The sequence below is a fragment of the Paenibacillus sp. Lou8.1 genome, assembly GCF_024213565.1.
GTDB lineage: Bacteria > Bacillota > Bacilli > Paenibacillales > Paenibacillaceae > Paenibacillus > Paenibacillus polymyxa_B.
The window spans coordinates 346029-576714 of the sequence record NZ_JANAVN010000001.1; the positions used below are offsets into that span (position 1 = coordinate 346029).

219 protein-coding genes and 1 other annotated feature (2 of these 220 only partly in view) are annotated in these 230686 nt (G+C 45.8%); of the genes, 184 read left to right on the forward strand and 35 right to left on the reverse strand.

All coding sequences use genetic code 11. From position 1 onward, the window contains the following. The 4 genes from helD to NLX78_RS01705 form a co-directional block, all read left to right on the forward strand. Nucleotides 1–2364: the 3' portion of an RNA polymerase recycling motor HelD gene (helD, locus tag NLX78_RS01690; RefSeq protein ID WP_254349453.1), read on the forward strand. 15 nt of this gene lie to the left of the window's left edge; 2364 of the gene's 2379 nt are visible here — the last part of the coding sequence; its start codon lies beyond the left edge, outside the window; its stop codon occupies nucleotides 2362–2364. 153 nt (nucleotides 2365–2517) lie between these two features. Further along, entirely contained in the window at nucleotides 2518–4359 is a 1842-nt protein-coding gene (locus NLX78_RS01695; protein ID WP_254349454.1) for an adenine deaminase, read from the forward strand. 125 nt (nucleotides 4360–4484) lie between these two features. Beyond that, on the forward strand, nucleotides 4485–5066 hold the full coding sequence (locus tag NLX78_RS01700; RefSeq protein ID WP_254325875.1) for a Crp/Fnr family transcriptional regulator: 582 nt from the start codon (nucleotides 4485–4487) through the stop codon (nucleotides 5064–5066). An 83-nt stretch (nucleotides 5067–5149) separates the two neighbouring features. Beyond that, nucleotides 5150–5491: a darcynin family protein gene (locus tag NLX78_RS01705; RefSeq protein WP_069291665.1), complete on the forward strand. Its 342-nt coding sequence runs from the start codon at nucleotides 5150–5152 to the stop codon at nucleotides 5489–5491. A 141-nt stretch (nucleotides 5492–5632) separates the two neighbouring features. Here the strand turns inward: NLX78_RS01705 and NLX78_RS01710 are convergent, their stop codons facing one another. Continuing rightward, nucleotides 5633–6481 carry a copper amine oxidase N-terminal domain-containing protein gene (locus NLX78_RS01710; protein WP_254349455.1) on the reverse strand — a complete coding sequence of 283 codons (849 nt, stop codon included), beginning with the start codon at nucleotides 6479–6481 and terminating at the stop codon, nucleotides 5633–5635. 243 nt (nucleotides 6482–6724) lie between these two features. Between NLX78_RS01710 and NLX78_RS01715 the strand changes: the two genes are divergently transcribed. Continuing rightward, the gene (locus NLX78_RS01715; protein ID WP_254349456.1) at nucleotides 6725–7999 is read left to right on the forward strand and encodes an ABC transporter substrate-binding protein; all 1275 of its coding nucleotides are present in this window, start codon (nucleotides 6725–6727) and stop codon (nucleotides 7997–7999) included. 33 nt (nucleotides 8000–8032) lie between these two features. Beyond that, complete coding sequence (locus NLX78_RS01720) at nucleotides 8033–9736, forward strand: methyl-accepting chemotaxis protein (protein ID WP_254349457.1); 1704 nt, start codon at nucleotides 8033–8035, stop codon at nucleotides 9734–9736. Nucleotides 9737–9830: 94 nt separating this feature from the next. Here NLX78_RS01720 and NLX78_RS01725 read toward each other — a convergent pair whose 3' ends face one another. Further along, a complete protein-coding gene (locus tag NLX78_RS01725) occupies nucleotides 9831–11105 on the reverse strand; it encodes an oligosaccharide MFS transporter (RefSeq protein WP_254349458.1) in 1275 nt (424 codons plus the stop codon). A 482-nt stretch (nucleotides 11106–11587) separates the two neighbouring features. On the opposite strand from NLX78_RS01725, the gene brnQ reads away from it, so the two are divergent. Beyond that, nucleotides 11588–12946: a branched-chain amino acid transport system II carrier protein gene (gene brnQ, locus NLX78_RS01730; RefSeq protein ID WP_061831307.1), complete on the forward strand. Its 1359-nt coding sequence runs from the start codon at nucleotides 11588–11590 to the stop codon at nucleotides 12944–12946. A 16-nt stretch (nucleotides 12947–12962) separates the two neighbouring features. Here brnQ and NLX78_RS01735 read toward each other — a convergent pair whose 3' ends face one another. Next, nucleotides 12963–13883 (reverse strand): AraC family transcriptional regulator, encoded by a 921-nt coding sequence (locus NLX78_RS01735; RefSeq protein ID WP_254349459.1) that lies wholly within the window; start codon nucleotides 13881–13883, stop codon nucleotides 12963–12965. 180 nt (nucleotides 13884–14063) lie between these two features. On the opposite strand from NLX78_RS01735, the gene yicI reads away from it, so the two are divergent. After that, complete coding sequence (gene yicI, locus NLX78_RS01740) at nucleotides 14064–16388, forward strand: alpha-xylosidase (protein ID WP_254349460.1); 2325 nt, start codon at nucleotides 14064–14066, stop codon at nucleotides 16386–16388. A 143-nt stretch (nucleotides 16389–16531) separates the two neighbouring features. Here yicI and NLX78_RS01745 read toward each other — a convergent pair whose 3' ends face one another. Beyond that, nucleotides 16532–17485 carry a serine hydrolase domain-containing protein gene (locus tag NLX78_RS01745; RefSeq protein WP_254325867.1) on the reverse strand — a complete coding sequence of 318 codons (954 nt, stop codon included), beginning with the start codon at nucleotides 17483–17485 and terminating at the stop codon, nucleotides 16532–16534. A 271-nt stretch (nucleotides 17486–17756) separates the two neighbouring features. On the opposite strand from NLX78_RS01745, the gene NLX78_RS01750 reads away from it, so the two are divergent. Then, the gene (locus tag NLX78_RS01750; protein ID WP_069291672.1) at nucleotides 17757–19475 is read left to right on the forward strand and encodes a methyl-accepting chemotaxis protein; all 1719 of its coding nucleotides are present in this window, start codon (nucleotides 17757–17759) and stop codon (nucleotides 19473–19475) included. Nucleotides 19476–19565: 90 nt separating this feature from the next. Then, entirely contained in the window at nucleotides 19566–20876 is a 1311-nt protein-coding gene (locus tag NLX78_RS01755; RefSeq protein ID WP_165175743.1) for an MFS transporter, read from the forward strand. A 90-nt stretch (nucleotides 20877–20966) separates the two neighbouring features. On the opposite strand, the gene NLX78_RS01760 is transcribed toward NLX78_RS01755, so the two are convergent. The 3 genes from NLX78_RS01760 to fsa form a co-directional block, all read right to left on the reverse strand. Continuing rightward, on the reverse strand, nucleotides 20967–22166 hold the full coding sequence (locus NLX78_RS01760; protein ID WP_061831311.1) for an MFS transporter: 1200 nt from the start codon (nucleotides 22164–22166) through the stop codon (nucleotides 20967–20969). A 1-nt stretch (nucleotide 22167) separates the two neighbouring features. Continuing rightward, complete coding sequence (locus tag NLX78_RS01765; RefSeq protein WP_254349461.1) at nucleotides 22168–22623, reverse strand: MarR family winged helix-turn-helix transcriptional regulator; 456 nt, start codon at nucleotides 22621–22623, stop codon at nucleotides 22168–22170. A gap of 201 nt (nucleotides 22624–22824) precedes the next feature. Further along, entirely contained in the window at nucleotides 22825–23472 is a 648-nt protein-coding gene (fsa, locus tag NLX78_RS01770) for a fructose-6-phosphate aldolase (protein WP_013309811.1), read from the reverse strand. A gap of 218 nt (nucleotides 23473–23690) precedes the next feature. On the opposite strand from fsa, the gene NLX78_RS01775 reads away from it, so the two are divergent. Both NLX78_RS01775 and NLX78_RS01780 read left to right on the forward strand, forming a co-directional pair. Next, complete coding sequence (locus tag NLX78_RS01775; RefSeq protein ID WP_069291676.1) at nucleotides 23691–24368, forward strand: CBS domain-containing protein; 678 nt, start codon at nucleotides 23691–23693, stop codon at nucleotides 24366–24368. Nucleotides 24369–24391: 23 nt separating this feature from the next. Continuing rightward, a complete protein-coding gene (locus NLX78_RS01780) occupies nucleotides 24392–25012 on the forward strand; it encodes a TraX family protein (protein ID WP_254349462.1) in 621 nt (206 codons plus the stop codon). A 91-nt stretch (nucleotides 25013–25103) separates the two neighbouring features. Here NLX78_RS01780 and NLX78_RS01785 read toward each other — a convergent pair whose 3' ends face one another. The 3 genes from NLX78_RS01785 to NLX78_RS01795 all read right to left on the reverse strand — a co-directional run bounded on the left by NLX78_RS01785 (nucleotide 25104) and on the right by NLX78_RS01795 (nucleotide 31826). Next, on the reverse strand, nucleotides 25104–26102 hold the full coding sequence (locus NLX78_RS01785) for a polysaccharide deacetylase family protein (RefSeq protein WP_250261752.1): 999 nt from the start codon (nucleotides 26100–26102) through the stop codon (nucleotides 25104–25106). 119 nt (nucleotides 26103–26221) lie between these two features. Next, nucleotides 26222–29917, reverse strand: a complete 3696-nt coding sequence (locus tag NLX78_RS01790; protein ID WP_254349463.1) for a non-ribosomal peptide synthetase family protein — start codon at nucleotides 29915–29917, stop codon at nucleotides 26222–26224. 139 nt (nucleotides 29918–30056) lie between these two features. Then, nucleotides 30057–31826 (reverse strand): methyl-accepting chemotaxis protein, encoded by a 1770-nt coding sequence (locus tag NLX78_RS01795; RefSeq protein WP_250261750.1) that lies wholly within the window; start codon nucleotides 31824–31826, stop codon nucleotides 30057–30059. Nucleotides 31827–32293: 467 nt separating this feature from the next. On the opposite strand from NLX78_RS01795, the gene NLX78_RS01800 reads away from it, so the two are divergent. The 10 genes from NLX78_RS01800 (at nucleotide 32294) to NLX78_RS01845 (ending at nucleotide 40683) form a co-directional block, all read left to right on the forward strand. Continuing rightward, nucleotides 32294–32764, forward strand: coding sequence for a GNAT family N-acetyltransferase (locus NLX78_RS01800; RefSeq protein ID WP_250261749.1), 471 nt, complete (start codon nucleotides 32294–32296; stop codon nucleotides 32762–32764). A 60-nt stretch (nucleotides 32765–32824) separates the two neighbouring features. Beyond that, nucleotides 32825–33493 (forward strand): ribose-5-phosphate isomerase RpiA, encoded by a 669-nt coding sequence (gene rpiA, locus NLX78_RS01805; RefSeq protein ID WP_061831319.1) that lies wholly within the window; start codon nucleotides 32825–32827, stop codon nucleotides 33491–33493. After that, on the forward strand, nucleotides 33493–33942 hold the full coding sequence (locus NLX78_RS01810) for a VanZ family protein (protein WP_254349464.1): 450 nt from the start codon (nucleotides 33493–33495) through the stop codon (nucleotides 33940–33942). The genes rpiA and NLX78_RS01810 overlap by 1 nt, the downstream gene beginning before the upstream one ends. 200 nt (nucleotides 33943–34142) lie before the next feature. Next, the gene (locus NLX78_RS01815; protein ID WP_013309820.1) at nucleotides 34143–34604 is read left to right on the forward strand and encodes a MarR family winged helix-turn-helix transcriptional regulator; all 462 of its coding nucleotides are present in this window, start codon (nucleotides 34143–34145) and stop codon (nucleotides 34602–34604) included. A gap of 192 nt (nucleotides 34605–34796) precedes the next feature. Continuing rightward, nucleotides 34797–35861, forward strand: coding sequence for a cobalamin B12-binding domain-containing protein (locus tag NLX78_RS01820; protein WP_254349465.1), 1065 nt, complete (start codon nucleotides 34797–34799; stop codon nucleotides 35859–35861). Nucleotides 35862–35909: 48 nt separating this feature from the next. Continuing rightward, nucleotides 35910–37625 carry an ATP-binding protein gene (locus NLX78_RS01825; protein ID WP_254349466.1) on the forward strand — a complete coding sequence of 572 codons (1716 nt, stop codon included), beginning with the start codon at nucleotides 35910–35912 and terminating at the stop codon, nucleotides 37623–37625. Nucleotides 37626–37679: 54 nt separating this feature from the next. Next, on the forward strand, nucleotides 37680–38933 hold the full coding sequence (locus NLX78_RS01830) for an MDR family MFS transporter (protein WP_254349467.1): 1254 nt from the start codon (nucleotides 37680–37682) through the stop codon (nucleotides 38931–38933). A gap of 19 nt (nucleotides 38934–38952) precedes the next feature. Continuing rightward, nucleotides 38953–39507, forward strand: coding sequence for a nucleotidyltransferase family protein (locus NLX78_RS01835; protein ID WP_254349468.1), 555 nt, complete (start codon nucleotides 38953–38955; stop codon nucleotides 39505–39507). A 43-nt stretch (nucleotides 39508–39550) separates the two neighbouring features. Beyond that, a complete protein-coding gene (locus tag NLX78_RS01840; RefSeq protein WP_254349469.1) occupies nucleotides 39551–39973 on the forward strand; it encodes a GNAT family N-acetyltransferase in 423 nt (140 codons plus the stop codon). A gap of 71 nt (nucleotides 39974–40044) precedes the next feature. Further along, nucleotides 40045–40683 (forward strand): GDSL-type esterase/lipase family protein, encoded by a 639-nt coding sequence (locus NLX78_RS01845; RefSeq protein ID WP_069291687.1) that lies wholly within the window; start codon nucleotides 40045–40047, stop codon nucleotides 40681–40683. Between the two features lie 104 nt (nucleotides 40684–40787). On the opposite strand, the gene NLX78_RS01850 is transcribed toward NLX78_RS01845, so the two are convergent. The 7 genes from NLX78_RS01850 to NLX78_RS01880 form a co-directional block, all read right to left on the reverse strand. Continuing rightward, nucleotides 40788–41669, reverse strand: a complete 882-nt coding sequence (locus tag NLX78_RS01850) for a TetR/AcrR family transcriptional regulator (protein WP_061831327.1) — start codon at nucleotides 41667–41669, stop codon at nucleotides 40788–40790. Further along, nucleotides 41666–44746, reverse strand: a complete 3081-nt coding sequence (locus NLX78_RS01855) for an efflux RND transporter permease subunit (RefSeq protein WP_254325855.1) — start codon at nucleotides 44744–44746, stop codon at nucleotides 41666–41668. Before NLX78_RS01855 ends, NLX78_RS01850 begins: the two co-directional genes overlap by 4 nt. After that, nucleotides 44743–46155, reverse strand: coding sequence for an efflux RND transporter periplasmic adaptor subunit (locus NLX78_RS01860; RefSeq protein ID WP_442952022.1), 1413 nt, complete (start codon nucleotides 46153–46155; stop codon nucleotides 44743–44745). The genes NLX78_RS01855 and NLX78_RS01860 overlap by 4 nt, the downstream gene beginning before the upstream one ends. A gap of 226 nt (nucleotides 46156–46381) precedes the next feature. Continuing rightward, the gene (locus tag NLX78_RS01865; protein WP_254349470.1) at nucleotides 46382–47059 is read right to left on the reverse strand and encodes a tetratricopeptide repeat protein; all 678 of its coding nucleotides are present in this window, start codon (nucleotides 47057–47059) and stop codon (nucleotides 46382–46384) included. A gap of 171 nt (nucleotides 47060–47230) precedes the next feature. Then, the gene (locus NLX78_RS01870) at nucleotides 47231–47602 is read right to left on the reverse strand and encodes an iron chaperone (protein WP_165175703.1); all 372 of its coding nucleotides are present in this window, start codon (nucleotides 47600–47602) and stop codon (nucleotides 47231–47233) included. A gap of 242 nt (nucleotides 47603–47844) precedes the next feature. After that, on the reverse strand, nucleotides 47845–48375 hold the full coding sequence (locus tag NLX78_RS01875; protein WP_250268067.1) for a GNAT family N-acetyltransferase: 531 nt from the start codon (nucleotides 48373–48375) through the stop codon (nucleotides 47845–47847). Between the two features lie 234 nt (nucleotides 48376–48609). Continuing rightward, nucleotides 48610–49644: a C40 family peptidase gene (locus tag NLX78_RS01880; RefSeq protein ID WP_250268068.1), complete on the reverse strand. Its 1035-nt coding sequence runs from the start codon at nucleotides 49642–49644 to the stop codon at nucleotides 48610–48612. Nucleotides 49645–49895: 251 nt separating this feature from the next. On the opposite strand from NLX78_RS01880, the gene NLX78_RS01885 reads away from it, so the two are divergent. Continuing rightward, a complete protein-coding gene (locus NLX78_RS01885) occupies nucleotides 49896–51047 on the forward strand; it encodes an iron-containing alcohol dehydrogenase (protein ID WP_250268069.1) in 1152 nt (383 codons plus the stop codon). A gap of 95 nt (nucleotides 51048–51142) precedes the next feature. Here NLX78_RS01885 and NLX78_RS01890 read toward each other — a convergent pair whose 3' ends face one another. Beyond that, complete coding sequence (locus NLX78_RS01890) at nucleotides 51143–51739, reverse strand: TetR/AcrR family transcriptional regulator (RefSeq protein WP_254349471.1); 597 nt, start codon at nucleotides 51737–51739, stop codon at nucleotides 51143–51145. A gap of 246 nt (nucleotides 51740–51985) precedes the next feature. Between NLX78_RS01890 and NLX78_RS01895 the strand changes: the two genes are divergently transcribed. The 3 genes from NLX78_RS01895 to NLX78_RS01905 all read left to right on the forward strand — a co-directional run bounded on the left by NLX78_RS01895 (nucleotide 51986) and on the right by NLX78_RS01905 (nucleotide 54444). Continuing rightward, the gene (locus NLX78_RS01895) at nucleotides 51986–53107 is read left to right on the forward strand and encodes an NADH:flavin oxidoreductase (protein ID WP_254349472.1); all 1122 of its coding nucleotides are present in this window, start codon (nucleotides 51986–51988) and stop codon (nucleotides 53105–53107) included. Between the two features lie 260 nt (nucleotides 53108–53367). Next, on the forward strand, nucleotides 53368–53790 hold the full coding sequence (locus NLX78_RS01900; protein WP_250261734.1) for a MarR family winged helix-turn-helix transcriptional regulator: 423 nt from the start codon (nucleotides 53368–53370) through the stop codon (nucleotides 53788–53790). Between the two features lie 72 nt (nucleotides 53791–53862). Continuing rightward, complete coding sequence (locus tag NLX78_RS01905) at nucleotides 53863–54444, forward strand: NAD(P)H-dependent oxidoreductase (protein ID WP_061831338.1); 582 nt, start codon at nucleotides 53863–53865, stop codon at nucleotides 54442–54444. A 90-nt stretch (nucleotides 54445–54534) separates the two neighbouring features. Here the strand turns inward: NLX78_RS01905 and NLX78_RS01910 are convergent, their stop codons facing one another. The 3 genes from NLX78_RS01910 to NLX78_RS01920 all read right to left on the reverse strand — a co-directional run bounded on the left by NLX78_RS01910 (nucleotide 54535) and on the right by NLX78_RS01920 (nucleotide 56394). Beyond that, nucleotides 54535–55056 carry a type 2 periplasmic-binding domain-containing protein gene (locus tag NLX78_RS01910; RefSeq protein WP_254349473.1) on the reverse strand — a complete coding sequence of 174 codons (522 nt, stop codon included), beginning with the start codon at nucleotides 55054–55056 and terminating at the stop codon, nucleotides 54535–54537. A 286-nt stretch (nucleotides 55057–55342) separates the two neighbouring features. Next, on the reverse strand, nucleotides 55343–56227 hold the full coding sequence (locus NLX78_RS01915; protein ID WP_254349474.1) for an IS3 family transposase: 885 nt from the start codon (nucleotides 56225–56227) through the stop codon (nucleotides 55343–55345). Beyond that, nucleotides 56182–56394, reverse strand: coding sequence for a hypothetical protein (locus NLX78_RS01920; protein ID WP_254349475.1), 213 nt, complete (start codon nucleotides 56392–56394; stop codon nucleotides 56182–56184). Before NLX78_RS01920 ends, NLX78_RS01915 begins: the two co-directional genes overlap by 46 nt. A gap of 351 nt (nucleotides 56395–56745) precedes the next feature. Here NLX78_RS01920 and NLX78_RS01925 point away from each other — a divergent pair, with 351 nt between their 5' ends. Both NLX78_RS01925 and NLX78_RS01930 read left to right on the forward strand, forming a co-directional pair. Next, the gene (locus tag NLX78_RS01925; RefSeq protein ID WP_235308103.1) at nucleotides 56746–57183 is read left to right on the forward strand and encodes a MarR family winged helix-turn-helix transcriptional regulator; all 438 of its coding nucleotides are present in this window, start codon (nucleotides 56746–56748) and stop codon (nucleotides 57181–57183) included. 21 nt (nucleotides 57184–57204) lie between these two features. Continuing rightward, nucleotides 57205–58035 (forward strand): DegV family protein, encoded by an 831-nt coding sequence (locus NLX78_RS01930; protein ID WP_025718529.1) that lies wholly within the window; start codon nucleotides 57205–57207, stop codon nucleotides 58033–58035. Between the two features lie 73 nt (nucleotides 58036–58108). On the opposite strand, the gene NLX78_RS01935 is transcribed toward NLX78_RS01930, so the two are convergent. The 3 genes from NLX78_RS01935 to NLX78_RS01945 all read right to left on the reverse strand — a co-directional run bounded on the left by NLX78_RS01935 (nucleotide 58109) and on the right by NLX78_RS01945 (nucleotide 62277). After that, nucleotides 58109–58744: a BclA C-terminal domain-containing protein gene (locus tag NLX78_RS01935; RefSeq protein WP_061831340.1), complete on the reverse strand. Its 636-nt coding sequence runs from the start codon at nucleotides 58742–58744 to the stop codon at nucleotides 58109–58111. A 210-nt stretch (nucleotides 58745–58954) separates the two neighbouring features. After that, the gene (locus tag NLX78_RS01940; protein WP_254349476.1) at nucleotides 58955–60181 is read right to left on the reverse strand and encodes an MFS transporter; all 1227 of its coding nucleotides are present in this window, start codon (nucleotides 60179–60181) and stop codon (nucleotides 58955–58957) included. 68 nt (nucleotides 60182–60249) lie between these two features. Further along, nucleotides 60250–62277, reverse strand: a complete 2028-nt coding sequence (locus NLX78_RS01945; protein WP_254349477.1) for a beta-galactosidase — start codon at nucleotides 62275–62277, stop codon at nucleotides 60250–60252. 138 nt (nucleotides 62278–62415) lie between these two features. On the opposite strand from NLX78_RS01945, the gene NLX78_RS01950 reads away from it, so the two are divergent. The 9 genes from NLX78_RS01950 to coaD all read left to right on the forward strand — a co-directional run bounded on the left by NLX78_RS01950 (nucleotide 62416) and on the right by coaD (nucleotide 69471). Beyond that, the gene (locus NLX78_RS01950; protein ID WP_254349478.1) at nucleotides 62416–63252 is read left to right on the forward strand and encodes an AraC family transcriptional regulator; all 837 of its coding nucleotides are present in this window, start codon (nucleotides 62416–62418) and stop codon (nucleotides 63250–63252) included. Between the two features lie 193 nt (nucleotides 63253–63445). After that, on the forward strand, nucleotides 63446–65263 hold the full coding sequence (locus tag NLX78_RS01955) for an APC family permease (protein ID WP_061831344.1): 1818 nt from the start codon (nucleotides 63446–63448) through the stop codon (nucleotides 65261–65263). Nucleotides 65264–65402: 139 nt separating this feature from the next. Then, on the forward strand, nucleotides 65403–65474 hold the full coding sequence (locus tag NLX78_RS26650; protein ID WP_367987578.1) for a hypothetical protein: 72 nt from the start codon (nucleotides 65403–65405) through the stop codon (nucleotides 65472–65474). Then, nucleotides 65443–66561, forward strand: a complete 1119-nt coding sequence (locus NLX78_RS01960; RefSeq protein ID WP_254349479.1) for an acyltransferase family protein — start codon at nucleotides 65443–65445, stop codon at nucleotides 66559–66561. The genes NLX78_RS26650 and NLX78_RS01960 overlap by 32 nt, the downstream gene beginning before the upstream one ends. A gap of 171 nt (nucleotides 66562–66732) precedes the next feature. Next, on the forward strand, nucleotides 66733–67365 hold the full coding sequence (locus NLX78_RS01965; protein WP_254349480.1) for a hypothetical protein: 633 nt from the start codon (nucleotides 66733–66735) through the stop codon (nucleotides 67363–67365). Next, nucleotides 67358–67873 carry an accessory gene regulator ArgB-like protein gene (locus NLX78_RS01970; protein WP_367987580.1) on the forward strand — a complete coding sequence of 172 codons (516 nt, stop codon included), beginning with the start codon at nucleotides 67358–67360 and terminating at the stop codon, nucleotides 67871–67873. The genes NLX78_RS01965 and NLX78_RS01970 overlap by 8 nt, the downstream gene beginning before the upstream one ends. A 5-nt stretch (nucleotides 67874–67878) precedes the next feature. Further along, entirely contained in the window at nucleotides 67879–68001 is a 123-nt protein-coding gene (locus NLX78_RS01975; protein WP_023988155.1) for a cyclic lactone autoinducer peptide, read from the forward strand. A 314-nt stretch (nucleotides 68002–68315) separates the two neighbouring features. Next, a complete protein-coding gene (rsmD, locus tag NLX78_RS01980; RefSeq protein WP_061831348.1) occupies nucleotides 68316–68957 on the forward strand; it encodes a 16S rRNA (guanine(966)-N(2))-methyltransferase RsmD in 642 nt (213 codons plus the stop codon). Beyond that, the gene (coaD, locus tag NLX78_RS01985) at nucleotides 68950–69471 is read left to right on the forward strand and encodes a pantetheine-phosphate adenylyltransferase (RefSeq protein WP_250261723.1); all 522 of its coding nucleotides are present in this window, start codon (nucleotides 68950–68952) and stop codon (nucleotides 69469–69471) included. Before rsmD ends, coaD begins: the two co-directional genes overlap by 8 nt. On the opposite strand, the gene NLX78_RS01990 is transcribed toward coaD, so the two are convergent. Further along, a complete protein-coding gene (locus NLX78_RS01990) occupies nucleotides 69434–70717 on the reverse strand; it encodes a nucleoside recognition protein (RefSeq protein ID WP_254349482.1) in 1284 nt (427 codons plus the stop codon). The two genes, coaD and NLX78_RS01990, sit on opposite strands and share 38 nt — an antisense overlap. 198 nt (nucleotides 70718–70915) lie before the next feature. Here NLX78_RS01990 and NLX78_RS01995 point away from each other — a divergent pair, with 198 nt between their 5' ends. Then, nucleotides 70916–71947 (forward strand): YlbL family protein, encoded by a 1032-nt coding sequence (locus NLX78_RS01995; protein WP_254349483.1) that lies wholly within the window; start codon nucleotides 70916–70918, stop codon nucleotides 71945–71947. On the opposite strand, the gene NLX78_RS02000 is transcribed toward NLX78_RS01995, so the two are convergent. Beyond that, nucleotides 71937–73172: a nucleotidyltransferase gene (locus NLX78_RS02000; protein ID WP_254349484.1), complete on the reverse strand. Its 1236-nt coding sequence runs from the start codon at nucleotides 73170–73172 to the stop codon at nucleotides 71937–71939. The two genes, NLX78_RS01995 and NLX78_RS02000, sit on opposite strands and share 11 nt — an antisense overlap. Before the next feature lie 355 nt (nucleotides 73173–73527). Between NLX78_RS02000 and NLX78_RS02005 the strand changes: the two genes are divergently transcribed. The 28 genes from NLX78_RS02005 (at nucleotide 73528) to NLX78_RS02140 (ending at nucleotide 99764) form a co-directional block, all read left to right on the forward strand. Continuing rightward, nucleotides 73528–74046 (forward strand): YceD family protein, encoded by a 519-nt coding sequence (locus NLX78_RS02005; protein ID WP_069291707.1) that lies wholly within the window; start codon nucleotides 73528–73530, stop codon nucleotides 74044–74046. A 187-nt stretch (nucleotides 74047–74233) separates the two neighbouring features. After that, complete coding sequence (gene rpmF / locus NLX78_RS02010) at nucleotides 74234–74407, forward strand: 50S ribosomal protein L32 (protein ID WP_007429979.1); 174 nt, start codon at nucleotides 74234–74236, stop codon at nucleotides 74405–74407. Between the two features lie 281 nt (nucleotides 74408–74688). After that, nucleotides 74689–75285 (forward strand): transcription factor FapR, encoded by a 597-nt coding sequence (gene fapR, locus NLX78_RS02015; protein ID WP_007429980.1) that lies wholly within the window; start codon nucleotides 74689–74691, stop codon nucleotides 75283–75285. Next, nucleotides 75269–76261 (forward strand): phosphate acyltransferase PlsX, encoded by a 993-nt coding sequence (gene plsX / locus NLX78_RS02020; protein ID WP_254349485.1) that lies wholly within the window; start codon nucleotides 75269–75271, stop codon nucleotides 76259–76261. The genes fapR and plsX overlap by 17 nt, the downstream gene beginning before the upstream one ends. Nucleotides 76262–76269: 8 nt before the next feature. Continuing rightward, nucleotides 76270–77259 carry a beta-ketoacyl-ACP synthase III gene (locus NLX78_RS02025; protein WP_069291709.1) on the forward strand — a complete coding sequence of 330 codons (990 nt, stop codon included), beginning with the start codon at nucleotides 76270–76272 and terminating at the stop codon, nucleotides 77257–77259. An 81-nt stretch (nucleotides 77260–77340) separates the two neighbouring features. Beyond that, on the forward strand, nucleotides 77341–78285 hold the full coding sequence (gene fabD, locus NLX78_RS02030; protein WP_254349486.1) for an ACP S-malonyltransferase: 945 nt from the start codon (nucleotides 77341–77343) through the stop codon (nucleotides 78283–78285). Nucleotides 78286–78335: 50 nt separating this feature from the next. Further along, nucleotides 78336–79085: a 3-oxoacyl-[acyl-carrier-protein] reductase gene (gene fabG, locus NLX78_RS02035; protein WP_025721716.1), complete on the forward strand. Its 750-nt coding sequence runs from the start codon at nucleotides 78336–78338 to the stop codon at nucleotides 79083–79085. Nucleotides 79086–79194: 109 nt separating this feature from the next. Beyond that, nucleotides 79195–79428 (forward strand): acyl carrier protein, encoded by a 234-nt coding sequence (locus tag NLX78_RS02040; protein ID WP_007429985.1) that lies wholly within the window; start codon nucleotides 79195–79197, stop codon nucleotides 79426–79428. 228 nt (nucleotides 79429–79656) lie between these two features. Further along, nucleotides 79657–80895, forward strand: coding sequence for a beta-ketoacyl-ACP synthase II (gene fabF / locus NLX78_RS02045; protein WP_061832008.1), 1239 nt, complete (start codon nucleotides 79657–79659; stop codon nucleotides 80893–80895). Nucleotides 80896–80907: 12 nt separating this feature from the next. Next, nucleotides 80908–81606, forward strand: coding sequence for a ribonuclease III (gene rnc / locus NLX78_RS02050; RefSeq protein ID WP_013309856.1), 699 nt, complete (start codon nucleotides 80908–80910; stop codon nucleotides 81604–81606). A 256-nt stretch (nucleotides 81607–81862) separates the two neighbouring features. Continuing rightward, the gene (gene smc / locus NLX78_RS02055) at nucleotides 81863–85432 is read left to right on the forward strand and encodes a chromosome segregation protein SMC (RefSeq protein ID WP_254349487.1); all 3570 of its coding nucleotides are present in this window, start codon (nucleotides 81863–81865) and stop codon (nucleotides 85430–85432) included. Nucleotides 85433–85470: 38 nt separating this feature from the next. Then, nucleotides 85471–86487, forward strand: a complete 1017-nt coding sequence (gene ftsY / locus NLX78_RS02060) for a signal recognition particle-docking protein FtsY (RefSeq protein WP_254349488.1) — start codon at nucleotides 85471–85473, stop codon at nucleotides 86485–86487. Nucleotides 86488–86649: 162 nt separating this feature from the next. Beyond that, nucleotides 86650–87300, forward strand: a complete 651-nt coding sequence (trhA, locus tag NLX78_RS02065) for a PAQR family membrane homeostasis protein TrhA (RefSeq protein WP_013309859.1) — start codon at nucleotides 86650–86652, stop codon at nucleotides 87298–87300. Nucleotides 87301–87466: 166 nt separating this feature from the next. Next, a complete protein-coding gene (locus NLX78_RS02070; RefSeq protein ID WP_069291713.1) occupies nucleotides 87467–87835 on the forward strand; it encodes a putative DNA-binding protein in 369 nt (122 codons plus the stop codon). A gap of 51 nt (nucleotides 87836–87886) precedes the next feature. Next, nucleotides 87887–89263 carry a signal recognition particle protein gene (gene ffh / locus NLX78_RS02075; protein ID WP_254327919.1) on the forward strand — a complete coding sequence of 459 codons (1377 nt, stop codon included), beginning with the start codon at nucleotides 87887–87889 and terminating at the stop codon, nucleotides 89261–89263. Nucleotides 89264–89330: 67 nt separating this feature from the next. Further along, entirely contained in the window at nucleotides 89331–89603 is a 273-nt protein-coding gene (gene rpsP / locus NLX78_RS02080; RefSeq protein WP_013309862.1) for a 30S ribosomal protein S16, read from the forward strand. Between the two features lie 23 nt (nucleotides 89604–89626). Then, nucleotides 89627–89857, forward strand: coding sequence for a KH domain-containing protein (locus NLX78_RS02085; protein WP_013309863.1), 231 nt, complete (start codon nucleotides 89627–89629; stop codon nucleotides 89855–89857). A gap of 97 nt (nucleotides 89858–89954) precedes the next feature. Further along, nucleotides 89955–90470, forward strand: a complete 516-nt coding sequence (rimM, locus tag NLX78_RS02090; protein WP_069291714.1) for a ribosome maturation factor RimM — start codon at nucleotides 89955–89957, stop codon at nucleotides 90468–90470. Next, nucleotides 90470–91288 (forward strand): tRNA (guanosine(37)-N1)-methyltransferase TrmD, encoded by an 819-nt coding sequence (gene trmD / locus NLX78_RS02095; protein ID WP_061832001.1) that lies wholly within the window; start codon nucleotides 90470–90472, stop codon nucleotides 91286–91288. Before rimM ends, trmD begins: the two co-directional genes overlap by 1 nt. Nucleotides 91289–91512: 224 nt before the next feature. Beyond that, the gene (rplS, locus tag NLX78_RS02100; RefSeq protein ID WP_010346403.1) at nucleotides 91513–91857 is read left to right on the forward strand and encodes a 50S ribosomal protein L19; all 345 of its coding nucleotides are present in this window, start codon (nucleotides 91513–91515) and stop codon (nucleotides 91855–91857) included. Between the two features lie 101 nt (nucleotides 91858–91958). Continuing rightward, nucleotides 91959–92585: a signal peptidase I gene (gene lepB / locus NLX78_RS02105; protein ID WP_254349489.1), complete on the forward strand. Its 627-nt coding sequence runs from the start codon at nucleotides 91959–91961 to the stop codon at nucleotides 92583–92585. Between the two features lie 86 nt (nucleotides 92586–92671). Further along, entirely contained in the window at nucleotides 92672–93532 is an 861-nt protein-coding gene (ylqF, locus tag NLX78_RS02110; RefSeq protein ID WP_069292106.1) for a ribosome biogenesis GTPase YlqF, read from the forward strand. Between the two features lie 210 nt (nucleotides 93533–93742). Then, nucleotides 93743–94390, forward strand: a complete 648-nt coding sequence (locus tag NLX78_RS02115; protein ID WP_254349490.1) for a ribonuclease HII — start codon at nucleotides 93743–93745, stop codon at nucleotides 94388–94390. 90 nt (nucleotides 94391–94480) lie between these two features. Next, nucleotides 94481–96595, forward strand: coding sequence for a DNA ligase (locus NLX78_RS02120; RefSeq protein ID WP_254349491.1), 2115 nt, complete (start codon nucleotides 94481–94483; stop codon nucleotides 96593–96595). Continuing rightward, nucleotides 96592–96891 (forward strand): EscU/YscU/HrcU family type III secretion system export apparatus switch protein, encoded by a 300-nt coding sequence (locus NLX78_RS02125; protein ID WP_023988176.1) that lies wholly within the window; start codon nucleotides 96592–96594, stop codon nucleotides 96889–96891. The genes NLX78_RS02120 and NLX78_RS02125 overlap by 4 nt, the downstream gene beginning before the upstream one ends. Further along, entirely contained in the window at nucleotides 96891–97274 is a 384-nt protein-coding gene (locus NLX78_RS02130; protein ID WP_254349492.1) for a YraN family protein, read from the forward strand. The genes NLX78_RS02125 and NLX78_RS02130 overlap by 1 nt, the downstream gene beginning before the upstream one ends. A gap of 155 nt (nucleotides 97275–97429) precedes the next feature. Then, a complete protein-coding gene (locus NLX78_RS02135; protein WP_025723284.1) occupies nucleotides 97430–97981 on the forward strand; it encodes a nitroreductase family protein in 552 nt (183 codons plus the stop codon). 163 nt (nucleotides 97982–98144) lie between these two features. Next, nucleotides 98145–99764 (forward strand): YifB family Mg chelatase-like AAA ATPase, encoded by a 1620-nt coding sequence (locus tag NLX78_RS02140; protein WP_254349493.1) that lies wholly within the window; start codon nucleotides 98145–98147, stop codon nucleotides 99762–99764. A gap of 371 nt (nucleotides 99765–100135) precedes the next feature. On the opposite strand, the gene NLX78_RS02145 is transcribed toward NLX78_RS02140, so the two are convergent. Next, nucleotides 100136–100564: an organic hydroperoxide resistance protein gene (locus tag NLX78_RS02145; RefSeq protein WP_061831855.1), complete on the reverse strand. Its 429-nt coding sequence runs from the start codon at nucleotides 100562–100564 to the stop codon at nucleotides 100136–100138. Between the two features lie 147 nt (nucleotides 100565–100711). Here NLX78_RS02145 and NLX78_RS02150 point away from each other — a divergent pair, with 147 nt between their 5' ends. From NLX78_RS02150 to NLX78_RS02660, 103 genes are all read left to right on the forward strand, one after another. Beyond that, nucleotides 100712–101182: a MarR family winged helix-turn-helix transcriptional regulator gene (locus tag NLX78_RS02150; RefSeq protein WP_254349494.1), complete on the forward strand. Its 471-nt coding sequence runs from the start codon at nucleotides 100712–100714 to the stop codon at nucleotides 101180–101182. Nucleotides 101183–101521: 339 nt separating this feature from the next. After that, nucleotides 101522–102682 carry an ADP-forming succinate--CoA ligase subunit beta gene (gene sucC, locus NLX78_RS02155; protein WP_061831857.1) on the forward strand — a complete coding sequence of 387 codons (1161 nt, stop codon included), beginning with the start codon at nucleotides 101522–101524 and terminating at the stop codon, nucleotides 102680–102682. Between the two features lie 49 nt (nucleotides 102683–102731). Further along, entirely contained in the window at nucleotides 102732–103661 is a 930-nt protein-coding gene (gene sucD, locus NLX78_RS02160) for a succinate--CoA ligase subunit alpha (protein ID WP_025723280.1), read from the forward strand. Nucleotides 103662–103889: 228 nt separating this feature from the next. After that, complete coding sequence (gene dprA, locus NLX78_RS02165; protein WP_061831858.1) at nucleotides 103890–105008, forward strand: DNA-processing protein DprA; 1119 nt, start codon at nucleotides 103890–103892, stop codon at nucleotides 105006–105008. Nucleotides 105009–105293: 285 nt separating this feature from the next. Continuing rightward, entirely contained in the window at nucleotides 105294–107396 is a 2103-nt protein-coding gene (gene topA / locus NLX78_RS02170; protein ID WP_254349495.1) for a type I DNA topoisomerase, read from the forward strand. A 27-nt stretch (nucleotides 107397–107423) separates the two neighbouring features. Further along, nucleotides 107424–108764 carry an FADH(2)-oxidizing methylenetetrahydrofolate--tRNA-(uracil(54)-C(5))-methyltransferase TrmFO gene (gene trmFO, locus NLX78_RS02175; protein WP_061831860.1) on the forward strand — a complete coding sequence of 447 codons (1341 nt, stop codon included), beginning with the start codon at nucleotides 107424–107426 and terminating at the stop codon, nucleotides 108762–108764. Nucleotides 108765–108790: 26 nt separating this feature from the next. Further along, nucleotides 108791–109333: an ATP-dependent protease subunit HslV gene (gene hslV / locus NLX78_RS02180; protein ID WP_013309881.1), complete on the forward strand. Its 543-nt coding sequence runs from the start codon at nucleotides 108791–108793 to the stop codon at nucleotides 109331–109333. 36 nt (nucleotides 109334–109369) lie between these two features. Further along, nucleotides 109370–110770, forward strand: coding sequence for an ATP-dependent protease ATPase subunit HslU (gene hslU, locus NLX78_RS02185; protein WP_023988186.1), 1401 nt, complete (start codon nucleotides 109370–109372; stop codon nucleotides 110768–110770). 408 nt (nucleotides 110771–111178) lie between these two features. Next, entirely contained in the window at nucleotides 111179–111586 is a 408-nt protein-coding gene (flgB, locus tag NLX78_RS02190) for a flagellar basal body rod protein FlgB (RefSeq protein WP_254349496.1), read from the forward strand. Nucleotides 111587–111592: 6 nt separating this feature from the next. Continuing rightward, complete coding sequence (gene flgC, locus NLX78_RS02195) at nucleotides 111593–112045, forward strand: flagellar basal body rod protein FlgC (RefSeq protein ID WP_013309884.1); 453 nt, start codon at nucleotides 111593–111595, stop codon at nucleotides 112043–112045. Nucleotides 112046–112084: 39 nt separating this feature from the next. Beyond that, nucleotides 112085–112399 (forward strand): flagellar hook-basal body complex protein FliE, encoded by a 315-nt coding sequence (gene fliE, locus NLX78_RS02200; protein ID WP_061831861.1) that lies wholly within the window; start codon nucleotides 112085–112087, stop codon nucleotides 112397–112399. Nucleotides 112400–112434: 35 nt separating this feature from the next. Continuing rightward, the gene (fliF, locus tag NLX78_RS02205; RefSeq protein ID WP_013309886.1) at nucleotides 112435–114018 is read left to right on the forward strand and encodes a flagellar basal-body MS-ring/collar protein FliF; all 1584 of its coding nucleotides are present in this window, start codon (nucleotides 112435–112437) and stop codon (nucleotides 114016–114018) included. An 11-nt stretch (nucleotides 114019–114029) separates the two neighbouring features. Then, nucleotides 114030–115046, forward strand: coding sequence for a flagellar motor switch protein FliG (gene fliG, locus NLX78_RS02210; protein WP_013370674.1), 1017 nt, complete (start codon nucleotides 114030–114032; stop codon nucleotides 115044–115046). Then, nucleotides 115039–115875 (forward strand): FliH/SctL family protein, encoded by an 837-nt coding sequence (locus NLX78_RS02215; protein ID WP_254349497.1) that lies wholly within the window; start codon nucleotides 115039–115041, stop codon nucleotides 115873–115875. The genes fliG and NLX78_RS02215 overlap by 8 nt, the downstream gene beginning before the upstream one ends. Beyond that, on the forward strand, nucleotides 115862–117181 hold the full coding sequence (gene fliI / locus NLX78_RS02220; RefSeq protein ID WP_069291725.1) for a flagellar protein export ATPase FliI: 1320 nt from the start codon (nucleotides 115862–115864) through the stop codon (nucleotides 117179–117181). The genes NLX78_RS02215 and fliI overlap by 14 nt, the downstream gene beginning before the upstream one ends. 10 nt (nucleotides 117182–117191) lie before the next feature. Continuing rightward, nucleotides 117192–117635 carry a flagellar export protein FliJ gene (gene fliJ / locus NLX78_RS02225; RefSeq protein ID WP_254349498.1) on the forward strand — a complete coding sequence of 148 codons (444 nt, stop codon included), beginning with the start codon at nucleotides 117192–117194 and terminating at the stop codon, nucleotides 117633–117635. Between the two features lie 47 nt (nucleotides 117636–117682). Continuing rightward, nucleotides 117683–118666: a magnesium transporter MgtE N-terminal domain-containing protein gene (locus tag NLX78_RS02230; RefSeq protein WP_069291726.1), complete on the forward strand. Its 984-nt coding sequence runs from the start codon at nucleotides 117683–117685 to the stop codon at nucleotides 118664–118666. Between the two features lie 26 nt (nucleotides 118667–118692). Next, nucleotides 118693–120150 (forward strand): flagellar hook-length control protein FliK, encoded by a 1458-nt coding sequence (locus NLX78_RS02235; protein WP_254349499.1) that lies wholly within the window; start codon nucleotides 118693–118695, stop codon nucleotides 120148–120150. Between the two features lie 19 nt (nucleotides 120151–120169). Continuing rightward, nucleotides 120170–120703 carry a flagellar hook capping FlgD N-terminal domain-containing protein gene (locus NLX78_RS02240; RefSeq protein WP_025723729.1) on the forward strand — a complete coding sequence of 178 codons (534 nt, stop codon included), beginning with the start codon at nucleotides 120170–120172 and terminating at the stop codon, nucleotides 120701–120703. Beyond that, nucleotides 120700–121080: a TIGR02530 family flagellar biosynthesis protein gene (locus NLX78_RS02245; protein WP_061831868.1), complete on the forward strand. Its 381-nt coding sequence runs from the start codon at nucleotides 120700–120702 to the stop codon at nucleotides 121078–121080. Before NLX78_RS02240 ends, NLX78_RS02245 begins: the two co-directional genes overlap by 4 nt. A gap of 103 nt (nucleotides 121081–121183) precedes the next feature. After that, nucleotides 121184–121993 carry a flagellar basal body rod protein FlgG gene (gene flgG / locus NLX78_RS02250; RefSeq protein WP_235308124.1) on the forward strand — a complete coding sequence of 270 codons (810 nt, stop codon included), beginning with the start codon at nucleotides 121184–121186 and terminating at the stop codon, nucleotides 121991–121993. 60 nt (nucleotides 121994–122053) lie between these two features. Then, nucleotides 122054–122278 (forward strand): flagellar FlbD family protein, encoded by a 225-nt coding sequence (locus NLX78_RS02255; protein WP_013309896.1) that lies wholly within the window; start codon nucleotides 122054–122056, stop codon nucleotides 122276–122278. Beyond that, a complete protein-coding gene (locus NLX78_RS02260) occupies nucleotides 122275–122748 on the forward strand; it encodes a flagellar basal body-associated FliL family protein (protein WP_061831870.1) in 474 nt (157 codons plus the stop codon). The genes NLX78_RS02255 and NLX78_RS02260 overlap by 4 nt, the downstream gene beginning before the upstream one ends. Nucleotides 122749–122791: 43 nt before the next feature. After that, on the forward strand, nucleotides 122792–123790 hold the full coding sequence (gene fliM, locus NLX78_RS02265) for a flagellar motor switch protein FliM (RefSeq protein ID WP_029516998.1): 999 nt from the start codon (nucleotides 122792–122794) through the stop codon (nucleotides 123788–123790). Further along, nucleotides 123780–125090: a flagellar motor switch phosphatase FliY gene (gene fliY / locus NLX78_RS02270; RefSeq protein WP_069291729.1), complete on the forward strand. Its 1311-nt coding sequence runs from the start codon at nucleotides 123780–123782 to the stop codon at nucleotides 125088–125090. Before fliM ends, fliY begins: the two co-directional genes overlap by 11 nt. A gap of 29 nt (nucleotides 125091–125119) precedes the next feature. Continuing rightward, nucleotides 125120–125485: a response regulator gene (locus tag NLX78_RS02275; protein ID WP_010346372.1), complete on the forward strand. Its 366-nt coding sequence runs from the start codon at nucleotides 125120–125122 to the stop codon at nucleotides 125483–125485. Nucleotides 125486–125497: 12 nt separating this feature from the next. After that, nucleotides 125498–126031 (forward strand): flagellar biosynthetic protein FliO, encoded by a 534-nt coding sequence (locus NLX78_RS02280; protein WP_023988197.1) that lies wholly within the window; start codon nucleotides 125498–125500, stop codon nucleotides 126029–126031. Continuing rightward, nucleotides 126028–126783 carry a flagellar type III secretion system pore protein FliP gene (gene fliP / locus NLX78_RS02285; protein ID WP_013309901.1) on the forward strand — a complete coding sequence of 252 codons (756 nt, stop codon included), beginning with the start codon at nucleotides 126028–126030 and terminating at the stop codon, nucleotides 126781–126783. Before NLX78_RS02280 ends, fliP begins: the two co-directional genes overlap by 4 nt. 37 nt (nucleotides 126784–126820) lie before the next feature. Beyond that, nucleotides 126821–127090 carry a flagellar biosynthesis protein FliQ gene (gene fliQ / locus NLX78_RS02290; protein ID WP_007430038.1) on the forward strand — a complete coding sequence of 90 codons (270 nt, stop codon included), beginning with the start codon at nucleotides 126821–126823 and terminating at the stop codon, nucleotides 127088–127090. 10 nt (nucleotides 127091–127100) lie between these two features. Further along, on the forward strand, nucleotides 127101–127886 hold the full coding sequence (gene fliR, locus NLX78_RS02295; protein ID WP_254325826.1) for a flagellar biosynthetic protein FliR: 786 nt from the start codon (nucleotides 127101–127103) through the stop codon (nucleotides 127884–127886). After that, nucleotides 127886–128998: a flagellar biosynthesis protein FlhB gene (flhB, locus tag NLX78_RS02300; RefSeq protein ID WP_039274693.1), complete on the forward strand. Its 1113-nt coding sequence runs from the start codon at nucleotides 127886–127888 to the stop codon at nucleotides 128996–128998. The genes fliR and flhB overlap by 1 nt, the downstream gene beginning before the upstream one ends. Before the next feature lie 23 nt (nucleotides 128999–129021). Next, a complete protein-coding gene (gene flhA / locus NLX78_RS02305; protein ID WP_235308127.1) occupies nucleotides 129022–131055 on the forward strand; it encodes a flagellar biosynthesis protein FlhA in 2034 nt (677 codons plus the stop codon). Further along, nucleotides 131052–132494 carry a flagellar biosynthesis GTPase FlhF gene (gene flhF / locus NLX78_RS02310; protein ID WP_254349500.1) on the forward strand — a complete coding sequence of 481 codons (1443 nt, stop codon included), beginning with the start codon at nucleotides 131052–131054 and terminating at the stop codon, nucleotides 132492–132494. The genes flhA and flhF overlap by 4 nt, the downstream gene beginning before the upstream one ends. Beyond that, a complete protein-coding gene (locus NLX78_RS02315; protein WP_254349501.1) occupies nucleotides 132491–133378 on the forward strand; it encodes a MinD/ParA family protein in 888 nt (295 codons plus the stop codon). Before flhF ends, NLX78_RS02315 begins: the two co-directional genes overlap by 4 nt. A gap of 30 nt (nucleotides 133379–133408) precedes the next feature. Then, entirely contained in the window at nucleotides 133409–134953 is a 1545-nt protein-coding gene (locus tag NLX78_RS02320) for a chemotaxis protein CheB (protein ID WP_254349546.1), read from the forward strand. Nucleotides 134954–134986: 33 nt separating this feature from the next. After that, on the forward strand, nucleotides 134987–137083 hold the full coding sequence (locus NLX78_RS02325) for a chemotaxis protein CheA (protein WP_061829450.1): 2097 nt from the start codon (nucleotides 134987–134989) through the stop codon (nucleotides 137081–137083). 62 nt (nucleotides 137084–137145) lie between these two features. After that, nucleotides 137146–137607, forward strand: a complete 462-nt coding sequence (locus NLX78_RS02330) for a chemotaxis protein CheW (protein ID WP_007430046.1) — start codon at nucleotides 137146–137148, stop codon at nucleotides 137605–137607. Nucleotides 137608–137610: 3 nt separating this feature from the next. Then, a complete protein-coding gene (locus tag NLX78_RS02335; protein WP_023988204.1) occupies nucleotides 137611–138237 on the forward strand; it encodes a chemotaxis protein CheC in 627 nt (208 codons plus the stop codon). Then, the gene (locus tag NLX78_RS02340; RefSeq protein ID WP_010346358.1) at nucleotides 138230–138727 is read left to right on the forward strand and encodes a chemotaxis protein CheD; all 498 of its coding nucleotides are present in this window, start codon (nucleotides 138230–138232) and stop codon (nucleotides 138725–138727) included. The genes NLX78_RS02335 and NLX78_RS02340 overlap by 8 nt, the downstream gene beginning before the upstream one ends. Nucleotides 138728–138729: 2 nt before the next feature. After that, nucleotides 138730–139143, forward strand: a complete 414-nt coding sequence (locus NLX78_RS02345; protein ID WP_254349502.1) for a hypothetical protein — start codon at nucleotides 138730–138732, stop codon at nucleotides 139141–139143. Between the two features lie 14 nt (nucleotides 139144–139157). After that, nucleotides 139158–139946, forward strand: a complete 789-nt coding sequence (locus NLX78_RS02350) for a FliA/WhiG family RNA polymerase sigma factor (RefSeq protein WP_016820968.1) — start codon at nucleotides 139158–139160, stop codon at nucleotides 139944–139946. A 44-nt stretch (nucleotides 139947–139990) separates the two neighbouring features. Further along, nucleotides 139991–141400 carry a flagellar assembly protein A gene (locus NLX78_RS02355; protein ID WP_254349503.1) on the forward strand — a complete coding sequence of 470 codons (1410 nt, stop codon included), beginning with the start codon at nucleotides 139991–139993 and terminating at the stop codon, nucleotides 141398–141400. 79 nt (nucleotides 141401–141479) lie between these two features. Continuing rightward, the gene (locus NLX78_RS02360; protein WP_254349504.1) at nucleotides 141480–141800 is read left to right on the forward strand and encodes a hypothetical protein; all 321 of its coding nucleotides are present in this window, start codon (nucleotides 141480–141482) and stop codon (nucleotides 141798–141800) included. A gap of 41 nt (nucleotides 141801–141841) precedes the next feature. Then, nucleotides 141842–142474: a hypothetical protein gene (locus NLX78_RS02365; RefSeq protein ID WP_254349505.1), complete on the forward strand. Its 633-nt coding sequence runs from the start codon at nucleotides 141842–141844 to the stop codon at nucleotides 142472–142474. Beyond that, a complete protein-coding gene (locus NLX78_RS02370; protein WP_235308134.1) occupies nucleotides 142471–143118 on the forward strand; it encodes an endolytic transglycosylase MltG in 648 nt (215 codons plus the stop codon). Before NLX78_RS02365 ends, NLX78_RS02370 begins: the two co-directional genes overlap by 4 nt. A 253-nt stretch (nucleotides 143119–143371) precedes the next feature. Continuing rightward, on the forward strand, nucleotides 143372–144070 hold the full coding sequence (gene rpsB, locus NLX78_RS02375) for a 30S ribosomal protein S2 (protein ID WP_013309916.1): 699 nt from the start codon (nucleotides 143372–143374) through the stop codon (nucleotides 144068–144070). 131 nt (nucleotides 144071–144201) lie between these two features. After that, a complete protein-coding gene (gene tsf / locus NLX78_RS02380) occupies nucleotides 144202–144852 on the forward strand; it encodes a translation elongation factor Ts (protein ID WP_013309917.1) in 651 nt (216 codons plus the stop codon). Between the two features lie 121 nt (nucleotides 144853–144973). Beyond that, nucleotides 144974–145702 (forward strand): UMP kinase, encoded by a 729-nt coding sequence (gene pyrH, locus NLX78_RS02385; protein WP_013309918.1) that lies wholly within the window; start codon nucleotides 144974–144976, stop codon nucleotides 145700–145702. Beyond that, nucleotides 145702–146256: a ribosome recycling factor gene (gene frr, locus NLX78_RS02390; protein WP_029517013.1), complete on the forward strand. Its 555-nt coding sequence runs from the start codon at nucleotides 145702–145704 to the stop codon at nucleotides 146254–146256. The genes pyrH and frr overlap by 1 nt, the downstream gene beginning before the upstream one ends. 84 nt (nucleotides 146257–146340) lie before the next feature. Next, nucleotides 146341–147108 (forward strand): undecaprenyl pyrophosphate synthase, encoded by a 768-nt coding sequence (locus NLX78_RS02395; protein WP_023988210.1) that lies wholly within the window; start codon nucleotides 146341–146343, stop codon nucleotides 147106–147108. Nucleotides 147109–147125: 17 nt separating this feature from the next. Continuing rightward, on the forward strand, nucleotides 147126–147917 hold the full coding sequence (locus tag NLX78_RS02400) for a phosphatidate cytidylyltransferase (RefSeq protein ID WP_254349506.1): 792 nt from the start codon (nucleotides 147126–147128) through the stop codon (nucleotides 147915–147917). A 145-nt stretch (nucleotides 147918–148062) separates the two neighbouring features. Next, nucleotides 148063–149202 (forward strand): 1-deoxy-D-xylulose-5-phosphate reductoisomerase, encoded by a 1140-nt coding sequence (locus tag NLX78_RS02405; protein ID WP_250261622.1) that lies wholly within the window; start codon nucleotides 148063–148065, stop codon nucleotides 149200–149202. Between the two features lie 106 nt (nucleotides 149203–149308). Continuing rightward, a complete protein-coding gene (rseP, locus tag NLX78_RS02410; RefSeq protein ID WP_061829443.1) occupies nucleotides 149309–150580 on the forward strand; it encodes an RIP metalloprotease RseP in 1272 nt (423 codons plus the stop codon). 51 nt (nucleotides 150581–150631) lie between these two features. Continuing rightward, nucleotides 150632–152080 (forward strand): proline--tRNA ligase, encoded by a 1449-nt coding sequence (gene proS / locus NLX78_RS02415; protein ID WP_069291738.1) that lies wholly within the window; start codon nucleotides 150632–150634, stop codon nucleotides 152078–152080. 202 nt (nucleotides 152081–152282) lie between these two features. Further along, on the forward strand, nucleotides 152283–156599 hold the full coding sequence (locus NLX78_RS02420; protein ID WP_254349507.1) for a PolC-type DNA polymerase III: 4317 nt from the start codon (nucleotides 152283–152285) through the stop codon (nucleotides 156597–156599). Between the two features lie 312 nt (nucleotides 156600–156911). Next, nucleotides 156912–157373: a ribosome maturation factor RimP gene (rimP, locus tag NLX78_RS02425; RefSeq protein WP_254349508.1), complete on the forward strand. Its 462-nt coding sequence runs from the start codon at nucleotides 156912–156914 to the stop codon at nucleotides 157371–157373. Between the two features lie 101 nt (nucleotides 157374–157474). Next, the gene (gene nusA, locus NLX78_RS02430; RefSeq protein WP_013309927.1) at nucleotides 157475–158572 is read left to right on the forward strand and encodes a transcription termination factor NusA; all 1098 of its coding nucleotides are present in this window, start codon (nucleotides 157475–157477) and stop codon (nucleotides 158570–158572) included. A 23-nt stretch (nucleotides 158573–158595) separates the two neighbouring features. After that, complete coding sequence (rnpM, locus tag NLX78_RS02435) at nucleotides 158596–158904, forward strand: RNase P modulator RnpM (protein ID WP_007430067.1); 309 nt, start codon at nucleotides 158596–158598, stop codon at nucleotides 158902–158904. Then, the gene (locus tag NLX78_RS02440) at nucleotides 158897–159220 is read left to right on the forward strand and encodes a L7Ae/L30e/S12e/Gadd45 family ribosomal protein (protein ID WP_025720915.1); all 324 of its coding nucleotides are present in this window, start codon (nucleotides 158897–158899) and stop codon (nucleotides 159218–159220) included. The genes rnpM and NLX78_RS02440 overlap by 8 nt, the downstream gene beginning before the upstream one ends. After that, nucleotides 159213–161768 (forward strand): translation initiation factor IF-2, encoded by a 2556-nt coding sequence (gene infB / locus NLX78_RS02445; protein ID WP_061829439.1) that lies wholly within the window; start codon nucleotides 159213–159215, stop codon nucleotides 161766–161768. The genes NLX78_RS02440 and infB overlap by 8 nt, the downstream gene beginning before the upstream one ends. Before the next feature lie 20 nt (nucleotides 161769–161788). After that, nucleotides 161789–162139 (forward strand): 30S ribosome-binding factor RbfA, encoded by a 351-nt coding sequence (gene rbfA / locus NLX78_RS02450; protein WP_010346342.1) that lies wholly within the window; start codon nucleotides 161789–161791, stop codon nucleotides 162137–162139. Between the two features lie 51 nt (nucleotides 162140–162190). Next, nucleotides 162191–163168: a DHH family phosphoesterase gene (locus tag NLX78_RS02455; RefSeq protein WP_061829438.1), complete on the forward strand. Its 978-nt coding sequence runs from the start codon at nucleotides 162191–162193 to the stop codon at nucleotides 163166–163168. Further along, complete coding sequence (truB, locus tag NLX78_RS02460) at nucleotides 163165–164100, forward strand: tRNA pseudouridine(55) synthase TruB (RefSeq protein ID WP_061829437.1); 936 nt, start codon at nucleotides 163165–163167, stop codon at nucleotides 164098–164100. Before NLX78_RS02455 ends, truB begins: the two co-directional genes overlap by 4 nt. Before the next feature lie 58 nt (nucleotides 164101–164158). After that, the gene (locus NLX78_RS02465; protein ID WP_254349509.1) at nucleotides 164159–165097 is read left to right on the forward strand and encodes a bifunctional riboflavin kinase/FAD synthetase; all 939 of its coding nucleotides are present in this window, start codon (nucleotides 164159–164161) and stop codon (nucleotides 165095–165097) included. Nucleotides 165098–165229: 132 nt separating this feature from the next. Further along, nucleotides 165230–165499, forward strand: coding sequence for a 30S ribosomal protein S15 (rpsO, locus tag NLX78_RS02470; protein WP_007430074.1), 270 nt, complete (start codon nucleotides 165230–165232; stop codon nucleotides 165497–165499). 214 nt (nucleotides 165500–165713) lie between these two features. Then, a complete protein-coding gene (gene pnp / locus NLX78_RS02475; protein ID WP_250261597.1) occupies nucleotides 165714–167816 on the forward strand; it encodes a polyribonucleotide nucleotidyltransferase in 2103 nt (700 codons plus the stop codon). Between the two features lie 230 nt (nucleotides 167817–168046). Beyond that, complete coding sequence (locus NLX78_RS02480; protein ID WP_254349510.1) at nucleotides 168047–169051, forward strand: polysaccharide deacetylase family protein; 1005 nt, start codon at nucleotides 168047–168049, stop codon at nucleotides 169049–169051. Nucleotides 169052–169117: 66 nt separating this feature from the next. Continuing rightward, nucleotides 169118–170383 (forward strand): M16 family metallopeptidase, encoded by a 1266-nt coding sequence (locus tag NLX78_RS02485; RefSeq protein ID WP_254349511.1) that lies wholly within the window; start codon nucleotides 169118–169120, stop codon nucleotides 170381–170383. Further along, on the forward strand, nucleotides 170361–170807 hold the full coding sequence (dut, locus tag NLX78_RS02490; RefSeq protein WP_013309936.1) for a dUTP diphosphatase: 447 nt from the start codon (nucleotides 170361–170363) through the stop codon (nucleotides 170805–170807). Before NLX78_RS02485 ends, dut begins: the two co-directional genes overlap by 23 nt. Before the next feature lie 184 nt (nucleotides 170808–170991). Continuing rightward, nucleotides 170992–171891 (forward strand): dipicolinate synthase subunit DpsA, encoded by a 900-nt coding sequence (dpsA, locus tag NLX78_RS02495; protein WP_061829433.1) that lies wholly within the window; start codon nucleotides 170992–170994, stop codon nucleotides 171889–171891. Then, a complete protein-coding gene (locus tag NLX78_RS02500; protein WP_029517031.1) occupies nucleotides 171888–172481 on the forward strand; it encodes a dipicolinate synthase subunit B in 594 nt (197 codons plus the stop codon). Before dpsA ends, NLX78_RS02500 begins: the two co-directional genes overlap by 4 nt. A gap of 133 nt (nucleotides 172482–172614) precedes the next feature. Further along, on the forward strand, nucleotides 172615–173652 hold the full coding sequence (locus tag NLX78_RS02505) for an aspartate-semialdehyde dehydrogenase (protein WP_165175626.1): 1038 nt from the start codon (nucleotides 172615–172617) through the stop codon (nucleotides 173650–173652). 23 nt (nucleotides 173653–173675) lie between these two features. Continuing rightward, a complete protein-coding gene (gene dapG, locus NLX78_RS02510) occupies nucleotides 173676–174893 on the forward strand; it encodes an aspartate kinase (RefSeq protein ID WP_061829431.1) in 1218 nt (405 codons plus the stop codon). A gap of 39 nt (nucleotides 174894–174932) precedes the next feature. Then, the gene (gene dapA / locus NLX78_RS02515; protein WP_061829430.1) at nucleotides 174933–175814 is read left to right on the forward strand and encodes a 4-hydroxy-tetrahydrodipicolinate synthase; all 882 of its coding nucleotides are present in this window, start codon (nucleotides 174933–174935) and stop codon (nucleotides 175812–175814) included. 349 nt (nucleotides 175815–176163) lie between these two features. Continuing rightward, nucleotides 176164–177843: a ribonuclease J gene (locus NLX78_RS02520; RefSeq protein ID WP_013309942.1), complete on the forward strand. Its 1680-nt coding sequence runs from the start codon at nucleotides 176164–176166 to the stop codon at nucleotides 177841–177843. A 229-nt stretch (nucleotides 177844–178072) separates the two neighbouring features. Further along, nucleotides 178073–178921: a ClpP family protease gene (locus tag NLX78_RS02525; RefSeq protein WP_165175612.1), complete on the forward strand. Its 849-nt coding sequence runs from the start codon at nucleotides 178073–178075 to the stop codon at nucleotides 178919–178921. Next, nucleotides 178918–179130 carry a YlzJ-like family protein gene (locus tag NLX78_RS02530; RefSeq protein WP_165175610.1) on the forward strand — a complete coding sequence of 71 codons (213 nt, stop codon included), beginning with the start codon at nucleotides 178918–178920 and terminating at the stop codon, nucleotides 179128–179130. Before NLX78_RS02525 ends, NLX78_RS02530 begins: the two co-directional genes overlap by 4 nt. Before the next feature lie 103 nt (nucleotides 179131–179233). Continuing rightward, on the forward strand, nucleotides 179234–181912 hold the full coding sequence (locus NLX78_RS02535) for an FtsK/SpoIIIE family DNA translocase (protein WP_254349512.1): 2679 nt from the start codon (nucleotides 179234–179236) through the stop codon (nucleotides 181910–181912). A gap of 225 nt (nucleotides 181913–182137) precedes the next feature. After that, nucleotides 182138–182989, forward strand: a complete 852-nt coding sequence (gene sleB / locus NLX78_RS02540) for a spore cortex-lytic enzyme (protein WP_061829426.1) — start codon at nucleotides 182138–182140, stop codon at nucleotides 182987–182989. Nucleotides 182990–183154: 165 nt separating this feature from the next. Then, nucleotides 183155–184435, forward strand: coding sequence for an EF-P 5-aminopentanol modification-associated protein YfmF (gene yfmF / locus NLX78_RS02545; protein WP_165175606.1), 1281 nt, complete (start codon nucleotides 183155–183157; stop codon nucleotides 184433–184435). A gap of 2 nt (nucleotides 184436–184437) precedes the next feature. Further along, complete coding sequence (yfmH, locus tag NLX78_RS02550) at nucleotides 184438–185718, forward strand: EF-P 5-aminopentanol modification-associated protein YfmH (protein ID WP_250261589.1); 1281 nt, start codon at nucleotides 184438–184440, stop codon at nucleotides 185716–185718. A gap of 20 nt (nucleotides 185719–185738) precedes the next feature. After that, the gene (gene ymfI / locus NLX78_RS02555; RefSeq protein WP_061829423.1) at nucleotides 185739–186506 is read left to right on the forward strand and encodes an elongation factor P 5-aminopentanone reductase; all 768 of its coding nucleotides are present in this window, start codon (nucleotides 185739–185741) and stop codon (nucleotides 186504–186506) included. A 103-nt stretch (nucleotides 186507–186609) separates the two neighbouring features. Continuing rightward, nucleotides 186610–186864, forward strand: coding sequence for a DUF3243 domain-containing protein (locus tag NLX78_RS02560; protein WP_013309950.1), 255 nt, complete (start codon nucleotides 186610–186612; stop codon nucleotides 186862–186864). A 227-nt stretch (nucleotides 186865–187091) separates the two neighbouring features. Further along, on the forward strand, nucleotides 187092–187865 hold the full coding sequence (locus NLX78_RS02565; RefSeq protein ID WP_013370747.1) for a DUF3388 domain-containing protein: 774 nt from the start codon (nucleotides 187092–187094) through the stop codon (nucleotides 187863–187865). 30 nt (nucleotides 187866–187895) lie between these two features. After that, nucleotides 187896–188960: a helix-turn-helix domain-containing protein gene (locus tag NLX78_RS02570; RefSeq protein ID WP_254349513.1), complete on the forward strand. Its 1065-nt coding sequence runs from the start codon at nucleotides 187896–187898 to the stop codon at nucleotides 188958–188960. Between the two features lie 84 nt (nucleotides 188961–189044). Then, entirely contained in the window at nucleotides 189045–189209 is a 165-nt protein-coding gene (locus NLX78_RS02575; RefSeq protein ID WP_023988236.1) for a hypothetical protein, read from the forward strand. Between the two features lie 144 nt (nucleotides 189210–189353). Next, on the forward strand, nucleotides 189354–189845 hold the full coding sequence (locus NLX78_RS02580) for a YajQ family cyclic di-GMP-binding protein (RefSeq protein WP_013309953.1): 492 nt from the start codon (nucleotides 189354–189356) through the stop codon (nucleotides 189843–189845). Nucleotides 189846–190055: 210 nt separating this feature from the next. Then, a complete protein-coding gene (pgsA, locus tag NLX78_RS02585) occupies nucleotides 190056–190643 on the forward strand; it encodes a CDP-diacylglycerol--glycerol-3-phosphate 3-phosphatidyltransferase (protein ID WP_013309954.1) in 588 nt (195 codons plus the stop codon). Between the two features lie 95 nt (nucleotides 190644–190738). Further along, nucleotides 190739–192007 (forward strand): competence/damage-inducible protein A, encoded by a 1269-nt coding sequence (locus NLX78_RS02590; protein WP_254349514.1) that lies wholly within the window; start codon nucleotides 190739–190741, stop codon nucleotides 192005–192007. A 242-nt stretch (nucleotides 192008–192249) separates the two neighbouring features. Further along, a complete protein-coding gene (recA, locus tag NLX78_RS02595; RefSeq protein WP_023988239.1) occupies nucleotides 192250–193311 on the forward strand; it encodes a recombinase RecA in 1062 nt (353 codons plus the stop codon). A 195-nt stretch (nucleotides 193312–193506) separates the two neighbouring features. Continuing rightward, complete coding sequence (locus NLX78_RS02600) at nucleotides 193507–194256, forward strand: regulatory protein RecX (RefSeq protein ID WP_061829419.1); 750 nt, start codon at nucleotides 193507–193509, stop codon at nucleotides 194254–194256. A 374-nt stretch (nucleotides 194257–194630) separates the two neighbouring features. Next, the gene (rny, locus tag NLX78_RS02605; protein WP_013309958.1) at nucleotides 194631–196175 is read left to right on the forward strand and encodes a ribonuclease Y; all 1545 of its coding nucleotides are present in this window, start codon (nucleotides 194631–194633) and stop codon (nucleotides 196173–196175) included. Between the two features lie 76 nt (nucleotides 196176–196251). Next, complete coding sequence (locus NLX78_RS02610) at nucleotides 196252–197046, forward strand: TIGR00282 family metallophosphoesterase (protein ID WP_069291742.1); 795 nt, start codon at nucleotides 196252–196254, stop codon at nucleotides 197044–197046. Nucleotides 197047–197175: 129 nt separating this feature from the next. Beyond that, entirely contained in the window at nucleotides 197176–197436 is a 261-nt protein-coding gene (locus NLX78_RS02615) for a stage V sporulation protein S (RefSeq protein ID WP_007430104.1), read from the forward strand. 124 nt (nucleotides 197437–197560) lie between these two features. Beyond that, the gene (locus NLX78_RS02620) at nucleotides 197561–198613 is read left to right on the forward strand and encodes a dipeptidase (protein WP_061829417.1); all 1053 of its coding nucleotides are present in this window, start codon (nucleotides 197561–197563) and stop codon (nucleotides 198611–198613) included. A 183-nt stretch (nucleotides 198614–198796) separates the two neighbouring features. After that, complete coding sequence (locus tag NLX78_RS02625) at nucleotides 198797–199885, forward strand: low temperature requirement protein A (protein WP_254349515.1); 1089 nt, start codon at nucleotides 198797–198799, stop codon at nucleotides 199883–199885. Nucleotides 199886–200027: 142 nt separating this feature from the next. After that, the gene (pduL, locus tag NLX78_RS02630; protein ID WP_013309962.1) at nucleotides 200028–200600 is read left to right on the forward strand and encodes a phosphate propanoyltransferase; all 573 of its coding nucleotides are present in this window, start codon (nucleotides 200028–200030) and stop codon (nucleotides 200598–200600) included. Between the two features lie 299 nt (nucleotides 200601–200899). Further along, nucleotides 200900–202453 (forward strand): tRNA (N6-isopentenyl adenosine(37)-C2)-methylthiotransferase MiaB, encoded by a 1554-nt coding sequence (gene miaB, locus NLX78_RS02635; RefSeq protein ID WP_254349516.1) that lies wholly within the window; start codon nucleotides 200900–200902, stop codon nucleotides 202451–202453. A gap of 81 nt (nucleotides 202454–202534) precedes the next feature. Further along, nucleotides 202535–202987, forward strand: coding sequence for a YlbF/YmcA family competence regulator (locus NLX78_RS02640; protein ID WP_254349517.1), 453 nt, complete (start codon nucleotides 202535–202537; stop codon nucleotides 202985–202987). Between the two features lie 121 nt (nucleotides 202988–203108). Next, complete coding sequence (locus NLX78_RS02645; protein ID WP_025719091.1) at nucleotides 203109–203531, forward strand: PaaI family thioesterase; 423 nt, start codon at nucleotides 203109–203111, stop codon at nucleotides 203529–203531. Between the two features lie 65 nt (nucleotides 203532–203596). Further along, on the forward strand, nucleotides 203597–204385 hold the full coding sequence (locus tag NLX78_RS02650) for an NUDIX domain-containing protein (RefSeq protein ID WP_023988247.1): 789 nt from the start codon (nucleotides 203597–203599) through the stop codon (nucleotides 204383–204385). Between the two features lie 67 nt (nucleotides 204386–204452). Then, on the forward strand, nucleotides 204453–205019 hold the full coding sequence (locus NLX78_RS02655) for a cysteine hydrolase family protein (protein WP_061829415.1): 567 nt from the start codon (nucleotides 204453–204455) through the stop codon (nucleotides 205017–205019). A 122-nt stretch (nucleotides 205020–205141) separates the two neighbouring features. Beyond that, entirely contained in the window at nucleotides 205142–206605 is a 1464-nt protein-coding gene (locus NLX78_RS02660; protein WP_254349547.1) for a nicotinate phosphoribosyltransferase, read from the forward strand. 66 nt (nucleotides 206606–206671) lie between these two features. On the opposite strand, the gene NLX78_RS02665 is transcribed toward NLX78_RS02660, so the two are convergent. Continuing rightward, nucleotides 206672–207187: a MogA/MoaB family molybdenum cofactor biosynthesis protein gene (locus NLX78_RS02665; protein WP_254349518.1), complete on the reverse strand. Its 516-nt coding sequence runs from the start codon at nucleotides 207185–207187 to the stop codon at nucleotides 206672–206674. A gap of 262 nt (nucleotides 207188–207449) precedes the next feature. On the opposite strand from NLX78_RS02665, the gene NLX78_RS02670 reads away from it, so the two are divergent. The 3 genes from NLX78_RS02670 (at nucleotide 207450) to NLX78_RS02680 (ending at nucleotide 211133) form a co-directional block, all read left to right on the forward strand. Beyond that, on the forward strand, nucleotides 207450–207779 hold the full coding sequence (locus NLX78_RS02670) for a four-helix bundle copper-binding protein (protein ID WP_023988251.1): 330 nt from the start codon (nucleotides 207450–207452) through the stop codon (nucleotides 207777–207779). 77 nt (nucleotides 207780–207856) lie between these two features. Next, nucleotides 207857–208114 (forward strand) — a binding site (T-box leader). 59 nt (nucleotides 208115–208173) lie between these two features. Continuing rightward, entirely contained in the window at nucleotides 208174–209904 is a 1731-nt protein-coding gene (gene argS, locus NLX78_RS02675) for an arginine--tRNA ligase (RefSeq protein ID WP_254349519.1), read from the forward strand. Between the two features lie 260 nt (nucleotides 209905–210164). After that, the gene (locus tag NLX78_RS02680) at nucleotides 210165–211133 is read left to right on the forward strand and encodes an S-layer homology domain-containing protein (RefSeq protein ID WP_254349520.1); all 969 of its coding nucleotides are present in this window, start codon (nucleotides 210165–210167) and stop codon (nucleotides 211131–211133) included. A gap of 123 nt (nucleotides 211134–211256) precedes the next feature. Here the strand turns inward: NLX78_RS02680 and NLX78_RS02685 are convergent, their stop codons facing one another. Further along, nucleotides 211257–213341 carry an ABC transporter ATP-binding protein gene (locus NLX78_RS02685; RefSeq protein WP_254349521.1) on the reverse strand — a complete coding sequence of 695 codons (2085 nt, stop codon included), beginning with the start codon at nucleotides 213339–213341 and terminating at the stop codon, nucleotides 211257–211259. Then, complete coding sequence (locus NLX78_RS02690; RefSeq protein ID WP_165175590.1) at nucleotides 213341–215098, reverse strand: ABC transporter ATP-binding protein; 1758 nt, start codon at nucleotides 215096–215098, stop codon at nucleotides 213341–213343. Before NLX78_RS02690 ends, NLX78_RS02685 begins: the two co-directional genes overlap by 1 nt. A gap of 50 nt (nucleotides 215099–215148) precedes the next feature. Between NLX78_RS02690 and NLX78_RS02695 the strand changes: the two genes are divergently transcribed. Together NLX78_RS02695 and NLX78_RS02700 are read left to right on the forward strand one after the other, a co-directional pair. Then, nucleotides 215149–215349: a hypothetical protein gene (locus NLX78_RS02695; protein ID WP_231109418.1), complete on the forward strand. Its 201-nt coding sequence runs from the start codon at nucleotides 215149–215151 to the stop codon at nucleotides 215347–215349. Between the two features lie 333 nt (nucleotides 215350–215682). After that, nucleotides 215683–215985 (forward strand): HesB/YadR/YfhF family protein, encoded by a 303-nt coding sequence (locus tag NLX78_RS02700; protein ID WP_061829410.1) that lies wholly within the window; start codon nucleotides 215683–215685, stop codon nucleotides 215983–215985. A gap of 133 nt (nucleotides 215986–216118) precedes the next feature. Here the strand turns inward: NLX78_RS02700 and NLX78_RS02705 are convergent, their stop codons facing one another. The 3 genes from NLX78_RS02705 to NLX78_RS02715 all read right to left on the reverse strand — a co-directional run bounded on the left by NLX78_RS02705 (nucleotide 216119) and on the right by NLX78_RS02715 (nucleotide 218184). Beyond that, nucleotides 216119–216631 carry an ADP-heptose synthase gene (locus NLX78_RS02705; RefSeq protein WP_250268125.1) on the reverse strand — a complete coding sequence of 171 codons (513 nt, stop codon included), beginning with the start codon at nucleotides 216629–216631 and terminating at the stop codon, nucleotides 216119–216121. Nucleotides 216632–216746: 115 nt separating this feature from the next. Beyond that, nucleotides 216747–217190, reverse strand: coding sequence for a DUF441 domain-containing protein (locus NLX78_RS02710; RefSeq protein ID WP_029517055.1), 444 nt, complete (start codon nucleotides 217188–217190; stop codon nucleotides 216747–216749). Between the two features lie 22 nt (nucleotides 217191–217212). Next, nucleotides 217213–218184, reverse strand: coding sequence for a YpdA family putative bacillithiol disulfide reductase (locus NLX78_RS02715; RefSeq protein WP_254349522.1), 972 nt, complete (start codon nucleotides 218182–218184; stop codon nucleotides 217213–217215). Nucleotides 218185–218479: 295 nt separating this feature from the next. Here NLX78_RS02715 and NLX78_RS02720 point away from each other — a divergent pair, with 295 nt between their 5' ends. The 3 genes from NLX78_RS02720 (at nucleotide 218480) to NLX78_RS02730 (ending at nucleotide 221077) form a co-directional block, all read left to right on the forward strand. Continuing rightward, a complete protein-coding gene (locus NLX78_RS02720; RefSeq protein WP_061829408.1) occupies nucleotides 218480–219076 on the forward strand; it encodes a DUF2087 domain-containing protein in 597 nt (198 codons plus the stop codon). 482 nt (nucleotides 219077–219558) lie between these two features. Then, entirely contained in the window at nucleotides 219559–220656 is a 1098-nt protein-coding gene (rsgA, locus tag NLX78_RS02725; RefSeq protein WP_254349523.1) for a ribosome small subunit-dependent GTPase A, read from the forward strand. An 82-nt stretch (nucleotides 220657–220738) separates the two neighbouring features. Further along, nucleotides 220739–221077, forward strand: a complete 339-nt coding sequence (locus NLX78_RS02730) for a L,D-transpeptidase (RefSeq protein WP_023988260.1) — start codon at nucleotides 220739–220741, stop codon at nucleotides 221075–221077. 118 nt (nucleotides 221078–221195) lie between these two features. Here NLX78_RS02730 and NLX78_RS02735 read toward each other — a convergent pair whose 3' ends face one another. Then, complete coding sequence (locus NLX78_RS02735) at nucleotides 221196–222215, reverse strand: flagellar motor protein MotB (RefSeq protein WP_254349524.1); 1020 nt, start codon at nucleotides 222213–222215, stop codon at nucleotides 221196–221198. 216 nt (nucleotides 222216–222431) lie between these two features. On the opposite strand from NLX78_RS02735, the gene NLX78_RS02740 reads away from it, so the two are divergent. Then, a complete protein-coding gene (locus NLX78_RS02740) occupies nucleotides 222432–222581 on the forward strand; it encodes a hypothetical protein (RefSeq protein WP_023988262.1) in 150 nt (49 codons plus the stop codon). A gap of 127 nt (nucleotides 222582–222708) precedes the next feature. Here the strand turns inward: NLX78_RS02740 and NLX78_RS02745 are convergent, their stop codons facing one another. Further along, nucleotides 222709–222948, reverse strand: coding sequence for a hypothetical protein (locus NLX78_RS02745; RefSeq protein ID WP_013370782.1), 240 nt, complete (start codon nucleotides 222946–222948; stop codon nucleotides 222709–222711). A 389-nt stretch (nucleotides 222949–223337) separates the two neighbouring features. Between NLX78_RS02745 and NLX78_RS02750 the strand changes: the two genes are divergently transcribed. The 6 genes from NLX78_RS02750 to NLX78_RS02775 form a co-directional block, all read left to right on the forward strand. Continuing rightward, complete coding sequence (locus tag NLX78_RS02750) at nucleotides 223338–223658, forward strand: hypothetical protein (protein ID WP_023988263.1); 321 nt, start codon at nucleotides 223338–223340, stop codon at nucleotides 223656–223658. Between the two features lie 67 nt (nucleotides 223659–223725). Further along, nucleotides 223726–227721 carry a type VII secretion protein EssC gene (gene essC, locus NLX78_RS02755; protein ID WP_254349525.1) on the forward strand — a complete coding sequence of 1332 codons (3996 nt, stop codon included), beginning with the start codon at nucleotides 223726–223728 and terminating at the stop codon, nucleotides 227719–227721. Between the two features lie 16 nt (nucleotides 227722–227737). Then, entirely contained in the window at nucleotides 227738–228580 is an 843-nt protein-coding gene (locus tag NLX78_RS02760) for a hypothetical protein (RefSeq protein ID WP_250268130.1), read from the forward strand. A 5-nt stretch (nucleotides 228581–228585) separates the two neighbouring features. Continuing rightward, nucleotides 228586–229122: a WXG100 family type VII secretion target gene (locus NLX78_RS02765; protein ID WP_254349526.1), complete on the forward strand. Its 537-nt coding sequence runs from the start codon at nucleotides 228586–228588 to the stop codon at nucleotides 229120–229122. Nucleotides 229123–229371: 249 nt separating this feature from the next. Beyond that, on the forward strand, nucleotides 229372–229647 hold the full coding sequence (locus NLX78_RS02770) for a WXG100 family type VII secretion target (RefSeq protein ID WP_013309990.1): 276 nt from the start codon (nucleotides 229372–229374) through the stop codon (nucleotides 229645–229647). Between the two features lie 201 nt (nucleotides 229648–229848). Then, on the forward strand, nucleotides 229849–230686 hold the start of the coding sequence (locus NLX78_RS02775; protein WP_254349527.1) for a serine/threonine-protein kinase. The gene runs 1208 nt beyond the window's last position; the window shows 838 of its 2046 coding nt (coding positions 1–838); its start codon is at nucleotides 229849–229851; its stop codon lies off the right edge, out of view.

A 230686-nucleotide genomic window follows, 5' to 3' on the forward strand; every position in this document is an offset into this window, starting at 1 on the left:
GAACAGCAATGGAATGAAGAACAACGAAGAGTAGAAGATGTGACCGCAGTGATTAGCGGGCGTATTCGGAAGCTAGAGACAGAGGTTGGTTCTGTGCGCGGAGATGTCGTCGATATGCGTAAAGACTTCTGGGATGAGGTAACGATCAATTTCAGTGAGGCGGACGATGTGGGCGAGACGTCCACCAGTTTGCGTCAGCAGTCCGAGATTTTGTCTGAGCGGGAACGAAGACACAAGCATTCCACAGAGGCGTTAGGTCGTTTGAAAAAGTTGCTTGATTCACCGTATTTTGCACGCATTGATTTTGCTGAGGAAGGGCAGACTGCGGAACGTGTTTATCTGGGGATTGCCTCCCTGCTGGATAATCAAGATGAGGAATTTTTGATCTACGACTGGCGTGCGCCTATTTCCAATCTTTATTACGATAACATGCCGGGGCCCGCCTCATATAAGACCCCGGCCGGGGAGATGGAAGGGGAACTCACGCTTAAGCGCCAATTCTCGATCCGTGATGGACAGATCCGGTTTATGTTCGATACAGGAGTGACGATTGGAGACGAACTTCTTCAAGCAGTATTGAGCCGCAGCTCGGATGCTCAAATGAAAAGTATAGTCGCTACTATCCAAAGGGAGCAAAATCGCATCATCCGTGATGATCGAAGCCGGATGCTCATTGTTCAGGGGGCGGCAGGAAGCGGCAAAACCTCTGCTGCGCTTCAGAGAGTAGCGTATTTGCTGTATAAGTATCGGGATCGCTTACGAGCGGATCAGGTCGTGCTATTTTCGCCTAACCCGATGTTTAACAGTTATGTATCGACAGTATTGCCTGAATTAGGTGAGGAAAATATGCTTCAGGCCACGTTTCAGGAATATTTGGAGCGGCGTTTGGGCCGGGAGTTTCAGTTAGAAGATCCATTTGAACAGCTGGAATATGTGCTTTCAGCATCGTTACAGCCTGGGTATGAAGCTAGGATGGAGGGTATCCGCTTTAAGTCGTCCAAGACGTTCTTACATGTGATTACAAGCTACAAGACGTATTTGGAACAGGAGGGAATGCGTTTTAAACCCATCCGTTTTCAGGGACGTGAGGTGGTTTCAGTAGAGCAAATGGCACGCAAGTTTTATGAATTCGACTCTACGGTGCGGCTGGCGAATCGATTGGAACTGCTGCGGGATTGGATGCTCAAAGAGCTGGCCCGCTTTGGTAAGGAAGAATGCTCCGCCCCATGGGTGGATCAACAGATGGATCTGATGGAGCCGGAGGATTATCAGCGTGCCTATAACCGCATGCGCCGTAAATCCAAGAATAAGGGCGATACCTTCGACGATTTTACGCGTGAAAGAGAAATATTGGCGCGTATGGTGGTCAGTGGCCGCTTAAAGCCCCTGCGCAAATGGATTAAGGCGCTTCGCTTCGTAGATACGACTCGGCTCTACAGCGAGCTGTTTATGAATGAGGCATTGTTGAGTCAACTGGCGAATCATGCAGAGCTGCCCGTCAGCTGGGGTGAAATTAGTCGACAAACCCTGGAACGAATTCAGTCTGGGGAGTTAGCCTATGAGGATGTGACGCCCTTTTTATATTTGCGTGAGCTGATGCTGGGCTTTCGTTCCAATAGCAACATCCGTCACGTGTTTATTGATGAGGCACAGGACTATTCCCCATTCCAGCTGGCGTTCTTCAAGCGTTTATTTCCACAGGCTAAAATGACGGCACTGGGTGATTTTAATCAGGCCATCTATGCCCATGCCTCGGTGCTTCAGGATGCAGAGCCATTGTATGAATTGTATGGTGCAGATCAGACCGAGATGATTTCCCTGACACGCAGCTATCGCTCAACACAGGAGATTGTGGAATTTACCCGGGGGATGGTCGCTGGGGGAGAGCACATTGTACCCTTTAACCGTAAGGGTGAGAAGCCTCTTGTAACCATGGTGCGTTCGCTTGAAAAGTTGCATCAATTGATAGTTGGGAATGTCACAGAATTGTTGGCAGAAGGCTATGAATCCATCGCGGTGATCTGTAAAAATGCTGACGAAAGCGCGGCAGCCTACGAAGCGCTGGAAGGACAGCTGTCAGTGAAGCTAAAACTAATTAAGAAAACAACTCCTGCTTTTGAAAAGGGGATTCATATCATTCCGGCCTACCTGGCAAAAGGCGTGGAATTCGATGCGGTTCTGATTTATGACGGATCAGCGAAACAATACCAGCGTGAGAGTGAGCGTAAGCTGTTCTACACCGCCTGTACGCGAGCGATGCATCTGCTGCATATTTATAGCATAGGGGAGATTACGCCATTCGTGAGTTTACGGGATTCGGATACGTATACCCTCAAAGTGGAAGAAAGTGATCGTGTTCTATAGAGAGGACATTGGCAATCAGCCGGGGACAAATGCCTTAGAAACCCTTGCGATGCCTGAATAGATGTAGAGTTGGCTGGCATTATGGAGCGTATTCCAGTAACATAAGCAAATAAGCAAAACAGGTAAGAAGCATAAACGGAGGTTACAAACGTAATGGACATGAAGAGTGTATTTCAACGCCCGCCGCTAGCGGACTGTGTACCCGAGTTGGTAGCTACAGCTAGAGGAGAGCGCAAGGCATCGCTGGTGATCCGCGGAGGAACACTGGTCAATGTGGTATCGGGCGAGTTGCTGCCGGGCATGTCTATTGCTGTGCAAGGTGCTCGTATCGCTTACGTCGGTAGGGACGTCAGTCATACGATTGGAGAAGACACCATAATCATTGAAGCGGAAGGCCGCTATATGGCACCGGGGTTACTGGACGGACATTGTCACATCGAAAGCACGCAGCTGACCGTAACGGAGTTCGCTAAGGCTGTACTGCCACTGGGAGTGACGGGTGGTTTTTTTGACCCGCATGAAATTTCCAATGTACTGGGTCTAAAAGGGCTTCGTCTGATGCTGGACGAAGCACGTACGACACCGCTGGCTGCTTACATGCAGGTGGCTTCTTGCGTCCCATCCACAGGTCCGGAGCTGGAAACGACGGGTGCCTCCTTCGGCCCGGCCGAAGTCGCAGAGGCGTTAAGCTGGGGCCCGGATATGATCGGGCTGGGCGAAGTCATGAATTTCCCTGGTGTCGTCTATGGAGACGATGTGATGATCGGTGAAATTCAGGCCACGCTGCGCGCGGGCAAGGTGGCGGATGGCCATTTTACATGGGCCTCCGATGATTGGCGGCTGCCGGTCTATGCAGCCGCGGGAATTACGGGCGACCACGAGTGTGTCACGCCCGAGGATGTAGCCGAGCGTATCCGGCTCGGCATGTATGCCAAGATGCGGCAAGGCTCCGCATGGCATGATGTGGCCGAGACGATCCGAGCCAGCACGGAAATGGGTCTCGACACGCGCCGCATGATGCTGGTAACGGATGACCGCAGCGCAGAATCCTTGCTCCATGAAGGGCAGATGGATTTCGTCGTGCGTCATGCCATTGCACAGGGCGTCAAGCCCGTAACCGCGTTTCAGATGGCCACGCTGAATACGGCAGAGCGCTTCGGCGTGGCACGGGACATCGGATCGATCATTCCGGGTGCGATTGCCGACATTATTTTGCTTGATGGCCGATTGGCCGAAGTGAATGTGACGGCTACCATCGCAGCGGGCCAGCTGGTGGCCGAGCACGGTCAAATGGTCGCCGATTGGGACGGCTTCGTTTATCCTGCTGAAGTGATGGACACGGTCCATCTGGGACGAGAGCTGAGTGCTGCAGATTTTCGCATTGCGGCTCCAGTACAGGAGGGGAATGTACCTGTACGGGTGATTCGTGTTACGGAAAACCACGTGGACACGAAGGAAGTGCGAATGACCGTTCCGGTCCGTAATGGAGAAGTCACGGCAGATCCTACACAGGATTTGTGCAAAATAGCCGTTTTCGAGCGCCATCATGCCAGTGGCAGTCACGCGGTGGCACTTGTGACAGGTGTCGGCTTCACCGAGCCGGCTGCGATTGCCATGACCGTCGCGCATGATAGCCACAACCTACTCGTCATAGGTAATGATGACGAGCTCATGACACAGGCGGCGAAGCAGGCTGTTACCCTGCGTGGTGGCGTGGTGGTCGTATCCGCCTCGGGTGAGACGCGCTTCCCGCTGCCTATCGCGGGGCTGATGTCCCCAGCTCCGTTTGCAGAGGTAGCTGCGCAGTCAGAAAGTATCAGCCGGGCACTTCAGCAGTCCGGCTGCATGCTGAACAACGCGCTGATGACATTGTCACTGCTCGCACTGGTCGTTATCCCTGAAATCCGTCTGTCGGATCAGGGGCTTGTCGTGATCGGAGCGGATGGCATCCGCAAGGTATCTCTTTTTGTGGAAGAGGATGCTGCGGAAGTCTGATAGAACACGTCGCTGGGGGTTGTCCTACAGGTCTGCCCAGACCTGAGGGATAACCCCTGTTTTTCATACACGAAGTCAAAAAAATATCTTCGATTCCTTTATAAAAATCAAGGAGCGGTGAGCAGATGCATCCCTATTATCGTTCATTAGAAAAAATGGCTCATCATGCCTCGATTATAGAGCAGGATTGGAACAGGTTTGTAGAGCAAACCTGTGTGAAGCATATTCAGCAGGGAACGGTTCTCATTGAAACGGGTGAGCCTGTGAAACATGCCTATTTTTGTTCAGAGGGATTATTCCGTTTATTTTATACATTAGCAGATGGCAGAGAATACAATGTTGGTTTTTCGCCAGAAGATGATTACGTAACCTCTTATGGGGCTATGATCCAAGGAGAACTATCCACTTTTTCGATTGAGGCCATGGAAGATTCGGTTGTCATTGAAATTCCATATCACGTATTGAAGGAGCTTATGGATACTAGCCATATGTGGGAAAGATTCGTCCGTAAAAGTGTAGAAAGACTTTATATTCGAAAAGAGGAACGGGAGCGCGAATTATTGTATCTTTCCGCTAAGGAGCGTTATCATGCTTTTCTTCTCAAATACCCCGGATTGGACAAACGAGTTGCCCAATATCATATAGCTTCGTACATAGGCGTCTCCCCTGTATCACTTAGTCGTTTGCTGCGTAGTGATCCGCATTAACCTATGTTAATGCGACGTTGTAGACAAGCAGCGTACAATAACGATAAATCATTCAAGCTTCACCAAAAAAGGAGATAAGGCATATGCGTTATATGATGATTGTATTATTGGAGTTCTACCCTTCCTGGTTGGCTCTACCTCGGGAGGAACGTCGAAAATATGCGGGGGCCTTGCAGGCTACCATTCAAAAATATAGCGAACATGTTCAGGTTCGTTTTTTTGATGCAGAAGCACTGCCTGGAAAGGACTACACCGATTTCGTCGTATGCGAAACGGAGGACATGAAGCAATATCACTATATGTGGGAAGAAATTCGCGATTCGGAGCCGTATACCAAAGGATACATGAAGATTAAAGATGTAGTGATGGGTATGGAAAATGCTTTTCAGTCCTATGAGTCAGAAATGCTACAGATGGAAAAATAACCGTCATTCCGCTTTCTATGTAAAATGAAGAGTTCATCTTATATACGGTTAAAAAAGGCGAATTCCTGTGCTGCTTATGTTCAGCTGGGAATTCGCCTTTTATCTTTTGGAGACGAAAAAGTGTAATAAGAAAAAATCACATTATACAACTGTGTTACTTATAATCTTCAGAAAACCGTTCTTTCCAGCGGTATCCATTAACTGATTAATGGATTTTCTTGCGGTATCGTTAAACAAATACCACTCATCTTTCGATACGTCATGAATCAAAATCTCTGGATATTCTGTTGAAAGTTCAGATGGAACAGGACTAATTAAAGAATAAATATCAAAACGAGCTAAGCTTTTCCCTTTTTGGCCTAAAAAATCATATTGTGCATTTTTATAATAAGATCCAGGTGTGTCAATAGTGAAGCTCCAAGAGTAGTTTGCAGGTGCTTCGACCTTTTTACCTATGTTTTTTGCGAAAATATTATAAATGGTTTCATTATATGCATTGCCATGAACTTGCTGAACTACGCCGCCCATAAACATATGGTATTCCTGTTGAAGTGCTTTTACTTGTACATCGTTTATGAACAATGGTTTAGTATCAACAGTCACTGCAAAGTTGCTGTAATTGACATTGCAGCCAAACGCCTCTGCAATAAAACGAAGTGGAACATATATGCGATTATTTTTCGTGTATGGTTTTACATCGAGCAGTATCTGTTCACCATTTTTCTCCGCTGTGTTTCTGTTTACTGTTAATTTTACTTTCATCTCGCTTTTAGCGAGAATAACCTCGGAATCGGACCATTCGACGCTAGCCCCCAAACTTTCGCTTATAACACGTAGAGGTACCATAGTGCGTTTATTCTTCATTTCGGGCTTTACATCGGATGTAATAGTCACACCGTCAACTTTGATCTGATTTTGTGCTGCATAAGTAGTGGACGATGAAATAAATAGAAAAATTGCAAGAAAAGCCGCAAAGAATGCTTTGTTCATAAATGATTGCTCCTTTTTCGGTTAAATTTGTTGCGCAGTAACTTCCCACATATGAAGACGCAACTGGATAAAAAAACGTTGCGCTGTCCTGTCCGTTAACTTAACGTAACAACCAGTTTGTACTATTTAATTACCTTCCGATATTTACCAACTAAAAATTACTAATCTTCCTGGAGAATTATGTCGATAACATTGAATATTATTCATAAAATTTATCAAAGTAAATCCTTAGGGGGAAAGTTAATGAGAAAACAGCTAAAAGTTGCGATTTCTCTAGTATGTTTAATGATGTTTATAGGTTGTTCAGCTTCACCAGTATCACAGCAGACGACCAAGATTACACTTTTGAATTCCAAATCAGAAATAAAAACCCAATTAGAAGAAGTAGCAAAACAATACAATCAAGAGCACCCTGAAGTATCTTTGGAGATTATAACCGCTCCTGAGGGGACGTCTGCATATCAAAAGCTGATGTCGATGTACGGCTCAGGAAGTCCAGCAACTATGTCGATGCTTGACCCGGGCGACACGCAGACATTCCTGGATAAAGCCGTTGATTTAAGTAAAGAGAAGTGGGTAGCCGATACGATAGAAAATGGACTTGATACAGTTAAGAAAAACGATGCTGTGCTGGGATTCCCATTTGCAGTAGAAGGCTACGGATTAATCTATAACAAGAAAGTATTGGACAAGGCAACAGGGGGTTCTTTTGATCCTTCTTCGGTGAAAAGTAGAAGCAACCTGAACTCATTAATGGCTAAGATTCAGAAGACGGGAGTAGCACCGGTCATGCTTTCACCAATGGACTGGTCTCTCGGCTCTCATCTTTTAGCTCTGTCTTATTCTGTTCAACCTGTGGGTTTTCCAGAGTTTGTTAAAGGTATGCAGGATAACTCCATAGACATGTCCCAAAATAATGTAATGTCTGGATGGGTACAAACTTTAGATCTGCTCAAGAATAACAGCATCAATAAGAATTCACCTTTGGACAGCACGTATGACGATGGAGTCAAAGCATTAGGAGAGGGAAAAGTGGGGCTTTGGTTTATGGGCAACTGGGCTTGGGCTGGGATTAAGAGCAATGATACAGCAAATGAGGAATACGGTTTTTTGCCTCTTCCGTTAAGCGATAATACGGATGACCCTAACAATGCTAAAATCACAGTCGGTGTAACAAAGTATATTTTCATTGATTCCACAACTACAACACCTCAGGAGCAAGAGGAAGCAAAGAAGTTTCTGAACTGGCTGGTATACGACAAGTCCGGACAAGAATTTCTGGTAAACAAGGCTAATACGATACCCGCGTTCAAAAATATTAATTTAGAGCCTGCCGATCCTTTGGGACGATCGATCAAGTCATATATGTCGAACGGAAAGACGCTGCCGTTTATGGCAACACTTCCACCTGATCACGGGGCCATCACAGGAGCATCTATCCAAAGCTACATTAGTGGAAAGATAGATAAGGCTGAGCTGTTGCGCCAAATACGCATATACTGGAAAGCTCAGCAGTGATGATACGAGACCAGTTACGGGAGGAAGATAAAGATGTTTAAATTAACGTTAAAGAAAAAAATAATTAGTGCAGCGCTCATACTGGTTATCGTACTGTCCCTTTCAAGTGTTATAGGCGTCATTAAGATGTCGGAAATGGGTGAGGCTTCTGATAAGGTAAATAACAGGTCTTTGCCTGCGGTTATTCTTCTTCAGGGTATGGATAAGCAGATTACAGAAATCGATAGACTCACCGTTCGATTGATACTTGAAGAGGATGCGGCTGTTCGCAGCACTTATCAAGAAGAATTAACCAAAGCTACAGCTTCAATGGATAAGAGTGTAAATGAATATCAAAGTTTAGCCTCTACGGCAGAGGAAAAAGAACTGTTCACCAATTTTTATGGTCAGTGGGCAATGTATCTTCGCCATCTAAAGGTGGTTTCCGCTGCTATGGAAGAAAACGACAAAGTGATGGCCTACATGATCATTCATGGAAATTCTTCTATTTATAAGGCAGCATTAGACAATGTAAATAAACTGAAGTTACTTAATGAGCAGTACGCTACTGATGCCGCTAATCAATCGAGTCAATCTTACCATTCAGGTAGAATTTTGATGATTTCTCTGACTATCATATGTACGATCCTAGGAATTATCGGTTCTTTTTTACTGGCTCAATCGTTCACTAAGCCCATATTAAAGATTGCGGAACAGATAAAGCTGGTAACGAGGGGGGACCTGCAAGTGGAGCCCCTTAGAGTCCGGTCAAAAGATGAGGTCGGGGAACTGGCATCCGATTTTAATGAAATGTGCGATTCACTGCGCAACCTTTTAAAGGAAGTTGTGGATAATTCCTTACTGGTTGCCTCTACGGCTGAACAGTTAACGGCCAGTGCGGAACAGACAAGCATCGCTACCGAGCAGATAGCTATAAGTGCCACACAAGTCGCAGAGGGATCTCAGACACAGCTTGCAGATATAGCTGAAACGCTGAATTACACGGTAGACGTTTCTAAAAGTGTAGACAACATAACCAATCGCTTTGTTCATGTGGCTAATCTCACAACCCAAGCACAAGAAAAAGCAAACAACGGGAAAACCCAAATGTCTTCGACTGTCTCCCAAATAAGAGATGTGCATACCAAGGTAACTCAATCCGCTGAAGTGGTAAATATTCTAGGAGAAAAGTCTGCGGAGATCAGACAGATCACAGCTATGATCCGTGATATAGCAGCCCGAACCAACTTGCTTTCAATAAATGCGAGTATAGAAGCTGCGAGGGCGGGAGAGCAGGGAAAAGGGTTTGCGGTTGTCGCTTATGAAGTACGCAATCTGTCGGCACAAGCAAGTGAAGCAACAGGCAAGATCTCTTCGCTCGTCAACGAAATTACCTTAAGAACAGATGAAGTTGTGATTTCAATGAATGAAGGTGTTCAATCGCTGAATGAAGGCATGATGCTTGTCGAAGGCGTAGGTAACGTTTTTTCTGAGATTGTAGGTGCCGTTGAAGAAGTGAGCGGTGAGGTGGACACGGCGGCTTTAGAAGCAAGATCCGTAAATGAAGGAACCGTTTCTATGGTGGAATCGATGAAGAAAATTGCTGAAATCTCCGAACGTGCAGCAGATTCTACTCAAACAGTCGCAAGCGTAGTCGAGGAAACTACTGCATCCATGCAGGAAGTGTCAGCAGGTGCTAACATGCTTGCCAAGAGGGCGGAAGAGATGAATCAAACGGTGTCGGTATTCAAGATTTAAAATAAGCTTCAAACCAACTGGAGTTAAGAGCGGCAGCCTTGGACGAGAAAAAAGTCCTAGACTGCCGCTGTTTTGTTAAGCTCAAACCATTAGATTACGAATGAACGGCTTCTGCTTTTTTGGCTGCTCTTTTCAGATCCTGTTTACGACGTTCCTCCAGATACCGCTCCCCATTCTTCTTGTCTGCTGTCAGTGTAAAGCAGGATATGATGGTGAACAGGCCTGCAATGGAACCCAGAATTACATAAGTTATCGGGAAATTCAATACTTCATACATATGTCCCACAATGGGCGAGAAAATGGAAACCACCAGGGAGCCCATAAACAAATACAGCAGGTACATGGTGGAGGACAAGCGCTGGTCAAAGTTAACGGTAATGTATTTGAAGATGGCAACCAGAATAAGCGGTTTCTCCAGGGAGTGAATCATCTTCATTGCAGCTACCCATATGGAACCGAATGGCAACGAAGAGCCGATAATACGCAAAGACATGATCGACCCGGCAATAATTAATGCCCATTTGGCGGTCGTTTTGTTCACAAACCAAGGGGTAACGAAAAGGAACACAAATTCTAGGAAAACCTGCACAGCGCTCAAATCGCCGAGGAATTGATTTCCTTCCGCTTTGGAACTGAACTGTGATACGAAGTATGTGGCAAACTGTTGGTCATATACCTCATAGATTTGGGTCACGCCAACCATGAATAGCATAAGAAACCAGAACTTTTTGGTACGTACGAGATGCAGCACATCGATTAGCTTCAACGACTCTGTTTTCTGCTGCTCCTGTCCGGACATTTCGACTTTGGTCAGGAAGATGCAGATCATGGCAACAACGGCAGATACCGAGGCAATCCAGAAGGTCAGATTTACATTGATATTGATGACCCGTCCTGCAACAAAAGTAGCCGCCGCCCACCCAAGTGAACCCCACATACGAACCCGCCCGTATTCAAAGCCATATTTACGCGAAACTTTGTCCATATACGAATCGACGACCCCGTTACCTGCATTAAATACCAGGCCGATAAATAGCGCACCAACAATGGCACCAATGACGAACTGCGTTTGAAGTAATGGACCGTACACATAGATAAAAAAGGGTCCGACGAGCAAAAGAATTGTAAAGAGTATGTACAGCAGATGTTTTCTCAGACCCAGCTTGTCGGATAAGTAACCGAACAGGGGTTGCATAATCAAGGCCACGATTGAGTTAGCCGCATATAGAAATCCCGTGTAGGTTTCTGAAATTCCCAGGCTTTGTCCCAGCCAAATGACAAAAAAAGACATGGCGGCAGACCATGTAAACAGATAAGCGAAGTTAAAAATACTCAGAGACCAATAGTTGCGTTTTGCCAATTTCATCATGTTAAGCCCCCCTTTAAAATGTAGCTGCTCAATGTATTGCCAACGTCAATATGTATTGTCTGTACTATTAATTGTAAGGATTTTTCATTTGCTTCCATAGGGCATTTTCCCAAGATTTCCTGTGCTTATTTCAATCAGTTGAGGATTTGAATAAAACAGCAGATCCTGATATGGATTAATGGGGGCTCAAACTATTTTAAATATGTTGAAGAGGAATAGTACGATATCTACATCTTGTGAGAAATAAGTCCTAAGTGTAAAATTCTCTTATAGTTCATTAAGCTCACTAAGTTCATTCTGCAAGTACAAAGTTACTTGAAATACTGATCGTATATAGAGTATTGTGTAACGATGAGTTAAGACGAAACCCACTCATCCTAAAGGCGCGGGTTATCACTAGGCTCTATTAACATATATTATACAAATTAAAAAGAAAACGAATAAAAACAAAATGTTGTGAGTTCGTAGTTGGAGGATTTATTATGTCGAAAAGTGTTTCTTCGTCCTTTATTATCATTATAGGCTCAATGCTATTTGCCTTATTTTTTGGTGCAGGGAATCTAATCTTTCCACCTATGCTTGGGCAAATGGCTGGAAAGAATGTATGGGTAGCCAATGCGGGTTTCTTGGTTACCGGAGTTGGCTTACCATTACTAGCCGTCACAGCCTTTGTTTTTTCAGGCAAAAGCAATTTGCAAACTTTAGCGAGTCGTGTACATCCTGTATTCGGTCTAGTCTTTACAACAATTCTTTATCTGGCCATCGGGCCTTTATATGCAATTCCTAGAACCGGTAGTGTGTCATTTGAAATTGGAGTAAAACCTTTTTTTTCTAACAATGCAGATCATCCTGTCGCACTTGTTGTATTTACTATTCTTTTTTTTGGAGTTGCATGCTTGTTATCACTTAATCCTACAAAAATTATTGATGTTATCGGAAAGTTCTTAACACCCATTAAATTGACATTCATTGGATTACTTGTGATTGTAGCTATTATTCACCCAATAGGAAAATTCCAAGAACCTGCGGAAGGTTATACATCGAATGTCTTTTTCAAAGGCTTTCAAGAGGGTTATTTAACATTGGACGCTCTTGTAGCCTTTATTTTTGGAATTATCATTGTGAATGCAATTAAGGATAGAGGAGTCACTACAAAAAAAGAGTTGATGATCATTTGTGCCAAAGCGATAGCAATTGCGGTTATACTCTTAGCTTTTATCTATACGTCTCTTTCATACATGGGAGCTTCTAGCGTTGAAAAATTGGGTGTTTTGGGAAATGGCGCTGAGGTGCTAGCTAAGGTTTCCTCCTATTATTTTGGATCTTATGGTTCTATTCTATTAGGCTTAATGATTACAGTAGCGTGTTTAACGACAAGTGTGGGGCTTATTACTTCCTGCTCTTCTTTTTTTCATGGATTATTTCCGAAAGTCTCATACAAAAGAGTTGCTCTCATGTTATCTATATTTAGTGCTCTTGTAGCCAACATAGGTTTAACACAGCTTATTAAGGTTTCAACGCCAGTATTAATGGCAATATATCCTATTGCTATTTCTCTTATATTTTTAACTTTTTTACATCCCGTATTTAAAGGAAAGTCAGAAGTATATCAAGGCAGTTTGATATTAACCTTTATCGTTAGTTTATTTGATGGCTTGAATGCTGCTGGAATAAAAATTAATGTAATTAATGACTTTTTCAATCATCTTCTTCCATTATATAATGTAGGGTTAGGGTGGTTAATTCCCTCTGTTTTAGGAGGTGTAGCTGGCTACATATTTACTAAGTTAAGAGGAAGAAAAATAATTTTAGTACTTATGAAGCCCAAAAAAAATAAATGATTTATCCTATGGCATATTAGTCTGTTATATAAGGGACAGCAAGCGCCTGATCTGCTTCGTGCTGCTTACGGTACTGCGAAGGGGTCAGGCCGTTCCATTTTTTAAAGGTCGCAATAAAATAGCTTAAATTGTCAAAACCAACATCCAGCGCAATATCAACCACTTTGCGATCACTTTGCTCCAGCAACCTGCAAGCCTTCTGAATCCGATGATAGTTGATATATTCTACCGGGCTTTTCTGAACCATCTGCTTAAAAAAACGGCAAAAATGCCCCTCACTCATTCCAATCTCATCTGCGATCTCCCGTAAACGTATAGGTTCATGAGCATGACTGTTGATATACGCCAGCGCTTTTTTGATCCGTTCAACTTTGTTGCGTTGACCCGCCATAATCACATCCTTTCCGTTAGCAGGGGTCATGTGTGGATACAGGCAGGCAATTATGCTATAGAGCTGCGCCTTGGTCGCCAATTCACGGGCAGGCGTATTCTGCTCATGGCTGGTGATAATGTGTCGCAATGCAGCCAGCACCTCTTGCTCCCAGGGCTGCACGCCTCGAATGTGAGGGGGAGGGACAAGCTTTTTACTGATAAATGGGTCAATAAACTGCGTCTGCACCGTATCCTGCGTGCGGCTGTACAGCATGTCTGGATGAAACACCACCGCAGAAAATATGCAGCGAGGGCTTTTTTGTAAATAACCGGCGTGAAGCTCGCCGCTGTTGACAAAAAGGGCTTCACCTTCGTTAACCTCCGTATAGACCATATCCGTCTGAAAAATGGCGCTTCCCTGCTCCACTACGATAAACTCCATCTCTTCATGCCAATGAGACTCCAGTATACTATTTCCGTTCAACTGCTCTACGCTCGGATATACGCTGACTGGGTACATGGGATTGCCGTGAATGCGGTTTTCCCGCAACATTTCCCTTTGCATTTCAACGACTCCTCTTCTGCAAACTGATTTATATAGAAAACATCAAAATATTGATACAATACGTCAAAATAAACGAAGTAAACCCTTACATAAATCAATATTATTATAGTAAGGATTTCGCAAAAATCCAACAAGCGATTTGGGATCAAGAAATAAAGATTGAAGCGGAGGAAGTAACAGATGAAATTTACTGATGGCTATTGGATGGTTCGCAAGGGCTATGAAATACAAAATCCTGCTGATATCCGTGATATTGTGACGGACGATGCTTCCATGACGGTATATGCAGCGACCCACCGGATCGAGCACAAAGGAGATACACTGAACGGAGCGTTGCTGAAAGCGACCTACAGCTCGCCTATGCCGAATGTCATTCGGGTGCGTCTGAACCACCATAAGGGACGGGTGCATCAGGGTCCGAATTTTGAAATTCACACCTTGCCAACAGAGGTAGATATTACAGTGGATGAGGACGCAGCGGTACTGAAAAGTGGCGATCTGAGTGTGCGAGTCGGTCGTGGGAAGAGCTGGGATGTAGGATTTTATGTCGAGGATCGTAAAGTCACAGGCAGCGGACATCGGGGACCAGGCTATATTACAGACCCGCAGGATCAGCCTTTTTTCCGGGAACAGCTGGAGCTGGGCATCGGAGAGTACGTATACGGACTCGGAGAGCGTTTTACCCCGTTCGTAAAAAATGGTCAAGTGGTCGATATCTGGAATGAAGATGGCGGGACTAGCAGTGAGCAGGCCTATAAAAACATTCCATTTTATCTATCGAATAAAGGGTATGGTGTGTTCGTCAACCATCCGGAAAAGGTATCCTATGAGATTGCATCGGAAAATGTATCAAAGGTTCAGTTTAGCGTCTCCGGCGAATCGTTAGAGTATTTTATTATTGGTGGAGCTAACCCTAAAGAGGTACTGGACAATTACACCAAGCTGACGGGTAAGCCTGCATTACCACCAGCCTGGACCTTTGGTTTGTGGCTGACCACTTCGTTCACAACAGATTATGATGAAGCGACCGTTAACCATTTTGTGGACGGGATGGCTGAGCGGGATCTACCACTCTCGGTATTCCATTTTGACTGCTTCTGGATGAAGGAATACCAATGGTGTGATTTCCAGTGGGATCAAGATATGTTCCCAGATCCAGAAGGCATGCTGCGGAGATTGAAGGCTAAGGGCCTCAAAATCTGCGCATGGATCAACCCGTATATTGCTGAAAAATCCATTTTGTTCGATGAAGGCATGGAGAATGGTTATCTGGTCAAAACCGCCGATGGCAGCGTGTGGCAATGGGATATGTGGCAGGCGGGGATGGGGCTGGTTGACTTCACGAATCCGGCTGCAGTCGCCTGGTACCAGGATAAGCTGAAGGTGTTGGTAGATCAAGGGGTGGATTGCTTCAAAACTGATTTTGGCGAGCGCATTCCTACCCATGTGGTATATCATGACGGCTCTGACCCAATGAAAATGCATAATTATTATACGCATTTGTATAACAAGGCAGTGTTTGAAGTGCTGGAGGAAAAGCTGGGTAAAAATGAAGCAGCGTTATTTGCACGTTCTGCTACGGCTGGGGGGCAACAGTTCCCGGTTCACTGGGGCGGAGACTGCTCGTCGACGTATGAGTCGATGGCAGAATCATTGCGGGGCGGATTATCACTTGGCTTGAGTGGGTTTGGCTTTTGGAGCCATGATATTAGCGGCTTTGAACTAACGGCTGCGCCGGACTTATACAAACGGTGGGTGCAGTTTGGACTTTTATCCTCCCATAGCCGACTACACGGAAACGTGTCGTACCGTGTTCCTTGGCTGTTTGACGAAGAGTCAGTCGACGTGGTACGCAGCTTTACCAAACTCAAATGCTCGCTGATGCCACACCTGTATGCTTCTGCTGTGGAATCCTCGGTGAAGGGACTGCCGATGATGCGGGCTATGGTGTTGGAATTCCCGCAGGACCCAACCTGTGCAACGCTCGATCGACAATACATGCTAGGAGATTCCATTTTGGTAGCCCCGATCTTTAATAAAGAAGGCAGTGTACAGTATTATGTACCAGAGGGTCAGTGGACGAATTTGTTAACAAACAAGAGCATGTCTGGTGGTCGTTGGGTCAACGAGTATCATGATTTTACAACCTTGCCTGTGCTCGTGAAGCCGAACACACTGTTGGCAATTGGTCATGAGGACAGTCGTCCGGACTATGATTATGCAGATCAAGTGGCGCTTCATTTGTTTGAGCTTGGAGAGGGGCAACAAGCTCGAACGGTAATCGTGAATACGTCAGGTGAAGAAGAGCTAACGGTTACTGCCAGCCGCAAGGATTCTGTTATTACGGTGAAGGCTGAAGGTGCTGTTAAACCATGGTCGATAGTCCTGCGCGGTATCCACGAGGCTGTTCAAGTGGAGGAAGGCAGCAGCCAGTCGGGAGAACAGGGTGTAATCATTACACCAGCTTCCAGCGGACAGCAAGAGCTTACGATTCACTTGGGCTAGGTAAGGCTCTAGAAAGTGGATGAAGTATGTCATAATGTAGCGATTATATGCAAAAAAGGGCTTGCCTGATCCAACAGGCAAGCCCTTTTTGATGCAGATTTTTGTTAGAGACCAGTTGCAACTTTTAGCTTCGGTATCTATTCCTATCCATTCTGCTGGAGTAGCAGCGGTACAATATACTGCCGGAAAATATCCACAGGAGCCCGTTTCTTTTTGAATTTATCAGCGGTAACGACAACAACCATGTCATACGACGGGACGACAACAATGTATTGCCCACCGAAGCCGAGAGCGTAAAAATATTCTCTTTCAGTTCCTGTCTCTGTTTCATCTGAAAAGGAAGAAGTCCACCAGTGCCAGCCGTAAAATGCTTTTTGTGGTTTGGCAGCAGGAAGAAACGGACGGGTTGAATATCGGACTGTCTCTGTTTGGATGATCTGCCGTCCTTCCCAGCCTCCTTCGTTCAGATAAAGCCGCCCGAATTTGAGCATGTCCATCGGTCTGAGATGCAGTCCGAATCCACCCGTATGCGTGCCCTGAGGATCGGTCTCCCAATGGTAGCTTTCGATACCGAGCGGTTGGAATAATTGCTGCTCGGCAAATTCAACAACTGTTTGTCCAGAAACATTACGTAATATGGTGGCCAAAAGTTGAGAACAGCCAGAACTGTATTCCATTCGTGTGCCTGGCACATCCGATAATGGCTGTGAAAGCACAAATTGCACCCAGTCTGACGTTTTGCTCATGGTAGGAAAAGAGTTTTGCCCGCCAAATTCCGTCCAGTTAAAGCCTGCGGACATCGTCAGCAGATGTTCAATCGTAATATCACGCTTTTGAGAATCACTATCTGTGGCCAACTGGGGAAAGAATTCGAGGATTGGTGTCTCCGGTTTCGGTCCCCGTTGCTGGTCCATAGCGATACTAACTAATGCGGAAATCACGCTTTTGGTACAGGAATTTATTTTATAGAGTTCGTTAGCAATTTGAGGTTCACGATAATAATTCATGATCATGTTACCCTGCTGCTCAATAAGGCAGCTGCGGGTTTCCAACTCGTTAAGCACGTGAATAAGTGGCTTGAGTTCCAGGCTTTTCATGCAGATCCTCCTTGAGGCTTATGGCATACCAATACATAGTATATCACTTTTATAGTCTAGAATTCGAAGGTTACAAACTGAAAACAGTTCATTTACCTAATTTTGAATTTATTTGTTTTTTGATATTAAAAAAGATATATATGTTCACTGAATAGACACAAATATATTTAAAAATCTATACACTTTTTCTGTTTCATTCAAAAAAACAGTCGAATAAAACGATATATAGTAAGTTGGACATTTTATTCAGAAATAACTGGGGGACCGATTCATGAATTTAACCATTAAGGCCAAAATGATTCTTAGCGCGATACTGATCCCGAGTGTGATTGCAGCCATGCTGCTAACCAATTACATTTTAAGCGTACATAGTGAGAATGAGTACAAGGATATTATGAATCGTGAAGAGGCTATTGCGTATAACTCGAAGTCTCTTCAATTTTTGTTAAACGGCATATCTAATGATGAGCGGGCATATTTGCTAACTCGTGACGAACAGTACGGGCGAGAGATCGGAAACAAGCAGAGTGAAGTTGCAAAGTTGCTACAGGAGACAGAAGCTCTGCTTAGTGCAGGTAATGAGGATTCTAAGAAAAAGATGACTGATCTCAAGACGGGAATTAATACCTATATGAATCAAGTTCATCGTTTACTGACTACAGCGGGGTATCAGAGTACAAGAGATGATGCTTTCCCGCCATTTTCTGATTTGCTCGATGATTTTGAAAACGAACGGGTGTTGCGCAAGCAACTGGATACCAAGGTAGTAGCCTTTGTCAAAGCTCAAGAAGATATGGTGACGGTGAAAGTACAGCAAGCGCACCAAACGATGACGAATACATCCTTGATTACGAGTGTTGTAGGACTTCTAGTTATCATTTACAGTATTTTTCAATCCATCGTGCTGATTCGTTCCATTCGTCCATTACACCATATGAATGAGCAGCTGTTGGAAATGTCTGAAGGTGGGGGAGATTTGCGTAGCCGACTTGATATTACGTCCAAAGACGAAATCGGTATGATTGCAAGCTCCTACAACAAGCTTATTGAGGGATTCCGCAGTATTATAGTGGATGCGCAGGATACGGCGCGTACATTAACCGTGACCGCAGAGCGGGTTAGCGTAAGTACGGAGGAAATGAATCAGGCCAATCGTCATACTTCCGGTGTAATGGAAGAGCTAGCGGCTGGTATGGAGCATCAGGTCGATGATATTACACAAACTACAGATACCGTGAAAGAGCTAGCCCACGAACTGGAGCATATTGCAGCTACGAGCCAGCAGGTGTACGAGTTATCTGATACAGCCGCTAAAGATGCAGAAGCAGGAGAACAATCTATAGGTCAGGCTATGCGTCAGATGGAAAAGGTAAGCGAAAGTGTAGACAGCTCTGCACGTGCTGTGCGTTCACTTAGTGAACAGGCCGAACAGATTGGCATGATTGGAGCTGTCATTACCGGAATAGCCAAACAGACAGGAATGCTAGCGCTCAACGCGTCGATTGAAGCGGCAAGAGCCGGAGAGCAGGGGAAAGGATTTGCTGTTGTAGCCTCTGAGGTAAGAAGATTGGCCGAGCAGGTATCCGTTTCAGCAGCAGAAATTACACAATTTGTGCAAAATATTCAGGAGCATGTTGGAAATGTCGCTTCCAGTATGCAGACAGGCACGGTTGAAGTGCAGTCTGGCGTAAAGGTCATGCAATCCGCAGAAACCGCATTTCGTCAGATTGGGAGTTCCATTCAACAGGTCAGCGAACAGATTCACAGTGTAAATCGGTCCGTAGAACAAATGTCCGGTGGATCCGAGCGAATGGTGGAAGCAGTAGAACGTATTCGTGAAGTAGCAGAGCAGTCGGCAGGGGGAACCCAGAGTGTCAGTGCGGCGGCTGAAGAGCAACTGGCTTCCATGGAGGAAATTGCGTCTTCCATTCATACACTGGCGGATATGTCGCAACTTCTGAATGCAAGGGTCGGTGGATTTAAAGTGTAGCCGCATAAATTCCCACCAATGTAAACACAATAACATCTGTTGAACGAATCAGAACAGCTGTGTTATTACTTTTGCAAAGGTGGTAACGGGATGCAACAAAATAAAGGGAATCTGCTTGCGTTAGGTTCCATCCCGCTGATGATGACGCTGGGTAATTCCATGCTGATTCCAGTTTTACCGGAAATCGGACGTAAGCTACATGTAAGCTCTTTTCGGATTAGTATGTTGATTACAGTATATGCGGTGGTGGCCATTTTACTGATACCGATTGCGGGCTATCTTTCCGACCGATTTGGCCGTAAGGCGGTGATTGTTCCCTGTCTGATTCTGACTGTGATTGGAGGGGGGATTTCTGCGGTGGGGGCATGGCTGCTTCACGATTTGGCAGCTTACTGGACCATTATTGCAGGCCGTCTACTCCAGGGTGCGGGAGCGGCAGGGGCTTTTCCTATAGTCATTCCGCTTGTGGGCGATCTGTACGAAAATGAGGATGAGGCCAGCAAAAACCTAGGGGTAGTTGAGACCTACAACACATTTGGTAAAGTGCTAAGTCCGATACTCGGTGCTGCGTTGGGAGCTGTTCTATGGTTTTTGCCATTGGCGGTGATTCCGGGCCTCTGTCTGATTTCGCTCATTTTAGTGCTTTGGCTGATTCATGTGCCCAAGCGTAAGAACCAACCGATTATGTTTCGAGAATTTGTGGGAAATGTGAAGCAAGTGCTTGCCGAAAAAGGACGCTGGCTCTATGCTATTTTTGCAATGGGCGGTATTTGTATGTTTGTCATTTTTGGCGTCCTGTTTTACTTATCTGACATACTGGAAAGTCGTTACAACCTCCATGGAGTGTGGAAAGGTTTTGTGTTAGCCATTCCGCTGATTTCCCTCTGTCTGTGCTCTTATGTAGGAGGCAAGATCATCGGCAAGCACAAAAAGCGCATGAAGTGGATCGGTTTCAGTGGTTTGGCCGTATTGACGATCAGCTTTGCCATTCTCGGATTTTTCCAAAATATTTATGCGGTGATCGGATTGTTTACGTTAGGGGGCGGCGGGATTGGGCTCGCACTGCCTTGTTTGGATTCCCTCATTACGAAGGGAATTGAAAAAGAGGAGCGCGGAACCATTACTTCGTTGTATAGCAGCATGCGCTTTGTCGGGGTATCGTTAGGCCCTCCGGTTGTTTCATTGCTGCTGGGTCGCAGTGGACATGGTCTGCTTTTTGGCGTGATGGCCGCAGTGGGAGGCATTGCAGCTATGCTGATGCTGTTTGCGGTCAGACCCAAGCAGGATGAACCCACAGATGACAAATCCACTGACCCTATGAATGTGGATAAGGGGCTAACAGATGTGTCCCGAGAAAAGCCTCTTTCTCCTAAGCTAAGACGCAAAGCTCCTGTGAAATAAGAAAAAACACCCGTTGTCATGAAATCATGGCAACGGGTGTTTTTGAAAACTGAGCAAGTATAAACTAATATTCAATTGTAAATTATAGACTTACCCTTCTAGAGGGACATGTGTCTTAGGCTTACGGCTTGCGACGATTTGTATGACATAGATCAGTAAGAACAGTACAATAAACAGCGAGGAGAGACGGTACATCCACGCATAATCACTTGCTTTGGCGATAATGCCAAGTATAAGCGCTCCGGCTGCAACCCCAAAATCGAGGGAATTGAGAAACATTCCGTTTGCCATACCCCTCTGTTTAGGAGACACGACCTGAATCATCCAGGTTTGCAGGGTCGGCTGCATAACACCAAACCCGATACCGTAGCAAAGAGCAGACATATACATGAAGACATCACTGTGCGCATAGGAAAGCAGGATCAGACCGCCAATTAAAAACAGGGAGCCGGGGATGAGCAGTGCTTTTGCCCCCTTTTTGTCATAAATACGGCCCGAGAAGGGACGCACGATCAGCACGGATACCGCATTAAACAGGAAAAAGTAGGCAGGATGCGCCAGATTTGCTTCATCCCCGTAAAGCGCCATAAAGCCGAGTAACCCACCATATGTGATAGACATCAGCATGTTCAACAAGGCGGGAATCCACAATTTACGGTTAAATGCCGGTTTTCGCCCTTCTTCCAAAGGAACCATAGGTGGTTCGATGTGCCCCTTAGGTAGTGTACGAATCAGCCAGTAAGCCAACGGGAATATCACAACAATTACAGCTGCTGTCGTATAGGCAAGCAGGTTGAAACTCCCGTATTGCAGCATCGAAATGCCGATGGTTGGCCCAATTGACATTGCTAAACTGGTGGAAAGACCAAAAAAACCCATTCCTTCACCGAGACGTTTGGGCGGGATGACGTCAGAGGCCATCGTTGGAAAGGCCGTACTACTCATACCGAAGCCGATTCCAAACAACATCCGCATGAGCAGGAGCACTGTAATCGTCGGTGAAACGCTGTATCCCAGTGTTCCTGCTAATGCAAACAGCAGTCCGATGAAGATCAGGGTGCTGCGATGTCCTTTTTCCAGCATACGGGCTGAAAAGAGTCGTGCTGCAATCGCACTTAAAGCGAATAAGGTGGTAACGAGACTGACCTGAACGGAACTGGCGTGGAATGCATTTTTCACATAGGAAGGGATAGAAGAAACGATCATTTGTAATTCCAGAAACAAAAATAAATTGGAAACCGTAAGAACGATAAATTCCTTGGTCCAAAGAGGTTGCTTGCCTTGTTGCATATTAATCGTTCTCTCCTTGTTTTTCTGATTCGGTCATGTTGGCGTGAATTTGTAAAAGAGTCTGGCGGAATTGCTTCAGATTAGCTGAGGAAATTCCTTTTACAAAATCGTGGTTGGCATCAAGTTCGACAGGAAGAGTCTCTTTCACCAGTTGTCGGCCTGCTTCAGTCAAATGAAGCAAATAGGCCCGACGATCCTGTGGGCTATTGACACGCCGTACCCAGCCCTTCTTGTCCAACAAATCAATAATTCGAGTCGTGGTAGGCTGGTCCTTCACGGCCTTAGCTGCAATTTCTTTCTGATTTAAACCCTCAGCCTGATAGATTTGGTACAGAACCGACCATTGTTCTGGGGATATATCATAAGGTTTGAGGCGCTGCAAGAGCTGCTGACTCATTTTGCGGTGAGTAATCCCGAGTAACATCCCAATGGAACAATCGGAAGGCAAGTTATTCATAGATACTCCTTTCTGTTTCCCGTACATAAATTACTTCGAAATTAATTAGTTGTTATAACAATTATATGAACAACAAGTTATTTTGTCAAAAAAAGTTGTTCAGTGTTTTGGGTTCTGCCATCACTAAAGCCAAAATAAAAAACAGCCCGTAAAATACGGGCTGTTTGGGTTGATATAGTATCGTTTGCCATGACTGGCGAATTAAGCTTTTGGTACAGTTTCCCAGTCCTTCAGGAAGCGTTCGATACCGCTGTCTGTCAGCGGGTGTTTCCACAGAGAAGGGAGCAAGGAACCTGGAATGGTGGCAATATGTGCACCAGACAGAGCAGCATCTTCTACATGCTTAATATTACGGATGGATGCGGCGATGATTTCGGATTTCAGACCATGAATGTCCAAAATTTGTCTCAGCTCACGAATCAGCTTCATACCATCAACAGCAATATCATCCAGACGTCCTACGAATGGACTGATAAAAGTAGCGCCAGCTTTGGCTGCCATCAAACCTTGAGCCGCGGAGAAAATCAGTGTTACATTCGTTTTGATTCCGTTCTTGGTCAGCTCGTTACAAGCGTACAAGCCGTCTTCGGTCATAGGAAGCTTGATAACCACGTTCGGTGCCCACTTGGCGATATCATAAGCTTCTTTGAGCATATCTTCAGCCTTCAGACCAATAACCTCAGCACTTACGGGACCTTCAACGATACTGCAAATCTCCTGAATGACTTCCTTGAACACTCGACCTTCTTTAGCGATCAGTGAAGGGTTCGTTGTTACACCATCAACCAGACCCAAACGTTCAATACGTTTGATTTCTTCAATGTTACCAGTATCCAAGAAAAATTTCATTTGATTTCCTCCTCAGGTTTATATAATACATAATACATATCACATGCGATGTACAATAGTTCATTTAAATGTAGCATATTGCACACGTTAAACTTATAATTAGTATGTATTACATTCTTAATTGTGACACATTTTAAATTCGAAAACAAGCTGTGTATGATTAAAATTTGATGAATTGTCGGAAGAAGCTGAAATTTACCGATCTATGCTCGTCTATAATGTATACTACCCCACTCCATAAGGAGGTAATCACTATTCAACTGTCTGAAAGACAGCGGGAAATTGTTGAAATTGTCCGGCGTCTGGCACCTGTTACGGGGGATAAAATTGCTGAAACACTGGGACTGACGCGTCCGACTCTCCGTTCTGACCTTGCTCTGCTCGTTATGCTCGGGCTGGTGGATGCCAAGCCGAAGGTAGGCTACCTGCCAGGACGTTATCCCAAATATGATAGTCATATCGGCAACATGCTCAAAAAGCTGACTGTGGCAGATATACTTAGCGATCCGATTTTGATTTCCGGTGACACGACCGCCTATGATGCAGTGCTGATGTTGTTTCAGCAAAATACAGGCACGCTGATGGTCACAGGGGAGGAGCAGGAGTTCATTGGGATTGTTACCCGCAAGGATTTGCTGAAGGTCATGCTGGGGCATACCGATCTTCACACCGTCCCGGTGACCATGGCAATGACGCGCCGGGCCCAAATGATGACGCTTGCTCCAGAAGACACTTTACTGGAAGCGATATCGAGACTGATTCGGCATCAGGTCAATTGTCTTCCAGTTTTGGACGAGCAATGTAGCTCCTCAACTCCAATTCGGGGGTTGGTAGGACGGGTTACGAAAACGGATATCATGAACGCCATTCTGAGCTTGACAGAAGAAAAAACGTAAAACATTGAATAAGGGGGCCTTGTATGTACTGGTTGGCCATGCTGACGATGCTGATTGACCATGTCGGACTTGTGTTTTTTCCGACGGATCCGGCTTGGAGAATTGCCGGCAGGCTTGCTTTTCCAATCTACGCGTACGCGCTGTATTTGGGATATACTCATACCCGAGACATACGGAGCTATATGCTCCGTCTACTCGGACTGGCTCTGATTTCTCAAGTTCCCTATATGCTAGCGTTTGATGTGCTTAGACCGAACGTAATCTGGACGCTATTGGCCTCGTTGCTCGTGCTGGCTGCTGCATCCCGCTTGAAGCACTGGACGGCTGTAACGGTTCTGTACGTCCTTTCAGCTCTGGTTATGGAGCTCAGCCAGATGGATTACGGAGCCTATGGACTGCTGTTGGTTCTCATTTATCGATACACCCGTTCATATATGATGATTGCAGCCCATTTTATTTTGAACGTAGTGTATGATATAGTGCATCACGCGAATCTCCAACACTTTAGTCTGCTGTCCAGCATTCTGATCGTATGTTTTGCAACTGGAGAAAGCGGATTTTATAATAGGGTACCGCGCTGGTTGTGGCGTAGCTTTTACCCGGTACATCTGGCTGTTATCGCTGCAATTCGTATCTGGCCCTAATCTACATCTTATATAGCAAAAGAACCTTTAAAACCACGACATAAATGGTTTTAAAGGTTCTTTAGTTTTCCTTTATTAAGCTAGCCAATGTTTAGGATACCTTGTTGGGACCTTGGGCAAAAGGAAGTGGGCGAAGGGGAGCACCTTCTTTCATGTATTGCACCAATACCTCTGGAATATTGTGTATTCCACCTGCATTGACGCGATAGCCGTTCGTTTGCCCTGGCGAGTTAATCCCCCGTTTCACCGTGAACGTAACGTCAATTCCCAAGGAACGGCAAATTTCCAGCGTCTCCTTGGTATACCCACCATAAGGGAAGGCAAGTACATTCTGATCATTGTGTAGATGCTTGAACAGCTTCTTGTCAGCCATGCCCAAGTCGGTATAAACCCGCTGTTTGAACTCATTCTCGGTTTCCATTCGCCCCAGCTTTTTCGAATACACCGGACCCATCAGAAGTGGCTTTTGTTGGGTGCGCGCTGTGTTGGAGTATCCGTAAGCATGCTGGTCATTGGTATGGTTGTAAAAATCAATACCCTCGGCATGCATCTGATGAATTTGATCCCATGTCAGCTTAGGAATTCCAATATGTTTGGGATTGCTGATCGTGGACGTGATGAGAAAATTGGTTGCCGGTACCTGGTACTTTTTCAACACAGGAAAAGTGTCCGTATAAAAGGACTCATAGCCGTCGTCGAATGTCATAAGTACTGCATTATCAGGAACCTTGGCTTTATGTAAAATAAAGTCCGTATACTCTTTCATCGTGATCCAGTGGAAGCCGTTAGCTTTCATTTCGTCCAACTGCCTCGTTAAATTACTAAGCTTGAGAGCGCCGGGATCAGGTGGAGTCTTGGTCACCTCATGATACATCAGGACAATGACTTTGTTTTGGTAATATACTTTATCTGGTGTAGGCGTCAGTGAGAATAAATGGCGTACCAGTCGATCTGCATGAGCTGTACGTGTACGATGAGTCCCTTTAACTGTGGGTGTGTGGTATATGCTACGTGCTTCATACACCAAAATCCCTAAAATAGCGAACAAACTTATGATTAGCAACGTTCTTTTAAAAAAAGTGTGTTTCATTGAATGACATCCCCCGCATGCAAAAAAATTCTGAAAGTATAGAGGTTTATACTAAATATGAAACTAGCAAAATCTAGTCTATCATACCGAAAACATGCGGGGGAAATATCACAACTTTGTTACCTCTGTGTTGCTTTTACAGATACCGATGGAGAGGTCGGGAAGTAACCGATCTCGACGGCATGCTGGATCATGTTCCGAATAAAGTTAAGGTCGGTTGCCGGGCATTGAACGCCAGCTTGTTCCAGCAGAGCTGCGGTTACAGAGCATCCGTAACGGTAAGCTGAATCCTTGGCTCCGTCACCTTCCAGTTGTCCCATAGCAAGGTGAAGGGCATCCTCCTGAATGCCGGAAGACGGATTCAGCAGCCAAGCGCTGTAATCGTCAAAAGGCAGGGTTTCTACTGCGTAACCGAGTTGGTTTACCATAGCGATCAGTTCATCATATGGCAGTGGGTTCGGATTGCAGATATGGAAAATGCGGTTTGCGCTTTTTTGATGAACGGACAGCTCTACGATAGCACGGCTGGCGTAATCAATCGGTGTGAAATCCGTATGCCAATCGGCTTGTGGCGCTTTGCCCAGCAGCAGCATCGCTTTCATCATACGATAATAAGCATTGCTGTCGATATTTCGCTGGAAGCGTCCGTTGGCCGAATGGGCTGTCAAATTGCCTGCGCGATAGATCGAGACAGGCGTACCCGCTTGAGCTGCTTGGAACAACAGCTTCTCCGCTGCGAGTTTACTGTTCGTGTACAGGTTGTCCACGTTCAGTTCGTCTGGGAAGGCAGAAAGCTCCAATGCCGACTCCCATTTTCCTTCGTTAGCTAGATCCTCCGGTATTCCCATAGTAGAGACATGATGGAAGGATACTCCTGGCTTGGCTTGAGCGATTTTCAGCAGTTCGAGTGTTCCGGTCACATTCGTGCGATCGAAGGCTGCCGAATCACCAAAATGGCGAACGTCAGCGGCGCTGTGAATGATGCCGTCGATTTGGTGCTCCAGCATATGGCGGTCGACGGAAGAGAGACCCAGATCAGCTTGCTCCAGATCCCCATAGACAGCTTTTACCCGTCCTTCAATCAAGCTGGAGATATCTTGTCCAAAATATCCCGTCAATACGGACTGAATACGCTCGATACCGGATGGACCGTCCTGAGAAGGGCGTACCATCGCGTATACTTTGGCTTCTGTCCGTTGAAGTAGGTCATACAGAATGTGCGAGCCCAGATAGCCTGTAGCACCGGTTAACAAAATCACGTGCAAGTCGCGGACTTCAGCTAAGTCAGAAGCACCAGACAACTCAATAGGATGCTCATTCAAGTCCATTTTTTCTTGAGAAATCGCGAGTGGCTTGCGTTGCGGCGTTTGTTCCGTACCTAATTGTTCCACGTATTCAGCAAGCTCGCGAACGGTTTTGTAGCGGAAAAAATCTCCGATGCGCAGCGCGCCATAACGCGGCTTTAGAATAGCCAGCACATGAATGACACGAAGCGAATCGCCCCCGATCAGGAAGAAATCATCGGTAGCGCCAATGTTATTTTTACCAAGCACTTGAGTCCATGCTTCGGCAATGAGTGTTTCGGTTCCTTCTCGGAGAGGTTCCCCGCCAAATGAAAGATCAGACGCTTCGGGAAGTGGTCGCAGGGCCAGCTTTTTGCGATCGATCTTGCCAGTTGGTGAAATTGGCATGGCTTCCAGATGAACGACATGGCTTGGTACAAAATAAGAAGGCAGCTTGCCCCCAATATAAGACTGAATAACGTCTTGTGGAATGGATTGTCCATCCGAAGTGGTAAAATAGCCAACTAACATGTTCTGATCTGTGTGATCTTTGACGGCTACTACAGCGACGTCCTGAACACCTGGATGTTTGGAAAAATGGTCTTCAATTTCTCCAATTTCAATCCGATTCCCCCGAATTTTGAGCTGTGAATCCTTGCGACTTACGTATTCAATCGTACCGTCTGGCAGCAGCTTGGCGATATCACCCGAGCGGTACATTTTTTCACCCGGAACAAAAGGGTTGTCCACAAACGATTGAGCTGTACGTTCTGGCTGATGGAGATAGCCATGGGCCAACGCAGGCGTAGCAATACATACTTCACCCGGAATATTGACAGGGCAAAGCTTGTTATCATCGTTAACGATATACACTTTGTAATTGTAAATCGGCTTGCCGATCGGAATATTGACGACATGCTCAGGCACGGCACCACGGACTCGATGGGTCGTCGTCGCTACGGTGCATTCGGTCGGTCCGTATACGTTTACGATGTCGGTATCTGTACCGAATTTGCTTTGGAACGCTCGAACTTGTGAGCCGTACAGCGCTTCGCCTGCCACGGTAACGATCCGTACCTTAGCGAGTTTGCGATAGCCTTCGTCTGACAAGTACGTAGATAGCTGATTAAAGAATACGGTCGGCAAAATGGTAATAATCGTCGTGCCTGTACGTGCAATGGCTTCAGCGAATTCTTCAACAGATACACGTTCTTCGGCAGACAGCAAGTACAATTTTGCACCGTAAAACAAGGCTCCAATTGTATCCCAAACGGATGCATCGAAGCTGTAGGTTGCAAATTGGGTCAATACATCCTGAGGTGTAATGTCGCAATCGCGTTGCACGACAGCTCCTAGGTTAACGACACCGCGGTGAGCGATCAGGGCACCTTTCGGTTTGCCTGTAGAGCCGGATGTATAGATGACATAAGCTAGATCATCCGGACTTACATTAACGTTTGGATTGCTTGCAGCATAGCCTGCCAGTGGTCCGTTAATTGCTAAAATTTCTTTTACCGTCTCAATGGAACCGCACAGTTCAGTCGCTTGTTTCATGAGTGCGGAAGTTGTTAAGACAAAAGGAGAACGCGTGTCTTCGACAATGTAGCTGCTCCGGTCGGCGGGGTGGGCGGGATCAACAGGCACATACACGCCCCCGGCTTTCAGGATACCCAGAAGGGAAATAACGGTCTCCAAGCTTCGTTCCATGAAGATAGTCACGAATTCACCTTTGGTAAGACCTTTAGATAACAAGACACGTGCGACTTGGTTAGCACGTTCGTTCAACTCACGGTACGTGTACTCTCCAGTGTGGGAAGCAATAGCCGGACGATCAGGGTATTGTGAAGCTGCCTCCTCAAACATTCCATGAATAGTTTGATGCTCAGGATATTTCACGACTGTATTATTTAAAGCTTCGTGAGCAGCTCGATCTGCATCTGATAATATATCAATGGAGTTCACAAGTGCATGGCTGTTGGTTAGCGCGCCGCGCAAAAGAGTTTCAAAGTATTCTGCGTATCGGACAACCGTTGTTTCCAGCAAGAGTGATTGATCATATCGGATCTGTATTTGATAAGTGCCATTGTGTTCACTAACAGCCCAGTCCATAATACGGGATTCTGCTCCGCTGTCCGTAGGCAGATTTGCCGAAAATGAAGTATCGGCTTGTGGTTCCGCTAGGTATGCATTAGGCTCACGGAGCATCTCCTGAAATAAGTCTGCTAGTTCATGAAAAGTCGTTTCCTTTTCGACTGTCAGCGAAGCTGTAAGCAGACCGGTTTGTGGCACAAATGTAGAAAAAGAAACTTCTTCTTCTGCGGATAGGCGATATACCCATGCAGTATATGCTGATAAGAGCAACGCTTGTTTGTCATCCGCAGTTTTTTGCTGATTTAATTGTTCCGAGATGGACGCTTCTAACTCTACTTGATAAGTAGAGGATGTATGCTTGCGTTGTATACGTGCACAATCCAAGGGAACTAGGAATGGGGATGGGGGTGTCTGTGTGCTGTTTTGTAGTAATGAAGCCATTACGCTAACCTCCTGAATGTATGAATTCTTAATATAAATGGTAAACTCAGTAAATGCCTCCGATCCCTTCAAATGCATGAACAGGAGGGAGGCATTCCCGAATGATTTACTTATAAATGTTGGATCTGATAAATGGTTATTATGATTTGGTACGGTTGGTGTCTGCAATTTTGAAATAAGATGTAATTTCTTGAAGCTCTTCAGACATGGACGTCAATTTATGGGATGAATCAATAATCGAATCCAAAGAAGCTTTTTGCTCCTCCACCGTTTGCACAATGTGAACACTGTTATTGGCTGTTTTGGTTACAGTGGAAGAAAGATCGTCTGCTGTCGCGGTCATTTCTTGTGTACCCGCAGATATTTGCTCAGTAGCGCTGGATACTTCTTGGATTTGCCATGCTACATTTTTAGTTGCTTGAAGAATATCATTGAACAGCACGCCTGCTTGTCCGGCAACGACGATTCCGTTTTGAACTTCAACGTTTCCTTGCTCCATCGACTTCACAGCTTGTCCGATTTCACTTTGAATTTCTTCAATCAGGGACGTGATTTGTTTGGTTGCATCCGCGGATTGTTCTGCCAGCTTACGTACTTCACTGGCAACAACGGCAAAGCCTTTACCTTCTTCACCAACGCGCGCAGCTTCAATAGAAGCGTTCAAAGCGAGCAGGTTGGTTTGACTGGAGATGCCTGAAATGGTACTGATGATATTGCCAATTTCCTGCGAACGACTGTCCAGCAACTTGATGATACGGGAAGTATTGGTGACTGTATCGGTAATCAAGTGCATTTGGGATGATACCTTGCTTACAATCTCATTGCCTTCGTTAGAACGTTTCTCTACCGAATTGGCTTCTTCCGCAACATTGGAAGAACTCGTGGCAATATTTTGAATTACCGAAGCCATTTCAGCCATGGCACGTGCACTATCGCCTGTTGCTTTTTCCTGCGAACGGATATTCTCCGTGATTTCACTGATGTTTTGATTGATGATGTTGGAGTTGATTCCGTTTTGTTCGCAGATTGCGAGTAGTTCCTTGGCAGATTCATTAACTTCATCAGTTGTCTGCTTCACTTTGGTCATAATGCTGTTAATATGACTTACCATATCGTTGAAATTCTGATTTACGAGCCCCAAATCATCATGACCTGCATGAATTTGGACATCCAGATTTCCTTTGCTTACTTCGCTGATACCGTACATCAGTTGCTTAATCGGGGACAGCGTGCGTTTCACAACCCAATATTGAAGCGCCAGGCAGATCAGTAGGAAAATCACTAAAATGGTAGCGCCGCTAATGAGCAGCTTGGTTAAGCCGGCAGGTACGGCGCCAGCATCTGCATCGACTGCAAAATATGCAAAGATTTTGCCACTTGAATCTTTAATCGGAGTCATCAAAGTCGTCCATGTACCAAAAGAATCATCGTAGAAGCTAGTGAATGTTGGTTTGCCACTGTCCAGCATACCGGTTACGCCGACTGCCACGACATTGGGTTGCTCGTACATAGAGCCAACGAGCAGCTTATCTTTTTCAAATGCTTCTCTGAGATCCGTTGGCATCGCCACAATAGATGTTAGATTGCCGTTTTCGAGCTCCGTCCCGAATATATAGGCATGAGAGATATTCGGATTGGTCGCCATGATGTTATCTAGGTACGTGCGGAGTTTGGTTTGAACGGGTCCATCATAGTTTTTCTCTTGAACCGCTTGGGTTACTTCATCGGAATTAATGCCCTGAGCCCACTTCAATGTGATTTTTTCCACTTGTCCATGCAATTGGTCTATCAAAATCGTACGTTGGATCAAATAGCTGGACACAATAAGGACTAGCCCAATCAATACGATGTTGAAGAAGGATAATAATAAGTTTTTGGTGAAGAATGATAAGCTACTCCACTTTTTCAAAATGTTCCACTCCCTGGTTGTATTTTTGTATATGGTGTTGAACCGCTTATCGAATGAGATAATCAAGTCCCCCTTACAAACATAATAATCGAGATAATAGACCCTTGAATTTTATGTAATAGGTCTTAAGTCCTTTCAAAGACAAGTATGATATCCCTATATATATGTCGTACGAAAAGCTCTTGAAATGAATACCTTACACAATAAAAAATTAATTTTTAATAGGTAAACGCTATCTGTGTTTCAGTATATTCCAATTTATACTTCTACTTGAAATTCGAATTTATTACAGTCCATAAGCAACTATTCAACAGAAACCATCATACTTTATAATAGAGTCAAATGCACTTATCAATTTGGGACATTTTTCATATTTAACGTTGGAAATGCTTGATTTATCGCGGTTTTTGTGAATTGTTTGCGAAATGAGTCCTTATATCCATGCAAAGAGAAGAGGGATAAGAAGAATGTCCAAGCTTACGATTTTAAAGGTTGAGAGTCATCACGAGGATCTGCATGAGTTGATTCAAAGGCTGGATGAGGACTTGCTGGAAAGGTATCCTGCCAACGAAATTTACTTGGTTGATTTTTCCAATCCGAAAGTTAAAGAAATGGTTTTCGCTGTTGTGTATGTGGACGAAAAACCGGTGGCTTGTGGAGGGCTTAGGCCTATAGATGCGGAAGAAATGGAGCTCAAAAGATTTTATGTCGATTCCTCTTATCGCAGACAAGGAATTGCGGTGAGCCTATTATCTTTTTTGGAAGAGGAAGCCAGCAAACGGGGAGTTGTAAGGATTAAACTGGAGACCGGAGCGGCTCAACCTGAAGCGATTGCTCTCTATACCAAGCGGGGATATGAACCTATTGAACGGTTTGGGGAGTATGAACACGATGAAAACAGCCTTTGTTATGGTAAAAAGCTGTCTCTGTTATTATAAAGCGTTCTCTTATAAAATGGATGATGATCAATACTAGCCTATATAGCGGGAGAGATGATAATGAATTTGAAGCAAAAAGCGGCCGAAAAAGCAGTTGAGGCGATTCAGGACGGCATGAAAGTAGGACTTGGTACAGGCTCGACAGCCTTTTGGGCTATTCAAAAAATTGGTGAGCGTGTAGCGCAAGGATTACATATACAGGCTGTAGCTACATCCCAAGCTTCGGAGGATCAGGCCAGGGAGCTGGGAATTCCCATCATTCCGTTTGATCAGATTGGAAGGCTTGACGTTACCATCGACGGTGCAGACGAGGTGAACGAGCAGCTGGTGCTGGTAAAAGGTGGAGGCGGAGCCCTGCTGAGAGAGAAAATTGTGGAAAGCAATAGCGACCGATTAATTATTATTGTCGATGAGTCCAAGGATGTGAAGGTACTGGGTACATTTCCTTTACCCGTTGAGGTCGTACCCTTTGCCAGTGAATGGACGTTGGAGGCTTTGCGGCAGACAGGCTGTAAGGCGGAGTGGCGTATGAAAGACGGCGAGCGCTTCCTTACGGATAACGGTAATTATATTGCTGATTGTCGCTATGGTACGATTGAGAATCCGCAGGAGTTGGAAATCCGCTTGAATCAAATTCCGGGTGTAGTCGATAACGGACTGTTCATTAATATGGCGGACCAGGTTATTATCGCACGGGCCAATGGACAGATCGACGTCCGTAACAAATAATGTTTAGGACCCGCCTGCTTCATCATATGGCGTTGGTGTTATTGATTTTATATACAGGGTTTCTATTATATTGGATGTTTCTCGGTTTTGGTCGTACATTACGGCCAGGACCCCCGTATTCGTATAATATTGTTCCGTTTGATACGATCAGGCAATACTGGCGGGCAATGGAGTCGTTTCCTTTTCGGGTATGGGGTGTTAATTTGCTCGGCAATATTGGCGTATTCATTCCCTTCGGTATTCTTGTGCCTATCATTTGGGTGTCCATGCGAAGTATAGGCAGTCTGTTGTTAACGATAGTGATCGCACTGGTCATTCTTGAGGTGTCCCAAATGCTGCTGGGCGCAGGTACAATGGATGTAGATGACATCATATTGAACGTTCTGGGAGTATTATGCGGCCGTGCTGCCTACGTGTTTTTACGTAAGAAGTTAGGGATTACAACATAATCGTCCTGCTCTCTGGATCAGTGCATTAAGACTGACTGAGAGCGGGCTTTTTTTACATAATGAACTGTAACCTTCACATAATAGACGGTAAGTCCTCCATTTATAGGCCGTAGGAACAGGGGAAGTGAACGCTTAAACTTGACAAAAGTGCACAATTAAGATATCTTGGAATAAAGATATGAGTAACGGAGGCTGTTAATATGTCTGTAAAACCAGATGATCAGGACTTAGCGCTTAATTTGTTCGTTGTTCTGGCTCGTGCTTATAATTCGGTCACATCCCGTACGAATCGGGACATTCATAGTCATGGATTAAATACAACAGAATTTGGTGTGCTTGATCTGCTGTATTATCGGGGACCACAGCCTTTGCAGAAGATTGGAGAAAAGGTACTAATCTCTAGTGGGAATATTACGTATGTGGTAGATAAACTTCAGAAAAAAAACTTGCTTACCCGTCGTGCATCACAAGATGATCGGCGTGTGATTTATGCAGAATTGACTGATGATGGACGTCATTTCTTTGAGCAAATATTCCCGCAGCATCATCGTGTCATTATGGAGACCGTAGATGGCTTATCTGTGGAAGAGAAGGAGCAGGCTATTCATCTGTTAAAAAAGCTTGGACTCACGGCTGAGGGGCAGAAGAGTAACGGATCATAAATTGTGCGTGTGCAGGTTAAAACTGCTTTTAGATAAAATACCGACTTCTCGGTATTTTATTTTTTTGTCGTATTTTGGGGAGTAGGGTTAATGTATAGACGCAAATCAGGTATAATTGTCTAATAGTCACGTCTGGAACAAATCCCCAGTATCTGTTTCGAATACAATACCTTGTCGGGGAAGGAGCTGTACATGAGTATACAGCAATATACCGCAGGTGAATCGCTATTGATGCAAGCAGGAGCTTTGGCTGAATTAGTTACCCATAAGCAATACGAATTACAGCCCGATCTTTTGCAGCGTTTTGGGGATAACGGTAAAATAAAGACAAAACAGGATTCTATATATAGTTTGAACTATTTAGCTGAAAGTGTAATCATGAACAGCCCTATTTTATTTACACAGTATGTTTCTTGGTTAAAAAAGCTTCTGGAGGGTTTCGGCATAACCCAAGAAGATTTGAGCATCAATTTCAGATTAATCCAGGAGACGTTGGTAGAGCATTTCGATCATACAGATAAAGCTATGGTGCTGGAGCATCTGGATTTGGGGATACAGCAAATAGGGAAGAAAGAGGAGTATGCCTCTTTTATTACAGATGATAATCCCTATGCTGCTGACGTGGCTCAATATTTGGAACATTTACTCTCAGGTAATCGCAGACAGGCTTTGGATTGGATCGTCCGTTTGCTGGATGAGGGTATCTCTATTCAACATACGTATAAATATATTTTTCAAATTTCGCAATATGAAATAGGTCGTCTATGGCATGAAGGCAAAATCACCGTTGGTCAAGAGCATTTTTGCACTGCTGTGACTCAATTTATTATTTCCAGCCTGTACCTCCAATGGATGGGAAATGGAAATAAGGAACGCTGCCTCGTGGCGGCGTGTGTAGGCAGCGAGCAGCATGAAATTGGTCTGCGTATGCTGGCTGATATATTTGAAATGGATGGTTGGGATACGTATTATTTAGGCGCCAATGTACCTAACCGGAGTCTGCTTCAGGCCATTGTGAGTTACGAGGCGGATGTGGTGGCTATCTCAGCTACCATGGCTTACCATGTCCATCTAGTGAAAGAGTTGATTGCTCTCATTCGGCAAGACCCAACGACTAGCCATGTGAAAATTATGGTCGGAGGCTTGCCTTTTAATCTCGATTCCCACTTGTGGCAGGAAGTAGGGGCGGACGGATACGCACCAGGTGCGGAGGAAGCGCTGGAGGTTGCAGGGGACTTACTTTCGCTCAGGAAATAAGGTTAGTTATGTGAACCTGTAGTCATTTTGTAAAGGGGGCCTTTTAATATGAAGGAACCGACAGCAGAAATGGCTGTCCTGCGGAAAACGGTCGAACAATTAACGGATGAGATTGTGAAAAGCAAGGCTGAGGAAGAAAAGTTGCTGAATGAATTTTCATCAATGAACAACGAGCTGGTCAATCTGCAGCGTCAGCTTGCCAAAAGCAATGCGGAATTAACACGGACGAAGGAAGAAGCGGTACGGGCTAATGACCTAAAGAGCACTTTTCTGGCTGTGGTTAGTCATGAATTCAGAACGCCAATGAACGGAATACTTGGAATGATTGAAATGTTAGGTTCATCCAAACTTTCCCCAGATCAACGGCAGGCCATCGGTGTCATACGTGAGTCAGCCTCTCTGTTGTTGAACATGATTAATAATCTGCTCGATATATCTAAAGTGGAAGCAGGACAGATGGAACTCGAGATTGGAAACGTCAGAGTGCAGGCGATTATGAGCCACGTTGCTCAGTTGTTGGAGCCACAAATCTATCAGATGGGTAACCGTTTGAGTATAGAGACCGATTCCGGTGTGGCAGAGCATCTGGAAGGAGATTCGGCAAGGATCATGCAGATCTTGCTCAATCTGTTGAACAATGCGAATAAATTTACCAGTGAAGGATTGCTCATCATTCGAACAAAATTGGTGGAGGAAACAAAAGATTCCCAACGTGTTCGGTTTGAGGTGCAGGATTCGGGTATTGGTATTTCACCGGAGGATCAGAATAAGCTGTTTCAGCCTTATGTACAAGCCGGTGAAGGCAGCGTCTCCCAATATGGAGGAACGGGTCTAGGGCTATGGATATGCAGTTCATTTGTGGAACTCATGCAGGGAGAAATTGGGGTCGTCAGTAAAGAAGGCCAGGGCTCCACGTTCTGGTTTGAAATTCCCCTCATGAAAGGATCGGAGCAGGCAGACGAAATGGAGAAGCATGAAAATGGTGATTTGAAGGCATTTAGCGAGTTGCTGCGTGAGCATAGTCATTCTCAAACTATTTTGGTGGCTGAGGATAATCGGGTGAATCGGCAGGTGGTGCAATTGCAGCTTAACCACTTGGGATTCCAGCATATTGATTTTGCTGAGGATGGACAAGCTGCTGTAAGAGCGGCCTCCGAACGATCCTACGCTTGTATTCTAATGGATCATCATATGCCTCTGCTGAATGGTCATGATGCGGCAAAAGCGATCCGCCAGCGGGAAGCAGAAAACCAGCAACCCCCTGTACCGATCATTTCTTTGACCGGAAATGTATCCGAGGAGGATCAGGCACGGAGCCAGGAGGTTGGAGTGAACGATTACTTGATGAAGCCAGTAACGATTGAAAAGCTCTCTGAAAAGCTTGTAAAATGGCTTCCAAAGCCGGAAACCGAGCCGATTTTGGATGAGGAAGTTATACGTGAAATTATGCTGCTGGACGAGGATGGCAGCACGGGACTACTGGAGTCATTGGTCGAAATGTATACGAGTGATACACCTGCCAAAATCAATAAGTTAAATGAACTGGCTGCTGCGGGCGAAGTTACAAAAGTAGTAGAGGCTGCTCATGAGTTGAAATCAGGCAGCGTGAGTCTGGGTGTCGGACGTTTGTCCTCGTTGCTGTCCGATATTGAACAGCTTGCACGGGAGAACCGACTCGAGAATGCGAAAGCGAAGTTGTCTGCGCTCCAATCTGTCTATCAAGCAACGTGTTCAGAACTGGAACGTTATATTCACCAGTGCTAGCCAGGTTTCCCCCTTGTTAGACTTGCATACGGAAGGAGGACGTAAGAGACATATATGAAAGAACAGTTGCGTTCTATTCACCCGCTGGCCTGGACGATTATTGTCGGTACTATTTTTGGGCGGATGGCGACATCCATGAGTATCCCGTTTTTGTCTATTTACCTTACCACCCGTTTAGGGGTGTCCCCCTTTCATACGGGGGTGATCGTATCGGTCAGCTCGTTGGTCGGCATTTTTGCCAGCTTTTACGGTGGATATATTTCAGATCGAATCGGACGGCGTAAGGTGATGCTGGTGTCCATTGCGAGCTGGGCGCTTGTATTCGTTGCTTTTGCGTTGGCGGAAGCGGCCTGGGCCTTTTTTGTCATTAATGCTCTGAATGGACTGTGCAGATCCTTGTTCGAGCCAACCTCACGGGCGCTGTTATCAGATGTAACCCCGAAGGAGAAAAGACTGCTTATCTACAATATGAGATATGCGGCCATTAATGTTGGGGTGGTGGCAGGACCGTTGCTTGGTTTAATGTTAGGATCTGCATCCACGGGTACGCCGTTTATGGTTGCTGCTGGTGTGTACGCATTGTATGGGGTACTGTTGTTGATCCAATTTGCCCGGTATGCATCGGATCTGCATATAGGTACAACAGCGGGAGAGGCTCCACTGCGAATGGGTGAGGCATTCCGTACAGCCAGCCGTGACCCGGTGTTTATGCCAATTTTGCTGGGAACGGTATTTTGTGTGATGGGCTATGCGCATTCCAATTCCACAATGCCTCAATTCTTGTCCTTATCCTTCGCAGAAGGAACCCGATGGTTTACATACATGCTGACGGTCAACGCGGTTTGTGTATTGGCATTTCAATATCCGCTGGTGCGACTGGCAAGCCGATTTTCCCCGGTGAATTCTTTGATTGCAGGGAATATATGTATTGCGATCAGCCTGTTGCTGTGCGGTATGCTAAACTCAGGCTGGATGTTTATACTGGATATGGTGCTGTTTACGGTTGGTGAAGTGTTATTGTTCACGATGCTGGACGTATTGATTGACCAAATTGCAGATGCTCAATATAAAGGGACCTACTTCGGTACAATCGGCTTTAATAATTTGGGAAGCGTGCTGGCTCCTTTATTTGGTGGCTGGTTGCTGGATATCTATGGTCAAACGGCGCCGCTTGCCGTTTTTGTTCCGGTTGCCCTGTCGGTTGTGATTGGTATTCCATTCCTTCTGGTCGCACGCCGCCGTCTGGTGCAGCGTACAGCACAGATCGTGGCTCAAGGAGGAGAATCGGTGCAGCAACTGTCATCATAAAAAGGGAGTTGAGTGCAGGATGAAGTCTGAAGAAAATGTGCTACGAATCATACAATATATGAATGATCCGCAGGTACTGCAAGACTTGCGCTATGTGCGAGAGCTGAAGTTGCCACAAGGATGTATTGCCGCAGGCTATGTACGTAACCGGGTTTGGGACAAGCTCCATGGTTATACAACTGCTACACCTTTAAATGATATTGATGTTATTTATTTTGACCCGAAAAATACGCTAGAGGAACGAGATGAGTATCTAGAATTGTCCTTGAACCGTAAGCAGGCCGGACGTAACTGGTCTGTCAAAAATCAGGCTCGGATGCATATTCGCAACGGGGAGGCTCCGTATTCCTCGGTAGAGGATGCGATGAGCCGCTGGCCAGAGACGGCAACGGCTGTAGCGGTTAGATTGAATGACAAGGATCAAATAGAGGTCATTTGTCCGCATGGATTGGAAGATTTACTGGATATGCGGGTACGGCAAAGCCCTTTGTTTCGTCACACAACGGCTTTTCGTCAGCGTGTATTTGAGAAGCAATGGCTTGATAACTGGCCGTTGCTTATTATGGAGAATTAGAGTGTAATCCTAATTTCAGGATATTAAGGAGAGACGACAAACAATGTTTAAAAATATAAAAACAGATTCAGATCGTGAGGAGGTTCTGGAACTGTTAACCTACGCTGTACTGGATCACCCTGAACGCGGAGAAGCAGCTTTACGTACCTATCAAGCCTCGGATGACTGGAAGCTGTTCGGTGTAGAAGATGAAGGACTTATTGTAGGTATTGTCGGCTTTGAGGAGCAGGAGGATGGGACAACCGTAATTCGTCATCTGGCCGTGTTGCCTGAAAACCGTCATAGAGGATATGCCAGAGGTATGCTGATTACGCTCATTCAGGAGCGTAATCCGAAACGGCTTACTGTGGACACGGATGCGGAGGGGGCAGATTTCTTCCGCAACGTGGGCTTTGCCGTCTATGGATCAGAGGATTTGCCAGAGGGTGGGCAATTCCATTGTGTATATGAAATAGACGAAGAATAAGCGAATCTCCGGGTCCCGCGTCCCTCTTTCTACATAAGATATGTTATGTAGAAAGAGGGAGGTGAGTTTCATTGGCGTACCATTACACAGCGATTGGAGATTCTTTAACAACAGGTGCAGGGACGTTGCTGAGCGGCGGATTTGTACCTATCTATCGGCGAATGGCAGAAAGACATCTCCGTACGCCAGTCAGTTACGAGAATCTCGGAATCAATGGGCTGACATCGCAGGAGTTGCTGTCAATGGTCCGCAACAATCCGCTTTTTCGGTCGGCGCTCAGCCGGGCTGAACTTATAACCGTAACGATCGGCGGAAATGATCTGCGCCCATACATCAGCGCCCTTGCTGGAGGTTCCGGCTTGTCGGGTTCTTCCATTCCGCAAGCGTTGAATCACACAAAAGAACATGTGCGCCAAATTGTACATGCCCTGTATCAGATAAAGTTCGGTCAGCGTGAGCCATTTATCATCCGAATGGTGGGATTATATAATCCTTTTCCAGGGGTGAGGGAGGCGGGAGTATATGTGCGCCAGTATAACTCGTTTCTCTATACATTGGGCGGACCAAATTATCGGGTGGCGAACATTTATCCCGCATTTGAGGGCTATGAACGGGCACTGCTTTCGTTAGATCGGGTGCATCCGAACAGTCGTGGTTATCGCGTGATTGCAGAAGAGCTGAATCGGCTTGGTTATGCGCCGTTACGGTGAGCGTGAGAGGATGCTTTGGATCGGACAAAGTATATTAAAGAAAGAGGTTCATGATGGCAGTAGCAACTGACCATCATGAACCTCTTTTTCTGCATTTCGGCGTGCTAAACTTCCAATATAGCCTTCAGCTTGGTGCAGTCTTCCAGTAACTCGGGCAGCTGACCCAAAAATAGAAGGAGGGCTTTCACGTGAGCTATTTCCACGTTTTCTTCCGAGAGTTCACCCTTTAATCTGCTTAGGATTTGCACATATTCATTCCGGGCAGCTTCATTTAATTTAGTTTGTTTCAGAACCGTATCCATACGTTGCAGTGCATAGGAGATTTGTTTTCCCTTGGTCCAGATTTGATCAGAATCTTCATGGAATACGGAATCGCGGCCCCACATGATTTGATGTTGAACATCAGGGCTCAGCATTCCTTGTGCCAGCATATCCGTAATGCTGAGCATAAATTCAGCCAGTGTTTGCTGCTCCGTCCAGGACAGCTCTGAATCGCTCAATCGGAGGGAATTGACAATCATGCTTTTGACGACAAACTCAATATCATACGCATAGTTTTTTATGGATTGTCCATAAGCATCAATTAAGAAATCAACCATCACGTTAGACAAATAAAGTTCAACACGATCAATGGCTTGTGCGATTTTTTCTTCCTTAGAACCGATTAAAGGGACGGAGTATACCAGCAAATGAACTTTATTCTTATAAATCCGGCCCAGCGCAATCAAATACAGTTGTCTCAACTTTTCAGGGGAAGGTAGCTGGTGCTTCAAATAAAGTTCTTTAATATCTGCATCAAGAAGCTTTTCAATCAGGACGATTGTCCCCAGCAGCAACTCTTCTTTACTTTGAAAGTATTTATAAAAGGAAGCCTTGACCATCCCGCTTTCGCGGGCAATTTCATCCACCGAGGTGGCATCGTACCCTTTTTCAGAAAACAGGGAAAGGGCGGCATAGATAATATCTTCACTCGTTATTTTTTTCATTGTACCCCCAATTTTTTGCTCTGTCTCTTTAATTTCCAGCGGGCAATAACCATATACAGGGACGGAACCACAAACATCGTAAGAATGGTCGAGTACATCAATCCAAACATAATAGTATACGCCAGAGGTCTAAACATAAGTTCCCCAATAAGAGCAATCGGAATCAGACCGACAATGGCTGTCAGTGAAGTAAGCAATATGGGGCGGAAACGCGCTTTGGTCGCTGCAACAACGGCCTCCTTCAGTTCGATCCCTTCACGTCTTGCATCCTCAATAAACTCAATCAGCACAATGCCGTTACGTACGACAATACCTGCCAAGGTCATTAAGCCCAACACGCCCATAAAACTAACCGGCGTATTTAGAATGAACAAACCAAGAAATCCGCCTGCTGCTGCCATATACACGGTAGTCAATATGATGAGTGGAGTCGAGAAAGAATAAAATTGCAAAAAGATCAGCATGAAGATTAATAGTATGACGACAACATATAACCATCCTATTTCTGATAAAATGTCATCTTGTCCTGAAATCTCGCCCCCAATTTCCCAAGTGTAGCCTGGAGGAAATTTAATATCCTGCAATTTAAGCTTGACATCCTTCATGACTTCGGAAGCTGTACGCCCGTGAACTTCAGCTTCAACAGTAATCGAACGTTTTAAATTATAATGGTTAATTTTTTGTGTTGCAAAGGATGGTTTCAACTCAGCCAATTGAGATAAAGGGATTTGGATACCATTGGCATTGGTCACATTCAATTGCTGAAACAAAATTTCAGGATTTTGATCGGTTTGGCTTAGCTTCAGCTTAATATTGATCAAATCTTTCCCCGTATCAAATCGGCTAAAGCTCACGCCATTACCCATTAACAAGAGTGTACGTGTCAGATCATTATTGCTTACCTGATATTGATCCATCGCTTGTTTGTTGATTTGGAAATCCAACGTATATCCTTCATTTTCCATATTATCTTGTATGTCCTGTGTTCCTCTGGTAGCCATAATGCCTTCTTTTAACTGCTGTGACAACGAACGCAACTGATCTACATCATTGCCTAAAATCCGAATGGAGATCGGCTTACCGAGAGGCACCCCCACTTTAGCTATTTTCAAGGAAATGGATTGACCCGGATAACGATCCTTTAAGATGGAGGGCCATTTGTCTGCCATTTCATCGGGATCAAATGCACCTTCTTCCCCAATAATAGCAATTTGACCCACGGTTGTGCCTGTTTTGGCGTCAGCGGTCATATCTTGAAACAACCGGGGAGCGTCGCCGCCAGCCGCATAACTGATCGTTTCCACATGAGGTTGCTGCTTCACCCATTTGGCAATATCCTCGGTGACCCGCTTGGTTTCTTCTATAGAAGTACCTGTAGGCATACGCACATTAATGCTTAATTCTGGATCGTTGGTTCTGGGGAACAGGTCGATCGGAATCAGAGCAAGTATGCCGTACAGCGTGGTACTGATCAATAATCCTAATGCAGCATATAATCCAGGTTGCTTAATGACTCTCGGAATCAGCTTGCTGGTATATACGTTACGAAGAGCATCAATTTGTTTTCCCAGCAGTCCCGACGGCTTCATGGTGGAGTTGGGCGTTTTTTGATTTCGTTGTCCATACCATTCTCTAAAGATTGGGATGACGGTAAAGGACATGAGCATGGAAGCCAATAACGTAAAGATAACAGCAAACGGTAATGGTTTGATAAGGGAGCCTGCATCGCCTGATAAAAAGAACAGCGGGGCAAAGGAGGCTACAGTTGCCAGGGTTGCGGTCAAAATGGAAATGGAAACTTCTTTCGTTCCATTTAATGCTGCTATCTTGGGACTCTCGCCCAAGGTCATCATTCTGCGTTCAATATTATCATTAACCACCACAGCATCATCGACTAGAATCCCCATTACAATAATTAAGCCAATGACCGTAACCTGATTCAATGTTATTCCGAGCATAGGGAGAATAATGAGACCTATGGCGATTGAAATAGGAATAGCCAGTGCCACAAAAGAGGATGTAATCAGATTCAAGCCCAATGTACATACGATCACAACCGCCGCAATGGCAAACAGCAATTCACGGGTCAAGCCATGAAAAATATGATCAATCCGCTCGGTCTGTGAAAATAACGTATTCAGTTGAAACGTATTAGGCAGATCTGGTTTTAACAACTGCATTTCTTTATTTACTTTGCTATAAATCGTGTCTACGTCAGAGCCGGTATTACCGTTAATCGTCAGCGTAATAGCTGGTTTACCGTTAAAAAAGGCCATATAGCTGCTGGTGTTATGTGTAAGCAATACGGTGCCCACATCACTGAGATACACAGGAGCGCCGCTGTCCGTTCTGGAAATAATGACTTTACTCAAATCCTGAGCATCCTTGGACTGCTTTACATTCAAGCGATAGGTACGTTCATTGTAATCCAGATTGCCTATCGGATATTGCTCATTTTCCTTCTGCACTGCACTCATGAGCTGTTCCCAACTGATATGGTACTGTTGGAGCTTTTGAGCATCAATCTGAATCTGAACCTCTTGATCCGGTAATCCCTTGATTGTTACTTCCGATACACCGGGAATGGTTTTTAATTGATCCTTCCATGATATCACCATATCATTTAGTTGATACAATTGCTCCACAGAGTCCCCCGTGATGGCGTAGGAATGGATAAATACTTTATTCAAATCATCGTTAACGACAGGCTTTTGAGCATCTGTGGGCAGAAAAGATTGGGCATCGTTCATTTTTTTGCGTAATGTATCCCAGACTTCTGCGGCATTGGCGTTGCCTTCTGTCTCAATGATAATCGTCGAAAGTCCATTTTCGGATGTAGAAGAAATCTTTTTAATATGATTGATTTCTTTCATTTTTTGTTCCAGAGGCTTCGTGACCGTTTGTTCTACCTTTTGGGGTGTAGCTCCAGGGTAGAGGGTCGTGACCACAGCGGTTTTCTTGATAATATCCGGCGTTTCCTGCCGGGGAAGTTGAGAGACACTATATAGCCCGGCAACAATCGCCATGATAAAAATAAAGAGGGTCAGTTTTTTCTTTTTGATAAAATATGCAATCATTTGCTCGTTCCCCCCATGATCTGAACGAGCAGCCCATCGTAGATCAGGTTTACTCCGGTGGTAACGATACGATCCCCGACATTCAGCCCCTTGGTAATTTCAAGCTTATTGTTGGACATCTGACCGACATTCACGACCGTCTTGACCGCTTTGTTGTTCACCACTTTATAGACAAAAGTATCTGTACCGTTATTAATGACAGCTTTGGCTGGGAGCAAAATTTGCTCACTCTGAGTCAGTTGGCGGCCTGCCTTTATGACTTGTCCCGGAGCCCAATCATGCTGGGTGTTAGGAACAATCACTTCCACGTTGATACTGCCCGTATTGGTGTTGGTGGCCGGATAAATTTTACTGACCGTTCCTTCTCTGTTCTCATCGTACAGTTGAAGCTGGACTGTCTGACCTTGCTTCCAGTTCGTGATTTCATGATCGGGAACAGGGAGCAGCACCTTGAGCTTATCGATTTGTCCGATACGATATACCGGCTGTCCAGCGCTCGCCAATTGTCCCACCGTTGCTTTTTTCTCCAGAATAACGCCGGAAATGGGGGCTTTTAAAGCTGTCTTGGAGAGGGAAAGTTCGGCTTGCTTTTTGGCAATGACCGCCTGCTGATATGCCGCAGTTGAGTTATCTCGGGAGGCTCCAGCCTGTTCCTTCGCAGCGATAGCAGCTTCTTTCCCAGCTTGGGCTTGCTGTAGGCTGGATTCTGCCGATTGCCGATCTTCCAATGTTGCCCCCTCCTGGATTAAGGAGAGGGCTTCTTGTGTATCCTCCAGGTCCTTGGTGGCATTGGTCAAAGCGAGCTGCGCATTTTCATAATCGTTTTTGGTTGCAGCTCCCTGATCATATAAAAGCTTGGTGCGTTCAGCGGTAGCCTGTGCTTTAGTCAAAGCGGACTGTGCTCTTTGCACTTTGGTACGGACCTGTGCCCTTTCCTGCTCACGGGCCCCCTTGTTCACTTTGTTAACTCCAGCTTGAGCTGCTGCCTTTTGCGCGTCGGCGGATTGAATGGAGGCATCTGCACTTGAAATGGCAGCTGTAGCATTTTTGATACCTGCCTGTGCTTCAAGAATAGCTGTACTAGCCTGCTCCAGTTGTAGCTGGTAGCTGGATGAATCAAGCATCGTCAAGATCTGCCCCTGGGATACGGAGTCTCCCACATTGACTACTGTGTCGCGAATCAGTCCGGATAACTCAAAAGATACGGAGGTATCCTCATAGGGCTGTAGTGTGCCTGAAAGGTCAAAAGAAGCAGACAGCGGTTCTTTTTTAACAACCATCGCTTCCACCTTTTGCTTTTGTTGTTCTGCTGCTTCATTATTACTCGATCCTGTAGATGAGCAAGCTGAGGTGAACAGAAGAATGAATATAGCAGATATGTAGAGACTGGGTTTTAACAAGATGATCATCCTTTCTGTCTTTTTGTACTTTGAAGTTTATTTATAAACTCATTAGTTCATAAGCGGATTATATGACCTGATTTGTGGCATGTCAACAACTGATTACAAAAAAATGTCCCAAATTCAGGATGCGAAAGGGAGCCGATTCAGGTCCGTGGAAGTACATGGTAGACAAACGTAAAAACGACCTTTCTCAAAAGAAGAGAAAGGTCGTTAAGAAAATAAATATAGCTGTTTAGCCGATTAATTTACGGAATAAGCTACGTACAGCCCACTTGCGCTCACTTCGTTTACGGTATTTGGGCAGAGAGCGATAGACGGCAATGGACTGGTTAAAGGCTACAATGGCCTCATCCTTGCGTCCCAGCATACGGTACATCAAGCCTGTCAGATAATAGCCCTCACTGGAAGAAGACTGAATCTCCTGAAATTGCTGCAGATAATGAAGTGACTTATTGACGTCACGTTCTTTGAAAGCAGCGGCTAAATGCAAATAAGGCTCGCCGTATTGCACCCGCGGGTTAATATCCAGTGCTTTCAGTAAATCCTGTTCTCCATCTTCTAGATGGTTTGTGTGTACTTCAGCCGTTCCCCGTGCGTTCCAATAGTCTGCTGATTCTTCATAACGGGATTGAATTTCCAATAACAGCTCCAAAGCCTGAGGATATTTCTTGCTTTCGATCCAGATACGAGCCAAATCGAACTTGGCAGCCACATCGTTGGCGTTTAGCGTAATCTGTTGGCGCAATCGAGCGGCATTGCGTCTTCTTTTCCATGGTTTGCTGATGCTGGGCAATACACCGACAAAGCTGCGATCCAATATATAGATCACGATTAGGAGTACGAGCATTGCCAAAAACGGGTTGCCGAGCAAACTCCATAGTAGAGAGAAAATTAAAAATTTCCCAATCATTTTGCTCCAATCCTCCTGTGCATGTAACAATCCATACTTTCCACATTATAGCATAGGGTTACTTTAAGGGTCATTAGCATGATGAGATTTGGAAGGATGGTAGAGGGGCGAGAAGAAACATACTTATTTGTGATGCTCGATGTATAGTTTTACGAGAAAAGGAACCTTTTTTTATCCCCGCCAAAAGGTTGAACAGTCTGCCTTATCCAAAATATTAAACTCGATCATTTTCTCAAGTAATGAGAAATCAACGGGACTATCCCACTGGATACGTACCAACTGCTTGGTGTGATCATAGCCAGCCTGCATAATTAACTCAGAAAAATGATTAATCCCTGCCTTTTCAGGGGCAACGGCCAAATGATGTTTGGCTACGCTAAAGCCAATAATAAATGTGCCGTGATCCGTAAACATAGGCTGACTCCACGCAATTTTTGCCATTAAATTTGGAAACTTCTTGGTTACCCAAGCCAAAACCTCTTGCGTTCGAGCCCGATGTTGGGGGTTATCAATATGCGCTAAATATTCTGCAAAAGCTTCCATGTTGTTCCCTCCTTAATTAAAAATTATATCGTTCAGAAAAGTTCCTCAAACCTATTTGTCGTTAAAACTCCTCCCAGAATGGCTCAGACAGATTCTTAACAACACCTATTTCCAACTATATATATTTTCAAACTAGATAGTCAAAATGGTTTAACTATCATTTTATCGCAGCAACATGTTTCTTAAGGAGTAATTGTCTGTTGAAAAATATAAAAATATATTTAGATATAAAAAAATACCTTTTATGTCCTGTTATATTCCTCAGCAAGAATAGAGTACAAATATGAATCATGAAACTCGCCTTTGTAGTACCAGTGTTCACGCATCAAACCTTCACGTTGCATTCCGATCTGTTGCATGACCTTCTCAGAAGCCTTATTTTCTGGACGACATGTTGCATAAATACGGTGGACAGCAAGTGTGCTAAATCCAAAGTCTAGTATCGCTCGTGCTGCCTCTGCTGCATAACCCTTCCCTTGATAATCTGGGTTCAAAACATAACCCATTTCTGCATTAGTATCTTTGACATGAATACCAACACCGCCGATCAGGGTTCCGTTGTTTTTCAGACAAACGGCTAGTTCATAGTCTTGTCGTGGTTGTTCCTGCTGTGAAGCTAGAACTTGTTCTATATATGCCTTTGTATCTTCTTCTGTATTCGGTCCCCAGGCCGTATATCTAGTAACTTCAGGCAATGACGTGTACGTATGTATACTTTCCCAATCGGATCTGCCAATATCACGAATGATGAGCCGATTTGTCTCAAATTGCATAACGATTCCTCCTGTCTATAATCAACAGACTCTACTTAGTATTTTAAAACGATTAACATCTCAATCCAATCTTTTATGCGTTCGTAGCCTTTAAACGTTAGACCTCCATTTAACAATGAACCCAGACCTTTTGCCGCCTGAACGCAAACCGCAAGGGAGGCGTCCGGCAAAAGGCAATCAGAAGATAATGAGTGTGGTACTGGAATCCTCCTGTTATTGGCTATCTGGTTCGTCCTAAAACAGCCTGCGCGCTGTTACGAAACGTTTCTGCCATTTATCGTCAAACGTGTCAAAATGAACGCCGCGTTCTTTGGAGAAGGTATGCAGCAACTTGTTGTTCCCTGCATAGATAGCCACATGGCCGATCTCCAGGCCGCGTGCGCTGAAGAACAGCAGATCGCCTTTGCGCAGCTCGTTCAGCCCGACTTTCCGGCCTTCTTTAGCCTGATCGTAAGAGACACGAGGGAGGTCGATAGAGAGCGTATGCCGGAACACTTCCTCCACAAAAGAAGAACAATCAAAGGTCGATGTCTGGCCGCTTGCTGCTCCGAATTCATAAGGAGTACCAAGGAATTTCTCTCCGTAGGCGATCAGTTCATCTCCTTGTCGTTCCACCAGGGATGGGCTGGTATAATCGCTGTATTTTGGTTTAGCCGATATATATCCGGTCAGGTTGTCTTTAGTGCGCACTTCCAGCCAGAGAGCATTGACCTCGCGAATGACATGAACCTTTTCGTCGGCTGGAATAAGCCGTAGGGAAGAGGAAGCTATCGATGAATCCGGTTTGCTGCGCAGGTTGACCCCGAAAAGAACCGTTGTGAAAAAATCGTCCCTAGAGGCAATTCGGATGGTCCGGGTCAAGGCCTCCCACTTTACTGTGCTCCCAAGTGCTTCGCTTACAAAACGCAGTGGAATCATCGTGTTGCCCTCAACAATCTGTCCTGGAACATTCAGGGACAGCGTACCGCCGTTTAAGGTGGCAGCGAGTTCCCCGATGCGATAGGTCAGCACCGTGTCGTTTTTGGTTGCCGTTACGGTTTTGCCGGATCCATCCCAGGAAAGCCTGGCTCCTTGCGCCTCAAACAACTGGCGCATGGGGATGAGCGTTGTCCCGTCTAGCAGCAGCGGCTGGACGGCAAGCTGAAGCGGGCGGTCATCTACATAAACGGTTGTCACCGGAGTCGTCCGTACCGACTTTGCATAAGAGGGGGGAGCTTGGAGCAGTGATACCGCCAGCAGAGCCAGCAATACTTTCTTGTTGATTGTCATGCTGTTATCACCTCATTGTGAATGTGTTCATCTAAGTTGTACGAGACTGCATCCGATTAGTTGTGTACTAAATATTGGGTTCATTTAATAAAACAAAACAAACAAACATAAAACAAAATAATATCTGTGTTTTATTATTGACATCAAAACAAAGTAAAGATAAAATTATCTGTGTGAAATATTTCACTTTAGAGATTGATTCCGTATTTAGCGAGGCATTAAGAAGTGAATTCTTAGGAGGCCGATTTTTTATGAGTGCACATGTATTTTTTGTACCATCTATCAATCTTATGGGAACAGGATGTTTGCATGAAGTTGGACCGTATATAAAAGAACTGAATTTAAACAAAGCTCTAGTCGTTACGGATAAATTTTTGATGAAGAGTGGCGTTGCAGGCAAGGTTACATCTTTGCTGGATGATATTGGATTGAACTATGCGGTATACGATGAAGTAAAACCAAATCCGACCTGTAAAAATGTACATGATGGTGTTCAGTTTCTGCAAGAAAACGGATGTGACTTTTTAATTTCGATTGGCGGAGGATCACCACAGGATACGGCTAAGGGAATCGGCATTATTGCTACCAATGGGGGACATATAACCGAGTATGAGGGCGTTCATAAATCCACGCATAAATCGCTTCCTATTGTGGCTATTAATACCACAGCAGGAACATCGGCTGAAATCACGATTAATTATGTCATTACGGACGAAGAGCGCAAGGTCAAGATGGTTATGGTTGATAAGAATAGTGTTGCTACAATTTCGGTCAACGACCCTGAACTGATGGTAGATAAACCCGCCGCATTAACGGCAGCTACAGGACTAGATGCTTTGACCCACGCTATTGAAGCTTTGGTTACGCCAGGCTCCTATCCTGTAACGGATGCGACTGCGTTGGCAGCAGTAGAGATTATTTTTAATCATTTGGCTCGTACGGTGAGCAACGGTCATGATATAGAAGCACGAGAGCAAATGGTATACGCTATTTTCTTGGGAGGACTTGCATTTAATAATGCTGGATTGGGTTACGTTCATGCGATGGCGCATCAGCTTGGCGGCGTATACGATTTGCCTCATGGTGTTTGCAATGCCATGCTGCTGCCGATTGTGGAGGAGGAGAACGCCAAGCATGTACCAGAGAAATTTCGTGCCATCGCTAAGGTCATCGGTTTTGAAGATAAGGGGAAAACGGATAAGGAATGCGCAGACTATGTAATCCAAAGAATCAAAGACCTGTCGAAGGAAGTAGGGATTCCTTCCAAACTTTCTGAACTGGGTGTAAATGAAGTGGATTTGGATCTGCTTGCCGAGAACTCAATGAAGGATGCTTGCGCTCCGGGCAATCCGTTCATACCTAGCAAAGAACAAGTTATCGAGATGTTTAAGAAAATTCTTTAAATAAAAGATGCAATTATTTTACTAAATACTATAAGGGCTGTCCCAGGAAATGATCGAAGAATACTGGGAACGGCCCTTTTTATTTGCATTTTCTACTAAGAAATTTGTGAAACTAGAGATAAGACAACCCCATTGAATATTAATGGCACAGCTCTCTCGGCTAAATCTGTAGGGGACTCTTTTTTTCCTTCCGCATTCCAGCGAAAGGTTACACCATAAATGGACCAGCTTAAAATAGTCGCGGCAAGTTCTAACGTTCTTGGGTCTGTATTACTGGTTCCTCTTGTTATGAGTTGAAGTATGAATTGCTCTAATTGATTCTTAATATGTTCTTCCAGGATGGGTGCGACTGAATTATATTTATGGACGCATTGGTTACTAGTGTCATGATAGTCGCATAACGAAAGAATAAGTTTCTGAATGGTCCCCTCCGACAAACGCGCCTCAGCATCAATCCTCTTAATAACATGCTCCAAAAATGCTTCTGACAAAAGGGTTTCAAGCAGTGCATATTTATCTTGAAAATGTGCATAGAACGTAGCACGGTTAACGGTGGCTTTTTGGGTAATGTCATTGATCGTAATCGTGTAGAAGTCTTTCTTATTTAATTGGTCAGTGAATGCGTCGAGAATTAGTCTACGTGTTCGAATGACGCGCGGATCGTTTGGGTTGGGTGAGGTTACACCAGGCATCCTCAAGACACTCCTTTCAGGTAAATCAAATGATTCCCCCATTATAAACATGTGTTGTTTTGTCAACAAGTGAGTTTAGTTATACAACAATTTTATAACCCTTTTGGTTAAGCAACAGAATGAACATTTTGTCGGTTGAATGATAAATTAAACATTGCTAACATTTCACTTGCACCCCGTTTGATGGTGCACGAGCCTTTTATATAATCCTTTATAACGATAAAAGAAAATGAGGAGGTACAATCCTTGAGTGATCAACCGCAAAATGTCCATTCAACAGAATCTTTATTTCAACCTTATACCATTCATAATCTGACCTTACAGACTCGTATTGTAATGCCGGCAATGGGCCGCGCTTTTTCACCAAATGGTGTGCCAGGACCGGATGTAGCCGCTTATTATCGCCGTCGCGCAGAGAATGATGTAGGCCTTATTATTTCTGAAGGCGCAGTGATTGACCATCCGGCTGGAACAAGTGAGCCGAGGATACCTAATTTTTATGGGGAAGCGGCTTTAAACGGTTGGGCTGAAGTGGTCAGACAGGTTCATGAAGCTGATAGTAAAATTTTCCCACAACTTTGGCATATGGGGATGGCTCGTCCTTTGGGATCTCAGCCGAATCCCGAAGCGCTATCGATTGGTCCATCGGGGCTGGATCTGGAAGGCAATAAAGTGACCGAGCCGATGACAGAAGAAGAAATCGCCAAGGTCATTGGCGCCTATGTCGATGCAGCGGCGAATGCAAAACGACTGGGCTTTGACGGCGTTGAAATTCACGGAGCACACGGCTATCTGGTTGATCAATTCTTTTGGGAGAGAACGAACCAACGTACGGATCGCTATGGTGGTGATATCATAAAACGTGCTCAATTCGCCATTGAGCTTGTGGAAGCTATTCGTGCTGAGGTTGGCCCTGACTATCCTATTGCCATGCGTCTATCCCAATGGAAAATGAATGATTACAACGCAAAGCCGTTCGATACACCGGATAAACTGGGGCAGCTCCTGAATGTGTTAGTACAAGCGGGCGTGGACATCTTCCATTGCTCGACACGTCGCTTTTGGGTACCTGAATTTGAAGGCTCCGATTTGAGCTTTGCCGGATGGGTGAAGAAGCTGACTGGAAAAACCACGATTACGGTTGGCTCTGTAGGTCTGGATGAGGATTTTGTAAGTTATACGGAAGGGAAAGGGGCAGGACACCAAGATATTAATGAACTTCTGGAACGGCTGGACAACAATGAATTTGATCTGGTGGCTGTTGGGCGTGCGCTTCTGGGAGATCCTGCTTGGGCTACGAAAATACGTGAAGGCCGAATTCATGATCTTCAAACCTTTACACCTGAGGTACTTCAAACGCTCAACTAAAACATATCATACTTTGAACACCTCTTCATTTCATAAATACACTGTAAGCCAAAATACTCAAAGTCAGGTAAGGAACTTTGGTATTTTGGTTTTTTTATGCGTCTGGATAGTAGTTCATCATGAACCATCAAGCTCCTATCTAATTTAGATCTCATTATAACAGACTTAATCCTAGTTCTTTGAAATCATTCATATACTAAAACCAGATCAGACTGACATCAATACTTGATATATATAGATGTCTATGTAATAATGCTTGTATGTTAAAAAATAATACAGCTGCACTGATAGGAACCATTAGAGACTCGATCAATAAATTGATTGTGTCTGAGCTTGAAGCGAATGGAATTGAAGGGATTGTTCCTACTCATGGTGGAATTCTAATGTTCCTTTATCAAAAGGATGGGCTTTCCATTAAGGAATTGACGCAAAAAATTTCTCGTCAGCAACCCACTGTTACTGTTTTGATCGACAAGCTAGTGAAGTTGGGGTATGTCGAAAGAAAAAAAGAAAGGGAGGATAGTCGAGTTACCCTGATATTTCTGACCGATAAGGGAAGAGAGATAGAGCCTATATTTGAGATGATCTCCAACAGATTACAAGAAACGATCTATGGTGGTCTTAAAGATGAAGAAAAAGAACAGCTGGAATATTTGCTGGAGCATGTCAAAAACAGATTATAAATTTTTTTAAGTAAATGTATAGATATCTATATTAATATCAAAATAACAATAAAACATCGGGAGGTTATTAAAATGAAACATCTTATCATCTATGCTCACTCTAACGCAGAAAGCTTTAATCATGCGATACTCGAAACGGTTGTAAATACCTTGAAAGAAAAAGGTGACGAAGTCGTTGTACGCGATCTATATGCCCTTGATTTTCAACCTGTATTAAAACCTGAGGATACTGCCGCTATGAGAGCAGGGCAAACCCCGGCTGATATCAAAGTGGAGCAGGAATACATCTCACAATCGGATACGATTACTTTTATTTCTCCCATCTGGTGGACAGGTCTTCCGGCTATCCTGAAAGGTTACGTTGACCGTGTATTTGCATACGGCTTTGCATATACGGCTGGTGTAGAAGGGATTAATAAGCTGCTTACAGGTAAAAAAGGTTTTATCGTGAATACACACGGTACTCCCAACGCGATCTACGATGAAATCGGTATGACCGCAGGATTGAAGATCACATCAGATACGGGGATTTTTGATTTCGTTGGAATTGAATCCGTCGGTCACTTGCTGCTCGGAAGTATCGGCTACCTTGATGAAGATGGCTATAAAGGATTGTTGAAGCAAGTACAAGACACGGTTAAAACGGTGCTGTAAAGTCAGTTTATGTTCTCTTAGAAACGTAAGACATTCTTTTAAATGATGAGGTCAACCCGTATTTAGTGGTTGGCCTTTTTCTTGTAAATGCTAATACTTCTCTAATATAGTCCAAACAACGATCTGATCCTGCTTGTTATTATTGGGATATACAAAACTAGCCTTTGTACGATTTATTTTGTCATAATATACTATGGCGTTTAGGTTTTGGGCGGAGTCGTAGCTTTGATTCGCGAAATGGTTACCTAATTTATTTTTCACATCATCAAGATTCTGAAATTTGTGGCTGGCGATACTGGAAAATCCACTCTTGGACAAGGTTTGCAGTTTCATAATCTCTCCACTAGAGCTATAGACAATCAAGAAATTTTCAAAATACCTGCAATCGGCATCTTTGGTGTGCTTATCGTTAAAATCCGGATTCTTTGTAAAAGCAGTCAAATCAATGTCCGCAATATTTTTGCTTAGAGAAATATTGTTTATGGTCAATTGGGATAGGTCTGTTGACTTTACCAGCATATCCGTCCATAGATCTTTTGTGAAATATGCCATTAAAGCGATTATGATAATAATAAATATAATGATGCTTTTTTTGGAAAGTAGCTTAGGCATAGATGATTAAAACCCCTTCATAATAAGAAAGTATTAGCATGATTTATTTTATCACACATACTAGAATATACGATTCAAATTAAAATGAGCCAAACTTAATGAGACAGGAAGGTGAACATGTGCATTCCATTGGGGAAGTTTGCTAAAATGATTTTTTGGAGCAAATAGAAACCAGCCAAGCATGAAAGTATTAATAATGATATAGCACATTTCCAAAAACCTCATCAAATAAAACCCTCCTTGTTGTCTGGTCAAGACCCCATTTTATAGACACTAAAAAAAGGCCCTAGGCTATAAGCTGCTTCCGATACTCTTTCGGAGGCAGCTTATTTAACTTTCGTTGTGGTCGACATTGGTTGTAAAATCGAATATATTCTTCTATTCTCCTTTGTGCCTCATCCATATTTCGGATATCATAGGGGTAGAGCCCTTCCGTTTTGAGATGCGAGAAGAAGCTCTCCATCGAGGCATTATCATAACAATTGCCTCGGCGAGACATGCTGATTCGGGCGCCAACCTTTGGCAGCATGTCGTGGTACGCATGGGACGTGTACTGGAATCCCTGGTCGCTGTGAACGATGAGGCCAGTCACGTCTTTTTGCTGTTTAAAGGCTTGTCGAAACGTCTGTAAAACCAGTTCGTTATCATTTCTATGGCTCATCTGGTACGCGATAATTTCGTTATTGAACAAGTCTTTAATCGCAGACAGATATAGCCAGCAATCCCCCACACGATATTGCGTGATATCTGTGACCCATTTTTGGTTAGGTTTGTCCGCCTTGAAATCCTGATTTAGCAGATTTTTCGCCACACGACCTTCTGTAGAAGAAGCATAGTTACAGCGATGCTTCCGGCGAATTTGTGAGCGGCTCCCCAAGACCTGCATGAGCCGGAGTACCTTTTTATGGTTCATCCAGACTCCATGATCGTGCTGCAAAAATAGTTGAATTTGGCGATAGCCGTAGACTCCGTTATACTGCTCATACACTTTCTTCACAAGTGCTTTCGCGTCCCGATCTCGATCTGCTTCTCTCCGTTTTAAGAAAGCGTAATATCCACTTCTAGAGACCTTAAATAGCTTACAGAGTTCGCTAACTGGATACTCTTTAGCAGCCTTCTCAATCGTTACATACTTGTGCGCCTCATCTCCTGCATCCAGATTTCCAAACACTTTTTTAGCATATCGTTTTCCCGTTTTAAATTTTGGACGTACCTGTCCTGGTCCATATATTCCTTCCGTCGTCCTCGTTGGTCCATAAGTCCGAATTCACCGAGTTCCTTGTACTTCCGCATCCATTCTTTCAACCGATGTCGATCTGCAATCCCGAACTTCTCCATAAGTTTACGATATGTCCAACCTTCTTCGATATGAAGCCGTATGGCCTCTACTTAGGTTTCAAACGTATACTCTTTAAACTTCTGTCCTTTTTTCGCTGGCATAAAAATGCACCCCCTAGAAATTCATCGGATAAACCAGGGGTTTATTCCAATGTCTATTCTAAGGGGTGCACTTCAGTCTCCTCTGGGTGTGTCACAGTCCACAGTATAAAACCTCCTGTTACTGGACATTCAAGGGGGTTGAAGTGTAAAAATTCACAAATATTTCATTGTTATTATCGTGGGCAATTCATTATAGTACATAGTATTAATAGTTAACTGTATGTATTATGTGTGTTGCGGAGGTTCACTATGAAAGATTATGAACTAAGGGACGAATTGAGAGAATCCGTTAACCGGATTTATGGCATGGAATTATTCAGTAGCCTGACGGAGCTTGTTCAGGGGGAAAACCATGTGCTTCAATATTTAGTTCAGCATCGGGATGATGAAATTAATCCTTCCTTGCTCAGCGATCATCTGCATGTATCCAGATCAAGAATTACGGCAGCGCTTACGGGATTAAGGAAAAAAGGCTATGTGACTATGGAAATGTCTGAGCATGACAGACGACGAATGTGTGTAAGGCTCACAGTAGATGGTGAATCCTTGATCAAACAGAAGCAAGAGAGAATTGAAGGTTATTTTGAAGCGCTTGTAGTAGGTTTGGGTGAGAAGAATGTGAAGGAATTTATACGGTTAATTGAGCTTTCTTTGAGTATTATGAATGCGCGTTCTATTGAAAAATAACATAATGTGAGGGTGTACCGGGTGAGATATAAAATAATAGCGGATAGCTGCTGTGATTTAACGAGAGAGCTTAGAGAAGAGATGCAAGTTACTACGATTCCGTTGAATATGACGCTGGGAGATAAATGCTTCGTAGATGATGACACATTGGACTTGCCTCAGTTTATGGAAGAAATGAAAGCCTGTACAACCAAAATTGGATCCGCATCACCGTCACCTATGCTGTATAAGGAAGCCTTTCAAGGTGCGCATACTTCTTTTGCCATTACATTATCCAGCAACCTGTCCAGTTCGTATTCCAGTGCATTGGTAGGAAAAGATATGGCGGAAGAAGAAGGGGCGGATGTTCATGTATTTGATTCGAAAAGCGCTTCGGCTGGACAGCTCTTGTTAGCTCTAAAACTACGCAAGTTGATTGACGAGGGATATCATAAAAGCGAAATTATTTCTTCCTTGGAGAGCTTTATCAGCAAGATGAAAACCTACTTTGTTTTAGAAAATCTGGATAATTTGGTTAAGAACGGACGAATGAATAAAATCACTGGAAAGATACTTTCACTCTTGCATATCAGGCCTATTTTAGGCTCGGATGGTGACGGGAATATCGCATTTTTTACTCAAGCACGCGGTCAGAATCAAATTATCGAAAAGCTGGCAGATACTATTGAAAAAAGTGGCCGGGCTACCGAAGGAGAAAGCATCGTCATTACTCACTGCAATAATCCTGGGCTGGCGGAAAAATTAATGAATGCGCTGAAGAAACGCTATCAATTTAAAGATATTCATATTGTGTCCACCAGAGGGATTAGTTCAATGTACGCCAATGACAAAGGGATCATTATGGCCTTTTAAAAATATTCAGGGTTTATCCTCGCTGTATGGATAAACCCTTTTTAGTACACTGAGGCTTTGCGGGAGTTCAAGCCTATCTCAATTTTCTAATGAGGACAGAAGCGTTTATGCTGGCTTGAGTTCCTCCGGCTTGTGTTTGCAGGGTAACAGCAGTAGTAGAGCTATGGTTTCGCAAAGTAAGGACGTCACCGCATGCCAGAGCGAGGATGGCTTGCCCTGTGTTCTGTTGTGTCCCGGCTCCTGAGCCGTATACAGTTCCCTCAGCCAGTGCGCCATTAATAAAGAGGGCGAATTGGTTAGGTTCCACACCGGACACCGAAAAGTGAACTTCATATTTTCCAGCATCGGATACAGCAATCTGTGTAGTTCCTGGAACATGAGCAATTCCAGGTGTAAGTATACCGTTTGTATCCAAAATGACATCCCCTTCAATCGGAACAACTTGGGGCTTCACATTATAAATATAACCGAACTGCGCTAAATCACCTATGGTTCCAGAATCCCCTTCAGGCCCTAAAGCGCCATGATTAATATTCACACTTACAAGTTGCTTTTTGACGATGATGTCTTTCCCGAACCCTTTCCGTTTCGAGCGGCCTTTTCTCTTTGGGGGCTTTTCCTCAAACTTTTTTTCTAACTTATCAAACCAGGCACGGACAAAAACATTTTTTTTACGGCCTTTTTTTCGTTTTAATTCAGGATGACCCAATACAAACACCTCCATATGGTTTGTTGTATACTACTCCATTCATCTAGAGGAGGCATGGATATCTGTCCTGTGATCCATAGGAAACGATCTATTTTGACTAAAAACAGGCTGCTGTACAAGGTACATTCGTCTAGTATGTAAAAAAGCACCTTTGAATGTGCACTTGGATGACAACCAAGGAACAGACAAAGGCGCCAGTAGAGACGTGTATCATGATGAAGCGGTTTGAAGCCGTTTTTTGCGCACATATAGGGCGTACAAGATGCCTCCAAGCAGACACAGGATGCAGGCGAAGCCTGCCAGCAACCACGCCGATGAGACTGCTCCACCACGGTCCATGCTATTTCCGAGCCATAAAGGCAGCAGAGCTCCTCCAACTCCACCTGCGCCTATAAGCAGGCTGGTGGTGGATTCTTCGGTGCCTGGCATCATTTTGCTGGCAAAAACAAGTGCGATGGAGAAGATCCCGGACATGCCCAGTCCCAGCAGTACAATAAGGATAAAGGCGCCGGCAGTGCCTTTGATCAGCGGGAACACGCACAGCAGCAAGGTCGCTACCAGTGAGCTCAGGGCGACAAAGACACCGTAGCCGTATCGATCGGCAATGTAGCCTGTGAATAACCGGCCGGTAGCCATTGCTAACCAGAAGCAGGTGACACTAAGTGCTGCTTCGGCTTGTGTGAGACCCAAACGTTCGATGAACATGGAGGGCAGGAAATTAGCCAGGCTCATCTCTGTTCCTACATAGATAAAGAAAAAGACGATAAATAGTGCAAGTAGCTTCCAATTGCCTATAGGGCTACGTTTAGAAGCCTCCACCGTGGGGGATTTGGATGAGTTGGTGGAGCGCGCATGGTTGTCACCTCGGTGTTCCTGTTGGTCTAATACAGCGTCCAGCGTGCCGAAGGACCCACGCAGCCAAGCTATGACGGTCACGGCTGCAAACATGGAAATGATGGGAAAGGCCAATCGCCACCAACCGAGAGCAATGAGCTGGCTGGCGATAGCGGGCATAGCCAAAGCGCCAATCCCAAAAAAGACTTCCAGACGGCTCATCGCCGCGCCCGTTCCTTGAGTAATACCGCTGATAATAATAGTGCCAATGAGTGTTTCTACCATGCCGAAGCCAAACCCGGCTGCTGCCCCGACGGCATATAGCCAACCCCAAGGCAGCAGCAATGAGTACAGCACTTCAGCCGCGCACAGCAGGAGCAGGGCGAATACTAGACTTCGGCGTTTGCCGAAACGCCGGGCAAGCCACGGCGACAGCAGGACTCCACCCAGAAAACCGGAAAATTGAGCGAAGATTAGGCTTCCGCCGTCCGTATAGTTTCTACCGTAATGCTCTAACAACACAGGCAGTAGGGAGCCTACAACCACGTGTGCCAGGCCGATTAAAAAATAAGACAAGCTGCCGATCCATAGCAGTCGTTTCATGATGAACTCCTTTGATACCTAGATTTGACTCATGCAGCAATCTGACTGCATGAGTCAAATCTGAGTGATTATGATAGCTCCAGTACTTGAAAGCCGTAACCTTCAATAGAAATATCTCCTTCTAGGTATTTACCGCTGATCAGCTCGTTCCCTTTCTGATCATCCAGATGATATTGCTGCGTCTGGGCGTTATGATTCAGAACGAATAGATATGATTTTCCATCTTTGGTCCGTACAGTGGCTTCTACACCCGCAGGAGCGCGCAGTAGGGATGAAATCCCTTTTTGCTCACAAATGTAGCCCAGTAGGCCATCAAGGAAAGTCTCTTCAGGATCTGAAGCAACGTACCATGCCTCACCTTGACCGAAACGATTACGTGTCAGCACTGGCATGCCCTGATAGAAATCATCGCCGTATTCGGCCAGCACCTCGGCGCCTTCGCTATGCAACAAGTCGCAGAGCAGACCGCATTTATATTCACCTTGTAATACGCCCACCTTTTCTTTCAATACAATGCGATTGTGTGATTCCGGCAGAAGCGCGTCTATTTCTTCCACCCAGATCCCAAGTAAGTTACGCAGTTTACCAGGATATCCTCCGGTTGTGACCAGATCATTTTCATTTACAATGCCACTGAAAAAGGTCGTTACGAAGGTGCCGCCATGCTCTGTGAATTGTTCCAGCTTCTCGGCGGTACCCGGCTTGACCATGTAGAGTACAGGCGCGATAATGAGATCATATTTCTGGAAATCTGCATCAACAGAAATCAGGTCTACCTGTACATTCCGCCGGAAGAGGGGAGCATAATACTTGTGTACCTGATCCATATATTTCAAGGCGACAGAAGGGCCGCTTGATTTTTCCAAAGCCCACCAATTATCCCAATCGAATAAAATGGCTACTTTGGCATTAACGGTCGCGTCAAGTAGCGTGTTGCCTAATGCGCCAAGCTCACTGCCAAGCTGTGCCACCTCGCGAAATACACGTGTGTTCCCATGCCCGGCATGCTCAATGACGGCCCCGTGGAATTTCTCACAAGCGCCGATCGAGCGGCGAAGCTGGAAGAACATGACCGTGTCCGCGCCATGCGCGACTGCCTGATAACTCCATAACCGCATAACGCCAGGCCGTTTAAGCGAATTATACGCCTGCCAGTTCTGCTGGCTCGGTGTTTGCTCCATCAGCATAAAGGGTTGCCCATCCTTCAAGCCGCGCATCAGATCGTGCGCCATCGCCGTATAGCTTATCGGAGTATTGGCCCCGGGATAGCTGTCCCAAGATACAATATCCATGTGCTTAGCCCATTTAAAATAGTCCAGTTGTTTAAAAAAGCCCATCAGGTTGGTCGTTATCACGGCATCGGGAACATGTTTTTTAATCGCGTTATACTCCAGCAGATAACAATCAAGCATACTGTCTGAATTAAAGCGTGCATAATCGAGGGATATGCCCTGAAAGGTCGAGTGATTTTCTCCCCAATGCTCGCTCAGATTATTTGGCGGTACAATTTCATCCCAATCATAGAAGGTGTGACCCCAAAAGGAAGTATTCCACACCCGGTTTAGTTCTTCCAGTGATCCGTATTTTTGCTTGAGCCACACCCGAAATGCGGCCGCACAGTTATCACAATAGCAATCCCCGCCGTACTCATTGGACACGTGCCACACGAGGATCGCAGGATGGTTTTTGTATCGTTCTGCAAGTCGATCAGCCATCTGCTCCGCATATTTTCGGTAAGTTGGGCTATTCGGACAAGAGTTGTGGCGTCCGCCGAATTTTCGCTTACGCCCGTCAGCATCGACCCGCAGAATGTCGGGATAACGCGTAGCCATCCAGGCTGGATGCGCTGCCGTGCTAGTAGCTAAACAAACGAAGATATCGCTTTCATAAAGACTGTCAATCAATTGATCCAGCCATTCAAAATGATATGTGATTTCGTCGGATTGAATTTTGGCCCATGAGAATACGTTGACCGTGGAGATATCAATCCCTGCCTGCCTGAACATCCGTAAATCTTCCTGATGCGTGGCCTCATCCCATTGCTCAGGATTATAATCTCCACCGTAAAATACTTTAGGAAGTTTGCTGCTTATCATGCCAATCACCTCTGTATATAAGAATAATCCTATCTTATAATACAAATAACTGCTTTTAAATATAATAAAATGAACGTGTATATAACAATATGGATCTACATGTGAAAACATACCCGCATACGCCGGAGGTGGCTTTTTATGATTTTAACTCCCCATCATTTAAGATTTTTCCTGACTACGCGTGAGCAGTCTTTACCCCTTTTTATTGAAAGTATCGGATTTAATAGCAAGCAGGAGGATGTGTCCCGTCCAGAGGGTTATCCGTGCTTTCACTGGATTCAGACGGTGTCTGGTGAAGGGATATTTACATTTAAAGGGGGGAGCTTCCGTCTGGGAGAGCAGTCCGGGGTTCTGCTGCTGCCCGGGGAATCCCATGCATACAGACGGGCGACCAAGGTATGGCGAACGTTATACATTACATTTGACGGCCCCATCGCCACTGCTGTATTGACTGCACTGGGATTGAAGTATACGCGTGGGTATCATTGGGACCCGGATAGCGAGCTACACAGCTTTGGGGAAACTATGCTCCATTCTATGGTTAGTGAACGTGATTTGTCTGGATTAGATGCTTCGGCCAATATGTATCGTTTTCTGACTCTACTGCGTAAACATGGACAACATAGCTCGATGCCTTCCCTATCCCATAATGTTGAACGTTTAACCCCTGTACTGGCCTTTATGGAGCAAAATTATGCCAGTCCAGATGTAGGCCTAGGTGATATGGCAGTTATGATGAATGTCAGCTCTCGTCATTTAAATACATTATTTAAGCAAGCGTTTGGTGTGACTTCTTATGCTTATCTGATTGTAATTCGGCTGCGGAAGGCCAAGGAAATGATGACGGAATACCCGCAATTAACAGTAAAGGAGATTTCTGAGCGAGTAGGATTCCGAGATGCCAGTCATTTTGTGGCAACTTTTCGCCGAGCTGAAGGAATTACGCCTGAAAGGTTCAAATTACTGTATACATAAGGGTATTTTATCGAAATACTCTTTCTTACTCGGGAATGCTCATTTTAGGGGGCATTCCTTATTGTTTTTTTCAGGATGAGGGAGTATAAAATAATAGTTCATTTGTTTCATCAATCTGATGTTCAGGTGACATAATAAACATAAGATCCATAGTTCTTTTGCAAAACCCTCATCCAAAGAAGGAGTCAATGAAATGCTGAGTAAAGTCAAAAGATTATTAATCGGTCGTCCGCGAAAGTCGACTGCCCTTGAAGATGAGAAACTGAATAAGCTCAAGGCACTGGCCATTCTGTCCTCAGATGCCTTGTCCTCTGTAGCTTACGGAACGGAGCAAATTCTGCTGGTTTTAATTACAGCCGGCTTCGCTGCCCTATGGTATTCCATTCCTATATCCATTGCGGTATTGGGATTGCTGATCATTCTGATCCTGTCCTATAGACAGACCATATTTTCCTATCCTGGTGGCGGAGGAGCGTACATTGTTGCACAGGACAATTTGGGAAAGAGTCCGAGTCTGATTGCAGGTGGTTCTTTGCTGGTCGATTATATTCTGACGGTAGCAGTTAGCTCATCAGCAGGTACAGATGCCATTACATCGGCTTTCCCGTCGTTACATGATCATCGGATTGCCATTGCTCTGATTATGATTATCTTTTTGACTATTATGAACTTGCGCGGGGTGACAGAATCTGCCTCGGTGCTGGCTGTACCGATTTACTTATTTGTTGTTGCGATTTTTGTTTTGATTATTAGCGGTATCATTCATTACGTGGCAGGGGGAGCTCATGCTGCAGCACCGCAATTTGGAGCTACGGTATCCAACGTCAGTCTGTTCTTGTTACTGAAGGCGTTCAGCTCGGGTTGCTCGGCGTTAACTGGAGTAGAAGCTGTCTCGAATGCCATTCCCAACTTCCGCAAGCCTGCTGCCAAAAATGCAGCAACTACACTAATGATGATGGGTTTGATTCTCGGGTGTATGTTTATCGGAATTAGTTTGCTGGCTTATTGGTACGGTGTTCGTCCTAATCCGCATGAAACGGTCATCTCGCAAATTGCGAACGCCACTTTCGGGCGCGGTGTGATGTATTACATCATTCAAGGCGTAACGGCGCTCATCTTGTTTTTGGCGGCGAATACAGCCTATTCGGCCTTTCCATTGCTTGCTTTTATGCTCGCGAAGGACAAATACATGCCGCACATGTTCATGGTCCGTGGAGATCGGCTCGGATACTCCAATGGTATCCTGTTTCTGAGTATCTTCTCGGCATTGCTGGTCATCGTATTTGGCGGCAACACAGAAAATCTGATTCCGCTTTATGCGGTAGGGGTATTTATTCCGTTTACCCTTTCACAGCTTGGTATGATGATTCGCTGGATCAAGCTCAAACCGCCAGGCTGGATCGTCAAACTTGCTATTAATACGGTTGGGATGCTGACCACGTTGTCGATTACGCTTATCTTTATCTTCACCAAGTTTAGCCAGGTGTGGGTAATCTTTATCTTCCTGCCTTTGGTTCTGTATTTCTTTATGAAGATCAATAGGCATTACAAAAATACGGCTGAACAACTGCGCATTGATATTACCAAGGATAAACCTATGGTGAAAGGCAATACGATTATTATTCCGGTGGCAGGTATTACGCGAGTCGTTATGAATACGATCAGCTATGCCAAAACCTTGTCGGACAATGTGGTTGCCGTATATGTGGGTGTGGATGATGAAGCGATTCGCAAAATGGAACAGAAATGGGAAGAGTGGGATGTCGGTATACGTTTGGTGGTACTGAAATCCCGTTATCGCAGCATTATTAATCCGCTTCGCAAGTTCATCGATACAGTAGAGTGGAAAAAAGCAGACGAGGACCATATCACTGTTCTCATTCCACAATTCATCACCAAGCACTGGTGGGAAAATATTCTACACAATCAGACCAGCTTACTGATGAGAGCTTATTTGATTAATTATAAAGACGTGATCGTAACGACCGTTCCTTTTCATTTAAACAAATAAAGTCACTGCCAATTGTAGGGTACAGCTGAATATAGCATGACCAAAATGAACATCTTTTGGCCGCATTTCTTTGCGGTCGGAGGGTGTTTTTTTGCATAACGGATATATTTACTTTGGTGATACATTTTGTGTATTATAGATACGAAATGTATCATTTAAGACTGTTATGGAGGGATACGATGCCCGAAGCCACGGGGAAAATGGAAGATGACAAGCTGCAATTTGTAGATACGCTGAGGGCGCTGGCTATTATTGGAGTTTTACTTGTGCATGTCAGCCAGCATGTAGACGGATTAAACGGATGGTTGCAAAAAGGCTTGAGTATAGGAGCTAAAGGAGTCGCTTTATTTTATATGGCCAGCGCTTTTACACTATTTCTGTCCTTGAGCAGACGTTCAGGTGACAAGAAGGAAAGAATTTCAGCTTACCTGTTGCGTCGTTTTTTTCGGATTGCTCCTTTGTATTACGTGATGTTAGGAATCTATTTGGCTGTGAACGGGACAGGTCCAAGATTTTGGCTTGGAGATCAGGAGGGAGTCACTGCCGCCAATATCACTGCTCATGTCCTGTTTTTGAATGGTCTGAATCCGTACTGGATCAACAGCATTATTGGTGTGGAATGGTCCATTGCGGTGGAATGTATGTTTTATCTGTTTATCCCCCTATTATTTAAGCTGATCCGATCAGTCCGCCATGCGACCTGGTTTGTTGTGATGGCGCTTGTGGTAAGCTTCGGGCTAAATACGGTATTTGCTCAATATCCATGGATTAGTGATCACTCTTTATGGGGGCACTATCTGTATTTATGGTTTCCGAATCAATTGCCTGTCTTTGGGCTAGGTATATTGTTGTTTTTCATTTGGAAAGACGAGCGGCATTGGAAAAGTATAGACCGAGTCAGTGGAGGTTTGCTGCTTGTTTCTGTGCTATTTGCATTTTTTGGAGGCATGACCGATTATCTCATAGGTGTCGGGTTGCTACTGGGAGCGTATGCTTTGTATCACTGGCAGCCGATATGGCTGCTTAATCGGGTATGGTCATGGATCGGCCGCCTTAGCTGCAGCATGTATTTGACGCATATGCTGGCTCTGGGACTAATCGTACAGGTTAAAATACCTTTTGCTCCCCTAGTCAGCCTCATACTTATGTTTATCATGACGTTGCTAGTCACCATCGGACTATCTTGGTTTACCTACTCGTGGATTGAACAGCCCGGCATCCGTTGGGGGAAAAAGCTTATATCACGTATGAAGCCTGTGCGCAAGCAGGGAGATTCGGTCAAAGAAAGTGTTGCCTAAGCTACAACTTGAAGCAGCATCCGATAACATTTGGTTGAAGTGCTTGAATAAATCTATGAAATAATTGAAAAGACCTCTTGAAAAGTAGCTCCCAGCCCTTTATATTCGATGTACATCCAAGTTTTTGAATACACCGATGAGGTTGGTTGGAATTGTAAAGGAGATGCACGCATGCTTTTGAAGCCAATCGGCTTTTTGCTTTTCTCCACGCTTGAGGGAGTAGCTGTTTTTGCGCTGATTTTGAGTATTTTTAAAGTTAAAATGACCCCTTATCTTTGGCAGGCCATTTTTGTTAACCTGATTATGAATATGCAAAGTTATATGCTCCGAGAGGAGTTTTCCCTTTCGTATTTGGTGCCTGTCGTAAATATGCTGCTTTTTATTTTTTTACTCGCTACGGTCGTGAAGATTCCGATTGTGTGGTCCGGTATTATGACGGTTACAGGTTATTTTGCATATGCCGTTGTTCAGTCGGTATTCTTAAAAGTCATGTTCGGCAACCTTCCGGTTTATGAGCTGCAGGATGGGTCCTTGAAGGGCTATCTGCTACAAGTCGTAAGCGCGGCAGTAGGACTGCTTATTTCATTGATGTTGTATTTAAAAGGGATCGGCTTTTCCCCTAATTTCAAGAAGCTTAAGTTCAAAGAGGAATATGGCATTGTCATCACGCTGATTATCCTGTCTCTCATTTCAACTTCTATTGTGCTCTACTATAACGAGGTATGGTTAAGTATGATATTTTTTGCACTGGTTTCGGGATTTTTCATCTATTATGCAATCGGAAAGGAATACCGGGATGATTGAAGCGATGGCTTTCAAACTTGCTAACCAGATCAAACGTACTGTGCCTGATCATCCAGCCTCTGTCGCGGTACTTAAATACGCACTTGCTCTCATTCTGAATGCGTCCATGATCATCGTAATAACACTATTCGCCTCAATCTTCACGGGGCGGATGGTAGAAGCTGTAACGATTCTTGTTGCTTTCGCCCTACTGCGCCAAATATCAGGAGGCATTCATTTGAAAACGGGCATGGCATGTGTGTTGGTGACCTCAGCAGGTTTTACTTACATATCCTGCATTGCCTTAAATAGTTGGTGGACAAACCTGTTTACCGGAATAGCTCTCATTCTCGTTTTATGTTTTGCCCCGTCCAGAATTGAAAAGCAGTCGCGCATTCTAGTACGTTTTTATCCCCTCTTGCGACTGTTATCCTCCTTGCTTGTATGTACTAATTTTGTAATCGGTTCCTCTGTAGTGGCTGTTGCTTTTTTGGTCCAAAGTCTAACATTGATCCGGGGAAGGAGGTGAGTGGAATGATGAGGAAAATGGTATATGGATTAGCCACATCGTTGTCTATGTTTGCAACATTTGCTGTATCAGTGGCGAGTTACGTGTATGTTTATCAAGGGGATACACCCGAGGAACTGCTGAAATAAACAAAATACTGGAATAACAATGATACATAGGGCTGCTATTAAGCAGCTTCTTTTTATGCAAAAAAAAATCAGGCGCTCCATTAAAGAGCGCCCGAATGGGAGAGGAGAAACCGGACGAAGAGCTTATGGGGAAACGTAAGTCTTCTCCGCGGTTGTCTACGACATTGGTTGAATGCCGATATCCTAAGGATGCCCAGGGAATGGTTTTTTATACCTGCCTCATCCTAAGTTTTTCAAACGGCGGTGCATGTGGTACGATAGCGTCATAATCTTATATGGTTATGAACACATATAGAAAATAGGTGAGTTTCAGCGTGAGAGTGGTATCGGGTAGTGCCAAAGGAAGGCCGTTAAAGGCAGTTCCCGGCACAGGGACGCGGCCGACCACGGATAAGGTCAAGGAAGCGCTATTTAGCATGATAGGTCCTTATTTTGATGGGGGAGTCGCACTTGATCTGTTTGCTGGTAGTGGTGGCCTGGGTATAGAGGCGCTTAGCCGGGGAATGGACAAGGCTGTTTTTATTGATATGGAATCCAAAAGCATTGATGTCATTAAAGAAAATTTACGAAAAACTGGACTGGAAGGACAGGCTGAAGTGTTCCGCAATGATGCCGGACGAGCGCTCAAGGTGCTGGCAAAACGTGGAGCTCTTTTTGATGCTGTTTTTCTCGATCCACCCTATCGTCTCAAACACGGAGATGAATTAATGAGCCGTATGGCTGAGTTGAACTTGCTTCGTTCAGATGCAATCATCGTGCTGGAGTATGAATCGGGACATGAATATCCGGAAAGCTTCGGACCGTTCGAACAGGTCAGAAAAGCAGTCTATGGTGAAACGGCGTTATCTATTTATCATTTTGCAGCCGATGCTTTGTCGGATGTCGTAGAACATACGGAAGCCGGAGTGGTCAAATTCGGCATCAGCGAATCAGACGGGGAGGACCATCATGATTGAGCACAAACCACGTATTGCCGTATATCCGGGAACCTTTGATCCCGTGACGATGGGGCACCAGGATATTATTCAAAGAGCAGCTAGACAGTTTGATCTATTGATTGTCGCGGTTCTTAACAATATTAGTAAAAATCCGCTGTTTTCACTTGAGGAACGAATGGAGCTGCTGCGAACGGTAACTCGCGATATCCCGAACGTTGAAGTGGACAGCTTCCGTGATCTGACAGCTAATTATGTACGTCAAAAAGGGGCCCAGGTTATTGTCAGAGGAATCCGGTCGGTGACTGATTTTGAATATGAGCTGCAATTAGCCTCTACAAATCATAAGCTGAACCCGGATGCGGAAACGATCTTTATGATGACCAATCCGACTTATTCATATCTGAGTTCCAGTATGGTGAAGGAAATTGCGCATTTTGATGGCAAGGTTGTAGATCTGGTGGCACCGGAGGTGGAAGACGCGCTGCGTGCGAAGGTCAACGCGAATCGCGGCGGCTCCACCATGAAGTCATAAAGGAAAAGGCCAGCAGGGTAACTATAATTGTACCCAGCAGCGCAATGGACAGTACGGTTAGTTGCCAGGGGTACATAGATGTTCCTTCTATTTGTGTTAGTAAGCCGCTGGCTCCGGTCATGACAGGATGCGTGGCGGATTCATTTACGCTTTCCACAAAAGAAGACACAGAACTGCGATTGACGTAAGCGGGAGTTGTATTGCTGACGATGCGGTTAAGCGGGACCCATGTCGCTAAGGTAAGTCCAAAAGCAATGATCCCATGGAGCACTCGTGACAAGGTGAAGGTGATGCCCTTGTCGGAAGGTCTGGTGACGGCGGTAATTTGAAGCCAGCCGCACAGGCCGCCCCAGCCCAACACAGCACTGATCAGGGCTGCTTGTGTACGAAGATCGTAGGGCAGACGGCTGATTTCATAGGAACCCAAATGGATTTCCATCCAGGCAGGCCATATGAAAGAAAGCGATCCTTGGCCTGTGTATATGGACAGCAGTCGAATCAGTACGGAAAAGAAAATAATGAATCCACCTGTCACCATCAGCGTCTGTACAGCATGGGATACGGTTTCGCCCAACAGTTTTCCGAAACTGCGGCCGTCCCGTTCTCTGGCAGAGCGGGTAGCTTCCCATGCGGATCGGATCAGGGAGGGAGAAGTACGGGAAACTGAGGTGCGCCGTAGGGCAGCTGGCGTTTCCCGTTTTTGCAATTCTTTGGACGATACAGATAGTCTGGCGGTGATCCAGCCTGCCAGCAGCCCGGAAATCCAGTGAACTGCAAGTAACATCACGCCTGCGGTAGCATTGTGCAGTAGCCCTGTCCCGATGACGAGCAGGATGGTAATCGGATTGCAGAAATGAGCGATAGAGGTTAGACGTCGAAGCTGAAACGCAGTCATATCCTCCTGTTGTGCCCATTGGCGCACCGCTTCCGCTGCAGCGGGGAATCCCGCGGTCAGGCCGAGCGCCAACACCCAGCCGCTTCGCCCGGGTAGACGGAACCAGGATCGCATAAACGGCTCCAGCAGGATACCTAGTCCATGTACTAGACCAAAGGCGATGAGCATTTCGGACAGCATCAAAAAAGGCAGCATGGCTGGGAAAATAATACTCCACCATAGCTTAAGGCCTTGAGTAGAGGCTTGAAATACTTCTTCTGGTGAGGCGACAACAGCCAGTACAAGCAAAATGGCTCCGAGGCCAAGCAGTATGGTTGTCCAATAACGAGCGGAATGGGCTTCCTTTTGCATCAAAGAATTCACCTCTCATAAATATACTAAGGAGAGTGGGATGCTGTCTCCAGTGTTTATTCACGTTCGTTGTCTTGGGATAGGTTGTTCGTATACGTTGTCGTAAACAATGTATGCTTTTTCGGAAGGCTTGAGAACAGGTGGCGCAGAGGCACTTGGATAAGATAGGAGAAGTTAGGCTGCAAGGGGGGAGAAGCAATGAAACGAATAAACCGGAAAAGAGTTTTTTTTACAACCGGTTATGTCTTAATGCTGGCTGCAATGGTCTATGTGCTGGTCTATATGCCAACCCCTTATCTGATCTATGGACCAGGTGGGGCTAACGAGATCAAACCGATGGTTAAAGTCCGGGAGGGTGACAGCATCGAACGGGGGACCTTTATGATGACGACCGTATCGGCGCGTTATGCCAATGTTATTATGTTGGGCCTGTCCAAGCTGGACCGCAATTCGGAGATTCAGCGCAAAGAGGATCGTCTGCATGGAAGAAGTGAAGACGAATATGCGGCAGAGCAGGTATGGTATATGGGGGATTCCCAATCTTCCGCGATGGAGGCTGCCTACACCCGTGCCGATGTTCCCTATCGCATTGTGCCGGATTATGTGTATGTATTTAAGGTCCCGGGATCGAACAGCGTGTTTGAGCCTGGAGATGAAATATTGGAGCTGAACGGCGTGCGGGTGACCGATAATCGTTCCATTCGGAAGGCTTTAGAGGACGAAAAATCGGGAAAAATGGCTAAAGTGAAGCTAAAGCGCGATGGAAAGTTGCTGACCGTGCAAGCTCCCTTAACGACCATCACGGACAGTGAGACGGGTAAGCAACGTTCTGGATTTGGCGTCAGTATTGCCACGGTACAGAAGGTAGAGCCGAAGGATGAACGTAAAACGATTCATTTTACATCTACAGATGTTGGCGGTCCTTCGGCAGGTTTGATGTTTACCATGGAAATCTATAACCAACTGACACCAGGTGATCTGAGTAAGGGATATCGTGTAGCCGGTACGGGTACTATTGATAAGGACGGTCAGGTTGGAGCGATTGGTGGTGCAAAGTATAAAATAGTTGCTGCTGACCGTCAGGGTGCGGAATTGTTTTTCGTCCCTGCGGATAATTATAAAGAGGCCAAGGCCAAAGCTGAGCAAATGGGAAGCCGGATGAAGCTTGTTTCGGTTCGCAAGCTTGGCGATGCGCTGAATTATATGGAAAAGCTGCCTATCAAACCATAATGGGCGGTCGCAAGTAATCAGCATACATGCCGCGGATGGCGGGACGTGGCATCCCGGCTGCGTGTATGGCGGCTGCGGCTGTATCCCAGTCCAGGTGGGGATGTGATCCGGCAGACAGCTTGACCCATACCGGAAGGGTGGCTGTTTGCTTCATACGTGCCAGCAGCTCGCGTCCAGCCCTGTTAAAGCCGAGCACGCGGATATAGCCCGGACCTTTCGCCAGCTCAGCCGGAGTCATATCGGCTTTGGCATGATTCAGCAAAATATGTGCACACATCCGCTGAAGCTTCGTACGAGTATACCGCCTTGTCTTGATCGCGGTGAGCAGGGCCTCCACAGAAGGCTGGGACAGCGTGTACAGCGATTGCTGCAGACGATGCTCCAGCCCTTCGGTGACCTCGTGCAGCTCCGCCAGCTGCTGCGGGCTACGTGTGATTAGGGCGTTCAGCAACGGCTGGCTGAACGCTTCCCAGTGCAGCGGCGCGCGTTCAGCTTGCCACTCGCGCCGCAAAATCTCCAGTGTCGCCGCAGGTATGTACGGTGACGCGGCTTCCGGCCCGCCGTCCAGCAGCAGACGGCGGATGGCCGTGGCGCTGGCGATGACTCCGTCCGCAGGGGCCACGGCTTCGTGGTAGCCCGAGCCCGTGCGGGCTACCGTGAAGGGCTTGATTGTGCTGCCCAGCCGTTCCAGCGCAATCAAATAATGCAGCCCCAACGTATTGTTGGGCTGCTGCATGAGGGCGGCGAGCGCAGCGCCGTCCGCTCCTTCGGCCGCGAGCGCGGCTGCGGCTCCCGCGTAGGCAGCGGGATAGCTCGTGCCGCTGCTTAGGCGCTTCGCGATGCCAGCCTTGAGCTCGGCCGGCTCTGCCGCCAGCACGCGAGCCAGCGCGCGCAGCGGGGCGATGTCTCCGCTCTCGCTGCCGAAGCAGAGCGCGTCGACGATGCCCGTCGCATGGAGCAGGGCGACCGCTCCGCGGGCAAACCATTCTGCGGGCTGGACGGCATAGGCCACAGGCAGCTCCAGAACTAGGTCCACACCCATGGCGAGTGCCATTTCGGTGCGGGACCATTTGTCTGTAATCGCGGGTTCACCCCGCTGAAGGAAAGGACCACTCATCACAGCCACTGTGCGTTGTGCACCAGTGATGCGAAGAGATTCCTCCCAGTGATGGACATGTCCGTTATGCAGGGGATTGTACTCTACAATCATACCGAGTGTTTTCAAGACCGTAGTCGGCTCCTTTCTTAAAGTAGCTTATTGGGTAACCCTTTTGATAATAATGGTTAAGTACCCGTGAATGATTGTTTTCAGGGCAGCTATACTGATTTTTCATCGTCGGCATGAACAAGACCATTGAGACCTGGACGAAAAAGCTTTATACTCGCATTATTGTACACGAAGAGTGGCGGGGGTACGAATACTCATCAGTACATGTTTAGCACAATGCATTTTTACTTCTGCATAAAACTTGTCGAACCATTGGAAAACCGGTGGATTTGTGAGTGGTGTAAAGTGAAAGGTGTTGACAAACGACTCGATCAGTCGGTATAATAATTTTTGTTTGTTTGGAGTGATAGTGATGCAACTATTTTTTCGCAAAGTAGCAACAAGTGACGGTCCTTTTCCTATCCGTGAATCTCTTAATGTGAGTGAATTGGTGGATGATCGTGCTGATGTTACGGCCGTTTCCCCGCTGGAGACCGACTTGGTCGCCGTTAGTCTGGGTCAAGGCTTGATGAGCGTGGAAGGCACGTTGACCGCAGGTCTGGACATGCTGTGCTCACGCTGTTTAAGCCCGATGCACGAGGATTTAAAGATTGAATTCCGTGAACGGTTCAAGCAAACCTCTTCGAGTGTTGAAGAGGAGGATGAAGATGGCGATTTTATCGCAGTGACGGAGGACTCCTTCGACATTGCACCGTATTGTGAAGAACTGTTTGTACTGCATGTGCCGTTTGCGCCTTTGTGCAGTGAGGATTGTCAGGGAATCGCACCAAAGACCGGACAAAACTGGAGTATTGGCTCCGATGACAGTAGCGATGGCAATACGGAAAAGATTGATCCGCGTCTGGCAGGGCTTAAGGATTTTTTTAAATGAGAATTGAGTTCAATTCTGAAAAATCATCATCCGCTTGTGCCGGAGAGTTACTGAACCGATGCGTGGATGTTGCAGGCTTGATTCACCGGCTGTAAGATAATTGCTTCTAGCATTTTCTTTCAGTCTTGAATGAGATAAGAAGTCATACCCGTTATGCGGGGTTGATCTGGTTAAGGAGGTGGGAAGAATGGCAGTACCTCAACGGAGAACATCCAAAACTCGTCGCGACAAACGTCGTACTCACTTTAAACTGGCAGTACCAGGTATGGTGAAATGCTCCGAATGCGGCGAATTGAAACTTGCTCACCATGTGTGCAAAGTTTGCGGAACGTACAAAGCTAGAGAGATCATCTCTCAATAATGTCCGATAAGCGGATTCTTTGGAATCTTCGCAGAAAGAGTAGCGCTTCACTTCAGTGAGGCGCTACTTTTTTTGTCTGCATGCTTCCTTTTTACGTCAGCATGCTATATACTGTTTTAGTACCAGGTTCTAAGAAAGAAGGGCCGAAGGGGTTCCTTTATACATACAAGAAGACAAATCGGCTTGAAGTCTCGCCGTTAGAAAGTGAAGTAAAGTAACCCAAACTGTCGTCTGAACGACAGTTTATTGTAGGGAAAGGAGGCGTCACTGACATCGAACGTTTGCCGAAGAGACAGAGACAGCAGCGGCTGACTCAATTAATTGATGATAATCCGTTCGTAACGGATCAGGAATTGACAAGACAGCTGAAGGTAAGTATTCAGACTATTCGGCTGGACCGGATGGAACTGGGAATCCCGGAATTGCGGGAACGGCTAAAGCTGATGGCTGAGCGCTCCTACGACCAGGTTCGTTCCTTGCCTTTGCATGAAGTGATCGGGGATATCGTTGATCTACAGTTAGATCGAAGCGGTATTTCGATTTTTGAGATTAAAGAGGAACATATTTTTTCGCGTACTGGCATTGCGCGGGGGCATTATGTATTTGCCCAGGCCAATTCATTGGCCGTTGCCGTGATTAATGATGAGATAGCATTGACCGCGTCAGCGGATATACGCTTTGTCCGCCCGGTTCATTTAGGTGAGAAGTGCATTGCCAAGGCATATGTACGCTCCAATCCAGAACAAAAAGGGAAGGCTAAAGTGGAAGTCTTTGCCTACGTAGGAGAAGAAATGGTGTTCCAAGGCAACTTTGTCATTTATCGCTCCACGGAGGAAGAGTATAGCGAAGGAGGAAGTCAGCATGCGGATCGCCATTGATGCCATGGGGGGAGATAATGCTCCTGAGGCGACAGTAGAGGGCGCGCTATCTGCGGCGGCGGAATGGAAGGATACGGACATTACGCTGGTTGGTGACCGGGAACGTATTGAATCGGTTCTGAACGGCAGGGCGTTGCCGACGAACCTCAGCATTCGCCATGCATCCGAAACGATAGATGCGCAGGACGAGCCTGTAAAGGCAGTGCGCCGTAAAAAGGATGCTTCGATGGTCGTGGCTGGTCGAATGGTCAGAGAAGGCGAAGCGGATGCCATGATATCCGCAGGTAATACAGGCGCGCTAATGACCACAGGGTTGCTGGTGGTTGGAAGAATGGAAGGCATTGAACGTCCGGCTCTCGCGCCGATGATACCAACGATTGATGATCAGGGTATTCTGGCGCTTGACTTGGGAGCCAATATGGATGCCAAACCTGAGCATCTTGCCCAGTATGCACTGATGGGGAGTTTGTATCGTCAGAAAGTTCACGGTGTGGCTTCTCCAAGGGTGGGTCTGCTGAATGTGGGGACTGAAGCTGGGAAGGGCAATGAACTGACGAAGTTGGCATTTCCACTTATTGAGCAGTTACCTGTCAATTTTGTGGGTAATGTTGAATCGAGAGATGTGTTAACCGGGAATTGCGATGTACTGGTGTGTGATGGATTTGCTGGAAATATCATGCTAAAATCACTGGAGGGTACAGCCGGAGCCATATTTTCTCTCTTAAAAGAGCAATTCACCAAATCCTTGAAGACCAAGCTTGCAGCAGCCTTGATTATGCCTGAGCTTCGCAGTCTGAAAGGTAAATTGGATTATAAAGAGCATGGCGGGGCTCCTTTGCTGGGTTTGAGTGGACTCGTCCTGAAAAGTCACGGTTCGTCTGACGGCGTTGCCGTCAAAAACGCGGTAAGGCAGGCTCGTACGGCCTTGCAAAACCGGTTGGTTGAAAGTATATCCAAGGAAATCAGCAGGAAGTGAGTGACGATATGAATAAATTACGGCCGGTTGGTGTTATCGGAACAGGGAAATACGTACCTGAGAAAATTCTAACCAATAAAGATTTGGAAGCAATCGTAGAAACGAGTGATGAGTGGATTGTCAGCCGTACAGGGATTCAGGAGCGCCATATTGCGGCTCCAGAACAGGCTACATCTGATTTAGCTTATGAAGCAGCAATTAAGGCGTTGGAGTCCGCGGGTATGACGGCACAGGATCTGGATTTAATTATTGTAGCTACGGTTACACCGGATATGGCGTTTCCGTCAACTGCCTGCATTCTTCAGGACAAATTGGGAGCCAAAGGCGCAGCAGCTTTCGATTTGTCTGCGGCATGTTCGGGTTTTGTATACGGACTAGCTACGGCAACGAGCTTCATTAAGACAGGTATTTATAATAATGCATTAATCATTGGGGCAGACTGTCTTTCTCGGATTACAGATTATACCGACCGCAATACCTGTGTTCTATTCGGAGATGGTGCAGGAGCTGTAGTGATTGGCGAAGTGCCTGAAGGTAGAGGATTCCAATCCTTTGATCTCGGGGCTGAAGGTGCCGGAGGCAGCTTACTCAAGTTGGAAGCAGGAGGCTCGCGTTTGCCTGCGAGTGCAGACACACTGGAAAATAAACAGCACTACATTTACATGAACGGACGCGAAGTGTTCAAGTTCGCGGTTCGTGTTATGGGAACGGCAACGGTTGATGTGTTGGAAAAAGCAGGGCTGTCTAAAGATGATATTGATCTGTTCGTTCCGCATCAAGCTAATATTCGCATCATCCAGTCGGCGATGCAACGTCTGGATTTACCAGAGGAAAAGGTAGTTGTTAATGTTCATAAATATGCGAATACATCTGCAGCATCAATCCCTCTCGCTCTTGTGGAAGCAGCTGAGGAAGGCCGCATGAAGGAAGGCGACCGTGTATTAATGGTGGGCTTTGGCGGTGGCTTGACCTGGGGAGCGTCGGTTCTTGTCTGGTAATTAGTTGGAAGTTTTGATATAATATTGAATTTGTGTAGTGTTTTACAGGACAAGCATTGGATACAGAGAGGTGCATACACGATGGGCAAAACGGCATTTATATTTCCCGGTCAGGGCTCACAAGCTGTAGGTATGGCTAAAGATGCTTATGAAGCAGTTCCAGCTGCAACAGAAGTATTTCGCCAAGCGGACGAACGGTTAGGGTTCGCACTAAGCGCACTGATTTTTGAAGGGCCGGACACAGCTTTGAAGCAAACATCCAATACGCAGCCTGCACTGTTAACGGCGAGCATTGCGTTGTATGAAGCGTTCAAGGAAAAAATGGGCATTCATCCCGATTATGTGGCTGGACACAGTCTAGGAGAATACAGCGCGCTAGTCGCTTCCGGTGTCCTCGCATTTGAGGATGCGGTTGAGATCGTTCGTACACGTGGCGAGTTCATGGAGCAGGCCATTCCTGATGGGCAAGGTGGGATGGCTGCTGTGTTGGGAGCTGATCGTGAAGCATTGGCAGCATTGTGCCGTGATATTACGGAGTCTGGTCAACTGGTCGAACTAGCCAACATCAATTGTCCCGGACAAATTGTTGTATCTGGTACGAAGGAGGGCGTAGCTGCTGTCGCTGAACGTGTGAAGGAAGCAGGAGGCAAGCGCGCTATTACTCTGGAGGTTAGCGGTCCTTTCCACTCATCATTGATGAAGGAAGCAGCGACCAAGCTCTCCGGCAAGTTGGAGGCTGTGAATTTCTCGAAAGCTCAGATTCCGGTTGTTGCCAATGTAACAGCTAAACCTGTACGTGAGGGGAGCGAAATCCGCCAACTGTTGGTGGATCAGGTCTATTCTCCGGTACTGTGGGAAGACAGTGTAACATGGCTACTAGAACAAGGTGTTGACACCTTTGTTGAGTTTGGACCGGGAAGTGTTTTGACTGGACTGGTTAAAAAAATCGACAAAACGGTTAAGCTGTATAATATAAGCAGCCTGGAGTCGTTTGCTTCTGTAACGGAAGCCTTGGAGGCCCGTTAAAAGTATAATCATTGCCTTAACGGGTTATATACTTGCAAGGGGGGACTATGATGTCTAAGCCATTGAGTGGAAAAACGGCGCTCGTTACGGGAGCGTCGCGCGGAATTGGCCGTAGTATCGCGCTGGCGCTGGCTGAAGCAGGCGCTAATGTGGCAGTAAACTATGCTGGTAGTGAAGCGGCTGCGACTGAGGTAGCAGAGCAGATTCGTGCCAAAGGTGTAGAGGCTATTACAGTTCAGGCTAATGTCGGTCGCGCTGACGAAGCAGATCAGTTGATCAAGGATGTGATTGGCGCTTGGGGCAAGATTGACATCCTGGTGAATAATGCCGGCATAACAAGAGATAATTTAATCATGCGCATGAAGGAAGAGGAATTCGATCAGGTGATCGAAACGAATCTGAAGGGTGTGTTTAATTGTCTTAAGGCGGCAACACGTCCAATGATGAAGCAGCGTTCTGGCCGAATTATCAATATCTCCTCCGTGGTCGGTGTACTTGGCAACGCAGGACAAGCCAACTACGTTGCTGCTAAAGCAGGGGTAATTGGTCTTACCAAATCCTCTGCTCGAGAGCTTGCGTCGAGAGGTATTACAGTGAACTGTGTGGCTCCTGGATTCATCGATACTGAGATGACGCAGGTACTGGCTGATGATTTGCGTGACAATATGCTTAGCGGTATACCGCTGGCCCGTCTTGGACGGCCTGAGGAAATTGCTGACGTGGTGCTGTTCTTGGCCTCGGATGCTTCCTCATATATGACGGGCCAGACTTTGCATGTGGATGGCGGCATGTATATGTAAGTAGCATGTTGCCAATCCGCATGCCCCGATGAAGAGTTGTCAATGAAAACTCTCTTCTATGGCATTTTAATTGTAATTTTCGTATAATACCTAAGAGGAGGTGAGCCGGATGTCCGATGTATTGGAGCGCGTAAAACGCATTGTCGTTGACCGTTTGGGAGCCGACGAAGCCGAAGTTACACTTGAAGCATCTTTCAAAGATGATTTAGGCGCTGATTCTCTCGATGTAGTTGAATTGGTAATGGAATTGGAAGATGAGTTTGATATGGAAATCTCTGATGAAGATGCAGAGAAAATTACAACTGTAGGTGAAGTTGTGAAGTACATACAATCTCATACCTAATTCATGTCATCAAAAGTCCCGTTCTGTTACAGGCGGGACTTTCTCCTAATTATACAGATTGAACTAAAGACGGAATTGCCGCGTGTTTTTGAGTTTGGCTCAGCTTCACTTAGTCAAAGGCTGAGAAGTATGCGGCATTACTAACTTTAGTTGATTCTATATTATTTTTACGCACAAGAGTGTGCGGTCTTAAAATACAATATGCAGTAAACATAGAGGTGATTATCTTTGAAACAACGTGTTGTCATAACAGGAATGGGTGTAATCACTTCGCTGGGACAGGATTTGAACACACTATGGGATAATCTGATGGCTGGAAAATCCGGCGTCAGTGAAATCGAAGCTTTCGATACAAGTGAGTACACTACGAAAATAGCCGCTTCCATTAAAGATTTTAATCCAGAGGATTATATTGAACGTAAGGATGCGCGTAAAATGGACCGCTTTGTGCAGTTTGCGGTTGCTGCTAGTAAGTTGGCGCTTGAGGACAGCGGACTTGTAATCGGAGAAAATGCGGACGCTGAGCGTGTTGGTGTATCTGTCGGTTCCGGTATTGGCGGATTGGGAACTTGGGAAGATCAGCACAACGCACTGATTGAAAAAGGACCTAAACGCGTAAGCCCTTTCTTCATCCCGATGATGATTGCTAATATGGGTTCCGGTCAAGTATCGATTTCACTCGGTGCTAAAGGCCCTAATACATCACCAGTTACGGCATGTGCCACGGGCAGTCATGCTATTGGCGATTCCTTCCGCATGATTCAGCGCGGTGACGCAGACGCCATGATTTGCGGAGGAGCTGAGGCCACTATTCGTCCGATTGGTATGGCTGGATTTTGTTCCATGCGAGCGATGTCCACGCGTAATGACGAGCCTCAAAAGGCAAGTCGTCCTTTTGATACCGAAAGAGACGGGTTTGTTATGGGCGAAGGCTCTGGTGTTCTTATTCTGGAATCGTTGGATCATGCTTTGAAGCGTGGTGCGCGTATTTACGGTGAAGTGATTGGCTACGGTCTTTCTGGCGATGCCCATCATATGACGGAGCCTGATCCAGAGGGAGCGGCACGCTGCATTAGAATGGCGATCCGTGATGCTGGATTGAATCCTGAAGAGATTGATTATATCAATGCACATGGTACATCTACACCAGTCGGTGATAAATCCGAAACGGAAGCAGTTAAGAAAACGCTTGGAGAGCATGCCTATAAGGTAGCGATCAGCTCAACCAAATCGATGACAGGGCATTTATTGGGTGCAGCGGGCGGCGTTGAAGCCGTGATCTGTGGTCTCGCCCTTCAGCATCAGACGATTCCGCCAACGATTAATTTGGATAATCAAGACCCGGCATGCGATCTTGATTATGTACCTAATAAGCCGAGAAAAGCGGAACTGAATGTGGTTATGTCCAATTCCTTTGGTTTTGGCGGTCACAATGCTACGGTTATTCTAAAAAAATATGAAGCATAAGGGGTCAGTTCGTTGAGTGGAGACTTGAAGCAATTACAGCAGAAACTTCATATTCAATTCAACAATCGGCAGCTTCTGAAGCAGGCCTTTACGCACGCTTCCTACGTAAACGAACATCGGTTCAGTCAGCATGCAGACAATGAGCGTCTTGAATTTTTAGGTGACGCTGTTCTGGAACTGACGGTGTCCGAGCAATTGTACAATCAGTACCCTAACCGACCCGAAGGCGAACTCACCAAGTTGCGTGCAGCTATTGTCTGTGAGCCTTCTCTGGTGAAATTTGCTGTCGGGCTTGAGTTCGGGCAATATGTACTGCTTGGAAAAGGTGAAGAGTTGACAGGTGGACGTACTCGTCCGGCTCTGTTGGCTGATGTATTCGAAGCGTTCGTAGGTGCGCTTTATTTGGATCAGGGTCTGGAGGCCGTCCGTTCGTTTCTGGAACGTTATATTTTTCCTCAAATTGTATTAAACGGTAAGCTTCAGATGAGTGATTTCAAAACAGAGCTTCAGGAACTGACGCAGCATCATAACATGGGGATGCTTGAATACAAGATTGTAGAGGAGCGCGGACCAGCCCATGAGCGCGAGTTTGTAGCTGAGGTATATATGGACAGCGAACGGCTAGGGGCAGGTACGGGACGCTCCAAAAAAGAAGCTGAGCAGCAAGCGGCGGCAGTAGCTTTAAACCGTTTGAAGCTGGCAGAATCGTAATCGGTACCTGAGCAGCCCGGACGGGTTACGCAAGCAGGGGGCACAAAGTAAGAGCAAAGGGCAGTCCGCGGGGAGTCCCGGCCCGTAATGGCGAATGGACTGCGTTTTGCTCTTTTTTCGTGGCTTTGCTGGTGTAATGTGAGTGTCGGTACTGTGCTTTATACAAGCTAGTTTATGCTACAATAGGGATAATTCATATCAATCAGGTATACGGTGTTGTACAAGCATATTTGAAATGTTAGAGGTGAGATTGAGCATGTTTTTAAAGCGCATTGAGCTGGCGGGCTTCAAATCGTTTGCAGATAAAACGGAAATGGAATTTGTCCGCGGCATTACGGCAGTCGTCGGACCCAACGGAAGCGGAAAAAGTAATATTTCCGACGGAATTCGTTGGGTGCTGGGCGAACAGAGTGCCAAATCACTGCGTGGCGGCAAAATGGAGGACATTATTTTTGCGGGTAGTGATGCTCGTAAGGCTGTTAATTACGGTGAAGTATCGCTTACGTTGGATAATGAAGATCAGGCGTTGCCTCTGGATTTTGGTGAGGTCACGGTAACGCGACGTGTACATCGAAGTGGGGATAGTGAATATTTCATTAATCGGCAATCATGCAGACTCCGAGATATTACAGAGCTGTTTATGGATACAGGCATTGGTAAAGAAGCTTATTCAATTATTGGGCAGGGACGCATTGAAGAAATTCTGAGTACCCGATCTGAGGATCGTCGAGGTATTTTTGAGGAAGCTTCGGGTATCGTAAAATATAAATCGCGTAAAAAAGATGCGGTTCGCAAGCTGGATGAAACGGAGCAAAATTTGCTGCGTATTCACGATTTGGTTAGTGAACTGGAGGATCAGATTGGACCGCTTAAGGAGCAGTCTGAAAAAGCGATTCATTTTAAAGAGCTGCGCGGTGAATTGAAATCAAAAGAAATTTCAATGTACGTCCATCAAATTGAACAAATTCATACTTCGTGGAGCGATGCGACTTCCAAACTAGCTCTGTTGCAGCAGGAGCAGCTTCAGTTGTCTACGGTGGTGTCCCGCCATGATGCGATGCTGGAAAGCGACCGCAACGAATTGCGCCAGCTGGAAGAGCAGGTAGAGCAGTTGCAAAGGGATTTGTTGCAATACAGTGAAGCGACGGAGAAAAGTGAAGGCTACGGCGAATTGCTCAAAGAGCGCACACGCAATCTGGAGGCTAATCGGGAACAATTGATCTTATCACTTAGCACAAGCGAATCACGGCATTCCGAGCGCAGGAGTGAACTGGATCAGCTGAACGAAAAACTGTCTGCACTGAATGTAGAGCTTGACGAGTTGCGTGCGCGGCTGTCTGACGAAGAGGCCAAACTGATTGGTGTTACAGGCGGAATCAGCCAGGAGCAGGAAGAAAGCCTAAAGGGTGGTCTGCTGGAGCTGATGAATCAGATGGCGCAGGCGCGTAACGAAATTCGTTATACAGACCAACAGAAGGAAGCATTGGAACGGCGTGTGACTCGCGTAAGTGACGAATCCGGCAAATGGGAAGCCCAGAAAGTACAACTTGAACAGCGCAAAAAGGGATTGGAAGCTGCGGTTCAGAAGCTGGGGCAGGAAATCAGTAGTTTGCGTAGTGGCTATATTCAGGGAAGTGAAAAGTACCAGGCCCTGCAAAAACTACTGGAAGAAAACCAGGGTACGGTTCGTAAATGGGAACAAAAACGTGAGGCTCAAATTTCACGGCGAGATACAATGAAGGAAATGCAGGATGACTTTGACGGCTTCATGCTTGGAGTTAAAGAGGTATTGAAGGCTGCACGAAAAGAAACTTTGCATGGTGTGCATGGAGCGGTAGCGGAGCTGATTCGGGTGCCTGAGCATTTAGAGCAGGCGATGGAAACCGCTTTGGGTGCTTCAGTTCAGCATATCGTGATGGAAAATGAATCCGTATCTAGACAGGCGATCAGTTTTCTAAAGCAACGTCAACTGGGCAGAGCGACATTTTTGCCTATGGATGTTATCCGTCCGCGTCAAATCGGTGCAGGAGAACGCCAAATTGCAGAAGGAGCCGAAGGCTTTGTCGGAATCGGTGCAGATCTTGTTCAGTATGATGATCGATATGCCGGAATTGTAGGCAGTCTCTTGGGGAATGTGGTCATTGCCCGTACGTTGGAAGATGCAAACCGTATTGCGGCCCGTTGCCAATATAGATACCGCGTGGTCACTTTGGAAGGTGATGTTGTCAATGCAGGGGGTTCCATGACTGGGGGAAGCCAGTTCAAGAAAAATGCTAATCTGCTTGGACGCAAACGTCAGCTGGATCAGTTGGATCAAGACATTGTAGATACGGAGCAGCAAATTGCAAGGTTGCGCCAGAGTGCAATAGATACCAAACGCCAGTTGGAGGAGACACAGACCCGTCTGGACGAGCTTCGTCACGGCGGCGATGTGAAGCGCGGCGAAGAGCAGCAGATGGCAATGGAGCTCAAGCAATTGGAGCATGAACTTCGTCATGTTCTAGAGCAGGTCGCTGCGTCTGGTCAGGAGAAAAAGGGCTTTGATCAGGAAATCAAGGAACTGGAAACTTCCCGTGAAGAAGCGTTGATAAAGTTGGCTGCGCTGGAGGAAGAAGAAAAGAAAACGCATCAGGCCATTCATGCTGCCGAATTTGCCCGTAAAGCCAACGAATCTGCCAAAGAGCAGCTGCAGGGAGAGCTCACGAATCTCAAGGTAAGAGAAGGAAAGCTGGACCAGGAGCGCTTTTCATTAGAAGAGCAGCTGCGCAGATTGCGTGGGGATTATGATACTCTTGGTAAGGATTCGAGACAAAACAAGACCTTGCTTGCTTCCATCGAAGCAGATTTGCTGACCAATGAGCAGGAGACCGTAAAACAGATTGAAAATCTCAATCAATACCGTTTGAAAAAGGAAGAAGCCGCACAGCAATTGGAATTCAAACGGGCTGCACGCAGCAGCTTGTCCAAAAAGCTTGAAGTGGCTGAGAACGACACGAAAGAACAGCGAATTCAGCTCAAGTCAGTGGAGGAGTTGCTTCGTCAAACGGAAATTGGAGTAAATCGGCTTGATGTGGAACTGGAAAACGTTCTGAAAAAATTAAGTGATGATTATGAACTCAGCTATGAGTTAGCCAAGCAGCGTTACCCTATACCGGAAGATATTAAAGGTACGCAGAGCGAGGTAGAGAGGCTCAAACGGGGTATTTCCGCGTTGGGTGAGGTGAATCTGGGCGCCATTGAAGAATACCAGCGTGTGCATGAGCGTTATACGTTTCTTGATGAGCAAAAGTCTGATTTGGTGGAGGCCAAGACAACGCTTTATCAAGTTATTCGTGAAATGGATGATGAAATGTCCAAGCGCTTTAAGACTACGTTCGATGCTATTCGGCGTGAATTTGGAACGGTATTCTCCAAGCTGTTCGGAGGCGGACGTGCTGATCTCGTGCTGCTTGACCCGGAACGCTTATTGGAGACGGGAATTGACATCGTAGCTCAGCCACCGGGCAAAAAACTGCAAAACTTGCAGCTGCTGTCGGGCGGTGAGCGCGCGTTAACAGCGATGGCGTTACTATTTGCCATTTTACACGTTAAACCTGTTCCATTCTGTGTACTCGATGAAGTAGAGGCTGCATTGGACGAAGCAAACGTGGTGCGTTTTGCCCAGTATTTACGGGAATTCTCGGAGCAGACACAGTTCATTGTAGTCACACACCGTAAGGGCACAATGGAAGAATCTGATGTGCTGTACGGGGTTACGATGGAGGAAGGCGGGGTTTCCAAACTCGTATCTGTCAAGCTGGACAACGATGAAGCTGAGATTGCCTGACATTAAATAACATACTTTCAGACCAACGGAGGGAATCCATGAGTTTCTTTAGGAAATTGAAGGAAAGCATTGCAAACAAAACTGAATCTGTCACAAAACAGTTCAAAGATGGTTTGGAAAAAACACGTAAAGGTTTTGTTGAAAAAGTAACGGACTTGATGATTCGCCGTAAAAAGATTGATGAGGAATTTTATGAGGAACTGGAAGAAATTCTGATCGGAGCGGACGTAGGCGTCAACACGGTTATGAACCTCATTGAAGACCTGCGAGAAGAAGTGAAAAAGCGCAAAATTGAGGACGCATCGGAATTACAGCCTGTATTGTCGGAAAAGCTGTCCGAGTTGCTGCGGGGGAATGACAATAGTCAGCTCAAAATGAGCGCTGAAGGGATTACAGTCATTCTATTCGTGGGAGTCAATGGCGTCGGCAAAACGACAACCATTGGCAAGTTAGCTCACCGTTTTAAACAAGAGGGCAAAAAAGTATTGTTGGCTGCCGGAGATACGTTCCGGGCGGGTGCGATTGAACAGTTGGAGGTATGGGGCGAACGGGCAGGTGTAGAGGTTATTAAGCAGCAATCCGGTTCCGATCCGGCTGCGGTTATGTTTGATGCCGTACAGGCTGCCAAGCAGCGTCAAGTGGATGTTTTGTTGTGTGATACCGCTGGACGTCTTCAGAATAAAAGCAATCTGATGGAGGAACTGAACAAAATTTTCCGCGTGATCCAACGCGAAATTCCAGATGCTCCTCATGAAGTGTTGTTGGTACTTGATGCGACGACTGGACAAAATGCACTTAACCAAGCCAAGCTGTTTGGTGAGAAAAGCGGTGTAACCGGGCTGGTACTAACGAAGTTGGATGGTACAGCGAAGGGCGGGATTGTTGTGGCCATCCGTCAGGAGCTGAATTTGCCTGTTAAGCTGGTGGGCTTAGGTGAAAAAGTGAATGATCTTCAACCGTTTGATTCCGAGCAATTCGTTCATGCGTTGTTTGCGGGGTTGATTCAGGAAGAGACCGTCGAAGCAACTGCTGCAGACGAGGAAGAGCAAAACTGATACGTTTAAAGTAGGCTTTCATGCTACGTTTGGGACTAAGTAGCCATCCTGTTGCTGCTCAAGTTCGCCCGGATGTATAATGAAAGCAAGAGGTCTGTCGATGCCGTATATGTAATGTATGTTGTATGTAAAATATAAATAAGGAAGCCGGGTGAAAAACCGATGGCAAACACCTATACCTACTCCCGACGGGAAGAAGTAGCCAACGCCATTACACATGGAATTGGAGCCGTTTTAAGCGTGGCAGCGCTTGTGTTACTCATTGTTTTTGCTAGCTTGAAAGGAACCACTTGGCATGTCGTCAGCTTTACGATTTACGGGATTACGATGTTGCTGTTGTACACCAATTCAACGTTGCTTCATAGCCTGCGTGAAGGGAAAATGAAGGATTTGTTCGAAATATTCGATCATTCTTGCATTTACCTGTTCATTGCAGGTAGCTACACCCCGTTTATGCTCGTTGCACTGCGAGGTACTCTGGGATGGACACTGTTTGGAGTGATTTGGGGGATTGCACTGTTTGGTGTGTTGTTCAAGGCGTTCTTCACCAAGCGCTTCCTGTTTATGTCTACCGTGTTTTACATTGTGATGGGCTGGCTCATCACCATTGCCTGGAATCCTCTGGTTGCGACTGTTCCCGCCGGAGGGATGACGTTATTGTTCGTAGGTGGTCTTATGTATACGTTGGGCACGATTTTCTATGTGTGGCGGGCATTTCCATATCACCATGCGATCTGGCATCTGTTTGTTTTAGCAGGTAGCATACTTCATTTTCTGGCTGTTCTGCTGTATCTTACTCCAGTAAGGGTTTAAGTAAGAGTGGGCAAAAAGCCGATCCGTACTTCCGTTTGAGGGTAGTGGATCGGCTTTTTTTTGTATGACAAGGGATAACGCTTGACATCTTCTTTTCTTTTATGTATCATAAGGAACGTTGAAAAGAACTGTAAAGTGTTTTTCCTTGACGATGGAGGTATACAAGATGAGTCAGGAGAATCGGCTGGAAAAGACAAACCGGATTAACCGACTGTTTGACTTCTATGAACCTCTGCTTACAGAGAAGCAACAGATGTTTTTAAAATATTACTTCCATGATGATTTTTCTTTAGGGGAAATTGCATCGGAATTTCAAATTAGCCGTCAGGCAGTATATGAACATATTAAACGTGCTGAACAGGTATTGGAAATGTACGAGGAAAAGCTTGGTTTGCTAAGCAAGTATGAGCGTAGAATCCAAGATCTCGAAGAATTAAATAAGACGTTGTATGAGGCATTCGGTAAAATCGGTGAGTCCGATGAAGGCATTCTGCAACATGTTCATCAAATTGTAAATCGCCTGCAGGAACTGTAGGACATATAGATTAAGAACAAACAACCCTGGTAGACAAGGAGGTGCGAAAGTATGGCATTTGAAGGATTATCGACTCGCTTGCAAAATGTATTCAGTAAACTGCGCGGTAAAGGAAAAGTGTCTGAGGAGGATGTAGCTCAGGCGATGCGTGAAGTACGATTAGCTTTGCTTGAGGCGGACGTTAACTTCAAGGTTGTAAAGGACTTTATTGCCAAGGTAAAGGAGAAATCCGTTGGTAAGGAAGTGATGGACAGCTTTACGCCAGGCATGGTCATCATCGACATCGTGAACAAAGAACTGACCGAGTTGATGGGTGGCAGTCAGGCCAAGCTTGCCAAAGCAAACAAACCGCCTACGGTCATTATGATGGTGGGTCTCCAGGGCGCAGGTAAGACGACGACGTCTGGTAAACTGGCGAAATTGCTGCAAAAGCAAAATCATCGTCCATTGCTTGTAGCTGGTGATATTTATAGACCAGCCGCGATCAAGCAACTTCAGGTTCTTGGGGAGCAGATTAATACTCCTGTATTTACACTGGGAGATCAGACAAGCCCGGTAGAAATTGCAAAACAGGGTTTGCAGCATGCTAAGGATAATGGTAATGACTACGTTATTATAGATACTGCTGGTCGTCTTCATGTTGATGAAGAGCTCATGGAAGAGTTGCGCCAGATTCATACCAATGTCAACCCGGATGAAGTTCTACTGGTTGTAGATAGCATGACGGGGCAGGACGCGGTTAACGTTGCGGAGCACTTTAATAATAGCTTGGAGTTAACGGGAGTTGTACTGACGAAGCTGGATGGTGACACTCGTGGTGGTGCAGCTTTATCGGTCAAGGCTGTGACGGGATGCCCAATCAAGTTTGCTACATTGGGTGAAAAGCTGGATGCGATGGAGCCGTTTCATCCTGAACGGATGGCTTCACGGATTTTAGGCATGGGTGATATGTTGTCCCTGATTGAAAAAGCGCAGTCCAATATCGACGCCGATAAGGCGAAGGAAATGGAACGGAAAATGCGTAATGCCGAGTTTACTTTTGAAGATTTTCTGGAGCAAATGGATCAAGTTAAGAAGCTTGGCCCAATCGACCAGATTCTTGATATGATTCCCGGTATGGGCAACATGAAGCAAATGAAAGATATCAAAGTGGATGACAAACAGATGGGCCGGATTGAGGCTATCGTTCATTCTATGACCACACAGGAAAAGCAAAACCCAGACATGATTAATCATAGCCGTCGCAAACGTATTTCTGTAGGCAGTGGAACATCACTGGCTGAGGTAAATCGTCTGATAAAGCAATTTGACGAAATGCGTCGTATGATGAAGCAGTTCTCAGATATGATGGGACCTAAGGGTGGAAAAAACAAGGCTATGAAGCAGTTGAAGAGTATGGGTAAAGGTATGAAGTTTCCTTTCCGCTAAGGCCAATAGGCCCTTGGAATTATGGGATAACAATATACAGTCTACTTTTTGAAGGAGGTGAATTTTCGTGGCAGTTCGTATTCGTCTGAAACGTATGGGTGCACATAAAGCTCCTTTCTATCGCGTCGTGGTATCTGATTCTCGTTCCCCGCGTGACGGTCGTTTTATCGAAGAAATCGGTTACTACAACCCAATCACAGTACCAGCGGTTGTAAAAATTGATGAAGATAAAGCGCTGAAATGGTTGCAAGATGGTGCACAAGCATCCGACACAGTCCGTAACTTGCTTAGCAAAGCGGGCGTAATGAAAAAGTTTCATGAGTCTAAACTACAGAAATAAGGTGCTGATACGGAGGGTCAACCATGGAAGAATTAGTGATAATCATTGCTAAGGCTTTAGTCGATCATCCGGAAGATGTAACCGTGAAGACCTTGGAGAAGGATCGGCTTGTTGTATATGAGCTTAGTGTGCATCCTGAGGATGTAGGCAAAATCATTGGTAAGCAGGGTCGTATCGCCAAGGCGCTTCGCACTGTGGTTGCATCAGCAGCCGTTAAGATGGATAAACGGGTTACCGTAGACATCATATCTTAAAGATATACGAAAGTGGGTTAGGATGTATGTCCTAACCCTTTTTCGTACATGATGAAGATGATATGGAGCGGGACCGATTACAAGCAGGAGGAACATGATGCAACAATTGTTTAATGTCGGAAAAATTGTGAACACCCATGGAATCCGTGGGGAGCTTAAAATATTAACGACGACAGATTTCCCAGAGGATCGCTTTGCTAAAGGTAGTGAACTTTTGATTGTTCCGGCTGAAGGTAAAGCCCCGATTCCCGTAACTATTGAAACAGCGCGTTTTCAAAAAAATATGGTTGTCGCTAAATTTAAGGAATATCACAATATCAATGAAGTTGAAAAATATAAAGGTACTTTGTTGAAGGTATCTGCTGAGCGGTTAGGCGAATTGGAAGAAAATGAATTCTATTTTCATGAAGTAGTTGGCATGGAAGTGGTGACCGAAGACGGAAATGAGCTCGGCGTGGTCAAAGAAATTTTGACTCCGGGAGCCAATGATGTATGGGTAGTCAAAATGCCTAAAGGCAAGGAACTGCTATTGCCGTATATAGAGGATGTTATTTTGGATGTAAACGTGCGCGAAAAACGGGTTACGGTACGGTTGATGGAAGGTCTGCTGTAATGCGGGTAGATGTGCTGACCCTGTTTCCAGAGATGTTTGATGGAGTATTTAATGCAAGCATTCTGGGAAAAGCAAGGGATAAGGGAATTGTATCACTGCAAGCGGTTAATTTTCGTCAGTATGCCGGCAACAAGCATGGACAAGTGGATGATACGCCCTATGGCGGTGGGGGCGGCATGGTTTTGAAGCCTGACCCTATTTTTGCTGCCGTGGAAGCGCTGTTGGATAAATCAGAGGAATCAACATTAGAAACTGCCGATGAAGTTATTCAACATGAAGGGATAGAACGTAACACAGACATAAAATCTCCGCGTATCATTTTGATGTGTCCACAAGGCGAGACTTTTACGCAAAAGAAAGCGGAAGAGCTGGCCAAAGAGGACCATCTTATTTTTATATGTGGGCATTATGAGGGTTATGATGAGCGTATTCGAGAGCATTTGGTGACGGATGAGCTTTCTATCGGAGACTATGTGTTGACTGGTGGTGAGCTTCCAGCCATGGCCGTCATTGACAGTGTGACACGGTTGCTACCAGGAGTGCTGGGGAACGAAACGAGTGCGGTAACGGACTCGTTTAGTACCGGGCTGCTGGAGTACCCCCATTATACCCGGCCTGCGGAGTTTCGGGGCTGGAAAGTCCCTGATGTACTCCTGTCAGGGCATCACGTCAATATTGATTCTTGGAGACGCCAAGAGGCGTTACGTCGCACGATGGAACGCCGACCAGACCTGTTGGAACAGGTTGAACTGACAGGCAAGGAGCGCGTGTGGGTTGAGGAGCAGCGCAAATCTGACTGTTTGGGGGATAAACAATAAAGCGTCTTAGGCATGAGTGGATTTGAAAGCAGGCAGTGACCTGTTTTATAATGGAGTCAATTAAATAATGTTTGGTCAAATCCCTTTTTGTTGTTGCAATGCGGTATCCTCCATGATACAATACATCTGTTGTGTGTAATACGGTGGTCCTCTGTGGATGATGAAGGAAACGGTTGTGTTTCCAGAAGAAGCATGAACACCTGTACGGAAGGAGGGAGTCATAGATGAATATCGTCCAAGCGATCACTGAAGAACAACTGCGTAAAGATTTGCCTAACTTTCGTCCTGGTGACACTTTGAAAGTGCACGTGAAAGTTATTGAGGGAACTCGTGAGCGTATCCAGTTGTTTGAAGGTGTTGTAATTAAACGCCGTGGTGGTGGAATCAGTGAGACTTTTACAGTTCGTAAAATTTCTTACGGTGTAGGTGTGGAAAGAACTTTCCCGCTTCATTCCCCAAAAATCGATAAAATCGACGTGGCTCGCCGTGGTAAAGTGCGTCGTGCGAAGCTTTATTATCTTCGTGAACTGCGCGGTAAAGCAGCGAGAATTAAAGAAATTCGTCGTTAATACAACGAATAACGAAAGGGGCTTGGTTACAAGCTCCTTTCGTTTTTTCTACGTACATAGGGAACTGTGGATTATTGACCGTAAAGAGAGGACAGTGAGCTATGGAGCAAGAAGTAGGACAAGGAGCTGTACAGCAGCCAACTGAACAGGATGGTACGCCCAAGCGTAAACCAAAAAATGAGATTTTTGAGTGGCTCAAGGCCATCATTATTGCGTTAGTGCTTGTCTTTTTAATCCGCTGGCTTCTCTTTAAGCCGTTTATTGTGGATGGCCCGTCGATGCAGCCTAACTTTCATACCGGAGAACGCGTCATTGTAAATGAGATTTTGTATGATTTCCGTGCCCCTAAACCAGGGGAAGTGATCGTGTTTCATGTGCCGGAGGAAGGAAAAGACTTTATCAAACGCGTCATTGCCGTTGAAGGAGATACGGTCAAGGTAGAAGGTGACACGATTACAGTAAATGGTAAGCCGATTCAGGAATCTTACTTGAAAGCTCCTTTAGAAGAAGCGCATCAAAATGGTGAGCTTTACAACAAATTTACAAATTTTCCAAATGATAAATTTAAGGATGGAAAAGTTCCGGCGGGGCATATTTTTGTAATGGGAGATAACCGTTCCAATAGTACAGACAGTCGGATGATTGGATATATTGATTTGAAGGAAGTTGTAGGTCGGGCTGACGTTATTTTCTGGCCGGCAAAAGATATGCAGTGGATTAACCACTAGAATAACTAATAAGCAGCATAGCTGCCGTAATCCTAACTAAGAGCCTAAGGGTAAAAGTAGGAGTTACGATCAATGGGGTGATGACGGTGACGATTCAATGGTTTCCTGGTCATATGACTAGAGCGCGCCGCCAAATTGAAGCAAAATTAAAGTTAATTGATTTGGTCATTGAGCTGATTGATGCTCGATTGCCGCTCTCTAGCCGAAATCCAATGATTGATGATATTTTGCAAGGCAAGCCGCGAATGATTATTTTGAATAAAGCAGATTTGGCGGACCCGGTAGTATCACAGCAATGGATTGCCTATTTTAAGGAGCAGGGGCATGTGGCCTTTCCGGTGGATGCCACAACTGGGACGGGACTAAAAGAAATTCCGATTCAGGCCAAGCTGCTGCTTAAGGAAAAGATAGATCGGCAGATTAGGAAGGGAATGAACCCGCGTCCTATGCGTGGGTTGATTGTTGGTATTCCGAATGTCGGCAAATCGACACTGATCAACCGAATGGCGGGACGTAATATTGCAGCTACGGGTGACCGTCCAGGGGTAACGAAGGCACAGCAGTGGATCAAGATTGGAGAAATTGAATTGCTGGATACACCAGGGATTCTATGGCCTAAATTTGAGGATCAGAATGTAGGCTATCGTCTGGCAGTTACAGGTGCGATCAAGGAAGAAATTCTGAATGTCGAGGATATTGCCTTTTTTGCGACTAAATATTTGGTTCAGTACTATTGGGACGCACTGGCAGAGCGCTTTGAGCTCACCGAACGTCCTGAAGATACAGAAAATCCTGATGAAATTGTCAACGTCATGGAAGCGATCGGACGTAAACGTGGCTGTATTGTTAGCGGCGGACGTGTGGATCTCGAAAAGGCGTCAAAAATCATTTTGCGTGAGCTGCGTGCAGGGAAGCTGGGACGGTTCAGTTTAGAAGCTCCTTACTGATTCTACTGGTACACCGATAGAGAACATAGCATTTTGTGGCAAGGAAGAACCTTCCCCATCTCTCCGGAGAGGAGGAAGGTTTTTTTTGGTATTTGAAGGCAGTTAGAAAAGGGTTTTGGACGATGAAGGTCTGTGGTAAGCTGAATTTAATCGCTAGAGCTACGGCATGAATGACGCGTTAAACTACATATAGATGGGCAGGTATTGAATATGGAAGATAAAGAGAATGTAGTGAAGGACATGCTACATTATGAAAAAAAATGCTGGGAGCAGTCTTGTGAGCGGATTGCAGGTATTGACGAGGTAGGTCGTGGATGCCTGTTTGGTGATGTTGTGGCCGCAGCAGTCATTTTACCAGTGGGTGAGTTACTGGAAGGTGTGGATGATTCCAAAAAATTGACGGACAAGAAGAGAGAAGCATACTACGAGCTAATTATGGAGAAGGCCATTGCTGTAGGAGTTGGTTATGTAGACGCGCAGACGATCGATGATATCAATATTAAGCAAGCAGCTCGTTTGGCTATGAAGCAGGCCGTTGAGGCTTTACATGTGTCTCCTGATTATTTACTGGTGGATGCAGAAAAGGTAGATGTGCCTATTCCTCAACTCTCAATTATTAAAGGAGATGCCAACAGTCAGTCTATTGCGGCGGCCTCTATCATCGCCAAGGTAACCCGTGATCGGCTGTGCAAAGGTGAATGGGATGCGAAGTATCCGGAATATGGGATCGGTATACATAAAGGTTACGCTACCAAGTTACACAGAGAACAAATTTTGGCGCTAGGACCTACAAAGATGCATAGACGCAGCTTTCTGGGCAATTTGTTGACGGAGCAACCGACGCTGTTTGATCTGTAGTTACTTATTATGAATCGGGATAATGCCGATATAAAGCATAACTAATACCATAAGCCCCTTTGAATGGGGGAGAGTGAGAGGAGGGGCGATATGAACATCGGATCTGTATTTCGTGGATTACTTGGAGATGTGAAGGCTGGAGAGGCTAAAAAACTTGATATGCAGCCAGGTCAGGTTGTACGAGGAGTCGTGCTAAAGGTGTCTGAGGACGGCAGCGAGGCTGTGTTGCAAATACAAGGTTCTCAGGTCAGGGCAAAGCTGGAGACCCCTCTTCAACCTGGACAGACTACAACGTTTCAGGTTCAACCGGCTTCCCCCAGCGGAATGACGGTGCTTAAGCCTCTGAACGATGTGGCCAATACACCACAGCAAACCGTAGCGCTGACAGATGTATTGGAATCGGTGGGACTGCCGGATACAGCTCAGAACAGGGAGCTTATACAGGCAATGCAAAAGAACGGTGTGCCGTTGACATCGGAAAATGCTGCGTCTTTGCGAGAAGCTATGGCGAAGCAAAGCGGCAATGTACAATTGGGAACGTTTGTACAGGCGGCGGCAGTTGCCTTTCAGCGGGGACTTCCATTGACGGCAGAAAGCATAAACGGATTGCGTCAAGCGATGTTTGGGCCTCCTTTAAATGATCTGTTGTCTTCGCTGGAGCAAGAGCTTGAAGCGGTATTAAAGCAGCAAGGACAGGGAATATCCACTGACCGTTCAGTGGGGGAATCAACAGCTATAAAGAGCGCTGATCGAATGCCTGCTAGCCCAACAGGTGCTTCTTCCGGGGTGGTTGTAGATGGACAGGAAGGCCAAGCTCCCATACTATCCAAGGATGCTTCTACCGCTGCAAAGCAGGCAGAAGCTGGACAAACCACAGGCGGCAAGGAATTGTTAAAAGGGACTCAAGCAGCCAACCTTGCTGCTGCAGTGAGTGAAGCGAGTGCTTTAGCAACAGATTCAGATACTGTGACGGGAGCTACATCTGCAGCCAAAGGGACTGCTCCAGGAGAAGCGGAGACAGTCAATGGACGCGGAGCGACAGTGGCATCGGAAGCTAGCGTGAATGCTCCAGAATCGGGTGCTGATGCATTAAACGGTCCTCGCACCAGAGTGGAGCAGTCACAGCAAACTACTGCGGCAAGCACACAGCTTAAGGATGCGGATGGCGCTCCAGCAACTGCCACGGCAGAGCCTGCGGGGGCAAAGACAGCCTTAACCGCGGCCACGGCTGACCGTCCCACCGCACAGCAGGCTGGTAGCTCTATGCCGCAGCAATCCACGGCAGGTAACACTGCTGCGTCAGAGGTGCCGCTTCAGCGGCTGCGCACGTTGCTGCAAGAGCTACGCGCGGCGGTGCCGCCCGCACTGAGCACGGCTGCGCCGGAGCAGCCCGCAACGGAAGTGGCGCAGCCAATGGCTGGCGCCTCACGAGCCGCAGACGCCGCTGCGTCGCAGCCTGCGGCGTCCAGCACGCAGCTCACCCCCACGGAGGACCCGTGGGTGGGCCGCGTACTGAAGCTGCTCGGTGCAGAGCACGAGCAGCAAGTGCACCGCGCGACTACACAGGTCGCGCAAGGAACGGCGGCACGTATAGAGCCGCCAGAGGGAATGCCGCAGCCGCTGCCGGGATTAGCGGCTGCGTCTGGGGACACGGTGTCAGCAGACGCAGACACCGTAAAAGGGGCGCTGCTCCAGCTGATGAGCAGTGACGATCTGCCGCCCGCTTTGAAAGAGGCGGCTCAGCAGGTTGTACAGCACCTGACAGGTCAGCAGTTGCTACTCAATACAGACCGAACGGCGCCTTTTGCCCAAGTACACATGTTTATACCGTTCGTTGGACCGGACGGTCGTGAAACAGCTACGATCCAGATTCAGTCCCGCCGCGGCAAACGTGGAGAGCTGGACGCCTCCAACTGTCGTCTTTGGTTTGATTTGGACATGAAGGGACTTGGAGCGACCCTGGTAGATGTCCAGGTTGTAGATCGGATTGTAAGTGTTAAGCTTCATAATGATCATGAATGGGCGGCTTCGTTGTTAACCAGTGGGCGTGAATCCATTCACACAGCGTTGGAGTCACTAGGATACCAACTTCTATCGCTTCGTACCGAGCCTATGCCCATAAGGACTGAACAGAACAGTCTCGCCTCTTCTGAAGTACAAAGCTATGTGCCTCAGCCGTATAAAGGAGTCGATCTTAAAATATGAAAGAGCCGTTGGAACCTCCTTCTCCTTCCATAAAGAAGGCGGTCGCCCTGAAATATACGCCTGGTGAGAGCGAAGCACCGATTGTCGTTGCCAAAGGGAGCGGCCGTATTGCGGATAGCATTTTAGAAAAAGCTAAAGAACATGGTGTTCCAGTACAGGAGGATGCTGCGCTGGTTGAAGTACTATCCAAACTCGATTTGGACGAACAAATTCCTGCTGAGCTCTATCAGTTGGTGGCAGAGGTGCTTACCTATATATATCAAATGGATAGGCTTGCATCAAGGGATGACTGGTGATGTCGAATGAAATGAAGGCTGGAGGCAAGGATCAACGGAAAGCCAAAGGAGCGATGGGCGAAGAGGCAGCGGCTTTGTTTTTAGAAAACTTGAGTTACCGTATCATAGAGCGTAATTGGCGATGCCGTAGTGGTGAAATAGATCTGATTGCCAAGCAGGAGCATACACTCGTGTTTATTGAGGTACGTAGTCGAAGTAGCTCCAAGTATGGAACGCCAGCAGAATCAGTTACTGCGCGTAAAATAGCCCAAGTTCGCCAAACAGCCGCTGTATATTTGCATATGAACGGGATTGGAGAAGCTCCAATCCGCTTTGACATGATTTCTGTACAATTAACTGACGAAAAGGCAGTTGTTACGGACCATTTAATAGGCGCATTTTAAACGAGTAAGAGCTTATTTAAAGGTAAGAGTGCGGGACTGAATTCATATGTGCAGGTTGACAGGAAGGAAAGCTACAGGTATATTCTATTGAGAATAGTTATCATTTTCATCTTAAAATGAATATCTAGAAGTTGTACCTGTGAAGGAGGATTTACGTGACAAAGCATACCTTTAGTGAACATGTCATAGATGTAATTCAGGAACGCCGGACCATTAAACGATTTAAATCCGACTCCATCCCGGTAGATACGATCAAAGAACTGCTGGACGTCGCTGTGTGGGCTCCTAATCATAAAATGCGTGAACCGTGGCGTTTTCTGTTGTTTGCTGGTGAAGGACGGAAAAAGCTTGCAAAAGCAATTGCAGCCGATATTGGTAAGGACAACAAGTTTGAGAGCGGCATTTTGCACAACCCGATCCAGCTTTTAGTAGTATTGGAAGAAGACCCGCGTCAAGCGGTTTGGGATGAGGATTTTGCAGCGGTCAGCGCGCTTGTACAAAACTTTATGCTTGCCGCATGGAGCAAAGGAATCGGAACGTTTTGGGTGACAAAGCCATTTTTGTATTCGCCTAAGTTCCGTGAGCACTTGGGAATTCAACCGGGTGAGAAGGTAATAGGAATGATATATGCAGGCTATCCTGACGTTATCCCAGAATCAAGACCACGTACTCCGGCAGCCGATAAGCTGACCTTGTTTGACAAATAATCTGTCGTCAGATAAACTTAGTCAAGAATTTTGAAAGCATGGTTCGGAGCTAAAATTTCGAACATCACATTTGCAAAGAATGAAAATTTGGAAGCACCTTTTTTCATATATGCAATGATTCCCGAGAGGGAGCATTCCAATATGAGGAGAGGTGCTTTTTGATATGTATGGAAAATTACACGGAGCTTGTTTGTATGGAATAGATGGCGTTCTGATTGAAGTTGAGACTGATTTGTCCAATGGCTTGCCTCAGACAGCGATTATAGGATTGCCGGATTCGGCGATTCGAGAGGCAGTGGAGCGTGTCAGAGCAGCAATCAAAAACTGTGGCTTTAAATATCCGTCCCAGCGTGTCACGATTAATTTAGCTCCTGCTGATTTGCGTAAGGAAGGTTCATCTTTTGACCTTGCTATCGCTTTAGGGTTGCTGACAACCAGTGAACAGGTCGTTTTACCCGTGGGAGAACGGACGTTGTTTATTGGCGAGCTGGCGCTGGATGGCAGTATTCGCCCTGTGAATGGGGTACTGTCCATGGTTGATCTGGCCAAGCGAGAAGGATTCAACTCCGTGCTACTTCCCCAGGAAAACGCAAGCGAGGCTCGTCTGATTACGGGTATACGTATTTACGCTATACGGCATCTAGCAGATCTTATTCCGATTGAAGATCGTGCACATGGCACTGTTGATAGCCAAGCGATAAATCAGAGTTATACTGCCAGTAAACAAGTCATGATCTGTTCCTATGACCATTTACCTCAGGCAGAGCATATACCGTTGTGTGAAAAAGAAGGGATAACTAGCAACATGGAGGATTACAGCGATGTGTTGGGTCAGCTGCACGCCAAACGTGCGTTAGTCATCGCTGCAGCCGGAATGCATAATATCCTGCTTATGGGACCGCCGGGGGCTGGGAAAACAATGCTCATCCGCAGATTGCCATCTATCCTTCCACCTTTGACTGAAAAGGAGGCGCTTGAAGTCACCAAAGTATACAGCGCTGCCGGGAAGTGGAAGGAGTCATCGCCTCATCTGATGAATATTCGTCCCTTCCGTTCGCCTCATCATACGATCTCTGCTGCTGGTTTGGTGGGTGGGGGAGGTATACCCAAACCAGGAGAAATCAGTCTTGCACACCGGGGGATTTTATTTCTGGATGAGTTGCCTGAGTTTAGCCGTCATGTACTAGAAGTGCTGCGTCAACCTTTGGAAGACCACAATGTTACGATCAGTCGTTCACGTGCTGTTTTTAAGTATCCGGCGCATTTTTTACTTGCTGCCTCTTTAAATCCGTGTCACTGTGGCTTTTTCGGAAATGACACGGAACATCAGCGCTGTACCTGTTCACCTGCAGCAGTAGCCCGCTACCGTTCACGTATTTCTGGTCCACTGCTGGATCGGATTGATCTTCAGCTTGAAGTATCGCAGCCGAAGGATTGGCGGGAGGAAAAAGAATCATTGTCGTCCGCTGAAATGCGAAGGCAGGTACTGGCTGCTCAAGCGATACAAATCCACAGATACAGCAAGCTTCCCTTTTCATGGAATAGTGAGCTGTCTGGTCAGATGCTTCGTAAATATGCCGTATTAGAAAAAAATGCAGCAGAGTTGCTTGACCAGACAATGGACGCACTCGGTTTAAGCATGCGCGCGTATGATCGAATTCTCAAGCTTTCGCGTACCATTGCAGACTTACATGACTCAGAAAAAATTTCGACTTCACATGTGGCTGAAGCTATTCAATACCGCCATATGGATAGAGCAAATGCCAGTTTTCATGAAAGTTAAAAAGGCGATAAATTAGTAGCTATAACACGATCATTTTTATGAAAGAGTTTTCCAAAGCGTATGTACAATAGAAAATGGAAAAAAGGACAAAAAAAGCTCCAGACAATAAAGATCTGGAGAAGAAAAAAAGATTATGACAATAGTGATTATACTATGAGTATATCAATTTTGTATATACGATTATACATCATCTCCCATGTTACTTGATGGAAAAAAACAAACATTCTTTAACGAAGGAATAGCTGAAAGGATAATAAGCCCCTCGACAAAAAACGGTTGAGGGACTTGTTGTAAGATTAATTCTAACGAATACTATTGAATTCATGAAGAGAGATGGAGATGGGCCCCTACATATGCAAAGAAAATCTAAGTTACAAAACGTTCAGTTTCACTTCAATATTACCGCGTGTAGCGCGAGAGTATGGACATTGTTCATGTGCGCCTTCCACCAGTTTTACTGCAGTTTCATGATCGACGCCTTTTACCAGTACGTCGAGATTTACTCCGATTCCGAAGCCGCCGTCTTCCACTTTGCCGAAATGGACCGTAGCTGTTACTTCAGTACCTTCATGCTTAATACGTTGCATGCGAGCAACCATATTTAAGGCACTGTCAAAGCAAGCGGAATAGCCTGCTGCGAACAATTGCTCTGGATTCGTACCTGCACCGCCTGCGCCGCCCATTTCTTTTGGGGTATCAATATCTAAACGGAGTTCAGGGGAAGAAGACTCGATATAACCGTTACGTCCACCAACCGCTTTTACTGTTGTTTCATACATTTTTTGTTGAATGGTCATCATAATCCAATCACTGCCTCTCGCTCAATTTATATTTTACACAATTTAATTTATCAAAATAATTATTGTTTGTAAAGTATTTTGTGCAATTAGCATGTATTTTATTATATAATGTGCTAAAATAATGACGAAAGTAGGTGATCAGACAGCATGAAAGACAATCCTAATGAAGGTACAGCGTTGAAACTTGATAATCAGTTATGCTTTGCCATATATGCATGCTCCAGAGAGATTACGAAGCTATACCAGCCTTATCTGGAAAAGCTCGGTGTGACGTACTCGCAATATTTGGTACTTATCGTGCTCTGGGAGCGTGAAGAGTGTACAGTGAAGGAATTGGGTGAGGCACTATATTTGGACTCCGGCACACTAACTCCGCTATTGAAGAGATTGCAGAACGCCGGGCTTATCGATCGAAAGCGTTCCACTCAGGATGAGCGTAAGGTGCTGATTTCTTTGACGACAGAGGGAAGCGCATTACGGGAAAAAGCTCTGTCCGTACCAGGATGCATCCAGGAAAAAACAAGTATGACTCATGATCAATTTGGGTCGCTTCTGCTCCAGTTCAATGATCTGCTCGATCGTGTTCATCAAGCTAATATACAAATTGAAAAATCATAAGGTGTTTTTCAGTTGCTCTTGCGAATCTTATGGCATGAGTTGTTCTCAGCTGAAAGAAAAAATACCTAATCATGCTTGAAGAATTAAAGTGCCTCTTAATGTGGATTAGGTAATCCCATGTTGTAGAGGTGCTTTTTTTGTGTGAATTTGTATTAAGATAAATATCCAATAATATCCAAACATTCGATTTTGGGAATGATAATGATATCAAAATACTGTAATTCATGAGGTTAAATTATAAGGAAAGCGTTTTAAAAACATGTTACAATGATGTAGGTTTAGTATAGATTTCCTTGTGAACCGCCCTTGTTGCAGTCATGTTGATAGGAGGATTCCAGAATGAATATCCATGAATATCAGGGTAAAGAAGTATTGAAGCAGTACGGAGTGGCTGTACCGAACGGTAAGGTTGCCTATACGGTGGAGGAAGCCGTTGCTGCGGCAGAATCGCTTGGAAGCGCTGTTACGGTGGTAAAAGCACAAATTCATGCTGGTGGACGCGGTAAAGCGGGTGGCGTGAAAGTTGCCAAAGGTTTGGATGAGGTGCGGACTTTTGCTTCTGAAATTTTGGGTAAGGTGCTGGTGACGCATCAGACCGGACCTGAAGGTAAAGAGGTCAAACGCCTTTTGGTTGAGGAAGGCTGCGATATTCGTAAAGAATATTACGTCGGCGTTGTCGTAGATCGTGCGACTGGACGTATCGTAATGATGGCCTCAGAAGAAGGCGGTACGGAAATCGAAGAGGTGGCTGCAGCCACTCCGGAGAAGATTTTTAAAGCGGTTGTTGATCCAGCGATTGGGCTTCAGGTGTATCAGGCCCGTAAGTTGGCGTATGACATTAATATCCCAAATGAACTGGTAAACAAAGCGGTCAAGTTTATGCTGGCACTATACGAAGCTTTTGTGGACAAGGACTGTTCGATTGCAGAAATCAATCCCTTAGTCGTTACGGGTGATGGGAATGTACTGGCGTTGGATGCCAAACTGAATTTTGATTCTAATGCGTTGTTCCGTCACAAGGATATTTTGGAATTGCGTGATTTGGATGAAGAGGACGAGAAGGAAATTGAGGCATCTAAATTCGATCTAAGCTATATCGCTCTGGACGGAAATATTGGCTGTATGGTCAATGGTGCGGGCTTGGCGATGGCAACCATGGATATTATCAAATATTACGGTGGCGATCCGGCCAACTTCCTGGACGTAGGGGGCGGTGCGACGACGGAAAAGGTAACCGAAGCGTTCAAAATCATTTTGTCCGATCCGAAGGTAGAAGGTATTTTCGTGAACATTTTCGGCGGAATTATGCAGTGTGACATCATTGCGAACGGCGTCGTGGAGGCTGCCAAACAGTTGGGGCTGACTCGTCCGCTTGTTGTCCGTCTTGAAGGGACAAATGTTGAGCTCGGCAAACAGATTTTAGCGGAATCCGGTTTGAATATCGTAGCAGCGGATTCCATGGCGGATGGCGCCCAAAAAATCGTCGAACTTGTTCAATAGCCTGTTTGCATTCCGATATGCCGAATAAACGATAGGGGATGTGAAGATCGTGAGTATTTTGGTCGATAAGCATACAAAGGTGATTACACAGGGGATTACGGGAAAAACGGCGTTGTTTCATGCCAAGGGTGCACTTGATTACGGTACACAAATGGTAGGTGGCACCTCTCCCGGTAAGGGGGGCACCGAGGTAGAAATTACACTGGAGAACGGACAACAGGTCAAATTGCCAGTGTTTAACACCGTAAGCGAAGCCAAGGAAGCTACTGGCGCAACAGCGAGCGTGATTTACGTGCCACCGGCTTTTGCAGCAGATTCCATTTTGGAGGCTGTAGATGCGGAACTAGATCTCGTGATTTGTATCACGGAGGGCATTCCGGTGCTTGATATGATCAGAGTCAAACGTTTTATGGAAGGTAAAAAGACCGTTCTGATTGGCCCTAACTGCCCAGGCGTTATTACGCCAGGAGAATGTAAAATCGGTATTATGCCAGGTTACATTCATCTACCAGGTCATGTAGGTGTTGTGTCACGTAGTGGTACTTTGACCTATGAAGCAGTGCATCAGTTAACGACCCGAGGTATAGGACAATCTTCCGCGGTTGGTATTGGCGGTGACCCCGTTAAAGGTTCAGAATTCATTGACATTTTGCAACGTTTCAATGAGGACCCCAACACTCACGCTGTCATTATGATTGGAGAAATTGGGGGTACAGCCGAGGAAGAGGCTGCTGAGTGGATCAGGGACAATATGACGAAGCCAGTAGTTGGTTTTATCGGCGGTGTGACCGCGCCTCCGGGCAAACGAATGGGGCATGCAGGCGCCATTATTTCTGGTGGAAAAGGAACGGCCAAAGAGAAAATTGCCACGCTTGAAGCCTGCGGGATCAAGGTGGCACCGACTCCTTCCGAAATGGGCTCGACACTGGTAAGTGTGCTAGAAGCACGTGGTATTTTGAATTTGTGTACGACACATTAAATCGTGTTTCTTCATTAATATACAGGCCATAAAACTGCATCGAAATTTGCCGCAGGCTAGTGTATAATGAAAGAAAGGTAAGCAACCTTTTTATCTTCTGAAACAGGGGATGAAAAGGTTGCTTTTTTTTGCGTTAAGACAGACTTGTCAGGGAAACGCTTGCAAAATGATTCATTGTGCCACAAAATAAGGGAGGGTTCACTCTTCCGTGAATGGGGGAACCATTGTTTGGAAGAAAGATGGCTTTTGTTAGGCTTACATGAGTTAGAGGGAATCGGAAGAAAAACAATTCAGCGTATTTGGTCGAGTGACCATCGATTGCATGAGCTACTGCATTTTAGCGAACAAAAGTGGATTGAGATAGGGTTAAGCCCTGCTCAGGCACGAATTGCGGCTCAGTGTTACGATGAAGAATGGGTGCATGAACGATATCAGCGAGTTCTATCCGGTGATATTGGAACGGTAACTTATGTGGACGAGGATTATCCCCTATTAATGAAGGAAACAGTTGACCCACCATGGGTAATGTATACAAAAGGGGATAAATCACTTTTGCATACATGCTCTGTAGCCATGGTAGGAACTCGCGTTCCCACCGCTTATGGACGTAGAGCAGCGGAGATACTAACAGAGGGATTATGTAATGCAGGGATTACAGTAGTTAGCGGATTGGCGAGAGGGATTGACAGTATTTGTCACGAAACAGCCCTACGCCGGGGAGGAAACACGATTGGTGTACTGGGAACAGCGATTGATCAAATTTATCCTCCCCAAAATGCGTCTTTATTTGCAGAGATGGCTAGCAAAGGCTTGATCGTATCGGAGTATCCTCCAGGAACGAGGTCACATCCGGGAATGTTTCCACAACGTAATCGGATTATAGCTGGCCTAACGAAGGGAACGCTCGTCGTCGAAGCAGATGCAAGAAGCGGCTCCTTGATTACAGCTGATGCTGCGCTAGAGGCAAATCGAGATGTGTTTGCTGTTCCCGGACCCATTACGTCACCGAAGAGTAGAGGCACGCTGAGCTTGATTAAGCAAGGAGCCAAAACAGTCACTGAAGCTTCGGATATTATTGAGGAGTATGAAGCAGATTTGCGTACAAGGGAGGTTTCTTCATACAATAGAGAGCAGAGTCTTAATCTGAAGGAGGTCTCCAAAGTGCCAGAAAGTGAGACTTCTGAGGAAAACCGTGTCATACTGTTGCTCGAACAGGGAACCATGACACTGGATGAACTGCTTGATGCTACGGCATGGGATTTTGGACTTTTACACGCAGTTCTGTTATCGTTAATCATAAAAAAAAGGATCGCCCAGCTAGCGGGCACAAAATACAAGCTTATTTAGTAGTTGTTTTTGCAAAGTCCTTAGTTAGTAAATGCACAAATTCATTTTTAAACATCAGGTGGAGGGCAGTATGGCATTCATCCGCGTCGCGAATTCCTACTCCTTCCCCACTTCCTGAAATGTGTTGACATTATGACTCGCAGTAGCGGAGCAGATGGAATCTTTCTGAACAAGCACAGCGATCTGGAAAAATGACCAATCTGTGAAGCGCTCTCTGCGTCATAACTCACCACATTTCAGGAAGTCTATCATATTCATGTGTGTAATTGAGAGGAGGAAGAGCCTATGGCGGATTCACTCGTCATCGTGGAATCGCCTTCCAAGGCGAAGACGATCGGCAAATACTTAGGCAGCAAATATATCGTCAAGGCTTCCATGGGTCATATCAGGGATTTACCGAAGAGTCAGATCGGCGTAGAGGTCGAAAATGATTTTAATCCCAAATACATTACCATTCGAGGTAAAGGCTCAATTCTAAAAGAATTAAAGGATGCCCGAAAAAAAGTAAAAAAAGTATATCTGGCGGCTGACCCGGATCGCGAAGGTGAGGCTATTGCCTGGCATCTGGCACATGCGCTGGAACTGGACGATACAGCAGATTGCCGTGTTGTATTTAATGAAATTACGAAGCAGGCTGTCAAAGATGCTTTTAAAACCCCCCGTAAAATCAATATGGATTTGGTTAATGCTCAGCAGGCACGACGGATACTGGATCGACTTGTTGGCTACAAAATCAGCCCGTTGCTCTGGAAAAAGGTAAAAAAGGGTCTATCCGCTGGGCGGGTGCAGTCGGTTGCGGTGAAAATTATTTTGGACCGGGAAAACGAGATCAGTGAGTTTGTACCGGAAGAATACTGGACGATTACAGCTAAACTAGCTATTAAAGACAGTACCTTTGAAGCGAAATTTCATAAGCTGCGCGGTGAAAAGAAAGAGCTCTCCAGCGAAGCGGATGTACAAGAAGTGTTGGAAGCTATCGGAAAATCGTCTTACAAGGTGCGCGATGTGAAAGAGAAAGAGCGCTTACGCAATCCTTCTCCTCCATTCACAACAAGTTCCTTGCAGCAGGAGGCGGCTCGGAAGCTCAACTTCCGTGCATCTAAAACGATGTCTGTAGCTCAGCAGCTATATGAGGGTGTGGATTTAGGAAAAGAAGGGACCGTGGGTCTGATTACGTATATGCGTACGGATTCCACACGGATCGCCGCTTCAGCTCAAGAGGAAGCGAAAGAATTAATTATTCAAAAATATGGCGAAGCTTTTGTACCTGAAACTCCTCGTCAATATTCAAAAAAAGCGGCCAACGCCCAGGATGCGCATGAAGCGATTCGCCCAACCTCTGCGTTACGCGATCCGGAAACAGTTAAGCCGTTTATGAGTCGGGATCAGTTCCGTTTGTACAAATTGGTATGGGAACGTTTCATGGCCAGCCAGATGGCTTCTGCTATTATGGATACTTTGTCCGTAGATATTGAAGCGGGTGAGACGATATTCCGGGCAGCAGGTTCTAAGGTTCGTTTTCCAGGTTTCATGAAAGTGTATGTAGAGGGAAATGACGACGGTAAAACCGAAGAAGATAAACTGCTGCCACCACTTCAACCAGGCGATAAATTAAAAAAAGAAGCGGTTGAGCCGAAGCAGCATTTTACACAACCGCCTCCCCGTTATACGGAAGCGCGACTGGTGAAGACGCTGGAAGAACTGGGTATAGGACGTCCAAGTACGTATGCACCAACGCTGGAAACCATTCAGAAACGTGGGTACGTTGCTATTGAAGAAAAGAAATTTTTCCCTACAGAGCTGGGCGAATTGGTCATCGAACAGATGGAGGAGTTCTTTCCAGAGATTCTGAATGTGGAGTTTACAGCTAATATGGAAGGTGATCTTGACCACGTCGAAGAAGGCGAAGGTAATTGGGTCAAGGTGTTGAGTGACTTTTACGAGTCATTCGAGAAGCGGCTTGAAGTGGCTGAAGAAGAAATGAAAGAAATTGAAATAAAAGATGAAGTATCCGATGTCATTTGTGATAAGTGTGGCAGCCAAATGGTGTATAAGCTTGGCCGATTTGGTAAATTCCTGGCCTGTTCTGCTTTTCCAGATTGCCGTAACACAAAGCCAATTGTTAAGGATATCGGGATTAATTGTCCTTCATGCGGTGAGGGCCATGTCGTCGAACGACGGAGTAAAAAGGGACGTATCTTCTATGGATGTGACCGCTACCCGGAATGTGATTTTGTTTCCTGGGATAAACCGTCCATTAAGCCTTGCCCAAGTTGCAGTAGCCTAATGGTCGAAAAACGTACAAAACAAGGGACGAAGCTCAACTGTACGGTCTGCGATCACAGCGAAATGCTGGAAGAGAGCGATGAGAGCGTAGAGACTTCTTAAGAACAACAATAGCAGGGGGATTTAAACGTGAGTGAACTACAAAAGGTAACGGTCATCGGAGCAGGTTTGGCGGGCAGCGAAGCTGCCTGGCAAATTGCAAGCCGTGGAGTGCCAGTCAAGTTATATGAAATGCGGCCGGTTGTAAAAACACCAGCACATCATACAGATAAATTTGCCGAACTGGTATGCAGTAATTCCTTGCGGGCAAACGGCCTAACGAATGCAGTAGGTGTACTGAAGGAAGAGATGAGAATACTAAACTCCTTGATTCTGAGTGCAGCAGATCGTCATGCTGTTCCGGCTGGCGGTGCATTGGCAGTGGATCGTGACGGATTTTCTGGTCATATTACTGAGACGCTTCATCAACATCCTTTGATCGAGGTTGTTAATGAAGAGCTTCAGGAAATCCCACAGGACGGTATTGTGGTCATTGCGACGGGGCCTTTAACTTCTCCGGCTTTGTCGGAACAGATTAAATCACTGATGGGAGAGGAGTATTTCTATTTTTACGATGCGGCAGCCCCGATTGTAGAAAAGGACTCTATCGACATGAGCAAGGTTTATCTGGCTTCCCGTTATGATAAGGGAGAAGCAGCGTACTTGAATTGTCCGATGAACGAAGCGGAATTTGATGCTTTTTATGAGGCTCTGATTACGGCTGAGGTAGCGCAAGTCAAGGAATTCGAAAAAGAAATTTATTTCGAAGGCTGTATGCCCATCGAAGTGATGATGCAACGTGGGAAACAAACGGCATTGTTCGGACCGATGAAACCTGTGGGTCTCGTAAATCCACATACAGGAGAACTGCCCCACGCAGTTGTCCAGCTTCGCCAGGACAACGCCGCAGGAACGCTGTATAATCTGGTTGGTTTCCAGACTCACCTCAAATGGGGGGAGCAAAAGCGTGTGTTTTCAATGATTCCGGGTCTTGAAGAGGCAGAGTTTGTACGTTACGGTGTGATGCATCGCAATACCTTTATTAATTCTCCGCAGCAACTTCATCCAACTTATCAGTTCAAGGGAAGAAGTAATCTATTCTTCGCCGGACAAATGACCGGTGTAGAGGGATATGTGGAGTCAGCGGCTTCTGGTCTGCTGGCCGGGATGAATGCGGCACGAGCAGCGCGTGGACAGGAAATGTTTGTATTTCCTGCGGAAACGACATTAGGTAGCATGGCACGGTATATTACGACCGCTGATTTTAAGCATTTTCAACCGATGAATGCAAACTTTGGTTTGCTTCCAAAGTTGGAGAAACGGATTCGTAACAAAAAGGAAAAAAATGAAGCTCTCGCTAATCGCGCGTTGGAAAGTTTGCGTGGTTATATCAACGAAACGGGAGTTATGTCAGCTGAAGTACAGGCATAAGGATGAAGGAAAAGGAGGAGCGCGTTATGGATATGTCCTTTCATGCTACCACCATCTGCGCTGTACGCCACAATGGCAAAGGAGCTATTGCGGGTGATGGACAGGTAACGTTCGGCAACAGTGTTGTCATGAAGCAGACGGCTAAAAAAGTGCGCAGATTGTATCGAGGTCAGGTCGTTGCAGGATTTGCGGGTTCAGTGGCCGATGCTATCACGTTATTTGAAAAGTTTGAAAATAAGCTGGAGGAACACCACGGAAATCTTCAAAGAGCAGCCGTGGAACTTGCCAAGGACTGGCGTCAGGATCGTATCCTGCGCAAGCTGGAAGCGCTCATGATTGTGATGGACTCATCCGGAATGTTGCTCATTTCTGGAGGCGGCGAAATTATAGAGCCGGATGATGATGTGCTTGCGATTGGCTCAGGTGGTAATTTTGCATTGGCGGCTGCCCGTGCTTTCAAACGCCATGGCTCTGGCATGGAAGCAAAGGACATGGCACGGGAAGCGCTAGAGGTTGCTTCGGAAATATGTGTGTATACGAACAATCAGATTATCGTGGAAGAACTGTAAATCGGCTCTGAGTATTCAAGGGTGGAGGAGTGCAAAATGAATAATCAATCGTTGACGCCCAGACAAGTGGTATCCGAGCTGGATAAGTATATTGTCGGACAAAAGGAAGCTAAAAAATCTGTTGCTGTTGCCTTGCGCAACCGTTATCGGCGTAGTAAGCTGCCGGATGATATCCGGGATGAAATTGTGCCTAAAAATATTTTGATGATCGGACCGACAGGTGTGGGTAAAACTGAAATTGCACGTAGACTTGCACGGCTCGTGGGAGCTCCTTTTGTCAAGGTAGAGGCGACCAAATTTACAGAAGTGGGTTACGTCGGTCGTGATGTGGAATCCATGGTGCGTGATCTGATGGAAACCTCTATTCGCATCGTTAAGACGGAACGAACAGAGAATGTGAAGGACAAAGCGGAAGACATGGCAAATGAACGGATTGTCAGCATTCTTGTACCTGCAGAAAAGTCAAACAAATCGCAACGTAATCCCTTTGAAATGCTGTTTGGCAATAACACGGGAACTTCAGTAGAAGAAGAACCACCACAACAGGATGGATCTTTGGCAGAAAAGCGCCGTAAGGTTAAATTCGATCTATTGTCTGGTAAGCTTGAGGATGATGTCATAGAGATTGATGTGGAGGATACTGCCCCCAATATGCTCGATATGTTTGCTGGGCAAGGTAATGAACAAATGGGTATGAATATGCAGGAGATGTTCGGAAGTTTTCTGCCCAAGCGGACGAAAAAGCGCAAGCTACCAGTCAAGGAAGCTCGCAAGGTGTTGATTCAAGATGAGGCCGCCAAATTGATCGATATGGATGATGTGATTCAGGAGTCTGTGAAGCGTGCTGAGCAATCCGGTATTATTTTTATTGATGAAATTGATAAGATTGCCAGCCAGGGTAAGGGTAGCGGCCCCGATGTGTCGAGAGAAGGCGTCCAGCGCGATATTTTACCTATTGTCGAGGGATCTACCATCATGACCAAATACGGTCCGGTAAGAACAGATTACATTCTGTTTATTGCTGCAGGAGCTTTTCATGTTGCAAAACCATCTGACCTGATTCCTGAGCTGCAGGGCCGTTTTCCAATCCGTGTGGAATTAAGTAGCCTGACTTTGGATGAGTTTGTGTCGATACTGACGGAGCCTAAAAATGCGCTGACCAAGCAATACACTGATCTACTCCGTACTGAGGAGATTGAAGTCGAATTTTCTGCGGAAGCGATCCGTGAGATTGCCAGCATTGCTGAGTCTGTAAATCGCAACACCGAAAATATTGGCGCACGTCGTTTGCATACCATTCTAGAAAAGCTGCTGGAGGATCTGTCGTTTGAAGCACCAGAGCTTACATTGGATCGTATGATCATTACCCCGGAATATGTACGTGAGAAGCTGGGAGATATTGCCCAAAACAGGGACCTTAGTCAGTATATTTTATGAATAGGGTTTCTAAAAATAGGGTGTGAGGTCCAGAATAACACTATCTTGCACCGTCGTTTAGACCTAGATAATGGTCAAGTTGATGATTTTTCTGTCTATTCCAAAAGTAGGACGTATAATCTTTTACAGGTGTAAAGTGCTAAGAAAACATTCATTTTCTTGAAATAAACCTGAAAAATTTAACATTTTATGCATCTAAAGCCCTCTTTTTTAAAAAAGATAGGGCTTTTTTCTTATTGTAATTAGGTCCCAACTCTACGAAACTTAGAATATATGACAGAAAGTTATTATTTTCTACTTAAGACCTAAAAGAAATGTATAATTATGAAATTTTATTGTCGAAAAAAAGTGAAAAATCTTGTTTTATTGAATCTTACTTTGGAGTAGACGCTGGGAGGGAGGAGCTAAATGAATCTGCTGGGTGATATGAGCTTTCAAAAGCTTCAGGCAGGTGTACAGGCGGCAAATACGAGACAACGTGTGATGGCCGACAATATATCCAATGCGGATACCCCGTATTTTAAGCGTTCGGAGGTTTCATTTGAAGAACTGCTTCAGCAGCAAATGAACGGCGATGTCACACCACTACGTGGAAAAGTAACCAATTCAAGACATTTTCAAATAGGACCTGTGAACTCCATTCCAGATGCCACGGTCACCAAAGATGGGTACTCAGTCATGAATAACAATATGAACAACGTAGATATCGACAGAGAAATGAGTCTTATGGCTGAAAATCAACTAAGATATAATACCTACATCCAAGAAATTAATGAGCGCATCAAGATGATGAGAACAGCGGTAGAAGGGAGATAGGACTAGGTGAAGATTAACAACGGCTTTGATATTAGTGCATCTGCTCTTACGGCCCAACGGTTGCGGATGGACGTTATATCTAGCAACATTGCCAACGCAGAGACAACTCGGGCGAAAGTAGAGAATGGACAAGCAGTTCCATATCGGAGAAAAACGGTTGTTTTGGAGCCGAACCAATCTGGCTTTGCCGATGTTTTGAAGGCTCAAATGGAAGGAAGTAGCACAAGCGCTGCTGGCGTTAAGGTTTCGCAAATTCAGGAAGATCAGTCACCTTTAAAGCCTGTGTACAATCCGGGTCACCCGGACGCTGATAAAGATGGCTATGTATATATGCCTAATGTAGACATTATGAAAGAAATGGTCGACATGATTTCCGCAACACGCTCATACGAAGCCAATGTAACAGCTCTGAATGCATCAAAGGCTATGGTTTCCAAAGCGCTTGAAATCGGTCGCTAAGTTATAGGACTACTAACTACTTAATAGGGAGAGTAAAACATGATTCAGAACGCCATGTTTAATGTACAGACACCGGCAATACAGCAGATTCAATCGCCTAACAATGAGTTGACGAAAGCGACGCCTTCCGAATCCTTGAAGGATTTTGGTTCCTTCCTAAAGGATGCTCTCAATGAAGTAGGGCAGCAGGAAGCCGCTACGCACCAGATGTCCGACCAATTCATGGCAGGCAAAGTTGATGTAGATCAGGTCATGATCACTTCCCAACAAGCGCTGCTTTCCCTGCAGCTTACTACACAGGTCCGAAACAAAGCGATCGAAGCCTATCAGGAGATCATGCGTACACAGATGTAAAGAGGGTTTAGCAAAGTTTCGGATGGGGTGACGGAGTGAACGAGAGAATCGCCCAATATCGGGATAAGATTTCCGGGTATTGGAATAATTTCAGCAAAAAACAGAAGATATTACTTGTTTCGACATTAGCATTCATCATTATCGCCGTTGTAGTGCTAACGATGCAGTTTACCAAAACCGAGTATGAAGTGGCTTTCCGAGATTTAAATGCTAACGATGCTGCCGGAGTCATTAAATATCTCGATTCTGCGGGTATACCGTACCAACTTAATGCTGGTGGGACACAAATCTCAGTCCCAACTGCTAATGCGGATAAGGCGAAGGTAGATGTTGGGTCTCAAGGCCTGATTCAGAAGGGTTCAATCGGCATGAGCGCTTTTGACCAGTCCTCCTCTGCGATTGGTATGACGGAGAACGAGTTCAATGTGAAGTACAATAATGCATTGAACGGCGAAATACAGCAATTGTTGGAACGGATGGATGGTGTCCAAAGCTCCAAAGCTGTCATTAATATGCCAAAGGAAAACATTTTTGCCGGACTTGAAGAAAAGGACAAAGCCTCCGCTTCGATTCAAATGGAATTCGAGCCTGGCTTTACTCCAAATCAGCAAGCGATCGACGGATACTTTAATCTGGTAAAAACGGCCGTGCCGAATCTGCCAGTGGAAAACATTACGATCACCAATAAGGAATATGAGTTGATTCCAACGGCCAAGGGCGGCCAAGGTGGGCTCACTAGTGGTGTTCAGGAAAACATGGCTCTACAGAAGAAGTTTGAGAGCGATGTAAGGAATAATGTCCAACAATTTTTGTCGAAAATTGTTGGAGACGACAAGGTAAACGTGCTGGTTATGTCCCAGCTAAATTTCGACAAAGTCACATCAAAAGAACAAATGGTCACACCTGTTGATCAAACGAAAATGAAGGGTATTGAAATTAGCGCCCAACAAATTCAGGAAAGCTATACGGGCAGTAGTGGACAAACCGGAGGAGTTGCAGGAACAGGAACACAGGATGTTCCAGGCTACCCGGGAGGAGCTAATTCCGGCAATACCAGCTCAGATAAGAGCTCAAGTACGATTAACTACGAAGTTAACCGAATTGCAAGGGATATTATCCAAAGTCCGTACACTGTAAAAGATTTAACCATTAATGTTGCAGTTGAACCACCAACAGGTCAGCAAACGTTGGATACTGCAACTCAGACAGCAATTCAAAATATTTTGGTTAATATTGTAAGAGCATCGTTGGCGAATTCTGGTACTACTATTACAGACGCTGATTTGGCTAAGAAGGTTTCAGTGTTCTCACAAGCTGTTCCAGCGCCTGCGAGCACGAATACATTCTTCTCAGCTTCCAACCCTTGGCTATGGGGCATCGGAGCTGCTGTTCTGGCACTGCTGGCGGGGGTAATCTTCCTCATCGTACGCGGTCGTCGTAAGCAGGAAGAAGAGTTGGATGAAGAATTGCAACTCATGCCAACGCCGACGGAGTTCCCGTCTATTACCATGGAAAGTGTGACAAATGAAAGTCAAGTGCGTAAACAGCTTGAAAGTCTGGCGAAAAAGAAACCCGACGAATTCGTCAATCTGCTTCGTACATGGCTGGCTGACGAATAGAGGTGAGTTCATTGGCAAAGGCAAGCAGTCAAGGTTTAACGGGAAGACAGAAAGCAGCTATACTTCTGATCACAATGGGACCAGAGGTATCTGCTCAAATATTCAAGCATTTGCGTGATGAGGAGATCGAGCAACTTACATTGGAAATTGCCAATGTGCGGAAGGTCGATGCCATTGAGAAGGACTCCATCATGGCCGAGTTTCATCAAATTTGTTTGGCTCAGGAGTATATTTCCCAAGGCGGTATTAATTACGCTAAAGAAATATTGGAGAAAGCACTCGGATCGCAAAAAGCAGTTGAGGTCATTAACCGTCTAACAGCGACGTTACAGGTAAGACCCTTCGATTTTGCCCGCAAGGCTGATCCAAACCAGATATTGAATTTTATACAGAATGAGAATCCGCAAACGATTGCTCTCGTGCTTTCGTACTTGCAATTTGAGCAGGCGGCTGCAATTCTGTCGTCTCTGCCACAGGAAAAACAGGCAGATGTGGCCCGGCGTGTCGCTGTCATGGACAGTACATCTCCGGAAGTTATTTCCCAGGTGGAACGAGTGTTGGAGCAAAAGCTGTCTGCAACCGCGACGCAGGATTATACGAATGCGGGTGGTATCGAGTCCATTGTTCAGATTTTGAATGGCGTAGACCGCGGAACCGAACGTACGATTCTCGACTCGCTTGAAATTCAAGATCCAGAACTGGCTGAGGAAATCAAGAAAAGAATGTTCGTGTTCGAGGATATCGTCAATGTGGACAACCGTTCCATTCAGCGCATTATCCGCGATATCGACAATGCAGATTTGCAATTGGCGCTTAAAGTGTCCAGTGAAGAAGTACGCGATGTGATTTTCCGAAATATGTCGAAACGTATGGCAGAAACCTTCAAAGAGGAAATGGAGTACATGGGACCGGTGCGGTTGCGTGATGTGGAAGAAGCACAGACACGTATCGTATCGACGATCCGCAGATTGGAAGAGGCCGGTGAGATTATAATCGCACGCGGCGGAGGAGATGACATCATTGTCTAACTTGATTAAATCTTTCCAATATGTTCCTGTAGAGGCTTTGAAAACAATTGATGTGGCACATACGTATGCGCCAGAAACGACGGATGAAGAAATCACAAATGAATATACGGAGCCGGAGCCTCAGCGAGATCACGAGGCTGAACGGCTGCGGGATGAAATGCTGAATGATGCCAAGGATTTTGCCGAACGTCAGGTTCGCGAGGCAGCTGAAGAAGCGGAACGGATGCTTCAGGAGGCACAGCAGCAGATTGAATCCTGGTGGCAGGAACGACGCGAGCATGACGATCAGTTGACTCAGTCGTTAAAAGCTGATGGGTTTCAGCAAGGATATGAAGAAGGCCAGAAGCTGGCTGAGGCCGAGCTGCAAACGAAATCGGAGCAGATGATGGAAGAAGCACAGGATATTCTGCGTCAGGCCTATGAGATTAAGGAACAACTGATTCAGGAAGCGGAGCCTTTCCTGGTCGAACTGAGTAGTGCTATTGCTGAGAAGGTCATTGAGAAGCAGCTTAGCCTTGAGCCAGAATACACGATTGAATTAATTCGTAAAAATTTGGCTCGTAAGCGGGAAAAAGGAACCATTACATTGTGTGTGTCGCCTCAGCATTTCGCATTTGTGCAAGGTGCACGAGAAGAATTGTCATTAACTGTCGATTCGCAGGCAGAACTGCAAATTATTCCTGATGGTACCGTCAAAGATCGCGGCTGTGTTATCCGTTCTTCCTTTGGAAGCGTGGATGCGCGGATTGATACGCAATTAGCTGAGATCAAAAAGGAACTACTGCGTCTGGCACATGAGAATGAGGAGCGAAGACATGAAGGGGCTTAATGCGCAGCGCTACATGGATCATTTGCGCCAGTTGGACCCGGTTCGGGTAAATGGCAAGGTTACGCAGGTTATCGGCCTGATGGTTGAATCGGAAGGTCCAGACGCCAGTATCGGGGATGTTTGTTACATTTATCCGGGTAAAACGGCCAAGCCGTTGCAAGCGGAGGTTGTAGGCTTCAGGGACAATAAAGTGCTTCTGATGCCACTTGGAGAACTGCAATCCATTGGTCCCGGTTGTGATGTTGTAGGAACAGGGAAGCCGTTAAATGTGCAGGTCGGGTCGGAGCTGTTAGGCAAAGTGCTGGACGGCTTGGGTCAGCCTCTGGATGGCTCATTGATCCCCTCGCGAATGGCGAGATATTCAACCTTCAATATTCCGTCCAATCCGCTGAATCGTCCGCGTGTGCAGGAACCAATCAGTATCGGGGTGCGCGCTATCGACGGGTTGCTTACTATCGGTAAAGGACAACGGGTTGGTATTTTTGCGGGTTCGGGTGTAGGTAAAAGTACCTTGATGGGAATGATTGCTCGTAATACGGAAGCCGATGTGAATGTAATTGCCTTGATCGGGGAACGTGGACGTGAAGTGCTGGACTTTATTGAACGGGATTTAGGTCCGGAGGGACTAGAACGTTCCGTGGTCATTGTAGCAACTTCCGACCAACCTGCGTTAATCCGTATTAAGGGTGCACTTATTGCAACGACCATCGCGGAATATTTTCGGGATCGCGGATTGAATGTCATGCTGATGATGGATTCAGTTACCCGATATGCGATGGCCCAACGTGAAGTCGGCCTAGCGGTAGGCGAGCCACCGGCAATGAGAGGGTACACCCCTTCCGTGTTTGCTAGTCTACCTAAGCTTTTAGAACGTGCAGGGACAGGTCCTACTGGCTCCATAACCGCTTTTTATACGGTACTGGTCGATGGGGACGACATGAATGAGCCCATCGCGGATGCGGTGCGCGGGATTTTGGATGGACATATTGTCTTGAATCGTGGAATTGCGAACAAAGGACATTTTCCCGCAATTGATGTGTTAGCGAGTATTAGCCGGGTTATGAAGGATATCGCACCACGAGATCAGATAGATGCTGCCGAGAACATTAAGCGCTTGATGGCCATTTACAAAGATTCGGAGGATCTAATTAATATCGGGGCCTATCAGCAAGGTTCAAATGCAGAAATTGACGAATCCATGGAGCGCATACGAGATATATGGGATTTTACAAGACAAAGAACAGATGAAAAGGCTGAGCTGGACGAGGTAAGGGAGCGTTTGATTTCTGAATTTACGAGGAGATGAAGGTTGAACGATGAGATTTCAGTATTCCTTTCAGAAAGTTGTAGACTTGAAAACCAACGAAAAGTCACAGGCCGAATGGTTGCTTTCCAGTGCTGTCGGACAATTGCAGGCTGAGGAGCAGACATTAACACAGCTTGTAGGCGAAAGGAATCGGATCATATCAGCCATTCAAAAGGCTGCCGAGGATTGCGCGCCACTCTCTACCATTCAGGAATTACAGGCTTATGTTAATCATCTGGACCAATGTATTACACGCAAGCATAGGGATGTTCAATATGCGCAGCAAAATGTGCAAAGCAAACAAACCGTTTTGACCGATAAAATGCTGGATGAACAGGTTTGGCTGAAAGCGAGAGAGAAGGCCAACGTGAAATTCCAACAGGAAATGCTCCTGCGCGAGCAGAACGAGCTGGATGAAATGGCTTCCGTGCGATTTGCCATGAAAGCCCGGTAAGCGGAAAGTCATAGGATACGCATATCAGCTGCCTGAGGAGGAAGACGATGGCACAGAAGTTAGCAGAAAATGAACTGGATATGGATTTAGGAAAAGAATCAGGCGGGGGATTTGAACGGTTTATGTTTTTCCTGATTCCGATTGTGTTCACAATCGTTCTGGTCGGGGTCCTGCTTACATTGTTCAATATGGACTTCAGAAGCGAAATGATTTCATTAGGGAACAAAATACCAGTTGTTAAAAATTGGATACCTGAACCGAAAGATAAGGCTACCCAGACGAAAGAGGCAGATCAGAAGGCTCAGTCTGAAAGTTCTGAAGCAACTATTGAGCAGTTAAAGGCAGATTTAGCCAAGCAGACGGAGGAGCTTAAAAAGGCTACCGCTGCTAAGACGACACAAGATAAAAAGGTTACTGAACTGCAGAATCAGGTCAATACGCTGCAAACGCAACAGGAACAGCAGTCACAGGCCAGTCAGCCGGGACAGGCCGGTACGCAAACTACAGGTGGAACAACAAATGAAGATCCTTATGTAAAACAGGCCAGAGATCTTGCTAGCATGTATGAAGGGATGACAGCAAGTAAAGCGGCACCGATTATGGAGAATCTGACCACGGAAGAGACTGTGCAGCTGTTAAGCTACATGGACCCTGCCAACAGTGCAAAGATTTTGCAAAAGATGGACGCTAAAAAAGCAGCCGATATTACTATGGCTCTGAAAAACGTAACGCCATCTACGGATTTGTCAGTTGCTGCCTTGCAGTCTCGTCTGAAAAAGGATCAAGGTACCACAGCTGGAACAACGAGTAAGAGTTTGCAAAGCACTCAAATCAGTAGCACATTTGCTTCCATGGACAAGAAGAGCGGTGCCGAACTTATTTTACAAACTTACAAAATCAGTCCAGACAAGGCATTAAACATATTAAATACAGTAGATGATTCGACACGTGGTTCTTTACTACAAAATATGTCTGCCAAGGATGCTGCTCAGACCGCAAAAATTTTGAACAAACTGATGGGCAGTAAGTAATTTAAATGAAGGGAGGTGAAAAATAAATGACCCTTATTTCTCAAAGTGTATCGCTCGGCTCCAGTCAGGCAGCTAGCAGTACAACGGCCTCAACAACGACTACAGCGACAGCTGCTGGAGCAACCACGGGTGCTTTTAATCAAACACTTACGCAAATGATGACAGGCGGGCAAACGGGCTCAGCAGGCACAGATGCGAACGGTTCTCCATTAGTTATGGTACTTCCGCTTATTGCAACTGGAGAATCCACGGAAGCTCCAACCGAGCCGCTGGCCGAAACACTGGCTCCTTTGCTGCAAAATCTTGAAAAGCTGGATGATCAAGTAGCTACTGATCCTGCTCTGCTTGCAACTCTGCAAGCGTGGATTCAGCAAGTACAACAGTTTTTACAAGGCGACGGAACAAATCAACAGTTAAACGGTGGAGAAACGACAGAGGCGACAGGCTTAACAGCTTTGGCAGCCAACCCGGCTACTCTTCGATTTGCATTACAGGACGCTTTGTCACAACTTGCCAATGTAGTAGAGCAGGCTTCTGGAGACCGAAAGTCCCAGGTGGCACAGTTGCTACAATCGCTCCAAAGCGCAACGGCAGGTACGGGAGCTATTTCCGATGAGCAGTGGAATGGTGTAATGAAAGCTGTGGAACTTGCTGATGGTGGGGATTCACAAGCAGTTCAGCCTTCTGCAAATCGAGCAAATGGTACTCTAACCGTAGCTACAGCTACTACAGACAAACAGGTTGTTGCTTCTCAGCAGCAAGCAAGTCAGGGTGAAACTAATCAACAAGGTTCAGAAGGGCAACGTTCATCAACTAATATTCTCGTTCAGTCTGCAGTTAAGACGACTGTAACAGATGAAGCGAGTGCATTCGTAGATGCAACTGAGCAAGCGGATTCGACAGCAACTGACAATCAGACTCCAGTGATCACGACTGCGGGACAGCTTTCGGTACAAACGCAAGGAACAACACCTTCGGCTCCGGCTCAACCAGTCGTACATGTACGGCAATTTGCCAAGGAGATGACCGAATTTGTAGTGCAGAAACTTGACATTGTAAAACACACTGGTTTGACGGAAGCGACTATCATGCTTCGTCCAGATCATCTGGGCCAGCTGGAAGTTAAGCTGACAATGCAAAATGGTCATCTGGTTGCCCAGTTCATGACTGAGCATAGCGGAGCGAAGGATTTGCTGGAACAGCAAATGTCGCAGCTGCGTTCGAGTCTCCAGAGCCAAGGTATTCAGGTAGATAAGGTAGAAGTAACGCACAATGAGTCGCTTTCCTCCCATATGTATCAGGATGGACGCGGATCTGGAGCTAATCAGCAGCAGCAATCCAATCAACGTTCCAAAGCTCGAGGTAGAGAAGAGAGCGAGGATGCTTTGAAGGTAGCTGAAATGGCAGAAGAGCTTCGTAACTGGACAGCTGAACAACGCGCAGATGATATGAATCGGACAGGCTCCTTTACAGCACAAGCGTAATGATGGAGGTGAGAACACAATGACGACTACAGACAACAATGTATCCACCAGTAACGTCTGGCCGAATTACAATGTGAATAATGTCAAAACAGCAAGTGCCAAGGATACTAAAACGATGGGTAAAGATCAGTTTTTGAAAATTTTGATCACCCAGCTACAAAATCAGGATCCGATGCAGCCTTTGGAGGATAAAGAATTTATCGCTCAAATGGCCCAGTTTTCCTCGGTGGAACAACTGATGAACATTTCTACGCAGTTGAATGCATTGGGACAGTCTTTAGGTACAGCCTCCGGTTTGATAGGAAAAGAAGTCAGCTGGATTGAGGCAGGTAAAAAAGACTCCATTACAGGTGAAACAGGTGCGGGTACAGTGAAAAGTGGAATCGTGGATTCCATCGTTATTCGTGACGGTGTGCAGTATGCCAAAATGGGAGCGGCTGAGGTGGCATTAAAAGATGTAACATCAGTGAGTCAGGCTAACACAACGACTCCCGCTACAGATACATCGGATACTTCATCTTCTTCCTCTACTGGAAGCGGTGAGAACTCATGAATGACAGGATAACGGTCGGACGCCTTTTTCCCGCCAACGTGCCCCCGGCAGCAATCTCAAAAAACCGAGTAAATTCGGTATCGAAGGATGCCAGACCGTTCGGTCAGGTGTTGCAGGATCAGGTGCTCAAGCTGAGCAACCATGCAGCCAAGCGTTTGGAGCAACGGGGAATAGAGTTGAGAAGTGACCAAATGGCGAAAATTAACTCTGCTGTGGATAAAGCAGCTGCCAAAGGCGCCAAAGAATCACTGATTTTAATGCAGGATATGGCTTTGATTGTAAGTGTACCTAATCGAACAGTTGTTACCGCGATGGATAAGAAGTCCATGGAGGATAACGTATTTACGCAGATAGATAGTGCTGTAATTATTTCATAAAAATGTATACGAAGTGGCTGGCCCGAATAGGAAAGCCATGAAAAAGCCGCGGATCGACTGATGCGGTCAACTAAGCAACCAATCAGAGGAGGATTTATACTCAATGTTGAGATCAATGTATTCAGGTGTATCGGGCATGAAGGGCTTTCAAACAAAGCTGGACGTTATCGGTAACAACATTGCAAACGTAAATACTACAGGATTCAAGTCCAGCCGAGTGATGTTCAAGGATATCTTGAGCCAAACGAGTTCAGGCGCAAGTGCACCAGACGGAACAACAACCGCCGGGCAAAATGCCAAGCAGGTAGGTTTGGGAGTGTCGGTCAGCTCTATTGATACACTGCACCTTCCAGGTAGTGCAATGACTACGAACAATCCAACGGATTTACGTATTAACGGTGACGGATTTTTCCTGGTCAAAATGAATGATGCACAGGAAGTTCCTTATCTGACTCGTGCGGGTGATTTTCACGTAGATGCGAACCGAAATCTGGTTACTTCCGATGGGTTTTTCGTAGTGGATACAGGAGGAACTCCAATTACACTTTCAGAAGATGTCGCATCTTTCTCTATCTCACAGGACGGTACAATTGTGCAGCAATTGCAAGATGGTACAACTGATAATGCTCTTCAAATTGGTGTGGCTAGAGTGGCGAATACAGAAGGTCTGGAGAAGATTGGGGGAAGTTTATACCGTACCACAGTTAACTCTAACCTAGAGGAATTGGAAATCGGTACTGCTAACGCAGATGGTCTGGGAGCTATTATCTCAGGTCAGCTGGAAATGTCCAACGTTGATCTGACAGGCGAATTTACCGAAATGATCGTGGCACAGCGTGGATTCCAAGCGAACTCGCGTATCATTACAACCTCGGATGAAGTGCTTCAGGAAGTTGTAAACTTGAAACGATAATCTCATTTAAACGCGGAGGAGTAGAGGCTCCTCCGCACCTATCAGGAGGTTGATGTTACGATGATCCCGTTAACGCGGCTGAACGGCTCGCCTATGTGGCTTAATGCGCTGCTCATTGAGACTGTGGAGGAAACACCGGATACATACGTCACTTTGGTGACGGGGAAACGGTTGATTGTATTGGAAAAAGCGGCAGATGTCGTCTCCTTGATCAAGGGTTACAGCCGTGAAATCGGCATGCATGCCGCCACGATAAAAGTGCAACAAATGGAGGAAGACGAATGAAGAAGATGCTGCCATGGCTCATTACAATTTTACTCGCGATTACTTTGATTGCAGGCGCGGCCTTTGTACTTATACCAGCGCTTAGCGGGAAGAAGTCGGAAGTCATAACGAATGCGCAAGCTGCTCAAGCAGAACAACTTCCAAGATTGTCAGCAGATGAATTGGTGGAAGTGAGCTCTGAAATTACCGGTATCAAAACGAATTTGGCAGACGCAGATTACATTGTCCAGATGAACCTATCTTTTCAATTGAACGATGCCAAAGCAAAAGAATCTTTTGAAAAAATTAAAGACATCAGTATTAAGCCCATCGTTATTCAATTGCTTGCAGACACCAAACCTGATGAGCTCAGAACGGCTAAAGGCCGGGACCAGTTCAGTGACAAGCTGACGGATCTCATCAACAAGTCGCTCCCTGAAGGTCACCTGGGGAACGCCAAAATTACAGACTTTTTGCTGGCAGCCATTTGATTCCAGGTGAACTTGTCAGGAACACGTAAGGGGGTGAATAACATTGGTGGATGTACTGTCACAAGGGGAAATTGATGCCCTTTTAGCAGCTCTTTCGTCCGGTGAAATGGATGCGGAAGAACTTAAAAAGGAAGATACCCAAAAGAAAGTTCGCGCTTATGATTTTAAAAGAGCGCTTAGGTTTTCCAAGGATCATATACGGAGTCTGACGCGGATACACGAGAACTTTGCGCGGTATCTGACCACATATTTTTCAGCGCAGCTTCGTACTTTTGTCCAAATTAATGTCGTTCAGGTGGAGCAGCTTCCTTATGATGAATTCATTCGCTCCATTCCGAAAATGACCATTCTAAACATTTTTGAAGCTGAACCGCTGGAAGGCCGTATGGTGCTTGAGGTTCACCCGAACGTTGCTTATGCCATGTTGGACAGGCTTCTCGGAGGAACAGGTTCGGCACCGTCAAAGGTTACTGCGTTGACCGAAATCGAGACGACGATCATGGAGCGAATTTTCAGCCGTACCTTTGATAGCCTGCAAGAGGCTTGGAAAACGGTACTGGACATTGAACCGCGCTTAGAGGCGATGGAAACGAATCCGCAGTTTATGCAGATTGTTTCGCCCAATGAAACGATTGCTCTGATTTCGCTTAGTACCAAAATTGGTGATACCACAGGGATGATTAACCTCTGTATCCCGCACGTGGTATTGGAACCCATTATGGCCAGACTGTCCACGCACCAGTGGTTTACATCCGAAAAGAAATCAAGGGCGCCCGAAGAGATCGACGCCTTGAGATTACGGGTCACCAAAGCAGAGCTCCCTATTATTGCGGAGTTGGGTGAATCCCGGATAAATGTAGCCGAGTTTCTGGGTCTTTCGGTAGGGGATGTCATTTCATTGAACAAGCCTGTCAAAGAAGGACTATCCATCCGGGTAGGCGAGAAATTGAAGTTTATGGGAAGTCCCGGCATGGTAAGAGATCGTGTTGCCGTACAAATTGATGAAATTGTCAACGAAGGAGTTGAAGAAATTGACGAGTAAAGACTATTTGTCCCAGGAGGAAATCGATGCCTTGCTGAAACAGTCTGAAGCGGGGACGGATTCTACTCCCGCCAACAAGACCGTTGACGATTTTCTGACTCCTCTGGAGCAGGATGCTCTCGGGGAAATCGGTAATATAACGTTCGGCAGCGCAGCTACGGCTCTTTCCACACTGCTCGGTCAAAAGGTGGATATTACGACACCTAAAGTTTCAATTATTACCCGTTCTGAATTTGAAACTGCATTTCCAAAGCCACACGTAGCTGTACATGTAAATTATGTCGATGGATTCGAGGGTATTAACTCACTCGTAATCAAAAAGCGTGATGCACAAGTGATAGCGGACTTAATGCTTGGTGGTGAAGGTAACCCAGCGGATGAAGAATTGAATGAAATTCACATCAGTGCCGTGCAGGAAGCGATGAACCAGATGATGGGATCGTCGGCGACCTCTATGTCTACCATGTTTAATCGTTTTGTTAATATCTCTCCACCAGGGATTGATATTTTGGATCCTATGCACGGTGATGGAGTATCTAGTCTGCCGGATGAAGAGACGCTCATTACAGTATCCTTCCGGTTATTGATCGGGGATCTCATTGACTCTACGCTGATGCAACTGTTGCCTGTTAATTTCGCCAAAAAAATGGTGAGCATCCTAATGAATGGCGGAGAGGATGAAGAACAACCGCAAGCGTCCGCACAACAGGTAGCTGCAACAGCTGCTCCCGAAGCGCCGCAACAAGCTAGCGTTCCGCAGCAACCGCCTGCACCAGCCTATCAACAGCCACCTGCAGCCGCGCAGGCGCCGCAAGACGCAGGCTATGGGCAACAACCGCCAATGTATCCTCAAGATCCGGGATATGGGCAACAGGGCGCTCCAGGCTATGGAACACCGGGTTATGGAATGCCAGCTGGGGTACCGCCGCAAGCTCCTTACGGAACGCCTCATCACTACGGCGCAGTACCGGGACGTAATGTAAATGTACAACCTGTACAATTTTCTAACTTGCAGTCCGGTGCATTTGCGCAAGTGGATGAAAACAATTTAAATTTATTGATGGACATTCCCCTTAGAGTCACCGTAGAATTAGGAAGGACCCAAAAGCAAATTAAAGATATTCTGGAGCTCTCACAAGGTTCAATTATTGAACTGGACAAGCTTGCCGGGGAGCCGGTGGACATTTTGGTTAACAACAAACTGATTGCCAAGGGCGAGGTTGTCGTAATCGACGAGAACTTTGGCGTGCGTGTAACAGATATTGTAAGCCAATGGGACCGTATTCAAAAATTACAATAAAAGCATAATTTAGGGAGGATTTATTTCAGATGGCAAACCGTATTTTGATCGTGGACGATGCTGCATTTATGAGAATGATGATTCGGGACATCCTGTCCAAAAATGGATTTGAAGTAGTAGGAGAGGCCCAGGACGGATCACAGGCCATTGAAAAATTCAAGGAGCTTCGTCCGGACCTGATTACGATGGATATCACGATGCCTGAAATGGACGGCATTGCCGCTCTGAAGGAAATCAAACAAATTGACGCGAACGCAAAGGTTATCATGTGTTCCGCGATGGGTCAGCAAGCAATGGTTATTGATGCCATTCAAGCTGGCGCAAAAGATTTTATCGTTAAGCCTTTCCAATCGGATCGGGTTATCGAAGCCATCAACAAAACACTGGGTGTGTAAGGCGCACCCAGTATGGATACACAACAGGGTGCCTCTGACGCATTGAGTACATCCAGCAATATAGGCAACATTGCCTGGGTCCTTTTCGTGCTAATCTTTATCATCGTACTGATCGTGTACTTGATACGGTTTTTGAGTAAAAGAAATCAGAGCTGGTTCAGCAACCGCTCCGTTCGCATACTGGGAGGCGTGGGGCTTGGTCCCAATAAATCCCTTCAGCTTGTTGAAGTTGGTAGCAGTGTGTACCTCATTGGTGTGGGAGAAGATATCCGGCTTGTTGACAAAGTATCCGATCCTGAAGAAGTGGAGCAAATTTTGGCCGCACTGGAGCAGGAAGCTTCTCTGCAGCGCGGCCCGATTGCCCCGCTATTCGCTAAAATTGCGGATAAGCTTCGCCGGAACAACGCGGCACAGCAGCAGCCTGAAGAGGAGACATCTTTTCACGAGATGTTTGAATCCAAGCTTCGGCAAATGCCGAATCGCAAGGATAAACTTGAAAAGCTGCGCAATGAGGAGAATACTACAGATCGGTCGGGAGATTCATGAGAAAAAAGATTATACTTGCATGTTTGCTGCTTGTCTTGTTCAGCTTCATTTCGGTGACGGCGGCCTCTGCGGAACCGATTCCGAACATTGATATTCAAGTCGGCAATTCGGACAAAGGACAGCCCGGTGCCACCTCGCTGTCTATTATTTTACTTATTACTGTCATTAGTGTAGCGCCTGCATTGCTTGTACTTATGACAAGTTTTACGCGAATTGTGATTGTGCTTGGCTTTGTGCGAACTTCGCTGGGAACCCAGCAGATGCCGCCTAATCAGGTGCTTGTCGGACTGGCTTTGTTTCTCACTTTATTCATTATGGCACCGACGTTCTCAGCTATGAATGAAACCGCACTTCAGCCGTATCTCAAGGGGGATATAACACAGTCTCAGGCGCTGGATAAGGCATCGGTACCGATCAAGACCTTTATGTTCTCTCATACACGTGAGAAGGATCTACTACTCTTTATGAAATACACCAAGATGGAAAAACCAAAGAATTATCAGGATATTCCACTAACGGTGATGGTTCCGGCTTATGCAATCAGTGAGTTGAAAACGGCATTTCAGATGGGCTTTATGATTTTCATACCATTTTTAGTTATAGACATTGTGGTGTCGAGTACACTCATGGCTATGGGGATGATGATGCTACCACCGGTAATGATTTCACTTCCTTTTAAAATACTGCTCTTCGTACTTGTAGATGGTTGGTATTTGGTAGTCAAATCATTGCTTCTGAGTTTTAACACATGAATACTTCATGCAAGGACAGCAATCAAGGAGGACGGCAATGACTTCGGAGTTTATTATTTCCCTGGCTGGGCAAGCGGTGTACATTGTACTCAAGGTGAGCGCTCCGATGCTGATTTTGGGGCTAGTCGTGGGTTTGATTATCAGTATTTTTCAGGCGACAACCCAAATTCAGGAGCAAACACTGGCCTTTGTTCCGAAGATTGTCGCCGTATTGCTGGCATTGCTTTTGTTCGGGCCCTGGATATTGACCACATTAGTTGACTTTACGTATAACATTCTAGACAATTTGTACAAATATATAGGTTAGGCTGAATGTTATGAACATATTGTTACAGAGTTTTCCTGTTTTTTTGCTGATTTTTTGTCGGATTACCTCATTTTTTGTAGTAGCGCCTATTTTTTCAACCCGAGGGGTACCTAATATCTTTAAGGTTGGAATTTCAGGATTTCTAGCTTTGGTCGTGTATCTTACATATGGTACGCATCAACAGGTACCGACCGATGTATCGTATGTGCTGTTAGTGGGCCGTGAAGTGCTGATTGGGTTGTTATTGGGGTTTACTGCATATCTGTTCATGACAGCGATCCAAACCGCAGGTTCATTTATAGACCTACAGGTAGGCTTCGGAATGGCGAGTGTGTTTGATCCCATGACAGGGGCTTCAACGCCTTTAACGGGGAATTTTAAGTTTGCCATAGCTGTATTGTTCTTTTTAAGTATAAATGGGCACCATCATCTGCTAAATGCTATCTTATACAGCTATGATTGGGTACCGTTGACAAATGATTTTTTTGTAAAGCTGTATGGTGGCAGTGTAACTGAATTCCTAGTACGTTCTTTTGCGGAATCATTTATGCTTGCCTTTCAAATTGCTGCTCCCATTGTAGTGGCTACCTTTTTAACAGATGTGGGACTTGGTTTTTTAGCTAAAACAGCGCCACAATTCAACATTTTTGTTATTGGTGTACCTCTTAAAATTATTGTGGGACTGTTCATGTTACTGCTTCTCATGCCAAGTTTTGCTTTTATATTCGAAAGATTGTTTTCGGTGATGTTCGAATCCATGCGCAACTTGTTGGATATTATGGGTAATCGTCCTTAATGTCTGGTCTGGAGGAACGTAGTTTGTCATTTAAATATGCTATGAACCTGCAGTTGTTCTCAGGGGAAAAAACGGAAAAAGCTACACCCAAAAAGAAACAGGATGCAAGACAAAAAGGGCAGGTTGCCAAAAGCATGGAGTTGCCCGCCGCTGGTGTCCTGCTGGTTACGTTTTTTTGCCTCATGATTTTCGGCGGGTATTTTAAGGACCATGCAGTTCGACTATTTCGAGATATTTTTGTGAATCGGCTCTCTATGGAGGTAACGCCGAACACAACGCTGCTGATGATGGGCGAGTATGGCGTGCAAATCTTGATTATGCTAGCACCTATTTTTATTGGGGCTATTGTCATCGGGATAGCAGCCAATTACATGCAGATCGGCTTTTTATTAACCGGAGAGGGCATTACGCCCAAGTTTAGCAAGATTGATCCGATTAAAGGATTCAAAAATATTTTTTCCATGAGGTCATTGGTTGAATTCCTAAAATCCGTTTTAAAGATGACTGTAATTGGTTATCTGGTGTACAGCGTACTCTGGAAAACAAAAGCTGACCTACCCAAACTGGCTGAAATGTCCGGCGATCAGATGTTGAGCTTTACAGCTTCATTAACGATGGAACTGGGGCTCAAAATTGGTGTGGTACTGTTCGTTTTAGCGGTATTGGATTATATGTATCAACGTTATGAGCATGAGAAAAACCTGAAAATGTCCAAACAAGACATCAAGGATGAATACAAGAAAATGGAGGGTGACCCGCTGATCAAAGGGAAAATTCGCGAGCGTCAGCGCCGTATGGCTATGCAGCGTATGATGCAGGAGGTTCCTAATGCAGATGTCATTATCACCAACCCTACGCACTTTGCTGTGGCTTTGAAATATGACGGTTCGGAGATGGAAGCGCCGCAGATTATTGCGAAAGGGCAAGATTACGTTGCGCTCCGAATTAAAGAAATTGCCAAGCAAAACGGCGTAATAACGATGGAAAACAAGCCGCTGGCGCGGGCGCTGTTTCAAAGAGCCGAAATCGGGGATGCGATACCAGCTGATCTGTTCCAGGCCGTTGCCGAAGTGCTGGCGTATGTATATAAATTAAAAGGTAAAGTGAAATAAAGGGATCGGAGGGCTAGAGACCCGTGAAAATAAAAGAAATAACTGTCCTTGCAGGCGTCATCGGTATCGTTCTTATGATGATTCTCCCGATCCCATCATGGCTGCTGGATATCCTACTCGTCATTAATATTTCTATTGCTTTGATGATTCTACTCGTTTCTATGAATACGAAGGAAGCTTTACAGTTTTCTATTTTCCCTTCATTGCTACTCATTACAACGTTGTTTCGTTTGGCACTTAATATCTCTACAACCAAACTTATTTTAGGTGAGGGCCATGCAGGGGAAGTAGTTGCTACGTTTGGTAGTTGGATTGCAGGAGGGCAAATTGCCGTCGGTTTTGTTGTCTTTCTCATTCTCGTGGTCGTACAGTTCATTGTTATCACCAAGGGATCTGAGCGGGTTGCTGAGGTAGGCGCACGGTTTACATTGGATGCGATGCCGGGTAAACAAATGAGTATTGATGCTGATCTGAATGCAGGTTTGATCAATGAGCAGCAAGCCCGTGAACGACGCAGTAAAATCGAACGGGAAGCTGATTTTTACGGAGCGATGGATGGTGCGAGTAAATTCGTTAAAGGTGATGCCATTGCTAGTATTATCATTTTGATCATTAACTTGGTCGGCGGCTTTATTATCGGTATGGCCGTTCAGGGAAAAGGATTTCAAGAGGCGCTGTCGACTTATTCTGTACTCACCATTGGTGACGGACTGGTCAGCCAGATTCCCGCACTGCTCATATCCACGGCGTCAGGCTTGATTGTTACGCGGGCTACGTCGGATGGCAACTTGGCAGAGGATTTAACTGGACAGCTCTTTTCTTATCCAAAACTGATCTACATTGTGGCTGCCACAATTGCATTATTGGGCCTCTTCACGCCTATTCATATCATTACAACTCTTCCACTGGCGATTCTGCTGTTTTTCGCGGCTCGAAGAATGCAGGGCAATATGGAACGCAAGCAGATAGCTGATGAACAGCTGGAAGAGGAGCAACAAATTGAAGAAGTCCGTAGTCCAGAAAGTGTCATTAATCTGCTTCAGGTAGATCCAATTGAATTTGAATTTGGATACGGGTTAATTCCGCTGGCGGATACACAGCAGGGCGGGGATTTATTGGATCGGATTATTATGATCCGTCGTCAATGTGCTTTGGAGCTGGGTTTGGTTGTGCCGGTCATTCGTATTCGGGATAACATTCAGCTCAAGCCTAACGAATATGTCATTAAAATTAAAGGTAATACCGTGGGCGGCGGGGAGCTTCTGTTAAATCATTACCTGGCTATGAGTCCGGGATACGATGACGATTCTATTTCAGGGATTGAAACGACAGAACCGGCCTTCGGATTGCCCGCGCTCTGGATTGATGAGAACACCAAGGATGTTGCGGAACTATCGGGTTATACCGTAGTTGATCCACCTTCAGTTGTAGCTACTCATCTTACGGAGACGATCAAGAAACATGCTCATGAGTTGCTTGGCAGACAGGAAACACGGTCGCTGGTCGACAATCTCAAAGAGAATTATCCAGTGCTGGTGGACGACCTTATTCCTTCTGTGCTTGCGATTGGGGATGTACAAAAAGTATTAGCCAAGCTGTTGAAAGAAAAAATCTCCATTCGCGATATGGTGACTATTTTCGAAACGCTAGCTGACTACGGTACTTATACAAAAGATCCTGACGTGCTGACTGAATATGTCCGTCAGGCGTTGTCCCGCCAGATTACGCAGCAATTTGCCCAACAAGGGGAGACGTTACGCGTTATCACAGTGGGACCAGGATTGGAGAAGAAAATTGCTGAAAGCGTGCAACAGTCGGAGCAAGGTAGCTATTTGGCTCTTGATCCGGTGTCTACGCAAACGGTGTATCAAAGGATGATGGAGCAAATCAACCGTCTCATTCAATCTGGACAGCAGCCTATTGTGTTAACGTCACCGACAATTCGGATGTATTTGCGGCAAGTGATGGAGCGGACTATGCAGGATGTCCCGGTGCTGTCGTACAGTGAGCTGGAGCCGAACGTTGAAATTCAAAGTGTCGGGGTGGTGAACTTATGAGAGTGAAACGATATGTAGTGGATACCATGCCAGAAGCTATGCTGCAAATCAGGGGTGACTTAGGAACAGACGCCGTCATTTTAAGTACAAAGGAAATGAAGGTCGGCGGTTTCATGGGAATGTTCAGTAAAAAGAAAATCGAAGTGGTAGCTGCGGTAGAGGAGAAGCAACCTCAAAAGCCACGACGGTTTGGACCATCTTCACAAGAGCTTGCCCAGACGGCTTCACCTCAAATGAACGCTCCTAAACAGCCAGAAAAATCATTTATGCCTGTGGTTCCCAGACAAGCTGCTCCAGAAGCTTATCGGCGGGTAACGCAGATAACGGGTGGTTCCAAAGAAGAACAAGCTGAATTAACGAATGATGCAGAACAGGCAGCTTCAGCAACTGAGCATTTGTTATCTAGGCCTGCTAATAATCTGGAGACTATGTCTCAAGCACTTGATCATGAAGCATTGATTTCGAACATGAAATCATCCAGTGAACTGTTTAAACAGCCCATTGAAGTAAGCGTTCCAGACAAGAGCGGAGCGGAGGAAAATCAGGCTCTGCTTAATGAATTGCGGGAAATGAAGGCTATGATGACTCGGTTTTCCCGTAATTCTTCATTGGAAAGTACTTGGCCGGAGCCGCTGCAAGAGATTTGTGAGCGTGTGCTGGAGCAGGAAGTGGAACGCGATTTACTGGAGTATTGGCTCGAACAGGTATATGTGCGCCGGAGTGAGCATCCTTTTGCGCCTGAAACTTTTGATTGGGAACAAGTCTTTCGTGAGGAAGTGGCCAGTTTTATTCAGACAAGACTGGACAAAGGGATCTCCAAAGATACCAAAATTGTGTATGTGGCAGGTCCTACCGGAGTAGGGAAAACGACAACCATTGCCAAGTTAGCAGCAGAGCAGTTGTTTAAGCATCATCGCAAAGTTGGATTTATTACTTCTGACACGTACCGGATTTCAGCCGTCGAGCAACTGCGTACATATGCTACGATTTTGAATGTACCGCTTGAAGTTGTGCAGTCTCCCGGTGACGTCCACAGAGCCATTCAACGTCTGGAACATTGTGACCTGATCCTCATGGATACCGCAGGACGAAATTATCGTAATGAATTACTTGTTTCGGAACTGCAAAGTCTGCTTTCGCCTATTAATGAAAGTGAGACGTATCTGGTACTCAGCCTGACATCCAAAAGCAAAGATATGCTCAATATAACTGGACATTTCAGTAAGTTTGGTCTTGGTAAGGTTGTATTTACTAAGATGGACGAGACAGGTAGCTGCGGTGGAATGTTTAATCTTTTGCATCAATTTCCGATGCAACTGGCCTATATTACCAATGGACAAAATGTTCCTGACGACCTGCTTCATCCCGATACAGAAATGGTGACAAGCATGCTGCTTGGACCCAAAGCATCATCAGGAGCTAACGGAGATTCCATATGAGTGACCAAGCCCAATCCCTTAGACAAATGGCTTCTTCCTTGGATAAATATCGATTGCCCCCACGTAATCGTCAAGCCAAAATTATAACGATCACCAGTGGTAAAGGCGGGGTGGGCAAATCCAATTTTACGCTGAATTTTGCTCTGGCTCTGCAATCCCTTGGTCGAAAGGTACTTGTGTTTGATGCTGATATCGGTATGGCCAATATTGATGTATTAATGGGGGCCAATTCACAATACAATCTTCTTCACCTGTTAAAACGTGAGAAATCAATTGATGAAATTATTCAAACGGGTATAGGTGGTTTGCCTTATATTGCTGGAGGATCGGGCTTGAGCGAATTGTTTACGTTATCGGATGACGATCTGAATTATTTTGCCGAAGAAGTAGAAAAAATGGCGGCAGATATGGATTACATTCTATTTGATACAGGTGCAGGTTTATCTAAAGAAAACCTTAAATTCATCACTTCAGCTGACGAATGCCTGGTCGTAACCACACCGGAACCGACGTCCTTAACAGATGCGTATGCGCTAATTAAAGTCGTCAGCGGTTTGCAAAAGGATACGGTATTCAAAATTATAGTCAATCGTGCCGATAACGATAATGAGGCCCGTCAAGTTGCCGATAAGATCGCACTGGTTGCGAAACGCTTTTTGGAGATCGAAATCCCGTTGCTTGGGCATATCAGTGATGATACTCATGTCATGCAAGCAGTCAAAAGGCAAGTACCTTTTATGGTTGCTTTTCCGGGATGTGCGGCTTCAAGAGATGTATTGAATCTGGCACACCGTTTTGCAGCAATGCCACAGATTCCGCAATCAGGTGCATTGACTGGAATTAAAGGGTTTATGCAAAAATGGTTGCGACGTTCTGTACATTGATTTTGATGAGAGGAAACAGAGGTGTTTAACATGTGTGCTTACCGGGTGCTGGTTGTAGATGATTCGGCCTTTATGCGCAAAATTATTACAGATTTAATTGTAAGGGATGAGTCGTTCAACATCGTAGGTACAGCCGCCAATGGCAAAGAGGCTGTAGAGAAAGTGAAGGAATTGCAGCCCGATTTGGTCACCATGGATGTCGAGATGCCTGAAATGAATGGTCTTGAAGCATTGCCATTGATTATGGCAGCCCATCCGCTACCTATTATTATGCTGTCAGGCATTAATGAACAAGGCATGAAGGAGACCATCATGGCTTTGGAGGCAGGAGCTTTCGATTTTATAAGAAAGCCTTCCATTGCTCATGCGCAAGATATCGAGCAAGTGAGCAAGGCGTTGCTGGAACAGATGCACACTGCTATGCAAGCAGTGCGGAGCCGCCTCGAGCGCAAGGAAGCTAATGAGCGCAAAGCTGCATTGGAACAAGCGAAAAAAACGCCACAGGAAAAGCCTACAGGACAGGCGGTGACTGAGAAACGAGCAGGCAGTCAAGCTTCGACAGACAAGCCTCCTGTTGTTCCGGCTGCTCCTTCACCTGCTGTATCAGCTCAGCCGAAGCGTGACGCTAGCAAGTCCGTCCCGGCAGCAGCCAAGCAGGAAACGAAACGACAACAGTCTGGAACATCTGTTACGGCGGGGCGTATAGAACAGCCAGCTGCTCAGCCAAGCAAGTCAGTCCAAGCACCTACTGTTCAGAAGAAGGAAGACCTGTCCAAGGGGATGGGACGAACACCAGGGAAACTAAACAGTTCTAATACGGCCGCTGACAAATCGCTGTATGGTAAGGATAAAGCAGGGCTGGTTAAGCCGGAGCCCCGTAAGACGGTGAGTTCATCAGCTACTCCTATTCCAGCGGCTGCTACGCCTCCAGTAACGGCACCTACAGTTCCTGCCGCACCTAAAGGATTTTCTCTTAAAAAAGGTGTGCATACGTCCAGCTTTCGCAAACTGGTGGCGGTGGGATGTTCTACGGGCGGTCCGCGGGCGCTTAAGACGCTGTTGGAACGCATTCCTGGTGATTTTCCTGCTCCAATCGTTATCGTTCAGCATATGCCGCCAAACTTCACTCGTTCGCTGGCACAACGCTTGAACACGTTAAGTCCACTCCGAGTTGTGGAGGCTGAGCAGGGAATGACGCTGGAGACTGGAACGGCCTACATTGCCCCAGGGGGATATCAACTAAGAATTGTGCCAGGAGCCGGTGGTAAATACACTGTGTCACTGAAGATGGAGGAAGCTCGCAATGGTCACCGTCCTTCCGTAGATACGATGTTTGAATCGTTGCTCTCGTTAACCTCGTTGGAGCGGCATCTAGTATTGCTCACTGGAATGGGGAGCGATGGGGCCAAAATGATGAAAAAGCTTTATGATGCTGGGGTACAATCCACATTTGCTGAAAATGAGGAAACTTGTGTAGTGTACGGAATGCCCCGCTCAGCAGTAGAGTTAAAATGTGTGCGTCACCTTCTGCCAATGCAGGAGATCGCCCCCAAGCTTGTACAAGTTGTGAAATAATCGGAGTGTAACTCATGGAGGAGGTGTCTCACAATGGACATGAACCAATATTTAAACATGTTTATTGATGAGTCGAATGATCATCTGCAATCTCTTAACGAAAAAATGCTTCAACTGGAAAGCAATCCAACCGATCTAGGCATCGTTCAGGTGATTTTCCGTTCTGCCCATACCCTCAAAGGAATGGCTGCTACGATGGGATTTGAAGACCTAGCATCGCTAACTCACCAAATGGAAAACGTTCTTGATCTGGTACGTAACAACAAGCTGGCGATGCATGAATTTATATTCGATACCTTATTTAAAGGATTGGATGCTTTGGAGTCCATGGTGCAGCACATTACAGAGGGAGGCGACGGAAAAGCGGATGTCTCCTCTATTGTATCTTCACTACAATCCATCGTGAGTGGGGATTTCCAAAAGTCCGGCACAAATGCTGCCACTGAGGAGTCTCCATCTAAAAAAGTGGACAAAAACGATAGTGCTGGGCTTGTCTTGGATCAGTTCCAGTATTCTGTACTGGAGCAATCTATTTCTGAAGGACATCGTGTTCACTATATACAGGTAACAATCAGCTCAGAGAGCCAGTTGAAAGCGGCACGTGCCTTTATGGTGTTCAATACGCTGGAAAACTCAGGTGAAATCGTCAAGGCCTATCCGTCGGTACAGGATATTGAGCAGGAGAAATTCGAGCAAAGCTTCTCGTTATATTACATAACGCAGAAAGAAGTTGGGGAGCTGGAAAAGGAAATCGCGGGTATCTCTGAAATTGACACTGTCTCAGTGGTACAACTAGATCAGGAATCGCTTAAACAAATGAGCGAAGTTACTGCTGGACTGGCTGAGGCTGCTGCGGTGCAGGAAGCACCTGTTGCCGTGCAACCACCTGCTCCATCCCAGCCGCAGTCTCCAGCTGCGGCCTCTGTGGCTAAGCCAGCAGCAGGTAAAGCGCCAGCAGCTAAGGCAGCTGCGCCTACGCATAACCGTACGATTCGCGTAGATATTGAACGCCTGGATGTACTTATGAACTTATTTAGCGAGTTGCTCATTGACCGTGTGCGGTTAGAGCAGTTGGCAAGTGAAGCTTCCAATCCAGCACTGACAGAAACAGTAGAGCACATGAGTCGTGTGAGCAGCGATTTGCAAAACGTCGTTCTTAAATTGCGGATGGTACCAGTAGATACTGTTTTCAATCGTTTCCCGCGTATGGTGCGCGATCTGGCCAAATCGCTGGATAAAAAACTTGATTTGGTTATTACTGGAGCAGAGACTGAAATGGACCGCACTGTTATCGACGAAATTGGCGATCCTCTGGTGCATTTGCTTCGGAACTCCGTGGATCATGGTATTGAGTCGGTAGCCGACCGGATTGCAGCTGGTAAACCTGAGACAGGAACGGTTCACTTGCGTGCTTTCCATAGCGGAAATAACGTATTCATCGAGATTGAAGATGACGGAAATGGTATTAATCGCGATAAGGTACTAAACAGTGCTATTTCTAAAGGGATTTTGACGGCAGAGCAAGCAGCGGTCATGACCGACGAGGAAGCCTATCAGGTGTTGTTTGCTCCGGGCTTCAGTACGGCTGCAGTCATTTCAGACGTATCAGGACGTGGTGTCGGTTTGGACGTTGTTAAATCCAAAATCACCGCTTTGGGTGGCAATGTTACGGTTCACTCTACACTGGGCCAAGGCACTAATTTCTCTGTGCAATTGCCGCTGACCCTATCCATTATTGCAGCCATGATGATACAGATCGGTTCTGAAAAATATGCGATTCCATTGTCATCCATTGTGGAGACTGCGATCGTCAAGCGGACACAAATTCGTTCAGTACATGGCAATAAAATGATTGCTTTCCGCGATTCTCATATCCCGCTCATCTCCTTGAGTCAGCTGTTCGAGGTACCGGACTTCAATGAAGATGAAGAAGAAGAGACAGAGGTCGTGGTCATCCGCAAGGGAGACCGTCTGGCAGCTCTTTCCGTACAGGACTTTTTGGGACAAAGTGAAATTGTCCTTAAAAATCTGGGCAAATACCTTCCAAACATCCAAGGAATTTCAGGCGCCACGATTCTGGGTGACGGTCAGGTTGCTTTGATCATCGACCCGAATGTTTTCATTAAATAATGTCTTCATCAAAAATGAAAGAAATGTGAAGTTGCTGACATCAATAAGGAGGGTTTTTAGACATGGGAGAAGAAATTAAAGTTATCGTATTTAAGCTTGGTGAAGAGGAATACGGTGTTGAAGTAGAAAAAGTCCAATCTATTGAACGCATGGTGCCGATTACACGGGTTCCAAGAACCTACGATTTTGTTAAAGGCGTATTCAACATGAGAGGCGTAGTCATTCCGGTTATTGATCTTCGTGGCCGGTTTGGATTACCTGAAGCTGAATATACCGATCAAACTCGCATCATTATCGTTGCAGTGGGTGAAATGCAAGTCGGCTTTATCGTTGACTCAGCGAATGACGTTATTGACCTGAATACTGACAATATCGAGACACCACCGGAAGTGATTGGCGGAGTTAAGGCTAAATACCTTCGCGGAGTTGCTAAGATTGGTGAAGAGCGCTTGTTGATTATGCTGAACTTGTCTGAAGTCCTGAATCGTAGCGAGATGAACCAACTGGAAGGCTTAGAGGATTAACATATGGAAAATCTCGGAAATCTTGAAGACTTCAAGTTGGATGTGTTGAAAGAAGTCGGCAACATTGGCTCGGGGAACGCTGCTACAGCGCTCTCCCGGCTTCTCAATAAACCGGTTGATATGGGTGTGCCCAAAGTACAAATGCTGCCCTTTGAGGAAATTGCCGAGAAAGTCGGCGGCTATGAGCAACTTGTTGTTGCCATATTTTTTAGGGTAGAAGGGGAAGCCCCCGGGAATCTATTCTTCATATTGCAGCCTCAGGCGGCAAAAAGCTTACTTTCCCGTTTGGCGAATATTCCTTCAGATGATGAGGACAGTTTTAACGAAATGGAGCACTCAGCCCTGTCGGAGATCGGAAACATTTTAGCAGGCTCATATTTGTCTTCGCTGGCAGACTTTACGCGTTTATCTATGTATCCAACAGTCCCTGCGCTGGCGTTGGACATGGCAGGAGCAATTCTCAGCTATGGACTGCTGCAGTTTGGGCAGATGGGGGATGCTGCATTATTGATTGACACATCGTTTCTGGAAGGGCAGAATCAGATAGAGGGTCAATTTTTCCTGATTCCTGATCCAGAATCGTTCGGGAAAATCTTTAGGTCGTTAGGAGTCCCGATGAACGATGATTGAGGATAAAAGCATCATTAAAGTCGGTATGGCTGACTTAAATGTTACCAGTAACCCGAACTCGATCCGCACGACAGGACTTGGTTCTTGCGTCGGATTGACTCTCTACGATCCTCACTTGAAACTGGCAGGTATGGCACATGTGATGCTACCATCCTCGGATATTGCACGTGAAGGGCAACTGAATATTGCTAAATACGCCGATACGGCGCTGCCCGAGTTATTTGAGCGGATGCTGAAATTGGGTGCTGAACGACGCAGACTGATTGCCAAAATGGCAGGGGGAGCGCAGATGTTCGCCTTTGCCGGTAGTGGAGATACCATGCGCATTGGTCCACGCAATGTAGAATCATGCAAAGAGATGCTCGTAGATCTCGGTATTCCCTTGATTGCGGAGGACACAGGCGGCAATTATGGACGAACGATTGAGTTGGACTCTGAAACTGGCGTTTTGAATATTCGAAGCGTACAAAAAGGTGTAAAGGAATTATAAACATGTTATTTGGCAGCTTACGCATTAATCTTTGGTCTGGAGTAGTCGGATTTATTCTGACTTTTATGTTGTCCGTTGGCAGCAATCTGCTGACCACGAGCTTAATTCGTGGCTTGATCGCCTTCGTTTTTTGGTTCCTGCTTGCATTTGTGCTGCGCTGGACACTAGGTGTTGTAGCGCGGCCAGATCTGGGGAATGCCCAAAGCCGGGCAAGCTCTCAGGTAGATGGCGTAGGGGGGAATCTGGACCTGACGACACCAGACGAGAATGAAAACCTGAATGAATTGCTGAAACCGAAACCAGAGCAGACGGACGAAGGGAACAAGGGTTTCGCGCCTTTAAACCCACCTAAGCTGGTTTCCAACAAGGACCCTGAAGAATTGGCCAAGGCCGTTCGTCACCTGACAGACAAATAAGGAGGGTGAAGCCGATGAACGAGCGTAAAGCCGCTCATTTAAACCATTCCGAACTATGGGAGCAATGGAAAGAACACGGTGACAAGGAAGCAAAAAAACAGTTGATTGAAAAGTATCTCCATATTGTGGAATATGTTTCGGGCCGCCTTGCAGTAGGCTTGCCCAAAAATGTATCCAAGGATGATCTGGCGAGTAACGGCGTTATGGGTTTGATTGACGCTTTAGAGAAATTTGACTATGAGCGTGGTTTGCAGTTTGAGACTTATGCTTCTTGGCGTGTTCGCGGAGCGATTTTGGATGGTCTTCGTCAAGGGGATTGGGTTCCTCGTTCAGTTAGGGAAAAAGCAAAAAAAATCGAGGATGCCTACCAGCATTTGGAACAAAGATATTTACGCACGGTAAGCGACGAAGAGATGAGCCATTATTTGGACGTTTCTGAAAAAGAGTTTCAAAGTATGATCCAGGAAGTCGCTGTTATGTCGATTGTCTCACTGGAGGACCCGATCCGCGAAGAGGAATCGGAAACACGGCTTTCCCTTTTGGTGGACGAGAAGGCGAAAAATCCGGATCATAAGGTCAATGAATTTACACTTCGTGATGCCCTTGCACAAGGCATTGATAAATTGACTGAAAAAGAACGTATCGTTGTTTCTTTATTGTATTACGAGGATTTGTCACTCAGCGAAATCGCTGAGGTCATGTCGCTATCTCCATCGCGAATTTCACAGTTGCATTCCAAAGCAATATTACGTCTAAGAGCGACATTGGACAAACAACGGGATTTGCTAATGCGTAAAGATTAACGTACGGGAGGTTACAGTAACAGTTAGACGGAAGGAGCACCCTTGTGGAGAAGCAATATGCTTTGGACCAGTATTTAAAAGTGGTTGTCTCACCTGACAAACAAACAGCCTACTTGGAGTTTGCCAAACGTGAAGAAGGTTTTGCCTGTTCTGTGGAAGAATTAGAGCGTTTTCTAAGCAACCAAAAAATATCCTACGGTTTAATGACCGATGCGATTCGCGTATTTGCGGCAAATCCGGAAGATCATTTCTTCGGAAAATTACTGATTGCTCAGGGAAAGCAGCCGATCCATGGCAAAGACGGAAAAATTAATCTGGCTGATATTGTGACTGGCGAAGATGCACATAAGCCACTTGAAACCGTAGATGGTCGGGTGGATTATAAAGAACTAACTCGTTTAAGAAATGTAAAACGTGGACAACTGATTGCCGAACGAGTTGATCCTGTGCCGGGTGTACCGGGGATTGCTGTAACCGGAGAGGAAATTCCTTTTCTTCCAGGAAGAGAGGCGCGTTTTAAAGTTGGAAAAAATGTAGTGATCCATCCGGAAGGTGTTGCCATGTATGCGGCTATTGACGGACTGGTGACTACGACTGAAAAGGGCAAGCTTAATGTGTTCCCCGTATATGAAGTGAACGGGGACGTCGATTATAGTGTCGGTAACATTGATTTTGTTGGAACCGTCGTCATTCGTGGGAATGTCTTGACAGGGTTTCGCGTTCGGGCGGCTGGCGACATTCGTGTCATCGGTGGTGTGGAAGGCGCTGAAATTGAGGCGGAAGGTTCAGTGGAAATCAGTGGCGGTATTATCGGATACCATAAGGGGTTCGTGAAAGCTGCACAAAATGTCAAATGCTCATTCATACAAGATGGTAACGTGATTGCGGGAGGCGATATACTTGTATCCCAGAGCATCATGCATTCCCAGATTAAAGCGAGTTTAAATGTACTCTGCGAGGGGACCAAAGGGCTTATCGTAGGTGGCAGTGTACAAGCTGGTAAAAAGGTAGTAGCTCGTACCATCGGTAATACGATGTCCACAGCTACTGTTATCGAAGTGGGTGTGCTTCCTGAACTGCGCGATGAACTGACAGAACTCCGCGCACGTTTGAAGCAGCAGACAGACAGCCAGGATAAAACGAATAAGGCCCTTACCATATTGGATCAACTTGCCGCCGCCGGACAGCTTGCACCTGAAAGAATGGCTATGCGAATCAAGCTGACGTCTACTAAAAAATCTAATGAACAGGAGCTTTTGGAAACCAAGTCCAGAATGCTTGAAATTGAACGAACATTAGAGGATACAAGCCGGGCACGGGTAGAAGTGAAAAATGTGATTTACGGTGGCTCTAAAATAGTTATCGGCAGATATACGAAATTTATTAAAGATTCAGTGGAAAGAATGGCGTTTTATTATCATGAAGGAGACATCAGCATGTCCTCCTACGTGTAATTCGGCACACTGTTAATCATTCAACATTGTATTCCTTGAAAGACAGATACGGATGCCCAATCGGAAAGGGTGTGGTCCAATGAGCTTGAAGGCTGTTGAATTGCAAATTGCCGTACCTCGCACCAGTGAAGCAGGAAAATACCAAAGTGAGTCCCAGCAGCGGCCGATGAATGATCAAGCATTGCTTGGACAAAAGGCCGCGCTGGAGACAGAGAACAAGCGTCAGCGAAGCAGTGCCATAGATCAGTCTGCAGAAACATTCGTCGGTGAGCGGCAAACGGGAGGACAGAGCAGAGATTCTTCCCAGCAGAGCCGTTCCCAATCAGATGAGACTGAGGTGCCTAAGGAGCATCCGGCAGAGCATCCGTACAAGGGACACCATATTGATTTTTCGCTCTGATCCGACAGGTGGAGAAGCGTTATTAAAGGAGACGATGGGCAGTGGATCAACCATGGATTTATATTGTTCTGCTGGGCGCTGCAGCTGTTGTCTACGCCTGGCTTCTGCCTAAGCGTCAGCCAGGCCGGGGAACAGAAGAGGCCGTCGTTCAAAAGGTCGAGGCCACATTGGAGCAGTATATGGCCGATATTGAAAACGACAATGACGAGCTGATTGAGCTCGTATCTGGTATGAAGCAGGAGCATACAGTTAAACAGGCGGCATTACAGGAACAAGTAGCTGAGCTTCGGAACCGTATCGTGGAGCTTGAGCGCCAGGCTATGTTTGCTACTGTTTCTATGCAAACCGAGCCTGTATCTAAGGAAATACAACATACAGTAACTTCTCATCAGGCAGCGGTTGCTTACGGTCAATTTCAAAGTCCGCAACCTGGAGTGTCTGTACAGGAAGGCTATTCTGATTCAGAAGCTCCTCTCGTAACTATGGAGGAGCAGACAGTATTGCAAGACCCTGAAACTGAGCAGGAAGTAGAGTCCATCCGTGATCGTTATCAAGAGTTGTTTGCGCTGCATGAGCAAGGCAAGTCGTTGGATTATATAGCCAAGCAATCAGGCATCCAGCGGGGGGAAGTACAGCTTATATTGCAACTCGCGGAGCGGGAGGATGTAACGTGATCAAAAACCGTTCATTTATGCTAGGCATGGGTACGGGCCTTATAACGGGGGCATTGCTGTTGCAACTGGCAATGATCGGTCAGGGACAATCGCAGCAATCTTCAACAGACCCAAAAAACATGACGCGAGAGCAATTAGAAAAGGCAGCTGCCGAATTAAATCTTCAGATCAGTGACAGTTCTGATCCGAAAATGACAGAAGAGGAATGGCGTAATAAGGTGATCAAGGAAGGCAACAAAACTCCGGCTGCACCCGAAAAGGCTAAACCAGCTCAAACGCCGTCAACACCAAAGGTACCTGCAAATAGCACATCCTCGGCGGCTTCTAAACCTTCGACCAGCGCATCGGTTCCACAAAGTCCGAATAAGCCGCAAACTCAAAGGTCTGGCACTACAACGACTCCCAACATCCCCAAGCAGCCTGCCACCCCACAAGTGCAGTATAGCATTGCCTCGGGAAGCAATTTGAGAAGTGTGGCATCAGGATTGCAACGGGCAGGGGTTGTGTCGGATGCTAGTGCGTTTGAGGCAGCAGCTAAGGCCCAAAAAATCAATACCAAAATTCGTACGGGTACCTATCAGTTTGCTAAAGGTGAGGATTTCAGTTCTATTATTACTAAAATTACAAAAAAGCCGTCCAACTGACCAGACCGGGAAGTGGACGGCTTTTATTCATGCTGACAAGTTCGATAAGAGGCGTAAAACGTCACATTTTGCGTTGTTCCAACTATTGTCGAAAAGTTGGTTGCAACGATGCAAGTGTTATGGTATATTAATTGACGGTGTTAAAAACGCACGTCGGTTAATTTTATAGAGGGTGCTTTCCAATGGAAAGTCTTTATGAAAAATGATGTCGGCGGAGGACACACAAAAAACCAAACTTAGGAGGTGCGTGAAGATGGCAGTAATCTCCATGAAACAGCTTTTGGAAGCTGGGGTTCACTTTGGTCACCAAACACGTCGCTGGAACCCGAAAATGGATCGTTATATCTTCACTGAAAGAAACGGTATTTACATCATTGACTTGCAAAAGACAGTGAAAAAGGTTGAGGAAGCTTACAACTTCGTAAAAAGCATTGCAGCTGAGAATGGTACAATTCTGTTCGTAGGCACGAAGAAACAAGCACAAGATTCCGTTAAAGAAGAAGCAGCACGCGCTGGTCAATTCTACATTAACCAACGTTGGTTGGGTGGTACGCTGACTAACTTCCAAACGATTCAAAAACGTATTGACCGTTTGAAACAACTGGAAGCTTGGGAAGAAGACGGTACATTCGCAGTTCTTCCTAAAAAAGAAGTTATCATTCTTCGCAAAGAAAAAGATCGTCTTGAAAAATTCTTGGGCGGTATCAAAAACATGAAGGGCCTTCCAAGTGCTCTGTTCATCATTGATCCACGCAAAGAACGTATCGCGGTTGCTGAAGCTCGCAAATTGGGTATCCCAATCGTAGGTATCGTTGATACAAACTGCGATCCAGACGAAATCGACTATGTTATCCCAGGTAATGACGACGCAATCCGCGCTGTTAAATTGCTGACAGGTAAAATGGCTGATGCAGTTATGGAAGCAAACCAAGGCGAAGAAACTACAGCATAATATTTCCATTAGGAAATACCTATATGAATTAAATGAAAAGGGTGGTTGGCAGGTGTATAACCTCTCACTACCCTTTTTTTAAGGAATAAAGCACGGTATACCACTGAAAATCAAATTTGGAGGGAAATAATATGGCAGTTAATGCTAGCGCAGTAAAAGAGCTTCGTGAAAAAACAGGCGCAGGAATGCTGGATTGTAAAAAAGCGCTTGAAGAAGCAAACGGTGATTTGACAAAAGCGGTTGAAGTTCTGCGCGAAAAAGGACTTGCAGCTGCAGCCAACAAAGCAGGTCGTATTGCTACTGAAGGTGTTGTTGAATCCTACATCCATGCTGGCGGCCGTATCGGCGTACTGGTAGAAGTAAACTGCGAAACAGACTTCGTAGCTAAAACAGACCAGTTCAGAGATTTTGTGCGCGATATTGCAATGCATATCGCTGCATCGAACCCTCGTTATGTTCGTCGTGAAGAAGTGCCACAGGAAGAGATCGAAAAAGAAAAAGAAATCCTGAAAGCACAAGCTCTGAACGAAGGTAAACCAGAGAAAATCGTTGAAAAAATGGTTGAAGGCCGCATTGGTAAGTTCTATGAGGAGTTCTGCTTGTTGGAGCAATCTTTCATCAAAGATCCAGACAAAACAATCTCCACGCTTATCAACGAAAAAATCAGTACAATTGGCGAAAACATCTCTCTGCGTCGCTTTGTTCGTTTTGAACTGGGTGAAGGTCTGGAGAAAAAAGAAGATAACTTCTACGAAGAAGTTATGTCTCAAGTGAAACAATAATTACCAACGAACGGTAATTGCATATGGAAAAAACGGAAATGGAACACATCAGTGTTCCTTTTCTTGCAACAGGACACCTATCCTGTTACATAAAGTATAAATGATATTGGAGGGTGATCATTTGGAAAAACCTGTGTTTAAGCGTGTTGTCCTGAAAGTTAGTGGTGAATCGCTGTCAGGTCCTAACGGTTACGGTATTGATGCGGATACGATTGCGTCCATTGCCGAACAAGTCAAAGACGTGGTGGAACTGGGAGTAGAAGTTGCTATCGTGTGTGGTGGCGGTAACATCTGGCGTGGTATTGCTGGAAGTGCCAACGGAATTGACCGGGCCACGGCAGATTACATGGGTATGCTGGCAACAGTGATGAACTCACTGGCCTTACAGGATGCTTTGGAACAGATTGAAGTACCTACTCGTGTACAAACATCCATTGCGATGCAACAGATTGCTGAACCTTATATCCGCCGTAGAGCTATCCGTCATTTGGAAAAAGGTCGGGTTGTTATTTTTGCAGCAGGTACAGGTAATCCGTTCTTCTCGACTGATACTACTGCTGCATTACGTGCTGCTGAAATTGAAGCGGAAGTAATTCTGATGGCTAAAAATAAAGTGGATGGCGTATATTCTGCTGATCCGTTTAAAGATAGCACAGCCGAGAAATATGAGCAGCTTACGTATTTGGATGTGCTCAACAAAAATCTCGGTGTCATGGATTCTACCGCTTCCTCGTTGTGCATGGATAACAATATTCCGTTGATTGTCTTTGCTATTACAGAGCAAGGTAACATTAAACGTGTCGTGCTGGGTGAGAAAATTGGTACGATCGTCAAAGGGAGTGTAAATTAATGCCACAATCTGTGAAAAAGAGTGCTGAGGAACGCATGCAAAAAGCAATCCAAGCATTGCAACGTGATCTTGCATCTTTGCGTGCAGGACGGGCGACACCAGCTTTACTGGACCGTGTACAGGTAGAGTATTATGGTGCAATGACTCCAGTCAACCAGCTGGCGAATATCAATACACCTGACAGCCGGACCTTGATGATTCAGCCTTGGGACAAATCTTCCTTGGCCGATATCGAGCGCGCTATACAAAAATCCGATTTAGGTTTGACACCTTCGAATGATGGTAACACCATTCGTCTGAGCATTCCTGCTTTGACGGAGGAACGCAGAACTGACTTGGTGAAGTTGACGAAGAAGAACGGTGAAGAAGCGAAGATCGCTATTCGTAACATTCGTCGTGATGCCAATGATGACATCAAAAAATTGGAGAAAAGTGATATTTCCGAGGACGAATCTCGTAAACATCAAGAAGATATCCAGAAAACAACTGATAAGTTTATCGCTGAAGTGGATAAAGTTTTAGCTGCAAAAGAAAAAGAAATTATGGAAGTTTAAAAGATTGGCAGCCCCTCCCTTACGGTGGGGTTTGTCTCTTTTCAAGCCTGAGGCACATTTTCAGAGAATGCTGGAGGAACTGGAATGATCAAACGGGTTCGGTCTTGGTGGAACGGGGAACAAAAACAGCAAACACCGGCCATTTCAAAAGACAATATTCCGCAGCATGTTGCTGTCATCATGGATGGGAACGGCAGATGGGCCAAACGGATTGGAATGCCGCGGATTGTAGGGCACCAAAATGGAATGAAGGCAGTGAAACGCACAGCAATTGCAGCGGATGAACTGGGTATTAAGTATTTGACTTTGTTTGCATTTTCAACTGAAAATTGGACGCGTCCAAAGGACGAAGTTGATTTTCTAATGCGCTTACCGCAGGAATTTCTGGCTATTGAGCTAGATGAGCTGATTGAAAAAAATGTGCAAGTGCGTATGATGGGCAATAAGGAACATTTACCTTCCCATACCGTTGAGGCGCTGACTGAAGCGACTCGACGAACTGAAAATAATACCGGACTTGTTCTTAATTTTGCATTAAATTATGGAAGTCGGTTGGAAATCACAGAATGCATGCAAACATTGGGCCGTCAAATTGCGGATGGGAAGCTTAAAACAGAAGATATAACATCTGAGCTGATCGGTAATACGTTGCTTTCTAGTGGTATGCCAGACCCTGATTTACTGATTCGAACAAGCGGTGAGCTTAGACTTAGTAATTTTATGCTCTGGCAGCTTGCCTACAGTGAGTTGTGGTTTACTGATATTTATTGGCCTGAGTTTAAGAAAGAACACTTATACGAAGCAGTGATCGAATATCAGCAAAGAACACGGCGGTATGGCGGACTGAAGTAAATGGAGGATGAAAGCCGTTGAGACAGAGATTAATTACCGGTATTCTGGCAGGCATATTCTTTTTGGCGATGGTCCTGTGGGGCGGCTTGGCCTACCATTTGCTTATATTGGCGATGGCCCTAATCGGATTTTATGAGTTCGCACGAATGACGCAGGTATCTCCTTTTGGAGGTACAGCAATACTTGGATACGTAAGCATATTAGCTTTTGTATTCCCGTATGAACCTTTTGGTTTGCACGCACCCTTACCCTTTGCCAGTATGCTTTGGCTGGTAATGATAGCTTTTATGATCATCACGGTAGGAACAAAAAATAAAATCCCGATTCAAACGGTAGCTATATTATTTCTTGGTACCGTTTATATAGGGTTTGGATTTTCGTATATTGCGGAATCACGTCATATGGAACATGGACTGTTATGGACATTTTTATTATTGGCTTGTATTTGGGCAAGTGATGCAGGGGCATATTTTGTAGGCAAAATGGCAGGAAAGACGAAATTATGGCCTGCGATCAGTCCGAACAAAACGGTCGAAGGATCCATTGGCGGCATCGTTTTAGCGTTGGTTATAGCTCTTGTATTCGCTGGATTATCGGGTGGACTGCTGCCATGGGGCAAAGCCATCGGCATCGGTTTGTCATGTGCAGTTGTGGGACAACTGGGCGATTTGGTACAATCTGCATACAAACGAGTGTACGGCATTAAAGATTCCGGTAATCTGCTGCCAGGGCACGGTGGTATACTAGACCGCTGCGACAGCTGGATTGTCGTTTTTCCATTTGTACATATGCTGATGCTGCTTCCATGAGTCTATTGATTACAGTTTATGCTCAGGCTAATCTCTATGCTGCTCACTCTGCGCTACTAGAAGGTTGGAACCAGTAGCATAGCTGCCTGAATAACAATCAATGAGCTCCTGGATAAAAGTGATTTTCAGGATAGGAAGGTGCATCATGAAAAGAATTACGGTACTTGGTTCAACCGGATCTATTGGAACTCAAACGCTGGATGTAGTGTCCATGCACCCGGATCAGTTTACTGTTGAGGCTTTAGCAGGTGGTTCTAATATAAAGTTACTTGCTGAGCAGGCTCATCTTTATAAACCCAAAAAAGTGTCTGTGGGTACTCGGCAGTTGGCGGATGAAATTCGTCCTTTACTGCCTTCTGGAACGGAACTGTATTGGGGAAATGAAGGACTCGTTGAGCTTGCTGCGAACACAGAGGCGGATATGGTTGTGACGGCTGTAATGGGCAGTGTCGGATTGCACTCCACGCTGGCCGCAATTGAGGCTGGAAAACAGATCGGTTTGGCCAATAAGGAAACACTGGTTACTGCTGGTCATCTGGTCACAGCGCGGGCTCGGGCGAAAGGAGTGCCGTTGCTGCCGATTGACAGTGAGCATTCAGCTATTTTCCAATGCTTGAATGGTGAGCGTATGAAAGATGTGGCACATATTACTCTCACAGCATCAGGGGGTTCTTTTCGAGATTTGACAAGAGAACAGTTGCGTGAAGTTACAGTGGAAGATGCACTCAAGCATCCCAATTGGTCAATGGGGGCCAAAATTACAATTGATTCAGCAACGATGGTAAACAAGGGGCTGGAAGTCATTGAGGCGCATTGGCTATTCGGACTTGATTATGAGCAGATTCATGTGTTGCTTCATCCGGAAAGCATTATTCATTCCTATGTTGAGTTTCAGGATACAAGCATTGTTGCTCAACTTGGGAATCCGGACATGAGAGTACCCATTCAATATGCATTGACTTATCCTGAGCGTATGAAGTCCCCGGCGAAGCCGTTGTCACTGGCTGAAGTGGGCAGACTCCATTTTAAGGAAATGGATTATAATCGTTTTCCTTGTTTAAGGCTTGCCTTCGAATGTGGTAAAATGGGTGGTACAGCACCGACCGCATTTAATGCAGCTAATGAGATTGCTGTTGCCCGTTTCCTGCGTGGAGAAATTTCTTTTCTGCATATTGAAGCTATTATTGAACGTGTGCTGGAGCGGCATGTCAATGTGGCTAATCCTGATTTGTCTGCGATTGAAGCATGTGACGGAGAGACTCGTAGCATAGCTGCGGAATTGTAGGCTAATGTTGGGTTAGAAACGAAATGTGATTCTCTTGTGCGGGATCGGAGAATAATGATAATCTAGGAAGACAAACTCGATCTCATTGAAAGGGGAACGGAAACGATTGGAAACGATTCAAATAGTGTTGATGACGGTGCTCATGTTTTTCGTCATAGTGACAGTGCATGAATGGGGGCATTATTATTTTGCCAAGCGCGCCGGGATTCTGGTACGGGAGTTTGCGATCGGTTTCGGTCCGAAACTGTTTTCTTATAAAAGAAACGAGACGCGATTTACGTTGCGTTTGTTGCCGTTCGGTGGCTTTGCCCGCATGGCGGGAGAGGATCCGGAGGTCAATGAAATTGAGACCGGACAAACGATTGCTGTACGCGTAACGGATGACGTCGTGAAGACCATCTATCTGGATCAACTGGATAATCGCAAGAATGTGGTGCGTGGCGAAGTGTTGGATATTGATCTGGAACAGTCGTTAACTTTAAAATTGGATGTAGATGGCGAAGATCAGCAATACACTGTACACCCGCAAGCGATGATGGTAACCAAAGGTCAATCCATTCAGATTGCACCCAAGGATCGGCAGTATGGGAGTAAAACAGTAGGACAGCGTGCGATGGCTATTTTTGCTGGACCACTGATGAATTTTATTCTTGCCTTTATTTTGTTTGGTCTGCATATTCAGATGGTTGGCATACAAGTGGACAACCCGACGTATGTCCAAATTAGTGAAATTACAGCAGGTATGCCTGCTGCTGAAGCTGATTTGCATAAGGGAGATATCATCGAATCGGTGAATGGAATAGCCATTGGTGCGAATGTTGAAAACATGATCAAACTGATTGCGGATTCTCAAGACAAGCCGATGAAGTGGACGGTTCGCCGTGATAATAAGACCTTTGATCTTACTATTACACCTCGTGCAATGGAAGGACAAAAGGGTGGCAAGGTGGGCATAGTGCCTGAACTTCCAAAACGCCAAGCAGGCGTGGGTGAAACGTTCAAATTTGCCGGACAATCCATGGTCAGAACGACCGATATTATTTTCCAAGGATTTAGCCAGCTCATTCAACGATTTTCTATCAATGACTTGGGAGGCCCGGTACGTACTTTTGAAGTGACGGGGCAAATTGCCAAGCAGGGGATTGAGCAGTTGACGTATTGGACTGCCATAATGAGTCTTTACCTAGGGATATTTAATTTATTGCCTATTCCGGCTCTGGATGGAAGCAGACTTGTTTTCCTCGGTGTAGAGGCGGTAAGAGGACGTCCTGTTGATCCGAGCAGGGAAGGAATGGTCCATTTCGTTGGTTTTGCTATGCTATTCCTGCTTATGATTGCGGTCACGTATAACGATATTTTACGCTTAATTAATGGTTAATTAGAGACGGGCTTATACAAAAACGGTCTGTATGGGAGGACATGCATTTCTATGTCGAACGATAAACAATTTGTCGAGGAAATTACGCCGCAGAGCGAAGATTTTTCCCGATGGTATATTGATGTTATTAAAAAAGCAGAACTGATGGATTATTCCCCTGTTCGCGGATGTATTGTATTCCGCCCCGATGGTTTTGAAATCTGGGAGCATATCAAGGAAGCCATGGACGTGCGCTTCAGAGAAACAGGCCACCGTAATGCCTATTTTCCAATGTTCATTCCAGAAAGCTTTTTTCAAAAGGAAAAAGAGCATGTCGAAGGGTTTAATCCTGAACTGCCTTGGGTAACCGAGGCTGGTGGGGAAAAGCTGGAAGAGCGTCTTGCAATTCGTCCGACTTCGGAAACCATGATTGGTCATATGTACTCCAAATGGATTCAATCCTATCGTGATCTGCCTGTGCTTATTAACCAATGGGCTAACGTAGTGCGTTGGGAAAAACGCACGCTGCCTTTCTTGCGCACAAGTGAATTTTTGTGGCAAGAAGGTCACACGGCCCATGAAACAGAAGAAGAAGCACGTGAAGAAACGATGAAAATGCTGGAAGTATACCGTGAGGTTATTGAGGAAGTTCTGGCTATTCCAGTTATTACTGGACAGAAAACACCTTCTGAAAAGTTTGCAGGTGCGAAGGATACATTTTCACTGGAAGCGATGATGAAGGATGGACGGGCGGTACAAGCTGGGACCTCCCACTATATGGGAACTAATTTTGCCGTTGCATTTGACATTAAATATTTGAGTCGTGAAAACAACTTGGAATTCGCGCATACGACTTCATGGGGAACAAGTACACGTTTGATCGGTGCACTGATTATGGTACATGGAGATGACCGTGGTCTGGCATTGCCTCCTAAAGTTGCGCCTACGCAGGTTATTATGGTTCCAATTGGACCACCTAAGAAGCGTGATGCCGTTATCGCTCGTGCAGATGAACTATTTGCTGAGTTGAAACAAGCGGGAGTGCGTGTTAAAATGGACGACCGCAGCGATGTAAGTCCAGGCTGGAAATTTAATGAATATGAAATGCGCGGTGTGCCGGTTCGTCTGGAAATCGGACCTCGTGATATGGAAAACGGTGTCTGTGTGCTCGTATCCCGCATCAGCGGTGAGAAAAAAATCGTGCAGCAGGATAATCTGGTTGAGGAAGTACATGCAATGCTCGCACAGGTACAGCAGGAGATGTTTGATCGTGCGAAAAATTTCATGGAAGAGAACTTCTATTCCGTCGATACGCTGGATGAAATGAAGACTCTCATGGAAGAAAAACGCGGCTTTACTTTGGCAGGCTGGTGCGGAGCTGAAGAATGTGAAGACAAAGTCAAAGAAGTAACAGGTGCTACAAGCCGTAACATACCGTTTAAAACAACCGAGCAAAAGTCCACATGTTTGTGTTGTGGCAAACCTGCCAAGCATACAGTAGTGTTTGCACGGGCGTATTAATATAGATGTAGGGCAATATCACTATACTCACTTCATTCTTCTTGCTGACATGGTAGCTGTTACGGGACAATGTTCCGAAGGATCTATGTAGTTGTGAGAAGGATTGAAGAGGGCTACGAAAAGCTTTTGCGGTCGGAGATGTTTTTGACGCAGAAGCTTTTCATGTTTTCAGAATGGTAGATTTAAAATTGGGGGGAGAGCCATGGGCGGAGCTGAAGAAAAGAGAAAGCGGCTGGAACTGCTGATGAAGCAAGTTGGGATGCCGGCTGGAGTGGTTGAACCTTATTTTTTGGACGGTTGGATTGATCAAGTGGAGATTAGCCGTACCAATAAGGATTGGAATATCACCATTGCCAAGGAGACACTGGTCCCCGCTCAAGTGTATCGTACGTTCTGTATTCAAGTACAGGAAAAAATGAGTCACATCGCAAAAATTACGTTCCGTTTTCAGTATAGTGAGCAGATTCAGCCTGGTGATATCATTAGTGAATACTGGAAACTTTTTCTAGAGTGGGTGCATCGTGAGATCCCATCTGTTAACGGTTGGATGAATCGGGCTGTGCATGAGTGGGAAGACGGTCTATTATTGCTGACGATGAGCGACAGTATGTCATTGGAACTGGCGCGTAAAAAACAGATAGATCAAGCTATCATCAAATTTTACGATAAATATTTCGGACTCTCTATGCGCATTAAAGTCCAAGTGGGTGAAAGTAACCAGGAGGCATTACAGCAATTCCAAGAAAAGAAGATGCAGGAAGAACGCGAAGTTATTCAGCAGATGATGGAAAGTATGGAATCCGAAATGCCGCCTTTGGATGAAGAAGAAGGAGACGTACGGCTTCAATTTGGTTATGACATCAAAGAACCAGCTGTTCCGATGCAAGATATTCAGGACGAAGAGAAAAAAGTCACCTTACAAGGAACAATCTTCGGTTTGGATAGTAAAGAATTGCGCAATGGCAGTACGTTGTTTACGTATTATTTGACCGACTTTAGTGATTCCCTGCAAATGAAAATGTTTGCTAAAACTAAAGAAGATCTAAAGATCCTCAGTTTGTTGGCTAACGGGAAATGGGTCAAAGTGCGGGGGCGAGTTGAATATGATCGTTTTATGCAAATTCCCGAGCTGGTTATGATTCCTTCCGATCTAGTTGAAGTACAGGCTCCACCCACACGTAAGGATAATGCAGAGGAAAAACGGGTTGAGTTCCATCTCCACACAAAGATGAGTGCTATGGATGCTGTTGCCTCGATTGATCAATACGTCAAAACAGCTGCCAAATGGGGGCACAAGGCGATTGCGGTCACTGATCATGGCGGTGTGCAGTGCTACCCTGATGCTGCTAAGGCTGCAAAGAAAAACGGCATTAAAATGATCTACGGTGTTGAGGCCAATGTGGTTAATGATGCTGTTGAGGTTGTAATGCAGGCACAACCATTAAATTTGAAAACAGCGACTTATGTCGTTTTTGATATTGAAACCACCGGTTTATCGGTTACGCAGAATAAAATCATTGAGATTGCGGCTGTAAAAATGCATGATGGCAAAGAAGTTGATCGTTATGCTACCTTTGTCAATCCACATGAGCGTATACCATACAATATCCAGCAACTGACCAACATTAACGATGAAATGGTCAAGGACGCGCCGGATGTAGAACCTGTTATGAAGGAGTTTGTAGCTTTTGCTGGCGATGCTGTATTGGTTGCCCATAATGCGCGATTTGATGTCGGCTTTATCCAGGCGACCCTTCGAAATATGGGTTTGCCTGAAATGACCAATCCGGTACTGGATACGCTAGAACTGGCTCGTTTACTGTTTCCAACAATGAAAAACCACCGTCTGAATACGCTGACGACCAAATATAAAGTGGCGCTAGAAAGTCATCACCGAGCCATTGACGATACAGTCGCACTGACTGAAGTGCTGAATGGCTTGTTGAATGATGCGGAACAAATTAAGGGTTTAAAAATGCTCGATCGTCTGAATGATTATGTGGGTAAGGATTTATCGACCGTTCGTCCTTTTCACTGCTGTATTTATGCCCTCAATCCGATTGGTAAAAAAAATCTGTACAAGCTGGTTTCGATGTCTCATACCGAATATTTCAAGCGTGTGCCTTGTATTCCTAAATCCAAATTGTCAGAAATGAGAGACGGATTGCTTATTATTTCTGGTTGCGAAAAAGGAGAGTTCTTTGAGGCTGTGTTAAACAAGTCCGAGGAAGAGGCCGAGGAAATTGCACAGTTTTATGATGTGCTGGAGATTCAACCTTTGACGATGTATATGCATTTAGTAGAAAAACAACTGGTAAGCGGGCCCGATGCTCTGAAAACGGCAATACGCAAAGTATGCGAAATTGGACGGCGACTTGATAAGCCCGTAATTGCCACAGGCAATGTTCACTATTTGGAAACTCGCGATAAGTTGTACCGTGATATTACGATACACGGCATTACGGGATTTAGCCCGCTAAAAGATATTCGTAAGCCAGATGCGCATTTACGCACCACAGACGAAATGCTGGCAGAATTCGAGTTTTTGGGCGAGGAGAAAGCCTATGAAGTCGTTGTGAAGAATACCAGTGAGTTGGCGGATCGATTTGAGGAGCTGGAGCTGTTCCCTGACAAGCTGTTTACACCTTTGCTGGATGGGGCGGATGAGGAAATCCGCAACACTTGCTACGAGACAGCTAAATCCATCTATGGTGAGGAATTGCCCGAAGTGGTTGTAGCCCGTCTTGAAAAAGAACTAGAGCCGATTATTAAATACGGTTTCTCTGCCAACTATCTCATTTCCGAGCGTTTGGTTAAAAAGTCTAATAAGGATGGATATCTGGTAGGTTCACGGGGGTCTGTTGGATCTTCTGTGGTCGCTACCTTTCTCGGTATTTCCGAGGTTAATCCACTGCCTGCACATTATATTTGCGGTAATCCTGAATGCAGATATAGTGAATGGATTTTGGACGGTAGTGTGCCGAGCGGATTTGACTTGCCGGACAAAAACTGTCCCAAATGCGGTGGCAAACTGAAGGGTGAGGGACAGGATATTCCGTTTGAAACGTTTCTTGGGTTTAAGGGAGATAAAGTTCCCGATATTGACTTGAACTTCTCTGGCGAATATCAACCTGTCGCACATAACTATACGAAAGTACTGTTTGGTGAGAAAAGTGTATTCCGTGCTGGAACCATCGGTACAGTTGCCGAGAAAACAGCCTTTGGCTTTGCAAAGAAATATGAAGAGGCGCATCATAAAAAATGGCGTGGGGCTGAGCTGAACAGGCTGGCTTCGGGCTGTACAGGGGTCAAACGCAGTACCGGGCAACATCCAGGCGGAATTGTCGTTGTTCCCGATTATATTGAGGTCGAGGATATTACGCCGGTACAGTACCCCGCCGATGATACAAGCTCGGAATGGAAAACAACGCATTTTGATTATCACGCTTTTGATGCGAATCTACTCAAACTCGATATTCTGGGTCATGATGATCCGACCATGATGAGGATGCTTCAGGATTTGACTGGTGTCGATCCTACGACCATTCCAATGAATGATCCAAAGGTGATGAGCATGTTCAACTCCACGGAGGCGCTCGGTGTAACACCCCAGCAAATCCGCACACCTGTAGCTACCTATGGTGTACCAGAAATGGGGACGAAGTTTGTACGCCAAATGCTAGTAGAGTCGCAGCCAAGTTCTTTTGCTGACTTACTGCAAATATCCGGACTGTCTCACGGCACGGGCGTATGGTTGGGGAACGCACAGGAACTGATTAAGAATAATACCTGTAACATCAAGACTGTAATTGGTTGCCGTGATGACATCATGCTATTTTTGATTTACAAGGCAGGGATGGACGCAGGTCTGGCCTTTAAAATTACGGAGAGCGTACGTAAAGGTAAGGGGCTTAGTGCTGAATGGATTGAGGAAATGAAAAAATGCAAGGTGCCACAGTGGTACATTGATTCCTGTCTGAAAATCCAGTACATGTTTCCGAAGGCGCATGCTGCAGCCTACGTTATTTCAGCAGTGCGCACAGCGTACTTTAAGCTGTATCATCCGATTGAATATTATGCGACTTACTTTTCAGTACGTGCAGCCGATTTTGATATTGAACTGTGCTGTCAGGGATATGATGCAATCGCACGGAAGATTGTCGAAATCGAGCAACTCGGCTTTCAGGCACCGCCCAAAGAAAAAGGGATGCTTCCGATCCTGGAAATGGCCCTGGAAATGACGGCTCGCGGGTTTAGTTTTAAATCCATTGATTTGTACCGTTCTGAAGCTACACGCTTCAAGGTGGATGGAGATTCACTCATTCCGCCATTCGGAGCTCTTCAGGGAATTGGGGACAATGCAGCACGTAACATCGCAGCCTCCCGTGAACATGGTGAATTTTTGTCTGTCGAGGATTTTCAACAAAAATCGAAAGCTAGTAAAACCATTGTCGAAATGCTGTCCCAGATGGGTTGCTTTCGAGGTCTGCCAGAGAGTAATCAGCTGTCTCTGTTTTAATCCGAACCACAGTAGTCAAGCTCTGGCACTTGTCACATAACTATGGTTATGTTATAATTTTTTTGGTAATCATGGAGATAAAACCGTTGCTAAAAGAGTGGGGAAACCCACTCTTTACTGTTTGATATACAGTTACAACGTGAAAAGGTTATTTTTGGGCACGAAACCGGTACGCCGGTTTATTTGCAGTGAGCCCGAAATGAACATTACATCAAATGAAAATGAAAAAGCCGGTGATGGAGAAGCATTGTCCATGGTAATAGGGCGTCTTTTTTTCACCACAGGAAAGTTCACTTTTGGAGGTTATAATCTTTGAGCACACCAAAGATCAAATCAGTAGTAGAAGAAATGGCCCAACCTTTCCTCGATGAGCATGGTTTTGAACTGGTCGATGTCGAGTATGTCAAAGAGGGTAGCAATTGGTTTCTTCGCGTTTTTGTGGACAAAGACGGAGGAATTGATCTGGACGACTGCAGTATGATCAGTGAATATCTGGGTCAAAGGTTGGATGAAAATGACCCTGTTTCTACAGCATATTTTCTGGAAGTGTCTTCACCAGGCGCCGAAAGACCGTTGAAAAAAGCGGAGGACGTTACTAAAGCGGTAGGCAAAAACGTATTCGTTACTACATACGAGCCGATCAACGGCCTGAAGGAATTCGAAGGTCGTTTGCTTTCTTTTGAAGACGGGGAACTCACCGTTCAAAGCGGACAAAAGAAGCATGCCATACCTTATGACAAGGTAGCTGGTGCAAGGCTCGCGATCATATTTTAATTCAGATTTGACTGTTGCTGTTTGACATGTACTACATGTTTTTTTGCCTCGTGTGCCGACCAGTACGCAGGTGCATCATTTGAAAGGGGGAGCAGTAATCCATGAGTATGGATTTTATTGAAGCAATGAACGAGTTGGAAAGAGAAAAGGGGATCAGCAAGGATGTGCTGTTTGAGGCCATTGAAGCAGCCTTGATTTCCAGTTACAAACGGAATTTCAACACCGCACAAAACGTGCGTGTTGATATGAACCGCAACTCGGGAGTCATTAAGGTATATGCCCGCAAGTTGATCGTTGAGGAGGTATTGGATCCTCGCACCGAGATTTCGTTGCCTGCGGCTCGTGAGATTAACCCGCATTTTCAGTTGGAGGATATCGCTGAAATCGAAGTCACACCACGTGATTTTGGACGGATTGCTGCACAAACTGCGAAGCAAGTCGTGACCCAGCGTATCCGCGAAGCGGAACGGGGACTGATCTACAACAAGTTTGTGGACAAGGAAGAAGATATTGTAACAGGAACTGTACAGCGCCAAGACCCGCGTAACATTTATATTGATCTTGGTAAGGTGGAAGCGGTTCTCCCGTTAGGTGAATTGATGCCTAATGAGAAATTTAGCCATCTGGATCGAATCAAGGCTTATATTACCAAAGTAGAAAACACAACCAAAGGACCGCAAATTATGCTGTCCCGATCACATCCGGGTCTGCTTAAGCGTTTGTTCGAACTCGAAGTGCCTGAAATTTTTGATGGTGTTGTAGAGATTCGTTCCGTAGCGCGTGAAGCAGGCTTCCGTTCTAAAATCGCGGTTCATTCCCGTAACGCCGAGGTTGACCCGGTTGGCTCTTGTGTGGGTCCTAGAGGAACACGTGTACAGACTATTGTAAATGAGCTGCGTGGCGAAAAAATCGACATTGTACGTTATTCCGATAATGTTGATGAATACGTGGCTAATGCGCTGAGTCCATCCAAGGTGCTCGAAGTGCAAGTATTTGAAGAAGAGAAAATGGCGCGTGTTATTGTGCCTGATTATCAGCTTTCTCTTGCTATTGGTATCAAAGGGCAAAATGCTCGTCTTGCTGCTAAGCTTACGGGCTGGAAAATTGATATTAAGAGTGAAACACAGGCGGAGGAAGAACTCGGCAGACCGAGAACATCCACCGATGAAATGCATCAGGATTCCGTTTCTGTAGATTAAGCGGAGTGTAGGGGGGTTAATGCATGAAACAGAGAAAGATACCTTTGCGCAAATGTGTGGCCTGTCATGAAATGATGCCAAAGAAGCAGTTGATCCGTGTCGTCAAAACCCCTGAAGACGAAGTGTTGATTGACTTGACTGGCAAAAAGTCGGGACGCGGCGCTTACTTGTGCGGCAAAGCCGCCTGCTTCAAGCTGGCTCAAAAGAGCAAGGCACTGGATCGAGCATTGAAGCACTCGGTTCATCCTGATATTTATGAGCAGCTAAGTCGTGATTTTGCTGCCGTCGAGGAAGAATTCCTGGCGGCACAAGGCAGCGTGCAGGATGAATAAGGCGCTGTCTGGATTGGGTCTTGCCATGAGAGCTGGCAAGCTGCTAACAGGTGATGAGATCGTTTTTAAAGCGATCAGGTCTTCAGAAGCCAAGCTGGTCATTCTTGCGAAAGATGCTTCAATGAATACTCAAAAGAAATTCCGCGACAAATGCGGGACGTACAAAATCCCCTTATTGATAGGATTTGACCGGGAAAGCTTGGGAAGCAGTATCGGCAAACCTGAACGGGTTGTGCTGGCTGTGACGGATCAAGGATTCGCGAAATTGATCAAGAAACATGCGGGGATAATGTCGGAGGTGGAGTATATTGAGTAAACAAGAAAGCAAAGACAAAGTGCGGGTATACGAATACGCCAAATCGTTGAACATGAGCAGCAAAGAAATTATCACCATTCTTAAACGGCTGGATATTCCCGTGAACAACCATATGAGCGTCATGGAACATGATGCCGTAGGTAAAGTGGAAAGTTTTTTTAAGAATATTAAATCCAATGCTGCGGCCAAGCAAGGCGGAGCAGGTACGGCGCAAGTAAGCTCGAATCAGGCCGGTTCAAGCCAGAATAGTAATCATTCAACTGAGCAAACCAAAAATCAACAGGAAAAGCAGGTAAGTATGAATAGGACAAACAACAACCAAAACAGTAACCGAAGTAGCGCTCCTAAAGCGCAAAGCAGTCAGCAGGGCGGTCAAAACCGCAGTCAACAAAGTACTAGCAGACCCACTGGTCAGCAAAGTACACAAAACCGCAGTAATGGTCAACAACAGGGAGGACAACAGCGTCCTAGTGGCAACACAGGTTCACGTCCTCAAGGTAACCAAAGCACTAACTCACGCCCTCAGGGAAGTAGTCAGGGTGGTACGGCTGTAAGAACATCATCCTCCACAGGTAGCAACAATGCGAACCGTAGTGGTGGCAACCGTACAGGCAGTAACTCCAACAACGGTGGTAACCGTTCCGGTCAAGGACGTTTTGACGATAACCGTCAAGGCGGCGGACGCGGTGGTAACGGTGGTCGCGGAGGCAATAATCGCGGTGGCAGTAATCGTGGCGGGAAATTTAACAATCGTGGTAAAGGTCAACAACAGGAACGTCGCGAGAAAATCGACAACACGCCTAAGAAAATTATTGTGCGTGGTGAGATGACCGTAGGCGAAACAGCCAAGCTTCTTCATAAGGATGCGTCAGAAGTCATCAAAAAGCTGATTATGCTCGGAACGATGGCGACCATTAACCAGGAACTGGATATGGATACCATCCTCTTGCTTGCCGGAGACTTTGGCGTCGAGGTAGAAGTGAAAATTCCGGTCGAAGAAGATCGTTTTGAAACCGTGGAAGAAAATGATGATCCTGCGGATCTGAGAACACGTCCACCAGTTGTAACGATTATGGGTCACGTCGATCATGGTAAAACAACTTTGCTGGATGCCATTCGCTCGACTAATGTAACCGGTGGCGAAGCTGGCGGTATTACACAGCATATTGGTGCATACCAAGTTGAAATTAATAGCAAAAAAATCACTTTCCTGGATACACCGGGTCACGAAGCCTTTACCGCTATGCGTGCACGTGGTGCTCAAGTGACAGATATGACGATTATCGTGGTTGCAGCTGACGACGGTGTTATGCCACAGACGGTCGAAGCTATTAACCATGCGAAGGCAGCAGGTCTGCCAATTATCGTAGCTGTGAACAAGATCGACAAACCGGATGCCAACCCGGATAAAGTGAAGCAAGAACTCACTGAATATGAATTGGTACCTGAAGAGTGGGGCGGCGATACGATTTTCGTCAACGTTTCCGCGAAACAAAGAATGGGTCTGGAAGACCTGCTCGAAATGATTCTGCTCGTAGCTGAAGTGAACGAGTACAAAGCGAACCCGAACAAACGGGCACGTGGTACCATCATCGAGGCAGAACTGGATAAAGGCCGCGGTTCTGTAGCCCGTATCCTCGTTCAGAACGGTACACTGAAAGTCGGCGATGCTTTCGTAGCGGGTAACTGCTTCGGGCGTGTGCGTGCCATGGTCAACGATAAAGGTCGTCGTCTTAAGGAAGCGGGTCCTTCCACTCCAGTTGAAATTACTGGTTTGACAGAAGTTCCACTTGCTGGCGATCCATTCATGGTGTTTGAGGATGAGCGCAAAGCTCGTGCTATTGCTGACAGACGTGCGATCACGCAACGCCAATCTGATCTGGGCAGTAATACCCGCGTAACACTGGATGACCTGTTCCAACACATCAAGGATGGCGAAATGAAGGATCTGAACGTCATTATTAAAGGTGACGTACAAGGTTCCGTCGAGGCGTTGAAAGGTTCCTTGAACAAGATTGAAGTCGAAGGTGTGCGCGTTAAAATTCTTCACAGTGGTGCAGGAGCAATCACCGAATCCGATATTATTTTGGCCGCAGCTTCCAATGCTATTGTCATTGGTTTTAATGTTCGTCCGGATAACCAGGCGAAATCTACAGCGGAAGCTGAAAAAGTGGACATTCGTCTACACCGTGTCATTTACAATGTCATTGAAGAAATAGAGCAAGCCATGAAGGGCATGCTGGATCCTGAATATAAAGAAAATGTGATTGGGCATGCTGAAGTACGTAACGTATTCAAAGTTACTAAAGTCGGTACGATCGCTGGTTGTATGGTGACATCCGGTAAAATTACCCGTTCAGCAGAAGCACGTCTGATTCGTGATGGCATCGTCATTTTTGAAGGTAAAATCGACTCACTGAAACGCTTTAAGGACGACGCAAAAGAAGTTGCCCAAGGTTACGAATGCGGTATTACCCTTGATGGCTATAATGATGTTAAGGAACTCGACATTATTGAAGCGTTCGTCATGGAAACAGTGGAGCGCTAACGGCAGAGAGGTGAGCATCCATGGCTAAAATACGTACAGGTCGGGTTGGCGAGCAGATCAAGAAGGAGCTAAGCCAACTCATTCAAACTGAATTAAAAGACCCCCGCATCGGTTTTATCACCGTAACGGGTGTCGATCTTACAAATGATTTGTCCCAAGCGAAAATATACTTGAGCGTGCTCGGGGATGAAGAACAGAAAAATTCTTCCCTGAAGGCATTGGACAAAGCGAACGGTTATCTTCGTTCTGAACTCGGCAAACGGATACGGCTGCGCCATATCCCTGAGTTGATTTTCAAAATTGACGAATCTATTGCTTACGGCAGTCGAATTGAAAAACTGCTGAGTGATATCGACAAGGATGAAAAATAAAACTTTTAGTTTGTCTGAAGGAACCATGAACTGAATGTAAAGGAGAAGGCAATGCATACCTATGAACAGGCGCTTCAACAAGCGAAGGAATTTATTCTGGAGCATGATGATTACCTGATCGTATCGCATGTACAGCCGGACGGAGACGCAGTCAGCTCCACCGTAACGGTGGGCTGGCTTCTCTCATGTCTGGGGAAGAAATTTACCATGCTGAATGAGGGGCCTATTCCCAAACGTATGGATTTTTTATGGCATGCCGATGAGATTATGGATATGAGCCAGCAACCGCCAGAACGGAAATACAACCGGATCATTTGTGTAGATTGTGCGGATTACCGTCGTGTTGGTTTGACAGAGCAATTTTTTTCGGAAGATGCCATTATCCTGAATATTGATCATCATCCAACCAATGATGCTTACGGTACAGTTAATGTGATTAAGCCGGATGCTGCGGCAACAGCAGAAATTCTTTTTGACCTACTGAAAGAGTTTGCAGTAACCTGGGATGTCGAAATAGCAACGGCTTTATATACAGGGTTGCTAACGGATACAGGTGGTTTCCGTTACTCCAACACTTCACCGAAAGTGATGTCTACTGTGTCACAGCTACTTGCTTACGGTGTAGATGGTCCATCTTTATCCGAGAAATTGCTCGAGGAAATGACCTTTCCACAAATGAAGGTGTTAACAAAAGCATTGCAAACGCTCACGATGTCGGAGGATGGGAAAGTCGCTTGGGTCGTTGTAACCCCTGACGACATGACGGATTGTGGGGCTGTAAATGAGGACTTGGAAGGCATTGTGAATTATCCAAGAAATATTCGTGGAGTTGAAGTAGGCATTTTCTTTAAGGTTATTAATGATCAAGCGGTCAAGGCCAGCTTGAGATCGGCAGGGAATGTTGATGTAGCTGCGCTGGCTCAATCATTTGGGGGCGGTGGACATGTACGTGCAGCTGGCTGCCGGCTAGAGGGTAAGCTGGGAGATATCATTGAGACAGTTGTAGGGCGGGTGAAATCTGAGCTATGAACCCGATAAAGAAGGAACAGGCAACTTGGGAAGGCATTCTACCTGTCTATAAACCTGCTGGATTTACCTCTCATGATGTGGTGGCCAAGGCTCGCCGTTTATTAGGTATGAAGCGAATCGGACACACTGGAACACTTGATCCGCAGGTAACCGGTGTTTTGCCCTTGTGTCTGGGACGTGCTACCCGTGTGGTGGAATACATGCAGGAGCGGCCCAAGGAATATCGGGCTACACTGCGATTAGGAATTGCCACGGATACCGAAGACCTGACTGGGAAAATCACGGAAGAGAGTGAACGTCCCGTAGAGGTGACGGAAGTGGAAGTCAAAGCGGTCCTGAAGCGTTTTGTTGGTACGATTTCCCAAGTACCTCCAATGTACTCCGCGCTAAAAGTGGACGGCAAACGTCTATATGAACTGGCTCGAGAAGGCAAAACCGTGGAGCGCAAAAGTCGTGAAGTGAGTATTTACGAGTTGGAAATGACGGGATTCGCGGAGACGGGGGCGTATGTGGATATTTCTTTTCGTGCCTTATGCTCCAAAGGTACTTATATCCGTACACTATGTGTTGATATTGGTCGTGAATTAGGATATCCTTCAACGATGGTTAAGCTGGAGCGAACCATGTCTGCGGGAATTCCTGCGGAACGTTGTCTGACTTTCGAAGAAATAGAGCGTTTCGTTGCGGATGGCAGTCTTGGAGAGCGACTTATTACAACGGATCAGGCGATTGACTATATGCCTGAGCATATAGTCGCTGAAGCCAAGGTAACTGCGGCTCTGCAAGGCCAACGCCTGTCGCTGAATATGATTTCACCACCTGTGACGGACAATCAGCCCTTCCGTTTGTATAAAGAGGATAAAACGTTTTTAGGTATATATGGTCGGGATGAATCAGACGCGATCGCTCCCATTAAAGTTTTTTTACCTTGAATTGTGCTATAATTTTGACGAAGTTAGTCAAATGATGTGAAATGCAGGTGAATTAATAATGATTACCGTATCGTTATCTTATCCATTGAGTGATGAGCTTTTGCAGCAATGGGGACGTCCACAGGTCACGGCGATCGGTCAGTTTGATGGTCTTCATCTGGGACACGCAAGCGTGATACGTAAGGCTGTTGCGCTGGCTCGTGAACAGCAGGTGCCGGTATCTGTCATGACATTTCATCCTCACCCGAAGGAAGTCATGAAAAAAGGCGATTATGAAGGTTATTTAACACCGCTTGCGGACAAGCAAACTATTCTGGCTGATATGGGTGTGGACGTACTTTATATTTTGAGTTTTAACGAAGAATTTTCCAAGGTCAGCCCTGAGGCGTTTATGAGCGACGTGCTGCTTCCATTGCACATTCGAACAGCGGTAGTAGGCTTTGATTTTCGGTTTGGCCACCGGGGAGCCGGGCATGAGGATACACTTCGGAAGCTGGGAGGAGAGCTGATGTCGGTGCACACCGTACCACCGTTCGAACTGGATGGGGACAAGGTGAGCAGCTCTGGCATTCGCCGTGCTTTACAGACCGGGGATCTAGCACATGCCTCTCGCTGGTTGGGACGTCCTTATCGTATCCAGGGTACTGTAATGGATGGAGAGAAGCGCGGACGTACGATCGGTTTTCCGACCGCTAATCTCAAACTGGATGATACTTACGTGATTCCGACCAAGGGTGTATACGCTGTACGGGCACTCATAGGCGATCATTGGATAAACGGTGTAATGAATGTAGGGGTTAAGCCTACTTTTCATGAAGGTGTGCTGAATCCGTCGTTTGAGGTACATTTATTTGATTTTAATCAGCAAATTTATGGAGAGTCTGTGCTTGTGGAGCTTCACCATTACATCCGCCCTGAACGCAAATTCTCTTCGGTGGATGAGCTGATCAACCAAATTGGCAATGACGCACAAACGGCTAAAAAGCTGTTAGGCTAATTTATTTACATAAGACAGGCGCTGTGTTATACTGACTTATGTTGTGTAAACAACGATGAACCTTAGCTTGGTTGTCCGCTTTCACCGGCGGCTACGAGGCTAATGGCGATTATAATGAAGGAGGTGAACAGGATGGCATTGACTCAAGAGCGTAAACAGCAATTGATCGAGGAGTACAAAACTCATGAATCCGATACAGGATCACCAGAGGTACAAATCGCTATCCTTACTGAAAACATCGTCAACTTGCAAAGTCACTTTCGTTCGCACAAGAAAGACCATCACTCCCGCCGCGGGTTGTTGAAAATGGTCGGTCAGCGTCGTAAACTTTTGGCTTACCTGAAGAAGACTGATGTTAAACGTTACAGTGCGTTGATCGAGCGTCTCGGACTGCGTCGTTAATTTTCAGACATGTAATGAGAAAAGAAGCCTGGTTGTTCACCGCTTGTCCCTGCTAAGGCGACGGCGGACAGCAGCCGGGTTCTTTTTTGAAATGAGGAATCTTTTTTTGAATTACATATCCTGATTTGTCTGCTAGCTTCTTATGAATAAGACCTGCGCAGGAAATACTGGATATGTATAGAACTTTTACAATGAAATGAAATGGAGGGATACCATGGAGCAACGCGTAGAAATGCAGCTCGGCGGAAGAAAGCTGGTGTTGGAAACAGGACGTCTTGCGAAACAAGCCAATGCGGCAGTTAAAGTGAGCTACGGAGAAACAGTTGTGCTTTGTACCGTGACCGCTTCCCGTGAACCGAAAGATTTGGACTTTTTTCCACTGACCGTAAACTATGAGGAAAGATTGTATGCTGTGGGGAAAATTCCTGGCGGATTTATTAAACGTGAAGGACGTCCGAGTCAAAAAGCGATTTTGTCCAGCCGTTTGACAGACCGTCCAATTCGCCCATTGTTCCCGGAAGGTTTCCGGAATGATGTACAGGTGTTGAATCTCGTTATGAGTGTCGATCAGGATTGCGAACCTGAAATTGCAGCAATGATCGGAACCTCGGCAGCACTTAGCATTTCGGATGTGCCTTTTAATGGGCCAATCGGGGGAGTCGCTGTAGGACGTGTAGACGGGCAATTTGTGATTAACCCGGATATTGCACAGCAGAATGCAAGCGATCTGTACCTGGTTGTAGCCGGAACGAAAGATGCCATCATGATGGTAGAAGCCGAAGGCAATGAGATTCCAGAGGAAGTTATGCTGGAAGCTATTATGTTCGGTCATGATGAGATTAAGAACATTGTGGCAGTTATTGAACAATTGGTGCAAGTAGCAGGTAAAGAGAAAATGCAGGTTAAACTGCATGCTGTTGATGAAAAAGTGAACAGTGAAGTACGTGCTTATGCAGCTGAACGTTTAATGCAAGCTGTTAAAATTGCAGAAAAACATGCCCGTCAAGAGGCAATTGATGCAGTCAACGAAGAGACAGTTGCTCATTTTGAAGCACAATACATAGAGACACCTGAGCTTTTGAGTGACGTGAGCGAAGTTCTCTATGATATCGTTAAGGAAGAAGTACGTCGTCTGATCACGCATGATAAAGTGCGTCCTGATGGTCGTAAGCTTGACGAAATTCGTCCGATTGAAAGCGATACTAGCATTTTGCCGCGTACTCATGGTTCGGGCTTATTTACACGCGGTCAAACGCAAGCACTTAGCATTTGTACACTTGGTGCATTGGGTGATGTACAAATTTTGGACGGTATTGATCTGGAAGAAACAAAACGCTTCATGCATCATTACAATTTCCCGCCATTCAGCGTAGGTGAGGCTCGTCCTTTGCGTGCGCCAGGTCGTCGTGAAATCGGACATGGTGCTCTTGGTGAGCGTGCGCTTTCCAAAGTAATTCCTTCCGAAACTGAATTTCCATACACCATCCGTCTGGTTTCCGAGGTACTGGAATCGAATGGTTCGACTTCACAAGCTAGTATTTGTGCAAGTACACTGGCTATGATGGATGCAGGTGTACCGATTAAAGCTCCGGTTGCAGGTGTAGCCATGGGATTGATCAAGGATGGAGACCATGTTTCCGTATTGACTGATATCCAAGGTATGGAAGACCACCTGGGCGATATGGACTTTAAAGTTGCTGGTACCGCGGAAGGCGTAACTGCCATTCAAATGGATATTAAAATTAACGGTATTGACCGCCAGATTTTACAGGATGCGCTCAAGCAAGCTAAAGAAGGACGTTTGTTCATTCTTAGCAAAATGATGGAAGCGATCCAGAAGCCGCGTGAGCAGTTGTCTCCGTATGCTCCAAAAATTATGACGATGCACATTAACCCGGACAAAATCCGTGATGTTATTGGGGCTGGTGGTAAAATCATCAACAAAATCATCGAAGAAACCGGCGTGAAAATCGATATTGAACAAGATGGTCGTGTGTTCATCGCTTCCACAAATCAAGAGATGAATGAAAAAGCACGTTCCATTATTGAGGGTATCGTAAAGGAAGTCGTGGTCGGTGAGATTTACATCGGTACAGTAAAACGGATTGAGAAATTCGGTGCATTTGTTGAAATTTTACCGGGCAAGGATGGTCTGGTTCATATTTCTCAACTGTCTACTGAGCGTGTAGCCAAAGTTGAAGATGTAATTGCTATTGGGGATACAATTACGGTGAAAGTAACCGAAATTGATCAACAAGGTCGTGTCAATCTGTCCCGTAAGGCTGTTCTGACTGCAGAAGCACCTGCAAAATCCTAGGTATCTGTATGTTGCAGACTAGAAAGGCAGGAGTAGCTTTTCGTATGAACAGTACAAGGGATTTGAATAGCATTGTTTAAGCTTTTGGAAAGAGGCAGAGCTACGTTTCTGGCTCTTTTTTCATACATATGCACAAGCTGCACCCAAGTGAGCTTCTAGAGCTTGCTACGTCATAGTTCTTGTCCTCGCCGCATACAATGTGGACAAACGGGCGGGGGGATGAAGGAATTATGAGTAGGGCAAAACGAGCAGTGTGGGTGGTAGCCAGTTTAGCCATCACACTTGTAATCGGGCAGTTTAGTGGGGTTCGTGACTACGCTAGTCAATTACGCAATGGAGACGTTACAGGGGTTAAAGAGCCAGAAGCTGTAACCACGATGGCGATAGCAGCTTTGCCCGACAATGCGCTTATGCAGCGACTAAGAACAGAAGCAGCACGTCAGCGGCGGGAACCAGTTGATGCCAAGATCGACAGGGTATGGAAGGCTATTCCAGGCTATAACGGACTGGAGGTGGATTTGGATGCTACCTATCGCAAAGCGATTGCATCTCCAGATCGACCCATTCAATATGTATATCGACAATTGGCACCTAAAATACATTTAAATCAGCTTGGTAATGTTCCAATTTACAGGGGGAATCCCGAAAAGCCGATGGTATCTTTCATGATCAATGTAGCATGGGGGAATGAATTTATCCTGCCGATACTGAACACGCTGGATAAGGAAAAGGTCAAGGCTACATTTTTTCTTGATGGAAGTTGGTTGAAAAAAAATCCTGATCTCGCCAAGGAGATTCAAAAAAGAGGGCATGAGCTTTCGAACCATGCATACTCTCATCCAAATATGAGCCGTCTGAGTCGGGCCAGAGCCACACAAGAAATTGAAAAAACTCAAGTGCTTCTTCAAGAAACTTTGGGTATCAAAAATAACTGGTTTGCCCCTCCATCGGGTGATTTTAATCAGCAAACGGTGGATATAGCAGCAGAACGTGGGCTCAAAACAGTGTTATGGACATTGGACACTGTAGATTGGAGACATCCGTCACCGGAATCGGTGATTAACAAAATCAGTAGTAAGGTTGAATCAGGCTCCCTGATATTGATGCACCCAACAGATTCCTCATCGGCTGCTCTCAAAGGCATGATTCATGCTATTCGTAGTAAGGGACTTGTGCTCGGAACTGTCAGTCAGACACTTTCCCCTGATCGGCAACTACCTGCTCCGGTTGAGTGAACGTCTTTTTTCTGTTAGGATTGAACATTATGGCTAAGTATGCAATTCAGTTTAGGAGGGCCAATCGTGGAAAGAATTCAACTTAAAAACGGCCTAAGAGTGGTCATTGAAAAAATTCCAACCGTACGTTCAGTTTCTTTCGGTATCTGGGTTAAAACTGGCTCCCGGAATGAAACGCCGGACAATAGCGGTATTTCTCATTTTATCGAACACATGCTTTTCAAAGGAACAGAGCGTTTTAACGCTAAGGAAATCGCTGAGCAATTCGATGCCATCGGAGGAAATGTTAATGCTTTCACTTCGAAGGAATATACATGCTATTATGCCAAAGTATTGGATGAGCATCTACCGATCGCAGTTGATGTGCTGTCTGATATGTTTTTTAATTCCAAACTAGATCAGGAAGAATTGGCAAAAGAGAAGAATGTGATTTTGGAGGAAATCTCCATGTACGAGGATACACCGGATGATATGGTGCACGATCTTGTATCTCGCGCGGCCTATGGTGAACATCCACTGGCTTATCCGATTCTCGGAACCGAAGATCACCTGCTTGCTATGGATAGCTCACACCTCAGTCATTATATGAAGGAGCATTATACAATCGACAATACAGTTATCAGTGTGGCTGGTAATGTTGACGATCGCTTGGTAGAATTGTTGGAGCGACATTTTGGACATTTTGATAATCATGGCACCGTTTCGCCGCTGACAGTACCTGTGTTTAACGGTGAGCTGTTGTATCATGAGAAAGCAACGGAGCAAAATCATATTTGTTTATCCCTGCCTGGATTTGCAGCGGGTGACGAGCTCCAGTATACTATGGTTTTGCTGAATAACGCGATCGGCGGCGGCATGAGTTCACGTTTATTTCAAGAAATTCGGGAAAAGCGTGGGCTGGCTTATTCGGTCTATTCCTATCATAGCTCCCATGCGGACAGTGGGTTGTTCACGATCTATGCAGGTACGGCTCCTAAGCAAACAAAGGACGTGCTGGATTTGACGCTGGAGCTTTTACGAGATGTAGCTGTCAACGGTTTGGACGCTAATGAGCTTCGTAAAGGTAAGGAGCAATTAAAAGGAAGTTTGATTTTAAGCCTTGAAAGTACAGGTAGCCGGATGAATCGGCTTGGAAAAAATGAATTAATGCTCGGTCAGCATTATACGCTGGATCAAATGATCGAACATATCGAGCAAGTGACGGCAAATGATGTGAACAAAGTGCTGGATCGGATGTTCTCGGAGCCGTTTGCCCTGTCGATGGTGGGAGCGAGTGATTCAGCGGTAAAGGATATGAGGAGGGACTATTTTGTTAACTTACGTGGAAATTAACAGACTTGCGGGCAATGAAGATATTGAGCTGCCACGCAAAATGTCAGAGCTTGCATCAGGGTTTGACTTGTATGCAGCAGTACAGGAAAATCTGGTACTGGAACCCGGCAAACGTTGCCTCGTTCCAACTGGATTTGCAATAGCTATGCCAGCGGGATTGGAGGCACAAATCCGTCCGCGAAGTGGACTGGCTCTTAAGCATGGTATTACTTGTCTCAATACACCGGGAACGATTGATGCGGATTATCGTGGGGAGATCAAGGTACTTCTTATTAATTTGGGCGAAGAATCGTTCACGATTACGCGCAATGAGCGAATTGCACAAATGGTATTTCAGGTTGTACCTGAGGTAGAGCTGAAACAAGTAGACCAATTATCTGAAACAGTACGTGGTGCTGGAGGCTTTGGCCATACAGGACGCTGAGCTATGGTTGGTTTGCAATGTAAGAATGTCTTTTTTGTAAAAGCTTCAAATTTACTTGCTTAAGAGTAAGTATGCATATAAAGGTCGCCTCATCAAGGGGCGGCTTTTTTTTGTGTTTTTTCACCCCTCTCCGGGCACTCGCATAGACTAAAAGCATATCGTGTCTCGGAAAGGAGTGATCCGGATGCTAACAGGAATACGCGTCGTTGTTTTGGGTGGCGATGCGAGGCAGCTTGAGGTAATCCGCAAATGTGTGGACATGGATGCTACCGTCAGTGTGGTCGGTTTTGACAAGCTTGAAGTACCACTCAAAGGAGTGACACTAGAACCAATGTCTGTCAAGCTGCTGGAATCGTCAGACGCACTGATTTTGCCGGTGGTGGGATGCGATGAGGAAGGCAACGTAAATGCACTTTTCGGAGCACAGAAGCTCCAGTTTCTGAATGAACATGCTGCTGCTCTTCCACCGCATTGCGTTGTATATACAGGGATGGCGCGGACGTACTTAAAAGAAATTTGTACCAGACATGAGTTAAAGCTGGTAGAGCTGCTGGAGAGAGATGATGTGGCCATATACAACTCTATACCTACGGCCGAAGGCGCACTGATGATGGCCATTCAGCATACTGATTTTACGATTCACGGTGCAGATTGTATGGTTCTAGGCATGGGACGGACTGGATTTACCATGGCAAGGGCACTACAGGGGTTGGGAGCCAGAGTGAAGGTTGGAGTACGGCGGGCAGAGGATGCAGCAAGAGCCGTGGAAATGGGTTGGAAGCCTTTTATGACAAGGGATTTGTCGCATGAGACAAAGGGAGTTGACTTGATTTTTAATACGATACCCTCTATGATTATCACAGCGCAAATCCTGTCTAAATTGCCATTGAGCACCGTGATTATAGATCTTGCTTCCGCCCCGGGCGGATGCGATTTCCGTTATGCGGAAAAGCGTGGAATCAAGGCTATGCTTGCCCCTGGTCTTCCCGGTATTGTTGCTCCCAAAACTGCTGGTGCCATTATAGCGAATACGCTGGTGCAGTTGTTAATGGAAGATAATCCTGATCGGGGGGATGCACAATGAGTTGGCAAGGGAAAACAGTAGGGTATGCAATTACAGGCTCACATTGCACATTTGAAGAGGTAATGCCTGTTATACAGCGCTTTGTTGATGAGGGTGCGAAGGTCGTTCCTATTATATCCAATACAGTACTAACAACGGATACGCGCTTTGGTACTTCGCAAAGTTGGCAAAAACAGTTGAAAGATATAACAGGGAATGATATCATTTCTACAATTGTGGAGGCTGAGCCACTGGGTCCCTCCCAAATACTCGATGTGCTGGTGATTGCACCTTTGACGGGGAATTCGATGAGTAAGTTAGCGAATGCAATGACAGACAGTCCAGTTTTGATGGCTGCCAAGGCGCAATTGCGCAACGGTCGTCCACTTCTTTTAGCTATATCTACTAATGATGGACTGGGTCTAAATGCTGCCAATATCGCCAAATTACTCGTAGCCAAAAATATCTTTTTTGTGCCGTTCGGACAGGACAATCCAGTTAAAAAGCCGAACTCGCTTGTAGCTAACATGGAGTTGATTCCGGAGGCTGCTTATGAAGCATTGCAGGGCAAACAGCTTCAGCCGATGATTGTGGAACGCAAGACCCCATGAAGTATTATAGTTAACTGCTGAGCATCCCTCGCCTAGAAGATGATTCGATATGTATCGGGTCTAATTTCTTGTTGGCGGTGGATGCTTTCAGAATAAAAAATGGTTTTTTAGTCGAGAAGGGGAGATACACCAGATGAGCAATAGAAAGTTTAATGTAGCTGTCGTTGGAGCGACAGGCGCTGTAGGAGAACAGATCGTAAATCTGCTGGAAAAACGGGATTTTCCTGTGGACAAAATCAAATTTCTTTCTTCGCCTCGTTCTGCCGGCACGTTAATTAGCTTTAAAGGTCAGCAAATTCCAGTAGAGATTGCTACCCCCGACAGCTTTGAAGGAATCGACATTGCTTTGTTTAGTGCAGGTGGAGACGTAAGTAAGGAATTGGCGCCGCATGCTGTTCGTCATGGGGCAGTTTGCATTGACAACACCAACGCATTCCGAATGGATCCGACAGCTCCTCTTGTAGTGCCTGAGGTGAACAGCGACAAAATTGCCGAGCATCAAGGAATTATTGCGAACCCGAACTGCTCCACCATTCAGATGGTAGCTGCTTTGAAACCATTATATGATCAGTATGGCATTTCTCGTATCATTGTATCCACATACCAGGCCGTTTCCGGCGCTGGAAGCCGAGCTATTGATGAATTGAATCGTCAAAGCGCAGCGATTCTGAACGGTGATGAAGTTCAGCCTGATCTGTTGCCAGTAGGCTCGTTGCCAGTAAAGCATCAGATTGCTTTTAATGCTATCCCGCAAATCGATAAATTCCAGGACAATGGTTATACACTGGAAGAAATGAAAATGGTACGTGAAACGAAAAAAATACTGGGTGACGAATCTGTGGACGTAACAGCAACGTGTGTGCGTATTCCTGTTGTATACGGTCACTCGGAATCTGTATATGTAGAACTTAAAAAAGATTATGATTTAGAAGAAATCCGCAATCTGCTGGCTTCGGCACCGGGAGTAACGCTGGTGGACGATCCTGCTGCTCAGCTTTATCCACTGGCATCTGATGCTGCAGGAAAACCTGACGTATTTGTGGGGCGTGTACGCCGTGATTTGGGCAATAGCCGTGGATTGAATTTGTGGGTCGTATCCGACAACCTGCTCAAAGGAGCAGCATGGAACGCGGTGCAAATCGCGGAAATTATTGCTGCAAACGCGGAGTAACGTTCCGATATGGGGGAAGAATAATGGGTATTTTGGTGCAGAAATTTGGGGGAACCTCGCTGTCCACACCTGAAGCACGTCAACTTGTGCTGGCACATGTGAAGCGGGAGCTGGAACAAAATCTTCAATTGGTTGTTGTTGTGTCGGCCATGGGGAGAAAAGGAGAGCCTTATGCCACCGACACGCTACTGGATTGGGCGGCGTCTAACGGCGACAGTCTTCCGAAGCGCGAACGGGATTTACTGCTGTGCTGTGGTGAAATCATTTCTGCTGCTACATTATGCAGCCTGATAGAGAAGGAAGGTATTCCTGCTACGGTGCTAACTGGGGCACAGGCGGGCTTTATTACGGATGATCAATACGGCAATGCTCGTATTTTGGATATAAAGCCAGACCGTGTTGTTGAAGAGTTGAACCAAGGCAGAGTTGTCATTGTGACAGGTTTTCAGGGACAAACAGCAGACGGTGATATGACTACCTTGGGTCGGGGAGGCAGCGATACGTCAGCTACTGCTCTGGGTGCTGCTCTACATGCGGATATGGTTGATATTTATACGGATGTAAATGGTATATTGACTGCCGATCCGCGCATTGTGGAAAACGCAAAGCCACTTACACATGTTAGCTATACGGAAATTTGTAATATGGCTCATCAGGGAGCAAAGGTTATCCATCCTCGTGCTGTTGAAATCGCCATGCAGGCTAATATCCCGGTCCGTGTTCGCTCTACCTTCTCCGAAGGAGAAGGTACGTTAGTTACCCACCCGGAAGGCTTTAAAGACGTGCAGGCAGACATTGTAGACCGTTTCGTGACCGGTATTGCGTATGTCGGCAATGTCACTCAGATTAATGTTGAATTAAAGCCGGGTTTGGAGCACTTGCAATTACAAGTATTCAAATCTATGGCTGAACATGGAATTAGCGTTGACTTTATTAACGTAACGCCATCGGGGGCAGTTTATACTGTGTTCGATCATGATGGAAGCAAAGCGGTTGAAGTATTGAACGGTTTGGGTCTAGAACCTAAGATACTGGCCGGGTGTGCTAAAGTTTCTGTCATAGGCGGTGGTATCAACGGGGTACCAGGCATTATGGCGACAATTGTGGAGGCATTGGCAGAATCAGACGTACAGATCCTTCAATCCGCAGATTCCAACACGACGATCTGGGTACTTGTTAAAAAAGAAGATATGGTGCAGGCTGTACGCGCATTGCATAATAAATTTGAACTCCATCAATAGGCGCATTGTCCGTGCTCGGACTTGCAAAAAGGAGGCAGCATGGTGAACTTCGGCAGATTGATTACCGCAATGGTGACACCTTTTGATAAGCAAGGAGAGATTGACTGGACTGCATTGTCCTCGTTGATTGATTACTTAATAGAAGAACAGCACTCAGAGTCGCTTGTTGTATCTGGAACAACAGGGGAGTCTCCTACCCTGAGCGATGATGAAAAAATCAAGTTGTTTGCATTTGTTGTAGAAAAAGCAGCTGGACGATGTAAAATTATTGCCGGGACTGGAAGCAACAATACGCGTCACTCCATTCATCTAACCCGTGCCGCGGAGCAGGCAGGAGCAGATGGTGTTCTACTGGTAGTGCCATATTATAATAAACCGAATCAGGAAGGGATGTATCAGCATTTCGAAAGTATTGCGAACTCCACATCCCTCCCAGCTATACTGTATAATGTTCCAAGTCGTACTGGAGCGAGTCTAACAGCTGAAACAACACTGCGCCTTGCACAAATTCCGAATATTGTGGGAACTAAAGAATGTGCATCACTTGCGCAGGTCACACAGATTGCAGCGGCAGCGCCAGAAGGTTTTCTGGTTTATTCCGGGGATGATGCTTCTGGGTTGCCTGCTATGGCTGTAGGTGCTTATGGTATTATCAGCGTAGCGAGTCATGTGGTAGGTGCTGAAATGAAGCAGATGATCGATTCACTTGTAGGGGGACACTCGCAGGAGGCAGCAAAGTTGCATCAGCAGTTGTTCCCGATTTTCAAGGGTTTGTTTGGCTGTCCTCATCCTCTGCCTAATCCGGTGGCCGTAAAATATGCATTGGAATTACGGGGGGTTAAGGTAGGTTCGGTTCGGTTGCCGCTCATTCCTCCAACTGAGGATGAAGCGGAATTTATTAAGAAATTATTTACCCGCTAAAGAGAAATAGGAATGTAGGATGTTAATTAATACTAAGGAGTATCCTTGTTAAGGGCAGTCGGTAGGTACAAAACCGATAGGGTTTATTGTCTGACAAGGTTCCCAGCGTGAAGGGCGTTCTTATAGGACGCCCTTTTTGCTGTGCTTTTAACCATGTATGTAGACAAAATGACAGATACTAATGGTTTCAGACGGCAATGGGAAACCTAGCGTAACGAACAGGATGACTTGTTTTTTCGTATTTTAATCATGTATAATGGGGTCAAGTGACTGGGTGCGGTATTTTTTTGAAAATTAAATAAACAAATCAAGGTACGACGTCCAACTACCATAGGAGGTTTAGATTCATTTGTCTAAAAAAACAAACAACGATAAATTGATGATTTTCGCTTTGGGCGGCGTCGGTGAAATCGGGAAAAATATGTATGTCGTTCAATACGGCAATGACATTGTCGTGGTGGATTCCGGTTTGAAATTCCCGGAAGAGGACATGCTGGGCATTGATATCGTTATTCCTGATATTTCCTACCTTACAGAGAACCGCGACAAAGTAAGAGGCATTGTGCTGACTCATGGTCACGAGGACCATATCGGCGGTTTGCCTTACGTGTTGAAACATTTGAATGTACCAGTATATGGTACCAAATTGACGCTGGGATTGGTGGAAAACAAGCTGAAGGAAGCGAATCTGCTTGGTGAAACCAAACGTATTTTGATCAATGCTGATTCTGAAATCAAGCTGGGTTCCACACTGAAAGCAACATTCTTCAGAACCAACCATAGTATTCCAGATTCTGTAGGTGTATGTATTGATACTCCTGAAGGCGCTGTTGTTCATACAGGTGACTTCAAATTTGACCATACTCCGGTCAACGGACAATATGCAGATTTGCAGCGTATGGCTGAAATTGGCACACGTGGCGTACTGGCTCTTTTGTCAGACAGTACGAATGCCGAAAAACCGGGCTTTACACCTTCGGAAAAGAGCGTTGGTATTGTCCTGGAAGATATTTTCCGCAAGTCGAGACAGCGTGTGGTCGTAGCTACTTTTGCTTCTAACGTACATCGTATTCAACAGGTAATTAATGCTGCTGAAGCAACGGGACGTAAAGTAACAGTTATTGGTCGAAGCATGGTTAATGTCGTAGGTATTGCTTCAGACTTGGGCTATTTGGAAATTCCAGATGGAATGCTGATTGAGCCTGAAGAAGTTGGCAAAATGTCAGCGGATCGTGTAGTTATTCTCTGCACAGGCAGTCAGGGTGAACCGATGTCAGCTTTGACAAGAATGGCTCGTTCCACACATCGAAAGGTTGACATTCTTCCAGGGGATTCAGTCATCATCGCAGCTACTCCAGTACCAGGTAATGAAAAATACGTTGGACGCACAATTGATGAGCTGTTCCGTCTGGGTGCCAATGTATATTACAGCGCAGCTAATCCAGGTATCCACGTTTCTGGACACGGAAGCCAGGAAGAACTCAAGCTGATGCTAAATCTGATGAAACCAAAGTTCTTCTTGCCAATTCATGGTGAGTTTAGAATGCAACGTCGTCACGCTCTTCTTGCTGAAGGTGTAGGTATTGAGCCTGAGAATATCTTTATCACGGATATCGGTGAAGTCATTGAAATTCAGAATGGTGGAGCACGCAGAGCTGGTAAAGTTACAGCAGGTAACGTACTGATCGATGGACTAGGCGTAGGGGATGTAGGAAATATCGTATTGCGCGACCGCAAATTGCTGTCACAGGACGGTATTTTGGTGGTTGTTGTTACGCTGAGCAAGCAAGACGGAACGATTAAATCGGGACCAGATATCATTTCCCGAGGTTTCGTATATGTCCGTGAATCGGAAGGTTTGCTGGATGAAGCGAATCGTATTGTCTCAAGTACACTGCATAAGCTCATGAGTGAAAATGTAAATGAATGGGCTTCCCTCAAGACAAATGTCAAGGATGCACTAGGTCGCTTCTTGTATGAGCAAACTCGTCGGAGACCGATGATCCTGCCAATTATAATGGAAGTGTGATTCAATTGAAATTTGTTCAAAAACCTGAATTAAAAACTTAAGTCACAGGCACACAGTCGCCTCTCTTCCCGCAGGAAATATTGGACGGTTTCCGCGGGAGGAGAGGCTTTTTTGATTTCCCGAGACAAGGAAAATCATGGGGTCGGGTATAAAATATTCCATTTACATCCCATACTATAGGGTGAATACGGGTCATATAGATGCGTAAAGCGAAAGGAAGATCACCCATATGGAACAATACAGCAATCTAACATCTGGCAACGAGGAAACCGAAGCGCCAGATCAACCAGAAATTGGGCAAAGACCCGCTTTGCCTGCTATGGAGGCTTTGCAGCAGCTGGGTCAAACCTCCATGCCTGGAGGCGAGTCCAATATTTTTTGCATGACGATTATCGGTCAGATTGAAGGGCATCTCATTTTACCGCCTCAAAACAAAACGACAAAATATGAGCACATTATTCCCCAGTTGGTAGCGGCAGAACAAAATCCTCGTATCGAAGGATTAATGATTTTGCTGAATACAGTTGGTGGTGATGTAGAGGCAGGACTGGCTATTGCTGAAATGATCGCATCGATGAGTAAACCAACGGTGACCATTGTCATAGGTGGGGGGCATAGCATCGGTGTGCCGATTGCTGTGTCTTCCACTTATTCCTACATTGCGGAGAGTGCGACGATGACCATTCATCCCATTCGTATGAACGGTCTGGTCATTGGAGTACCACAAACTTTTGAATACATGGAAAAAATGCAGGAACGTGTTGTACGCTTCGTCGTTTCTCATTCTCGTATTACAGAAGAGCAGTTTAAGGAACTGATGTTTAAAACCGGTGAGTTAAACCGCGATATTGGTACAGCGGTTGGGGGAGCCGATGCAGTGAAGTATGGATTGATGGACGCGGTTGGAGGCATCGGAGAGGCTTTAAAACAGCTGAACACCATCATTGAAACGCGGCGTCAGCAAAACGGGATCGCTGGGATTCAACAGCAGGCTCCGTATGCTCCTTTTTCTCCTAGTGCCACAGGAACTCCTACAGAGACACTGTCAGGGGAGCCTAGTGGGGAGCTACCACAATGACACTATATACTGTAATGCCAATGGAAATGGTATGGCAAGGGATGTGGAAAGAGGCTGAGGAGTTTGCAGAGGTTCGGGTAGACGGTCTACTTATGCAAGTACAGCCGCTTGAAACTCGTCGGGGGATCATTGTACGGTTGTTGGACTGTCCACTGGAAGCCTACCTGAATCCGCGTTATGGACCAGGTCAAGTCATCGAGTGGTCGTAGAAGGTGTCGAATAGTTTAGAAATAGGTCATTTACTGTTGAAAAAGAACATATGTGCGGATACCGGGTGACGTGGTATAATATTCTTCTGGGGGGTGACCTTGTATGTCCAGAAGAAGAAAAAGAAAAAAGAAAGCCGCATTTGGCGGAGTTCTAAAATTTGAAATTTACGGCATTGTGCTGATTACATTAGCGGTCATTGCGTTGTCGGGTGAAGCGGCAGTTGGTCGGTCGCTATCCAAGATGTTTGGGCTCGTACTGGGGAAATTCTATTTTGTTATCCCTCTCATTGGCATTTATTATGGTCTGATGGTGATGATTCACCGCAAGTGGCCGAACCAGTGGAACTCGCGTAAAACGGGTTTGCTCCTGTTGGTATTTGCCTTTACACTTATGAGTTCTATTTCATCTATGGAGCAGCGTTTGGGGCCGATCAACGCGCTTCAGCCGGGCGGAGTGATGACCCAGATACATATAGATATGCGTGAGCAGTTGCTATCGCCTGACCAGCAGGGCCATACCTCAATGCTGAACAAGGATATCAGCGGGGGTTACGTAGGCGCACTGCAGCTTACTGTTCTGTTGTGGCTGTTTGGTCTCACGGGAGCTAAACTGATCATGATTGTTATGTTCGTCATTTGTTTCATGCTGATGACCCAACTGTCCTATGTGGATTTGGTGCGGATTGTAAAGACCAAGCTGCTGACAGCCGGGGGAAGCGTGCGCAAAAAATGGACTGGTAAAGCTACTCCGCTTTCAGCATCTAGCAAAGGTAGTGGAAATAGAAAAATCAAGTCGGAGCCCATTCCTGCCTATGAGGAAGACATGGATGATGACTTTGACGAAATGCAGCCTCCTGCACGCAAACAGCCGATTTTCTTTCAGTTGTTTGGTCTCAAAAATTCAGATAAAGCGGACAAGGAGGAGCATTCCGTCGATACGGATGAGGATGATCATGATCTTCCATATGAAGCTGAGGACGCGCAGGCCCAGTGGAGAAACGGCAACCAGAGTGAAGAGATGTCTGACGTAGTCGAACACGCTGAGCAGGAAGCTGCACCTCCGGTAAAAAGGTCGCCGATTATTAGGGATTTCTTCGAACAAGTAAAGCATGAGGAAAGAAGACCGGAAGCTGAATTTGGAGAGTCCCTGACAGGGGCAGAGCAGACAACTTCCATTATTGACGAATCCCTGGAGGATGACTTTGTGGATGCCAATGCAAATACGGATATGGATGATTCGACAGCGATCCAGGGGACATTAGAAGGTGCTCAGGGACAAGCTCAGACGATTGCAACTGGGGTGGCAGGCGAAGAGGCTGAAGGTAACCATACAGCTATTCCGGCTCCGCCGCCGCCTAAACCGTACAAGCTCCCATCATTTCGTTTACTTGCTAAACCACAAAACGCAGGCAAAGGTATGGGACAAAAGGATTACATGCAAACGGCACGCAAGCTGGAGGCAACGCTGGAAAGCTTCGGTGTGCGGGCGAAGGTGCTGGAGGTTGTCCGTGGCCCTGCCGTAACGCGTTATGAAATTCAGCCGGACATTGGAGTAAAGGTCAGCCGCATTGTGAGTCTGACGGATGACATTGCGCTTGCGCTTGCTGCCAAAGATATCCGTATGGAGGCTCCGATTCCTGGAAAATCTGCTATCGGAATTGAGGTTCCGAATAATGAAGTTTCCATTGTAACGATGCGTGAGGTAATGGAGACAACCGTTTTCCAGGAGTCAGCTTCCAATTTATCTATTGCATTCGGACGTGATATCGCAGGACAGACGATTGTCGGTAATTTGGCCAAGATGCCCCATCTGCTTGTAGCTGGGGCAACAGGTTCGGGTAAATCAGTGTGTATCAATGGGATCATTACGAGTATTTTATACAAAGCAAAGCCGGATGAGGTCAAATTTTTGATGGTCGATCCTAAAATGGTGGAGTTGAACGTGTACAACGGAATCCCGCATTTGTTGGCTCCGGTCGTGACTGATCCAAAGCGAGCCTCACTTGCATTGAAGAAAATTGTAGTTGAAATGGAAAAAAGATATGAGTTATTTTCCAAATCAGGAACCCGTAATATTGAGGGCTATAATAATCTGATGAAAGATAACCCGGATGCATTTCTGCCTTACATCGTCGTTATTGTGGACGAGTTGGCAGATTTAATGATGGTAGCTGCGGGAGATGTGGAGGATGCGATTGCACGACTTGCCCAAATGGCGCGTGCAGCAGGCATCCACCTTATCATTGCAACGCAAAGACCTTCGGTTGACGTAATTACCGGGGTGATTAAAGCCAATATTCCTTCACGTATTGCCTTCGGCGTTTCCTCGCAGGTAGACTCCCGTACCATATTGGACATGGGTGGAGCCGAGAAGCTACTCGGACGTGGTGATATGCTGTTCATGCCAATGGGTGCTTCCAAACCAGTCCGCGTTCAGGGAGCATTCATGAGCGATCAAGAAGTCGAAAATATTGTTAGCTACGTACGTGAACAGGGTGAAGCGCAGTATGATGAAACGCTAGTGCCGGAGGTGGAAGAAGTATCGGCTGATGCAGATGAAATGCTGGATGAGCTGTACGATCAGGCGGTCAACATCATTTTAGAGGCTAAACAAGCTTCCGTTTCGCTCCTTCAGCGCCGTATGCGGATCGGTTATACACGTGCTGCTCGACTGATTGACTCCATGGAAGCTCGCGGAGTCATCGGCCCTTACGAGGGCAGCAAGCCCCGTGAGGTCCTTATCTCAATGGAGCAATATCAGCAAAATAAAGTAAGTTCCTAAGCATGATCTCTATCCAGCACTACATTAAAACGCTGTTTGTTCGCATGGTGGTTGTTCTAATATGACAACTCCAAGTGCACAAACAGCGTTTTTTTGTGATGTTTTTTGAGGTGTGGCGACTACCTGCTGAAAGAAGATTAAAAGGGTGAATAGCTTTAAGCGGAGCTTGTCATAATAAACGTAGCCATCCTGTTAATCCCACAAAAGAAAGGTAGAGCGCAGCATATGAAAAAGACAATGGTCTGGATTTGCACGGGTATCCTCGCAGCCTCGGCTATTACGTACACAGGACTTTTTAAAAGTGACTCTGCACAGCAGCAAGCAGAGCCGCTGAGCACACAGCAGAAAGTACAAGCGGCGCAACCTTCCCAGCCGACATTCAGCTCGGGAGCGGTTGATTTTGGATCTTACGGTCAGGATGTATATGAGTTGCAATCACGTTTGAAGTTGCTGGGCTTTTTTGGCGGGAAAGTGGACAGCCATTTTGGCAGCAGTACACTAAAAGCTGTCAAGGGTTTTCAAAAGGAATTTGGCATCCGTCCTGATGGAGTGGTCGGAGCAAAGACGAAATTAAAGCTGGTGAATGCTACTCCTAACTGGAAGCCAACGGAAACTCCTATGCATCGTAACAATCAAGGTTCCGCTCAGGGACAGACAGCAGACAATAACGATAAAGCGGATCAAAATGATGAAACGATGGGATCGGCCAACACCATGGGACTATCTGAAAACGATCTTAAAATTATGGCCAACGCGGTCTACGGTGAATCCCGCGGCGAGCCGTTTGAAGGACAAGTTGCCGTCGCGGCTGTTATTTTGAACAGGGTCAAGTCACCTAGCTTTCCCAACTCACCATCTGGAGTGATTTTTCAACCAGGAGCTTTCACAGCAGTAGCAGACGGTCAAATCTGGCTCACACCGAATGAGAATGCACAAAAGGCGGTACGCCAAGCCCTGAACGGCTGGGATCCAAGCGGAGGATGTCTCTATTATTTTAACCCAAAAACAGCCACCTCTAAATGGATTTGGTCCCGTCCGCAGGTGAAAACCATCGGGGAACATATTTTTTGCATGTAAAACGCCGAAGCAGCCGGGAGCTTGTCTCCGGTTGCTTCTTGGCTTTTGCATGGTTAGAATAAAGATTGGTACACTTTACCTCTTTACAGGAGGAAGATTCACAGCAGCTAATGCTTTGCTAATCAAAGGCTAGACGCAAATTGACGTCACAAAGGAGTTTTGGACTTGAACAAAACAGGTTTCGAGCGTGGCACACGCAGACAACTGAGGATTCATGTACTGCCGACCAAGCGCTTTAAGACGTTTGCTATATCATTGTATGTAGGCACTCCGCTACGGGAGGACACCGTAACTCGAGTGGGGCTGGTACCTTTCGTTCTGCGACGGGGTACAGAATCGTATCCGCAGACTACACAATTCAGAGAACAGTTAGAGCAATTGTATGGCGCGGGTTTCGGTTTCGATGTGTATAAACGTGGAGATTATCAGATCGTGCAATTTCGCATGGATACGATTAATGACAGCTTTGTAAATAGTCCAGATAGTTTACTGGATCGTTCGTTTTCTTTTCTCGGAGAAGTGCTAACGAAGCCTGCATTGGAAAATGGTGCATTTCAAACGGGATACGTCCAGCAGGAACGAGAAAATGTGCGTAAGAAGCTGGAATCTATAGTTAACGATAAAATACGTTATGCTGGTGAGCGCTGTATGGAGGAAATGTGCAAGGATGAGCCTTATCGTCTGCACCCTCTTGGTCAACGATCTGATCTGGACAGTATAGATGCACAGAGCTTGTATAAGGCTTATGGAGAATGGCTGAATCATGCCAGCATGGATTTATACGTTGTGGGAGATACGACGCTAGAAGAAGTTGAGAAGTTTGTTGATCGCTATTTTCAATTGAATCGTTCAGCGGAAACAGGGTATGTTCCTGAACAGCCCAAGTCGGTAGAGCGTGATGTTCAAACCGTTGTAGAGCGTCTTGATGTGAACCAGGGCAAGCTCAACATGGGGTTGCGCACCCCTATTACGTATGGAGACGATCGCTATGCTTCCGCTCTGATGTACAATGGCATTTTGGGCGGGTATCCGCATTCAAAGTTGTTCGTTAATGTGAGGGAGAAGGAAAGTTTGGCGTATTACGCTTCATCACGGTATGACGGGCATAAAGGTATTGGTACGATTCAATCTGGTATTGAAATTCCTAATTATGAAAAAGCGGTTACTATTATCCGCAAGCAACTGGAAGATACGCAAAACGGAGCGATTACTGAGCTGGAAATGACCCAAACGCAGGCGATGATTCGCAACTTGCTAAAGGAGATGCAGGATTCCGCTTTTGAAATGATCGCCTATGATTTTAACAGACAGCTTTCCGGTAAAGAACGGACAGTAGATGAGCTGCTGAGTCAGGTGGAGGCAGTCAAGGTGCAGGATGTTCAGGATGCCGCCCGGACGTTCCGACTGGACACTATTTATTTCTTGAGAGACCAGAAGGGGGAATAGCGGTGGAGCATATACCTTATGAGCATTTGCAGGAAACGCTGTACTATGAAGTAATGGATAACGGTTTACACGTTTATGTGTTGCCCAAACCGGGTTTTCAGAAGACATACGCCACATTTGCAACTAAATACGGCTCAGTTGATAATCATTTCCGCGTCGAAGGTCAACAGCCCGTAAAGGTGCCGGATGGCATAGCCCATTTTTTGGAGCATAAAATGTTTGAAGAGCCTGAAGGCGATATTTTTGCTACCTTCTCCTCTAATGGGGCATCGGCGAACGCATTTACGAGCTTTGATCAAACAGTATATCTGTTTTCGGCAACCGAGCGTATTCAAGAAAATTTGACCACGCTGGTCAATTTTGTGCAGCATCCTTACTTTACAGATGAAAATGTAGAAAAGGAAAAAGGCATTATTGGCCAGGAAATTAATATGTATGAAGATAACCCCGATTGGCGGAGTTACTTTGGTCTGATCGAGGCGTTGTACAAGGTCCATCCGGTGCATATAGATATCGCAGGTACTGTTCAATCCATCAGTACGATTACAAAAGAAACGCTGTACAGTTGCTATGAAGCTTTCTACCACCCAAGCAATATGATTCTTTTTGTAGTGGGCGGAGTGGATCCAGCTGAAGTAATAGAGCTGGTACGTAACAATCAGGCCAAAAAGGACTATAAGCCGCAGGGAGAGATTGAGCGGATTTTCGACGATGAACCCACTACAGTTGCAGAACCACGTCGTGAGGTGAAGCTGGCCGTTTCTCTGCCAAAGCTATTGTTTGGATTCAAGGAGGCTGAAGTAGGCCTAACGGGTGAAGAATTACTTCGTCATGATCTGGAAACCAAGCTGATGCTTGATCTCCTGTTTGGTTCCAGTACACAACTATATCAAAAGCTCTACGATGAGGATCTGATTTCGGACAGTTTTGGTCATGAGTACAATAGTACGCAGCAATATGCATTCTCTGCAATCGGCGGGGATACCAAAGACCCGGATCGGCTGTTGACGAGAATACGTGAAGAGGTGGAGTCCATTCAGAAGCAGGGCTTTGCGGCAGAACATTTTGAACGGGCACGCAAAAAGAAAATCGGTGGTTATCTGCGTACACTCAATTCACCAGAAAATATTGCACATGAATTTACAAGACATCGCTTCCGGGGCAGCGATTTTTTCCAACTGCTCCCTATTTATGAAAGTATCACGCTTGAGGATGTAAATCGCCGTCTAAAAGACCATATCCAGTGGGATCAACTCGCAATATCACTAGTGGTGAGTCCGTAATGTCCAGGGAGAGGGAAACAATGACCACCGAGGGCGGAGAATTAAAAGCGATTGGCGATACAACCGTGCTGATTACAGGAGCCAGTGGCGGAATTGGTGCGGCTATTGCTGAGCGTTTTGCAGCTGTAGGGATGAATGTTGTCATTCACTACATGAAGTCCCATGAAAAAGCAAATGAAGTTGCCCGTCGTTGCATGGCTTATTCAGGCAAGGTAATGACCGTGTCAGCGGATCTGCGGAGCAAGGAGCAGATCGAACGCATGCGGGAAAAGCTGGATAATCACGGGATGAAGCCGGATATTCTTGTGAACAACGCCGGATTATCTCATTATGGGCTGTTGACAGATGTTTCGGAAGAGGAATGGGACGAAGTGATGGCCGTCAATGTTAAGGGAACCTTTCTGTGCACGCAGGTTTTTATGCCACATATGATTTCCCAACGCTATGGCCGCATTGTGAATGTTTCCTCCGTGTGGGGGATATGTGGCGCATCGTGCGAGGTGTTGTATTCCACCACCAAGGGAGGCATTAACGCTTTCACTAAAGCGCTGGCTCAAGAGGTAGCACCTTCCGGGGTGACAGTGAATGCTGTAGCTCCAGGTGCAGTGGATACGTCGATGCTGGATCATTTGGATAAAGGCGAAATTACCAGTTTGGAAGAAGAAATTCCTGCCGGACGTTTGGCTCGACCTGATGAAATATCGTCCCTGGTTTATTTTCTTGCGCTTCCTGAGTCAGGTTATATTAATGGCCAGGTCATAAGTCCTAATGGAGGATGGGTGACTTAAGGGATAGCAGCGCTTGGAGGAATCCACCAGTATAGTAAGCGTCTGAGAAGAGCATATTATAACTGTTGATTTTAAATCTGAATCATCTAAGGAGGATTTAAGTATGTCAACAGTTGTTCAGAATTTTGATGTTTGGAAAAAGTTCCTTGGTCAGCGTGTAGAGCAAGCGGAGAAGCTGGGAATCAGCCAAGATACCATTTCAGAGCTTGCTTATGAAATCGGTGATTTTCTGGATGAGAAGGTCGATCCAGCCAACCACTCCAACCGCGCACTGAAAGAACTGTGGGGAGTTGCCGATGAGGACGAGCGTCACACCATCGCCCGGCTAATGGTTAAATTGGCTAAGAGCAACGCATAAGTAGGAACCAACATGAAAAGCTCCCTTTTGGGGGCTTTTCTGTAATGGTTACAGAGCTGTTCTTGTAATTCCATTGTAATTTATATATCATAAACGTGATTGAGGCTTACAACACAATGTAGCCTATCGAATTTCAATAATTGGTTTTGTCGAAAGATGTTATTTTATGATACAATAATGCTTTGATTTGGAGTTGTTGACGGTTTGAATGTGAATGAGGTGCTAACGTGACGGAAGAAACGAAACAGTGGTACATGGAGTACAAGATACATAAAAATCGACCCGGACTGCTGGGAGACATTGCTTCCATGCTTGGTATTCTGGGGGTTAATATACTGACAATCAACGGTGTTGAAGGCGAAAGACGGGGGATGTTGCTTGAAACGGACGATGACGAGAAAATACGCATTCTCGGAGACACGTTAAAAAAAGCGAGCAACATTACAGTCACGGCCTTACGTGCTCCGAGACTGGTTGATATATTGGCAGTAAGACACGGCCGTTACATCGATCGGGATTCAGATGATCGTAAAACATTTCGCTTTACACGCGATGAGCTTGGGTTGCTGGTCGATTTTTTGGGTGAAGTATTAAAGAGGGACGGCAATCAGGTGATCGGTCTTCGCGGGATGCCGCGTGTGGGCAAAACGGAATCCATTATTGCCAGTAGTGTATGCGCAATGAAGCGTTGGACTTTTGTGTCTTCAACGTTACTACGACAGACGGTGCGCAGTCAGCTCTCTGAAGAAGAAATGAACCCAAACAATGTGTTTATTATTGATGGTATTGTGAGTACAATTCGGTCAAATGAAAGACATTATCACCTGCTTCAGGAAATCATGAGCATGCCAAGTACTAAAGTGATTGAGCATCCTGATGTATTTGTACGTGAATCAGGATACAGCTTTGACGATTTCAATATCATTATTGAACTTCGCAATAATCCGGCTGAGGAAATTATTTATGATACCTTTACAGCCAGTTATACAGAAGATCTTTAAATAAGCGTAATTATACAAGGAGATGATGACATGTCAGAACTGGGTCAGCAATTAAAGGAGGCCCGGCTGCAAAAAGGATTGAGCCTTGACGATGTTCAGGAAATGACGAAGATACGCAAACGTTATCTGGAAGCCATTGAGACGGGCGATTACAAAGTGCTGCCGGGAAGCTTTTATGTCAGAGCTTTTATTAAAACATACGCTGAAACGGTCGGGTTGAACCCTGATGAGATTCTGGAAGGGCATCAAAGCAATGTGCCTGAACCTGAGCCGGAAGCAGTCATGGAGCCTGTTACACAGAAACGCTCCAGCCGTCCCGCCACGATTGGTAATCTTAAATGGTTGCCTACAGCGTTAATGTGGCTTTTTCTAGTTCTCATTGTTGGGGTTATTTATGCTTATTGGGTGAGCAACAACCATTCAACTCCAAAAACAGCAGAAAACACAACGCCGATTACAACACCAAGTACAACGCCAAGCACGTCTACTCCTGATACCACTACGACACAGCCGAACAATGGTCAAACGACGGCTCCAAATGGTGCTGGTGGGAAGACTCCTGATGCGGGGCAAACCGGACAAACTCAGCCAGATGGTACGGGGAATACGGATGCTACTACTCCAGATACTGGACAGCAGCCGGATACGACTACACCACAACAAGGTGTAACTGTGGCACAGGACGGCAAGCAAGGCAAGACGACGATTTTCAAAGTTTCCAGTGCAACGGGAGCCACAGCCAAGGTTGATATTAAAGCTACGGGTGAAAGCTGGCTTGAAGTGTACAAGGGACAAAATTCCCGTGGAGAAAAGCTGAGCTACGGTATGACTAAAAGTGGAGATGCCATGTCTTTCGATATTGGTCCGGAAGGTTTATATATCAAATCAGGACGGTCTTCTGCCACAGATATTTCCGTAGCAGGTCAACCGATAACAGATAATAAATCGACTACTCGTGTACTTATACAGCAAGGAGAAGCTTCCACGACCGGAACGAGTGCAGGGGTAACGGGCTCACCTGTAGATTCTTCGACAGGTAGCAGTACGGATTCAACACAAAGTGGTACAGATTCTACAACTACTGATGGTGAATAAACGCCTTGGTGCAAGGAAATACTAATGACTGTAATTCCTGGAAAGGCAGTCATTTCATTTTCCGAAAAGTGAGGTGTATACGTTATGACCGTCAGCTGGATTGTGACTGGGCTCGGTATCATTGTCAGTTTACTGGGCTATTATCTGACACCGAATGCATGGGGCTATGGCATACTGGGCTTTGGTCTTGCTCACATTGTGCTTGGACTTTTGGATATGTTCCGAACTCCAACACGAAGCCATAATTAGATATTTTGACCGTAATTGAAATAAAGGCGTTTTTGTCAGGAAAACTGGCAAGAACGCCTTTTTAGTCAACGGATTATTGGATTTTTGTAAATGACTAGCCTATAATTAGATATTGAACTTTGTTGTGGAAAGGAAAGTGAAACGATGGCTTCAGAAAATTCATTTGATATCGTCTCCAAAATGGATATGCAGGAGTTAACAAATGCGGTTCATCAGACGGAGCGTGAAATTGAAACTCGATTTGATTTCAAGGATAGCAAAAGTAGCCTCAAGCTTGAGAAAGAAGCTCTTACGATTGCATCGGAAGACGAGTACAAGCTGAATGCGGTGATTGATATTTTGCAATCTAAAATGGCCAAACGAGGTCTGTCCCTTAAAAATGTGGAGTATGGCAAATTGGAACCCGCTTCTCTAGGTTCAGTGCGTCAGCGTCTTTCGCTTAAGCAGGGAATTGATCAGGATAATGCCAAGAAAATTAATATTCTTATTCGGGACTCCAAGCTAAAAGTCAAAAGTCAGATTCAAGGTGATCAAATCCGAGTGACTGGAAAAAACAGGGATGATTTACAGGCGATCATTCAATTGCTACGTAAAGCTGATTTGCCATTGGAGCTTCAATTTACAAACATGAAATAAAGCCGTTTTCCCTCATATATTTTGTAGGAAAAAACGTTGCTTGATTTGCGGCAGGTTATTTTGACATGCGTTTTGCGCCATATTATACTTGTAACGAAAATGCAGACAATTCAGGTGTATAGCGCTCGTCGAAAGCGATTTACATAGGATTGAATTTAATCCGAAAACTGCCATTTGTAATCAAGTACGATAATCAGGGGAGAGTGTGTTGTGAATTTACCCAACAGAATTACAATAACGCGGATTTGCCTTATCCCGGTGATGATGCTGGCTTTGCTGGTGGACTTTGATTTTTATCCGCCGCCGATTGAGATCGGAGCTTTCAAGCTGCCGTATAATCAGCTGATTGCGGCTATCATTTTCCTTGTAGCAGCCAGCACGGATGGTCTTGACGGATATTTGGCACGTAAAAATAATATGGTCACCAATTTGGGCAAGCTGTTGGACCCCCTTGCTGATAAGCTTTTGGTAACCGCTATTTTGGTTTCCTTGGTAGAAATGGGGAAAATTGATTCATGGATTGTCGTTGTGATTGTTAGCCGTGAGTTTGCGGTTACGGGGCTGCGTCAGATTGCCTTACTGGATGGGTCTGTGGTTGCTGCAAGCAATTGGGGCAAATTAAAGACGATCATCCAGATCGTTGCTATTGTAGCGCTGCTCATTAATAATTTCCCGTTTGTTTTTCTTGGTATACCGTTTGATTTAATAGCGATATGGGCAGCAGTGTTGATCACCATTTATTCGGGTATTGATTATTTCGTGAAAAATATCCATTTGCTGAGCTCCTCCAAAGTTTAACAGGATAAATTTTATGGAAACAGCAATAGGGACTAAACTTATTGCTGTTTCTTTATATAATTCCCATCATATTCGCAGTACAGGAGGAAGAATTGATGAAAGCTGAAATAATTGCAGTAGGAACAGAGTTATTGCTCGGACAAATAGTGAATACAAATGCTCAATATTTGTCACAAGAGCTGGCTACAATTGGAATCGATGTATATTTTCAGACTGTGGTTGGCGATAACATAAATCGGCTTCAGGAAGCGATAAGAATTGCTCAGAAGCGTGCGGATATTATTTTGTTTTCCGGCGGTCTGGGGCCGACTCAGGATGATTTGACGAAAGAGGCGATAGCGGCTGTATTGGGGCGGAAATTGCACATAGATCGTCTTGCAATGGACAAGCTAGATCAATTTTTCCGTAACCGTGGGGTAGAAATGACCGAGAATAACCGCCGGCAGGCGCTTTCTATTGAAGGTGCTACTCCGCTTGAAAATGAGACAGGGCTAGCTGTGGGCGACGCGATTGCACAGGACGGTAAATTTTATGTAGTTTTGCCTGGACCGCCTAAGGAACTCAAACCCATGTTTGCAAACCATGCGAAACCTTGGTTGCTTCAGCAGGCATTGAGCGGTGAGGAAATGCCAATTTATTCGAAAATGCTAAAATTTGCAGGGATCGGTGAGTCAGCTCTTGAAACCCATTTGTTAGATCTGATCCAATCCCAGACAGATCCTACGATTGCTCCTTATGCCAAGGAAGGGGAAGTCACGATCCGTATATCCACCAAGGCGGCCAGCGAAAGTGAAGCATTAATTAAGCTGACAGCTACGGAAGTAGAAATTCAGCAGCGTCTTCCGGAGTATATGTATGCAAGCGAGGATGTTGCGCTGGAGAAGGTTATCGTAGATCTAATGGCCAAACGCGAACTCACTGTGAGTGCGGCAGAAAGCTGTACAGGTGGAATGCTGATGGAACAAATTACTTCTATACCTGGCAGTGCTGCTATGTTTCAAGGTGGCATCGTGTGCTATTCCAATGAAATGAAGATGAAGTTACTCAACGTGCCTTATGATTATTTGGAAGGGGACCATGCGCCAGGCGCAGTGAGTAAGGAAGTAGCCCTTGTGCTTGCAGAGCAGGCGAGAATGATCATGGATAGCGATTTTGGACTTTCAGTTACTGGTGTAGCTGGGCCTGGGTATTCCGAACGGAAGCCAGTCGGTCTAGTGTATATTGGCATTGCTGAACGCGACAAGGAAACGGAAGTACATGAACTGAGACTGAGTGGCAACCGTGAAACAATCCGACTGCGATCAGTTAAAGCAATCCTGTACAGATTGTGGCGCAGGCTGGTAGAGAACGAGAAACTCTCTTAAACATCTATGTACAGTGTGACTCGTAGAGTTGTTTTAGATAGATATTCATGGTATAATCATCTTATCGGAAGAACCGTTGCAAAGCCTTTTGCCAGCGGTTCTTTTTTTGTTTTAAGAGACAGGTGTAATTATAGAAGAGAGTTGTACGAATAAAAAAAACGAATGTATGTTCGAAAAAATGCTTGGCAAGCGTGTCAAAACAAGGTATTATTAAAGTACAAACAATGAAGGATGTGAGTTTATTGTCAGATCGTCGTGCTGCGCTGGATATGGCGCTCCGTCAAATAGAAAAGCAATTTGGTAAAGGTTCCATTATGAAGTTGGGTGAGTCTACCCATATGCAAGTGGAAACGATCCCCAGTGGTTCGATTGCTTTGGATATTGCGTTAGGAACGGGCGGCTTTCCAAGAGGCCGGGTTATTGAAATATACGGACCGGAATCATCCGGTAAAACGACAGTAGCTCTTCACGCTATCGCAGAGGTGCAAAAAACAGGCGGACAAGCCGCCTTTATCGACGCCGAGCATGCGCTTGATCCGTCGTATGCAAGCAAGCTGGGTGTCAATATTGATGAGTTGTTACTATCGCAACCAGATACAGGAGAGCAGGCGCTTGAGATTGCCGAAGCCCTTGTACGTAGTGGAGCAGTAGACATTGTAGTTGTTGACTCCGTAGCGGCACTTGTGCCCAAGGCAGAGATTGAAGGCGAAATGGGAGATTCCCACGTTGGTCTTCAAGCACGTTTGATGTCTCAGGCATTGCGTAAGCTTTCTGGAGCTATTAATAAGTCGAAAACCATTGCTATTTTTATTAACCAGCTACGTGAAAAAGTAGGTGTTATGTTCGGTAACCCTGAAACAACACCAGGTGGACGTGCCTTGAAGTTTTACTCTACGGTACGTTTGGATGTTCGTCGTATTGAAAGTTTGAAAATGGGTAACGACATTGTGGGTAACCGCACACGTATTAAAGTCGTGAAGAACAAAGTTGCCCCTCCTTTCCGTCAGGCTGAGGTGGATATTATGTACGGTGAGGGTATTTCCAAAGAAGGTAGCTTGATCGATATCGGTACGGAGCATGACATTGTCGACAAGAGCGGAGCCTGGTATTCCTACGAAGGTGAGCGCCTTGGTCAGGGACGTGAGAATGCTAAACAATTTTTGAAGGAAAATCCGAATATTGCTAGTACGATCGAACAAAAAATTCGGGTGGCCAGCAATTTGATTACGACGGTTGCTCCGCCTACAGAAGAAGAGTTGGCACAGCAAGCGAAGGAAGAACAGGAATTGTTGGAGCTTGAATAAAGCTTGGTGAATCCTGGTTTGTGAACTGGGGCCAGGGTTATGGCACCGTCCGTTTGAATAGCATGATTCTGATGCCCTGCACAGTTGTGCAGGGCATTTTTGCATCAACTAAAATCTGCTTTGTCAGCGGAATCTAACTTTGCGTAGCAGGTGTTCAAAGGCTGCTTTCGTGAATTTCAAAGTGAGGGAAATATATTGCAGTTGGACGATGAAGATGAATACACTTCGGAAGCAAATAAGCAACAAGGGATTTCTCTTTTTCCGGATCATGAGGAATTGATGATTACTAGGGTAGAGCAGGGACAGGGACGCAAACGTGGAAGGTATATCATTCATTTTGGTCCGTATTCGCTGTCTGTATTAGAAGATGTAATGATCAAGTACAATATGTTCAAAGGAACGTCATTTGATAAAAAAGAACTGGAAGATATCGTTCTGGCAGATGAAAAGCAACAGGCTTATGTACTTGCGCTTCGCTATTTGGGGCGAAAGCCTCGCACACGTCAGGAAATTGCCCAACGTTTGTTACAAAAAGAACTGGATCAGTCTGTTATTGACGAAGTAATGGTTCGACTGCAAAGGGAACAACTCGTAGATGATGATTTATACGCCCGCCAATGGGCAAGGCAGCGCATAACTAGCCAACGTAAGGGTAAGATGTGGGTTAGGCAAGAACTTCGTCAGAAGGGCATCTCTAAAGCCTCTATTGGCGAAGCGTTAGGTGAGATCACCGATAATGAGGAGTGGGAGAGCGCTTTGACGGTCGGACGTAAGAAATGGAATCAGATACGTGGTGATATAATGGAGAAAAAAAGGAAAACCTACCCTTTTCTCATGAGACGAGGATATTCGGGGGATATGACACGCCGAGTGGTCAATCATCTCACTGCGGCCGAGCATGACGTTGCTTCAGATGACGAGGAATTGTTGCAGTGGGAGGAATAGTTGCCAAACGGCTGCTGAACCTTTGGCTAGTATGAACGGATAGGATGAGCTAGTTATTACAGGGAAAGCTGCATGGTAGTCTACTAATGTTTGCATTCCCTTGACAATGCCATTTGTCAAATAATAAAATATATATGAAACGATACTTGTGGAACGCCCTTTTTCCTTCCAAAAAAGCGGAATCCACGGGTGAGTTCTCATCGCCAAATAACAAGTGATGCCGCTATGCCAGGCGGAATTGTACATGTGAAAGCATGTGCATATGAAATGAAACGACCTTGTGTCGTTGTCTTAGTTTGACGATCAAAGTAAATGTGACAATTGCAAAAAGTCCCAAGGAATGCCTTGGAGGAACCAACGGGGAGGTGAACAGTATGATGACTGCGATCTGGTTCGTTCTCGTTGCTGTAGCCGCGTTATTCTTTGGGTTCGGGATTGGTTATTTTATTCGCAAATCTATTGCAGAAGCTAAGATCTCCAGTGCGGAAGAAGCTGCCGCGCAAATCGTGGAGAACGCGAAAAAAGAGGCAGAAGCGCTGAAGAAGGAAACGGTATTGGAAGCGAAAGATGAAATCCACCGCATTCGTGCCGAAGCTGAAAAAGAAACTCGTGAACGTCGCAATGAAATTCAACGACAGGAACGAAGATTGCTGCAAAAAGAAGAATCGCTGGATAAAAAATTGGAATCGCTGGAACGCAAAGAAGAACAAGTGGCCAACAAAGAGAAACGAATCGATGAAACCCAGCAGCAAATTGATTTGATTTACAAGAGTCAGGTAACTGAGTTGGAACGTATTTCCAATCTGACGATGGAGGATGCAAGAAGTATTATTCTGACCAACGTAGAGCAGGAAGTTCGTCATGAAACAGCTCAGATGATTAAAGAAATTGAACAGCAGGCCAAAGAAGAAGCGGACAAAAAGTCTCGTGAAATCATCACACTGGCCATCCAACGCTGTGCGGCAGATCATGTAGCAGAAACGACGGTTTCTGTTGTCACATTGCCGAACGAAGAAATGAAAGGCCGGATTATCGGGCGCGAAGGCCGTAATATCCGTGCACTTGAAACCCTTACAGGAATCGACCTCATTATTGATGATACGCCGGAAGCTGTTATTTTGTCCGGATTTGATCCGATTCGTAGAGAGATTGCGCGTACTGCGCTTGAAAAGCTCGTAGCGGACGGACGGATACATCCGGCTCGTATTGAAGAGATGGTGGAAAAATCCCGTAAAGAGGTGGACGAACGAATCCGTGAGTATGGTGAGCAGGCCACCTTTGAGGTGGGCGTGCATAGCTTGCATCCGGATTTGATCAAGATCCTGGGACGTCTCAAGTTCCGTACGAGTTACGGACAGAACGTATTGAAGCACTCGATGGAAGTTGCATACTTGACAGGTCTGATGGCCGGGGAACTGGGCGAAGACGTTGTACTGGCAAGACGGGCAGGATTGCTGCATGACATCGGGAAGGCGCTGGATCACGAAGTGGAAGGATCGCACGTTGAAATTGGCGTGGAACTGGCGAAGAAGTACAAGGAACACCCGGTCGTCATCAACAGCATTGCTTCACATCACGGCGACTGCGAAGCGACTTCAGTGATCGCCATGCTGGTTGGGGCGGCAGATGCCCTGTCAGCAGCAAGACCGGGAGCGCGGCGTGAAACGCTAGAGACGTACATCCGTCGTCTTGAGAAGCTGGAACGCATCTCCGAATCTTTTGAAGGCGTTGAAAAATCATACGCGATTCAAGCCGGACGCGAAGTTCGTGTCATGGTACAGCCAGAGAAAATTGATGATGCGGAAGCATTCCGACTGGCCCGCGATATTACGAAAACGATTGAGAATGAACTGGACTACCCGGGACATATCAAGGTTACCGTTATACGCGAGACCCGTGCGGTAGAATACGCAAAATAAAAGCATTTCAATGAAAAGTGGCCGCTGCTTGTAGGGCCACTTTTCATTATGTAAGGCAGACTAGGGAGGGCTTTCTATCAACGTATTATTTATTGGAGACATCGTCGGCAGTGTAGGCAGAAAGGCATTGAGGGAGAATCTCCCTTCGCTAAAATCAAAATACAACCCGCATGTTATTATCGTGAACGGAGAAAATGCGGCTTCGGGAAGAGGAATTACCCCAGCCATCGCCAGAGAATTTTTTGATTGGGGCGTTCATGGGATTACGATGGGAAATCATACTTGGGACAATAAGGAAATATTTGATTTTATAGATGATGAGCCACGGATCATCCGCCCGGCTAACTTTCCACCAGGAACACCAGGCCGGGGGTATACCGTTGTAAAAGGTGGAGGTAAAGAGCTGGCTATTGTTAATCTGCAAGGTAGAACCTTTTTGCCAGCTATTGACTGTCCATTCCGTGCAGCAGATGAAATTGTCGATGAACTACGGAAAAAACATAAGCATATCCTAGTTGATTTTCACGCCGAAGCAACCTCGGAAAAAATCGCTATGGGTTGGCATTTGGATGGACGTGCTTCAATCGTGGTAGGTACGCACACACATGTACAGAGTAATGACGATACGATTTTGCCACAAGGAACTGCGTATCAGACAGATGCGGGAATGGTAGGTCCTTATGAGGGAGTGCTTGGGATGCAGAAAGAGGCTGTGTTACAGAAATTCCAGACCCAGCTTCCGGTACGTTTTCAAGTGGACATGGGCAAATGGCACTTTCATGCCATCAGCGTAGAACTGAATGACAGTGATGGAAAAGCCCGCAAAATTCAGAAAATCAGACTTAAAGAAGATGAATGGCGGATGGATTAACTTTTTTGTGAGCTACTTAAGGAAAGAATAAGGAAAACTGTCACCAAAAAGCAGGAATTATTTGCTGACCCTCGAATAACATCTAATAGTGGAATCAAACCATCATCATTCCCAGGGGAGGTACTTACTATGGATGTATTAAAAGTATCAGCAAAATCCAATCCCAATTCAGTTGCAGGCGCACTCGCAGGAGTACTGCGTGAACGCGGAAATGCAGAATTACAGGCGATTGGAGCGGGTGCACTAAACCAAGCCATTAAAGCGGTAGCCATTGCCCGGGGATTTGTCGCACCAAGCGGAGTGGATTTGATTTGTATTCCTGCTTTTACAGACATTGTTATTGATGGAGAAGATCGGACTGCGATCAAATTGATTGTAGAACCAAGATAATAAATGTAAGTTGCCTGAGCCTGTTTACGATTTGTAAACGGGCTTTTTTTGCATTGTGAGTCTGTTACTATGATTTTTTAAAATAAATTTGTAGTGCTTCAATCTATAAATGGAGGTAAGATGCATGAATGATAAGCTAAAAGTGAATTGGCCTGTTGTTGACTTTCATTGTGATGTGTTATGTAAAATGCAGCTCGATGCGCAGATCGATTTCAGTCATCCATCGCTTGATGTCACAAAAGAACGTTTGCTAGAAGGTAACGTGCGGTTGCAAACGTTTGCTATATATATTTCACAGGTATTGGGCATGCCAAGATTTGAGCATGTGGTTCGTCAAATTGAACTGTTCAGGCAGCATGTTACCTCTATCTCAGGTGGGTTGAGACCATTGCTGTGGAAGGAAGACTTGGCAATGTGTGTGCATCAGATGGAGCAAGTAAAACAGGTAGGAGAAGAGAAGCGCACGGAAAAGTTAACGTATGTGGATGGTAAGGGGACGGATCATACATGGGCACCTTGGGCTTTGCTCTCACTGGAGGGGGTAGATGCGCTGGAAGGGAGCCCGTTTTATGCAGAATTGTGCTATGCAATGGGAATACGATTGATTGGGCTGACATGGAATTATGCGAACTGGGCGGCTGACGGCATTATGGAACATAGAGGAGGCGGGCTGACTAGCAAGGGGCGTGATTTGGTCAATCGCTGTAATGACCTGGGACTGCTGCTAGATGTGTCGCATTTGTCCGTACAGGGCTTCTGGGAGGTGTTGGAGGAGGCTGCTCTACCACCCATCGCCTCGCATTCGAATGCCTTTGCGAGATGTGCTCATCCCCGTAATCTACGGGATGAACAGATTCGTGCACTGATCGCTCGTAACGGACGGATTGGTTTGACCTTCGTCACGATGTTTCTCAAAGAGCAGGGTACGGTAACCGCTGAGGATCTGCTACCGCACATTGAGCATATTTGTTCATTAGGCGGGGAAAGGCATTTGATGTTTGGGTCTGATTTTGACGGTATCGAGCACCATGTGCAAGGGCTGGAGCACTCGGGTAAATATCCGGTTTTTGCAGAACTGCTGCTGAAGCATTACCCTGAGGAGCTAGTCAAGGGATGGCTGGGAGGACATGCGCTGGAATACCTGCAAACGAATTTGCCTTCCAAAATGTCTTCTTAAATAGCTATTTACTAGGAGTTATTATTGGCTGCGAATACCTTGACAAAGTGAGAACGATTACGAAATAATTGGAGCATCTTAGAATTTCATGGTGCTAAAATAAGCATAAATACGGCAGACGTTGGAGCAAGACTGACGGGACACCATGCTGCACCGCCATATCAGAGGGGGCTCCATTACACAATGTTAATAAAGAAGGTTACTTGGCTTGAGCTCTTTTATGACTTATTGTTCGTAGCTGCTGTCTCTAAGGCCACTCATGTTTTACTACATGTTGAGCATGGTAGTATTTCGTGGGAACATATGGAAAAGTTTATTATGATTTTTATCCCAATATGGTGGGCTTGGGTGGGGCAAACGGTCTACAACAATCGTTTTGGGCAAGACAGTATAACGCATCGAATTTTTATGATCCTGCAATTGTTTTTCGTGTTGATCATGACCGCCAGCCTTAATATAGATTTTGATGCGTATTATGTATCTTTTTTTGTTGGCTATATTGGGTTAAGAGGTTTGACTGCCGTTCAATATTTACTTTCGGCACCCAAAGAAACGGCTCATAAACAGGAAACAGCTCGTTTTTTTGGTACCTATTTTTGGATTGGAATAGTCATCTCTAGTTTCTCCCTCTTCTTTGATTCTTGGGTTCGATATTTGATTTTATATACCGGTATAGCTATTGATATCCTCGTTCCTTTGATTGGCCGTAAAAAGTTGGTGATCACACCAATCCATACGGAGCATCTTTTAGAACGCTTTGCACAGTTCACGTTAATTCTGCTTGGCGAATCTGTAATAAGTATGCTTTCTGTTTTACAATCCGATCATTTTACGGTTTCTTCTGTTGTATTTGCTGCTTTGGCTTTTGTATTAGTCATCACAATCTGGTGGCAATATTTTGAGAATATGGAGAAGCGCGTAGATAAATCAAAAAAATCAGCAGGCCAGACTGTTATTTATGGTCATTTGTTTATTTATCTTTCCCTTAGCATGCTAGCTGCTTCGATTCAGCTCTTGTTTTTGGGACAAGTAGACTATATCTTTGTGCTTTGCTTTACCTTTGCTTCTGTTTTTATTTACTTTTTGTCGGCTTTGCTGGTATTTCATCAGTACCGATTAAGTCATCTTAAACCTCGTCTCAGAGTCATTTTTTTCTTGACTGGAATACTCTGTGTCCTTTTTATCCTTAATATATTTATTGTCGTTCCCCCTCATCTCATCGTAGCTGAAATCATGCTTTTCTTTCTCCTGTTCGCTAAAACGACGGTTTGATCCGACTTTATTGGAGGATATTTAACGCTGATTGGGGCGAAAAAGGGAACTTTATGCGCTCTCCTTTTCTTTCTTGGCAAAATAGGAGTATAATAGCATGGATGTGTAAAGTATTGTATAGAGAAAAAGGAGTGACCACACGATGAGTAAAATCGTACCTGTCGGCGTTTCCGCCCGTCATATTCACCTGACTCAAGAGCATATTGAAATTTTGTTCGGAGCAGGCTATCAATTAACTGAATTTAAACCTTTGTCCCAACCAGGACAATTTGCCGCAAATGAAACGGTAGCTGTAATTGGTTCTAAGGGCCAATTTGATAAGGTTCGCATTTTGGGACCTGCTCGTCCCGCTTCCCAATTGGAAATCTCTCGCACTGATTCCTTTGCTATTGGTGTAAAAGCACCTGTACGCGAATCTGGTAGCATTGATGGTACACCAGGAATCACGGTAAAAGGACCAGCTGGTGAAGTGGAACTGCAAGAAGGCGTGATTGTAGCAGCCCGCCATATTCATTTCCATACATCTGATGCAGCTAAATGGGACATTAAGGACAAGCAGTTGCTGAAAGTACGTGTCGGCGGCGAACGTGGCCTTGTATTTGAAAATGTTCTTGCACGTGTGTCCGATTCTTTTGCTTTGGATATGCACATTGATACAGATGAAGCGAACGGAGCCGGTGTGAAAAACGGTGACAACGCTGAAATCGTAGACTAATATACACGTATTTAAATGCCGGAAGGCTTAAAGAGTCCGATTCTTGCAAAAGAATCGGGCTTTTTACATACTATAGAATTCACGAATGCTTGACTTATGTACAAAAATAACATGAGTTCACATTGCACTCCATGGTATCTGCGGATGATCTATGGCGATGGCCTATAAATCATGCTATAATTTAGTGTAATGCCTTTTTTAAAGGCTATTTAGAACTTAAATAAATTTACCCATGCCTAAAAATACAGTAAAATTACAAATTAGCTCGTGAAATAGATGGTGTAAGGAGTGACTAAGGAATGGAAAAGAAAACAAAAGATTACTCCAAATATTTTGATTTCTCGGATGCGAAGATTATTTCTGAAGATGAGCATAGCAAAAAGATCCGTATTCGCGGACGTGAAATCAACATTATGGCGGAGCCGAACCATAGAAAAGAAAAGCAACGCGGTAAAGAGGACGTACAAGTATTGTATGATAACGCAGTCCCGGATGAGCTCAAGCATATCGGTGAGGGGAAGCATTATATCGTATACACATTTGGTTGCCAAATGAACGAGCATGATTCCGAAACCATAAAAGGCTTGCTGGAGCAAATGGGTTATCAGTCAACTGAGGATCGGAAGGAAGCAGACATCATTTTACTGAACACTTGTGCTATCCGTGAAAATGCGGAGGATAAAGTGTTTGGCGAGCTGGGTCACCTCAAGCATCTCAAAACAGAAAAGCCAGGACTGCTGCTCGGGGTGTGTGGCTGCATGTCACAAGAAGAGAATGTCGTTAACCGGATTATGCAAAAACACGGTTTTGTTGATATGATTTTTGGTACCCATAATATTCATCGTCTGCCTCAGCTCGTCAAGGAAGCACTCTTTAGCAAAGAAATGGTGGTCGAAGTGTGGTCTAAGGAAGGCGACATTATCGAAAACTTGCCGAAGAAGCGTGAGGGTATGCGGGCTTGGGTGAACATTATGTACGGTTGTGATAAATTTTGCACCTATTGCATAGTTCCCTTTACACGTGGTAAGGAAAGAAGCCGTCGCCCAGAGGATGTTATCGCCGAGGTACGGGATTTGGCACGTCAAGGCTTTAAAGAAATTACCTTACTGGGGCAGAATGTTAACGCTTATGGCAAGGATTTGAAAGATTTGAATTACAGATTCGGGGATCTGATGGATGATATGCGCAAAATCAATATCCCGCGTGTACGTTTTACGACATCACATCCACGTGATTTTGATGACCATTTGGTTGAAGTGCTTGGTAAGGGTGGCAATTTGGTGGAGCATATCCATCTGCCTGTTCAATCCGGTAATACGGATATATTGAAGAAAATGAACCGAAAATATACCCGTGAGCGTGTTCTGGAACTGGCCGCGAAGATTAAAGCAGCTGTTCCGCATGTTTCTCTGACAACAGATATCATCGTAGGTTTCCCTGGTGAAACAGACGAGCAGTTTGAAGATACTCTATCTCTGGTACGCGAGGTCGGCTATGACTTTGCCTACACATTTATTTATTCACCACGTGAAGGTACGCCAGCTGCTTCGATGGAAGATAATGTGCCTATGTCGGTCAAAAAAGAGCGTCTCCGGCGTCTGAACATTGCTGTGAACCAAAACAGCCTTCGCTTTAATAGTCGATTGCGTGGCGAAGTGGTTGAAGTGCTGGTGGAGGGCGAGAGCAAAAATGACAGCAAAGTGCTTGCCGGTCGGACCCGTTCCAATAAGCTTGTACATTTTGAGGGTTCTAAGGACCTGATTGGTTCCTTTGTTCAAGTGAAAATTACGGAACCTATGACCTTTTACATCAAAGGTGATCTGGTTGAAACGGCTGTAGCGGTTAACGGATAAAAGAATTTCTAACGGGTTGCATGCGGTCTGAGTAAAGGGCTGTGTGCAAGGCCGTCTAAGTGAGAAAAGGAGCGATGGGCAATGACAGAGGAGCGGTTGCAACAAACAGAACTTCCATCGGCGGCGCGCCAGCATGATCATTTGGTCAATCGCGAAATGATATTGGCAAAAGCCAAAGAATTGGCAGGTATTTTGGGTAGCAGTGAGGAAGTGCAGGTATTCCGGAAAGCAGAAGAAAAGATTCAGGATCATGGGCGCATCCAGCAACTGATTGCAACGATGAAAAAGAAGCAAAAGGAAATTGTAGCATTTGAATCCTTGAAGAATCAAAAAATGATTGCCAAAATAGAGGCCGAGCTACAGGAGCTACAGGAAGATCTTGACGGTATTCCAATTGTCACGGAGTTTCAGCAGAGTCAGGTGGAAATTAATGAGCTACTGCAAATGGTGATCATGGCGATCCGTGATACCGTTGCTGAGAAGGTGAACGTAGAAGAGGGAAAAAGCACTTCCTCGTCGAATTGCAGTGATTAGAATGAAATCTATGGTGTGGAGGCGTAGCTTCCACGCCTTTTTTTCGAAAGCAATTTACTATCGTATGTGTTTATAAGACATCAGAGAAATGGGACAACATCGAAGGGATGGAAGCAAGGGAATGGATAAGTTGGGTAAGATGCTAGAGGGAGAAAATAATACTTTTTGGGAGTATTTAGGGTGTGAGCTGATTGCAGCTGATGCAAACGAGGTACAGATCGCTTTGGAGGCCAAACAAGAGCATACCAATGTGATGGGTATTGTCCATGGGGGTGTACTTACTTCATTGATGGATCAGGCGATGGGGATGGTCAGTATGGCTTCACGAAATATGGATCCATGTGTAACGACGAACCTGAATGTTCATTTCTTGTCAGCCATGAGGCAAGGACGACTGGAGGTTAGGGCGCGAATTCTTCATCAAGGAGGTCGCACTATAACCACTGAGGCGGAAGTAAGAGATAGTGAAGGCACACTCGGTTCTACATCTACAGCAACCTTCCGAGTATTACGTACACAAGCAAGTGATTCAGGCAAGGCCTGACACTTGACAAAAAATTTTATTATGTCATAATGAATTTATCAAAACGATATAATATGGTGATGCCAATGGATAGCAATCGTATAAACGAAGAGGCGCAAAAGGCGTCGTACAACATTAAGAAATACCGCACCCCGGATGGAGCTCCAGCGGATATCGTTATGTTTACCTTAACGAAGCGGGAGCGCAAGACGGTAACAAAGACATTGCCGATTCGGGAGCTGAAAGTGATGCTCATCAAGCGCCGCAGTTGGCCGTTTGCGGGACGCTGGGCTTTGCCTGGAGGGTTTTGTCAGGAAGATGAATCTATGTATGGAGCTGCCAAGCGGGAGCTGTTAGAGGAAACAGGTGTGGACGGCGGGCATCTGGAGTATTTGGGTGTATATAGTGGACCGGGACGTGATCCGCGCGGGTGGATCATATCACATGCATTTTTTGCGCTGGTAGAAGAATGGATGTTGGAACAGCGTCAGGCGGCCGATGATGCTTCCGAGGTCGGGTTATTCACGATCCGCGAAGCGTTGGAGGAATTGGAGCTGGCATTCGATCACCGGGATATCATAGTAGATGCTTATCGCAAAATTCAGTTGCAGATGCTTCAGACGACGATCGCCAAGCAGTTTTTACCGCTACATTTTACACTGGGTGAATTATATCAGGTGATTCAGAGTGTCGTACCGGATTTCGAAGAGCCAAACTTTATTCGCAAAATAACATCGACTCGTAGCAGACAGGGAATACTGGAAGAGGTGCGTGATGAGAACGGCAAACCGCTCAGTTCCAACCAGTATTCACAAAGACCGGCACAGTTGTACCGTTTTAGTGACAGAGTACCGCGTTTATCTATCTACACGTAACGTCTAATGTAATAGGTTACGCATAGAATGTACAATTTCACTTTGAGGATAAGGAGCTGACCGTACGATGCAGGCACTAATTGTTATTGATTACACGAAAGATTTTGTGGACGGTAGTTTGCCTGTAGGACAACCTGCGATTGAGTTGGATGAACGGATCGCAGCAATTACGCAGGCATACGTGGATCAAGGGCACTTTGTTGTCATGGCTGTGGATTTGCATGAGGAGAACGACCTTTATCACCCGGAGAGCAAGCTGTTTCCTCCACATAATATACGTGGAACCAACGGACGACATTTGTATGGCAAGCTTCGTAGCCTCTATGAGCAACAAAGTGATCTTATCTACTGGTTGGATAAAACACGGTACAGTGCTTTTGCGGGCACAGATCTGGAGCTCAGGCTGCGTGAACGTGGCATTCTGGAAGTTCATCTGATTGGTGTGTGTACAGATATATGTGTACTGCATACGGCTGTAGATGCTTATAACAAAGGTTTTGCTATTACTGTATACAAGGACGCTGTGGCGAGCTTTAATCAAGCTGGACATGATTGGGCTTTGGGTCATTTTGAAGGAAGTCTTGGAGCCGCGGTACGGTCGGCTGAGGATACGGTTTTACGCCAGAAGAAGTAAAATAACTTAACGATTGTGCACCAATGTCCGATAACAAAATGGAGCCGGATATTGCTGAATCTGGGCAGATGAGGCGGTACGCTGCACCACAAACCTGGGGACAGTCAGAGAGGATGATTACGATGCAGTCAACGAGCCTCGCATTACATACAGATAAATATCAGATTAATATGATGTACGCCCATTGGGTGAACGGAAGTCATCAGCGTAAAGCTGTGTTCGAGGCGTATTTCCGTAAACTCCCTTTTGGTAATGGATACGCCGTGTTCGCTGGTCTGGAACGTATTGTGAATTATATTGCAAATTTGCGGTTTACAGAAGATGACATTCGCTACCTGTCTGAACAGGAGGAGAAATACGATCCCATGTTCATGGAGGCGCTTCGCCAGTTTAAGTTTGGTGGAACGGTCCATTCGATGAAAGAAGGAGCACTTGTTTTTCCAAACGAGCCTTTGGTACGTGTTGAAGGAACGATTATGGAAACGCAGCTTGTCGAGACGGCATTGTTGAATTTTATGAACTATCAGACACTCATTGCGACAAAGGCGTCGCGCATCAAGCAGGTGGCAAGTGACGATACACTGCTCGAATTTGGGACACGGCGTGCGCAGGAAGCAGATGCGGCGATTTGGGGAGCACGGGCAGCTTATGTGGCAGGTTTTGACGCGACTTCTAATATGCTGGCAGGCGAGCATTTTGGAATCCCGACGAAGGGGACACATGCCCATTCATGGGTGCAGACCTTTATGACGGAGCAGGAGGCGTTTGACGTGTATGCGAAGGTTTTACCGGACCAGGTTACACTGTTGGTAGACACCTTTGACACGCTGGAAAGCGGTGTTCCTCATGCGATTCGGACAGCAAAAATGCTGGAGAGTCAGGGCAAGCGTATGAATGCAATCCGTCTGGATAGCGGTGACTTGGCTTATCTATCCATTCAGGCGCGGGAAATGCTCGATGCTGAAGGCTTAGATTACGTACAAATTGTAGCTTCCAATGATTTGGACGAAAATACGATTTTTAACCTGAAAGCCCAAGGGGCACGTATTGATGTATGGGGTGTAGGAACACAGCTTATTACCGCTTCAGATCAACCTTCGCTTGGCGGGGTGTACAAGCTGGTTGAGCGTGAAGTGGATGGCGAAATGTTGCCGACGATTAAGATCTCGGGTAACCCAGAAAAAGTATCCACACCAGGCAAGAAGGATGTATATCGCATTGTGGATAAGAAGAAAGGGAGAGCTGTAGCCGATTATATTTCTTTCCCGGATGAAGAGCGTCCGCGTAATGGTAAGCGCCTGAAGCTGTTTAACCCTTTACATCCGTATATGAAGAAGTATGTAGAAAATTATGAAGCCGTGCCAATGCTTGAGCCTATTTTTTTAAATGGACAGAAGGTATATGAGCTTCCTGAGCTGGATGAAATTCGTGCCTACCATACTTCACAGTTGAAATTGTTTTGGCCAGAATATTTGCGGAAGCTGAACCCTGAAATTTATCGTGTAAATCTGAGCGAGAAGGTATGGGAGCTGAAGCAAAAGCTGATCGACAGCTATATGCAGCCCGAAGTTGAAGAAAAAGAATAGTTGGAAGAGGCACCTCATGAATGTATGGGGTGCCTTTTTGTGTCGCGGCATGTAGGAAATAGGAGCTTATTTATAAATTTCTCTCATCACATGTCGTAGCTCAGGGACAATAATGCGTTCCATTGCCAAACGAACGGCTCCGCGTGAGCCAGGCATAGAAAATACAGCTGTCCGACCCACAGTACCAGCTACAGCCCGGCTTAATATAGCTGCTGAACCAATGTCCTCAGCAAAGCTTAAATAACGGAAGATTTCCCCAAAGCCAGGTAGTTCCTTATCCAGTAGAGAGGAGACGGCTTCATATGTAGTATCACGTGGAGAAATACCGGTACCGCCTGTCAAAAGTACAGCCTCGATGTCATTCTGTGCCGCTGCTTCGGATACTAACTGCTGAATACCTTCGTAGTCATCCTTGACGATGACATATCGAACAACCTTATATCCATTGGTTTCTAGTAGATCCATGAGCAGTTGTCCCCCGGTATCTGTTTCCACGGTACGTGTGTCCGAGACAGTCACGACCATGCAATTAACCTGTTGCGGGGATTCCTGTCGATGCTCATCTACGGAAGACATATTCATTAAAATGTTCACTCCTTGATCGATGGTTAGACATACACTTTTTACAATAGAGCAATGACTGAGTGTATGCAAGTCAGAAACAGGGGCTAAAAATCCATGTGATTAATATACTTGCACTTACATACTGGAATATAGTACACTTCCTTACATAAGTCGGGATTGTTTAGTTTTTATTTTATTGTAAGCGCGCACATCAAATGATTAAACTCAAGGATCAGCGGGTAATAGTACAGCAGGGTCAACAACTGGGAGGTAATGTAATATGAATCATTCATACCAACAATGCGTGGATGCTTGCCTGGAATGTATGAACGCTTGCAATGTATGTTACGTAGCGAGTTTGAAGGAATATGATTTAGCTATGCTGCGTGAATGTATTCGAGTGAGTAGGGAATGTGCAGAAATATGCGGATTTGCTGCTCAAATGCTGCAGCGCGGAACGGATTTTGCCGAGCAAATCTGTGAGCTGTGCGCCAAGGCCTGTGAGGTATGTGCTGCTGAATGCAGCAAGCATTCCCATGATCATTGCAAACATTGTGCAGAAGCCTGCCGTCGTTGCGTTCAGGCATGCCGCCAATTGGTGGCAGTGTAATTACATATATGGAACTAGTGCCTGAAGAGGAAATAAAAGGTTGCTTTCTACTGAATAGGTTTGTATAATAATTGGAATTAACGTCATGGAACGGGAGAGTAGCAGCGGAGCCGTATATTACAGCGAGCCGGAAGAGGTGGAAGCCGGTATGAGGTCCGATGTGAAGCGCACCCGGGAGATGGTTGATCCAACGAGCAGAATTTCTAGTAGATCAGCCCGGCAGACACCGTTATTAGTCATTGGAGTGAAATCGCGATTTGTGTAAGTTAGCTTTAGCTGCACAACCGATTTACGAAGAGTGGTACCGCGGGGATATTGAAGTTCTCGTCTCTTGAATTATTTCAAGAGGCGGGAGCTTTTTTTGTTAGATTCTATAAAAAGAAGGAGAGAGATCATGTTAGTGAGTATTGCTGCTCAAGCGATATTGGCCCATACGGGCTTGGAGGAAAAAGAAATTTTATCTTTATTCGAGGTGCCTCCGCAGCCTGAATGGGGAGATGTAGCGTTTCCCTGTTTTGTGCTGGCTAAAAAGTTTCGAAAGTCTCCACAGCACATTGCAATGGAATTAGCGGAGCTAGTGAGCCATGAAGAAGGTTTAACTGCTTCAGCATCGGGTGCCTACGTAAATATAACATTGGATCGATCGGTTCATATTCCGCTTCTGCTTGCTGAATTGAGCAAAGCTGATTTCCTCAGGCCCAATATCGGACACGGACAGCGGGTGGTCATTGATATGTCTTCGCCCAATATTGCCAAACCGTTTGGTATTGGTCATCTTCGCTCTACTGTTATTGGTGCTGCCTTGTATCGCATACTTGGTGAAACCGGATATGTCCCAATTAGTGTGAATCATCTTGGAGATTGGGGAACACAGTTTGGTAAGCAAATTGCGGCCTATAAAAGATGGGGAAATGAGGAGCAGCTACAACATGATCCGATTGGTGAATCACTGAAACTGTATGTGCGTTTTCATCAGGAGGCCGAGCATGATCCAACTTTGGAAGATGAAGGCCGCGAGTGGTTCCGACGTTTGGAGCATGGGGATGCTGAGGCTCAACAACTATGGGAGTTTTTTGTTGAAGTCAGTCTGGGTGAATTTGATCGTATGTACCAGCGCCTGAACATTACATTTGACCATGTGCTGGGAGAAAGTTTTTACAATGATAAGATGCAGGCAGTTGTTGCTCAATTAAGAGCAAAGGGATTGCTGGAGGAAAGTGATGGCGCGCTCGTAGTTCGTCTGGAAGACGAGGAACTGCCGCCATGTCTTATTCTAAAAAAGGATGGGACTACCATTTATCCGACACGTGATCTGGCAACAGCGATTTATCGTCATGAAGTGATGAAGGCTGATCGGCTTCTGTACGTCGTTGGTGGGGAACAGAAGCTGCATTTCCAGCAGGTGTTTGCGGTGCTGAAACATGCAGGAGAGGCATGGGCGGAGCAGTGTGAGCATGTGCCGTTTGGATTAATGCGGTTTGCGGGTAAGAAAATGTCTACAAGACGTGGAAAAGTTGTCAAACTGGAAGAGGTGCTGGATGAAGCTATAGCCCGTGCTCAAGCCATCATTACTCAGAAGAATCCCGATTTGCAGGAACAACAGGCAGTAGCAGAGGACGTTGGTATTGGGGCGATTATTTTTGGTGACTTAAAAAACAACCGGCTGAATGAAGTGGATTTTTCGTTGGAGGAGGCGCTGACCTTTGAAGGTGAGACCGGGCCTTATGTGCAGTATACTCATGCGCGCATACGCAGCCTTCTGGAGAAAGCTCATGCTCGCGCCGATGTTGATGTTACTACTAATTCTAGCGACAACGCCCTTGTCCAAGATAGCCATTCTCGTGATTTGAATGACATATCGGATGAAATGTTTGGTGACGCAGGTTGGGCGCTGCTTAAGCAGTTGGATCGTTATCACGGACAACTGATACGTGCGGCTCGCCAACTGGAGCCTTCGGTTATTGCGAGATTTGCACTGGATACGGCCCAGGCGTTCAACCGTTTTTACGCCAAGGAAAGGATTGTCGATGGTGGACGCTGGCGTATTCAATTGGCGGAACAAACTGCGGATATTCTGGCATGCGCGCTGCAACTTCTTGGTCTGAAAGCACCGAATCGGATGTAAGCAAAGCGAACAAAGGGGAGCGAGGTTTGCCGGCGGGATACTGCTACCCAGATCCGGTTCTTCCAAGGGGATACTGTAAAAGGTAATCTGTCACAGGCACTTTTGAGGATGTATAAAGATAGTGAGCAGAAAAGAGTTAGACGGGTTACACTAATCGCAGCTATTGCACTGTTTTGCAACCAATTTGTGCATATTTGAAACATTTGATGCTTTTATTGCGTCGGAAGTATAGAAGCAAAGTAAACATGGAGGTGTATCTCATGAAAAAAAATAAAAGCGTGGCAGTTGCCCTGCTTGTCGTCTGCTCATTGGCTGTGGCTACGTCGGCTTCTGCTTTTCGTGATATAAAGGGAGCTGAACAGGAGAAGATCGTAAACTCACTTCAGGATAAAGGAATTATCCAAGGAATAACCAAGGATAAATTTGCACCGGATCAAACGCTCACCTATGCACAAGGAGTACATTTGGTTGTTCGTGCGATGGATCTTCAGGTAATGCCTGATTTCACAACGGGTTCCTTTGCAAACATTCCGGCTTCCGCATGGTATGCTCAGTCCTATCGGATTGCGGCCCAACACCAAATTCCTTTGTCACCAGATATTGATCCAAGCACCCGTATGACAAGAGAACAATTTGCGAATATTCTGTATAAAGCAGTGAGTGCAACGGGTGAATATCCAACTGTCCGTATGTTAGTTAATGTAGCGGATGGCAAAAAATTAGATCAGGAATCAAACGCAGCAGTTCAATTCCTGCTGTTGACCAAAATTGCAAAATTGGACGAACAGAGCAACTTTAACCCGGATCGTAAAGTAACGCGGATGGAGGCAGCAGAAATGGTCTATAACGCATCCGAATTTGTACAAAGTCATAAAACGGTTGAAGCTACTCCTGAAAATCCGGCTGAGCCTGTAGATCCGGTTCAACAAAATAATATTAGTATGAGCATAGAGAAGACAAATGACCAGCAGAACAAAGTGACAATCACCCGTCTGCAGGCACCTAATCCAGGTTACGGCATTGAAGTGGATCACATCGACTACGTAGATGATACGAATGCAGTAATTTACTACAAGCTGACTAGTCCAAAGCCAGGGGAAATGAATATTCAGGTCATTACGGATACCCACACAAGTACGTTGGTAGACAGCAAGTATAAGGTTACGCTCAAAGCAGTAGATGGAACAGTGTTTCCACCCACAGGAACAGGCACGTCTGTAGCTAAATAAAATTGCAAGCCATATGTCTTATATAAAAATAAACCAGCGAGCCTCCAATGTGTAGGAGAGGCTCGCTGGTTTTTTCATGCCAAATGTTCATCGTTAGCCCTAAGCAATTGGGCTATTCAAGCTTTAAATGCTGACTTTGCCAGTAAGCAAGTCATCTTGCGCAGGAGGCGTAGCAGAGATTGGATCTGATTCTGTTGCAACTGTTCCCGACTGGAGCTGATACATTTGGAAGTAACGCCCGCCTTGGGCCATAAGTTCATCATGGCTACCCCGTTCAACAATTTCTCCCCGATGCAGCACCAAAATTTGGTCCGCACTGCGAATGGTGGACAAACGGTGAGCAATGATAAAGGTCGTACGTCCCTTCTTGAGCACCTCAAGAGCGGATTGGATGAGCGCTTCCGTTTCGGTGTCAATATTGGCAGTAGCTTCATCCAGAATTAAAATTGCGGGATCAAAGGCTAGTGCACGAGCGAAGGAAATAAGCTGGCGTTGCCCGGCTGATAAGGTGCTGCCTTTTTCAATAACAGGCTCATCGAATCCTTGCGGCAAATGGGCCAGCAATTTGTCGGCTCCAACGTCATGCAGCGCTTTATTCACCTGTTCTCTCGTGATTCGGCTGTCTTCGAGACTGACATTAGAGGCTACCGTACCTGTAAACAAATATGGATCTTGAAGAACAATACCCATATGATGGCGAAGCCATTGCTTAGGGATGTCTTTGACAGACGTTCCGTCAATGGTGATCGTTCCTTTTTGCGGATCATAGAACCGGAATAGCAGGTTGATAATCGAACTTTTGCCTGATCCGGTATGTCCGACAAGGGCAACTGTTTGCCCGGGCTGTGCTGTAAAGGAAATATGTTTAAGTACATCATCCTTTTTGTAGGCAAAGGAAACGTCGTTAAACTCTACCTGGCCTTTGTAGCGCGGCATCGTGCCGTCCGTCACCGGCTCTCCAGTTTCGTCCATCAACTCAAATACGCGTCCTGAGGATACGATGGAAGTATCCAGTACGGCGAGTTGGTTGACCATACCCGTCATAGGTTGGAACAGTCGACCCAGCACATCGACGAAGGCATACAATACGCCTAGTGAAACAGCACTACCTGTAGTTCCGAGCGCCTCAGATCCGAAATACCACAACACGACGGCAAAGGCGAGATTTCTCAACACGTTGACTAAATTGTGCGAAGTGAAAGCGTTCAAATTCAGCATTTTATTCTGATGCTTCATATAGTCATCATTCAGTTCTTCAAACTCTTGCTGCGTTTGTTTCTGGTGGCGGAACACGCGAATAATGGACATCCCTTGAATCGATTCATTGATAATCGCATTAATTTCACTGAGTCTGGACCGAATGATCGTATTATAGCGGGTGGCGACCTTGCGATACAATACAATCCACAAGATCAGTAACGGTACAATAAACAGAGAGATAAGACCCAGTCTGAAGTCCAGCAAAAAGAGTGCAACATATACTCCTGCCATTGTCACAATCCCTGAAGTGAAATTGGAGAGCACAGCCACAAACAAATCTTTGACTGCCTCAGTGTCATTCGTAACACGGGATACGACTTTGCCTGCAGGCAAGTTATCAAAAAAGTAAACTGGCAGCCGCTGGATGTGAGCGTAGAGATCAAGCCGAAGCTTTTGTATGACCTTGTTCGCCGAGGATTGCAGCCAGTATGTTTTGCCGAATTCAGCAAAAATGGAAATAACCAGGAAGAAGCAATACCAGCCAATCAGCTGAAAGATACCGGGCATTTCCGGTTTGTAAAAGCTATACAGTTCATCAGCTGTCAGAGCCTTAGCTTCATAGCGAAAGGTGTCGGAGCCGCGTATCACAGTCAGCGTTCCGTTCGTAAAGGAGCGGTTACCGTCCGCCACTTGAACCGAGCCATCAACAAATACGAAAGATTTCCCAACTTGTAAAATCCTCGCTTCGCGACCTTTAGTCTCCCCGGACTCAAAGCGATCTTCACGCTTAAAGTGGGTTCCAGCATAGCTTACAGTTCCGTCCACACTAGTTGTTTCATAAAATGGTTTTTCAATAGCGAGCATATGGTCGTCGATCATCGTTTTGGCGATGAAGGGACCAGCCAGCTCGGCGGCTACTCCGATAGCCAAAGCGATGAGAGCGGCGATAAAACCTGCTTTGCTCGTCAGCGCGTACTGAAATAGCCTTTTGCCGATATTGGGTTTCATTAGGATACCTCCCCTGAGGTCAGATCAGATTCCACTTGTTGCCGTACATACTGTTGTCGGTACCATCCGTCAGCCTGAAGCAGCTCGCTGTGGGTCCCTTCCTCAATAATGCGTCCTTGCTCCAGCACGACGATCCGGTCTGCATGTTCTACAGCAGAGAGGCGGTGGGTGGAGATCAAGGTTGTTTTACCCGAGCGCTTACGTCGAATATTGTCAATAATCCTTGCTTCCGTCCGGGCATCTACTGCAGATAGTGCATCGTCGAGCAATAGAATATCCGGATCACCGATAAAGGCACGCGCCAGCGAAACACGCTGCTTCTGGCCGCCGGACAGGGCAATACCTTTTTCTCCGACCAGTGTATCCAGCCCATCAGACAGGGTACCTAAATCCTGGTCGAAGGCAGCAGTACGGATAGCTTCCATAATGTCGTCGTCATCTGCATGAGGTTTTCCAAATTGAATGTTCTCGCGCACCGATTTGGAAAACAAAATTTGCTCTTGCGGCACGTAGCCGATCCAGCTGTGTAGTTGTTCTACTGCAATGTCCTCCAGACGTATGCCGGAGATTAAAATATCACCGCTACCCGTCGGATATTCATGTAGTAGCTGTTTGAGCAGCGTGGATTTCCCACTGCCTGTTCTACCGACGACGCCTAGCGTTTCTCCGCGTTTGAGCTCCAGACTCACATGTGACAGATTGTCAATAGTAGAGGTAGGGTAACGGAAGGTAACGTCTTTCATCCTGATGGATTCGAGGCGATCCACTGGAACAGGTTGAGCTGCATCTTGAACATCTGGCTGGACATCGAGAGTTTCATTAACCCGGTCCAAGGAAGCGCTACCGCGCTGCATAATGTTAATCAGCTCTCCAATGGCAAACATCGGCCAAATCATCATTCCTAGATACATATTAAAGGAGACCAGTTCGCCTAGCGTGATATCGTTATGAAATACCAGATAAATACCATACCCGAGTCCAATGACGTAGCTAAGTCCTACACATAAACGAATTGTTGGTTCAAAGAGAGCATCCATCCGAGCGACAGCCAGATTTTTACGAAATACATCGTCGGTAATATCAGCGAAACGCTTTTCGTCCATTCGTTCTTGCACATAGGCGCGAATGACTCGGATACCTGCCACGGATTCCAACACCTGATCGTTCATATCACCAAATGCATCTTGTGCCAGTGTGTAACGCTCGTGAACGGCTTTACCGTAAATGCTCATAGCCAGTGCGATAAAAGGTAGGGGCAGGATAGCTGCCAGTGTCAACTTCCAACTGATTAGAGTGCCCATGGCAACTAATACCACGCTCAGATAGACTGTAGAGTCTGTCAGTGTCAGCATGCCGAAGCCCGCTGTACTTGCTACGGAGCGAAGGTCGTTCGTGGCACGAGCCATCAGATCCCCAGTGCGGTTGCGTTCAAAAAATGGAGGGGTCATTCGCAGCAGATGATTCATAAAGCGTGTGCGCAGTAAGCGTTCCACCAGATTGGCACCACCAAACAGCTTGTGCATCCATATGTACGTAATGTAGTAGATGACGGCTAGAATGCCTATGATGTACAAAATATAACGCCAAAGTGAGGACCAGGAAATTGAACCGCGCACAATCTCATCAATGGCACTACCAAGCAGCCGAGGTGGAGCAAGCTCCAGCACACCAACGGCTATCAGCAAAAACAATCCAATGGAGTATCGGCTTCGTTCTCTTTTAAAAAACCAGCTTAAATTTTTAAGTACCGAAAACAAGAGGAATCCCATCCTTTCATGACAAGTTTATTCGAGAGTTGTGTACCATTTTGAAGAAACAACAGCGGCTTGCTACCACAAATATGATCCGGCAACAGGCGCAAAAAAGGCATACCGTCCGCAGACGATATGCCTTAAATCTCAATATCATATGGCGCGCAGGTATTTTCAGCACACTCACCACTGAAAAACTGCTCAAACGCAGGCAGCCACTCGTATTAAACCATACAACGCGAATGGCCCAATTCTAAAGGATGCGACAGGGGAGATGCTCCGGTATGAAGTTGTTGTGTTTGTAGATGTGGGTAAAATGCAATAGGAAATTTTAGCACCGGTAACACTCCTTTCTTCCTCAAAATGGGTTCATTCTAACATGAGTAATCGTTCAAATTGGTAATATATTTCAAAATGGATCTCGTATGGTTGAATCTTAACACCCTTATTTGCGAATTGTCAAACCTTTTTCAAAAAAATGTATATGACTTGTCCAAGAAGCTCGCTGGGTTGGGACGGTTGGTGGCCATTCTAAAAGATGCTATGATATAGTTGGCAGACGTCATTGTACAAGGAGATGAGCATAACGTATGAGCATACAGGTAACTGAACCTGCGGCACAGTGGTACATTAAGGAGCTTAGTTTGAATCGTGGAGATTCGATCCGTTTTTTTGTTCGCTATAGCTCTGGCGGTGGGTTGCATCCAGGCTTTTCTCTGGGAATTGCCGTAGAGCCGCCGCAGCACCCCGTATTACAGCATGAAGCGGCTGGCATTACGTTTTATATGGAGGACCAGGATTACTGGTATCTGAAGGGCCATCATCTGGAAGTTAAGTATTTGGAGGAACATGATGACATTATTTACACCTATGTTGAGGATGAACAAGCTTAGTGTTCCACTGTCAATCATAGCGTGCAAATAGTTGTTCTTGGACATGAAAAGCGGCGGAGTATCGTGTTACAGGAGATAAGCCTGTACATGATGCTCCGCCGCTTTTTTGTGGTCAAGGCGGGTATGTCGTATGTCAAGGGTTGTTAAGTATCGGGCCATCGAGTGCAAAATCAAAATCATCAATGTCGTACACATGTACAGGTACGGAAGCTTCGATAATACGGTGGATCCAGTCCAATTGATCCGTCAGAATGGGTAATGATTCACGCTGAGCTGTCAACACCAGTTCAGTCTCAATTGGATCAAAATATTCTCCGTAATGCGCTGTATCAACAGCATTAATGATGATGAGTGATGTATTGACATCGAATAGAATAGGCAAGCTCTTTGCCCAAGGCATCTGAAGGGCACGCCGAATTTTTTTCTGATTCAACGGTTCCTCAAAATAACTGATCAGCTCGCTTACCTTCCGCTTCACATGTTGATCGTCCATAGGATTATCCATGAGCGGCTCTGTGCTATCCTGAAATTCGTATAGCTCTAGCAGTGATGTGTAAGGCACTATATATTCCACAGGGGCGGGAGATGTAAGTAGTTGGCCGTATATAGCCACCATTACAGCTTCCGTTACAAATTGTCGAGACATCGGTCAAGCCTCCTGCATTTACCAAATTATGCGATATGAGTATACCACAAAGCGGGACTGAATTCAGCCCGACATGCAGATTGCTATCATGTATTCCTATATTTGTTGTACGAATTTAGCTACGACCGATTAATAAGGAAAGCAATCCGGCAGCAATTAGAGGTCCAACAGGAACTCCTTTAAAGAAGGCAACGCCAATGACGGTCCCGATCAGTAGACCTGTCACAATAATGGGCTGTCCAGACATCAAAGTTACTCCGCGGCCGCCAAGATAGGCTACCAGAATTCCGATACCAATCGCGAGCAGTGATTTCCAGTGCAGGAAAGACTCCATCACCTGATTGATACTGATTTTACCGCTGGCTAGCGGGGTCATGACCCCGATCGTCAAAATAATAATTCCGATCGTCAGGCCATACTTTTCAAGCCAGGGGAAAGCAGTGTGAAAGCTGGTTACCCGCAGTAGCAGTAATACAACCATGGCAATAGTCACGGTAGAGTTGCCACTAACAATCCCTAGACCAGCCAATACGAGTAAGATAAGTGAGCTGTAATCCATACAGATGTTCTCCTTCGTTTAATTAGCTTTGGATATGTTCGGCGATTTGTCGCCCGTGCCAGCGGCCTGTTTCAATAAACACTTCATTGGCATTGCTGCCTGAAGCGATGACCCCGGCGACATATACACCTGGGATGTTCGTTTCCATCGTGGCAGGATTAAATTCTGGTTTGTCCAGATCCTCAGCCATGTGAACGCCGACAGACTCCAGCAGTTTTCGTTCCGGGTGAAATCCGGTCAGTGCCAGTACAAAATCATTCTCGAGTCGGAATGCTTCAGTGTCCAGCGGATTGACTATGACATGGTCTGGATGGATTTCGGTAATGCGTGCGCCTAAGTGCAGCGTGATTTTCCCTTTTTGTACCATACTGTCAAACAGTGGACGAACCCACGGCTTGATGTATTGGGACAACTCGCTTCGACGATATACCATATCAATCGTAGCTCCGACCCGCACCAATTCCATCGCAGCATCTACCGCAGAGTTACTCCCACCGATAACTGCGACCCGGGTTCCTGTATAGGGATGGGCTTCGCTGAAATAGTGCGTGACTTTATCCAATTGTTCTCCGGGAATGCCCAAATAGTTCGGATGATCAAAATATCCTGTAGCCACTACGACATAGCGGGACGAACACGTTTTGGTTATTTCTCCTTTGCTCAGGGTATGTACGGTAAATGTACCGTCATCCTGGCGATGAATGGACTGGGCCTCCTCATAATGCTGAATGTTCAAGTTATAATGAGTGGCTACCTTACGATAGTACGCCAGTGCTTCATGACGATAAGGTTTGTCATTAGGGGTGCTGAATGGAACATCACCGATTTCCAGTAGTTCGGCGGTGCTAAAAAACTGCATGTTCGTCGGATACAAAAAAATGGAGTGAACGATGTTGCTTTTTTCAATAATGACAGTTTGCAAACCTCTGCGGCTGCATTCGATTGCAGCGGATAGTCCGCAGGGTCCGCCACCGATAATGATTACGTCGTGCATTTGGATGAACCTCCAGTTGTATTGGTTTATTACGCCAGTTTTGTAGGGTTAACATTATTTTGACGATTAAAAACGGATCTCAGGATTGAAGCAAATAGCTCAGTATGTGAGAAGTTTTCAAATAATAATCCTACCGCAATGCGAACACAATATCCAGCTGTTTTCAGAAAGAGATAACGGACAGTGAAGATTGACAGACACTTTTAGCAAACATATAATTAGATATATATCTATTTTGTATGATTGAATTCGCTTGCATAGCAAGTATGTACTAGTGAAATGAGGTGCAATAACGATGCAACTGGATAAAATGGTCAATTATCATAAAGCACTTGCTGATCCAACGCGAATGCGGATATTACTTCTTTTGTCTCGTGGGGAGATGCATGGCCAAGCTTTGGCGAAAAAGCTGAATTTATCCCAGCCGACTGTTACACATCATGCTTCCAAACTCCGTGAGGCTGGGTTGATTAAGGAACGACGTGATAAAAACACGGTGTATTTTACACTGAATCCAGAGCTGATCCGGCAGCATGCCGAGGCGACGGTGCAATTTATTTTCGAAAAAGGAGAGGGGGAGGAAGAGATGTCAGAGTTGAATGAAACGCTGGAGGCGTCGGTCTTACGCAATTTTTTTTCCAAGGACGGCAAGTTGCGCCAAATCCCTGCACAGTATAAGAAAAAATTGATTGTACTTCAGATGCTGGCAGAAAAGCTGGAGCCAGGCCGTATGTATCCTGAACGTGAATTAAACGAGTGGATCAAGCAATACCATGAGGATTTTGCAACGATTCGGCGTGAGCTGATTATGCATCAGTTTATGTACAGGGAACGGGAAATGTACGAATTGAACCCGCGTGAGATGTGGACACGCTGGGATCAGGTACGCTAAACGAAACTTGACAAAGATTTCAAAAAAAGTTTCGTAGCAACCTTGACAGACAATTGATGGACTTGTATGATAAAGGAAATTTTAGGAGGAGGCGATGTTATATGCGTACGAACATGAATGGATGGGTTCAGCAGCAGAATGACTTGTCTCCCGCACGGACGATGCACGGTTAAAGACTGTATAGATCTATAGTCTTGGCTTAGCAGTTGGTTGGACAGTAGAACCAACGAAATCCGCAGGGAGTGATTCCCTGCGGATTTTTTATGGTTAGGCGTCTTGTTATCCAGTTGTTGGTTCTGGGGAGTGGTCCTTGAGAGACTGCTTGCTTAAGTGAACGAACGGATCACATCGGCCTGAATCGTATACCCTCCGCAGGGAAACCCCTGCGGATTTTTTGCATTGTTTGCATGCGGGGAGAAAAAATGTACACCTATCGAATAACACTACGATCAAAAATAAACGATGATTTCAGGAGGAAAACAATGAGTATACATGAATACGGTTGGTCTGATTACTGGAACGGTTTTTGGGACCAATGGAAGCAAAGCTATGAGGAAAGAGCAGGAAATACACAGGTACGTCCTGCCCGCTTGATTGCCGATTATGGACAAAAGGTGAAGCTTATCACAATGGATGGAGAACGCTGGGGAGCGGCTTCAGGTAAGCTACGACATGCTATGGTAGATCCGGCGGAAATGCCGGCTGTAGGGGACTGGCTGGCAATCACCACGTCGGATGAAGTGTCGGATGCAGTAATTCATGCCGTCTTGCCACGTAAAAGTCGAATATCTAGGCAGGCCGCGGGCTTTGAGACGAAGGAGCAGCTGATCGCTACCAATGTGGATACGCTGTTCCTTGTTAATGCGCTGAATCATGATTTTAATATGCGCAGACTGGAACGGTATTTAATTATGGCTTGGAACAGCGGGGTAAACCCGGTTGTCGTTTTGAGTAAGAGTGATCTTTGTGAAGATGTCGAACAGCGGGTTGCTGAAGCGGAGGGAGTTGCTCCTGGTGTACCTGTTATCGTTATCTCTGCTTTGCAGAACGAAGGCAGAGAGCAACTGGAGGCGTTTCTTCAACCTGGCTTTACAGTTGCTTTGACAGGCTCTTCCGGTAGTGGCAAATCCACGATAGTAAACTGGCTCTCCGGGTCTGAAGTTCAACTGACACAGGATGTGAGGGAGGAAGACAGCCGGGGCAGGCACACAACCACTCACCGACAGCTTTTTCCCATCGCAAAGCAAGCTGTTCTGCTGGATACACCCGGCATGCGTGAGCTTAATCTGTGGGATGATTCCATGGGTGTCGCTCATACCTTTGCGGATATTATGGAAACGGCGCAGCAATGCCGTTTTGCAGATTGCAAGCATAAGGGCGAAGCTGGATGTGCAGTGGAGGAAGCTATAGAGAGAGGGGAATTGTCGGAATCCAGAGTGAACAATTATCGCAAAATGCAGCGTGAACTGGAATATCAGGCGCGTAAGGAAGCAGATCGACGCAGGAAAGATAGCCGTTCAAGCACAGCCTCGGGTCGTAGGGATCAGCGAAGCGGCTGGCGACGTGATGTGGAGTGGTAAGCCAAGCTGCAGTGAAGCATCAAATGTAAAAATATAAGAAAATCTAAGTTGTATTCGGCATATGGTATAAAGGGGTGAATATATGCCGAACTACAGCATTGTGGTGGATTTATCGGATCGTCGTTTATATTTGAAGGATGGAGATCAGATTGTTCTTAGTTATCCAGTCGGTATTGGCAAGCTGGCTACACAGACACCGCATGGGCAATTTACGATTATTAACAAACAGCCCAATCCTGGCGGCCCTTTCGGAGCGTTCTGGATGGGGCTGTCCAAGCCGCATTATGGCATTCATGGCACCAATGAGCCATGGTCCATTGGCAAGATGGTGTCACATGGCTGCATTCGTATGCAGAATAAGGATGTGCTTGAGCTTCAGGAGAAGGTAAGTATAGGCACGCCAGTCACGATACAGCCGTAGCGGCTAGACGACACTATATTCTGTATCTACTCAGACATGGAAGCCGCGTCATAGGCTGTATCTGTGAAGCGTATTTCATGGTGAACGGCCGTAACTTTAGGTTAGATACTGCGTTTAGTTACGATTTGGGTTGGATAGGGATACGGGCTTCAATCTGTTTGGAGCCCTCTTTGTCGTCTGCGGACTTGACTAACGGTCCCGAAAGGCGTTCCCCTTGTGTACCGTACGCCTGTTTGGCGTTGGTCCACATATCTTCGTTCGGTTCGAAACTTATGACTATGGTGTAGTGGTTGGCAAGGCTCGGCTTTTTGACCCTCATGCTGAAGGAGCCGTCAGGCATAACTTTGGTTTGATCATCGTAGCCAAACTGCCATCGTCCCGGAAAATCAATCGTGAGTTTGACGTCCGACCCTTCCAGCAAATTGCTGCGCGCATATACATGATAATAGTTACCTTCTTGCTTCACATCAGGCTTAATCCACACTTGAGGGCTACCGTAGTCCTTAGGTTTGTTCCAGACGGGCTTAACTAAAGGGGTATTGCGTTCTTGTTCAGGATCAAATTCAGCCCCAATCCGAACTTCATGCAGAAGCTGTTTGTTTTCTTCGTATTGATATACATAAGGACCTTCTAATTTGTTGCCACCGCTGCCATACAGATTTCGTATTTCATTGTCTTGGTCATCTGGACGGAACAGAACAGTCAGATCCATACTGCCCTGTATTCCGGGGCGTTGTACCTGGAGTACAAAACTTCCATCCTTTTGAACGGTTGTCTCATCCGTGTACCCAGTTAACAGGGAGTTTTTGACCGCAAGATTCCCTTTGATCCGTGCTCCGGCCGGGAGGTTGGAATGTCCTGTAACCTTCACGGTATTTTTATCAATGCTAACGCCACCTGATATTTCGACATAGCTGCTGCCTTGCTCATGGACAGGTGTATGATTGGCAGCTCGTTCATCAAGGGATGATGCGCCTTGGTTGGGATTACCCGTTACGGTGTAGGCACGTGCTTCAGCTTCATGTTGGGCCATACTCCGGGTTGAAGCTTTTTCCCTGCTGCATGCAGCCAGCATCGTTAGGATTAAGAATGCACATAAAAGGTTCCAGCCTATTTTGGTCATCATGTGTTTACTCATAGTTTTTGCTCGCTCCTTGTCCATAGCTTCCAGGCTTAACGTGATTAAATTTTCGAAACTTTATGTATTTACCCTAATTAAAGGGTATGTAATCCCGTCTGCTTTATCCTATAAGTAACGTACCTGTTTAAACAACAGACAGAATGGTTAAAAATGGATAGCCTGATCATCCCCTTGAAAAGCAGGGGTAGCTTGCTGTAAAGGAGCCTGAGTCATATGTCCATTGACCGTTTTATCTTAAAAAAGCTGGACAACTGCCGGGAAGAGCATACACGCGCTAATTTACTAGAACTGTTTAGAATACGGATAGAGAAGGCGCAGAATAAGGAACGAGGCGGTAAAAAAGGTTATCGCAGAATACTTTAAATAGAGTCTAATCAAATGCATAAGCTGCGGTAAGTCACATGTATCATGTTTCAAAGCTGCTGATATGGAGAGGGTGCTGAAATGCCCCTCTCTTTTTTGTGTCTAATGTGGACAAAAAAAGTCCCTCTTAATAGAGGGACAATGCTAATGAATCATTTTCACTAACGCTATGCAGGATGGCTTCACAACCGACAATCTCTATACTGATCAAAGAGTTAAGACATTTTTGAAGGGCACGCTTGCCGCTGGAGATTTTATTCTCCAAAGTGTTACTTAGAAGTTTTAAAGTTTTTTGTACCGGTTGCTTATTTTCTTGATTGAAGTATACGGGAATACGTTTGTTTTGAAATGTAATTAATGTTCTCACAAAAATCACCTCGCCTGAGTTATTTCATGGCTTAATTGTAGTGCCCGTTTCTTAAAATTACCTTAAAAACACCTTATAAAAACATAAAGGTCTGAAAAATTTACAAAGTGTTCACAACAATCTAGTTAACAATCGAATTTAGTTCTAACTAATCGACAAAATGACGTATATCCCCATATTAAAAACGATTAAATACATATTATTGATGCTAATGGCTCTACTAATGCGAGAAAATATGACTAAAGTCGCTTTTTTATTTTTGGAGTGGGTATTTTGTAACAAATTGACAGTCTAATAGTCGGATGCTACAGTTACGATAGCCATATTTCCGTAGAAATAGGCTTTTTGCGTGAACTTTGCTATATATTAAGGATCGGGAGGGATGACAGATGATCCTGACCGTGCTTTCAGGACGACAGGAAACAGAGTGGTTTGACATCGAGGTAGCTGATGAATACTCGGTGGAACATTTAAAGTTGATGCTGGGTGTGCGCATTTTCGGCGAGCCTCCAGCGGAAGGCATGCAATATATTATGGAAGCAAAGTTCCCGGAAGGGCTTTGGTTCAGGGTGGGGGATAACCAGCTACTCACAGGATCAGGCTTGCGGGAAGGCTGTACTGTGCGTATTCAGCGCGCTTTTTCGACAACTCAGGACGAAGCGCCTGTGTATGGAAGGCGTTCTCTGTTTCAAAGTGAAAAAAATGGGTAAATACACACATGAAATTATATGAAACCTTGGTAAAATGAAATAGTAAGCGAAAAGGGGGACTTTTGTCTTGAATGCATTATACCAGCGATCCCCGAGATTACGGCCGGCGCTCCGAGAGGAGAAGCTGGAGATTTTACGGCCTCCGGCTGAGCCGAGCAAGCCGTCTTTTTCTATTATATCTATACTTATTCCGTTAATGATGACGTTGGTGACTATAGGCTTTTACGTATATATGAGCAAAACAGGTAAGATGGGCAACAGTAACTATTTGATGTTCCAGATGGTCACTGTGGTCATGATGCTTACATCTTATACGATTCCTTTTTTCGTCTATCTAAATAATAAGAAGGAATACAAGCGCAAGCTGGAGGAACGGGACCGCATGTACCGGGAACAGCTCCAAAAGCATCGTGAAGAACTTGAAATGAAACGCGAGGAGCAAATTCGCACACTATATGAAATTCACGGTGACCCGCAAATATGCACTCAAATTGTCAAAAACCGCAACAGTTCACTCTGGGAACGATCACCTGAGGATGAGGACTTTTTGCAGGTGCGTATTGGAACTGGACAAGTTCCCTTTCATATTAAATTGCAAATTCCACGCCCAGACGGTTATGATCGAGATCCTTTGTTGGGAGCTGCGGATGAACTGGAAGAAGAATTTCGTCTGGTAGACGCCGCTTCCATTGCATTACCGCTGTTTCAATCCAAAGTGGTTGGATTGGTCGGCGAACGGGAGCATACCCTTGCTGCGTTAAGAGTCATCTTGGCACAAGTGGCGGTTCGTCACTCGCCAGATGAAGTGAAAATTGCTTCCTTCTATGACGAGCGAGAGGAAAGTGAATGGACTTGGATGCGCTGGCTCCCACATGTGTGGGATGATGACCGAATTCAGAGAATGATGTCAGACCGCAGTAGCAGTGCACATCAACTAGCTGATTTTCTGTTTGCCAGACTGAACCGTCGTAAAAATAATCGCAATGATCGCCATGGTAAAGGGATGGAAGTCCCGTGTTATATCGTTGTTTTATCTGACACCCAGCTGATTGAGGAAGAACCCTTGCTGCCGTTGTTACTGGAGGACGGCCGAGCCATTGATGCGTGTACGATTGTGCTGGCTTCTCGTAAAGAGGCTTTACCGATGCAGTGTCAGCTGATTGTGGAGGCTTCCAAAGAGCAGGGCGTATATGCCCGCAAATCAGAATCGGCGGAGGTTGAACAGCAAAGTTTTAAACCGGATCGTTTATCAAAAGAGGAAGCCGATGCATTGGCGCGGTACATGGCTCCTATTCGCTTGAAGCGTTCCTCTGCTTCTGATATTCCCGCTGTGCTGCCTCTGTTTGATATGATGAGCGTAGCGAGTGTAGAAGAACTGGACGTGGCAGATCGGTGGCGACGTAACCGCCATCCTGATACCTTACCCGTACCGATGGGCGTGCGAGCAGGCGGCAAGAAGATTATGATTAACCTGCATGATAAGATAGAGCGTCAAGGACATGGTCCCCATGGCTTGATCGCCGGTACAACGGGTTCAGGGAAGAGTGAGGTTATCCAATCCATCGTAGCCTCGCTTGCTGCCGAGTTTCATCCGCATGATCTGGCTTTTATGCTGATCGATTACAAGGGTGGAGGCATGTCCAACACGTTCGTTAACTTGCCGCATGTGGTGGGTACGATTACGAACTTGGACAATAATTTGATTGAACGTGCCAAAATATCTCTTAAAGCAGAACTGGTTCGTCGACAGAAGATATTGAACGATGCAGGCAATTTACAGCATATTGATGAATATTACAGACTACTCCGGCAGCGGCAGGAACAACCGCTGCCTCATCTGGTTATTATTATTGATGAATTTGCACAATTAAAGCGGGATCAGCCAGAGTTCATGGACGAGCTAATCAGTATTGCTGCGATTGGGCGGACACTAGGTGTCCATTTGATTTTGGCGACGCAAAAGCCCGCAGGTGTCGTGGATGATAAGATCTGGAGTAACTCCAGGTTCCGCATCTGCTTACGGGTGCAAAGCGAAGGTGATAGCCGTGACATGTTGAAAATACCGAATGCTGCGTGGATTACGAAGCCGGGACGAGGATATTTTCAAGTGGGTAGCGACGAGGTGTTTGAAGAGATGCAGTTTGCTTGGAGCGGTGCGCCGTATATAGGCAACAGCGATATTTCTTCTGCACTACCTGTCCATGAAGTGAGACTGAACGGGAAACGTGAAGCGCTACTGACGGGTGGAGAACGGGCAAGCTCAGGATTAAAAGGTGAAGAAGCTCCTAAACAGCTTCAAGTATTTATTGATTATATTGCGAATGAGGCTGCTAAAGCAGGGATCGAACGACTTCAGGGACCGTGGCTTCCACCGCTGCCTGAATTGCTGGATTTAACAAATCTGCCTGCATGCACCGAAATAGATAGTACATCATCATCTTTGGAGCTGAAGGCTCTTATGGGTCTGGTCGATGATTTGCCGAATCAGCGACAGGAGCCGATTTATGCATCGTTGGATCATGGTCATTGGGCTGTGTATGGCATGCCTGGCATGGGAAAAACGACCTTTTTGCATACATTGCTGATGTCCACGGCTCAGCGTTTTGCTGCGAATCATTGGAATGGTTATATCATTGACATGGGTCGAACGATGCGCGATTTTGGGGAACTTCCCCAAATCGGAGCTGTTATGATGGCTGAGGAAGATGACCGGATCAAGCGATTGTTCCGTTATCTGTTCAAGATGGTGGCCGTACGCAAGGAAATGCTTTCCGAGGCTGGTGTCAAAACAATAAGTTCTTATCGACGTTCTGCTGTAGAGGATATTCCGCAAATTGTCGTAGTTATTGATGGATATCTTAATTTCCGTAATGCTTATCCAGATGAAAATGAACTGCTGGAATCTCTTTTGCGAGAAGGAGGTAGTCTAGGTATCACGTTTATCATTACGGCGAACCGGATTACCGATGTGTTTGAGAAATTCCGCAGTAACATACCGAATGCTGTTTCTTTTGAAATGTCCGACCCGAGTGACTATTATTATGCGGTAGGACGACCAGCCAAAACGCCAGGACCGTTAATTCCAGGCCGCGCCCTGGTTAAAGGACATGTTCCTCCGCTGGAGTTCCAAACGGCTTTGCCTTCACCAGGTGAAGATGAGGCGGAACGATCAGCACGGTTACGTCGCAATATCGCTGGCATTGCGCAGGAATGGAAAGGCAAGCACGCACCAGCCATTCTTCCATTACCTGAGCGGATTCCACTGTCGGAACTGCTTCAGCAGTGGGATCGGACAAGTGGACCCTCGGGCGCACTTCCTTATGAGGTGCCTGTAGGTCTACAGAGTGACGATCTTGAGCCTTTTCTCCTGAATCTAAAAGAAGGGCCCAATTTTATCGTGGGTAGTCCAATGGAGGGTGGAAAAACCTCTTTTCTAATGAGTTGGATTATATCGCTCGCTTATTACACATCACCTAATCAATTGGAAGTCTATACAATCGATACACGCTATGGAGGCGGAGGACTATCTAGATTACGGCATCTTCCTCATGTTAAGGCTGCTGCCGAAAGCGAAGAAGAAATGGGGCCTCTGGTACAGAAGGTGTATGATATCGTTCAACAGCGGAACAAGGAGGGGAATGATCCTGAATTGCTCCTGGTCATTGATGATGCGGATATGTTAAGTAAGCAACTGAACGATTTTATGATAAAGGATCAGCTCTCCGCCATTGTACGGTTGGGACGTGATCGCAATGTGCATGTCGTGCTATCTGGTGTGCCATCTGATTTTCCTACCTTTGGTGTGGACTGGTTTAATGATGTCAAGGCAAGCCAAAGCGGTATGCTATTTGGAACACTAGATTCGAATGATCTATCGTTCTTTCGTATCCCTTATTCGGAGGCGAACGCCGCTGCTGGTGGCCTAAAAGTCCTGCCACCTGGGCAGGGATACTACGTACGGCGCAAATTTACCAGGATAAAAGCGGCAATTCCCTTCTCAGAGCAAGTGAGCTGTGAGGATTGGATAACGAAAATTCGTGACCGATGGCATGTTGTAGTTTGAAGGGAGGTGGCTCATAATGTTAACGTTTCAAGCTTCCAAGCAGAAGTTAATAACCCTCAAGGCGAAGGAACTGTTTTTTCTAGCAGGCGTATTGGGTTCTGACAGACTGCTTGGGGTGGAAGATCCGTTTAAGGGCTATCTAGCAGAGGAGTTGGCGGAAGAGTGGGAGCAGGTAAAAGCTACTCTTTTGGAAAAGGGTTATCTAAAGCGGGCAGATAAGGGCAAAGAGCTAGCAATGCCTCCTACCGTTTTTTCAAGAGTCGCTATCGCGGGATTATCCAACAGGGCTTGCCGTATACGCTATATGCGGGGAGGCAAGCAGTTTGAAGGCTATCTCCATTGCACGAACGAACGTGTAGTGGAACTCGTGAAATCCGCTGATGAACCCGATGAGTATCGACTGTACGATCTGGGTAATGTGGAAAAGGCTTGCGAAACATTGATTGATAAAATGGGTTGGGTAGATCGACTTGTGCCTGAATCCCCCGCACTTATGTTCTCCAAGCAGGCATTTAATAAAATTTACGAGCAGTCGGCAGGAGAAAGTGTATCTCTGATCAGCAGTAAACTGACCGAGGCTAGCGGAGATGCAGAGGGGTCTGCAAGCCTGGCTCAGTCTTTGAGTTCCCGTGTAGCCGAGGGAGAACTGCAGTTGCTGGTTTGGAACGGCAGGGAGTGGGAATCACAACGGGCAGCCTTTGTCCTGTGTCCTGCAATGAACTGGATATTTCGGATGAGCTCTAGTGGTAATGGAGACTGGCTGATTGCAGCTATGGCTTCAAGAGATCAGTTTGTGGATTTATTATTAAATTGGTTGAAACAGTCGGCAGTGAATGAAGAAGTGACAGAAGAAGGGTGATGGATATGCGCATTCGAGTTGAACCGGATGTGCTTCGGGGGCTTAGCGGGCAGCTACAGCATGCGGCGGAGCAAATTCAACAGTTAACAGCAGGTTTGGAGCAGGCGTTACAATCGCTGGATTGGGATGTATCTGCACGCGAGGCGATCTTGAATCATTGGATGCAGGCCAAGCGGGTGTCAGAACAGATCCATGCTTACCTCCATACATCAGGTACACAACTGAACCGAAAGGCAGAGCAGTTTCAGTCTGTTGACCACAACTATCAAACGATTCTGTCATTTGCCAGCCAACCATTGGGACGACCCGTCACGATGCTCGATTGGTCGAATCAGCAATCACCGTCTATTCTGCCTGGGCAAGCTTCGGAAGGAGGCAGTTTGATTTCAAACCCGCAGTCTGTCGTACATGCCATTGCTGGTGTACAGTCTTCGGATATAGAAACGTTGCATCAGGATATTCTGATGCAGGCATCTTCTAGCAGTCCGCAGGATTGGTATTTTACTGATCCGTCTACAGCAAGAGATCAGCCTGTCGCTTAGTTGGGAACGCGTTCCGGGACAATCTGGATCGACTGCAAAATTTACTTGAATTCGTTTCGCAATTCCCGGCTTTATGGGACTTATTAGGTGGTTGTTTTGTTAATATTATACTGTTAGGTGCTGTTTTATAGTTAAAAAGTGGGATTATAACAATTAGGTCCTTTGCCTTTTGTAGGGAATTAAATAGCCATAGTACAATTTGAACCAGATAAACAAAAACATTATTTATCATCAAGGAGGACGCAAAAAATGGCAGGACGCATTTTAATTACCCCAGAACAGGTTGATCAGGTGGCTAACCAATTTAAACAAAGTGGTGAGCAAAGCCAGCAGATCGTTTCCAGTTTGACACAGTCCATCTCAGGTATGGAAGGTCAATGGGAAGGTATGACTAAGCAACGCTTCTTCCAAGAATTTCAGGAAGCTAGCAAACAAATGCAAGCTTTCGTAACGACTTTGAATAGCATCAGCCAAGAATTGACAGCTATCGCTAACAAATTCCGTACGGTTGACCAAACGAAATAAGTTGCCTTGCCTGATAGGGATCAACTTATCATACACCACTCTAAAAAGAAGCAATATGTGAGCCATTCCTCATGGTTTGGCACAGGATGTTCAGGAAAAACCGGGCGATCTTCGGATACCCGGTTTTCTTGCCATCCATAGATGTATATAATAAGGTGAGGAATACTAGCATACTGAATGATGTAAGGAGAGGGATGTTTCATGTCTTTTCAACCGAATCCGGGAGACGAATTGATCATAAACGGCACAGCTTATGTGGTTGGGCGACATCCCGCTGCACCCGGTTTAGCCTATGCTCAAGCAGGGCGACAGGGAATTGTATACCAGCTAAATGCCAAAAACGGAGCGCCGCATGAGGCCAAAGCCCTCAAGGTGTTTTTTCCGAAGTTCCGCATCCCGGCTATGGTTTATCAATCGGAGCATATGGAAGCATACGGGGATATTCCCGGTTTGCAGGTATGCAAGCGTGATGTGCTCACTCCAGAAAGAAACGGAAGTCTGATCGCCGAGCAGCCTGATTTGCTGTATGCGGTGCTGATGCCATGGGTTCACGGTATGACATGGTTCGATTGTCTCACAGATCAGCGTCAGCTTGAGGCTTCCGATAGTCTGGCTTTAGCCAGAGCATTGGCAGGGATCGGTTCAGCTATGGAGCAAAAAGGATTGGCGCATTGTGATTTATCGGCGCCGAATGTAATGCTTCCGTTTTTTTCTGAAGTGGAACTGCCTCAAGGCACGTCAGCTGTGGAATTGGTGGACGTGGAACAAATGTATAGCACTAAAATGGATCGTCCAGATGCTCTATTGGCAGGTTCGCCAGGGTATGCCGCCCATCGTACCGTCCACAGCGGGTTATGGAGTGCGTATGCAGACCGTTTTGCAGGGGCAATTATTATAGGAGAAATGCTAGGCTGGTCTGACCGTGTAGTAGTGGACAAAGCGTGGGGCGAAAGTTATTTTGATCAGCATGAAATGCAGACGCCTTGTGAACGTTATTTTATTTTACGAAAATCACTTGAATCCCGGTGGGGCAGCAAGG

Bases quoted from the DNA above. Each gene is read 5' to 3' on its own strand.
- NLX78_RS01695 (WP_254349454.1), top strand. From the start codon at position 2,518: ATGGACATGAAGAGTGTATTTCAACGCCCGCCGCTAGCGGACTGTGTA.
- NLX78_RS01700 (WP_254325875.1), top strand. From the start codon at position 4,485: ATGCATCCCTATTATCGTTCATTAGAAAAAATGGCTCATCATGCCTCG.
- NLX78_RS01705 (WP_069291665.1), top strand. From the start codon at position 5,150: ATGCGTTATATGATGATTGTATTATTGGAGTTCTACCCTTCCTGGTTG.
- NLX78_RS01710 (WP_254349455.1), bottom strand. From the start codon at position 6,481: ATGAACAAAGCATTCTTTGCGGCTTTTCTTGCAATTTTTCTATTTATT.
- NLX78_RS01715 (WP_254349456.1), top strand. From the start codon at position 6,725: ATGAGAAAACAGCTAAAAGTTGCGATTTCTCTAGTATGTTTAATGATG.
- NLX78_RS01720 (WP_254349457.1), top strand. From the start codon at position 8,033: ATGTTTAAATTAACGTTAAAGAAAAAAATAATTAGTGCAGCGCTCATA.
- NLX78_RS01725 (WP_254349458.1), bottom strand. From the start codon at position 11,105: ATGATGAAATTGGCAAAACGCAACTATTGGTCTCTGAGTATTTTTAAC.
- brnQ (WP_061831307.1), top strand. From the start codon at position 11,588: ATGTCGAAAAGTGTTTCTTCGTCCTTTATTATCATTATAGGCTCAATG.
- NLX78_RS01735 (WP_254349459.1), bottom strand. From the start codon at position 13,883: ATGCAAAGGGAAATGTTGCGGGAAAACCGCATTCACGGCAATCCCATG.
- yicI (WP_254349460.1), top strand. From the start codon at position 14,064: ATGAAATTTACTGATGGCTATTGGATGGTTCGCAAGGGCTATGAAATA.
- NLX78_RS01745 (WP_254325867.1), bottom strand. From the start codon at position 17,485: ATGAAAAGCCTGGAACTCAAGCCACTTATTCACGTGCTTAACGAGTTG.
- NLX78_RS01750 (WP_069291672.1), top strand. From the start codon at position 17,757: ATGAATTTAACCATTAAGGCCAAAATGATTCTTAGCGCGATACTGATC.
- NLX78_RS01755 (WP_165175743.1), top strand. From the start codon at position 19,566: ATGCAACAAAATAAAGGGAATCTGCTTGCGTTAGGTTCCATCCCGCTG.
- NLX78_RS01760 (WP_061831311.1), bottom strand. From the start codon at position 22,166: ATGCAACAAGGCAAGCAACCTCTTTGGACCAAGGAATTTATCGTTCTT.
- NLX78_RS01765 (WP_254349461.1), bottom strand. From the start codon at position 22,623: ATGAATAACTTGCCTTCCGATTGTTCCATTGGGATGTTACTCGGGATT.
- fsa (WP_013309811.1), bottom strand. From the start codon at position 23,472: ATGAAATTTTTCTTGGATACTGGTAACATTGAAGAAATCAAACGTATT.
- NLX78_RS01775 (WP_069291676.1), top strand. From the start codon at position 23,691: ATGTATACTACCCCACTCCATAAGGAGGTAATCACTATTCAACTGTCT.
- NLX78_RS01780 (WP_254349462.1), top strand. From the start codon at position 24,392: ATGTACTGGTTGGCCATGCTGACGATGCTGATTGACCATGTCGGACTT.
- NLX78_RS01785 (WP_250261752.1), bottom strand. From the start codon at position 26,102: ATGAAACACACTTTTTTTAAAAGAACGTTGCTAATCATAAGTTTGTTC.
- NLX78_RS01790 (WP_254349463.1), bottom strand. From the start codon at position 29,917: ATGGCTTCATTACTACAAAACAGCACACAGACACCCCCATCCCCATTC.
- NLX78_RS01800 (WP_250261749.1), top strand. From the start codon at position 32,294: ATGTCCAAGCTTACGATTTTAAAGGTTGAGAGTCATCACGAGGATCTG.
- rpiA (WP_061831319.1), top strand. From the start codon at position 32,825: ATGAATTTGAAGCAAAAAGCGGCCGAAAAAGCAGTTGAGGCGATTCAG.
- NLX78_RS01810 (WP_254349464.1), top strand. From the start codon at position 33,493: ATGTTTAGGACCCGCCTGCTTCATCATATGGCGTTGGTGTTATTGATT.
- NLX78_RS01815 (WP_013309820.1), top strand. From the start codon at position 34,143: ATGTCTGTAAAACCAGATGATCAGGACTTAGCGCTTAATTTGTTCGTT.
- NLX78_RS01820 (WP_254349465.1), top strand. From the start codon at position 34,797: ATGAGTATACAGCAATATACCGCAGGTGAATCGCTATTGATGCAAGCA.
- NLX78_RS01825 (WP_254349466.1), top strand. From the start codon at position 35,910: ATGAAGGAACCGACAGCAGAAATGGCTGTCCTGCGGAAAACGGTCGAA.
- NLX78_RS01830 (WP_254349467.1), top strand. From the start codon at position 37,680: ATGAAAGAACAGTTGCGTTCTATTCACCCGCTGGCCTGGACGATTATT.
- NLX78_RS01835 (WP_254349468.1), top strand. From the start codon at position 38,953: ATGAAGTCTGAAGAAAATGTGCTACGAATCATACAATATATGAATGAT.
- NLX78_RS01840 (WP_254349469.1), top strand. From the start codon at position 39,551: ATGTTTAAAAATATAAAAACAGATTCAGATCGTGAGGAGGTTCTGGAA.
- NLX78_RS01850 (WP_061831327.1), bottom strand. From the start codon at position 41,669: ATGAAAAAAATAACGAGTGAAGATATTATCTATGCCGCCCTTTCCCTG.
- NLX78_RS01855 (WP_254325855.1), bottom strand. From the start codon at position 44,746: ATGATTGCATATTTTATCAAAAAGAAAAAACTGACCCTCTTTATTTTT.
- NLX78_RS01860 (WP_442952022.1), bottom strand. From the start codon at position 46,155: ATGATCATCTTGTTAAAACCCAGTCTCTACATATCTGCTATATTCATT.
- NLX78_RS01865 (WP_254349470.1), bottom strand. From the start codon at position 47,059: ATGATTGGGAAATTTTTAATTTTCTCTCTACTATGGAGTTTGCTCGGC.
- NLX78_RS01870 (WP_165175703.1), bottom strand. From the start codon at position 47,602: ATGGAAGCTTTTGCAGAATATTTAGCGCATATTGATAACCCCCAACAT.
- NLX78_RS01875 (WP_250268067.1), bottom strand. From the start codon at position 48,375: ATGCAATTTGAGACAAATCGGCTCATCATTCGTGATATTGGCAGATCC.
- NLX78_RS01880 (WP_250268068.1), bottom strand. From the start codon at position 49,644: ATGACAATCAACAAGAAAGTATTGCTGGCTCTGCTGGCGGTATCACTG.
- NLX78_RS01885 (WP_250268069.1), top strand. From the start codon at position 49,896: ATGAGTGCACATGTATTTTTTGTACCATCTATCAATCTTATGGGAACA.
- NLX78_RS01890 (WP_254349471.1), bottom strand. From the start codon at position 51,739: ATGCCTGGTGTAACCTCACCCAACCCAAACGATCCGCGCGTCATTCGA.
- NLX78_RS01900 (WP_250261734.1), top strand. From the start codon at position 53,368: ATGTTAAAAAATAATACAGCTGCACTGATAGGAACCATTAGAGACTCG.
- NLX78_RS01905 (WP_061831338.1), top strand. From the start codon at position 53,863: ATGAAACATCTTATCATCTATGCTCACTCTAACGCAGAAAGCTTTAAT.
- NLX78_RS01910 (WP_254349473.1), bottom strand. From the start codon at position 55,056: ATGCCTAAGCTACTTTCCAAAAAAAGCATCATTATATTTATTATTATC.
- NLX78_RS01920 (WP_254349475.1), bottom strand. From the start codon at position 56,394: ATGGAGAAGTTCGGGATTGCAGATCGACATCGGTTGAAAGAATGGATG.
- NLX78_RS01925 (WP_235308103.1), top strand. From the start codon at position 56,746: ATGAAAGATTATGAACTAAGGGACGAATTGAGAGAATCCGTTAACCGG.
- NLX78_RS01940 (WP_254349476.1), bottom strand. From the start codon at position 60,181: ATGAAACGACTGCTATGGATCGGCAGCTTGTCTTATTTTTTAATCGGC.
- NLX78_RS01945 (WP_254349477.1), bottom strand. From the start codon at position 62,277: ATGATAAGCAGCAAACTTCCTAAAGTATTTTACGGTGGAGATTATAAT.
- NLX78_RS01950 (WP_254349478.1), top strand. From the start codon at position 62,416: ATGATTTTAACTCCCCATCATTTAAGATTTTTCCTGACTACGCGTGAG.
- NLX78_RS01955 (WP_061831344.1), top strand. From the start codon at position 63,446: ATGCTGAGTAAAGTCAAAAGATTATTAATCGGTCGTCCGCGAAAGTCG.
- NLX78_RS01960 (WP_254349479.1), top strand. From the start codon at position 65,443: ATGCCCGAAGCCACGGGGAAAATGGAAGATGACAAGCTGCAATTTGTA.
- NLX78_RS01965 (WP_254349480.1), top strand. From the start codon at position 66,733: ATGCTTTTGAAGCCAATCGGCTTTTTGCTTTTCTCCACGCTTGAGGGA.
- NLX78_RS01970 (WP_367987580.1), top strand. From the start codon at position 67,358: ATGATTGAAGCGATGGCTTTCAAACTTGCTAACCAGATCAAACGTACT.
- NLX78_RS01975 (WP_023988155.1), top strand. From the start codon at position 67,879: ATGATGAGGAAAATGGTATATGGATTAGCCACATCGTTGTCTATGTTT.
- coaD (WP_250261723.1), top strand. From the start codon at position 68,950: ATGATTGAGCACAAACCACGTATTGCCGTATATCCGGGAACCTTTGAT.
- NLX78_RS01990 (WP_254349482.1), bottom strand. From the start codon at position 70,717: ATGCAAAAGGAAGCCCATTCCGCTCGTTATTGGACAACCATACTGCTT.
- NLX78_RS01995 (WP_254349483.1), top strand. From the start codon at position 70,916: ATGAAACGAATAAACCGGAAAAGAGTTTTTTTTACAACCGGTTATGTC.
- NLX78_RS02005 (WP_069291707.1), top strand. From the start codon at position 73,528: ATGCAACTATTTTTTCGCAAAGTAGCAACAAGTGACGGTCCTTTTCCT.
- rpmF (WP_007429979.1), top strand. From the start codon at position 74,234: ATGGCAGTACCTCAACGGAGAACATCCAAAACTCGTCGCGACAAACGT.
- plsX (WP_254349485.1), top strand. From the start codon at position 75,269: ATGCGGATCGCCATTGATGCCATGGGGGGAGATAATGCTCCTGAGGCG.
- NLX78_RS02025 (WP_069291709.1), top strand. From the start codon at position 76,270: ATGAATAAATTACGGCCGGTTGGTGTTATCGGAACAGGGAAATACGTA.
- fabD (WP_254349486.1), top strand. From the start codon at position 77,341: ATGGGCAAAACGGCATTTATATTTCCCGGTCAGGGCTCACAAGCTGTA.
- fabG (WP_025721716.1), top strand. From the start codon at position 78,336: ATGTCTAAGCCATTGAGTGGAAAAACGGCGCTCGTTACGGGAGCGTCG.
- NLX78_RS02040 (WP_007429985.1), top strand. From the start codon at position 79,195: ATGTCCGATGTATTGGAGCGCGTAAAACGCATTGTCGTTGACCGTTTG.
- smc (WP_254349487.1), top strand. From the start codon at position 81,863: ATGTTTTTAAAGCGCATTGAGCTGGCGGGCTTCAAATCGTTTGCAGAT.
- ftsY (WP_254349488.1), top strand. From the start codon at position 85,471: ATGAGTTTCTTTAGGAAATTGAAGGAAAGCATTGCAAACAAAACTGAA.
- trhA (WP_013309859.1), top strand. From the start codon at position 86,650: ATGGCAAACACCTATACCTACTCCCGACGGGAAGAAGTAGCCAACGCC.
- NLX78_RS02070 (WP_069291713.1), top strand. From the start codon at position 87,467: ATGAGTCAGGAGAATCGGCTGGAAAAGACAAACCGGATTAACCGACTG.
- ffh (WP_254327919.1), top strand. From the start codon at position 87,887: ATGGCATTTGAAGGATTATCGACTCGCTTGCAAAATGTATTCAGTAAA.
- NLX78_RS02085 (WP_013309863.1), top strand. From the start codon at position 89,627: ATGGAAGAATTAGTGATAATCATTGCTAAGGCTTTAGTCGATCATCCG.
- rimM (WP_069291714.1), top strand. From the start codon at position 89,955: ATGCAACAATTGTTTAATGTCGGAAAAATTGTGAACACCCATGGAATC.
- trmD (WP_061832001.1), top strand. From the start codon at position 90,470: ATGCGGGTAGATGTGCTGACCCTGTTTCCAGAGATGTTTGATGGAGTA.
- rplS (WP_010346403.1), top strand. From the start codon at position 91,513: ATGAATATCGTCCAAGCGATCACTGAAGAACAACTGCGTAAAGATTTG.
- lepB (WP_254349489.1), top strand. From the start codon at position 91,959: ATGGAGCAAGAAGTAGGACAAGGAGCTGTACAGCAGCCAACTGAACAG.
- NLX78_RS02115 (WP_254349490.1), top strand. From the start codon at position 93,743: ATGGAAGATAAAGAGAATGTAGTGAAGGACATGCTACATTATGAAAAA.
- NLX78_RS02120 (WP_254349491.1), top strand. From the start codon at position 94,481: ATGAACATCGGATCTGTATTTCGTGGATTACTTGGAGATGTGAAGGCT.
- NLX78_RS02125 (WP_023988176.1), top strand. From the start codon at position 96,592: ATGAAAGAGCCGTTGGAACCTCCTTCTCCTTCCATAAAGAAGGCGGTC.
- NLX78_RS02130 (WP_254349492.1), top strand. From the start codon at position 96,891: ATGTCGAATGAAATGAAGGCTGGAGGCAAGGATCAACGGAAAGCCAAA.
- NLX78_RS02140 (WP_254349493.1), top strand. From the start codon at position 98,145: ATGTATGGAAAATTACACGGAGCTTGTTTGTATGGAATAGATGGCGTT.
- NLX78_RS02145 (WP_061831855.1), bottom strand. From the start codon at position 100,564: ATGATGACCATTCAACAAAAAATGTATGAAACAACAGTAAAAGCGGTT.
- NLX78_RS02150 (WP_254349494.1), top strand. From the start codon at position 100,712: ATGAAAGACAATCCTAATGAAGGTACAGCGTTGAAACTTGATAATCAG.
- sucC (WP_061831857.1), top strand. From the start codon at position 101,522: ATGAATATCCATGAATATCAGGGTAAAGAAGTATTGAAGCAGTACGGA.
- topA (WP_254349495.1), top strand. From the start codon at position 105,294: ATGGCGGATTCACTCGTCATCGTGGAATCGCCTTCCAAGGCGAAGACG.
- hslV (WP_013309881.1), top strand. From the start codon at position 108,791: ATGGATATGTCCTTTCATGCTACCACCATCTGCGCTGTACGCCACAAT.
- hslU (WP_023988186.1), top strand. From the start codon at position 109,370: ATGAATAATCAATCGTTGACGCCCAGACAAGTGGTATCCGAGCTGGAT.
- flgB (WP_254349496.1), top strand. From the start codon at position 111,179: ATGAATCTGCTGGGTGATATGAGCTTTCAAAAGCTTCAGGCAGGTGTA.
- fliE (WP_061831861.1), top strand. From the start codon at position 112,085: ATGATTCAGAACGCCATGTTTAATGTACAGACACCGGCAATACAGCAG.
- fliI (WP_069291725.1), top strand. From the start codon at position 115,862: ATGAAGGGGCTTAATGCGCAGCGCTACATGGATCATTTGCGCCAGTTG.
- fliJ (WP_254349498.1), top strand. From the start codon at position 117,192: ATGAGATTTCAGTATTCCTTTCAGAAAGTTGTAGACTTGAAAACCAAC.
- NLX78_RS02230 (WP_069291726.1), top strand. From the start codon at position 117,683: ATGGCACAGAAGTTAGCAGAAAATGAACTGGATATGGATTTAGGAAAA.
- NLX78_RS02235 (WP_254349499.1), top strand. From the start codon at position 118,693: ATGACCCTTATTTCTCAAAGTGTATCGCTCGGCTCCAGTCAGGCAGCT.
- NLX78_RS02240 (WP_025723729.1), top strand. From the start codon at position 120,170: ATGACGACTACAGACAACAATGTATCCACCAGTAACGTCTGGCCGAAT.
- NLX78_RS02245 (WP_061831868.1), top strand. From the start codon at position 120,700: ATGAATGACAGGATAACGGTCGGACGCCTTTTTCCCGCCAACGTGCCC.
- flgG (WP_235308124.1), top strand. From the start codon at position 121,184: ATGTTGAGATCAATGTATTCAGGTGTATCGGGCATGAAGGGCTTTCAA.
- NLX78_RS02255 (WP_013309896.1), top strand. From the start codon at position 122,054: ATGATCCCGTTAACGCGGCTGAACGGCTCGCCTATGTGGCTTAATGCG.
- NLX78_RS02260 (WP_061831870.1), top strand. From the start codon at position 122,275: ATGAAGAAGATGCTGCCATGGCTCATTACAATTTTACTCGCGATTACT.
- NLX78_RS02275 (WP_010346372.1), top strand. From the start codon at position 125,120: ATGGCAAACCGTATTTTGATCGTGGACGATGCTGCATTTATGAGAATG.
- NLX78_RS02280 (WP_023988197.1), top strand. From the start codon at position 125,498: ATGGATACACAACAGGGTGCCTCTGACGCATTGAGTACATCCAGCAAT.
- fliP (WP_013309901.1), top strand. From the start codon at position 126,028: ATGAGAAAAAAGATTATACTTGCATGTTTGCTGCTTGTCTTGTTCAGC.
- fliQ (WP_007430038.1), top strand. From the start codon at position 126,821: ATGACTTCGGAGTTTATTATTTCCCTGGCTGGGCAAGCGGTGTACATT.
- fliR (WP_254325826.1), top strand. From the start codon at position 127,101: ATGAACATATTGTTACAGAGTTTTCCTGTTTTTTTGCTGATTTTTTGT.
- flhB (WP_039274693.1), top strand. From the start codon at position 127,886: ATGTCTGGTCTGGAGGAACGTAGTTTGTCATTTAAATATGCTATGAAC.
- flhF (WP_254349500.1), top strand. From the start codon at position 131,052: ATGAGAGTGAAACGATATGTAGTGGATACCATGCCAGAAGCTATGCTG.
- NLX78_RS02315 (WP_254349501.1), top strand. From the start codon at position 132,491: ATGAGTGACCAAGCCCAATCCCTTAGACAAATGGCTTCTTCCTTGGAT.
- NLX78_RS02320 (WP_254349546.1), top strand. From the start codon at position 133,409: ATGTGTGCTTACCGGGTGCTGGTTGTAGATGATTCGGCCTTTATGCGC.
- NLX78_RS02325 (WP_061829450.1), top strand. From the start codon at position 134,987: ATGGACATGAACCAATATTTAAACATGTTTATTGATGAGTCGAATGAT.
- NLX78_RS02330 (WP_007430046.1), top strand. From the start codon at position 137,146: ATGGGAGAAGAAATTAAAGTTATCGTATTTAAGCTTGGTGAAGAGGAA.
- NLX78_RS02335 (WP_023988204.1), top strand. From the start codon at position 137,611: ATGGAAAATCTCGGAAATCTTGAAGACTTCAAGTTGGATGTGTTGAAA.
- NLX78_RS02340 (WP_010346358.1), top strand. From the start codon at position 138,230: ATGATTGAGGATAAAAGCATCATTAAAGTCGGTATGGCTGACTTAAAT.
- NLX78_RS02345 (WP_254349502.1), top strand. From the start codon at position 138,730: ATGTTATTTGGCAGCTTACGCATTAATCTTTGGTCTGGAGTAGTCGGA.
- NLX78_RS02350 (WP_016820968.1), top strand. From the start codon at position 139,158: ATGAACGAGCGTAAAGCCGCTCATTTAAACCATTCCGAACTATGGGAG.
- NLX78_RS02360 (WP_254349504.1), top strand. From the start codon at position 141,480: ATGAGCTTGAAGGCTGTTGAATTGCAAATTGCCGTACCTCGCACCAGT.
- rpsB (WP_013309916.1), top strand. From the start codon at position 143,372: ATGGCAGTAATCTCCATGAAACAGCTTTTGGAAGCTGGGGTTCACTTT.
- tsf (WP_013309917.1), top strand. From the start codon at position 144,202: ATGGCAGTTAATGCTAGCGCAGTAAAAGAGCTTCGTGAAAAAACAGGC.
- frr (WP_029517013.1), top strand. From the start codon at position 145,702: ATGCCACAATCTGTGAAAAAGAGTGCTGAGGAACGCATGCAAAAAGCA.
- NLX78_RS02395 (WP_023988210.1), top strand. From the start codon at position 146,341: ATGATCAAACGGGTTCGGTCTTGGTGGAACGGGGAACAAAAACAGCAA.
- NLX78_RS02405 (WP_250261622.1), top strand. From the start codon at position 148,063: ATGAAAAGAATTACGGTACTTGGTTCAACCGGATCTATTGGAACTCAA.
- proS (WP_069291738.1), top strand. From the start codon at position 150,632: ATGTCGAACGATAAACAATTTGTCGAGGAAATTACGCCGCAGAGCGAA.
- NLX78_RS02420 (WP_254349507.1), top strand. From the start codon at position 152,283: ATGGGCGGAGCTGAAGAAAAGAGAAAGCGGCTGGAACTGCTGATGAAG.
- nusA (WP_013309927.1), top strand. From the start codon at position 157,475: ATGAGTATGGATTTTATTGAAGCAATGAACGAGTTGGAAAGAGAAAAG.
- rnpM (WP_007430067.1), top strand. From the start codon at position 158,596: ATGAAACAGAGAAAGATACCTTTGCGCAAATGTGTGGCCTGTCATGAA.
- NLX78_RS02440 (WP_025720915.1), top strand. From the start codon at position 158,897: ATGAATAAGGCGCTGTCTGGATTGGGTCTTGCCATGAGAGCTGGCAAG.
- rbfA (WP_010346342.1), top strand. From the start codon at position 161,789: ATGGCTAAAATACGTACAGGTCGGGTTGGCGAGCAGATCAAGAAGGAG.
- NLX78_RS02455 (WP_061829438.1), top strand. From the start codon at position 162,191: ATGCATACCTATGAACAGGCGCTTCAACAAGCGAAGGAATTTATTCTG.
- truB (WP_061829437.1), top strand. From the start codon at position 163,165: ATGAACCCGATAAAGAAGGAACAGGCAACTTGGGAAGGCATTCTACCT.
- NLX78_RS02465 (WP_254349509.1), top strand. From the start codon at position 164,159: ATGATTACCGTATCGTTATCTTATCCATTGAGTGATGAGCTTTTGCAG.
- rpsO (WP_007430074.1), top strand. From the start codon at position 165,230: ATGGCATTGACTCAAGAGCGTAAACAGCAATTGATCGAGGAGTACAAA.
- pnp (WP_250261597.1), top strand. From the start codon at position 165,714: ATGGAGCAACGCGTAGAAATGCAGCTCGGCGGAAGAAAGCTGGTGTTG.
- NLX78_RS02480 (WP_254349510.1), top strand. From the start codon at position 168,047: ATGAGTAGGGCAAAACGAGCAGTGTGGGTGGTAGCCAGTTTAGCCATC.
- dpsA (WP_061829433.1), top strand. From the start codon at position 170,992: ATGCTAACAGGAATACGCGTCGTTGTTTTGGGTGGCGATGCGAGGCAG.
- NLX78_RS02500 (WP_029517031.1), top strand. From the start codon at position 171,888: ATGAGTTGGCAAGGGAAAACAGTAGGGTATGCAATTACAGGCTCACAT.
- NLX78_RS02505 (WP_165175626.1), top strand. From the start codon at position 172,615: ATGAGCAATAGAAAGTTTAATGTAGCTGTCGTTGGAGCGACAGGCGCT.
- dapG (WP_061829431.1), top strand. From the start codon at position 173,676: ATGGGTATTTTGGTGCAGAAATTTGGGGGAACCTCGCTGTCCACACCT.
- dapA (WP_061829430.1), top strand. From the start codon at position 174,933: ATGGTGAACTTCGGCAGATTGATTACCGCAATGGTGACACCTTTTGAT.
- NLX78_RS02525 (WP_165175612.1), top strand. From the start codon at position 178,073: ATGGAACAATACAGCAATCTAACATCTGGCAACGAGGAAACCGAAGCG.
- NLX78_RS02530 (WP_165175610.1), top strand. From the start codon at position 178,918: ATGACACTATATACTGTAATGCCAATGGAAATGGTATGGCAAGGGATG.
- NLX78_RS02535 (WP_254349512.1), top strand. From the start codon at position 179,234: ATGTCCAGAAGAAGAAAAAGAAAAAAGAAAGCCGCATTTGGCGGAGTT.
- sleB (WP_061829426.1), top strand. From the start codon at position 182,138: ATGAAAAAGACAATGGTCTGGATTTGCACGGGTATCCTCGCAGCCTCG.
- ymfI (WP_061829423.1), top strand. From the start codon at position 185,739: ATGACCACCGAGGGCGGAGAATTAAAAGCGATTGGCGATACAACCGTG.
- NLX78_RS02560 (WP_013309950.1), top strand. From the start codon at position 186,610: ATGTCAACAGTTGTTCAGAATTTTGATGTTTGGAAAAAGTTCCTTGGT.
- NLX78_RS02570 (WP_254349513.1), top strand. From the start codon at position 187,896: ATGTCAGAACTGGGTCAGCAATTAAAGGAGGCCCGGCTGCAAAAAGGA.
- NLX78_RS02575 (WP_023988236.1), top strand. From the start codon at position 189,045: ATGACCGTCAGCTGGATTGTGACTGGGCTCGGTATCATTGTCAGTTTA.
- NLX78_RS02580 (WP_013309953.1), top strand. From the start codon at position 189,354: ATGGCTTCAGAAAATTCATTTGATATCGTCTCCAAAATGGATATGCAG.
- NLX78_RS02590 (WP_254349514.1), top strand. From the start codon at position 190,739: ATGAAAGCTGAAATAATTGCAGTAGGAACAGAGTTATTGCTCGGACAA.
- rny (WP_013309958.1), top strand. From the start codon at position 194,631: ATGATGACTGCGATCTGGTTCGTTCTCGTTGCTGTAGCCGCGTTATTC.
- NLX78_RS02615 (WP_007430104.1), top strand. From the start codon at position 197,176: ATGGATGTATTAAAAGTATCAGCAAAATCCAATCCCAATTCAGTTGCA.
- NLX78_RS02620 (WP_061829417.1), top strand. From the start codon at position 197,561: ATGAATGATAAGCTAAAAGTGAATTGGCCTGTTGTTGACTTTCATTGT.
- NLX78_RS02625 (WP_254349515.1), top strand. From the start codon at position 198,797: ATGTTAATAAAGAAGGTTACTTGGCTTGAGCTCTTTTATGACTTATTG.
- pduL (WP_013309962.1), top strand. From the start codon at position 200,028: ATGAGTAAAATCGTACCTGTCGGCGTTTCCGCCCGTCATATTCACCTG.
- miaB (WP_254349516.1), top strand. From the start codon at position 200,900: ATGGAAAAGAAAACAAAAGATTACTCCAAATATTTTGATTTCTCGGAT.
- NLX78_RS02640 (WP_254349517.1), top strand. From the start codon at position 202,535: ATGACAGAGGAGCGGTTGCAACAAACAGAACTTCCATCGGCGGCGCGC.
- NLX78_RS02645 (WP_025719091.1), top strand. From the start codon at position 203,109: ATGGATAAGTTGGGTAAGATGCTAGAGGGAGAAAATAATACTTTTTGG.
- NLX78_RS02650 (WP_023988247.1), top strand. From the start codon at position 203,597: ATGGATAGCAATCGTATAAACGAAGAGGCGCAAAAGGCGTCGTACAAC.
- NLX78_RS02655 (WP_061829415.1), top strand. From the start codon at position 204,453: ATGCAGGCACTAATTGTTATTGATTACACGAAAGATTTTGTGGACGGT.
- NLX78_RS02660 (WP_254349547.1), top strand. From the start codon at position 205,142: ATGCAGTCAACGAGCCTCGCATTACATACAGATAAATATCAGATTAAT.
- NLX78_RS02665 (WP_254349518.1), bottom strand. From the start codon at position 207,187: ATGAATATGTCTTCCGTAGATGAGCATCGACAGGAATCCCCGCAACAG.
- NLX78_RS02670 (WP_023988251.1), top strand. From the start codon at position 207,450: ATGAATCATTCATACCAACAATGCGTGGATGCTTGCCTGGAATGTATG.
- argS (WP_254349519.1), top strand. From the start codon at position 208,174: ATGTTAGTGAGTATTGCTGCTCAAGCGATATTGGCCCATACGGGCTTG.
- NLX78_RS02680 (WP_254349520.1), top strand. From the start codon at position 210,165: ATGAAAAAAAATAAAAGCGTGGCAGTTGCCCTGCTTGTCGTCTGCTCA.
- NLX78_RS02685 (WP_254349521.1), bottom strand. From the start codon at position 213,341: ATGAAACCCAATATCGGCAAAAGGCTATTTCAGTACGCGCTGACGAGC.
- NLX78_RS02700 (WP_061829410.1), top strand. From the start codon at position 215,683: ATGAGCATACAGGTAACTGAACCTGCGGCACAGTGGTACATTAAGGAG.
- NLX78_RS02705 (WP_250268125.1), bottom strand. From the start codon at position 216,631: ATGTCTCGACAATTTGTAACGGAAGCTGTAATGGTGGCTATATACGGC.
- NLX78_RS02710 (WP_029517055.1), bottom strand. From the start codon at position 217,190: ATGGATTACAGCTCACTTATCTTACTCGTATTGGCTGGTCTAGGGATT.
- NLX78_RS02715 (WP_254349522.1), bottom strand. From the start codon at position 218,184: ATGCACGACGTAATCATTATCGGTGGCGGACCCTGCGGACTATCCGCT.
- NLX78_RS02720 (WP_061829408.1), top strand. From the start codon at position 218,480: ATGCAACTGGATAAAATGGTCAATTATCATAAAGCACTTGCTGATCCA.
- rsgA (WP_254349523.1), top strand. From the start codon at position 219,559: ATGAGTATACATGAATACGGTTGGTCTGATTACTGGAACGGTTTTTGG.
- NLX78_RS02730 (WP_023988260.1), top strand. From the start codon at position 220,739: ATGCCGAACTACAGCATTGTGGTGGATTTATCGGATCGTCGTTTATAT.
- NLX78_RS02735 (WP_254349524.1), bottom strand. From the start codon at position 222,215: ATGAGTAAACACATGATGACCAAAATAGGCTGGAACCTTTTATGTGCA.
- NLX78_RS02740 (WP_023988262.1), top strand. From the start codon at position 222,432: ATGTCCATTGACCGTTTTATCTTAAAAAAGCTGGACAACTGCCGGGAA.
- NLX78_RS02750 (WP_023988263.1), top strand. From the start codon at position 223,338: ATGATCCTGACCGTGCTTTCAGGACGACAGGAAACAGAGTGGTTTGAC.
- NLX78_RS02760 (WP_250268130.1), top strand. From the start codon at position 227,738: ATGTTAACGTTTCAAGCTTCCAAGCAGAAGTTAATAACCCTCAAGGCG.
- NLX78_RS02765 (WP_254349526.1), top strand. From the start codon at position 228,586: ATGCGCATTCGAGTTGAACCGGATGTGCTTCGGGGGCTTAGCGGGCAG.
- NLX78_RS02770 (WP_013309990.1), top strand. From the start codon at position 229,372: ATGGCAGGACGCATTTTAATTACCCCAGAACAGGTTGATCAGGTGGCT.